The organism is Methylomusa anaerophila, assembly GCF_003966895.1.
GTDB lineage: Bacteria > Bacillota > Negativicutes > Sporomusales > Sporomusaceae > Methylomusa > Methylomusa anaerophila.
Genome location: NZ_AP018449.1, coordinates 2,821,886 through 3,052,571 on the forward strand (window position 1 = coordinate 2,821,886; position 230,686 = coordinate 3,052,571).

A 230,686-nucleotide genomic window follows, 5' to 3' on the forward strand; every position below is an offset into this window, starting at 1 on the left:
AATTATTTCCCGCTTTATTGACCGGTTTCGCCCTGGCGTTTGCGCGGGCGTTGGGGGAATATGGCTCGGTTGTTTTCATTTCCGGCAATATGCCGATGCAAACAGAAATAACTCCTCTTCTGATTATGACCAAACTGGAACAATTTGACTATGCCGGTGCCAGCGCCATTGCGGCCGTAATGTTGATCGCCTCTTTTGTACTGCTGTTTTTAATTAATCTTTTACAGTGGTGGCAGAGCCACCGGCATCAGGAAATTTGAGGAGGTGAGTCGAAATGGCTGGAAGTGTTACCCTGCGGCGGGGGATGGAGCCGGAACAAGAGAATTCTAGAATGATAACAGAACGGCCGGCTGTTCGCTGGATATTGACCGGCTTGGCTCTTGGCTATCTTGGATTGATGCTGATCATACCCCTTATTGCCGTCTTTGCGAAAGCTTTTGAACGAGGTATTGAACTGTATATCAACGCCATCGTTTCCGCTGATGCCTTGTCCGCAATTTACCTGACTTTGTTAACAGTCGCAATTGCAGTGCCGATGAATACGGTTTTCGGTTTAGCCGCAGCCTGGGCTATCGCTAAATTCGAATTTAAAGGAAAAAATTTCCTTATAACACTGATTGATCTGCCTTTTGCTATCTCACCTGTCATCGCGGGTTTGATATTCGTGTTTCTTTTCGGTAAACCGGGAATCTTTGGCCCTCTACTGGCAGCCCATGATATAAAAATTATCTTTGCCGTTCCCGGCATAGTCCTGGCTACCGTTTTTGTCACGTTTCCCTTTGTTGCCCGTGAACTGATCCCGCTGATGGAGTCCCAGGGGACAGCTGAGGAAGAAGCGGCTTTGACTCTTGGCGCCAATGGGTGGAAAACTTTTTGGCGGGTTACTTTGCCGAATATCAAGTGGGGATTAATCTACGGGGTGATTTTGACCAGCGCCAGGGCTGTTGGAGAATTCGGCGCGGTATCGGTTGTTTCCGGCCATATCCGCGGGTTTACCAATACTCTGCCGCTGCATGTGGAGATTTTGTACAACGAGTACCAGTTTACAGCAGCTTTCGCCGTTGCGTCCTTGATGACGCTCATGGCGGTTGTCACCCTGGTGGTAAAGAATATCGTCGAGTGGAAAGTACAGCAGCAGGGTCAAGCGGCTGAACTCGAATGAAATTAAAAGGGGCAGTACAGTTATGAGTATTCAGATCGTCAATGTCAGTAAACAGTTTGGCGCCTTTACGGCGTTAAAAGATATTAATCTGACGGTCCCCACCGGCGAACTTGTGGCTCTCCTGGGTCCTTCCGGTTCGGGGAAAACCACTTTGTTACGCATCATCGCCGGTTTGGAAACGGCGGATCAGGGGACCATCCTCTTTAACGGCGAGGATACCAGCAATACCAATGTTCAACAAAGACGGGTAGGATTTGTATTTCAGCACTATGCGCTGTTCCGGCACATGACTGTCTCGGAAAATATCGCTTTCGGGCTAAACGTCCGGCCGCGCAGTCTTCGGCCTTCGAAAAAGGAAATTCAGGAAAGAGTCTATGAACTTTTAAGCCTGGTAAAGCTGGAGGGGTTAGCCAACCGCTATCCTGCCCAACTCTCGGGAGGGCAACGGCAAAGGGTGGCGTTAGCCCGGGCCCTTGCCGTTCAGCCGCAGATGCTGTTGCTGGACGAACCTTTTGGGGCATTGGATGCCAAAGTCCGTAAGGAACTGAGGCGATGGCTGCGGCAGCTCCATGATGAATTGCACATCACCAGCGTTTTCGTTACCCATGACCAGGAAGAAGCCCTGGACGTAGCGGATCGCATTGTAATACTGAACAAAGGTCAGATCGAACAGCTCGGCACGCCGGAGGAAGTTTATGAACATCCTAAGAATCCGTTCGTATACGATTTCCTGGGAAATGTGAACCTTTTTCAAGGCCGCATTCATAAAGGCAGAGTTACTATCGGCTGCATTGAACTGGATGCGCCTGAATATGCCCACACTTTGGACACTCAGGCAGTAAGCTTTGTTCGCCCTTATAATATCGAAATAGAACGGGAACCCCAAGGGCAGGAATTTATCCCGGCGCGCATTCTTTTTATCCGCGCAGTCGGCCCGGTTGTTCACCTGGAATTAAAAAGGGAGGATACCGGCGAACTGGTTGAGGTGGAATTGGGCAAAGAACGGTTTGGACAGCTCAATCTGAAAGCCGGTGAAAATGTATTTGTTAAACCCAAGGACTTAAAAATCTTTATTCCCGAAGATTATGTGATCTAAAACAGATGAACCATCATTCAGGGAGGATAAAGGAAAGTTGTGTGAATTGATGAGATTGGAAGATAAACAACTGGAAACAGATATTCTCATAATTGGCGGCGGGACGGCCGGATGCTTTGCGGCGCTCACAGCCACAGAAAACTCTGATGCCAAGGTGATTATCGCCGAGAAGGCCAACATCAAGCGCAGCGGCTGTCTTGCGGCCGGGGTTAATGCCCTTAACGCGTATATTGTGAAAGGTCAGACCCCGGAAACATACCTCGAATATGTTAAAAACGATTCCGAAGGCTTAATACGGGAGGACCTGGTCTATACCATGGCCCAGCGGTTGAACAAGGTGACTGAGAAGATTGAGAGCCTGGGTTTGGTCATCCAGAAGGACGCCCAGGGAGAGTATGTGTCCAGGGGCACAAGAAACATCAAGATTAACGGCGAGAACATCAAACCCATCCTGGCCGAAACTGTATTAAAGAGTCCGAATATTACCGTGTTGAACCGGGTCAATATGATTGACTATATAATACAAGACGGAAAAGTTGCCGGCGCCTACGGGTTTTCTTTAGACACCAATACTTTTTACGTTATAGCCGCCAAGGCGGTAATCTGCGCTACCGGCGGGGCGGCAGGTCTTTATAGACCCAATAATCCCGGGTTCTCCCGCCATAAAATGTGGTATTGTCCGTTCAATACCGGGGCCGGATATGCAATGGGAATCAGAGCGGGAGCGGAAATGACCACATTTGAAATGCGGTTTATCGCCTTGCGGTGCAAAGATACCATAGCCCCCACCGGGACTATTGCCCAAGGGGTGGGGGCGCAGCAGATCAACAGCCGCGGTGAGGAATACGAGAAGAATTACGGCCTTCCCAAAACTCCCAACCGGGTATTCTCCACAGTTGAGGAAAACAGAAATGGCCGGGGGCCCTGTTATTTAAAAACAACGGGCATCACCGAAGAACAGCAGCAAGAGCTTTACAAAGCTTATCTGAATATGGCGCCAGCTCAGACGCTTAAATGGTTTGAAGCGGGAAAAGGTCCCGCCGGGCAAAACGTAGAGATTGAAGGAACCGAACCTTATATTGTCGGGGGCCATACCGCCAGCGGCTACTGGGTGGATACCGGCAGGGCCACTACCCTGGCAGGCCTTTATGCAGCCGGGGATGTGGCCGGCGGCAGTCCGCAGAAATATGTTACCGGCTGCTTCGCGGAAGGAGAAATCGCGGCATATTCTGCGTTGGAGTATGTAAAAGGAAAAAGCAATATATGGCCGGAAAACGATCAAATTGCCGCGAAGCTGGCAGCCGTTAACGGATTCTTGCAAGGTAGGCCCGGACGGTACGATGAGGAAGATATTGAAGAGGCTATGCAAAAAACAATGGATGATTACGCCGGCGGAATTTCCTCCGGTTACGTCTACAATTCGAAAAAGCTTCAGGTCGCCAAGGCTCGGGTGGATGAGCTGCTCCCTATGTGTCAGGATCTTAAAGCCGACAGTCTTCATCAACTGATGCACATTTATGAAGTGATAGACCGGCTCTACGTTTGCCGGGTGCTTATTCATCATCTGGAAGCGCGGCGGGAAACCAGGTGGCATTCTTTTCAGGAAAATGCCGATTATCCGCAGCGGGATGATGCCAACTGGTTATGGTATGTAAATTCGCGGCTTATCGAGGGACAAGTAAAGATTGTCAGGCGAGAATTAGTTAAAAAGGATGAGGTCTATGAGCATAGTAATCAATAAAGAAAAATGTTGCGGCTGCGGCAAATGCCGTGAAGCCTGTCCCGGAAGCTTGCTATACCCGGCTGACGACGGTAAGACCTGTATTCGCTACCCCAAGGACTGCTGGGGCTGCACTTCCTGTGTTAAAGAGTGCGAATACGGCGCTATTCAGTATTATCTCGGAGCAGAAATTGGCGGTAAAGGCGGTTTTCTTTATACCAGGCAGGAAGGACAGGGAAACTTTCTGCAATGGATTATTGTCGGCCCCGGCGGAGAGGAAAGGATAATCACAATTGATAAAAATAAGGCTAACTCGTACTAGATCCTTTAAGTATCGACTCAGTTACCGAATGACACGAACTATCCTGAAAAACTAAAACGCCGTAAGACAAAGGAACCGGAACCACAGAGACACAGAGAACACAGAGGGACACAGAGAAGGATAGTCAGAGGTTTAGGAGGGCATTGGGCATGGATCATTTGGACAGATTGGAAGCGCAGAGCATTTATATACTGCGGGAGGCTTATAAAAAATTTGGCAAGTTAGGCATGTTGTGGTCAATTGGTAAAGACTCGACCGTTTTACTGTGGCTGGCGAAAAAGGCGTTTTTCGGGCATTGCCCTTTTCCCTTCATTCACGTGGATACCACCTATAAGATTCCCGAGATGATCCGGTTCCGGGACCGGATGGCCAGGGAATACAAGCTTGAGCTTATCGTTCATACGAACGAGGAGGCGTTACAAGCAGGGATGGGTCCGGAAAAAGGGCGCTTAGCCTGCTGTAAGGCGCTTAAGACCGATGGTCTCCAGCAGGTGGTAAGCAAATATGAATTTGAGGGACTTATTTTAGGTATCAGGCGGGATGAGGAAGGCTCCCGCTCGAAAGAAAGAGTTTTCAGTGAGCGTAACAAAGACTCCGAATGGGATTATACCAACCAGCCGCCGGAACTTTGGGACCAGTTCAAAACGGAATTCCCCAAAGGCAACCATATCCGGGTGCATCCCATCCTGCATTGGAACGAAATCGATGTCTGGTCCTACATTGGCAGGGAAAATATTCCCTTAGTTGATCTTTATTTCGCCAAAAGCGGCAAACGGTATAGAAGTCTTGGCTGCGCCCCCTGTACAGGACAAATAGATTCTAATGCAACTACCATTGACCAAATTATTGAAGAACTAAAAAATACCAAAGTGAGCGAGCGGGCCGGGAGGGCTCAGGACCAGGAAGACTCCTACGCCATGCAAAAATTGCGTAAAGACGGTTATATGTAAAGCTATGTAGGAGTCAGGAGTCAGAATTCAGGAGTCAGAATGAGAACCGGCAAATACATTTGAAGACTTGCCGGTATGGCAGAAAGCGCACTTGTTAAATTGCTGGAAGCGTATTCGCGCAGCATTCAAAAATTCCGGCCACTGAATTCTGAATGCATCAATATAACAATCATATGCCGGATGGGAGGCCAATAGAGGATGGACACAGATCGGGAAGTACTTAACGTTGTTGTTGTCGGTCATGTAGACCATGGGAAGTCTACAGTTATCGGCCGGCTGCTGTATGATACCAAGTCCTTGCCGGAAGGGGCAATAGACAGGGTAAAAAGAATTTCCAGGGAAAAGGGCAAACCTTTTGAATATGCCTATCTGCTGGACGCGTTCGAAGAAGAACAAAAACAGGGAATTACCATTGATACCACCCAACTGCAGTTTCACACCGACAAACGGGATTATGTCATTATTGACGCGCCGGGGCACAAAGAATTTCTTAAGAATATGATTTCCGGCGCCGCCAGCGCCGAAGCGGCGCTGCTCATTATCGACGCTTACGAAGGGATTCAGGAGCAGTCGCGCCGGCATGGATATATATTGTCGCTGCTCGGTATCCAGAAGGTCTATGTGCTGGTTAACAAAATGGACCTGATCGATTATTCGCAGGAAAAGTTTACCGAGCTGAGAAGTGAAATGAATGAATTCTTGAATAACCTGCACGTTTATCCACTCAGGTATATACCTGTTTCGGCATTTTACGGCGAGAATATGACTGCCCCCTCGGCTAAAATGCCTTGGTTCAAAGGGGAACCGCTTTTAAAAGCTATCGACTCTTTCGAAAAGGACAAGGGCCTTGAGCAGAAGGCATTACGCTTTCCCATCCAGGATGTGTACAAGTTTGACAGCAGGCGGATCATTGCCGGTAGAATCGAGTCAGGTACATTGACTGTCGGTGATGATGTTGTAATATTACCCAGTGCTAAGGCGACAACAGTGAAAACCATTGAGTACTGGGCCGAAAGAGATAAAAAAAGCAGGGTATCCGCCGGCATGTCGGTTGGAATTACGGTTGAGGACGAGTTCTTTAACCAGCGGGGCGAGTTCGTTGTTCATAAAAATGACGTACCGCATGTTGCGGACATTTTTCGGGCCAATTTGTTTTGGCTGGGGAAAAACCCTCTCGTGAAAAACAAAGAATACAAACTGAAGCTGGTAACCCAGGAAGTTGAATGTGAAATTTATTCGGTACTAAAAGTAATCGACGCTACGACATTGGCGGCGGTTGACGACGCCCAGGCGGTAAAAACAAATGATGTAGCGGAAGTTATTATCCGGACCAGGAAGCCAATCTGTTTTGATGAATTTAAAAATAATCCAATTACCGGCAGGTTTGTTCTTGTCGACGGTTACAACGTCAGCGGCGGCGGAATTGTCTCGGGGCTGTATACTCAAATACAGACAGTTACGAAGTTTGTGAAGAATGAAGCCGCAATAGCGATGGAGGTCAAACTTTTTGACGAATATTTCTATATCCTTGCGGAAAGCGCCATAAGAAGGTTTGCGGCCAAGGCGCATACCTTCGCGGTGGGAGATGTAATTCCTGCCATAGGGAGAACATACGAGTACCCTGAAGATTTTGATGTTCTGGATCTGGAGACCAAGCTGGTGGCGGTTATCAGGAACTTCAAGCTTAAAGATATTGTCAGTTTTCCGGGATATTCCCATAGTTCGGTACCGATACTTGACGCCAACGGTGCTTGGATAAAACTGGATTCTGTCGGCAGTTTTCAAAAGTTTGCAGCGGAAATTGAATTATTAGATACTATAAATGGTGATCAGCTAACCGTGTTTGCCAACAAGTGGCTTGAGTTCTCCAAATTCAGATATATCCAATACAGACAGGCAGGCAGCGAATTGGACAGTGAGTATCACATATAACATAACCCTGCCTGTACCGCGCGAAACTGACAGAAATGCCCCTCAGTTCTGAAAGAAGAACTGTGGGGTATTTCTTACAGGCGGGATAGATCGAAGGGAGTCTCCTGATAGACGTAATAATTGAGCCAGTTGGAAAAGAGCAGGTTGGCAGTGCTGCGCCATATGACAACCGGCGTTTGCGCGGGGTCATCGTTGGGGTAGTAGTTGCAGGGGACGTGAATGGGCAGTCCCTGGGCAACATCACGGTCATACTCGGCTTTGAGGGTAAGGGGGTCGTATTCGGAATGACCGGTGATGAAAATTTGCCTGCCTTTCCGGTCGGCTACGGCGTAAACCCCGGCCATAGCCGATTGGGCGAGTATACGTACGGCGGGGACTTTTTCGATGTCTTCCCGTCTGATCTCAGTATGTCTGGAATGGGGTACATAGAAGATATCGTCAAGACCGCGAAATAGTTTCTCCTCTTCAATAACACATTTTTGGTGAGGAAAAATACCGAACATTTTTTGCGGCAGATCATGCTTGGGAATGCCGTAGTGATAGTACAGGCCGGCCTGGGCCCCCCAGCATATATGGAAGGTTGAGTAAACATGGGTTTTGCTCCATTCCATAATCTTGCAGAGTTCATCCCAGTAAGCTACCTTCTCAAAAGGCATTTGCTCAACCGGCGCGCCGGTAATGATCATACCGTCATACTTTTTGGATTTCACAGCGTCAAATGTTTCGTAAAATTTAATCAGGTGTTCCTGGGGAGTGTTCGTGGGCGAATAAGTGGCAGTATATATAAAATCGACATCCACTTGTAAAGGGGAGTTGCCTAATAGACGCAACAACTGGGTTTCAGTAGTAATTTTCGTAGGCATAAGATTTAACAATAGTATTTTAAGCGGGCGGATATCTTGGGAATATGCCCGGTTTTCATACATGACAAAAATGTTTTCGCCTTCCAGGATGTTAGTAGCAGGCAGGTTGTTAGGAATTTTTATCGGCATTTTTTGTCCTCCTTTTTTGTGGCAACAACAAAGGCCTCTTTCCGAGGAAAGAGGCCTTAACGCGCTTTCCTCTTATCTGTCAGGATTTCTCCTGCTGGAATTAGCACCACTGCAGTTGCCTGCCGGTTGCCGGGTGTCATCAGGCCAGTCCCTCGACCACTCTGGATAAGAGATTTATTCACTTGAATGTGATTTTAGCATGGAAAACATTGAGTGTCAATAACCATTACAGTGAGGTTGTGTTCATTCTGTGATAATGTCACCTTGTTCTATCTTTGGTTTCGGACTGTCCCCTGACTCATTTAGCTGGACCTGCCGCAGTTTCAAATTTAATACAAATTTAACATTTATATGTGCTAAACTGGACGAAAGTCCTATAGAAACAGGATTAAAACTTTGGTACTATAAATAAAGTGATATTAGGATAATATTGGAATACCTGTTATAAACAACGAATTCATGCATAATACGCTAAAATTCATTATAATTGCCAGGGAGGCGAGCATGAACAAGCAAGGATGCTGTGATGCAATCACCAGAATTTTAAAATCAAATAAGGCCAGGATGGCCCTGGCGGCAATCATCCTATTTTCTGTCACCGCTAGGCCAAAGAAATCGACCCTGCCGACAAGGAAGAACTGAAACGGCGTTCCCAAGCGGAAGCCTTGGAACGACAACATAGGGGACAGGAGAAAGACGTATTTCTACAACAGCAGTCGCCGGCTGAGAAAACAACCGTTTTACCCCGAGGAACCCAGTTTCCTCATCAACGACCTTGTCCTCGAAGGAGACAAGGTCGATCACTTTCCGTGGGCCAAAAACATCCTCAAGCCATATCGCGGCCAAGTCAAGAACGGCAGCTATGACGTCTTCGCCGGCCGGCTACAAAACCGAAAATCTTACCTTTGGCTTACCCTTACCTATCCAATGTGATCACGAAAAATGAGAGGTGAAAAACAATGCTTTGCCTGCGAACCAATAATCAAACCACCACCCAACGGCGCCAAAGCCTAAAAAAATGGCTGATCTGGCTCACCGCCATCCTGCAGCTGTGCCAGCCAACCCTGGCCGGCGCCAGCGCCATCGTCGACAAAAGCGCGCCGGGAAGCAACCGGCCCTACGTAGAATTCACCGCCAACGGCCTGCCAGTCGTGCAAATCACCACCCCGTCAGCGGCCGGCGTATCCCGCAACATCTTTCAGCAATTCGACGTCTTTTCCCAGGGACTCATCCTAAACAACTCCCGCGACATAGTAAGTACCCAACTGGCCGGCTATATCGCCGGCAACCCTTTTCTCCTCAAAGGATCAGCCCGAATTATCTTAAGCGAAGTCAGCGGGCCCCAAGCCAGCCATCTGAACGGCTATACCGAAATCGCCGGCCAAAAAGCCGAATTCATTCTGGCCAACCCTAACGGCATCTTTGTAAATGGAGCCGGTTTTATCAACACCAGCCACGCCACCCTCACCACCGGCGCCCCGGTATTCGGCGGCGACGGCAGCCTAAGCGCCTTCCGGGTAAGCGGCGGCCAAATCAGCATAGACGGCGCCGGACTCAACGGCGGCGACACCGACCGGGTGGACCTCATCAGCCGGGCGGTAACCGCCAATGCCGGTATCTGGACCAACGAACTCAACGTCGTCACCGGTGCCAATGAAGTAAAATATAACTCGTTAACCGCAGCCAACATTACCCCTGACAGCAACAAACCCGCCGTAGCCATAGACGTAGGCGCCTTAGGCGGCATGTACGCCAACAAAATCTACCTTGTCGGCACCGAACAAGGGGTAGGGGTGAACAGCCAGGGAATAATTTCGGCAATCACCGGCGACCTAACCGTCACCGGTGAAGGCAAAGTCACCCTTGCCGGCAACACAACCGCCGGGGAAAATATCTATATTTCCGCGCAAGGCGGCCTCGATACCCAGGACCTAGTATACGCCGCAAAAAGCGCCAACCTTACCACCCCGGCCGGACTCACCAACGCCGGACTCATCGCCGCCGGAGAGCACACCACCCTTACCGCAGCTGCCGTTGACTCAACCGGCACAATCGGCGCCGGCATAAATAGCGACGGAACCATCGCCCCAAACGGCGACATCAACATCACAACAACCGGCAGCACAAAAGCCGGCGGGCAGAACACAGCCGCCGGTAATCTAACCATTCGGGCCGCAGCCGTCGACCTAAGCGGCGCCAACACCTACGCCGGTCAAAACATAAACCTCACAGCCCGGACGGGGGACATTGCCAACACCGGCGGGACAATACAAGCCATGGGCAGCCTTAACGCCAAAGCTAACGGAACACTCAGCAACGACCAAAACCCCGTCGGGACCAAAGGACAGCTCCAGGCCGACCAAATCACCATAACCGCCGGATCCGTCAGCAACATGGGCGGCGTAATCAGCCAAACCGGAACAAAAACCACCCTGATAACAGCTCAAGGCACGATCAACAACTCCCGGGGAGAAATTGGGACTCACGGCGACAAACTGACAATAGAGGCCGCAGAACTAAATAACACTACAGGGAAAATCATCCATGCCGGTGGACAAGAATTAACCATCCGGACAAGCGGCGACACGATAAACACCAGCGGACAAATCGGCGCCAACGGCGCCAACCTGACAATCGAAGCTCAAAACCTCATCAACACCAAAGGGTCAATCGTCCATGCCGGCGCCCAAAACCTAACACTCAAGACGGCAGGAGACACCCTCAACACCGGGGGACAAATTGACACAAACGGACAACTTACCCTCACCGCCCAAAACCTTGACAACTCCAGCGGCCAAATCAACAGCCAAAAAGACATGGACATCCGCCTCGGTTCCGGTCTAATCAATGAAACCGGTGTCATTCGCGGCGGCAGCGCGGTAAAAATAGCGGCTGCCGACACCGTCCACAACCGGCGGGGAACCATCGAGGCCGGCCAGGGACTGAATATAAGAGCCCGATCCCTGCAAAATGAAAACGGTCGGGTGGCCAACCTGGATAGCGGCCTGTTGACCATCACCGTCCGTCAGGACATCAACAATCAAGGCGGCCAAATCGGTAGCAACGGAAAGGCCGAGCTCACAGCCAATACAGTCAACAATCAAAGCGGCACCCTCACCGCCCAAAACAACCTAACCATCCGGGTAGGGGCAAAACTGGACAGTAATGAGGCCAGCACCATCGCCGCCGGCGGCGACCTGACCATCAACAGCGGCGGCGCCATCAACCTGGCCGGCTCAACCACCGCCAATCAAAACATCACCCTCACCGCCCAAGGCGACATTCATAACCAAGGTACCGTCTACGCCGGCCGAGATGCAACCCTTGCCGCCCAAGGCGCCCTCACCAATACCGGCACCCTTGCCGCCCAAAACAACATAACCATCAATGTAGGGGAAAGACTGGACAGTAATGAGGCCAGCACCATCGCTGCCGGCGGCGCCCTTGCCATCAACAGCGGCGGCGTCATCAACCTGGCCGGCGCGACCACCGCCAATCAAAACATCACCCTCGCCGCCCAAGGCGATATAAATAACCAAGGTACCGTCTATGCCGGCCAAGATGCTGCCATTGGCGCCGGCGGCGCCCTCACCAATACCGGCGCCATCACCGCCGGCGGCAACACCGGCATTACGGCCAACACCGTATCCTCCAGCGGTACCCTTGGGGCAGGCGTTACCCGTGAAGGTAAACTTGGCGGCAGTGGCAATCTCACGGTGGTTGCCCAAGACACCCTCACCGCCACCGGCCAAAACCTAGCCGCCGGCAATATGCTCCTGCAAGGAACAGCTATTAACCTGACCGGGGCCGTGAACCAGGCAGGAGGCAGTGCCGCCCTTCGCGCCACAACAGGAGACATCACCCATACGGGCGCAAGCCTGGATGTGGGCGACAAGCTTGACATCAGCGCTGCCAAGACCTTTAATAATGACAAAAATGCCGGGGGAACCGCCGGACAAATCCAGGCGGGTCAAGTAACCATCACCGCCGCCAACATAGCCAACCGAGGCGGCAGCATCCTGCAGATCGGCAGCGAAGAAGCCGCCATAACCGCAGCCCATACCCTCGACAACAGCGGCGGTAAAATTGCCGCCAATGGCGCCGCCAAGATAAAAGTCGGCGAACTTATCAACCAGGGAGGCAGCATCCAAACCTCCGGGCTTGATAATAACAATCTGGTCCTTGATGCCCGCGGCAGCATCAACAACAGCCTATATAACGGACAGGCGGGAATCATCAGTGCCGGCGGCAGCACAACCATAACCGCCGACAGCCTCAACAACAGCCAGGGACAAATTACCGCCGGTCAAACCTTAAGCGCAACAGTTACCCAAGACATCACCAATACGCAAGGACTACTGGCGGCCAACCAAAACGCCGCCGTCAGCGCCGGCCGGATCCACAACACCCAGGGCACCATCGCCGCCGTACAGGGGCAAGCCGACGTCACCGCGGCCACCGGTATTCTTGATAACACGGCAGGGCGGGTGGAAGCCCAAAAGGAAACCCGCATCTTCGCCATTGGCTTAAACAACACAGAAGGTGTCATCCTCGGCGGCAGCCTGGACGTCAACACCAATAACCAACGGACTGACAACACGCGCGGCAGTATCGCCGCCGCCGGCCCGGCCACCATCCGCAGCGGCATCTTTATCAACGAAGCCGGCCTGGTTCAGGCAGCAGGCGATCTCATCCTCGACACCGGCGGGCAAACCCTTGCCAACACCAATTCCGGCGCCACCGGCGGTATCATTGGCCGCGGCAGCGTCAACCTGCTCACCGGCAGCCTTACCAACCAGGCCGGCTACATTTACGGCGAAAATACACTTACAGTAAAAAGCGCCGACATCAACAATAGCCAGGGCGGTCTGCTGACCAGCGCCGGGGCAATGGACATCACCGCCGCCTCGCTAAACAACCAGGGCGGACAAATCCAGGCGGGTCAAGTAACCATAACCGCCGCCGACATAGCCAACCGAGGCGGCAGCATCCTGCAGACCGGCAGCGAAGAAGCCGCCATAACCGCAGCCCATACCCTCGACAACAGCGGCGGCAAGATTGCCGCCAATGGCGCCGCCAAGATAAAAGTCGGCGAACTTATCAACCAGGGAGGCAGCATCCAAACCTCCGGGCTTGATAATAACAATCTGGTCCTTGATGCCCGCGGCAGCATCAACAACAGCCTATATAACGGACAGGCGGGAATCATCAGTGCCGGCGGCAGCACAACCATAACCGCCGACAGCCTCAACAACAGCCAGGGACAAATTACCGCCGGTCAAACCTTAAGCGCAACGGTTACCCAAGACATCACCAATACGCAAGGACTACTGGCGGCCAACCAAAACGTCGCCGTCAGCGCCGGCCGGATCCACAACACCCAGGGTACCATCGCCGCCGTACAGGGGCAAGCCGACGTCACCGCAACCACCGGTATTCTTGATAACACGGCAGGGCGGGTGGAAGCCCAAAAGGAAACCCGCATCTTCGCCATTGGCTTAAACAACACAGAAGGTGTCATCCTCGGCGGCAGCCTGGACGTCAACACCAATAACCAACGGACTGACAACACGCGCGGCAGTATCGCCGCCGCCGGCCCGGCCACCATCCGCAGCGGCATCTTTATCAACGAAGCCGGCCTGGTTCAGGCAGCAGGCGATCTCATCCTCGACACCGGCGGGCAAACCCTTGCCAACACCAATTCCGGCGCCACCGGCGGTATCATTGGCCGCGGCAGCGTCAACCTGCTCACCGGCAGCCTTACCAACCAGGCCGGCTACATTTACGGCGAAAATACACTTACAGTAAAAAGCGCCGACATCAACAATAGCCAGGGCGGTCTGCTGACCAGCGCCGGGGCAATGGACATCACCGCCGCCTCGCTAAACAACCAGGGCGGACAAATCCAGGCCCTGGGCAATGTAGGCATCCAACTCGGCGGCACATTCCGCAATGCGCAAAGCCTGGTGCGGGCCGGTCAAACCCTCACCATCCGCGCCGCCGCCATCGACAACACCAATACCCAGGAGACAAACCAGGGGATCGAAGGCCGGTCGGTAAATCTTACCGCCGCCCAAATCGACAACAGCCAGGGCGCCATCCGGGCCAACGAAACCTTGACCCTGACCGGCAGCGGTCAGATCAACAACAGCCAGGGCTTGGTCTCTGCCGGAAAAACCCTTACCCTGCAAGATGCCAACCTGGACAACAAGACCCTGCAGATCAACAACAGCGGCGGAACATTGATCGCCGGGCAGCAACTCAATATCAACAGCGCCGGCCTCACAGGCGACGGCAAAATCGTAAGCCAGGGCGATCTTACCATTAAACTCACCCAAGACTATACCCACACCGGTGAACTGGAAGCCAACGGCGACCTCAAACTGGAAACCGCCGGCGCCTTCACCAACAAAACAGCCCTTCAAGCCGGGAACAGCCTTACCGTCATCGCCGGCAGCATCGACAACACCGTAGACGGTCAAATCAGCGGCAAAAACACCGCCGTTGCCGCCGATACCCTTACCAACCGGGGACTCATTGACGGCGGCACAACCCTGATCGAGGCAGGAACCCTCAACAATCTGGGAACCGGCCGTATCTACGGCGACCAACTGGCCATTGAGGCCAATACCCTCACCAACGATGTGGAAAATGGCACGGCGCCCGCCATCGCCGCCCGCAATCGCCTGGATATAGGCGCCCAGACCCTTGTTAACCGGGAACACGCCCTCATCTACAGTGACGGCGACATGGCTGTCGGGGGCAGCCTGGCGGCAGACAAAACAGCAACCGGCCAGGCAGCCGTAGTCAACAACAACAGCGCCACCATAGAAGCCCGGGGCAATCTCAGCCTCTTTAGCCATGAAATCAACAACACCAACGAACACTTCAGCACCGTCATAGAAAAAACCCAGGAACAACAAATGGAAGAATACCAAGGTAGCGGATCTCCTAACCGCTACCTTGCCGGCACCCCCGGCGTCTACATCTATAACGACGAATCCGACCATCTCCAAACTCCCGCAGGCGGATTTGAGAGCTGGCTGGCCTACCGTTACACCCGGACGACAATGGAAAGCAAAGTAGAAACCTCCGACCCCGGTCAAATCTTATCCGGCGGCGCCATGCAAATCATCGCCGACACCGTCACCAACGACAAGAGCAAAATCATCGCCGGCGGCACCATAAGCGGCAGCATTGGCGCCTTAAACAACATCGGCTTCGAGGGACAGCGCATCACTACCGACAGCGGCACCGTCACCTCCTACTGGCGCAACCACCGCCGCGGCCGCGATGATACCGGCAGCAGTTCAACCGGGTATAACCCGCCAGACGTGATTCAGAATATCACACTGGCGGAAGGGGAGTATCAAGAAAACGCGGCCCCATCACTAGACAGCGCCAAACCAGGCGACCGATCAAGCGGCAGCGTCCAGCAAACGGCAGCCGGAGCAAATCCTGCCGGTGTCGCCACTAACGGCGGCGCTGCCGTCACCGCCGGCGTCACTGCCGTCGCAGCCGGCGCCACAGCCGGCACCGCAGTCGTCACACCCGGCGGCGCTGCCGTCCTACCCGGCGTCCAGGTTACGACCCCTACCGGCAAAATCATCCGCACGGGCGGAGTTAACATCCAGCTAGCCAACAACAGCCTCTTTACAATCAACAAAAACCCCAACAACAACTTCCTGTTCGGGGTAGACCCCCAATTCGCCAACAACCAGCAATGGCTTTCCTCCGAATACCTGCTCAACAACCTTTCCTTCCAACGCGGCGACCCGCCCCCACGGTTAGGCGACGGTTTCTATGAACAAAAAATGATCCAGCAACAAGTAACACAACTCACCGGCAGGCGTTTCCTCAAAGACTTCACCAACGACCAGGACCAGTACCAAGCCCTGCTGAACAACGCCTTAGCCTATGCCCAAGACCACCAATTGACCGTTGGCACACCCCTCACCGAAGACCAGATGGCCGAACTGACAAGCGACCTGGTCTGGCTGGTGGAAAAAGACGTGATCCTGCCGGACGGCCAAACAACGCGGGCGCTGGTACCCCAACTCTACGTGTGCGCCCTCAAAGAAGGCGACCTAGCTGCCTCAGGAGCTTTGCTCTCCGGCTATGACGTAAAGCTCAACCTCAGCGGCGACCTCACCAACAGCGGCGGCATCGCCGGCAACAACCTGGTCGCTCTGACCGCCGAAAACATCCGCAACCTCGGCGGCAGCATCCGGGGCAACAACCTGGACCTGCAAGCCCGAACCGACCTTGACAACATCGGCGGGCGGCTGGAAGCCGTCAGCAGCCTTACCGCCCAGGCCGGCAGAGACCTCAATCTCGTCACCACCACCACGGCCGCGGCCAACGACAACGGCAGCCGCACCGTCATCGACCGAATCGCCGGCCTCTACGTCACCGGCAGCAACGGGCTGCTCCTGGCCAGCGCCCAACGCAACGTCAACCTCACCGCCGCCGAAATCAACAACAGCGGCACCGACAGCCAAACCACCCTTGCCGCCGGGCAGGACCTCAACCTCGGCACCGTCGGGCAAAGCGGCAGCAACCGCCTGGTCTGGGATGGCAACAACCGGCGCAGCGACAGCTTCAGCAGCGAAACCGGCACCACCATCCAAACCCAGGGCAGCACCGAACTGCAAGCCGGCAATGACCTCAACGCCAGAGCCGCCTACCTGGACAGCCAAGGCCCCCTCACCCTCACCGCCGGCCGCGACGTCAACCTGACAGCAGGCCAGAGCAGCGACAATGTGGAGGAAAACCATCAGCACAAAGGCACCAGCGGCTTCTTCTCCAGCACCACCTACACCACCCACGACCAAGTTCAGGAAACCCTAAGCCAGGGCACCACCCTTTCGGCCGACAGCATCAGTGTCCAAACCGGCCGGGACATCAACATCAGCGGCAGCAACGTAGCCGCCACCCATGACGTAACCCTGCAGGCCGGCAACGACATTACCCTTACCGCCGCCCAACAAACCTCCCAGGAAGAACACATGCGCCAGCAAAAAACCTCCGGCCTCTTCAGCAGCGGCGGCCTCGGCTTCACCATCGGCAGCAAAAGCGAAAAAACCACCCTCGATCAACAAACCATGGAGCAAGCCGGCAGCACCATCGGCTCCATCGACGGCAACGTCAACCTCATTGCCGGCAACCAAGTCAACAGCGCCGGGACTACAATTATCAGCGGCCAGGACACCAACATCAGCGGCAAAAATGTCACCATCGACAACACAGTAAACACCTACGACAGCCAGTACAAATACGAATTCAAGCAAAGCGGCCTGAGTGTATCCTTAGGCGGCGGCGTAATCGATGCTGCCACGGGTGCTTATAACGACATCCAGCGCTCGGGTCAGGTACAGGATGACCGGCTTAAAACGCTGTATGAGTACAAAGCCGTTAAAGATCTTGAGAAACTGAAGGACTTCAAAGGCAACCTGACAAAAGGAGTGGGTGTCAACGTCAGCATTGGCAGCACAACAATCACATCCGAGCAAAACACCCATGTGGAAAGCGTCAACCCATCCAACATCAGCGCCGGCGGCAACGTCAACATCACCGCCACCGACGGTAATGTCAACCTCAAAGGGACCAAAATCACTGCGACTGAGGTCACCTTGGACGCCGAAAACGACATCAACCTCGACGCCGCCCAAAACCAACAACAGATTGATGGCAAAACCAGCTCCTCCTCCTGGTCTTTAGGCGGCACCATCGGTGTAGGCTACTCCGGTAGCTTCGGCAGCAGTAGCGGCAAAAAAAACGGCAACGCTGTGACCAATACCGGCAGCGTCATTGATGCCAGCGGCACAGTAACCCTAAAATCCGGCAACGACACCAACATCACCGGTTCCCAGGTAATAGGCGAAAAAGTAAAAGCCGACATCGGCGGCAACCTCAACATCGCCAGCCTGCAGGACAGTGATGACTACGCGGCGAACAATCAAAGCATCGGCTTTGGTTTCGGCACCGGCAAGATCAGCGGGACAACGGGCTCCTTCAATACCGGCAAGACCAACTCCAACTATGACAGTGTCACTGGTCAGGCAGGGATTTTTGCCGGGGCGGAAGGCTTTGATATCTACGTGGAGAAAAATACCGACCTGAAGGGTGCGGTGATTAGCAGCGAGGCTACGCCGGATAAGAATAAGCTCAGTACCGATACGCTGACATTCTCCAATCTGGAGAATAGAGCGAAGTATCTATCAAGTAGTATTGGAGTTAATTACAACAGCAAGCTTACTCCAGGGATGAAATTGGGTGATTTGGGTCTAACTCCCAATATTGGCGTTACTGTTAGTGGTAATGCAGATAGTACCACAAAATCGGCTATATCGCCTGGAACTATTGAAGTTAGGAGCAATCCTAATGCCGATCTGTCCAATCTCAGCCGTGATCCGAGCGGTGCATTAAATGCGTTAGGCAAGATTTTTGATAAGAAAACAGTACAAGAGAAGCAAGAATTAGCAAATCTATTTGTTCAAGAAGCCTCTACCGCCATTGGCGATTTAGCAGATGCACAACTGAAAAAAGCAATTAATGATGCAGCTAAATATAAAGATACAAATCCAGCGGCATATAATGAAGCCTTACAACAAATTGCCTTATGGAAAGAAGGCGGAACAAACAAGGTATTGTTAGATACTTTGATGGGTGGTATTATAGCCAGCATTGGCGGTGGAAATATTGGCGCGGGTGCGCTTAGCGGTGGATTAAATGGATTGCTCCAAGGAGAATTATCAAAGATTACAGATCCCGCAGCGCGTCAATGGGCAAGCTTGATACTTGGAGCAGCAGCATCAAAGATAGTCGGCGGAGATGCTTTTACAGGCGGTAGCATAGCTAGTGGCGATACGAAGTATAACTCGCTAGATCATAGTGAGCAAATACAGTTCGCAGCAGATTTAACACTGGCATTTGTTGGTAAGGGCAAAACAACCGAAGAAGTAAAGAACAATGTTAAAGACGTGATTCAAAAATGGATAAATATAGATGCTGAAACAAATCCGAACCTAAAAGATACTGATCCACCAACTATATCGTTATTAAAAGCTGCTGCAGATGTACTAGGTCTAGGAGATACTTGGAAATTCGATAGTAATGAAAGTTTGACTAATAATTTAAATGCCTTCAAGCAGGCTCTGGATTTTCAGAAAAAAATTATTTTTGAATTTAAAGTTGGGGACTATGGTATCAGGATTATAGACGACAGAGATGATCAACAGAAAAAAGCCTATGCCCTTACAGAAGAATGGGCTCGTGGTTTAATATCTATGGGTTTCTTTGTTGGTAGTGGCGGTAAGGCAAAAGATATAGTTATTGGCGCAGCTAGAGCTGAAGAAGTAGCCACAGGAGCTAAAGTATTTTGGTCAGGTGGAGACGCTGCAAAGAATATAGCGGCATCTTGGGCAAAAGCAGGTGGTGCAACAACACTTGAAATGACGCCGGAAGGCATTGCACTGGCAGAAAAAACAAAAGAAATGCCTTGGTCACAGGCAAAGCCTCTTTGGGAGGAACTATCTAGAGACTTTGCAAAATCAGCTAGTGGCGAAGTACATGTATTCCAGAAAGCAGAAGGAGTTAGCTTGCAAAGCATATGGGGAACTGTTGAGTATAAAGAATTGATGGCAAATCCTAATGTTACAAAATTTACTTTTCACGTACTAATGGGTGATGGCTCTATACGGGCGTTTACAATTGCTAAATAACTGTTATTTAATTCGAACGCAAAGGGATGGGAATCTATGAGTGTTGATGTTAGCAAAAAGTATTTTCTCATGAGTTTTAAATTTGATAAATGTAAGCCAGAAGATTTTGGGTTAACTGTTGTGTCTCAAGAAGCTCCGGAGACTTATGTTGATTCAAATGAAAACTCACGTTGGGTTAAAAAGGAGATGTATGATTTTGGATGGGGAAATGAATGTGGTTTTATGAGAATTCCGCAACTAGAGTTTGAAGATCTTTGGGAATTACTCATAAACTCAAGTATTCAAGAAAATAAATATGGTGCTGCATACATAATTGAGAAAGAATATGCATGCAAATTGATGAATCATCTATTAGACATTTTAAATAAGTCTGACTTTACTTACATCAGTTCATTCAAAGAAGCGGCTGAAATACTTAATTTAAAGCAAGTCAGAAATAGGTGTGAAACTATTGGCAAAACGTATCAGGAAGTTGAAAATGATTACAATAACTGGAAGTATATCGCTAACAAGGTTTTAGAATTGATATCTAATAAGTAAAGAGACGATAATGCGACAGGGGACGGATATTCCCTGTCGTATCGGGAAAATCAATATGAGTCAAGGGACGGTTCGTTGACTCAAAGCCATCTGTGGCTACCAAACTTACCAGGACCTTAAACAAATCGGTAAACAATTTAAAGACGGTTTCACTGCCAAAGACCTGAGCACAGGTACCGGTGTTAGCGTCAGCATCGGCAGCAGCCAAATGACCGCCGAACAAACAACCCACGCCGAAACCGTCAACCCGTCCAACATCAACGCCGGCGGCAACGTCAACATCACCGCCACCGACGGGGATATCAACCTGATAGCGACAAACATCCATGCCATCGACGTCCTGCTCGACGCCAAGCAAAACCTCAACCTCGACGCCGCCCAAAACCAACAACAGATCGACGGCAAAACCAGCTCCTCCTCCTGGTCCTTGGGAGCATCCTTCGGCCTTGACGGCAACTTTACCGGCCTGACCGGCGGCTTCGGCTCCGGCCACGGCACGGAAAACGGCAACACGGTAACCCATACCGGCAGCGTCATCGACGCCGCCGGCACCGTAACCCTCAAATCCGGCAACGACACCAACATTATCGGTTCCCAGGTCAAAGGCGACAAAGTTGTGGCCGACATCGGCGGCAACCTCAACCTCGCCAGCACGCAGGACAGTGATGACTACGCGGCGAACAATCAAAGCACCGGCATTGGTTTCGGCACCGGCAAGATCAGCGGTACAACGGGCTCCTTCAATACCGGCAAGACCAACTCCAACTATGACAGTGTCACCGGTCAGGCAGGGATTTTTGCCGGGGCGGAAGGCTTTGATATTTATGTGGGGAAGAATACCGACCTGAAGGGTGCGGTCATTGCGAGTGATGCTACGCCGGATAAGAATAAGCTGAGTACCGATACACTGACTTACTCGGATATTCAAAATAAGGCAGAGTATAGCGCAAGCAGTGTTGGAGTTGGCTACGCTGCAGGCAAAGACGCCAATGGCAAAGATGTTGCCGATAAAGACAAAGGATTAATACCCAATATTGGGGTAACAGCCAGCGGAGAAGCCTCCAGTACCACAAAATCGGCTATTTCTCTGGGAACTATTGATATTCGCAGCAATCCCACCCAGGATATCTCTAATCTAAACCGCACACCGGAAGGCTCCATAAATGCGCTAGGTAAGATTTTTGACAAACAGACTGTTAAAGAACAACAAGAATTGGCAAATTTATTTGGCCAAGAAGCATTTAAGGCTATTGGTAATCTTGGATTAACTGAAGGTAGTCCTGAAAAAGTGTTTCTTGATGCGTTTGCTGGCGGACTAATGGCTCAACTTGGCGGAGGAAGTTTTGCTTCTGGCGCTGCTGGTGCAGGATTTAATCAACTTGTTCAGCTGGAATTAGCTAAGATTACAGATCCTGCATTACATCAATGGGCTAGTGCGGTTGTAGGTATCGCAGCCGCTAGTGTTGTTGGCGGTAATGCACAGACCGGAGCAAGTACGGCGGTTAGTGAGACAAGGAATAATTGGTTCTGGGGTGCACATGTACTTGCAAGGACAGCTGCAATTTCAGCATTTAGATATTTATCTAGTACACCTGCAGGAAGGGCGGCACTTCAAAAATTAGAAATTTATTCAGAAGAAGCGTTGATTGCCAGTGAAGAAATGATGGCAAAAGTTGTGAATGAAGCGAATGCACTCATGACACGTTTTGGAATACCTGGGCGTGTTCAATCCCGTATTAACTTAATAACTGGAGATTTGGAGGCTGGATGGGAACATGTATTATCCAGACATTTTAATACTTCGGTTAATGCTTCTCAATTTACTGTAGCACCAGAGGAACTGCAAGGCATTCTTCAAAGTGAACAAGTCATTGGGACTCCTATACTTAGAATAGTGTTAAGTGATCAAGGTCCTAGATTCTTACGAGAAGTAACCTTAGATAAAATAATAGGGATTGATAAATTTTCTAATCTACCGACTTCAGTTATGACTGTATTAACCGATTTACAAGGTAATTTGGTAACAGCTACACCGGGAGTGATAAAATGAAGCTCATTGGAAGCCTAATAGAACAAAACGCTAGGGCAATCATGGCTATTACGCATGATTCTTTGTTTAAGGGACATAACCCCAGGTTGTTTAATGTACTAAAAACTTTATTTCCAGAATTGAAAACTGTATATTTTCTTGCGCATACACCTGAACAAGGCGAAGACATTTATGTGCTTCTTGTTGATGCAACTCATGTCGTTTCAGTTGAATTAGACCGTTATGACGAAAATGTCGAACCTATAGTACGAATAAGATCGCTCAAAGAGTATAAGCGAAAGCTAAGTAAAACGAAACAAATTGAATTAGCCGTTGCTATGGATTTATCTCAAAAAGATTTATCATCAAGTTCGAGTTAGGCTGCAGTTAACAGTGTAAATAACGTTTTTGTTGGTTAATTAAATGTCATGAATAGAGGTCAGCGGACATAAAATCCGCTGACCTCAATGACTTATTGAATATTAAACAATACAAATCCATAAAAGGAAAATGATATTGAGATGGAGGTAATTACGTGCTTATTTGGAGAGGATATGGGTTTACAGTTCCGTTGATTGTTTTATCCGTATGTTTGGTATTGCAATATTCTTTAGATGCGATGTTTTATAAAGGATATTATACTTTCAGTAAATGGCCAGTATCGGTTGCGTTGTTCATTGCTGCCATACCAGTCTGGTTTTTGGGGAAGAAAATCAACGAAAATGCTGAACGAATTTTACTTGACCCTAAAACAAACCAGGAGGTAAAAATAGTAAATACTCACAGCCTATTTTGGCTTCGAATGGAATATTGGGCACCTATTTTAGTAGTAATTGGTATAATAAATTTTGTGCATTAAGAAGAGAGGTCAACGGACGTAAAAATCCGCTGACCTCTCTCTTTCTCTCAGGTGTCGTCTGGTGAACAAACAACAACTGGATAATATTACCTATTGATAATCCCTGAAAATTAAATCTGGTGAATCAGAAGGACTTAGACTCATTACTGCCACAAAACGGACAACTATCTCCATAGCCATTACCGGAGCAGTTGCCACAATACGTACTACCACAATCCTTACATTTCATCAATGCTCCAAAACAAGGTGCATCTGAACTACAATTTGGACATTTCCTCACGTTATCATACATCAATAAAACCTCCTTAAAAATAATAATTTTAATATATCACCTAGCGGTGATGACGAAAATGGAGTTTTCGTCGCAGAGGTTCTTTTCATGTAATTTATCATAAATCCAGTAAAATCAATATCTCATTGAATCTGACCTTAAATAATAATCAAATATGCATCAGTTAATCATCAGAGTTAGTTTTGTGACCTCTGATGATTTTTTATTAACGGGTACAATAAAATATATTACCGGTGAAAATCATCCAACAGAGATCACCCGATAAATTTATGACAAACATCTGTCACATGTCACGTTTCACGGATAAAAAAATATTTTATAAAAATCACCAAAATGATGTTACACTTTCCCAGTTTTGTAATATTTAAATATTAAATTTAAAAAACGGAAAAACATATATTAATAGTTACACCAGCCGCCAATATATAAGGATTTTAAATAATCACAGTAGTTCCCAAAACATAAAAGGAACTAATAAAGTATCCAGTTCCTTCATAGTTCTCTTGTAGTTCCTCAGTTGTTCCACTTATTTTATAGAGAAACTTTGTCTTCAAAATTCATGGAACCACAAAATAATAATTATTTACGCACCACAATACAAGCAGAGCCATATTTCATGAAGAGTCAGGGGACGGTTCCGTGACTCTATGAAATTAGCAACATAGTTGGCACCAACGATGTCGGTCTTACCGCCACCGACGGCAACATCAACATCACCGCCGCCGATGAAACCGGCAGCGACGAACACTACCGCCAAGAAAAAATGTCAGGCCTCTTCAGCAGCGGCGGCCTCGGCTTCACCATCGGCAGCAAAAGCGAAAAAACCACCCTCGATCAACAAACCATGGAGCAAGCCGGCAGCACCATCGGCTCCATCGAAGGCAACGTCAACCTCATTGCCGGCAACCAAGTCAACAGCGCCGGGACTACAATTATCAGCGGCCAGGACACCAACATCAGCGGCAAAAACGTCACCATCGACAATACAGTAAACACCTACGACAGCCAGTACAAATACGAATTCAAGCAAAGCGGCCTGAGTGTATCCTTAGGCGGCGGCGTAATCGATGCTGCCACGGGTGCTTATAACGACATCCAGCGCTCGGGTCAGGTACAGGATGACCGGCTTAAAACGCTGTATGAGTACAAAGCCGTTAAAGATCTTGAGAAACTGAAGGACTTCAAAGGCAACCTGACAAAAGGAGTGGGTGTCAACGTCAGCATTGGCAGCACAACAATCACATCCGAGCAAAACACCCATGTGGAAAGCGTCAACCCATCCAACATCAGCGCCGGCGGCAACGTCAACATCACCGCCACCGACGGGGATATCAACCTCAAGGGAACCAAGATTACCGCGACGGATGTCACCCTGGACGCCAAAAACGACATCAACCTGGACGCCGCCCAAAACCAACAACAGATCGACGGCAAAACCAGCTCCTCCTCCTGGTCCTTGGGAGCATCCTTCGGCCTTGACGGCAACTTTACCGGCCTGACCGGCGGCTTCGGCTCCGGCCGCGGCACGGAAAACGGCAACACGGTAACCCATACCGGCAGCGTCATTGACGCCGCCGGCACCGTAACCCTCAAATCCGGCAACGACACCAACATTATTGGTTCACAAGTAAAAGGCGACAAAGTTGTGGCCAACATCGGCGGCAACCTCAACCTCGCCAGCCTGCAGGACAGCGACGACTACACGGCGAACAATCAAAGTACTGGCATTGGTTTCGGCACCGGCAAGATCAGCGGTACAACCGGCTCCTTCAATACCGGCAAAACCAACTCCAACTATGACAGTGTCACTGGTCAGGCAGGGATCTTCGCCGGGGCGGAAGGCTTTGATATTTATGTGGGGAAGAATACCGACCTGAAAGGCGCGGTGATTGCTAGTGAGGCGGAGGCAGTAAAGAATGCCCTCTCGACAGGTACGCTGACCTTCGCCAATATGGAGAACAGAGCAAAGTATTCGTCAAGCAGCATTGGTGTCAACTACAACGCAGGTAAAGACGCCAATGGTAAGTCTGTAGCCAAAAAAGATCAGGGATTGACTCCTAACATTAGTGTTACAGCCAGTGGGGATGCCTCAAGTACAACCCAATCAGCTATATCACCAGGAACTATCGAAGTTAGGAGCAATCCTAATCAGGATTTGAGCGGATTAAGTCGTGACCCGGAAGGAGCCGTCAATGCATTAGGTAAGATCTTTGATAAAAAGACGGTCCAGGAGAAACAGGAATTAGCGCAAGTATTTGGTGAAGTAGCTTATCAAAAAATCGGGGATTTAGCAATACAAAATGGTTGGGTCCAGGGTGGTTCAGAAACTGCTGCGTTGCATGCTTTAGTTGGCGGCATAATGTCACAAATGGGCGGTGGTACTTTTGCTTCAGGAGCAGTTGGAGCAGGGGTTAGTGAAGCAGTACAAAGTGAACTATCAAAAATTACGGACCCTGCATTACGTCAGTGGGCTAGTGTATCGACACGTTGATATTTATAGTAAACATCAACGAGGGGAAACGTAATATTACTGTTGTTGGATCTCAAATTTGGGATACAAAGATATAAGTTTTATTCTGGCATTATCCAGTCTAAAATGCCAGTTAACTCTCGATACTTTCTGGTTGCGTTCATTTTTCCAGCACTGCAACTCTTCCTTTAAACGGGATATAGTATCAATCCTTCGGGAAAGGCACTGTCTGGTCATAACATTCAGCTCAATTTCTGCTATGTTAAGCCAGCTTCCATGTTTGGGTGTGTAATGCAGTTCTAAGCGTTTTATAATTCTTCGAGCTTCTTGCGGCGCAAAGACTTTATAAAGGGACGCTGGCCTATGTGTGTTCAGGTTGTCCATTACCAGAACGATTTTATCCATATCGGGATACATGACATCCACAAGATATTTGATTTCTTCCGCCCAGTCTGCAGCAGTACGCCGTTCGCGTACACTGACATGTCTTGTACCACTAAGAGGTTCCGTGAAGACAAATATACTGCAGGTTCCTTCCCTTACGTATTCCGAATCTATCTTTTGAGAAGCACCGGGACGCATTGGCAGCGGTTTTCGTTCATCTCCCAGAAGCTGGTAAGGTTTTTCATCCATGCAGACAACGGGACGCATTGGATTATAGGGTGTTTCATATACCTCTAGAATGTCTTCCATGCAGGCTACGAATTCGGCGTTTTCTTTTGGTGGGATACACCAGTACTCATTGAGGTGAGGCTGAAGTTCGTTTTTTTAAAGTGCGACGGATGGCTTCCCGGCTTACAGGTGTATCAAGCACAACTCGTGATTTTTCTTCGAGCAGACGGAGAGTCCAGCGCACATGTCCGTCCGGTGCAGGCCCACAGGCAAGTTCAATGATTTTTGCTTCTGCGCGTCCGTCTACAAGGCGTCTGGCCTGATCGGAATTTACATTTCTCTTCAACTTCACAATAGCAGGGATGCCACCGGAAGCATATGTTTTTAGTGTATTATGAACGGTTGCGATACAGACACCATTGGATTTTGCACACTGTTCATGGGTCAGAACTTTGCCATGAGCTTCATCCAGATCAATGAGAATTTGACATCTAGAGCGAATAGTATGAGAGGTATTTTTCTTTCGAAGGAGTGATTGTAACTCCTTTAATTCAGAATCCGTCAGGATAACAATATATTTTTTAGGTCTAGCCATAGTTTCACCGCCGTTTTCTTTTAGCGTAACATAAAGCGGGATTATAAGCTAGCACTCTTGTTTAAATATCAATATGTCACTACACTAGTGCTATTGTTGGTGCAGCAGCGTCTAGTACAGTTGGCGATGCGCAGACGGGTGCAAGTACGGCAGCTAGTGGAACAAAAAATAATGACGAGAATGTGCACGAAGTAACCATAAATGGAGTAACTTATCTAGCTGCAGGAATTTCTGTTATTTTAATTAACGGACAGAAAAGTTTAGTTGATGATACTGGTAAAGCGATAGCATGGTTTTCTGAGGCAGGAACATGGATAGCTAATGAGGCAAGCAGTGCATAGAACGATTTTGTTCTCTGGGCAAAAAGGGGTTCTAATAATCTGGGGTATGATGAGAATGCTTCAGGGCCTCACACTACTTATAAGCGAGATCCAGTTACAGGAGAGGTAACGAATTACAGAAGTTGGGATGAGGCAGACCCTCGTAATCCAAATCCATTTGAACCTGGAATAGGTTATGACGGACAAGGAAAATCGCACTATAACAAAGAAACTGGTGAATGGGTAGATACACCTCATGTTCATGACCCGGATGCTCCTGGTGGGGTTAGAAAACCTAATCCTGAAGAGATTCCGGGGGGAGGAGATGAATAATATGAGTTTAAAATGGCTAGAAACTTGGTATAAAAATCATTGCGATGGTTCGTGGGAACATTTATATGGAATAAAAATTGATACATTAGATAATCCTGGATGGAGAATCCATATTAACTTGTTTGATACTGAGGTTGAAAATAAGGATTTCAAACCAGTAAAAATTGAACGGACAGAGAGTGACTGGGTACATTGTACTGTTAAAAATTATATTTTTCAAGGAGCAGGAGGACCGGAAAATCTAGAAGAAATCTTAGAAGTTTTTAAGATTTGGGTAACTCATTAGAACATAACAAAGAGGTCAGTGGACGTAAAAATTGAAGTGCTCCCTGTCAAGTAGACAGTAGAAAAAATAAAAGCTCTATGATGCCAACTTTGCGTAAAAGTTGGCATCACCTTTTTTATGCAGTTGTATGACTCCGATAGCGTCTGTACTCTAACGGTGTCATGCAATTGGAGTCGTTTTTGATATCGGTGATTATTATAGTACTCTATATATTCACTGACCGCAGTTTCCAGCTCATCGTACGAACTGAACTTTTTGAGATAATACATCTCTGATTTCATCATTCCCCAGAATGCTTCCATGGGACCGTTGTCTATGCATCTTGATACCCTAGACATACTTTGTGTCATTCCGGCATCAACAAGCTTTTTATGAAAGGCCTTACTTGTATATTGAAATCCCCTGTCACTATGAAAGAGGGGAGTTGCATCAGGATATTCTTTATGAGCTATGTCAAAGGTCTTAGTGAGTCGGGGGACGGTTCGTTGACTCAAAGCCCTCTACGGCTACCAAACCTACCAGGATCTTAACCAAATCGGTAAACAATTTAAAGACGGTTTCACCGCCAAAGACCTGAGCAAAGGTATCGGTGTCAGCATCAGAGGTAGAGTCGAGGGACGGTTCTGTGACTCTATTCGCTATTGTCCCGGCAAAGAATATAATATCTGCCTCGGCGACTTAAAAACCCGAGGGAACGACAGTATGCGTCAAAAACTTATCAGCAAAGTGAAAAGAGAATCGAGTCTATCGATCCATCAAATTGCTAATTTTTTGGAAATATATAAAATCTAAAAAAGATTTACATTAGGGACTATTTTCTTTTGGTTAAATGTGGTATTTTTAAAATATACTTATTCTTTAACCAAAGGAGCAGGGTTACACATGGAATCCTTAGATAATCGTCTAATTGCAGTAAATCATGCAATGAAGAATTGTAAAAACCGACGCCTGTTTGAGCGCTACCAAACCATAAAACTTTACTTGGAAGGTTATGATGTTCCTCAGATCGCCAAAATCACCGGTCGTTGTTTGAAAACAGTCTACAATTTTCTCAACGCCTATCAGACCGGTGGCCTTAAGGCCCTTGCAATGAACTTCTCTCCCGGCAGACCCTCTTTTCTTACCAAGGAACAAAAACAAGAAATTCTTGATGTCCTGATCCATAAAAGACCCGAGGATGTAGGTTTTCCGGCAGAGATGAACTGGACAGGACCCATCCTTAGAGAATGGATAATTCGCACCTTTAATGTAGAATATTCTCGAAGTGGAACCAATGTATTATTGCACGAACTGGGCTTTACCTGTACTCGTCCAACCTATACTCTTGCTCATGCTGACCCAATTCAACAAGAAGAATTCAAAAAAAATGGGAAACCCTGAGAGCCGATCTTTTGCATGACAAAGTTGATCGTATTTTGTTTCAGGATGAATCTATGATTCGGGATTATCAGGCTATCGCCCGTACTTGGTTTCCAAAAGGGCAGCAACGCATTATCCCAACTTACGGTAAGCATCAAGGTATTAAACTTTTAGGCACGCTTGACTATGAAAGCGGCGAAATCTTTGTAATCGAAAGTGACCGTTATGATGCCGAGGTCTTTTTGTCCTTTCTACAGCAGATCCTTTTGAAGTATCCAGGGGAAAGAATTGTAATCATTCTCGATAATGCCAGAATTCATCATGCCAATCTCTTACAGCCATTCTTAAAGAGTAACAAGGATCGTCTTACCCTTGTTTTTTTGCCGCCTTACAGTCCCAATCTTAATCTAATTGAAGAATTCTGGGGCTGGCTCAAGCATTCTTGTATCTACAACGTTTTTTATCACTCAACCAATGAAATTCGCCAAAGGATTCAAAGGTTTGTCGCTCAAATCAATCAAATGCCTTTAAAGGTCATTGATAGGTTGTGTTGTTCTTTGTAAATCTTTAATAGATTGTATATAGATAGAAACATAGTTGGAATACTATAGCTGTTTTAGCTGCAGAATGTTTAAATTTGTATTATTTTCGAATTTTTAGGGTAAAAAAGATGATTTTTTATGTTCTTTTTAGCTGAACGAAAGTCTAGAATGTAAATTGTGTGTACTTAATGTATACCTAATATAAATGTGTAATATCCAATTGGATGGGAGGAGATACTGTCGGAATGCGTTACATTAATGATGATATTCTAGTAGCAGTCAAGAAACCTTCAAAATTACCCGTTTTACAATACATTCCTAATGATACCAGATCTATACAGGATATCGTTGGCGATCCCATGAAATATATTAATTTTCAGAATGATATAATGATTGTAGCTTATAACAATGAAGGAAAGCCGCGAGATCTTCCTGTTAATTTCGAATACAATAATGATGTAATAGTAGGTACTTGCTTCTTTGTCGGCAATATTGGCGGATTTTCTTCACTTACCGAAGAACAAATTGGGACAGTCTTGAATAAATTTGGATAATAAAGAGGAATATTGGCAGAAATGGTTAGCAAACAGAGAAAGTACAGGGAAATTAAATTTCATGCCGACAAAATAAGCGGGAGTCCATAAAGCTGGATATCTCGCTTTTTTTAATCTTGTTAGGGATACACTGGAAGCAAATTAAGTAATAAAGCAAAATTAAGCAAAATTAAGTAATATTGACATTCAATATTTCCTGTGCTAAAATTGTAACTAATTGAATGAAAAATGGCTCTTATCCAGAGTGGTCGAGGGACTGGCCCGATGACACCCGGCAACCGGCAGGCAACTGCAGTGGTGCTAATTCCAGCAGGAGAAATCCTGGCAGATAAGAGGAAGGTGTGAATTAACCCCTTTCCTCGGAAAGGGGTTTTTCTTAATTCCGGCCGGACGGTGGGCAGCATTTCGAAACCATAGCAGAAAGAGGGACTATAATGATAAACAATCTTCATTCCATCCCTGAAGAACAAAAAACAACCGATTCCGATCCAGAGAAACCCAAATATAGTACGGAAGTGACTATCATAATACGTGATGGACAAGTCATAAAATTTGACCAGAAGATTAGACTGCCTTCCGTAGAATGCACAAATGGTGACGGAATATAAGAAAAATATGTTTTTATGGTATTTATTTTTTAAATGTGGTATTATTAATTCTGAAAATAAAGTATTGAGCAACTGATTAGAAAACTAAAGGCTAAAAGATTTTCTGTGCGGGAGTCTTTTAGTCTTTCCTATTATATTTATGTCAGTCTTGCCGCAATGCTGGGCGTAAACCTTGTGGGGCTGGGAGTCGTAATGATGCGTTTTATGGGGGCGGGGAGTATGAGTTTTTCCAATGAACAGATGGAGAGATACGCAAGACATATTATTTTGAAAGAAGTCGGCGTCAGAGGACAGCAAAAGCTGCTGGCATCTAAGGTGTTAATCATCGGCACCGGCGGCCTGGGCGCGCCGGCGGCCATGTTTCTGGCCGCTGCCGGAGTCGGGACCATCGGTTTGGCAGATGGCGACGCGGTGGAGCTAGCCAATCTTCAGCGGCAGATTATTCATCTGACGAAGGATATCGGCAAGGCCAAGGTACTGTCGGCCCAGGAAACAATCAACGAGATAAACCCGGATGTAAAGGTGATTATGTACCAAAAAGCGGCTGATGCGAGCAACGTAGTTGATATAATCAAGGACCGGGACTATGACTTCATCATCGACGGTACCGATAACTTTCCGGCGAAGTTCTTAATCAATGACGCCTGTGTTATTACCGGCAAGCCTTTCTCTCATGGGGGCATTATCCGGTTTCAGGGACAGACTCTGACTTATATTCCGGGGCAGGGTCCTTGCTACCGGTGTATATTTCACGCTCCGCCGCCGCCTGATGCTGTTCCCACCTGTAAGCAGGCCGGGGTATTGGGGGTAATGGGAGGCGTAATCGGAACCATTCAGGCAACGGAAGCCATTAAATATATACTGGGCGTCGGAGAACTGCTAAATGGTTATGTTCTTACCTATGACGCCCTGGAAATGAATTTTCGGAAAGTAAAGCTGCCACGGGACAGTAACTGCCCGGTATGCGGCGAAAATCCGTCCATCACCAAACTTGCCGATTATACGCACCCGGCATGCGAAGCCTGCATCTAAAGAAGGTGTTGGACTGATAATCGCGAATAAGCTCAATATCAAAAAATAATTGTTAGTCGAGGGGGATCATAATGGCGCAAGTTAATTACCAGGAACTTAAAAAAGGCGGGTTCATGAAGCAAATTCAGAAGGACCGCTTTTCCCTGCGGTTAAGGATTGTTGGCGGACATATCACGGCCGAACAACTGAAAAAAGTCTATGAAGTTGCCCAGCAGTATGGACAGGGCTATATTCATATGACTTCAAGACAAAGTATTGAAATACCGTTTATTAAATTAGAGGATATAGATACAGTGAAAAAAGCCTTAGCAGAAGCAGGAGTGCAGCCAGGGGCCTGTGGACCGAGGGTTAGGACAATAACCGCCTGTCAGGGGGCCACGATTTGTCCCCACGGTCTTATTGACACTACGGCACTTGCGAAGGAATTCGATGAGCGATACTATGCCAGGGAACTTCCCCACAAATTCAAACTGGGGATTACCGGCTGCCGGAATAATTGTCTGAAGGCCGAAGAAAATGACCTTGGTGTAAGAGGTGGAACCGAGGTTAAGTGGGACGCCGGTAAATGTAATTTTTGCGGCCTGTGTGAGGCAGTCTGTTCTGCAAAGGTTATTCAAGTTAACCAGCAGGACAAAAAGCTTTCGTTTAAAGACACGGATTGCATCTTTTGTGGTAAATGCGTAAAAGTCTGTCCTGCCGGAGCATGGCAGGGGAAGAGCGGCTTTATCGTTTATTTTGGCGGGCTTTACGGCAAGCAGATCGCCATTGGCAAGCAACTGGAACCACGCTTGCTTTCCAATGAAGAACTCCATAAAGTGGTGGAAGCCACTCTTGAATTTTTTAAGCAGTATGGAAAACAAGGTGAAAGATTCGGCAATACTCTTGACCGGGTAGGATGGGATTTGTTTCGCCGGCAGTTGGCAGCGGCATTATGAGCGATAAAAGGGCAGATGCGTTAATAGATATAACCGACGTGGTTTGTCCCGTTACCTTTGTAAAAACCCTGGTTGCGCTTGAGGAACTTGCAGACGGTAAGATTCTTGAAATCATAATGAACGACGGTGAGCCTATATTGAACGTGCCCCGAAGTCTCAAGGATGAGGGCCACAAAGTTATTAAAGCCGAAAAGCGAGACAATGGGACATACTCGGTGCTGGTAGAGAAGGGCAGTTTAAAGTAGAAGCCGGTTTCCCGTCTGGGAAACCGGCTTCTACTTTTTAATGACCTTTTATTAGTCTAACAGAAAGTATAAATACTTTCTATATCCTGATCCTGCTTTTGCTAGAGGCAGGATTTTTGGCGATAAACGCGAATATCAATTTCGTATTATAAATTTAATTTATGGCAGTAATATAATTAATAATGATTAATTAATCATTCTCCTGGTCGTGGTGGTGGCTATGAAATTATCAGTTGTGGCCGGAATCGATATTGGCTCGGCGGCAATAAAACTTACTTTATATGACGGAGTGCAGATGGCTTATGCAGCTCGCCTTTCCGGTTGGAATCCGCGGGAAGCCGCTCTTGATTTGCTGCGCCGGGAAACTGCGGCTTGGGGTATTGCAGTTGAAGACCTTGTCTGCATTGTGGGAACAGGCTATGGAAGAATTAATTTTCCCCTTGCTCACAAGACAATGACTGAGATAACCTGCCATGGCCGGGGAGCAGCTTATATGGTACCGGGAGCAGCGACAGTGCTGGATATCGGCGGGCAGGATGCGAAAGCCATGCGGGTAGATAACACCGGCAAGGTAACCGACTTTGTTATGAATGATAAGTGCGCGGCTGGTACCGGTAAATTTTTTCAAGTTATGGCCGGTGCTATGAATCTGGATATGGCAGGGCTCAACGAGTTGGAATTGAGTCCGGGGGAGGAAGCCTGTACTGTTAACGCCATGTGCACCGTATTCGCCGAATCGGAAGTGATTGGCCTGGTAAATAAGGGTAAGTCCCGCCAAGCCATTTTTGCCGGGCTTTATAAGTCTGTCGCCAACCGGGTTGCAGCTATGGCGGCCTCTGTTCAATTGGCGGCTCCGGTTGTGTTTACCGGCGGTGTATCGCAAAACCGTCATATGCGCCGGGAACTGGAAGAAAAGTTGGGAGTGGAACTGATAGTTCCTTCGCATGCTTTGTATGCCGGATCAATAGGGGCGGCGCTGTGCGCGTGGGATTATTCCCGGTCAGTCGGGATTAAAGAGCGTGCTTCACAAAACACGCAAGCTTAATTTTAATTTAGGAGGAATTTGCATGTCTGATCCATTTACTATGCTAAAAAATGTGAAAGAAACCGGCAAAAAGGTAGTTGGCTTTTATTGTGTCTATGCGCCGCAAGAACTGGTGCTGGCTGCGGACGCATTGGGCTTTTCACTGTGCGCAACAAAGGAAGAGCCGATTGCTGACGGCGAAAAGACGCTGCCCAGGAATTTTTGTCCGCTCATAAAGTCGTCATATGGTTTTGCCGTAACCGACAAGTGTCCGTATTTTCTTCACTCCGATATTATTATTGGGGAAACAACCTGCGACGGGAAAAAGAAAATGTTTGAACTTATGAGTCAGTTTAAACGGGTGCATGTGATGAAAATGCCGCAAAGTTATTCGGATGATTCCGACAAACAATACTGGCTGGCGGAAGTGAAAAAGCTCAAAGGCATTTTGGAGGACGAGCTGCAGACTGAGATTACAGAGGACAACATGGCACAGGCCATAAAAGTGCTGAATAACGAACGCAGGCTGATGCAGCAGTTGTCGGAATTCATGAAGCTTGATCCGGTTCCCCTGTCCGGCCAGGATTTTCTTAAACTGTTATGGGGCCGGAACTTTGTTGTTGACCGGGGAGAATTTGCCGCGCAGATTCATGACATCATCAATGATGTAAAGGACAGTGTCGCCAAAGGTGAATCTGCCTTTCCCCAAGGGGCGAAACGCATTATTGTAACCGGTGTTCCTACCGGTATGGGCGCCGAAAAGGTCATCAAGATTATTGAGGACTGCGGCGCGGCAGTGGTTTATATCGAAAACTGCTCCGGTATGAAACAGTTTGTAACCCTGGTTGACGAAAATCAGCCGCCGCTTGCAGCCATCGCCGAGAAATATTTGTCTACGCCTTGTTCCTGTATGAGTCCCAATCCCATTCGGATGGACAACATGGTGAAGCTGGTTGAGGAGTACCGTGCCGACGGGGTGGTGGATATCGTCTGGCAGGGCTGTCATACCTATAATGTTGAAAGCCGGGTGTTAAAGGAACACCTGAAGAAAAACGGTAATATTCCTTATTTGCATGTGGAAACCGACTATTCGCAAGGCGACGTGGAACAGATCAAGACCAGGGTCCAGGCCTTCCTGGAAATGGTGAATTAGGGCCGGAAGCATATTGACAAGGATACGGGCCTTATGCTAGTATTTTACATAGTACATATCCTGATAATTTAATATTTGGCTGATTAGATACACTAAAGGCCAAGGAATTGCTTCGTTGGTAATTCCCTGGTCTATTTATTTTTCCTTGCCCAGCTTACCGGCATAATTAAAAAATAGGGGGGCTTATTATGGCATTACCAGAAAACTTAAGATTCGACACCATTGCAATTCACGGTGGTCAGGAGCCTGATCCCACGACTGGATCAAGAGCGGTACCTATTTACCAAACCACATCTTACAATTTTCGCGATGCGGAACATGCCGCCAATCTCTTTGGCCTGAAAGAGTCCGGCAATGTTTATACCCGTATTATGAACCCTACCACCGATGTTTTCGAGAAACGCATTGCGGCGCTGGAAGGCGGCATCGCAGCGTTAGCCTTCACTTCCGGTCATGCCGCAATCAGCGCGGCTATCTTCAATATCGCCCAGGCAGGGGATGAAATCGTCAGCTCATCCACCCTGTATGGCGGCACGTACAACATGTTTGCCTATACCCTGCCGCGTTTGGGAGTTAAGGTAACCTTCGTAGATCCCAGTGACCCCGAAAACTTTGCCAAGGCCATTACTCCTAAAACCAAGGCTCTTTATGCTGAAACCATCGGTAATCCGAAGATTGACGTACTGGATATTGAGAGTGTGGCCAGCATAGCGCATAACAATGGGATACCCTTGCTTATTGACAATACCTTTGCCACGCCGTATCTCTGCCGCCCCATCGATTTTGGCGCCGACATCGTGATTCATTCGGCTACCAAGTTTATTGGCGGGCATGGGACGTCGATGGGAGGCGCGGCAGTTGACAGCGGTAAATTTAACTGGGCCAACGGCAAGTTCCCGCTTCTTTCCGAACCGGACCCCAGCTATCATGGCCTTCGGTATACGGAGGCTCTCGGACCACTGGCCTATATTATTCGTCTCCGGGTGCAAATTCTGAGAGATCTGGGCGGAGTTCTCAGTCCATTCAACAGCTTTTTATTTTTACAAGGTTTGGAAACTTTACACCTCCGGCTTGAACGGCACAGCCAAAACGCGCAAGCGGTTGCTGAATATCTGGAAAAACACGAGCTTGTATCCTGGGTAAGCTACCCTGGCCTTCCCAGCCATCCGGACTATAAGCTGGCCCAAAAATACCTGCCTAAGGGCGCAGGAGCCATTTTAACCTTTGGTATCAAGGGCGGGCTGGAAGCCGGCCGGAAATTCATTGACAGCCTGAAACTGTTCTCGCTGCTGGCGAATGTGGGTGACTCAAAATCTCTGGTTATTCACCCGGCCAGCACTACTCACTCCCAGCTCACTTCCGAGCAGCGGACGGCTGCCGGGGTATCGGACGACCTGGTGCGTTTATCCATCGGCACAGAAGACGTGCAAGACGTCATCGACGACCTGGGGCAGGCTCTGGCCGCAACCAGGTAGAATGAGGTAATTTGTTGCAACGGCTGAACCCCTGTTTGCCAAGAAACAGGGGTTCAGCCGTTGTTGTGTCTTTGAAACGTTTTAGAGGGTCTTTAGAACATCCCCAAGGGACGGGCATTCTTCCCGCAGCAGGGAAAATAATTCCAGGTCATGGTACTGACCACGGTTGAACGTAGCTTTTCGCAATGTTCCCTCATGTTTGAAGCCGCATTTTTCCGCTACCCGGCTACTGGCTATGTTGCCGGCCATACATGTAATTTGGAGGCGGGGAATGGGATAAAGAGCAAATAAGTAGGATGAAAACAGGGAAAGGGCTTCGGTCATGGTACCTTTGCCGCGGGTTTCCTCCCGGAATAATTGATAGCCAATTTCATAGCCACAGCGGTAATGGGCATTTTTAAAGTAAGATATTTCGCCGATTATCGTATTGGTTTTATCAGTGATCAGCATTTTACCGAAGTTTTTGCTCCAAAATCCGGTTTCAGCAAATTCCTTTTTAAGATTTGGCTCAGAAGGCAGGAGTACCGACCAAAATTCGCCCATTTCTCTGAGCCTGCTGGCTAAAGCAAATAGTTCAGTAAGATCATTTTCAGTTACTGTCCGTAGATTGATATTTTTGCCTTCAATCATACTGCCACCTCCATACTACTACTTCGTGATAATATAAAATAAAAGGTAAACTTAAGAACTATTATATAATTGCTTGTTATTATTATGACATGAATATAATTTCTAAGCTAGTCCCAAAGCTGCCGCTAGAATAAAAATCATATCAATAACGTTACAAGCCGGACAACCGGTTATACTATTAAAAAATGAAATTGTAACAGGAGGTTGACGGCTGTGGGGCAGTATGTTCTATTTTTTAATGAACTAAATAAGGCAAGCGTTGGCGTAGCAGGCGGGAAGGCAGCCAATTTGGGGGAATTATACCAGCTACCGGGGGTTCAAGTTCCGCCGGGATTTTGCATAACGACCGCAGCTTATCATGATTTTGCCGAAGATAGTTCCCTGCTGCCGGAACTATTGCGGCTTTTGGAGCAAGTGGATGCAGCGTCCCCGGACATTCTGCGGGAAGCAGGGGAATCTATCAGGTCCCATCTTGAGAGCCTCGCCATTCCGGCGGCGATTGAGGGGGAGATTTTTGCGGCTTGGGAAAAAACCGGCAGTGATTACGCCTATGCCGTTCGCTCAAGCGCTACGCTGGAAGATCTTCCGGGAGCCTCGTTTGCCGGGCAGCATGATACTTTTTTAAACATTCAAGGCCGGGAAAACATTTTGACCCATGTGCGCAAGTGCTGGGCATCTCTGTTTACCGACCGGGCCATATTATACCGCAGGCAAAACGGCTTTCAGCATGATAAGGTACGGCTGTCGGTAATCGTTCAACGGATGGTATTGCCGGCGGCAGCGGGGATTATGTTTACGGCTGACCCGGTTACCGGCAACCGTAAGGTGGTATCCATAGATGCAAGTTTTGGTCTGGGAGAATCTCTCGTAGCCGGGATAGTATCGGCCGATTTGTACAAAGTAAAAAATAACAGTATTATTGTCAAACAGATTGCCCAAAAAAAACTGGCTGTTTACGGACAGGAAAATGGCGGCACTACCCGGATAGAAGTGCCCGTTGCTGAACAAAACAAGCCATCGCTTACAGATGAGAGCGTCTTAAAGCTTGCTGCTATCGGAAAAAACCTGGAAAAGCATTTCGGCTCACCCCAGGATATTGAATGGTGTCTTGCGGATAATGAGATTTATATTCTGCAAAGCCGGCCGATAACAACATTGTATCCGCTGCCGCAAACCGATGATCGCAAACTGCGGTTCTATATATCCCTTGGTCACGCACAAATGATGACTGACCCAATTAAGCCTTTAGGGATTTCGGTGCTCAGAACCTTGGCGCCTTTCGGTAAAAAGGGCAGGTTGGCTGAAAGTCCTTTTCTGCAGGAAGCCGGCGGGAGACTTTATATAGATATCACCAATCTGCTGGCGAATCCACTTGGCCGAAGATTGGTACCCAAATTGCTGCTGAATGTGGATGCGGCTATCGGCCGGGCGGTAATGGAATTTACAGCCAGTGACCAGTTTAAGTCGCAAGCGGCAACCAAGTCCTGGTCGAAAACCCCTTATATGATTGTTGGCCTTCTTACCGTCTGGGGCAATGTAATTAGAAATATTATGTACCGCAATAATCCCAGCGTGGTACGAAAGTTAAACGGATTTATCACCGGTAAAGTAAAGGAAAACCAGGCAGGTCTGGCTGAAGTGTCCGGTGCCGACAGAATTCGCAAGATACAAACAATATTGTCATCATTGCTGCCGGCCATTTTCAGGAATATTGCGCAATACCTTGGGGCGGCACTTCTCACTTACAAACTAATAGACGGCTTTTCGCGAAAATGGCTGGGAGACGCACGGGAATTGGGCAGCATCAGCAAATCCCCTCCCGGCAACGTTACCAGTGAAATGGGATTGCAATTAGGGGATATTGCCGATATGGTGAGAAAATATCCGGCTGTTGCGGCTTATTTAAAAACGGCTGCTGACGATACTTTTTTTACAGGTCTGGGTGCAGTTCCCGGGGGGATACAAGTTCAGTTGGCATTCATGGAGTTTCTGGCCCGATATGGCATGCGGGCAACAGGAGAAATAGATATCACCCGGGACCGCTGGCGAGAAAAGCCTACCCAAATGGTTCCGGCTATTTTAAGCCATATCGAGAGCCGGCCGCCGGGGCAGCACCGTTTGGAATTCTCCCGGGGGAAACGGGAGGCAGCGGCGGCGGCTGAGCGGCTGGCGGCACGGCTAAGAAATACAAAATGGGGTTTTTTAAAAGCAAAAATTATGTCTCGTTTCGTTAAAGTCCACCGCGCTTTGATCGGGGTAAGGGAACATCCGAAGTATTTTCTTGTGCAGAATTTGGATATTATTAAACAGGGAATACTCAAGGAAGGGGAAAAGCTTTGCGCTGTCAGTCTTTTAAGGTCGCCGGCAGAGGTGTACTGGCTGTCACTGAGTGAGTTGGCCGGTGTGTTGGAGACAGGTAAAATTGACCGGGGACTTATCTACAAGCGTCAGGAGCAGTTTAAGCGTTATGAAAAATTGACTCCCCCCAGGACGATGACCAGTGAAGGAGAAATCTATACCGGCAATGACAGGAATAAAACAGTGCCTCAGGGTGCTTTCACAGGCAGTCCTGTGTCGGCGGGAGTGGTGGAAGGACGGGCGCGGGTAATTCTCACGCTGACCAATGCCAAAATGAACAAGGGAGATATTTTAGTTACCCCCTTTACCGACCCCGGTTGGACTCCCTTGTTTCCATTGGCCGCCGGTCTGGTCACGGAAGTGGGCGGTCTGATGACTCACGGCGCGGTGGTTGCCAGAGAATACGGCATACCGGCGGTGGCAGGGGTGGATGGAGCTTCCCGGCTGATTAAGGACGGGCAATACATCCGGGTTGATGGGTCCCAAGGTTTTGTTGAAATACTTCAATAAAAGAAAGTATAAATACGAAAGGGGTATTGACTTTTTTTGAATTTAGTATTAGTATATATTTTACTTAAAGGTAAATTCTGGATGTATGAGGAGAGATAAATCTGAATATTATGTAAAAACCGGGATCATAGGTGGCAAAGACGCGATGCAATCGGCGATCAGTCAGAGCAATTTGATTCGTGTCAGCGTTACCGAGTACAGGGGAAATAATTTAAAGACTATTGAAGGGGTGATGTGCCGTGTTACGAGTAAATTATTTGCAGGAATTATCTAATATTAAAAGCTCAATTATAAACATGGGAGACAAAACTACCACGTCGGTATTGTCTGCGGTAGAATCTTTTATTACCAACGACACTGAAGCGGCACTTCGATCACGCCGGTTCGAAAAAGAAGTGGATAGGATGTTCTCAAGTATCGATGAACAATGCATAACTACGATTGCCACCCAGCAACCGGCAGCTACAGACTTGCGTTTTCTGATATCCAGTATAAAAATTGCCGGTGAGATTGAACGTGTGGCTGACTACGCCAATAATATTGCCAAAATTGTTCAGAAAAAATTTCCCAGGATAGAAGGAAATGCCGTCAGGCTTCTTGCGCCCCGGATTAAAAGGCTGGGTAATTTAGCAACACAGATGTTGACTGATGCAATTCATGCTTACCGTACTAATGATGCAAACCTGGCGAGTCAGGTTTGGGGGCAGGATGCAGCGGTTAACCAGTTAAATAAAACATTGCTGCAAGACCTCGTGCTGATCAATACAACCAACATAAACCAGCAGGAAGTACTTGCCGATTATAACGTAACTATCCGCTATATCGAGCGAGTGGCGGACCGGGCGACTAACATAGCTGAGGCAGTATTCTACATTGCCACCGGATATTCGATGAGAGACAGAAAAGAAGGTAATTTAACTGCGTATATTTGTTAAATTTTATAAAACTTCGATGGAATGAGCCTTTATATTATGTCGCATTAAAGAATTGATATCCGGGTATTAGGATCGCGTCGAAGCGATTCCAATACCCGGATATAATTTCAATTTTTTTACGTTTTTTTATGGGTTCCATATATATGGAATCCAAAAATGATTTTCTATTAATCGTAATGCTAGGAACGCTTCGACGCTGCCGCTTAACCTACGCTTATCCTAGCATTACGATTGTAAATCATTTTTGAAAACTATATAGATAAAATATGTTAAAATGATTTGTATTTATCTTTGGGGGCGCCGCAAATCGGACATTTATCAGGTGCTTCATTGAGAATGGTATGGCCGCAGAACGGGCAAACATGAACCGAGTTGATTTGATAGTCTTGGCCTGATTTAGCCGCATCCTGGGCTTCCTGAAACAGCTTGGCATGAATTTTTTCTGCTTCTAACGCCCAGTGAAAGGATTTTTCAGCACCGCGTTCTTTTTGGAAACGGGCAGTTTCCAGATATACCGGATACATTTGATTGATTTCGTGAAGCTCGCCGTTGATAGCTCCCTGGAGGTTTTCAACTGTCTTCGTGTTGCCGAACACTGCGCCGGCGGCTACGGTAAAGTCACCCTTCTGCTCGGAAAGTTCCCGGAAATGGTTTTTGGCATGGGCCCATTCCGCATAAGAGATTGCCTTAAACAATTTGCCGATATTGGGCAGCCCCTCTTTTTCGGCAACGTCACCCCAGATCAGATAACGCATATGGGCCATGCTTTCACCACCGTAAGCTGAACGCAGGAAATCGGCTGTCATGGCATTGTTTACACTCAATGTAACTCCTCCTTTATATATAATTTGGATCAAAGATGTAAGAATGACTCTCATATTTTGATCCTTAATAACGGGTTATTATACCCATTATATGTCGTGCTGATTAAGATACCCGGCAGGAATAGTGGATTTTAGCCCGAATTTAGTATTTAAGCGTTCAACACATGCGTTCACACATGAATGCGGCAGAACTTTACTGATGTATATAATACTCTATGGGAGCAATAATTCCTGCAAAATAATAACTATAATCTGATAATAATTTTGAAAGGGACTTTCTATGCTTTATGACATATGGACAGTTTTCTGGCGTGATTGGATTGTTTTAAACAGGCGCATGTTCAAATTTGTGCTTTCGCGGATGATTAGCCCAATATTATATTTGGTAGCCTTTGGCCTGGGCTTTGGCCGGGGGGTTCAGGTCGGCGGCGTTAATTACCTCGACTTTATCGTTCCGGGGATTATGGCGCTCAATGCCATGAATATCAGCTTCAGTGCCGTTGGCTCGCCGTTAAATATGAGCCGTTTATATCATAAGACACTGGAGGAATACCTGATTGCTCCCATTTCGCCGGTGGCCTTTGTGACCGGGAAAGTGTTGGCCGGAGCCCTGCGAGGCCTGATATCCTGCAGCGTCATCGTTGCTTTGGCCTATTTGTTTGGCGCCCGGTTTATCATGACCGGCTGGTTTCTGACAGCCTTGACACTAACGTGTCTTCTCTTTGCGGCAATGGGGCTGGTGGCTGCCATGCTGATTAATTCCCATGAGGATATGGCCAACTTCAGCACTTATATTTTGCTTCCCATGTCCTTCTTATGCGCTACTTTTTTTTCTCCGGACCGGCTGCCGGTTGTTTTTCGTTATATTATTGAACTGCTGCCTTTAACTCACGCAACCTACACTTTACGCATCATCAGTTCAGGCGGGGAACTTCCCCTGATTTCTCTAGGTGTATTACTGTTATATACCCTATTGCTATTGGGTGGCGGTGTTTGGACCATGATCCGGGTACGGGATTAGATTTAATCGGCTTAAAGTAGGGAACTGCTTATAAACCGTCATCTGCGTTGTTGCTCCTGCGGTCCTCACTCCAGCGTACAACCAGTACGCTTCCGTTCCGGTCCTCATCGCGCCTAGACGGTCTGACTATGATTGATCATAAATGATTATCAAGTTGATTTCAATAAGTTTGTTTCATATGCAACGGTACCTGACGATTTCTAAGCAGTTCGTGGCATTTCGATAAACTGAACATACAAATTTAATCGGATAAAATTTAAGCCCCGCTCCGTAAGGGAGCGGGGCTTTTTTTCTTATCCAGTCTCTACTTGTCAAGTTCATACCAGAGAATATTAGCATTCAACATCAGCTGGTTGTTATCGTTCAAAGCGTCTGTTGTGAATTGTATGGCGATATTATGGCCGGGAGGGACAATGATTTGACCTTGGACATCTACGGAAAATTGGCCGGATGTATGGCTGATTGCTAAAACCGGGGTGCCGTTGACCATGCCTTCCAGCCGGGAAACCAGCATGATACTGTTATTGGGGTAACCAAAATTCATATTACAGGGTGTCCCCTGGGCAGTTCCTCTCGTCTGGACATCCCTGTATATCATTGTTCTTAGTGCCGGTACGTACGCGGTAGAGGAAAGGGCGGGTACATTGCCGCCGGTGATTTTTTCCAAATAAAGAATGCGGCTGGAAGTAGACGGATTATCAATGATATAGGCCAGCGTTAACAGGTTTTGGTGTAAGAGACCGGTGTCCGCAACGGAATACAGTCTGCCGATTTGGGAGTAAGCAGTGGCATTCAATGTGTTATGCTGGTCAACTCCAATAGGGCGGGCTATGGTGTCGACACTTTGATCGCGAATTTGGACCCGACCTTCACTGCCGGTTAGCCGGGGGGTATCGGGAAGCTGGGATGATGCTATCAATATCAATAGGCGGCCCTGGTCATCGGTGCGGACGGGATGAATTTTTCCGTTACTGTCTTGGCCCCAAATCACTGTACCGTTGTCAGCGGGAGTTAGGTATACATAGCAGGTCGATTCCGTCGGATTTGCAGCGGCAGAATTCCCTTGGCCACAAAATAGAACGCCGGGTGCGGCAGTTTTATTAATTTTATTCAAAGTGGCTCCCTCCTAACCTTCCTTTTTGCCTGAACACTTTTTTAAAAAGTTAAGGAGCGCCGTTCAGTTGGCCAATAATGTTTGCCGGTCGGTGCATCAGGGGAGAAAGGATGGTGTGTGACTTACTAATCTTACTATATTCTATGTGGCTGATCGTCTTACGGTTACATAAGCTATCTGAGTTAAGCGCTGTTATTTCATAGCAGCAATTCTTTCATGCCACATATATAGCACATTTCTTTTTTTGGCATATATTAAAGTATATTTCAACTTATTGGCTGGTAATTTGAGAAAGGAATATGGTCAGGACAACTTTATTTTGGAAAAGGCGGTGAATGTTATGGCGCCGAAGAGTGGGGCAAAGGAACAAATGACCGCTTCCCGGGATTCCTGCCAGGCGGGATACTTTCTTGTATCCGGTCCGTGTGACCTGGCGGAAATCCTTCGTAAGCCCGGTCAAGTAAAAGAATTCAAAGGTATGGGGGAATGGGTGCCGCTGGGGCCAGACCCGGGACCTCGCTGTCCAGACCCGGAGGATGATGATCAATATGCCACGGTTGACGCGGGTGAGAACCTTTTTGGGGAGAAAATAACTCAAACGTTGGTCGACATCCGGGGAGAATTAAGTCGCTTACAAGAGGACCAGGCAACCAGAATGAAAGATTTGCAGGAACAGTTAGCTATGATACAAAGGGACAGTGCTGCGCGGAAAATGGCGCGGAGCAAGGAAGATGAAAGCCGGCAAAAGACTGTTGTGGATTTATTGAATCTGTTGTTAGGTGAGATCCGTATTCTTAGGCAAACTATATTGCAGGAGCGTAAGAACAAACCTGCTGATGAAGCCGGACTGGGATCGCAGCAACTAGCCGATTTATTGGCACAAGTAAAGGAATTGAAAGGTCAGTTGGCTGAGGTGAATGTAACTCATCGGCAGGCTGAGAATGAGATGAAAATTGCTCAGGCGGAGTGGATAAAGGAAATGGATGAAAGGGAACATCGCCTGGTCGAGTTTATGCACTCTCTGCCGGTTAATAAAGGCGCTTTACTACAGGAAAACGCCTGGTGGCAAAAACTTTTGGGGATGTAGGAGGCTGTGAAAAACTCCAAAGCCAAAGCCATTGCCATTGCCATTGTTACCCTGGCGATTGGGGAGAATTATTTCTGGCGATGGAAAGATTACTGTGAGGCAAACTGGCAAGAATATGCCGCTAAGCACGTTTATGACATAATCTAAATCTGCATTGACTCGCCCCTGGACAATTCAAGCCGTGCGGCGGAGCGGTCGCCGACCTGGCAGAAGTGCCTGATATTGAGTCAGGACTGGTCAAGTACTTACGAAAGAGTTGTTTGGCTTCCTATATCGAGTTTTTAGAGCATTATGTGTATTTTCGCAAAGGGTGAATACAGGAATAGTAATAAGGAAAACGGCAGTGCGCCAGCGGGGTGACTGTCGTTTTTTCAGGAGATGGGAGCATGGATGAGTTTGAATTAACTACGCCTGTCATATTTATGGTTTTTAGACGGCCGGAAACTACCAGGCAGGTTTTTGAACAAATCCGGCAGGTCAAACCCAAACAATTATTGGTTATTGCTGACGGCCCGCGTTCAAATAGACGGGGCGAAGAAGAAGAATGCCAGGCTGTGCGGGCGGTCATCGACACCATTGATTGGGATTGTGAACTCTTAAAAAACTATGCGGACAGCAACCTGGGCTGCCGAAGCCGGGTAGCCGGCGGTCTGGATTGGGCATTTGAGCTGGTAGAAGAAGCCATCATTCTGGAGGATGACTGTGTGCCTCATCCGTCGTTCTTCCTTTATTGTCAGGAATTACTGGCACGATACCGGGATGACCGGCGGGTCATGACTATTTCCGGCAACAATTTTCAGTTTGGAAGACGTCGGACTCCTTACAGCTATTACTTTTCCCGGTTTCCCCACATGTGGGGATGGGCTACCTGGCGACGGGCCTGGCAGTGGTATGACGTCACCATGCAATACTGGCCGGAAATCCGTGACGGAAACTGGCTGTCCGACATAATGGGAAGCATGTGGGCGGAATGGCGGGACAGGCAGATCTATACCCTTATCGGCAATCAGCAGGCGCTGGAGTATTGGCAGGCTGTATTTGAGGCCACGTATCAAGGGGAAATTGACACCTGGGACTATCAGATGACTTTTGCCAGCTGGCTAAACAATGGGCTACATATTTTGCCTGACCGTAATTTGGTCTCCAACGTCGGTTTTGGTCCTGAAGCTACACACACTAAACAGGCGGCAGCTTGTACGGCTTTACCGGCGGTTGCCATGGAATTTCCGCTTCGGCATCCTCCTTACGTGATCCGGGACGCTCAGGCCGACAGCTTTACCCAAGTGACTCATTTTGGCTAATATGGTTTTAACGTAACACAGTAAGGGAGGATGAGGCGTTTGCGTGTAGCGCATATCAATCTTTTTGATTACCCCGGGGGAGCGGCCCGCATCGGCTGGATTCTTATGAATGCCCTAACGGACCGGGGACACGACGCCCATATTTTTGCCCACCGTAAAACCGTCAATGATCCCCGGGTCATAGCCATACCCACGCCGGAGACTTCCTGGCAGAATAAACTTTTGGAGCGGGAAAGGCAGCGGGGGTTGTTTGATCTAAGTTCCACCGCCCTCCTGGGCGTACTGAGACACCCTGTTTTTGCGCAGGCGGATGTGATACATTTGCACTGCATCAATGGGGGATATTTCTCATTCTGGCTGTTACCCTTCCTGGCTGCTAAACCCCTGGTATGGACGTTGCATGATCCTCTCGCCTTTACTGCCGGCTGCTATAACACCGATTTCTGCAATCAATGGCGGCAGGGAATGTGCGCCGATTGTCCGCTTGATGCGCAGGCAGGAGACGGCAAGAAGCAGCGGCAACTGCTGCAATTGATGAAAGGTTTTATCTTTCGGGCCGCGGATTTTACTCTGGTGTGCCCATCCCAGTGGTTGAAAAAGCAAACTCAGGCCAGCATTTTGAAGGACCATCCTGTGCATTTGATTTACAACGGTGTGGATGTGGAGACCTTTAAGCCGGGAAACCGGTCTTTATTGCGGACCAAACTGGGATTGCCCCCGGATAGTCCGATTATTATGTTTGCCGCTCATGGCGGGTTTAACGATCCGCGCAAAGGAGGCCGATATTTAATTGAAGCTCTCAATATGCTCCATGGCCAATATCCGGAACTGGTGCTGCTGAATATAGGCACTTATGATAAATCCATTTTGGCAGGACTGCCGACACGCCGCATTGATATGCCATTCATTGAGGATCAACGGCTCCTGGCGGAATTCTATGGGGCGGCGGATTTATTTGTGGCGCCGGCTTTGCAGGAAGTGTTCGGTTTGACGGTATGTGAAGCTCAGGCAGCCGGTACGCCGGTTGTTGCTTTTGCTGTCGGCGGCATACCGGAGGTGGTTGTTCACCGGGAAACAGGGTATCTGGCAAAACTGGCCGACAGTGATGATTTGGCGAGGGGAATCCGTACTTTTCTGGACGATGCCGCCTTGCGGGAACGGGCCGGCAATGCGGCCCGGCTCAGAGTTGCCACCCTGTTCAGCACCAAGCACATGGTGGATGGTTATATGGAGCTTTATAACGCATTGATGCGCGGCGAAAATCCGCCGGTGTTGCCCGTTGCGTCCGGGCCGCTCCCGGCGGTAAAAACGGCAGAGACGGATATGATTATGATCGCCGATATGGTTAAGGAAAAAAGCTGGAGTGAGGTATGGCAAGAGTTCCGCCAACGCTACAACCGGTTTGCGGAAAACGAGTCTGAAGCCCGGGGAATCTTTACGGACCAGTTTTGTTGCAATTGTTTGGCGGCGCTTGAATCTGTTCGCCAACCTGCTTTCTGGGATATTCTGGATACCTGGCTTTCCTGCCGGAATATGCCGCTGCGTTCCGGTACCCTGTCTGCCGCCGAGTTCGGTGAACTGAAGCGGTTCTGCCAATTCTTACGGGAAAAGCTGGATGAGTATTTAGCCGGTACATCCCTGACGGAACTGGCGGCGTTGGATGAAAAATGGCAGTGGCTGCTTATCACGCTATGGCGTCTTTTATTTCTGAATTTTTTCTCCCCGCTGGTGTTGCAGCAAGCCGGTGACGGCCAAGGGGAAACAAACGTTGCGGCCGCCGGCTGGAGTGATGAAAAACAAGCTGCCGGCTATCCGGGATTGATGCAACGCAGCATGTATCAGCCTTTTATTACCGACAAGGAGTCCATTGATGTGGAAGAGTTGTGGAATGATGCCGGCATACCGATTTGTGTGAAATTGATATTAACATTCTGGCTGATTCATACTCCCTGTTACGGCGTCGGGGAGAAACAGCGGCAAAAGCTGGTTAACTACGCGCCGGTTTTATGCCGGGCGGCCGATATGTATTTGCGGCAGGCAAAGCAGCCCAGTATTTTTATTGGCCTATTACAGGAAATGACCTATGCTTTATGGCTGACCTCTTATGCCGGCGGGAACAGCCTCAAAGTCCTGTCCCCCTTCGGTGATTTTGTCAACAGCAATATGAAACGGTTTTTTCCTGAATACCCGGCCGCCAAGCCTGAGCGGTGTCAAACCGGTGAGCAGGGGAAGATCAGGATCGGGTATATTTCCCGCTGTTTTTACAGTCAGGCCGTAAGCTACTATATGATGAACCGGGTTATTCACCATGACCGGTCGAAGTTTGAAGTCTATACCTTCGCCCTGGGACCCACTCAGGACAAAGTAACCGAACAGTTCATTTTTAATAGCCATTGTTTTAAGCGTTTTCCCGACCCTTATGATATCCATAACATTGCCAAATCCATTCTCGGCAGCCGGCTTGATATCCTGATTTATGCTGACATTGGTTTGGAACCGGCTCTATTTATGCTGGCGGGACTTCAACTGGCGCCGGTGCAGTGCGCCCTGGTCGGTCATGGCACCACAACCGGCCTGCCTACCATTCAATATTATATCAGCGGGGATTTTGAACCGGCGGACGGACAAAGCCATTACCGGGAACAACTCATCACCTTGCCCAATTTGGGGGCGGCCCAATATCCGCCGCCATTTTCCGGGCAGGCTCTTGCCAGCCGTAAAGACTGGAGTATACCGGCGGACGTGATAGTTTTTGTATCGTGCGCCAACGGCATCAAGCATATCCCGGAGCGGGATATGCTGCTGGCGGAAATTTTAAAGCAAGCGCCTAATGCCTGGTTGATTCTAAACCCCTTCTACGACTCTTCCGGGCTTGATAACCGGCTGATGGAACGGATTCGGAGCACGGCGGCGGCCCGGGGGGTAAGCGACCGGTTGTTTATCATCAATCCCCTAAAAGATGCCAAAGAGGTCATGTCCCTCTTGGCAATTGCCGATGTCCAGCTGGATACCTTTCCCTATGGCGGCTGGACCACCAATTTGGAAGCGTTATACATGGGGCTGCCGCTTGTTACCCAGGAAGGGACCATGGCCCGCAACCGCTGGGGAGCCCACATGCTGAGAGCCCTGGGAGTGCAGGAAGGGATTGCCGCTAACGAAAGTCAGTACGTGGAATGGGCAGTCCGCTTTGCCCAGGACCACAACCTGCGCCAAAAAGTCAAAACCCAAATTGTCCAGCACGCCAAGCCCACCCTGTTTAACGGAAAAGAAGCCCAGGCAGCCTACGAGGCGGTTTTATGCGAAATATATGACAGGCACTGTAAAGAGTAATATAGTTAGTAGTACTCAGACCATCGATTGCCACGAACTGCTCAAAAATCGTTAGATACCGTTGCATATGAAACAGACTTATTGAATATCAACTTGATAATCATTTATGATCAATCATAGTCAGACCGTCTAGGCACGACGAGTACTGGAACGTAAGCGTACTGGGATGTACGCTGGAGTGAAGCACGCAGGAGTAACGACGCAGATGGCGGTTTTTCAGCAGTTCCCACCTTAGTTGAGAGCAATGAGTGATAGGAGATGAGGGGTTTGCGGGTAGTCCACATAGACTTCTCTGACAGTCAAAGCGGGGGAACCGGTATTGCCAGGACCCTCATGGAAGCCATGACGGCTTTGGGCCATGACACGGCCCTGTTTTCCCAACACAGTAGGCCGGGTGATCCTCGCTTTATACCGGTTTCCGGTCTTCAATCCGGCTGGCGGCAGCAACTTTTAGCCGAGGAAAAGCGTAAAGGCTTGTTTGATTTGTATTCCGCCGCTGTCCTAGACATCCTTGAGCATCCTTCATTTGCCCAAGCTGATATTGTACATTTGCATTCTGTCAATGCCGGCTTTTCTTTCTTACTGCTGCCATTTCTGACCGCCAAGACGATGGTATGGTCATTGCAGGATACTTATGCTTTTACTGCCGGCTGTTATCACACTGATTATTGCGATTACTGGCGGCAAGGCTGGTGTACCCACTGTCCGGAAGGCGACAAAGGCGAAGGGAGTAAAGCTTGCAAGCTGGTACAGTATTTAAAGGGATTTTCTTTTCAATTGTCCGATTTTACCATAGTATGCCCCACCAAGTGGCTAAAAGATCAGGTGGCGGCAAGCATCCTGCAGGAACATGACATCCGGCTCATACGGAATGGCGTAGATGGGAAAGCGTTTCAGCCGGGTGACAGAGCATTTTTTCGCACCCAACTAGGTCTGCCCTTGGATCGGCCGGTGCTTTTGTGCGATTGCCACGGCATCACCGATTGGGTCCGGGAAGCCTATTGGGCCAATACGGCCCTGCGTAAAGTATGTGCGGCGTTTCCGGATTTGGTGCTGCTAAACCTGGGCGGAACTGATCATTCAACCAATTCGACCAATTCAAGCTTGGCCGGACTGCCGGTTTCCCATATTGACATACCCGTTGCCGTTGACCGACGGCAATTGGCGGCGCATTACGGGGCCGCCGACGTGTTCCTGGCTCTAAACCGCCGGCAAAATGCAACTTTGGCAGTTTGCGAGGCTATGGCCTGCGGTACGCCGGTAGTTGCCCTGGCCGCCGGCGGGATGGCCGAACTTGTTGTCCATGGGGAAACAGGATATCTGGCGCAGCTGGGAGACAGTAAACAATTGGCTGAAGGCATCAACTGTTTTCTCGGCAATGCTGCTCGGCGGCAACAGGCAGGGACCGCAGCCAGGAAGAAAGCGGTGGAAGCCTTTGGCGCCGGGACAATGGTTGACGGCTATCTTGCTTTGTACGAGGAGTTGGGACGGAAGCCGCCGCCTTCCGTCGGACGACCGGATGGTAAGAAAAAAGCGCCGGCGGTTTCCGCGGGGGAAGAGTATGATTTCCATCAGATAGCGGCGATGATTGCGGAACAGGGCTGGGGCTGCGTTTGGCAGGAGTTTGGCCGGCAGTACAATAGTTATAAAGGCCAGTCGGCGACTCAGCGCGCGATTTTTACCGACAAGTTTTTCCGGCATTGCCTCTTGCTGCTCAAGGACGTCGGCAATCCGGTTTTCTGGGATATCATGGAAAAGTGGTATGGCTATCGTAAAATGCCGCTCCGCAATGGGAACTTGCCTGATGATGAATATCAGGCCCTCCTAGAGTTTTGCCGTTCCCTAAGGGAAAAACTCAGGCAGTATTTTGAGCGAACTTCGGTGGAGCATGTTACCCAATTGACCGAGGAGCAGCAGTGGCTGCTGATTACATTATGGCGCAGCGTTTTCTTGAACCCCTTTGCGCCGCAGAATCTTGAAGCCGAAAATAACCAAGAGAAGGAAGAAGATGGTGACAGGGGGTATCATCTGGCAAACTGGTATCCGGGTCTCCTGGTAACCAGCCTGTACCAGCCCTTCGCCGGCGGGACCGCAGCTTTAAAAGCCGGGGATGTTTGGAACGCGTCTTTTCTTCCTTTTTTTGCTAAAATGGTTTTTACTTTTTGGATGATTAATACTCCTTACTTCAGTGGGCGGGAAACCCAGCGGCAAAAATTCCTAACCTGCGCCACCGACTTGTGCCGGGAAGCTTTGAACCATGTTCAGCACCGGCTGCCAAGCGTTTTTGTCGCCTTGGTGCAGGAATTCGTCGCCAATTATTGGAGCATTTCATATTTGGGCGGTAATAACATCCAATCGTTGTCCGCTTTTGGTGATCTGATTTCAACTCATATGCAACATTATTTTCCCCGCTATGCCGCTTTGAATTTTAGTGACCGGAAACCCGGCGCCGGCCGCAAAATCCGCGTAGGTTATATTTCCCGTAATTTTTACAGTCAGGCGGTCAGTTATTATATGGTTAACCGTCTCATTCATCATGATAAAAATCGATTTGAGGTATATACCTTTGCTTTGGGGGATACCCACGATGAGATTAGCGAGCTTTTTGTCAAGCATAGTGACCGGTTTCAGCGTTTCAACAATCTGTATGACGTGCCTGCTATTGCCCAGAGTATTACGGACAGTGAGCTGGATATTCTTATTTACACCGACATTGGTATGGACCCGGCCACCTATATGCTGGCCGGACTCCAACTGGCGCCTGTGCAGTGCGCCCTGGTCGGGCACGGGACCACTACCGGGCTGCCGACAATTCAGTATTATATCAGTGGCGATTTTGAACCGGCGGACGCTGCGGCTCATTACCGGGAAAAGCTGGTGAGACTGCCCAACCTGGGGGCGGCCCAATATCCGCCGCCTTTTGGGCGTCAGAAAATTCTTTCCCGGCAAGCCTGGAACATACCGGCAGATATGGTGGTATTCGTTTCCTGCGCCAACGGAATCAAGCATGTTGCCGGACGGGACTACATTTTTGCCGAAATATTGAAACAGGCGGACAATGCCTGGATCATACTCAAGCCGTGCCATTCAGCAAATGTTGACCAGCGGCTTGTCCGGCGGATTATGAATGCGGCCAAGGAGGCGGGGGTTGACAACAGGCTGTTTGTCGTGCCGCCATTACCCTTTGTTTCCTCCTTGCTGGCTGTCGCCGATATACAATTGGATACTTACCCTTATGGCGGCTGGACTACCAATATGGAAGCGTTGTACGTGGGATTGCCCGTTGTTACGCAGGAGGGAGATATGGCGCGCAGCCGCTGGGGGGCTTATATGCTGAGAGCATTGGGAATTAACGAGGGCATTGCCGCCAATGAGGGTGAATACATTCAGTGGGCGGTAAGGTTTGCTCAGAATGCACAACTGCGTCGCAGTGTAAAACAGAGAATTAAGGAAAGAGCCAGAGATGTGCTGTTCAATGGTTCTGCGGCGCAAGCGGCTTATGAAGAGGCGCTTGCGCAGATGATTGAGCAATAGAGCAATATTGCCCTAAGCATGATCCGTGATGCGCTAAAGGAGTGTGAAGCAAATTGGATTTGGAAATGCTGCTTCAGGAAGGAAATGTTATATATCAGGAAGGTGACCGGAAAATCTATCTGGCGCCGGATGCTGCTACGCTGCAAAAGGTGCTATCCCAAATTCCCGGTAGCGCTTCCGGGGAATACAGCCGAAGCAAATTATGGAATCAGGTGTCAATCGAAGACAGTAACAGGAGCTTGCTGAAGGAGTTATCTATACGGCTCCGGGATGTGGAAGAAAAATTGATACAATTAGACGCTAAGCGGCGGCGAAGGCGGCGGGCGAAATATAGCCTGCGCTGGAGGTTAAAGCGGTTGTGCGGATATCCGGTCAGAGGAATGAAGCGGCTTTTGCGGATGCTGCGCCACTGAAATGGTTCAGAGCACTTTCCTATTTCGCCGGTATCGTTTTCAACGACAGGAGTGTTTGATACTGCAAAAAGGGATATTCGATGCCGGAATCGGCTCGGATATCCCTTCCATGATTGCTTTCATTCGTACGTAGAATTTTGGGTAAAAGTCAGGCAAAAGATATTGACAAAATGCCTGTGGCGGCGCTTTGTCGATATTCAATCAGGATGTAAAAAGTCAGTTTCCCGGTTTTAGACACTCTAGAAGCAGCCTTGTGGAGCTGCGGGGATTTGATGACCGGTGAAATCATTGGAAACAGTGATGCTGACAAAGCCGGCATTTCTTTGTACATCGGTGATTTCGTACGGACGCAGGCCAGTTACCCACAGGTTTTCATGTTTCCAAAGTTTGTCGACAATTTTTCCAGTAATATCCAGATGACGACCGTTAACCGGGTCGTTGAAGAACTCAGCTGCTACCTGGATCAACAGGCTGGAGCCGTCGATTTCTTTTAGCTCGTTAGGCAGCTCATTGGGGCCGACCACATTCACCGGATCGTTGCAGCCGGTGCCAATCGGCGGGAAACGGAAGAAGGTATTGCAAGTCCTGGTAATGCCGACAGGCATGATAATTTGGGGACAAGAAATGTTGGGATGCACAACCAGCAAGTCAACCGCTACGTTGACTCCTTGACAATCCGGCGCTAATTCTTCTGATGCGGCAGTGATAAATACTTCGGCAACGCCGCTGGGCGGGAAGGTAGGTGGGCAGCAGCAGGCTGTACGGGGCCCTAAACGGCAATTGCCGGTTCCCGGAAAGTTAAACGTACAAGAGATATTCTGAGCGCATATGAGACGGACTTCTTCAACAGAGATGTCGTGGCACTCGCAGTTCGGGGTGATGTTGACAGGTGCCAAATCAAGCCCAAAATTGGCCCGGCAATTTGGGTCGGAATGTATTGCACAGCAATCAGTGCAAAGGTTGTTAGGGTCAGAACATGACTCTTGACGAACGGCATTTTCAAAAATGGAAAAGTTGGGCACCTGTAATTTGGTTTGTTCCATTACCAATATCCTCCTTTAGTTTTACTAACATACCGGTTTTGCCGGTACTATTAAATTATTGCTTGGAAAGGGGGCAGTTATAGTGGACTACTAGGGCATAAGAGTGAGTTATGTGTTCTTAGTACATAATATGAGCATCAGGTTGAAATGTGCAAAAACCGATAAAATATTGATTTTGTTAGAGTTTTCCGTAAGCGCGTTTTTGGTACTTTTTTATAATAACCCTTGTCAGCGGCACTATTATGTGGTAAAGTCAAAATTAATAAAAATATAGGCGCTAGGGGGGCCAGATGAGGCTGGCTGAGATATAGACCCGATTCTAAGTCTATGACCCTCGAACCTGATGTGGCTAGTACCACCGTAGGGAAGCGGATGATGATGACAAACGGCAAGCTTACTACGTGCAATCGTATATAGCTCGCCGTTCCTATTTTTTGTTTGTTAATTAATCCTGAATTTCCGGGCATACACAAAGGAGGAGCAGAACTGTGGAATACAATACTCAGATGGACGCCGCCCGCAAGGGCATTGTTACCAAACAAATGGAGATTGTGGCTCGCAAAGAAAAAATGGATGTTAACCGGCTGCAGCAACTGGTAGCTGCAGGAAAAGTTGTCATTCCCGCCAATAAAAATCACAAATCCCTGGATCCGGAAGGTGTGGGAAACGGTCTCAGGACTAAAATCAATGTCAATATTGGGGTGTCGAAAGACTGCTACAACCTTGATTTGGAGCTTGAAAAAGCAAAAAGAGCCATTGAACTCAAGGCCGAAGCCATTATGGACCTGAGTTGCTATGGCAAAACGCAGGAATTCCGTCGGCGGTTAATCGCCATGGCGCCTGTCATGATTGGTACGGTGCCTATGTATGATGCCGTCGGCATGCTGGATAAAGAATTGAAAGATATTACAGTGGATGAATTCTTCAGTGTAGTGGAACGACACGCTGAAGATGGTGTGGATTTCATGACTATCCATTCCGGTATTAACCGGGCCACTGCCGAAAAGGTGAAAAACAACAGGCGTCTAACGAATATCGTGTCCCGCGGGGGATCCTTGCTTTTTGCCTGGATGGAATTGAATAACCGGGAAAACCCCTTTTTTGAATATTATGACCGCCTCTTAGACATCTGTGAAAGGTATGATGTAACCATTAGCCTGGGAGATGCCTGCCGGCCCGGTTCCATCCACGACGCCACCGACGCGGCGCAAATTGAGGAACTGATTGTGCTGGGCGAACTGACCAAGCGGGCTTGGGCCAGGAATGTGCAAGTCATGATTGAAGGTCCCGGTCATATGGCGATTAATGAGATTGCGGCCAATATGCTCCTGGAAAAACGGCTGTGTCATGGCGCTCCCTTTTACGTTTTAGGTCCGATTGTAACCGATGTTGCGCCGGGCTACGACCATATTACCAGCGCTATCGGCGGGGCTATCGCCGCCGCCAGCGGCGCGGATTTCCTCTGCTACGTTACTCCCGCCGAACATCTGCGCCTGCCTGATCTGGAAGACATGAAAGAAGGCATAATCGCCTCCCGCATCGCGGCCCATGCCGCCGACATCGCCAAGGGAATTCCCGGCGCCCGCGACTGGGACAACGCCATGAGCGCCGCCAGGGCGGAAGTCAACTTCCCGCGTATGATTGAACTGGCTATTGATCCGGAAAAAGCCGGACGCTACCGGGAGCAATCCCAACCGGAATGTGAAGACACCTGCACTATGTGCGGCAAGATGTGCCCGATGAAGAATATGAAGAAGATTTTGAACGGGGAAGATTTGACGATAAAATAGAATGAATAATTGGGCGGCAGAGTAAACTGGGCGGCGGAGTAAACGCCATTACCGGGTCTTAGCCAACGCTCCACCGTGCTACTTGACTTCCGCTTATGGCTAAGACCCGGTAATGGCTGCCGGGAGGCAGGAGTTTTGGCATGGGGACGGTTCGCTTGACATTAGTTAAGAGGTGTATCAATAGAACCGCGTTCCTGCGGCACTTAGTGTGGCACTTGGTATTACTGCTCGTTTAAGGCATTCTGTAAGGATGCTGTATCCAAAAGCGCTACAAGCGCTATTACCGGATTCCAATAATCTTTGTAATGGACGATTTTATTATCTTTGGTTTCGATGACGGAGATATATTTCTGAAGATAGGGCTTGCTGGTAGTCAGGGTTCGCCCTTCCTCAATTTCGAATTCGACTATCATAATATTAGGGTTCAACGTGAAGTGAAACGTTGGTTCACTAAACCGTGTGACATCAAATTGTTGAGGGAAGTCTTTTATATATTCATAAATGGCAGCCTTCCCTTCAAGTTTTTGAGTAAAGCCTTTTGGAGCGTAAGGAAACTCGAACAGCGCATTGTCATCAAAAAGTTCAATAAATTGACTCATATCTTTTTCCAAAATAGATTTGCAAAATTTACTGAAAACCTCCCGGGAAGATTCCCGCTTCATTTCGTTATTTGTTGGATTGAATATCATATTTACCACTCCTTGTATTAGTTTGTTCGTTATAGATATGCAATTAGATTCACCGCTTTCATTTTTGTTTCCAATAGGAGGCGTGCGCAACGGCGAAATCATGCAGAGACCTGGGCGGTCGTCCGGTTATATGTTCAACTGTATCCGTAACCTGGTCTTCGGTACTGTGAAGTCTGATCGCTTCATCCAATCCTGCGAGAAAACGGGCGTAGTCTTCGCCCATCTCCAATTTCATCATCCCGGCCGCCAGCTCTTCCGTGCTGATATTCACATGTTTGATGGTTCGCCCAGCAATCGCCCCGATGATTTCACCAGCTTCCGCGTAACTAAGGGATTGAGGACCTGTGATGACATGATCGGTATTATGAGATTGTTCGTCAATCAGCGCTCTTACTCCAACCTCGGCAATATCGTCGGCATCAACGAATCCAACCCGACCCGATCCTGTAGCGGTAATCATCGTCCCGTCACTGTTAATTTGAGCTCCGTGATGACCCTCAGTGAAATTTTGCATAAAGTAAGAAGGCCGCAATACCACCCACTCCGGCACAAGCTGGCGGAGTGCCTGATGCACCTTGCCAAACACCGGTCCGCCTTCAGGCACAGAAGCGCTGCTGAGCAAAACTACTCGGCGCACGCCTGCCTTCACAGCCCTCGCCACAAACGGCAATACTATCTTGGATGGATCCATGACTGCAACCGGACCAACCAAATAAATTTTATCCACGTTTTTCAAAGCCGGTTCGTGTGTTGTTTCATCAAACCAATCGAAAGTCACATGCTTATTTGTGCTGCCTGGTGCGGGAGTGCCGCGGTCGGCCGTACGAACGGCATAACCGAGATCTGTAAGTCTTTTCGCTATACGGCTTCCCGTTTTGCCTCTTCCGCCTGTTACTAGAATTTTACCGCTGTTAGTCATATTAACTACCCCCTTTTTCTTTCCTTTTTGGACTGATAAGTCCGGAATGGTTGTAACAGTTAATCAAAATTGAAATATTGATTTTGCAAACCAGAAACCGATTATGCAAATCCCATGCCTGCTTGCGGCTGTACCGGCTGTATTATGCTTGTTACCAAATGATTTTCTAGACCGAACGATCTAATAATTTTAAAAATAAATGAAGCGTCTATACCGCTCCCTTAATAGTCAAGCGTAGAGAGTATGACAACTGCAATATCGTCCAAAACTTCCGGATTCGAGGTTAATTTAGCAGTCTGGGTTAACGAATACCGCGCATGATTCAAAAATCGGGCAAGGGCAAGGGGATCCTGACGGTCACTGATTTCACCCTGTTTTTGGGCGCGCACCAATGCTTTATAAAAAGCTTGCTCCAAACGCGCCATATCTTGTTTGAAAAACGCTGCGATGTCCGGATCGTGAGGGACTTGATCAATGGCACTGTACAAAATAAAGCATTCCTTCTGGCGCAGTTCATCCTTCAGAACGGCTGCAATCTGATGAATGATATCGGCAATGGCTTCCTTCACTGAACCAGTGCGTTCCAGACAGGAAATGACGGCATCGGTTTTCTCATTCATATAATATTTCACTGCCGAAATAAAGAGCTCTCTTTTGGTTCCATACGTATCATATAGGCTTTGGCGGGCTATACCTAACCCATCGAGTAAATTTTGCAGCGAAGTACCTTCATAACCATAGTGGCCAAATACCTCCATAGCCTTGTGCAGCACAAGCGTTGTATCGAATTCCTTGCTCCTGCCCATGCACTTTAATACCTCCTTTCTGATACCTATTTTATCTTTTCTAGACTATTTAGTCAAAAAAATAATTTCAGAAGCGGGTAGTGTTCCAATTTTTTATTTGAATATCAAGTTGCCTCAGTTTAGTAATCGTTATTGAACATTTATTTAGAGTTTTGCCGCTTATAGAGGGATTTATATTCAAGCAGAGAAAATAATGGGAATAAAAATTCAGATGACAAAGGGGATTATTGCTTGTGAAAATTTGTATATTGATGGGAAGCCCGCGGCTAGAAGGCAACACCGCTGCTTTATTAAAACCGTTCATAAACGAATTAAGTTTGTTAGGTGCAACTGTTGATTACATACCATTATTTAACAAAAATCTAAAAGAGTGTATTGAATGTTTCTCTTGTCAACGTGTTTTGGACAGTCCGGGTTGTATCATAGAAGACGATATGAAAGAAATATATGCCTCAGTATTATCTGCAGATTGTTTGGTATTTGCTACACCGATTTTTACATGGTTTTGTACTCCAGGTATGAAAGCAGTGCTGGATAGACTCTTTTCCTGCTCAAAAAAATATTCAGGCCGAACGGAGAAACCATTGCTTTTAGAGGGAAAGGGAATTGCTTTGCTAACAACTTGTGGAGCTGAAATATCAGAAGGCTCAGATTTAATGGAAACTGCGCTTAAACGATTAGCTGAATATGCCCATCTACTTTTTAAAGGTCATTTTTCTCTTCGTGATATTAATGGAATATCCGATTTTACTAGCGCAGCAGCAATTACCGCGGCAAAGAAATTCGCCCATAGAATTCTAGGGCAAGAGGCAGAGACAAGGGGCTGAGAGGGTCGACGGCGGGGGTGATTTTAAAGTAGTATTTAATTGAAATAGTTCATATACTATATGAGCGATTGTATATGAAAATATATGGAAAATATTATAAATTACAATTATTGTAAATAATAGATTTTTTTAAAATCAAGCCCTATATATGGAAGGGATTTAGTATTGCTTGTGGAATATAATAACAATAATAAGAGGGGACGTATTCTACATTATTATTTATTAAACACATTATAATTAGGAGGCAGATAAATGAAGAAGGTATTATTATTATCTGTTCTTGCGTTAGTGATGGCGAGCTTGTCTTCGACAGTAGCCACTGCGAATCCGCAGTTTGAGAGGCAAATACATCAAGATTCTCAGCGGGATAATTTCAAGCAGCAAAATTCGCAGCGGGATAAGCAGCAAAATTCGCAGCGCGATAATTTCAAACGCGGAGATTCTCAGCGCGAAAGATTAAGTCGAGAAGATTCGCAGCGTGAAATGCCAAGACAAGTAAACTCACAGCGTGAAATTATAAGGAACAAAGATTCCCAACGCGCATATTCCGGCCCTGAGTATAAACGCGAAGGGGCAAGATATGAAGCCCCGCAACCCAAACCTGGTTATTTCCCCGGTAAGAGGATAGAGCCGGTGAACCGGCGGGAGAACGCCCGGATAGATTATCAACCAGGTATCCCTTATGTACGGCATCAACGTCCGGCGGCCAATTATCACCCGGTAGCTTTTTTCCCGGCAGTAGCTAACTATCACCCGGTAGCTAACTATCATCCGGCAGCTAACTATTATCCGGCAGCTAGCTATTATCCGGCAGCTAGCTATTATCCGGCAGCTAACTATTATCCAGCAGCCGATTATTATCCGGTAGCCGACTTTTACCCGGTTCCTAATTATTACCCGGTAGAACGGGTTCATTATTGCCTTGTGGAAGAAAGATTCCCAGTAATAAACCCTTACGGCTGGTATAGTGAAAGCGGTTATAATTTTTGGTATCGCGGACAATATATACCGGATGCAGCCGTGTTCTATAATAATTCAGATGAGTTAGTCAGTATAGGATTCTGGCAAGACGGGTCCTTTGTCATGATCGGTTCTGACGATGATTCTTTTTTCCTGACGGCTTCAACTCTTCGGCAGGGTGGAGATTCAGGATTCCTTTTGGTAATATAAATTTTTTCGTAAGTATTGAGTAAAATTTAGATATTTTCCAGCTCGATTCCAAGAAAACCTATATAACTTCTTAAAGCCGTCCGGCCCTGGACGGCTTTTCTGTGTTCAGACCTAACGTAATAAAACCGCTCAAAAATAAGAGCTTATGGCACGTAAATCCGCTAGTTTGGCTCGGGGGGGACGACTTGGCAAAGCTTTCGCACCTTAGAATCTATTGCAAACGGTACGAAACGCGCAAGGGAGGGACGCACATACAACATCCCTGTCCAGCGCGTTTTTTTTAGGTGTTCACAAACTCGGCAAGGCAATAGTTAAATTTATCCCGCTCATCGATGACCAGGCCATGTCCGCTGAATTCAAAGGGAATTAATATAGAATTTCTAATGTAGCGATGCGTTTCCTCAGCGCTTGGGAACGGGACTATTTGGTCATGAACACCGTGAAATATAGCTGTCGGAATGCGTATCTGCCGTGCATCGCGCCTTAAATCCTCATCACGAAGGGAAATTGCCAAACTGGCAGTTGCGTGACCGGATGCTTCCAGCCCGAGTCCGTTGAACCAATTTTTAAATTCGCAGCTAAGGCTGCTGGCAAAAAATGTATCACCGAAATCACTTATCATTTTGGGGCGATCCGTATAGGTTTGACTTATAAGTTTGTTGACCTCTGCAACGGGAATTGCAAAAGGATAGTCTTGGCGCCGGGTAAACAGGGGGGTTGCAGATGATGCAAGGGCGAGCTTTGCGACGCCGTACCCTGAGTGACGGGCCATATATCTCGTGGCGATTGCTCCTCCCACTGAAAACCCGAGAAGGGTTATGTTTTCAAGACCAAAGGCTTCAATAACGCAGCGTACATCGTCCGCCAGCGTGTTGTAGCAGTACCCGTGCCATGGTTTATCAGACTTGCCAAAGCCTCTTATATCCATACCAATACATCTAATATCACACTTGGGAAGCTGATTGAATTGATATTCAAACATCTTATGGTTTGCTGGCCAACCATGGATGAAAAGAACGGTCTGTTCCGAGCAGAGGTTTAAGTCTTCTACAAAAATCCTGACCCCTTCTTCTACCTGAATGTAAGGCATTTGATTCACCTCTATTTGTTCTTGGTTACTTTATTCTTAATATATTGTATTCCAATCTACATAATAAGGTGCTTTTAAGATAACTAAGTAATTGTCGCCCTATTCAGTGGATTTATATGGTTACGGCGAGAAATATGGGGCGAAGTATATTGTTTCAGCAAAGGAAACGGTGACATATAATTAAAGAATCAACAACCCAAGGGAGGTTGTTGATTCTTTACCCAAACGTGCGTCTATTGGATTTGGAAATTATTTTTACAATTTTTACATTTGATATTAGATATTAGATACTAAAGATTAATAGTCTTATGTTCGCCACTCATTGAGAAAAAGTTTGCAACGGCATTCTCAAGATAGAAAATTTCAAAAATCGTATCTTCTACAGAATACATGCCCTTTAGCATCGGTACAAGCTCCAGTGCCTTAGCTTTGGCTTCTTTTGTAGTGCAGAATACGGCTTTACCGCTTAGACGCACCCATCTCCCGTCTTTCGTTGTCGCGGAAATTTCAATATTTGGATTGGTCATTAGCTGTGCATAAACTGGTTTTTGGTTGCTGGTTGAAAAGCAAAGCTTGCCTTCATGCTCCATTATGAAGCCGAATGGACGAACTTTTGGCAGGTTGCCATCAACAGTAGCAACATAGAATACTCCACAGTCTTGAAGAAATTTCAATACTTCATTCATGATATGCCTCCCTATCCATTATCGAATATCGGATTACGTTTGTTATTATAACATAATTATTTGCGCTAGTAAAATATTACAAGTATGGAAGTATGGTTTGGGTTAGGGATAATATCACCTAAAGTCCCAAAAGGTCCAGGGTTTTCCGGTCGGCGATACCGGTAGGATTAAGCCCCTTATCATGCTGGAATCGTTTTAGTGCCGTTTCCGTTTCCCGACTAAAGAAACCGTCGGCGCCACTTTCCAAATAGCCTAAATCTCTTAATTTTCTTTGCAGTTGGACCACATCCGCGCCTGTAATCCCATACTTGAGAGCCCGCCGGATATAAGCTCTCTGGTCTTCGATACGCACCGGCGTCCCCACCGGCACCCATTCATAGAGTTCTTCGATATCTTTGTTGCGCAAGCGAATGCAGCCATGGCTGATAAACTGGCCTATGCTCCACGGCTGACTAGTCCCATGGATGCCGTAGCCGCCTCCGCCCCAGGGGATATTCAGGGCCAGGATGCGGGTACCCATGATATCTCCTGATCTGTAGGATTTCCAAATCACCGTCCAATCGCCGATGGGCGTAGGAGTGCTGCTTTTGCCGACCGCGATACGATACTTTTTGTATAGTTTCCCGTCACTGTGCAGTTCCAAAATTCGGGCTGGAATCTTAATAACAATGGATATACTGCCCGTAGGGGCGGCTGACGGTTGATCGGGAATAGCCGCTAGCTCCAGTTCATCCCAGTAGTCGAGGCTCAAAATACCGATAAACAAGGTAATTATAAGTAACGATACAATGGCGAAATAACTTCGGGGCTTAATTATAATCCTCCAGAATCTGGCCACTCTGTTGCCCCCCCTAACCAGTTTTTATCACAATATATGTGCAATTGCTCCGTAATATCCCGAAAATAGCAAGGGAAGAGGCAACCAGGGCCAGTGAGAGGCACATAGGCATATGAGGCTAGAAAATAAAGAAACTGCCTCTTTTTGTCTTTCTTATTGTCCATATTAATATTTTATAGTATTATAATATTGTTGTTGGTGATTTGCCCGGAAAATGGATGATACCTTCGAGGTCATACCGTGATACCGTGCTTCATGGGTAATTCTTGTAGCCGAAATGAACAGTTAAGTGCCGCTTGGATCCGATACGGACTTAGACGGAGGCAGTGAGGAAGAGAGAAACACCCTTCTTGTCTATTCTGCATGCGGACAAGAAGGGTGAGTTTGTTTTATGCCGGCTTTTACATTAGGATTTTGGAGGGGAACAACAGTGATAACGGTGATTGAAAAAGTTGCCGAAATGCGTGCCTTCATAACCCAGGCCAGAAAACAGGGAAAAACAATCGGGTTTATTCCCACAATGGGGGCGCTGCATGAAGGACATCTGACATTGATGCAGGAAGCCAAAAAATGCAGCGATGTGGTAGTTGCCAGCATATTCGTCAATCCAACCCAGTTTGGTCCCAACGAAGATTATGACGCTTACCCGCGTACCTGGCCGGAGGATTTGGAAGCATGTTCTGCCGTCGGGGTTGATGTCGTATTTCGTCCAAGCGTTAAAGAAATGTATCCCAACGGTTGGGGAACCTGGGTGACAGTAGCGGGGATAACTGATAAGCTTTGCGGTAAATCCCGTCCCAACCACTTTCGGGGGGTAACCACGGTGGTTGCCAAACTATTTAATATTGTTCAACCGGACAAGGCATTCTTTGGCCAAAAAGACGCCCAGCAGGTAGTCGTGCTAACCAGAATGGCACAGGATTTGAACATGCCGGTTGAGATTGTCATGGTCCCTATTGTACGGGAACCGGACGGGGTGGCGAAAAGTTCCCGTAACTCATACCTGACTGCCGCCGAGCGTAAGTCCGCGCCGATTCTGTATAAGAGCTTGTGTGCAGCGCAGCAGCTGGTGAGCCAGGGCGAGCAAAGCGTACAAAATATTGTTGCCGCGGTAGTCCGGTCCATAAAATCGGAGCCTATGGCAACCATTGATTACGTGGAAATCCACTCTTTTCCCCAATTGGAAGAAATGGCCGGGTTAAATCAGGAAGCATTGCTGGCGGTAGCAGCCAAGTTCGGCGCGACAAGACTGATTGATAATATTATTTTAAAACCCGGGGAAAGAGGATAAAGATGCTGCTTACGATGATGAAATCAAAAATTCACCGCGCCACCGTTACCGAAGCCAATCTGAATTATATGGGGAGCATTACGATTGACAGCGCCTTGATGAGGGCAGCCCGAATTTTCCCGGGAGAAAAGGTCCAGGTGGTAAATAACAATAATGGTGCTCGCCTGGAGACCTACGTCATCGGGGGGGAAGAAAATTCCGGCGTCATTTGTTTGAATGGAGCTGCCGCCAGACTGGTTCAGGCCGGGGACAACGTTATTATTATTACTTACGCCTTGGCCAGCCCGGAAGAAGCGGCGAGCTGGCAGCCGATTGTGGTAATGGTTGATGAGAAAAACAGAATAAGAGAATGCAGAAGCAGCGAACAACATGGGGATGCTGGTTGAGTTGGTTAACTCCCGGAATAAAATAGGACAGAGGTGTTATTGATGGAGCAGCAACGCATAACGACTTCAACAATCAAACAGAAGAAAGATAAACAAATGCCCATTACCATGCTTACGGCTTATGATTACACTATGGCCAAAATTATCGACGGAGCAGGCATTGATATGCTGTTAGTCGGCGATTCTTTAGGAAATGTAGTGCTTGGCTACGAATCTACCTTGCCGGTAACGATGGATGAGATGATACATCATGTCAAGGCTGTCAGCCGGGGGGCGAAAAGGGCGATGATAGTTGCGGACATGCCCTTTATGTCCTACCAGGTGTCAGCGGCGGAAGCTTTGCGTAATGCGGGGCGGTTTCTGAAAGAAACGGCAGCCCAGGCTGTCAAGATTGAAGGGGGCCAGGAAATGGTTGCGGCTATTAAAAGCCTGGTTCAAGCGGGTATTCCCGTGATGGGCCATCTTGGGCTTACGCCTCAATCGGTTCACCAACTGGGGGGGTATAAGGTTCAGGGGAAAAGTGAACAAGCGGCGAAAAAACTTCTGGAAGATGCCAAGGCGTTAGAAACCGGTGGCGTGTTTGCGTTGGTTCTGGAATGTGTTCCCTCGCCTCTGGCCCGGATAATAACCGAGTCGGCGGGTATTCCCACAATCGGGATTGGGGCCGGACCGTACTGTGACGGGCAAGTACTGGTAATAAATGATCTATTGGGCATAAATCCCGGTAATACGCCTAAATTTGTAAAACAATATGCAAACTTGCATGAGCATATTGCCGCTGCTGTCACGGCCTATAAAAAGGACGTTAACGAACGTGTTTTTCCCGGCCCTGAGCATAGCTTTACCCTGGATGATATTGTGTTGCGGAAGTTATAGTAACGGTGAAAAAATCAAATCACCCGCTTATCTATGACCCGTTTGGCCTTGCCCTCACTGCGGGCGATTGTACGGGGTTCCACCAGCCGGACGACTGCTTTCAAACCCAGGACGGACTTCAGTTCGCCCTGGATTTTTTTCTCCAGTTTGTCAGCGCTGCCGTTAAGGCTGCCGGCCAGGTCGCCGGTCATTTCGACCATTACTGTCAAGGTATCCAGATTTCCTTCCCGGTCCACAATAAGCTGATAATGGGGAGCGGTTGTACCCATACCGAGGAGAACGCTTTCCACCTGGGATGGGAAAATGTTGACACCCCGGATGATCAACATGTCGTCACTCCGGCCAACCACCCGTTTCATGCGGATCTGGGTACGCCCGCAAGGACAGGGAGTACGATCCAGCGCCGTCAGGTCCCGGGTGCGGTAGCGGAGCATGGGCATTCCCTCTTTGGTCAGGGTTGTCAGCACCAGTTCGCCGATTTCTCCGTCCGGCAGGATCTCTCCCGTTTCGGGGTCTATGACTTCCGGGTAAAAATGATCTTCCTGAATATGAAGCCCATCCTGAACATGGCAATCGCAGGATACCCCCGGTCCGATAATTTCACTTAACCCATATACGTCATAAGCCTTGACGCCAAAGCTGGCTTCAATTTCGCGCCGCATGCCGTCCGACCAGGCTTCTGCGCCGCAAAAAATAGAGGAAAGAGCCAGGTCCTGGGGCCTTACCCCCATTGTCTCCATAGCTTCGGCCAGATGCAGGGCATAAGACGGGGTTGATACCATGGCGGTGGTGCCAAAATCCTGCATCAGCATAATCTGGCGGGCGGTATTGCCGGAAGAGGCCGGAATTACCGAAGCTCCCACCTTTTCCGCCGCGTAATGCATACCCAGACCGCCGGTAAACAGACCGTAATTCACGGCTACTTGAAAGACCGAGCCCCGCTTCAGGCCACCGGCCGACAATGTCCGTGCCAGCACTTCCGCCCACACTGCCAAATCGCTATCTGTGTAAGCTACCGCTGTCGGCTTGCCGGTTGTGCCGCTGGAAGAATGGAAGCGGCGAATATTTTTTACGGGAACGGCCAATAAGCCGTAAGGATAAGTATTGCGCATATCCTGTTTGGTGGTAAAAGGCAGTTTACTTAGATCAGCCGGGGACCGGATGTCCCGGGGAGTTACGCCTTTGGCCTCCATTCGCCGGCGGTAAAAAGCAACATTATCATAGGCCCGGGAAACAACATCCTGCAGACGCCGGCGCTGCAACTCCTCCACTGCCGGGCGGCTCATGGTTTCAACTTCCGGGTTCCACATTATTTGCCAACCTCCTTAATTTTCGCAACATCCTGGCGGTTTGCGGCCAAAGCTCCTGACAGCAGCCTATTAACCGGATAGTACAGCACTTGGGTGATAATGGTATTTACTGCGGCTACAGTCAACACAACAGGCAGCATACCGTAAAGATAGATGTTCATGGGTAAATTCAGTGCCAGTTTCGCTACTGTGACGAAGGTAAAGCCGCTAACCAGTGTTCCCGCCAGCCCGCATACAGCCGGGCGGATATTAACCGAACCAAACTCCAGCTTTAACGGCAGGGTCGCCAACACTGAACAGGCCAGCGCGCCGAGCACTTCGCTGATTAAATTGCCATAGGGAAAAATGGACTTGGATGTGGCCAGACAAAGAGCCCCGGCCACCAGGCCGATTCCCGCCGCCCGCAGCTTGCCGGGTTTGTAAAGCACGATGGCCAGACAATACATGGCAATGAGCCAGTTGGGCGATATGCCTGCTATACTTGGGCTTACCAAGCGCAAAATAGCCCCGATGGCCAGCAGCATGGCGGTAACTGTCGCCCACCGGTAACGCCCGCCTTTGGCTTCAATCTTCGTAGGCAGAATATCACCATTACGATTTTCCATATTCGATCCCTCCATAAAAATAAAAAATAATAAATAAAAACAATAACCCCTCGTTCCTATGTCTAGGGACGAGGGGTTAACCCGCGGTGCCACCCTAATTGACCGGAATACCCGGTCCGGCTTACTAAGTACGGGGCAATGAATAAGAAAACATTGTCCGATACCCGCTTCCTGCTAACGGGGGAAGAAACCCGGACAGCGCCTACCCCGGATTATCCGGCTCGGACTGTATCTCTCAGGCCCATTCAATATGCCGAGCAACGCCAAACTCCCACTGCCATTGGCTCGCTGTAGTTCTCTTGCCATATTTACTCTTCCTGGTCATTGATTTTAACTATTTTAACTAAAGTTAGATTTGTTTCAAATATATCACTATGGATAAACATCTGTCAAGACTATATATGCCGCATTAAAGAATTGCCATCCGGGTATTAGGATAAGTTGAGGTTAAGCGTTAGCGTCGAAGCGTTCCTAATACCTGGATATAATTTACATGCACACCCCGCTTATAGCGGGTAAGTAAAAAAATGTGTATAATAAGGGTAGCGCAAGGTTACAAAATCATTATTTCGTTTGGCATAGCATAGCTCCTGCTAAGCTGCTAATTAAATTTTTAACAAAGTCATTCAATGCCGTCCAAGTGAGCTAAGCCAAACAAAAGGAGGATCTAATGAAGCAAAAGAGTTTACGTATTATACTAATGGTGAGTGTGCTGCTAGTGCTATTGTTAGGAATTACAGGCCCTGCGCGGGCGGAGGAAGCATCTTCCCCTAATTTGACACCTGAACAATGGGTGGGGCACACCTTCTTGTTTCTTGATTTACCAGCCGATAAACGATCCGAAGGGTATGAGATTTTTAATAAAGACCAGGCAGAGCAAGGCTTTCAGGGAGATCGCTCCGTTCGCATCCCCTATGCTCAACATGTTGGGAAGCAAGTTACCGTTACCGATGTAGTCACCTATCCCGCCGGTGATAATAATGAATACATTGTTTACTTGTCTGAGAATAATACGGGAGAAAAACTGGTCGGGCGTACCATGCGGGGGAAATTGGATGGTTTGGTATTAGAAGCAGATATGACAAAAGCCCGGCAGCAATTCCTGGGTAAAACTATTTATCTTAAGAATAGGGTATTGCCGGGAGTTTACGACCTAAGTTCCGGCGCGGCGCCGGCGGCGGTAACAACTAAAATCGGCAGCGCGGCTCAAGTAATTGATGTTTGGGCAGGTATTCAATCTCAGGACCCTATATGGTTAATTGTTATGGTAAATGGGCAAAAGGCAACGCTGCCCCTTGCTTATAGTTACACGAATCAGCCGCTTAGTACCTGGCAAAATAGCCCGCCGTGGCAAGACGTGTTATTTATGGAAAATCCACGTGTCACATTTGGCTGGCCGGAAGCGTTATGGGAAAAAATTGAAACCGGTACTGTGGAGGTGGGTATGACCAAGGAACAAGTCCGGCTCAGTTGGGGTCGCCCGGCTTCCATTGACGAGAACAATTATGGGCCGGGTAAGTCCGTTTGGAATTATACGACTAAAGCGCTCACATTTGACGGTGATAATCTAATTTCCCTTGAAAATACTGAATTAGGGGATACTGTCGCTCCCTAAATACACCCCGGTGAGTTAGAATAAAGAAAGACGCAAATTAGTCCGTTTTCTTGCAAAGCCGCTCCCGCCAATAGTACGCTTTGTAACGAAGAAAGACCTGTCAGCCAGTTAATTCTCTGTGGCTGCAGGTCTTTTTTCACGTAACCGTTATCTTATGAAAACCGGAATCCGCCTGTCTGTCTGGTAAAATTAAGGAGCCCGCCCGCCAGGATAATCTCCTTCTCCCGGGAAGTAGCGACAAGGCGCAGGGGTATTTCCTGACCGGAGGCGGTATTCGCGGCAGTGATGAGTTCGCCCTTCTGCACCTGAGTATGAAGAGCATCAATGGTCAGGACATCACTTTGAGCCAATTTGTCATAGTCGCCGGGGTTGGCAAAAATGAGCGGCAAGATACCGAAATTAATCAGGTTGGCCCGGTGAATCCGGGCGAATGATTGGGCGATTACCCCTTTAACGCCAAGATATAACGGCGCCAGGGCGGCGTGTTCACGACTGGAGCCTTGTCCATAGTTGGCGCCGGCCACAATAAGGCCGCCGCCCTGGGCTAAGGCCCGGGCCGGAAAATCGGCGTCAACGCCGCTAAAGCAGTATTTGGCCAGATGGGGTATGTTGGAACGGTAAGGAAGCAAATGGGCGTGAGACGGCATGATATGGTCAGTGGTTATATTGTCGCCCACTTTAAGCAATACGGCGCCGGTGAGGGTCACCGGCGGCTGTTTGGCGACAGGAAAAGGCTTAATATTCGGTCCCCGCACCACTTCTACCGTTTGGCCCTGTTCGGGTGGGAAAACCAGTAAGTTGTCGTCACCGACAAACGGGGTGTTTAGGTCGATAACCGGGGGATGGCCATAATCCCGCGGGTCGGAGAGCTTGCCGGTCAGAGCGCTGACAGCAGCCACTTCCGGACTGCACAAGTAGACCTTGGCATCAGGGGTTCCACTCCGGCCGGCAAAGTTGCGGTTGAAGGTCCGGAGGGATACGCCGCCCGACTTGGGCGCCTGCCCCATACCGATGCAGGGACCGCAGGCACATTCGAGAATGCGGGCACCGGAACGCAACAGGGAACTGAGGGCGCCGCTGTCAGCCAGCATGCCCAGTACCTGGCGGGAACCGGGCGCAATGACCAGGGACACCTCGGGATGAACCCGTTTTCCTGCCAAAATTTTTGCTACTTTACTAAGATCAAGATACGAGGAATTGGTGCAGCTGCCGATCGCCACCTGATCGACTTTACTGCCGGCTACACTCGCCACCGGGACCACATTATCCGGGCTGTGGGGCAAAGCCACCAACGGCTCCAGTTCGTCCAGACGGATGGTAACTGTTTCGTCATAGACGGCATCAGCATCCGCAGTCAAGGGAAGCCAATCGGCCCCGCGCCCCAGGGCGGACAAAAAGGCCTGGGTGGTAGCGTCGCTGGGAAAGAGGGAGGTGGTGGCGCCGAGTTCGGCGCCCATATTGGTGATGGTGGCCCGTTCGGGAACGGTTAGTCCCGCCAGACCGTCACCGGTATATTCAAAAATGCGGCCGACCCCGCCCTTAACGGTCAGGCGTCTTAGAACTTCAAGAATAATATCCTTGGCAGCGGCCCAGGCCGGCAGTTTGCCGGTGAGTTCCACCTGACAGATTTTCGGCATGGTCAGGTAATAGGCGCCGCCGGCCATGGCTACCGCCACATCCAGGCCGCCGGCCCCAATGGCCAGCATGCCGATACCGCCGCCGGTAGGGGTATGGCTGTCTGAGCCCAGAAGTGTCCAGCCCGGGTGGCTGAATCTTTCCAATTGAACCTGATGGCAAATGCCGTTGCCAGGCTTGGAAAAAACAATGCCGTGTTTGGCGGCGACAGTTTGAATGTATAAATGGTCATCCGCATTTTCAAACCCGGACTGCAAGGTATTGTGGTCTACAAAGGCGACAGACAGTTTGGTTTTGACCCGGGGAATTTCCATGGCTTCCAACTGGAGATAAGCCATAGTACCGGTCGAGTCCTGAGTCAGCGTCTGGTCGATACGGATGCCGATTTCCTCACCGGCAACAAGACGTCCGCTGACCAGATGCGCGTCAAGGATTTTAGCTGCCAGCGTTTTATTCATACTTTCCCTCCAAATAGACTGCATCCAACTGCATTATATATAATGTTCTTAAATATTCTAGATTGCGTTCTGGTTCTCCTGCTCTTTCAGGACCTCTTCATATAAGTACATTAGTTCTTTTTCGAAAAGCGGCCGTTTCAAATTGACCGCCAGCGTCCGGACCTTGGTCAGGATATGGGTTGCCACGCTCTCGTCAATTACGAAGCCAAATTCCATATATTTCTTAACAATGGCTGCCGTTCCGGAATGCTTGCCGATGACAATCTGACGCTCCAGTCCGATTTCCATCGGGTCAAATACCTCATAGGTAATGGGGTTCTTCAAAGCGCCGTCGGCATGAATCCCCGACTCATGGGCAAACATATTGGCTCCTACCACCGCTTTCCAGATAGGCAGCACCCGGCCGGAGGCGTGGGATACATATTCACAGGTTTCTTTGAGCTTTGAGGTATTATAGGTAATATCTTTTTTCAGCACATATTTCAGTGCCATGACGAATTCTTCCAGGGCAGCATTGCCGGCCCGCTCCCCCAAACCGTTGACCGTGACACCGATAAACCGGGCGCCGGCCTGCAAGCCGGCAATGGCGTTGGCACTGGCCATACCAAAATCGTCATGAGTGTGCATTTCAATGTCAATATCGACCTTTTCCCGTAATGACTTGATGCGTTGATGGATTTCCAGCGGGTCCAGGATGCCTACCGTGTCGCAGTAGCGCAGACGGTTGGCGCCGGCCTGTTTGGCGGCTGTGGCGAATTCTACGAGAAATACTTCATCGCTGCGGGATGCATCTTCGGCGTTTGCTGATATATATAGCCCGTGTTTCGCGGCAAATTCAACGGCTTTTACCATGCTTTCCAGCACTTTTTCCCGGGAAGACTGCAGTTTGTATTTAATGTGAATGTCGGAAGTGGGGATGGAAATGGCTACAGCGTCGACACCGCAGTTAACAGATGCCTCCAGGTCTTTAATGCTGGCGCGGTTCCACCCCATGATGCTGGCTTTGAGGCCGAGTTTGGTAATCGTTTTGATGGCTTCGGCTTCGTCGCCGCCCATGATCGGGATGCCGGCTTCAATTTGGTCCACACCGATTTCATCGAGAAGTTTGGCAATATACATCTTTTCGTTGTTGGCAAATACCACACCTGCAGTCTGCTCCCCATCACGCAGTGTCGTGTCAACAATGTATACGTTTTTCCCCTCAGCGAGGTGATTGAAACCAGTACAGTTCTTCATGCTTTTATCCCCCTCTATTTTCCATTATGTATATTAATTCAATAAGTATGGTATAAATATGATAAATAATTCCATTGACAGTTGAGAGTTTTTGTTTGAAAAAGACAAAAAGGAGCCGGGATGTATGTCCCTGACGCCTTTGTCAAGTTAATACACAGGGTATATTGATGTATAAGATATCAGATAAAGTCATTTTGGTCAATAGATTTTTTGCGAAAATAATGAATACATTTGATTTTCTTCGCGGCTATGCTGGTGCCGCTTGAAATGGAAGAATAAGGATAACCCTAGCCCTTGACTAACTAACAACTTTAATGATACCATAAAGTTGCAGGAATAAAAAACCGTGGGGAGGGATTGCAGTGAAAATCGCATTGATTGGATTGGGCACTACCGGTAAAATTGTTGCCGAATATTTATTGAAAGAACAGGCGCTTGCGATGGTCCTTTGCCGCCAAGACAGTCCCAAGGAGGGGAAAGACCTTGGGGAGATTCTACATAGACCAACTACCGGTATTGCCATAGAATCGACAGCGGATCTGGAAGAAAAATTACTGCGATATCAACCGGATGTATTGATCGACTTTTCCCGGCCCGGTTTTCTTAGCCAAAATCTGGCGGTACTGGCAAAGTGTAAAGTAAATGTGGTTACCGCCGTAACCGGCTACAGCGAGATGGAGACCAAACGGATTAAGGTGGTTGCCCGCAACGGAAAAATCGGCATAGTAATGGCTCCGAATATAACCTATGGTGTGAATGTCCTCTTGATGATGGCCCGGATTGCCGCTCATCTGCAAATGGAATGTGATTTTGAGATTATTGAGGAAAACCATAGAGACAAGACGGACAGTCCGTCAGGAACAGCCAAGAAAATTGCCACGGCAATATCGTCAACGATTGGCGAAAATGGCGGTGAAAACAATCCCATTCCTATTCATTCCATTCGCTCCGGGGACATTATCGGACGGCACAAGATTCTAGTTACCGGCAAGTACGATCAGATTGAGATTGCTCATACGGCATTTTCCCGCGAGGCCTATGCGGAAGGCGCATTTAAAGCGGCACAATTCATTCACGGCAGGACGGGTTTTTTCGAAATGAAAGATGTATACCGGTTAGAAAAGAACTACTTCAAAGTAAACCGGTCGGTTCTCCACTATAACGACGAATCCTTTGACTCCCGCTCCTGCATTTTGTAATTTTGTAATAGATGTAATATATAATATATAAAGACGTCCTGATACGTGATAAGTATTCAGGACGTCTGTTATGTATTCTGATTAATAAAAAAGAAATTTTTAAAAGGAGTTTTTGTGGTTAATAAAATCTATGGTGCGTTCCAGTACGCCGCTGTCGCCGACGATGACGATACGGTCATGGGGGAGAATTCTGGCGGCAGGTCCCGGCGATATGATAATTTCCGTTTCGCGCCGGATAGCTACGATAGTGGCGCCGGTATGTTGCCAGAGTTTTACTTCGGCTATGGACCGCCCGGCGATATAACTGGTCTCATGGACTTCAATTTCAACCGGATTGTAGGGGGAGAGATTTCGTAATCTATCGGAGTAATTAATGATATCAATCAGTAAGTTTTCCAACTTGGCGTCAATTTCCCGCTTTTGCCGGAGGAGAATTTCCACATCTTGCTGCAATGAATAAACCGATTCTGCGCTTTTATAATGTTCAATAAAACCGTAGGCGTTCTCGGTGGAAATGACGGTTACTTCTTTCCCTTGGGAGACCGCAACTACATTTTTGACTTTTAGCAGGGCAATCGCCTTCCGGATGGTTTCGGGTGAAACATTATAATGGCTGGCAAGTACGGTTCTGCCGGAAATTTTTGTCTCGGTCGCGAACTCGCCGTTAATAATCCTTTGGGCCAGGTCCAAAGCAATAGAGCGGTAGATTGAAGTGCCGGATTTCATTTAAATCCTCCATTTAAGCGAGGTTAGCTGTTTTGATACCATTATACCCACCGGACCTTATTTACTATTCAATCGCTTCACTTGCCGCTGAGAACGTACCTACTACAAAAAAGGTAGCTCTGGCTTTCAGAATCAGGTTGCCCATACTGTCTACAATATCTGTTTCGGCTACCAGCGTATGGTTGCCATTATGAATTACCCGGCCGAAAGCACTGAGGGTTTCCGGGGGAGTGGCTGGCCGGATAAAGTTCAGGTTCATATCCAGGGTTACGACTTTTTTACCGGTCGTTGCACAGGCCACCCCCATAACGGTATCAGCCAAGGAGGCCAATGAGCCGCCATGAGCCGTATTGTATAAGTTAGTATGCTTATTAGCTGCTACTGGCATGGTCAATGTTGCCTTGCCTTCCCCCACTTCGACAATTTTCATCTCGAGTAAATCTACAAAGGGATTTTCCAAGTGCCCTTTAACTAATCTAAATTCATTTATCATGCTACTCCTCCTGAAAAAAATACTGCTATGTATTATATTGTACCATAATTGCAGGATAACAGATAGGCTTGAAAATTTGCAGTATGTATATGTGGCTGCCCGACGGGAATTTATGGGATGAGAAATTTACCGAAGCATAAATTTGGAATGCAGTTTTGCCCGAATAAGCAAAGGAGCCTTTATTCAAAGCTCCTTTGCTACTGCATCTTGGAAGCGGTTATCTCCCCATGTTTAGGGTTTTAGACTGGCTTTTATTAGCTGCCAGTATGCAGGGTCTTCCTCACCCAGCTTCCAGATAGCAATTCCCGCTATATCATATTTATTAACCAGATCCAGCCTGTATTTAAGGCTCTGGCTATTTTCATACCACACTTGGTGTCTTATTCCATCCGGGCCGGTATAACTAAAGTGGGGTGACTTTGATGCGTCATCCCATTGGGGATTGACGCCGAAGCGGTCAATCAGGTTTTGGATTGCACCGTATTCAAGGCTTTCCACGCCCTTGCTGGACCAGTCATAGCCGTAACCGGCTATTCCCAGGTAAAGCTTGTTTTTAGGTATGGTTGTCAGTGCGTATTTTAAATCCTGTTCCACCGAACGGATATCCGCTATTGATCCCGGACCGTTCCAACTGCCATGATAGTCGTAGGTCATAAGGATAATTTTGTCCGCATATTGGGCAAGCTGGGGGTAATCGTAGGCAACCGCCACATCATTTTCCTCATTATGCTTAGGAAAAACGTCAATGGTGACAATATAACCCTGAGGCTTCAAGCGAGCGGATAATTCCCGCATGAAGGCTGTCAGATTATCACGGTCTTTGGCCGGAACCGATTCAAAATCCACATTAATCCCATCAAGACCGTATTTTTCTATATAGGCTTCAAGGTTGTCAATGGCTGTCCGGCGTAAGGACGGATTGGATAATATGGCATGTATTCCTTTTTCCGGGTTGTTGTTTTTAGCGTTATTCACCAGCAGCAAGGCAGTAATTTTATGGTCATGAGCGTACTTTACCACTGACGCGTGATCATTGCCGCCGCGGTCAGTCACGGAACCATCCTCCTGAAGAGTAGCCCAAAACGGGGCGATAGTTCCAATCGAGTCTGTGTGTTTTACCAGGTCATTATAAGAAGAGGTATCGCTTCCCCACCATTCGGCATAAAAGCCGATGACATCCTTGCTGCCTGTTGGCCCCTGATTTGGCGTAGTCGAACTAACCGGCGAAGTTGGATTTATATGAAACAGACTATTTAACAAGTTACTTAACAGCCCAAACAGATTACCCAAAAAGCCGCCGGTATCCCCGGACGGTGATGCATAAGCCGGGACGGGAATTATGAAGCTTGTACACATTGCAAGCAGCAGAAGAAAAGCTACACTCTTGACATTGCCCATAGTTGCCTCCCACTAGTTAGGATTGTATCATTGTATAGAATGAATGCTATCATAACTAGGGGGATTTATCAATAACAAAACCGGTGTTAAGTATTACCTATTATCCATTTCAGTTTATATTTACTTATAGCCCGGCCTTTTTGCACTCGATAATATTGACGAAAATAGCAAGAAGATCTACCATTGTTATAGTGTATTATAGTGCTTTCTTGTCTTTGTTGAGGAGTTGATACTTTGAACCGTACTTTTTTGGGGGTGATTATCGTCTGTGGCCTTGTAACTTTTGGTATTATCGGTATCTATTTCTATGTCTATGGCGAGACAGACGATTTGTCGTCCGGGATTCCCGTGCTGAATTATCATGGAGTGGAGGATAATGTAAATAATCCTCTAGCTTTGGAAATCAAGGATTTTGAGGACCAAATGGCCTATTTGCATACCAAGGGTTACACAGCGATAACACCGGATCAGTTGCTTGACTATCTGAGCGCCGGTAAAAAACTTCCGGATAAGCCGGTTCTAATTACTTTTGATGATGGGTACGCCAATAACTATACAAATGCCTATCCAATACTGAAAAAGTATGGTTTTACCGCTGTTTTTTTTCTCATAACCGATGTAATCGGCCATGATCCCTGGTATATGAATTGGGATCAGGTTAAGGAAATGCGGCAGCAGGGATTTCAATTCGGTTCCCATACCTTGAGCCATGCGGACCTTACCAAAGTTCCGGTGGCGCAAGTCAATTTACAACTCGTTAAATCCCGCGAGGGAATCGAATGGCGGCTGAATACACCGGTAAGGTATCTCGCCTATCCCGGGGGGGCTTACGATTCGCAAATTGAAAAATTAGTCCTGCAGGCCGGGTACAAAGCTGCTTTTTCCGTCAAATTCGGCAGGGTTCAAAAAGGCGGCAATCTCCTGGCGCTGGAAAGAATACCTTTATTTAAGTCCAGATGGACCTTCCTCGACTTCTACCTCCGGCTCAATTTTACCAAGGCGATGGGTAAAATTAAGGCAGTGAAGGATCGATACATTTGCGGGCGTGAATTGAGCCGGCGGTAGACAATGATTTTGGGCCAGTGAACTCGTTTAGCTTTTGCTAAACTTCGGGGCTTCGGTGGGGGAGACTCTGCCCCCACCGAAGTTTGGAAGTGGTAACACCCATTTATAGAAGTGGGTGTCTTTGGAATTGGATAAGATGGTATTTAATGGAATACTAACATAATGATAACATTTTCTTAACAATCATTTTGGGTTATGGATATATAATTGTACTTGCTCAACTAATCAAGAATCATTTCAGGGGGGTTCCAAATGAACAAAAGAATGAGTTACTTGAGGCGTTTGTTAACGGTGAGTCTTACTGCCGCTATGTTGACAGCCGGTGTCAATGTAGTCCACATTGATCATGCGCAGGCAGCTGTCCCCCAAATCTTTGATTTCGAAGCCCATCGCGGCGGACGGGACGCTCGCCCGGAAAACACGCTGGTTTCTTTTGCCTATGCCATGGAATTGGGTGTTACTACTCTGGAAATGGACATGCAAATGACCAAAGACGGCCGCATCGTAATTAGCCATAATGCGTTTATGAACGGCAGTTTAGCCAAAGGCGCCGACGGAAAATATGTTGAATCCGGCAAATATGATATCCGTACAATGACGCTGGAGCAAGTTAAACAATTTGATCTGGGGACCATGAATCCCGCCGCCGGTGATTATTACGCGGGACACGGCAAAACGCAACTAGCCGTACCGGGAACCAAAATGCCTACTTTGGAAGAAGTTTTTGAACTGGCTAAAGCCTACGGTAACGACAAGGTAATGTTCAATATTGAAACAAAATCCTACCCGGATCCTGCATTCCCGGAAGCGAAAAATAATCCTGATCCGACCGTGTTTGTCAAAAAAGTCTATGAGGTTATCAAAAAATATCACATGGAAGACCGGGTCATGTTACAGTCCTTTGACTGGAGAACCCTTAAGGAAATGAAAAAACTGGACCCCAAAATTACTTTGGTAGCGTTAACCTGTGAACAACCTTCCTGGGGTCGTGACAGCGTCTGCCGTCAAGTAGGCGAACCCGGGGCGTCTCCATGGATGGCCGGTCTTGATATTGATGCCTATAAAGGGGACTATATCAAAGCCGCCAAGGCCATCGGCGCCGACGTCGTTTCTCCTTATTGGGAAGAATTATCCAATGAATTAGTCACCGAAGCCCATGAACTGGGTATGAAGGTGGTACCCTGGACTGTGAATGATCCCGGCAAGGCAAACATGCTTATAGATATGGGTGTTGACGGTCTGATTACAGATCAGCCCTGGGTGTTGCGCGATCTTCTTATTAAGCGGGGCATTCCTGTGGCTGAACCGACAATTAACACAAATAGCCCGTATCATACCGGTACGGACATCGTTGCCGGGGAAACCAAAAAACTGGGTAAAGGCGGCGATTCGGCGGAGTAACTATATATCCTTACATCTTTGTACAAAAATCAACAGCCTGGGAAAAGTCGGCGGGCAGGGGAGCGTAAACCGTAATCTCCTGCCCGTTTTTTATATGCTGAAAGCTCACGGCAGCTGCGTGTAAAGCCTGCCTGGGCATCCAGGAAGTGCGAAGTCCATACATGGCGTCGCCGATAACCGGGCAGCCGAGATGGGCCAAATGGACACGGATTTGGTGGGTTCTCCCTGTCGCCAGATTAAGTTCCAGCAGCGTGGCACCGTCAAAGCTGCCGATAGTCCGGTAATAAGTAACCGCCCTTTCGCCCGCCGGGTTTATCGCCCGGCGGTTCGGCAGGTTTGGGTGGGGGCCGATGGGGGCGTCGACAACGCCTGAAGGCGGTTGAATCATTCCTTTTACCAAAGCCCGGTATGTACGTTTTAACAAGTGCGTTTTTAACTGTTGTTCCAGGATAAATTGGCTGCGGGAATCCTTGGCGAAAATTACACAGCCGGAGGTTTCCCGGTCTAAGCGGTGCAGAGGACGAACAGTGCCTGCCGTCCCTCGCTGCTGCAATTCATAGGCTAAATAATTCGCCAGAGTGCCGGAAGTGGTTTGACCGGTTGGATGTACCAGCTGGTAAGCCGGTTTATTCAAGACCAGCAGCCAGTCATCTTCATAAAGTATCTCGATTATGCCCGGTTCCGGCTGAAGGCCGTGGGCGGTATCGGCAAGAATCAGTACACGCAAAGTATCCGCCGGTTTAATTTTTCTTTGTAGATATACCGGTTTGCCGTTTAAGAGAATTCCTTTTTGCCTGGTCAGCTTTTGAATCTTCCTGCCGGAATACTGCAAAATCTGCTTCAAATATTCTTCAACCGTTAAATCGGCATGTTCTTTCGCTACTGTATAGGTATGATACGGTTTCATTGCCAGCCTTCCTTCCCCGCAACCGGATTTTTTGCTATTGATCCTTTGATCACCCATTGTAGTGCAATGATACAATATTTTTGGGATATACACAAATAATAGCGTAATAGCGCCTGCCTGCCTCCTTGCGAAAAGAAACAAAAAGCTTTACAATGCGAGGAGGAGGGTAGTAGAGTATGCACAAACATTGGAAGCCATTTTTGGGTGGAGCTGTTGTTATGCTTGCAGTGGTAGCGGGAGTTTACCTGTTCCTGTCAAAAGGAAATCCCTGGCAACCAACATTCCTTAAGTCGGAAACTCCTTTTAAGCAGGAAACGCCTTCTATGCCGGAAGTTTCTCCTAATCCGGCAGACATAAATATTCCCCCTGATGCGGTAACCATTACACCCCTGCCGTCGCTGCGGATTCTTCAGGGGGATAAAGTATCTTTTGAGGGCAAGAAGGAATTGCGTCAGGTTATCGCCGGACGTTTGGCACAAGGATTGGTTGTTGTTAACTTCCAGGCAACAGGGGAGCATGCTGAAAAATCTGCCATTCGCATCGTCTGGGAAAATGGTGAAGTTGAAATGATATATCCCGGAACCATCGATAGAAAGCTGATGCCGGAAAAAAGAGCCAAGGAGATTACCATATTGGGATATAGTATGAATGAAAGACGGGTTTTCCAGGACCTTCCCCGCAAAGGATCCCTTACCTGGGAGATTCGTTACCAGCCGGTCGAAATATGATTATGTATTATCTGTCCCGGCTATATGGCAAATAGCAAATAAGATAGCAAGAGATAAAAAAACCTGCACCGAGAGAGAGGTGCAGGTTTTTTATATTATCAAAGTACATGCTTAAGACGGCGAAGGACAGCCTTATTAACACTTCGACACTATCGTTTAAGTTCTGGTATATTAAACCGGTTGAAAGCTTTGCGGATATTTGTTACTCTGGTATAGCTAGCAATAGCATTATGTGATATACTTTTTCCCTGCTCAAAGACCTGCGAGCGTTTCTATTTTATTTACTTTCCGTAAGAAAGTGGAAGGAGGAAGCAGGATGAAATGGTTCTGGAAGAAGATGCTGCTATTTGCCGGTTGTTTCGTTTTATTCATTATGACGGCTGTCACAGTTTTTACAATTTTGAGCAAAATTGAAGACGCCGCATCCAATCCCAAGCCGCCGTCCGTCATTTCCCCGGCTGCTCCTGCCAGTATAACCTTTGATGATAAACCCGCAAGCCGTATCAATATTCTGCTATTAGGGATAGATGACGGCGATCCTGATATTGCCAACGGGGCAAAACGGTCCGATACTATGATTGTGGCAAGTGTTGATCCGGGTGAAGACACAGTAAACCTGCTCTCCATTCCACGGGATACGAAAGTAAGTATTCCCGGGCGCAGCGGGAATGACAAGATCACACATGCCTTCTTTTACGGGGGGCCGAAACTGTCCGTTCGTGCCGTTGAAGCCAACTTTCATATCCCTATCGACTACTACGCCGTGATTGACTGGAAGGCATTTATCAACGTTGTGGATATATTGGGCGGCGTGGATATGACTGTGGAGCGGGATATGGATTACGAGGACCCATACGAAAATTTAAGCATTCATTTGTCCCAAGGCTACCAGCACCTTGACGGTGAAAAGGCCGGGGAGTATGTCCGGTTCCGGCATGATGAGCTGGGTGATATTGGAAGGGTTGAGCGGCAGCAGCGTTTCTTAACGGCACTGACCGGTCAGATGCTTAGAGCCGGCACCATCCTGAAACTGCCGGCACTGGTGACAACTGTCAGCCAGTATGTTCAGACCGACATGAGCACCTTCACCTTAATTCGAGTGGCCAATGCATTAAAAGGCATAAAATCGGATTCTCTTCATGCTGAAATGTTGCCGGGTGATTTCGCAACAGTCAATGAAAGTAGTTATTGGGTACCTGACAAAGCTAAAGCCGCCCAATTGGTTGCCGAGCTATTCGGAGCAAGAGCGGAGAGGAGTAATTAAAGAAACCATAAGCTGTACGAAAATTGCATAAAACTTCTGACCGCCAAGAGCCCAAGACCACTAGGCTAATGTCCTGCTGTTTTTTTGGGCGCTTTTGGTGTGCTTGGCGGTTAATAATTAAAATACGCGGCGCAACTCTTGCAGTTATACGTTTTGAACAGTTTTTCCGGGGCAGGAATATAATATTACATAAATATATTAGAAACAAATGGGAGGAGATGCTATGCAGCCTGCGACTGATACAAAAATGCCGTTAATCGGCGATCCGTTTCCAACCATGAAAGTAGCCACAACCCAGGGCGAAATTTGTTTGCCGGGGCAATATAGGGGGAAATGGTTTGTTTTGTTCAGCCATCCCGGGGATTTTACGCCGGTATGCACTACGGAGTTTGTCGATTTCGCCAGACGGCGAGCGGATTTTCGCCGATTGAACACCGAACTGATCGGGCTTTCGGTAGATCAGGTTTTTGCTCATTTAAAGTGGATACAGTGGATTGAGAGAAATCTCGGCACCAAAATCTGGTTCCCGGTAATAGGGGATCAAACGGGGATCATTGCCCACCGGTTGGGGCTGATACACCCCAATAAAGGCGCAAATACCGTGCGAGCGGTTTTTGTCGTTGATGCAAACGGGGTTATCAGAGCAATAATTTATTACCCGCAGGAAACGGGGAGAAACATCTGTGAAATCATGAGGCTGATACGGGCCCTGCAGGTTACCGACGAATTTGGCGTGTCGACGCCGGCTAATTGGCCTGACAATAGTATAATTGACGACCATGTTATCATTCCCCCGGCCAAAACGGAGAAAGAGGCGAAAGAACGGTTAGCGCAAGCCGCCCATGGTGGAATAGAATGTTTCGACTGGTGGTTCTGTCACTATGATTTAGATGCAGACTGCGAGGAAGAGGAAGACCCGGTATAATTTACAAAATGTTTACAAGACAGCGGACAAAATCCATGTTACTATGGTAATAAATGAAGCGCTGGTGGGCTGTCTACTTTGAAAGCGTAAAAGAATTCGCGGGAATTTTTTCGCAAGGCGAGGCGGAGGAGGCGCGCATATCGGATATATGTAAGCTGACGACAACGAAGCATTACGGAAAAAGGCCCGCGAAGTAATTATGATTTCAGTGTAGACAGACCACTAGGACATGCTTTAACGGTAAGGCCTTCGCTTTATCAATGAAACAGACAACGGTAAAGGGGTGTATATTATGTGTGACGAAAAAGATCTTGAAATACCGGAGGATATCCAAGTACTATTCACCGACGATATTGAAATCCTCGAAGACCGTTTGACAGACATTATTGTAGCCATGGGCTTGCCGGAAGAACAGACCAGCGCGGTTCTCAGGCTTATCAGCGACTCGCTGGATGATCATCATGCCAATATTCTGGATACCTTTGAAGATGTAATAGCCGGCGACAGCCAGGACGAAGCAGGCGAAGCTGAATAAAAAACAATGCAAGCATGATTAACTTCTATAATAAATAATAGAATAGCAATTTTAAAAGCACTATCATCCGTTACCGGAAAGATAGTGCTTTTAAGCTTACCGAACGCTGGAATATGGATTAGTAAGGTACGTCCCCGGCTTGTTTTGGACTCCTTGAATCAGTTGCGCCAGTTCGGCCGGTTTAGCCAGCCAGTTGATCCCGCGATATTGCCAGGCCCAAGGTGCGCCTGTATTGAGATAAGAGTTACTGTCGAAGTAGCCCCAGCGGGAAAAAGTACGGTTCTGGCCGATATCATTGCGATTTTGCCATAATTCCTGCAAGTCAACCAACTGGTAATTGCCACGGGCCGTCGTGTCGCTCCGAGCGCCATTGGGCAGCAAGGGGTAAGTACCACCTGTACCCGGCGCCTGCCTATTCGATATCCCATGGGTACCGGCCCTTACGGTCAGGATAGGGTGGCCATTTTCGACTTTTACTTGCGAACCGCCCAATTTGAGCCACTCATTGTTGCTGTAAGTCAATAGCAATTCAAGCTGTCCCGATTTATCGGCCTTTTTTTGTACCACAGCCATAGCGCCGATCATGTCGTGTTCATGGTTGGTCCCGCCTGCGTGGCGGGGATAATAGAGATAATAGCCGATAAAATAGTGGGTGTCGCTTTCCACCAGCGAGTAGTACACCGCCGCATTCGGCGAATAGTAGGGCAAGTTTATCCAATTATTATTCGTTCGCCAGTCGCGATCAAAGTTTACCACAGTAAAGACGTTTTCCCGCGCTATAGGGTTTTGGTGGTCATCCTGTTGATAAATAACCGGCGCCCACTGCCAGATCAGATCGGCATTGCCGGCCGCCGGGGTCTGCACCGGGGCAATAAGCAAGGCCAGCAGGAATAAGCCTGTTATAAAAGCACGTTTCATAGCTATGGCATCCTTTCTTATCATGAATCCACCAGTTTTGGGGTAATCAGAATAATCAGCTCGCTTTCGGTATTTTCCCTGTCGGTCGAGCGAAAAAGTGACCCGACGAGAGGCAGATCCCCCAAAAGGGGAACTTTGAGGGTATCAAAGGTTTTCTGGCGCTGAATCAAGCCGCCCAGCACGATTGTTTCTCCGTTTTTTACCCGCAGGGTTGTTTCGGCCTGGCGGGTCCGGATATTGGGGTTTCCTTTGGTAGTAGTGTCCGTTTTGTTGCTGACTTCCGGCTTGATGTGGGTGGTTATGGTGCCGTCCTCATGGATGGTGGGCGTTATTTCCAGCTTGATGCCGACCTCAACGTAGGTTACTGTGGTGGATTGAGTGCCGCTGTTAATCTGCGTACTTTCCACCGCCAATTTGTCACCGATGAGAATTTGGGCCATTTGGCCATCCAGGGCGGCGACGCGGGGACTGGCCAGCAATTGGCCCTTTTTGTTTTCTACCAGACGGTGCAGAACGCCGGCGATATTGGTGCCATATTCGATGCCATAACGAGTACCAAGGCGGACGGGAAAAGCGCTGCCGTCCATCGTAGCCGCTTCCGGCAATCCTGTCAGCGACCCCCAGTCGATGCCGACATTTCGCCGATTGTCACGGGATATTTCCACCACCTCCGCTTCAAATATGACCTGCCGCGGCGGGACATCCAGTTTTGCCAGCATGGCTTTGACGGTGCTGCAGTCGGCGTCGCTGCCGGCGACAACCAGCATGTTATTCACAATCTCCGCCCTGATTTGGTTATCGGGAAACACGACGGTCAGCATGGTTTTCACTTGCTCAGGCTTTATATATTCTAGCTTCACAACAAAGGGATTTGACCCGGCGGTTGCCGACTCAGCGGGAGGCGGCGCCGCTGCAGGGGCCTGCGACTCAGGAGCCGCAGGCGGACTGTCCGGGCTGGTTGCAGTATTTTCCGGCGGATTATTTGGGACGGTTGCAGCGGGTGGGCTCTCCGGCGGATTGCTTGGTTTGTCTACAGTTGAAGATGCCGCATTTTCCGGCGGGCTGGAGCTGGAAGGTGGATTATTTGGGGCGGTCGCAGCTGGCGCATCTAAAGCGGGTGCAGACGGTCCGTCATTTGGCGGAGCCTCGGCAGAGCTAAAATGTATAGTAAAAACTAACAAGCAGATAATGAAGAAAAAAGTCCGGCAATGATAATGATAATGATATGACAAAAACAAATTATTGGCCGCATTCTTGGATTTTATATCCATATAAACAAAATACCTCAACTGTAAAATTTCTTCTTATTTCCATAATAGACTATTTAAATTGTTTTTACAACCGAAAAACAGCCTGAGTCAACTACAATAGGATTAAGATAAATTAACATTATAAGCCGATAAATTAACATTAATAAAGTATACATAACAAGATCGCCTGCCAATGAGGAAAGGGCAAAGTAAAAGAGAGTCCCGATCCAGGAACTGGCGAGAAGGGAAATATTCTGGAATTCCTTGACAACAATTCCCATAGCGTATTATATTAAAATAAAGTATTTATTGGGTTGTTTTATAGCGAAACGGACTTAGCTAGCTAGGGTCAAACCGGTCGGCATGCCTTAATACAGTGCCGGCTTATTTATTGATGGGAGGAGTTTTTTCGTGGATATCATAAACAAAGGCGGCTATACCCTGCTGATTATTGTCAGCTGCTCGGTTATTGCCCTGACGATCATAATTGAACGCTGGCGGTTTTACCGGCGCATCGAGCGGGAAGAGAAGGAAGTTATGCGCCAGGTAAGACAGGCCCTTACCGGACAGGAAATTGCGGCGGCAGCCTTGACAGTGGGACATGATGAGACTTTTTTGGCGGAAGTATTTAAAGAAGCAATGGAAAACTGCCGCCGGGGTGAGCAGCCGGAGATAACAATTGACGACAGGATGGCCGAGATAGCGCCGCAACTGGAACAATACCTGTATATTTTGGCGACAATCGCCACTATCGCGCCGCTGCTGGGCTTGTTGGGAACTGTTTTGGGCATGATTAAAACCTTTCATGCCGCGTCGTTAAGCGGTCTCGGTGATCCCCACAAGCTGGCGGAGGGAATATCGGAAGCACTCTATAATACAGCCGCCGGTCTGCTGGTCACTGTCCCCAGCGTGATCGCCCACAACCATTTTCGCAACTGGGCCGAAACGTTGCTCCATTTGTTGGAAAGGCGGACGCGGGAAATTACCAGACTGGTAGCGCGAAGAGGTGAAATGCTGTGTCGTTGAGAAAATCGAGACATTCCATCGGGGTACACTTAGATATGACGCCTATGGTTGATGTCATGATGCTGCTGGTCATTTTTTTTATGATGTCAACCACTTTTATTTTAACTAATCCCGGGCTGCCGATTAATTTGCCCAAAGCGGCGGCGGTAGCTGACCAGCCCCAGAATATCGTGGTCGTTATCAACCGGGACGGGCAACTGGCGGTAGGTGACAGAACCATATCGTTGAGCGAGTTAAGGTCGCTTTTGACAGCCACCGCGGCCAAGCAGCCGGTGGTCTATCTGAAGGCGGACAAAGAAGTGCGGCACGGTACGGTGGTAGAAGTAATGGACGAAATTCGCAAAACCGGCATTTCCAAACTGTCGGTGGCAGTAGACGCCAAGGGTATATAAGCCATGCCGGAGCGTAAATGGTATCTGCCGTTCAGTACAGCTGTACTCATTAATTTGATCATTCTAGGGCTGCTCAATACCACGTTTTCGCAGCTGCAGTCAAGTAAGCCTGAGTACGTAGAAGTAGAAGTGTCGCTGGCCGAGCTTTTCTCACCACCGGAGCCGGTTGATTCACCGGCAAACGCGCCGCAGCAAGCAAGTGCACCGCCGGAAGTACCGGCACCGGTTAAATCGGAGCCGGCCAAGCCTGCTGCCGGTCCATCGTCCGTTCAGCCGCTGGCAGCCGCCGGCGCGGCGACTGATGGAAATATGGTAAATGTGCCGGCAAATGCAGGAAACGGCCTGATAAATATTGGCGGTTCATCCGGGCAGGAGGCTGCAGGACCAGACAGCCAAGGGGGTACGGAAACAGGAGCCGCCGCCGCCGGCCCGCCCGGTCCGTCCAAACCGTCCGGCCCGACGAGATCAGTCAGGGTTATCGCCGGTGGAGAACCGGATTACCCTCAAGTTGCCCGCCAGAATGGCTGGGAAGGGACGGTCAAATTGCGGGTGTTGGTTTCAGAACAAGGTTTGGTTGAAGATGTCCAGGTTATTGCCAGCTCGGGTTATAGCCAGTTGGACCAGGCGGCTCTTGCCGGCGTGCGGCGCTGGCAATTCAGTCCGGCGCTTAAAGAAGGTATGCCTGTGGCGGAATGGGTGGCAGTTCCTGTGAGGTTTACGCTGAGGTAGGAGAGAGGTAGACGTGTTCTAAAAAGTAAATGACAGGCAGTCGGTTAAGACTGCCTGTCATAATACTAGGTTTTTTCGCAAGGGAAGACGGAGAAGACGGCATATCGGGAATAGATTTTATAATAGCATTATATTATCTGGCAACAAGCTGATTTAAATATTGAATCAATTCAGTTGTGGACCATTGTTCGGTTTCCACTTTGCTTACAACTGCCGGATCTATTTCTTGCGGCAGCGTGATGTCAATAAAATGGACACGGTCGGGTTTATTGGTAAAGATCAGTCTCCACCCGTTTTCAACTTCCCAACTGTCTTTCAGTACCCAGCTATGCTTGTTCACGACCATCCTCCTTTGTTCTATAGGGTAAGAAACCTGATCAAGGAGTAGTTCGTCATTTACAAAAGAAATCCTGCTAAGCCGGGCATGAAATTTAACTATATTAACTAAACGAAGTCTTTATCTTCTTCTTCTTCTTTATCCTTTTCTTTCCTTTGGTCCACAATCCATATGGAGCCGCAGACTTTTTTGGCTTTTTTCTTGATTCGGGCGGCAATTTCACCGATTTCCAGATAATTGTTGAAATTGCGGTAACGGTTGTGTACGATGGCGATGGAGATACTCATAATAGGAAAGGATTCAAGATGGCCTTTGCGGTTATAAACTTTTATACATCCCCGTTCCAGATCCTCAGTCGCATAAAAAGAATGAATTCCTTTGTCAAATTCCTGGGTAATTGACTCAGCCAGCTCTTCCGGATTGTCACCATCGATCTCGATAATAAAATCGTCGCCGCCGATGTGGCCTAAAAAGGAAATGCTAAAGGAAGGATCAAAGTTTAGTAAACAAGATGCCAGCAAATCAGCGGTAAATTTAATTACTTTGTCTCCATGCTCAAATCCATACTTATCGTTAAATGCTTTAAAATTGTCTAAATCGATGTATAAAACGCCAAAATGACTGCTGACGCTTTTAATTACTGTTTGCTTAAGTCGTTCTTCGATCATAAGATTTCCCGGCAACCCGGTCAGCGGATTAGCCTGGGCGGCGTAGCGAATTTGAAGGTCGGTTAATTGTCTCAGCAGTTGGATAATGGATACCGTTCCCAGGTATTGGCCATTGTCAACAACAATGATCAAGTCATACAATTGTTCTTCCATACGCTCAAAAACGTAATTGGAAACCTGTTCCAACGGGAGGGAAGATTCCACGATGGTAGGATGTTTATCCATTATCAGTTCAACAGGACGTCTAGAATAGAGGGATACTCCATACTTGGAACTTAAATGGAAATGCATTTTGTTTTTCATTAATAGGCCGACAGGTGTCATTTCATCCACAATCACAATACCTTGCGCATTCGTCTGGGTAAAAATTTCGCTTACTTTCTCCACCGCAGTTTGTCTTGAGACAAAGGGACTTCTTTGGACCATGCTGCCCATAAGAATGCCGGACATCTGCGGCAGAGGGGACAAATGAGAGGCAACTTTAGTTGGATTCACATTATCATCTCCGCTAAAATCTGCTTTACTCTTTACTCTTGTGCTTTTCTACGATGACAAAGAACTTTCCTGCTATCGATTGTTAAGTATTCGTTATGTTTAGCGTTATTTGTCGAATATGCTTTTTGATTAGCGTTATTTGTCGAAAAAACTCTCCGGGATAGTTGTTAACAAGAAAAAACTGATATAATATAAATGAGTTGCGACAATTTAAATACTTTGGGAGGTGCCCTTATTGAAAGGTTGGATTATTGCCGGGATCATTATTGCACTCCTGGCCATAGTAGGTGTCGGCGGGTATAACAATTTAGTCTCTCTTAATGAATCAGTTAACGGCAAGTGGAGCCAAATCGAGAACCAGCTTCAGCGCCGGGCTGATCTAATTCCCAATTTGGTTAATACGGTAAAAGGGTTTGCGGCCCAGGAGCAGCAGGTGATTAAATCCATTACCGATGCCAGGGCCAACCTGGCGGGCGCCCAGGGGCCGGCGGCGAAAGCCCAGGCTGATGCCGAACTTAGCAGTGCGTTAAGCCGGCTGCTGGTGGTTGTGGAAAACTACCCCAATTTGAAATCGGACCAAACATTTAAAGCTCTTATGGATGAGCTTGCGGGGACTGAAAACCGGATTGCGGTAGCCCGCAAAGATTATAATGATGCCGTGCAGGGCTACAATACCAAAATACGTTCTTTTCCCACAAGCCTGTATGCCGGGGCCATGGGATTCGGGGCCAAAGAATATTTTAGGGCCGAAGAAGGTGCAAAAACCGTTCCCGAAGTTAAGTTTTAGCGAGTGGAGGGGCCATGATGAAAAAGTGGCTGACCTGGCTGATACTGGGCGCCTACCTCGCGCTTGCCGCGGTAGCCTTTGCTCAGCCTGATATTCCCCCGGCGCCGGCCAGCAGTATCTACGCGCAGGATTTTGCCGGGGTATTAAGTGGTGAGACCAAGTCACGGATTAACAGTCTTGGCAGTCAATTGGCAGCTAAGACGAAAGCCCAGGTTGTCGTCGTTACGGTTAAGAGCCTGGAGGGGGCGGCGCTTGAGGATTACGCCCTCGGAATATTGCGGCAATGGGGTGTTGGCGACAAGACACTCAACAACGGTGTTGTTATGCTGGTAGCCGTCAGTGACCGCCAGTCCCGGATAGAGGTCGGTTATGGCCTGGAAGGCGCCCTGCCGGATGCTAAAACCGGCAGGATTCAGGACGAATACATGATTCCGCATTTTCAGCGGGGAGATTATGACCAGGGTATTTTAAACGGATACCAGGCTCTTGTCACCGAGACGGCTAAGGAATACAATCTGGAACTGAAGACGGATGCCAAGCCTGTTCCTACGGCTCGAACAGACAGCAGAGAATCCTGGTGGGATACGTTGCCGTGGTGGGCTCAGCTTGCAATGATTGCCGGCGTCTTAGTCCTGTTTATGTTTGACTGGCTGTTCCTGGGCGGCGCGATTACCTTTCTCCTGCTTTCGCTTATCCGCCGGGGAGGCGGCGGTGGAGGAGGAGGCGGTTTTGGCGGCGGTTCCGGCGGCGGCGGCGGTTCCAGCAGAAAATGGTGATTCAATAAAAAATCCCAGGCTGTTCAAAAACGAGCATAGCTAGGCGCACCGGAAGAGCCCGCCGCGCCGCGTACTTGGGGGGTACGCAAGAGCACGTCGCCATAGAGAGTTACTTTATGCGAAAAGTTAGAGTGTAAGTAAAACAACTTGCATACTAACCCGAGCTCTGAGGAGCAACGACGCTAGGCGAAGTTTTTCAACAGCCTGCAATAAAGATAACCGGGGAATAGTTCCCCGGTTATCTTTATTGTTTTAACGCCAGTTGGACCAGTTTGTCCGCAGCCTGACATCCAAGGCCGATAATGCTTTCGATATGCAGGAAATGCTGGATGGAAGGGTCGAAAAGGATAGTGGCGTTGGCGGGAATTTCTTCGTCTCCTTCCCAGATAACAATACACAGAGGGATTTTGGGAAACACCTGGAAGGTGGCGGACACGTCGCCAAAGGCGGCGGGCTTACCGCCCAGAGAGGCAGCACATTTCAGCAAGAGTTCCGGTTGCTGGCCAAAGGCTTTGATTAGACCGCCGATTGCTTCCTTGTGAAACGCAGGGTAAAACAGGATTCCCCCATTCGGTATCTCTTTTAGACTAACCCATTTATTGGCGATTTCTTCTTTGGACTGGAAATAGCTAAGATAATGCAATATCAATATGGCCGCCCCGATTGGGGGAACGCTTCCGTCCGGCTCTTTGCCAATCGTTTCGCTGCCACAGTCTACGATGTAGTTTTCATTGAGAAAGGGTACTATAAACCACTGTTTGCTGCTTACATATTCTACATCCATGCTGGCGGCAATTTCTGCCGGCGTCTTGCTTTTTAGGTCGCGCCAGCCTTTGTTGTAAGCAATACGGTAATTTGTGTCCAAATAAATCCCTCCTAAATTCTTGAGTGCCGGGTAAGCTGTACTTATATTTAACACTATCGGTTATATTAATTACAAGGGTCCGGAACGAAAAATTCTACCGGGTCCGGTTTCAGGCCGGGGCAGAATGTATAAAAACGCGAAGGAGAATAAGAATATTTAGCGAAATAATATTAACAAATAACTTGGAGGTGACACCTATGATTTTTTCGTTTGAGTGCCCATCCTGTAAGAAAACCATTGAAGTTTCCCATCAGGAAATGAAAAAGAACCCGGCGGTTGTAAAATGCCGCCTTTGCGGGGATGCTCCGGCTCCGGATATTATGACGGCCTACCAGAATATAGGAAAAACCATTACCGAACTCTACGGTTGCTGCGAGTGCAGCGAGGACAGCAGCAGGAAGTGGCTGCCGAAAGAAGTGAAATTATAGAAGCGAATATACAGTCATTTTTTGAGAATGAAGATGAGAGACCGTCTTAAAAGCTTTCCAAGCTTTTAAGACGGTCTCCGTACAGTAGCAGAACATAACTTAAAGGGGGAGAGCAGTATGAAAAAGATCTGGCTTGCCGGCGGCTGTTTCTGGGGGGTGGAAGCGTATTTTCAACAGCTTAAAGGGGTTCTTGCCACAATTGTGGGATATGGGCAGGGAAACGTTGAAAATCCTTCCTATCGACAGGTTTGTTCCGGGTTAACCGGTCACACGGAAGTCTGCGAAGTGACTTATGACGAAAGCGTGTTATCGTTGCGCGGGGTATTGGAACATTTCTTCCGCATAATTGATCCAACTGCTTTAAACCGCCAGGGACCTGACCGGGGAACTCAGTACCGGACAGGCGTCTACTTCACGGATGAAGGTGACAGGCAGGTTATGATGGATTATATTGCAGCCATACGGTCACGCTACAGAGAACCTATTGTGGTTGAAGTGGAACCTTTAAGAAATTTCTATCCGGCTGAGGAGTATCACCAGGATTATTTAGGCAAAACACCAGGCGGCTATTGCCACGTTAATTTAAATTTGGCTAGACCGGAGGAACGCAAATTGATTTGAGAAAGGAAAACTGCTTATATTAACTTAATAAGTTTGCCTAATGGAACCCAAATCCTTTTTGTCGGGATGAAAAAGAGCGATAAAAAATGAAGAACGGCTAACGTCTAATTGTTAGTTGTTCTTCATTTTTTATTAAAACATTTAACAATAAGCAGGAAATATTTGATAACGATGAAAAATAATAATATATTTTTTATTTAAGGAATGAAAAAATTCTGATATGGGGTATTACAGCGGATAACATTCAATAATGGCAATTTAAAAGGATTTCTTCAATGGAGATGATTATGATCATAACAGAATCCATGCAAAACTTATTTAACCATTATTTCTGGCGGCTGTTTCAATTTTATTTGCTTGCCAATATTGGCTGGCACCTCTATATTGCAGTGACGCATGATCCAGGGGCATTCTATATCGGTTGGATTATCCCTCTCTTTTTTATCGGACTGTTTGTTCAGTTATTCATCAGTACCGTCCGTCCGAGTCAAGCACGGTATTATTATTGTGTTCTCTTCCTGCTATTCTTCGCCGGTTGGCAAATATGGCTCAGCTATTTAATGCTCAATGAATTGCGGCTTTTTCTGCTTTCTTTGCTGTCTGGTTTCTTAGTATTGCTATATTTGAACCATCGGCGTTTCGGCGTAAAACAAAGGCGAGCATTGCTTAGTTTATTTTCTGCTGTTTTGGTTGCAATACCAGCAAATTACTTGGGATATGAAGTGCTGATATATAAACAGCAACCTGCCTATTCCGAGTGGGCTGAGTTCGCAGAAACTCACCGCGCAATGGGGACGTTCGAGTTTAACTGGTTAAATGAAAGCGCTATTGTGGGCAGGTTTGAAATGCCAAACGAACACAATGATTTGAGTCCTTTAAGAGTATTCGATCTTAACACCGGGCAGCTTACTATTATTGATATTGGGGGTGGTAAAAGTAGTGTTTCAAGGCATGGAAACTGGGTTGGTTATATCCGCCTGATTGATAAGCCTAAGAAATCCGTTCAGTATATACGGCAAGAAATGCCGGATGGACCAAAAGAAATAATGTTGGAGGCCGAATCTTTTGGTCTAGGTTCTTTTCGTTTATTGTCTCCTGACGGTCAAAAAGTATTTTTCCGGGGCAGTTTTAACAAGGGTATTCCGAGTCCGAAAGTCGTCTACTGGCCCTGGGAACAAACGAGCTGGGTAGCGGACATCAAGGTGGCTTGGCTGCCGGATAGCCAAGCCATACTGATAGCGCAGAGAGATGAGAGCACCGGCTATAAATTGCAGTTAAACGTGTACTCACTGGACTTGAAAGTAATCGGCAGCATACCTGTTGGGGAGGAAATTACTCTTATCAAGGACCTGAAAATCAGCCCGGACGGTCAAATGCTCTATGCCCAAACGATGCACCGGTATGATGTCTCCCTGGACTATTATAACCTGCGGGAACCGGAAAAAGGTTGGCGAACGGCGGTCTCTCACCTGGTGCACGACTGGGATGTCGGCGCCGGCGGCAAGCTTGTCTATGCAAACACCCCCTATTCATCAGGTTATTTTGATTTTCTTAATCCAAGAGCTCTGGCAACCAGAGGTATTTGGCTGTTCAATCCCGAGGATGGCAATGTTGTCAGGTTAACCACCCATCCGGATGAACTGCCTAAATTTTCTCCCAGTGGCAACCAAATCGCTTTTAGGCGCCACTATCAGTCTCCGTCCAGCCAGTACGCAATCCCGTCCGATTTAATAATCATCAAGAAAACCGGTTCTTCTAATTAATATCAGGGAGGAAAAGAGAATGGAAATAACCCAGGCGCAACTAATTAAATATGCCAAGATGGCAAGAGCGGCGTATATTGACGGTTCCCAAAAATGTATTGATGAGCTTTCCGCACAGGGATATTATCAAAAAGATGTGATTGATAACCCTGACAACGGGGGTTATGCGCGTATTTTCGAAAGTAATACGGAAGTTATCGTAGCTTTCCAGGGAACTGAGCAATTAATTGACACAGGAGATTGGTGGACACGGGGTGAGAATCAATACAGCGGAATGCATATTTAGAAAATGTCGTTGCAAAAGCGAAGAAGGACGGAAAAAGGGTATCTTTTACAGGGGATAGTTTAGGCGGGTTTCTAGCGCAGATGGCTGCGTTGCAGTTTGAGGCGCCGGCGGTTTGTTTTAATACGACAAAAATTACTACAGAAGGTAAGGAACAAGTTGAAGGATATAAAAAGTTAGACCAAGACAATATTTTAAAATTTGGCAACCAGGATATAAATATCATCAATTATGACGGCGAATTTTTACATAATATACCGGGTGGAGTTGATATCGGGGCAAAAATATATACAATGCCAAATCCTGGTGGAGCAGTGAGCCGGACTTTGGGTGGCGTGGCCCCGACTTTTATATCCATTTATTTGCATGATATTGATTTTATTGTTAATGATCTGGTTACCGGTGTCCATCCGGTAAAAGGGAATATTAATTTGACGTACTATATTAATAATTTATTGGGAACAAATTCCGATATAAAGTATGCCGCCAAACTAATCCCGTATACGGGAACATGGACAACAATTGATAATCCGTATTCACCTATCCCGGCGATTGGGGAAAACCCTGACAGCGACTATCAGATAATTACACAATACAAACCTGATTTTTCTATGCCCAATGGAACTAAGGAGGTTGTTCTTAAACCTTATGCGCTTTTTTCTATTACAAAAGTAAATGCAAGTACGTCGGTTTATCCTGATGGTGTATCATCAGTAAAAAGTTTTGATGTAAATTTCCAGGGAGTGGTAACTAAACTTGATTATTGCGGCACTGATGACAAGGAGAAAATTAGTATTGGCTCTACTAAGGTGGAGGGAATGGAACGTAATAACTGGGATATAGAAATAACTGGCGAAGACAGCTATGAATTTGTAAACTATCGCATTTGGCTGGAGGATGGAGGGCTGGTACCATCGTACTGGAAATTTGTTGGAGCAGGTTATCCGGTTGAGATTAAGTATATATACGAGGACGGTACAGCAAGACCTGACAAAAAAGTATATTTAGATGGTAGTGGGCCGTCAAATCCCCTGACTTTTTCCGAACTGTGTAATTATGATCAAAGTGTAGAGCAGGTAGTAGTACATAATATGCTTGAGGCGTGGGGATATCCGGAAGCGGGTTACCGACAATACCAACCGGATCCCATGACCGTCTATGGGGGTGGGGGTGATGATGAAATAGTGAATAACAGCAATACTAAATGTACATTAAACGGCGGTGACGGCGACGACTATATAGTGGGAGGAACAGCCTCCGATCTTTTGATTGGTGGAAACGGCAATGATGAGATTTTGGATTTTTGCTCTGATACTACAACCCTGGACGGAGGTCTAGGAGATGACTATTTGTCCGGAAAAAATGACGTGTATTTATATGGCGTAAACTATGGTAACGATTATATTATTGACAATAATGGCCTGGTCAAAATGCAGGGAATCAAACTCGATGATCTTTCAAGGTGTAAAATTGATACAGATGGGCTTCCAACTAGCAGACCTATTGTATTATCCCAAACAAAGGAACAACTCGAATACTCCGGTGGACTGACTTTTCAATTGGAAGATGTGACGCTGACCGGGGAAGAATTGATGCGGTATATAGCAACAAAAGGTACGGGCTCCGATGATTATCTTTCAGGCACAATAAGCGATGATCAAATCGAGGGATATAGTGGTGATGATTATCTTGGATATAGTGCCAAAGATTTTTTGGCAGGTATTAGCGGCGGCAGTGATACATTCGACGGTGGCGAAGGTCAAGATATTCTAAGATCCGGTTTTTATAACGACACTTTAATTGGCGGTTCGGGTAATGATTGGATTGTCCTTAACGGTCATCGCTCTACCGTCATGTGGGGTAGGGGCAGTGAGAATGATTTAGTAGAATACTCTAATCAGTTATACACTGACTTAGTACAACTTCTTGGTCAGTACGAAATTAATACTCCGGCCATAGTAAGTCAATTTGGTAATGAGGTGATCGAAAACAAAATTACTTTTGACAAATTGTCGATGAATGATGTGTTCTTTGCTGTAGACGATAATGATTTGATTTTTGAAGTTGTTGACACAAAGGAGATTTTACGTATCAGCGATTGGAAGGACACAAAATATATCTCACTGTTTGAATTTGCAGATGGAACATTGACCGCAGAAGAAATGTCTGCAAGATATGATTTGGTGGAAAAAATGTTAAATATGACGAATCAAAACTCCGATGCTCCGGAAGATAACGTTAATTATTTGGAGGGTTCTTACGGGGATGATTTCGTGCTTGGTTCGCTCGGGAATGATATCATCAACGGATCAGATGGTAAAGACTCGCTGTACGGTGGAACAGGTGATGATTTTGTTGATGGAGGATACGGCAACGATTATGTTGATGGTGAAACGGGAAGCGATTTTATTTTCGGCGGATTGGGAAATGATACTCTCACAGGGGGCGCCGGCAATGACTACCTGGTCAGCGGCGAAGGAGACGACACCATGTATGGCGGTTCCGGCGATGACACTTATGTAGTAGATAATACCGGTGATATTGTAACTGAGGACTCTAACGAGGGCACAGATACAGTACAATCGTCTATTACCTATATGCTGGGAGCCAACGTTGAGAACCTGACATTAGTCGGCACTGATGCAATTAACGGCAGCGGGAATGAACTGGATAATGTGATTACAGGCAATACTGCCAACAACACCTTTAGCGGCGGCGCGGGCAACGATAGCATCAGCGGTGAAGCGGGCAATGACACGTTTTATGGCGGGTACGGCAGTGACAGCCTCTATGGTGGTGACGGCAACGATTATCTCTACGGCGATGACAATAATGATTACCTGGATGGCGGTATCGGCAATGACTACCTGATCGGCGGCAAAGGCAGCGACACCATGTATGGCGGTACCGGCAACGATACACTGACCGGCGGCACCGGCAACGATTTCCTCTGCAACGGTACCGGCGTCGATATCGACGTCTTCCAGGGAACATTCGGCAACGATATAATCGGTGCCGACGCGACCAACAATTTGGACAGAATCGATTTCAGCTCTTTCACCAGTTCATCAGCCTTGGTAGGCATCGGCGGTACTGACAGCGACGATTTGATCATTACGATCGGGACTAATACTGTGACCATTGCTGACTGGAACCAGGGCGGAGGTTATAAGCTCAACACCTTCATTTTCAATGACGGCACTAAGTCAACCAACGGTACAGGCTGGCTGTGACAGAGAGAAAAGAACTTTTGTGTTAACAACCGACATTCTTTTTATATTTTTTACGATTAGTTAACATTTTCACGCTTAAAATATGATACAATAGTAGTAAAAGAATAGAAAGGCCGTGAGGAGAATATGGCGATTTGGCAAGTCCAGTTGGAAAGTAGAGATTTTGATCACTACCGTAAATGGCTTAAGAATCGAGGGTTCGTCTCAGCTGGTTACTTTTCTACAAATGGATTCGATCTAAAAAAAATGAGGAAGTTGGCCCAGGAAGGGAAGGTAGATGCCATGCGATGTGTTTTCGGTAAATCAATCCGGTGGTATTATTCCGAAGAACAAGCGGAACTTGCCCGTCTCAAAGGAGAAGCATAATTGTTGGAGTTTGAAGCCTGCATAATAACATGCAGGCTTTTATTATTATCGCAAAAAAAAAGAGACGCAAAACGTCTCTTAGCGATACATATTTGCTTTTTCGCGGCTGCGCTTAAATCTATCCCATAGGTAACGCCCGGCCATGAAAACTCCCACAACCAAGAGGACGTTAAAGAGCACTCCCATAAGGGAGGCAAACATTCCGGCGTTACCGAAGCCAAGCATACCGCCGAGCAAGCCGCCTAACAGCATACCGCCGCCGAACATTCCCATATTACGCAGAAAACCGCCGGAAGAAGGCTGCTGCTGAGGGGTTTGTGCGGTTTGCGGTGTGGATTGTTTGGCAGCCGGGGCTTTATCCGTATAGCTGCCGGCGGGGGCGGAAGGCTGGTAGCCGCCGTTTGAGGGCGAGGCTTGCTGCGTGGCAGGCGGCTTGCGGGAAGGAGTGGACATTCTAGGCTTGGAACTGCCTACGGCGGCGAAACAAACGGTATTAAAGGCAAAGGCAAACAAAAATGTCAGTACCAAAAGTTTTTTCATGTTATTTTCCATGTTATTCCTCCCTGTAGGTTTTTACATCTTCCGGAAAGGCGTAGATTGCGGCCAGATCGGCAAGTTCTCCCGCTAAATAGCGATCAATATCATGAACATCGATATAAAAGGTGCAGGACACTTCCAGATACCCCTGTTCCTTGCCTTGGCTCAAATCGCGGATTGCCATCAGCCGTTCCCGGAGTTTGAGGCTTTCCGCCTCAGAGGCAGTTACGTTAAGAGTAATTAAAGGGACGCCGTGTTCACGCAGTACATCCTGTAGATTCATTCTTTCCGACATTAATAAACCTCCAATTTTGGATATCTGGATATCTGAATATCTATATGAAATTCAAAAATGATTTTATATAAATCATTTTTGAAAACTATCTATTATCTATTATCTATTATCTATATAGCATAGCTAATTTATCACTCTATAAATATATTATAAAAGTAAAGAAAAGTCAAAGCGTAGTTTGGCCAAAATATGGTTCCGGACGGTTATCTGATCAAATGGTTATGATTTAGATAGAGCAAGATTCGCCAACCTTTGTAAGCCTGCGTTTTAAGTGTTATTTTCCGCTTTGCGAGCATGCTAACAGTAGCGGGTTAGCAGGTTCTAAAAAGGTTTTGCAAAAACAGTATAGAAAATAACAGAATAACCTTAAAGCAGCAGCTATACGGCAGCAGCTATATTAGGAACGCCTCGACGCTGTCGCCTAACCTAATACCCGGATGTCAATCCCTTAATGCGCCATATATAATATAGCAGAGTGGGTGAACTTACAGAGAATGTCGACTAAGAAAATGGGAAGGCGGCCAACACCCAAACCGGTGATTGTCCCCGAACCCGTCATAACGTCCGTCAAACCGGAAAGAGTCGCGCACCTGGCCAGTGAATGCCTGGTTGAGTTGCGGCTTGTTGAGAGTCGCAAGGAGGGGGCGTTTTGGCTGCACGAATATGAAGTCAAAGGTGAGCCCGGCAAAGTGGAAAAATTCCTGGCCCGTTTACGGGATATTGAGATGAGATAAGAAAGGATGATTCAGGTACCCGGATTAATGGATTCATGATATCATATTATATATCTTTGTTTCACTTTGAGGAGAATGGCTATGAATAAACAATTGGTACTGGCTGAAAAACCTTCTGTCGGCAAGGATTTGGCCAGAGTCTTACAGTGCAATAGATCAGGGAACGGCTATTTTGAAGGGGAAAAGTATATTGTTACCTGGGCGTTGGGGCATTTGGTGACATTGGCGGACCCGGAAGCTTATGATGAACGCTACAAGGCCTGGCGGCTGGAAGACCTGCCCATGTTGCCGCCTGATTTGAAGCTGGTGGTGATCAGGCAGACATCCAGGCAGTTTAACGTCGTCAAGGAACTGATGAACCGGCAAAACGTTAATGAGATTGTTATTGCCACCGACGCCGGCCGGGAAGGGGAACTCGTGGCCAGGTGGATATTGGCTAAGGCCCATGTAAATAAACCGGTAAAGCGCTTATGGATATCTTCCGTTACCGACAAGGCCATCAAAGAGGGTTTCAGCAAGTTAAGGCCGGGCAAAGATTATGAAAATCTTTACGCTTCCGCCGTCGCCCGGTCGGAGGCGGATTGGCTGGTGGGGATCAACGCCACCCGGGCCTTAACCTGTAAGTATAATGCCCAACTGTCTTGCGGCAGGGTGCAGACGCCGACTTTAGCTATCATTGCCAGACGGGAGGAAGAGATTCAGAATTTTAAGCCAAGAACTTTCTACGGCATATCCATAGTGGCAGGCGGACTGGCCCTGACCTGGCAGGATGGTAAAACCAAGGACAATAAAACCTTTGACAAAGAGCGCTGTGAAGCAATTGTCGCCAATATAAAAAAAGATCATTCCCAAGTCCGGGTCAGCGGGGTTGAAAAAGCTGCCAAAAAGAGCTTTTCACCGCAATTGTATGATTTGACGGAACTGCAGCGGGATGCCAACAAGATTTTTGGCTATTCGGCCAAGGAAACGCTGGCGATTTTGCAGCGGCTGTATGAAACCCACAAGTTGCTGACATACCCTAGAACCGATTCCCGCTACATCTCCACCGACATTGTGGAGACCCTCAAAGACCGGGTCAACGCCTGCGGCATCGGTTTTTACGCCAAAATGGCGCTAAAGATTGCCAGAAATCCCATTAAAGCAAACAGTCACTTTGTGGACGACAAAAAGGTCTCGGATCATCATGCCATCATTCCCACTGAGCAGTTTGTCAATTTAGGCGCGTTGTCGGATAAGGAAAGAAAAGTCTATGACCTGGTTATAAAACGATTCTTCGCCGCTTTGTATCCTCCTTTTGAGTATGAACAAACTACCATTAGAGCCCAAATCGGCCAGGAGTTCTTTATTGCCCGGGGAAAACGGATCATCGCCCCGGGCTGGCGAGAAGTGTATGACAATCAATTTGAAGATGAGGCCACTGATGGTATTGCCGAGCAGACCTTACCGGTAATCCACCAGGGTGATCTTCTCAGCCTGTCCAAGGTTTCACTGACCACCGGCCAGACCAAACCGCCGCCGCCGTTTAACGAAGCGACGCTGCTGTCGGCCATGGAGAATCCGGTAAAGTACATGGAAAACGAAAGCCAAGCCCTGAAAAAAACCATTGAGGAAACAGGCGGACTGGGGACGGTGGCCACGCGGGCCGATATCATTGAGAAGTTGTTTAGCAGCTTTTCAATTGAGAAAAGGGGTAAGGATATTTTCATCACCGCCAAAGGCAAACAACTCCTGGAACTTGTTCCCGGTGATCTAAAGTCCCCTACCCTCACTGCCCAGTGGGAACAGCGGCTCGGCGCCATCGCTAAAGGATCCTTGAACAAGAATGCCTTTATCAACGAAATGAAGCAGTATGCCAAAACAGTCGTTCACCAGATTAAAAACAGCCAGGAGACCTTCCGGCATGACAATTTGACCCGGAATAAATGTCCCGAATGCGGCAAATACATGCTGGAGGTCAATGGCAAGAAGGGGAAAATGCTCATCTGTCAGGACCGGGAGTGCGGCAGCCGCAAGATGCTTGCCATCACTACCAATGCCCGCTGCCCGAACTGCCATAAAAAGCTGGAACTCAGAGGCGAAGGCGAAGGCCGTATTTTTGTCTGCGGCTGCGGCCATCGCGAAAAGCTTGCCGCGTTCCAGGCCCGCAAAAAGCAGGATGGGGCAACGGCTTCCAAACGGGATGTGGCCGCATATCTCCAAGAACAGAAAAAGTCCGGCGCCGAGCCGATTAACACGGCTCTGGCCGATGCGTTGGCCAAACTTAAGTTAAAATGATGAACTGCCAAGATACAAGATAAATTTTATATTCGCCGGTAGCGTCTCTGTCCTTCTTCATAGTAATTATTTCCTGCCGTGTCAATAGCCACAATTGCCGGGAAGTCCTCAACCGTCAGGGCCGCCACTGCTTCCGGGCCCAGTTCGGGATAGGCCAGGACTTCATATTTTTTAATGGTTTTGGCGATCAGGGCGGCAGCTCCGCCGACGGCGGCAAAGTAAACCGCACCGTGTTTTTTCATGGCTTCCACTACTGCAGCGGACCGTGACCCCTTGCCAATCATCCCTTTGATACCTTGTTCCAGCATCTTCGGGGTATAAGCGTCCATGCGCCCGGAAGTGGTCGGACCGGCGGACCCGATCGGGTCACCCGGTTTAGCCGGGGTAGGCCCTAAATAATATATAATTTGATTATTCCAGTCAATGGGGAGTTTTTCACCCCGTTCCAGCGCTTCCACCATGGCTTTGTGGGCCGCGTCGCGGGCGCTGTAGATAGTTCCCGAGATCAGCACGCTGTCACCGGCTTTTAACCTGCGGGCCTGTTCTTCCGTCAGGGGAGTGGTAATCCGGATCTTTTCAGTCATAGCTCAGCGTCTCCTTACAATTCAATTTCGGCGTGCCGGGTGGCATGACAGGAAATAGTAACGGCAACCGGCAAGCCGGCAATATGGGTCGGGTACCATTCGATATTTACCCCCAGCGCGGTAGTAGTGCCGCCAAGCTGCGGGCCTATGCCGGTTTTATTGATCAAAGTGAGCAATTCTTCTTCCAGTTGAGCATACGCCGGATGTTCATTGCGTTTGGTGATGGGGCGGAGCAGCGCCTGTTTCGATAATACGGCCGCTTTGTCCATAGTTCCGCCGATGCCGATACCCACTACTATCGGCGGACAGGGGTTTTCACCGGCATGCAGGATGATTTCCAGTACGGCTTTTTTTACACCTTCCACGCCGTCAGCCGGCACAAGCATCTTTACGCCGCCCTTATTTTCACTGCCAAAGCCTTTCGCCGCCAGTTTAATCTTTACTTTATCGCCGGGTACAATGGAAGTATACAGCACCGCCGGGGTGTTATCGCCGGTATTTTTCCGGTTAAATAAAGGTTCCCCGACAACGGATTTGCGAAGATAACCTTCTATGTATCCCTGGGCAATGCCTCGATTGACTGCTTCGGCCAGATTGCCGCCAATAAAATGAACATCCTGCCCGATTTCCATAAAGACAATAGCCATGCCTGTGTCCTGGCACATGGGACGGTCCTCATTCCGGGCAATATCGGCATTTTTAACAATTTGACCGAGAATGTCCCTTCCCAGCGGAGATTCTTCGGTTTGTTGTCCTCTGGCCAGGGCGTCGTAAATGTCTTTCGGTAAATAATAGGCCACATCCATACACATTTTTGCCAAAACCTGCGTAATTTGCTCAACATCAATTGGGCGCACTTCCATTCCTCCTCCGTCAACCTTGCTTGTTATTATATCAAATTAATTTTCCGCGGGCAAAACCCCCTTTTTTATAGAAAAAAACCTTCAGAATCTGACTCTGAAGGTTTTTCTTTAATATAGGCAGTAAGGTAGGCAGTGCAAATTAATGGGGGAAATAGGGATGTTATTGTTTTGATGTATCAGGTTTTACATCACCTTTAGGATGGTGATGATGCGGGGGACGAATGGCTTCGGCTACCGCTTTGGCCTGTTCTGCCGATAAGTCGGCGGCTTTGGCCAGTTCGTTGGTCAGGTCGGGGTGGTTCTGTTTTTTCTGTTCCATAAACGCCTTGCGTTCTTCCGGGCTCAAATTTTTAATTTTTTCCCTGTCGGCTTTATGCTGCTCAAAGTCGGCTTTATGTTGTTCAAATTTTTGGCGTAAGAAAGCCTGAACTTTGTCCGACTGATCTTTGGTGATGGTTCCTGCCGCCACTAATTGGTTCAGTTGGTTAGTTAAGTGTTGTTCCATGGCTTGGGGATCAAATTTCGGGCGCAGGGCATCTGCCACCGCTTTGGCCTGCTCTTCCGAAATTCCCGTAGCTTTCGCCAGTTCCCCGGTCAAATCAGGATGGTTTTGTTTCTTTTGTTCCATAAACGCCTTGCGTTCTTCCGGAGTCATGTTTTTCATTTTTTCTCTGGCTGCTTTTCCCTGCTCCAGTTTCTGGGCGAAAAAATTCTCAATTGCAGTGGACTGTTCTTTGGTTATCACACCGTCATTTACTAATTTGTTAAGTTTGTCGGCCATATGCTGTTTCATATCCGCAGGTGACTTCCCGGGGTGTTGCTGCGCACTGTAGTTTGATCCCGGCGCCGGGGCCGCTTTCGTGTCATAAGCCAAAGCAGCCCCTCCGAGTGCAACTGCCACGCAGCCGATAGCCAGTCCGCTTATAATTTTTTTTGTCAGGTCATTTTTCATTTTATTCCCTCCTAAATTTAAATTGGAACTAAATTGGTTTTTTCAATTCTTTATTATGGAGGAGAATTGTTACGCTCTTGTTACAAATACTTATAGATTCGTTATAGATTGGGTTTGGTCAGATCGAACCAAAAGGTCACGCCATCCAAGACGTTTTCGGCGCCGTAGGCATTGCCGTGCATATCCTGAATCGCGCGGACAATAGACAAACCAAGCCCATATCGGCCATGGTTCCTGGTCCTGGCCTGGTCTACCTTATAAAAACTGGTCCAAATTTTAGTAAGGCTTTCCGACGGTATATGATTTCCTGTATTATAAACATATACCCTTATATGATCACCTATGTCTGCTGCCGATATTTTTATCATTTTTGCGTAGCCAGCGTGGTCAATTGCGTTGTTGAAGAGATTTACCACCACTTGTTCAATACGCAATACGTCGCCGTTTACAGTCAGATCCGGCTCTATTTCTGTTTCCAGTAAAATTTCTTTTTCCTGCAACAGGGTCTGATACTTTTGAATAATGTCATGTAAGAATATGGAAAGATTGAAGTCGGTGCGGTAAAGGTCATATGTGCCTGATTCAATCTGAGACAGATTAAGTAAATCCTTTACCAGTCTATCCATTTTATCGGCTTCGTCAATAATTACCGAGCAGTAATAATTTCTGTTCTCTTCATCCCGGGCAATGTTTTCTTTCAGTCCTTCGGCATAACCCAGGATTAATGCCAGGGGAGTCTTAAGCTCATGGGATACGTTGGAAACGAATTCCTTCCGCATTTTATCAAGCTTGCGCTCTTTTTCCATATCGGCCATTAGTTGCCGATTCTTCTTGTTGAGTTCCGATATGGCTGTATCCAGTTGGTCGGATAAATTATTGATGCTGTTGCCAAGTTCGCCGATCTCATCGCCCCGGGCAATGGTGCATTTCTGGGAAAAGTCAAGCTGTGACATATGTTGGGCAATTTGATTCAATTCCAGTATCGGAGTAGTAAATTTTCGGGCAAAGACATACGCCCAGGCTCCGCCGGCCAACAGGGACAGCAAACCGGTAAAGAGCATAAACTGCCCGGCAACCGTGGCGCTCTCCGATACAGGCGCCAATGGCTGCCGGATAAGGAGAAAATCCTGGTTATTCAGACGATAGCCCAGAACCATAAAGTCAATCTTAACTTGACGGTCTTGCTGCATTTCCAATATTGAATTGTTGTTAATATATTCCCTGCTTTTTAAGATAGTAGAGGGTGGGCCCAGCATCGGCGGCGCCGATATCCCATTTTGGTCGGACAATCCGTTTGCAGCGGAAAATTGCGGCGGTGAGAGCCGCTCGAATCTTTTTTGGCTGATAATACGACCGAAAGAACTGTATTTTACAAAACCATTTTCCTCTACTATTATGAGAACTGCGCCGAGAGTATTTCCTAATCTTTCCAGTTCCAGGGATATTTCTTCCGGGTCGCCCCGGTATATATCATCAAACATTTTGGCACTGCCGATCAAACTTGCTTTTTTTTGCCACACATAGAATTTTTCCAGTCCAAGAATGGTGAGTCCCCACGACATTAAGACAAAAGACAGGACAATAGCGCTGATTCCTATGAATAATTTGGTGCGAATTGATGTTTTCATTTTATTTTTCCGCCTCAAACCGGTAGCCAAAGCCCCGGATTGTCTGGATGAGATTACCTTTGTCGCCAAGTTTTGTTCTTAGCCTGTTAATATGGGTGTCAACAGTCCTTAAGTCGCCAAAGTAGTCGTAGTTCCAAACATGATCCAGAATTTGCTGGCGGCTTAATGCATTTCCCTTATTTTCCGCCAGGTAAGTCAGCAGTTCGTACTCCTTGGGGCTTAATTCCAATGAAAGGCCGTCCATTAGTACTTGTCTGGCAGCAGTGTCAATTTCCAGACCGCCGTACAAGGTGGACTTATCTCTTTCCACCCGGCGAAAAAGGGCATTGACTCTGGCTGCCAATACTTTGGGACTAAAAGGTTTGGTAATATACTCGTCGGCGCCGATTTCAAAACTGAAAAGCTGGTCCACTTCTTCGCTTTTGGCTGTAAGCATAATGACGGGGACGTTGCTTTTTTTCCTAATTTCCCGGCATACGGTCCACCCGTCATACTCCGGCATCATCACATCGAGAATGACCAGATCAACTTCCTTATTGGAAATTATCTCAAGAGCTGCTTTGCCGTTATCGGCTTCCAGAATGTTGTATCCTTCCCGCATGAGAAAATCCGCCACCAGTTTTCTCATGCGCAGTTCATCATCAGCAATCAGTACTGTTTTTTTCACCGAATGTTTCTCCTTGCTATTGCTATATTTTTAGTTCCCTACAATTTTAAGGATAAATTGTATATTATGATAAGTCAATGGTTATCATTAGTCATTCAATTATTTACTAATACTATTTGCTGACACAGTTCCGCCCTTTCTTTTTCGCGCGATACAGGGCATTATCAGCCGATTTGATGACCTGGTCAGGGGTTTTGTTTTTTTTGTTTTTTTCCGCAAGTCCAATACTGATTGTAACAAAGAGCTGTTTGGCGGCACACTTTTTCTTTTTGTCTTTATTTTGAGGAGTAAAGCCGGTTTGGGCGATTTTCTCTCTTAAATCTTCCAGACAAGAAACAGCCTCATTGGCACTTTTCCCAGGAAATACAACGGTGAACTCTTCGCCGCCGTAACGGAAAGGTTTACCGCCGCCGCCGACATTTTGCATCACTGAGGCGACAAGTTTTAGTACATCGTCTCCCACATCGTGCCCATATGTATCATTAAACTTTTTAAAAAAGTCAATATCAAGCATGGCAATCACATAGTTTCCGCTCAGCTTCAACAGTTCTTCTCTCAAAGCGCGCCGACCGGGGATACCCGTGAGCTCATCCAGGTAAGCCATGGAATAGGAATCCTGCAAGATAGTGATTATCAGGATAATACCGGATGCCGAAAAGAATACGGGAATGGCGGCTGGAATACTCCTGAAATGGAGAGCCGCGGCCGAAGCCAAAAGAACACACAGCAAGGCATTATAAAGATGAGATGCATTATTGAATTGTTTTATTATCAGTAAAAGACCGGTAAAGGCAATAAGAATTACCGATATTTGCGGCAGGTTGAGAAAGTCGGTAAATAAGGCGTGATTAAATGGCAATAGCATTTGGCTGACGGGAGCAATAAGATCTAAATCCCGCGTGACAACAATTAGGGCGATATAAAAGAACTGCAGAAAAATGAATCCAAAACTCAATAGACCCCAGGCGCTAAAAATACCGCGTTCTTTAAGCCGGGAAAAAAAGAGGATGTTAACCGGAATCAGGACACTGATGAGCGAGAACACGGTATTGTAGTAAAATTGCTTGTCTAACCCCGCCGGTGTAAAACCGGTAAGGACATATTGGCTAATTCCCAGGATAGTGATGACAAAGAATACCCGGCTGCGATTAAACCGCCAACTGAGTATCAATCCTGCCAAAAAAATAATGTATGACAAATTTTCCAGGATGGCGGATAAGGAGGCGGGTATTGCCGCAGTTCGCGAAAACAGAAAGCATGTGAGCAGCAACAGCCCTATTGGTAAGGTAGTCAACGCGGATAATGTTTTTGCGAACATATAAACTAAGTCCTTTCCATATCAATTAACAAACAAACCAGCTAACTAATATAACTACAGATAAACTTATTGTAATGGCGAATAATAGCAAATGACACTATATTATCAAAAATATGTAGAATTATGTCTAATTAATTATAACAAATCGGCATTATTTTTTTCAATGCATACATGATGGCTTGATGTAAAGAAAGCTTGACATTAAAATTTATTAGTTGTATTTTAGCTAAAAAGCAATAAGGCTTCCGTTAACGGAAGCCTTATTGCTTTTTAAATTTTTAATATTGATAAAAAATACCGGACCTTCATTAATGAACGTCCGGTATTTTTTATCAATGTAAATGTGTAAAGCGAATATCCACTAAATGCGAATATCCACAACAGCGGAAACACCAACCCCATTAACCCGAGAAAAATTAAGCGGGTTTTCGCTGTCGATGGGGACGAGAGCCTTTACGCGAAGTCCGCTAAAATCACCCTCAATTTGAAGAACTGCCTTGGTTCTGTCAACTAAGTCCTGATCCCCGGTTACTTGCGCAGCCCCAATATGTCCACTGGAACCAACGGAAATGATGGGTACCACTTTAGTGGCATAATCGGTAGCTGCTCCTTGCTTCGCCATCAACGAATTAATAAAATTGTTCAAAGGTTTGGCGATGCGGTCAACTACAAATCCTACTCCACCGACTTTGAATATATCCCCAAGACCAATGGCCTGGGTAACCGAAGGGAAAATGGCCACTGACAGGACGGAAAAAATAAGGGACAAAGTTACAATAGTTTTCTTACATTGCAAAATACGGCGCATAAATTTGCTCCTTTGCTAATATTTTACATTGCTACATTGTAATTGTAACATAAGACAAGGAGAAAGAAAATAGGCTATAAGATAGATTTATGTCAATGGATTTATTTTCCCAATAAGGAGTCAGCCTCGGTTATTCACATAAATTGACGGGAGGGGGTAAATACTACTATTTAGCGATTATGAACTTGCTGGTTGGGCACAGGACGGACAACTCGTTTGTGACACTATATAACTTTGCCCCCAAAATGCTAATCTTCCAGCTATCGGACGCTGATAAGCCGTTTGTCCTGGCGGTGAACCGATTGAACCTGCGCCGTAGTGGCCGGCAGAGTCTTACGTTATAGCGGAATCTGCTGTTTTGAGGGAGAGAATGGATAACACGGCCTTAACCTTAGCACGCTGGCAATTTGGCATAACTCTCACCTATCACTTCTGGTTTGTCGCCCTTACCTTAGGGTTGTCTATCTTAATAGCCTGCATGGAGACTTGCTATGTCCGCTCCGGCAATCGGAATTATAAAGCCATGGCCAAGTTTTGGGGCAAGCTGTTTGTAGTCAATTATGCCGTGGGTATTATGACCGGTCTGGTGAATGAGTTCCAGTTCGGCATGAACTGGTCGGAATATTCCCGGTTTGCCGGCAGTATATTTGGTTCGCCGCTGGCCTTTGAGGCCCTGACCGCGTTTTTTGTGGAATCAATAGCAATCGGCATATGGGTCTATGGCTGGGATAAGACTTCTAAACGAGTTCATCTGCTGGCTGTCTGGCTGGTGGCGTTGGCAGCCAATTATTCGGCTTTCTGGATTCTGGCAGCCAATTCTTTCATGCAGCATCCTGTCGGTTACACACTCCGGAACGGGCGGCTGGAATTAAATGATCTCACAGCTCTCATATTCAATCCGTATCTCTTTTACCAGTATTCTCACACTGTCCTGTCCGGTCTGGTGACAGCCGGCTTTTTTCTGATGGCGGTCAGCGCTTATTATTTGCTGAAGCAAAGATGGCTGGATTTGTTCCAGCCTTCCTTCAAAATAGGAATGATCTGCGCCGTGGTCGCTACCGTCCTGGTGATTGTTACCGGGCATTTTTATAATCAATACCTCGCCGCCGTGCAGCCGATGAAGCTGGCAGCTACCGAAGCCATCTGGAATACCACAGAAAGGGCGCCTTTGGTTGTTGCCGCCGTCGTTGATGAAGACCGGCAAAACAATTTCCTCCAGGTGGTGGCGCCGGGGCTGCTGTCTTTGCTGGCTTATAATAGTCTGAATACTCCCGTCAAGGGAATGAAGGATTTACAGGACGAGTATACAGCAGCCTATGGCCCCGGGTACTACATTCCGGCTGTCACTGTGTTGTTCTGGAGTTTTCGGGTTATGGTCGTCAGCGGGTTTTGGCTGTTGTTCATTGCCGTACTTTGTCTTTGGTACTGGAAAACCAATGGCATTGTGGCTTGTCCTGTACTGCTGAAAGCCGTCATTTGGAGTTTGCCGCTGCCGTATCTCGCCACTGCCGCCGGGTGGCTTGTAGCTGAGATGGGGCGGCAGCCCTGGCTTGTTTACAACCTGCAGCTCACTGCAAAGGGCGTTTCGAAAATTGTGCCCGCGGTGAGTCTCTGGGCTTCCTTGCTTGGGTATGTCGCCGTCTATGGGCTGGTGGCGGCAGCCGCCTTATACGTCGGACGAAAAATTATTGTGGCCGGGCCTGATGATTAGCCGGCAACTATAGCTTTTGGCAAAGGTGTAATTATGGATTTGAATACAATATGTTTTATTTTATTTGGCGTGCTGTTTACCGGTTTTTTAGTATTGGAAGGGTTCGGCTACGGTGTCGGCGCGCTGTTGCCGTTCCTGGGGAAAACAGACGGCGAGCGGCAGGCGATGATCAAAACCCTGGCGCCGGTTTGGGAGGGGAACCAGGTATGGCTGATCACCGCCGGCGCGGTGTTGTTCGCCGGTTTCCCCAACGCTTACGCCACCTTCTTCAGCGGATTGTATCTGGCGCTGTTTCTCATATTGACCTCACTGATTCTGCGCGGCGTGGCTTTTGAATTTCGCGACAAAGAGAATAGCCGGACATGGCGTCGTTTTTGGGACTGGTCCATGTTTGCCGGCAGCCTGATTCCCGCCTTGCTGTGGGGCGTGGCTATCGCCAGCCTGCCGCAAGGGCTGCCAATTGACGCCGACATGCAGTACGCCGGCGGCTTTCTGGACTTGCTGAGCCCATATACATTAACGGGTGGTTTGGCCTTTGTGCTCTTGTTTGTATTGCAGGGAGCGGCCTACCTGACTGTAAAACTGGCAGGGCCTCTTGCTTGCCGGGCCAAACGAACCGGGCTCCGGCTAGGGAAATATACACTGGCGGTTTCCTCGCTGTTTGCCGTTCTAACCTTTGTCTATACTGATTTGATGGATAAGCTGCCTGTATGGGGGCTGTTGCCGGCAACGGTAATGGCAATATTCATGATTAAGCACTATCTGCAGGATGAGCGTTATATGGGAAGCTTTATTTTCAGCAGCCTGGCCATTATCGCGCTGACTATGGCTGTATTTACCGGCCTGTTCCCGCGGATCATGGTATCAAGCCTTAATCCGGTGTGGAGTCTCGATATATATAACTCGGCTTCCAATCCGTTAACGTTAAAAATCATGAGTATTACGCTGGCCCTGATGCTCCCGGCTGTTGTGGCCTATGAAGCCTGGAAGTATAGTATTTTCCGGCAAAGGATCAGCGTGGCGGCAATTGAATTTGCTGCCTATGCAAAATTGCTGGCGCAGATGAATCAGGATTTGATGAATTCGATAAAGCGCGGCTACTGTTTTGTTGATGTGCTTGATAAGATTATCCATGCTTTCAGAAGCGAAGACGGCAGCATTATCAAAAAACTAAGGTACAGGCATCGCGAAATGTTGTTTGGCAAGTCCCGGCCGCAACGGGGTCACGAAGAAATTACCGGCAATGATGCTGAGAGCAAAGAGTGAGCCGAAAATTCGGCGGGGTTTAATAAAATTTAACATGATTGTCTGGGCGAAATGAATTGACAGATGTCCGGACCCATAGTACAATTGATCATGAATCACATACATTGATGAAACGCTTTGATGAAGAACAGTAAACAGGGGAAGGGTTCAGAGAGCCAGTGGATGGTGTGAATTGGCGCCTAACTTGTTGAATCCGCTTCGGAGCAGACAGGGAAATAACTTGTTCCGGTTTGATACCGTTATCATCGGTGAGGTCATATTATCATATGACAAAATAAGGTGGCACCACGTGAGAACCTACTCCCGTCCTTGGCGAAGCACAGGAACGGGAGCTTTATTATTTTCCAAAAATGGAGTGGAGGGAAGGGGAATGAATATGAAAATTTTAGTTGCAGAAACCATTTCCGAAAAAGGAATTGAAAAATTGATTGATTCAGGAGCCACCGTGGATGTTAACACTAAGCTCTCACGGGAACAATTACTGGAAATCATCGGCGATTACGACGCAATCATTGTTCGCAGTGCAACCAAGGTCAATGAAGAACTTTATCAAAAGGCCGCCAAATTGCAAGTAGTGGGACGCGCGGGCAACGGGGTGGACAATATTGAAATGGAGGGCGCGACCAAGCGGGGTATCATTGTGGTAAATACACCGGAATCCAATGTGGTATCGGCAGCGGAGCATACAATCGGATTATTGCTGGCGTCCTGCCGGAATATTCCCCAGGCTCACGCCAGACTCCAGGAGCGGGTTTGGGACCGGTCGAATTTAAAAGGAGTTGAACTTTTGAATAAAACCCTGGGGATTGTGGGATTGGGCCGCATCGGCTCTTTAGTGGCCACGCGTTTAAAAGCTTTTGGCATGAATATTATTGCTTATGATCCCTATATCAATGAAGCCCGCTTTAAAAGATTTGGGGTAGAGAAAAAAGAAACGCTGGAAGATTTGGTGAGAGAAGCGGATTTCATTACCGTTCATACTCCGAAAACAGAAGAAACCATGGGGATGATCGGCAAAGAGCAATTTAAAGTTGCTAAAAAAGGCGTCCGGGTCGTGAACTGTGCCCGGGGTGGAATTATTGATGAACAAGCTTTGGAAGAGGCCCTGAAAGAAAAAATTGTTGCCAGTGCGGGGATTGATGTTTTAGTGAATGAACCTAATCCTACGTCGCCGTTGTTGGATTTTAATAACGTTGTCCTTACACCGCACTTGGGGGCAGATACGGTAGAAGCCCAGGACAATGTGGGCTTGACGGTAGCTGAGGAAGTCATCAGCGCGCTCAAGGGAGAAATGGTGGCCAATGCCGTCAATTTACCCACCATCCAGAGCCAGGACGTGGAAGTATTAAAAGTATACCTGTGGCTTGGCGAAACAATGGGCAAAATATATTACCAGTTGGAAAAGGAAAAGGAAGCTGTCGAAAGAGTAGAGATCATGTATAACGGTGAAGTCGTTAATCTTGAAACGTCGATGATTACGTTAGCCATACTTAAAGGCATATTTGAGCCGGTGCTAAAAGAAAAAGTCAATTATGTCAATGCCAGCTTGACTGCCAAAAGCAGAGGGGTAGTTGTAGCCGAAAGTGAGGAAACAGCGGTAGACAATTACTTGAATTTGATCCAAGTCAAAATTGTGTCTAAAAATAAAGAGTTTAGCGTTAGCGGTACCATATTCGGAAAAGGGGAAGCACGTATTGTTGAACTCAACGGCTATGAATTGGACGTTGACCCCACCCCTTACATGCTCATGGTGGAAAACATTGATAAACCTGGCGTGGTTGGCCAAGTCGGGACTTTGCTGGGGGTCGGCAGAGTAAATATCGCAACCATGCAACTCGGCCGGATTTCTACCGACAATCGGGCGATGATGGTACTTTCCGTTGACTCGGAAATATCAAAAGAAACGTTGCAATTTATTGGTAATGTGGAAGGTGTGGAAAAAGTACGGCTGGTTAAAATATAGTTATTGCGCCTGTTTTGGCTGAACAGTATTTGCGGCTGCTTTGGCTGCTTCTTGTTCAACATAAAGGTCCGCCGCGTCTTTATGCGGCGGTAAATTAAACGCAGCTTCCAAAATCTTTCTGATAATGGGGGCTGCTGAGTCGGAACCATAGCCGCCTTGCTCTACAACCACGGCCACGGCAATGGTCGGATTGTCATAGGGGGCATAAGCCACAAACCAGCCGTGATCATCGCCATGGGGGTTTTCGGCCGTACTTGTTTTACCGGCGATCGGTATAGGAAGCCCTTCAAATACATATCCTGCTGTGCCGTCCGACGTAGCGACATCCCGTAAACCGGACCGGATGGCAGCAAGGTTTTTGTCGGCTAGTTTCAGATAGCTGAGTTCCTCTGGTCCAAAGGTTTTTACCGTTACTCCTTCCGGCGAAACAATCTTACTTACCAAATAAGGGCGGTAACGGTGACCGCCATTGGCTATTTGACTTATAACTGAGCACATTTGGAGAGGCGTGGCCAGTTGGAACCCCTGTCCGATGGCGGCATCAAATGTCTCGGACAGATACCATTCCTCGCCATAAACCTTTTCTTTGTATTTTCGATTGGCAACCAGGCCTTCATCCTCGGCAGGCAAGTTGACGCCTGTGGGCGATCCCAGGCCGAATGCCCGGGCGTACTTTTCCAGATTATCAATACCCAGGCGGTTACCCATCTCGTAAAAGTACACATTATCGGATTTTGCCAGTGCCGTTTGAAAATCAATCCACCCTAAGGCAACGCCATGGGAGTTGGTTTTGGGTATTATCCAGTGCCGGCCGGTATCCAGGATTTTTTCCTCCGGAGTTACTTTACCCATCTCCAGTGCCGCCGCGCCGGTAACTATTTTAAACGCCGAGCCTGGGGGGTACGCCGCGTTAATAACCCTGTTCTGCATTGGATTAAATGGGTTATCATTGATTATTTTCCAGTCCTTAGCCGATATGCCGCCATTAAATAAATTCGGATTAAAAGTCGGACGACTGACCATGGCCAGTATTTCTCCTGTCTGCGGGTTCATAACGACGGCGGCGGCAGCTTTGGCATTCGGGTTGCCGAACTGCGTCTGCAGATACAGCAGACGGTCATCCATCGCTTTTTCGGCTGCTTTCTGTATCTTAGCATCTATGGTTAATACCAAACTATTCCCCAGCACAGGCTCTTTCTTTCCGAGCATTTGCACAGGCTTTCCGTCAACGTTAACTTCTATCTGGCTGCCGCCGTTAATACCCCGGATTTCCTTGTCGTAGACCTTTTCCAGACCAGACTTACCGACCAGATCGCCGGCTTTATAGCCTGCGGCCTTCATGGTTTCCAACTCGGCATCGCTGATTTCACCAACGTAGCCAAAGAAATGGGCCCCTAATTCATTATTTATATAATTTCTAACTGCTTGGACGTTTAAGACGACTCCCGGGAGTTCATTGCGACGTTCCTCAATCATGGTTATGATTTCAGGACCAACATCGTTCTTTATTTGGATTGGCTCCAGCGGGTTATCTTGCTGCGCTATTTTCTTCCGGATATCATCCGGATTCATACCTAAAATACCGGCAAGCTTGACGAGTACATCATCGGCTATTGGTCCGGAGATCGGGACTAAAGCCACTGAAAACCCCGGGCGGTTTGTAACAAGCAAAACTCCATTGCGATCATAGAAAGCACCACGGGGGGCTGTGATCGTCATAAGCCGGATTCTATTCTTGTCTGCCTGAAGTGCAAAATCTTTGCCGTGAATGATTTGCAAAAATCCCAATCTGCTTGTAAGGATAATAAAAATTAATATGATTATAAATGCCAGAATATCAACCCGGCTATTAGACTCGTTCGTCGTCATGTTACCCTCTTTTCCTCGTTGCTATGTGATTATTCGCTTCTATCATCTATCATTCATCTATCATTCATTTATCATTGTATCCTTATTTGTAAATTTCGTATATACCTCTAAGCATGAAAAAATATGAAAAGTAGAAAAAAAGAATGATTGCCAAATCAATAAATCCTGCTATTAATTCGTTATCACATTCACACCGCTCGACAACTCATAATCCATGCCCTGCCTTGGTTTCAAGGCGGGGTTTATTTTTCCCTTTCTGGGAATAAAAGGATATGGGGAGATCTACGGAGAATATATTCTTAAAACTATTTAATACTACTGGTTCTGTCAAATAATTTAGCAAATTAGAGTTTCTAATTTGCCAAAGGAGGCGCGAAAATGTCAATTGTATCGTTTGGTAATTACCCAAAGATCAATCAGGACCTGGTAACTGCGCAACAACAAAATGCATTAAAACGCTACATAGAAAGAACGGCTGAACGCGAGCGCATTGCTAATGAGCTGCAAACCAAAAACTCTCTGGAAGTGGATACGCCTCAACGGACAGCCATGCGCAAAACACTGATAAACCCTCGTGATGGACTGGCGATGGAACGTTTAATTGGTGAAAGTGATCTATTTCCCACTTCTTATTTGGAAGCGGGTCTAAAAGCCAGTAAGCCTGTGTGCAGAATTGAAATACGTGATCATATCGGCAGAGTGCTTGGGCATGGTACCGGCTTTCTGGTCTCGCCCTCTTTACTGCTTACCAATAACCACGTTTTGGAAAATGTGGATGCAGCCCGCTTTAGCCTGGCGCAATTTAACTATGAGGTTGATCTCAATTTGATGCCGCGCCAAGTCAAGAGCTTCCGGTTAGAGCCCGATCGTTTCTTTATAACTGATTTGGAGCTTGACTTTACATTAGTAGCAGTTGAACTAAATGATGCTGACGGAACCAAATTAAGCGAGTTTGGTTTCCTGCCGTTATTTACTGAATCAGGCAAAGCGTTGTTGGGTGAATATGTCTCGATTATCCAACATCCGTCAGGCGCACCGAAGGCTGTAGCCATTAGAGAAAATAAAATCAACGATGTGTTTGACGATTTCATTCACTATACAACCGATACTATGCCTGGTTCGTCCGGCTCTCCTGTATTGAATGACGAATGGGTAGTGCTTGCCCTTCATCATTCCGGTGTTCCCGATCCCAATGACAGCACAAAATATATAGTCAATGAAGGCATTCGAATAAGCAGCATTATGAAATATCTGGCAGCGCAGCAACAAAGCTTGAGCGCCGATAAGAGAAAGCTGCTGGAGAATCTGATTGCAGGAACTTCAAAACAACCGGCACCAACCGCCGACTCAGGACCAAAGCCGATGCTGGTAGAGGAGTTAAGCTATGAATGGTACGAAAGATCAACTGGCTATCAGGCCAAATTTCTTGGCGACAACTACGAAGTGCTGCTCCCGCAGTTGAGATCTGATCTTGAACAGGATATCGCCCCGCTAAAGGCCGGCGGGAATGTGTTGAATTATACTCATTTTTCCATTGTTATGAGCAAGTCGCGCCGCCTGGCCTATTACACGGCAGTCAATATTGACGGCAGTCAACTCATTAATCTTAACCGGGATGCAGATAAGTGGTATTTTGACCCGCGCCTTGACCGGAAATATCAGTGCGGCCCTGAGCTATACGAGAACAATGACCTTGACAGGGGACATCTTGTCCGCAGGCTTGATCCGGTATGGGGTGAGCAGGCCAAAGAAGCAAACGAGGATACTTTCCATTTCACAAACTGCTCGCCGCAGCACAAAAATCTTAATCAGAAAACGTGGCTGGACCTGGAGAACTATATTCTCCAGAATGCCGGTAAATATGATCTTATGGTAACCGTATTTACCGGACCGGTATTCCGGAGCGACGACGTGCTTTATCGGAGGGAATTCCAGATACCGGCCGAGTTCTGGAAAGTAGTTGCGATAGTTAAAGATAATGGCGAATTATCGGCTACGGCTTATTTGCAGACTCAGAAAAACCTTATCATTGACTTGGAATTTGCTTATGGTGAGTATAAAACCTACCAAATACCAGTCCTTAAAATTGAAGATTTAACCGGCCTTGATTTTGGCGACTTGCGCCAGCACGACCCCCTTGAGCGTATTGAAGCCGTAGTTGGTCGCATTATTGAGAGTCCGGAGGATATCAGGCTCTGATAATTGGCAGTGGTCAGAGCGCGATGAATATTACCAGTAGTGAACTCGTTTAGCGGAAGGTAAACGGGTTCACTTTTGGCGGGGAGGTAATTTTTTTGCCAACGGCAAATATATTTTTTAGTTTAGTACCTTGCAATGTTATATAGTTGGTGATACCATATAGATAAGCACATTACCGCGGAGGTGATAATTATTAATATCCAGTTTAAAAAGGGTGTATTAGAAATGTGCGTGCTGGTTTTAGCGGCGGAATGTGATACTTATGGATATGAACTGGCCAACAAGATATCGGAGAAATTTCTGATAGCCGAGGGGACGATTTATCCGCTCCTGCGGCGAATGACGCAGGAAGGATATTTTGAGACCTATTTGACAGAGTCGCCGGAGGGGCCGCCGCGGAAGTACTATCGCCTGACAGCCAGGGGACATGTTTATATGTCGGAAATGGTTAAGGAATGGCGGTTATTTTCGCGGGGAGTGGACAGTATTATCGCGGAGGGGTTGAAGGAATGACCAAGCAGGAGTTTTTAAGCAAGCTGGAAGAACTTTTAAAGAGTATGCCGGAAGGGGAACGCAAGGACATCCTGTATGATTATGAGGAACATTTTCAGAACGGAATGGCCAATGGCAAAAGCGAAGAGGAAATTGCCGGTTCCCTTGGTTCGCCTCAAACCATAGCTAAAGAAATATTGGCCGGTTATCATGTCGCGCAAGCGGCAGCCAATGTTTCGGTGGTTAATATCACAAGAGCCGTACTGGCCACAGTCAGCCTGGGGTTTATTAATCTGGTGTTTGTCCTGGGACCGTTTTTGGGAATAATTGGGATACTGACTGCTTTTTATGGTGTGGCGCTGGCCCTAATTGCCACGCCAGTGTTGATGCTGCTTGCGGCAGGGTTTCCGTCGGAAGCGGCCGGTATTCTCGCTTGGATATTTACCTCGATGATTACCGTTGGGGCGGGCATACTGCTTGGCATTGGCATGATTTTTGTGACTAAGTGGGCGGGTAAAGCCTTTTTGAAATATTTGCAGTTCAACATCCGGATCATAAAGGGGGCCTAGGAATGGATGGGATTTTAAAGAAAGCGGCTATCGGCGCATTCTTACTTTTTCTGCTTGGTGTAGCCGGGAACGGCGTTCTGTTTGCCATGGGTCTGTGGAATGGTGGCGGCTATAGGGAGTTGTCGGATACGTATGTTATCAAGGCAACTGAATATAAAAGCATCGACTTGAAAATTATTGCCGGTGATGTCCGGGTGGTGGGCGGCGATGTGGATAGACCTACCGTCCGGATATGGCGGTGGACGGCTGAGAAAAGTTTGCGGCCGGAAGAGGTAATAAGCGAAGCGGTGCAGGGAGATGTGCTGCACCTAAAAATCGAGGATGGCGGAAGAATCTACAGCCCGCTGTGGTTTATGCTATTTCCGGGTAATAAAGAGCGGAACAATCATTTTGAAGTCATGCTGCCCCGCACCGAGTATGAAACGCTTGTTATAACCACGGGTTTGGGAAGAGTACAAGGAGAAAATCTGGCAGCAGGCATACTGACCGCCAGAATGAATTCCGGCCAATTTAAACTGGAAAACTGCCGGGCCGGCGAAATATCATTGACTGCTGATTCCGGGAGTTTTGACATGATCGACTGCCGGGCAACGAAGATTACCAGCCGGGTTTCGTCGGGCCGCGGCCGGTTTGAGAATATCAAGGGAAAGATTGATATAGTAAGCAATTCAGGACATTTTGATGTAGTTATGGATGAAATTCTTGACGATGTTTTGATTCGGATCAATTCCGGGTTTGCCGATATAAAAATAGGCCAGGCCCGTACCCCGTTCCGGCTGGAGGCAACAGCCTCTGCAGGGCAACTGGACATTGACTTGCCCCAGGCCAGGCCGCGGGTACATACCCGTTCGTTCCAAGGCCGCATTGGCCAGGGGGAAGGCCCGCTGGTAAAAGTGGAGATTGACTCCGGCAGGGCTAAGATATGGTAGTCTGGGGAGCGGGTGCAGCAGAAAGCAGAAACAGAAAAACATCCTGGACAATTTTTGTCCTGGATGTTTTTCTGTCAATTTACATTGATTATTTGGTCTAATAAGTCGGCTGCCTGTTCTTGGGGAATCCCTTTCACCAGCACAACTTCACTAATTAGGATTTGCCGGACGTTATCCAGCATATTCTTATCTGCTATCCCAAGTTTTTTCTTAGTGTTGATGCGCACCAGATCACGAATGACCTCGATCTCTTCACTGATATCGCCGCTTTTTATCTTGGTCAGGTTTTTCCGGTGTCTTTGAGTTTCGTTCATTGACGTATCCGTCTCGCCGTCGTGAAAAGTATTAAGCAGATCATCCAACTTTTCAGCATCAACGATCTGCCGCATTCCTGACTTTTCTGTCTTGTCGATGGGGATCTTTACCTGCATGTTTCTGTGAAGAATGTTCGCAACATAATAAAGCTGGGTTTTTCCGAGAATTTCTATTTCTTCGATTTTCTCAATAATCCCTCCGCCGTGCATGGGGTAAAAAATTTTATCGCCAACCCGAAACATGAAGTCACCTCCCCAAAACAAATTTTATTTAATTATAACACAAATATGTATTAATATCAATAACAATGTATTATATCACGGTATATTATCATAGTCAATGCTTGGGCGTCCCAGTTGCCAGAAATTTTTGCTTACCCTGCTTCTGTACGGAACGCATTAAAGAATTGAAATTATATCCGGGTATTAGGAACGCTTCGATGTGGTCGCTTAACCTCAGCTTATCCTAATAGCCGGATGTCAATTTTTACTGCGACATATATATTTTCCCAAGTTTTGTTTTTTTTATCCCTGCCCCCTAAAACCATTAGTACTGCTTTGCTTATCCAAATGAAATTAGATCGTGGCAGGCGGATGATTAGAGTTTGACGTGCTAACAAACATATGCTATGGTTGATAAGGTGTCGGGATGATAGACGGTCACATCATTAGGCGGCTAGTATTTAGAGTATATAGAGAGTGTGAGAGGCGGAAATAAATGATTAGCACAAGTGGTTTAAGTCTCCGGTTTGGAAAACGGGCATTGTTTGAAGATGTGAATATAAAGTTTACGCCAGGCAATTGCTATGGGCTCATTGGGGCAAATGGAACTGGTAAATCGACTTTTTTAAAAATCCTGTCCGGCGAAATTGAGCCCAATACCGGCACGGTCAGCATCACGCCGGGAGAGCGGCTGGCTGTATTGAAGCAAAACCATTATGAGTTTGACGATTTTGAGGTTTTGAAGACTGTAATCATGGGGCACGCCCGGCTGTACGCCATTTTGGAAGAAAAGGACGCCCTCTATGCCAAGCCGGACTTTTCCGACGAAGACGGAATCAAGGTTGCAGAACTTGAGGGTGAATTTGCCGAACTCAACGGCTGGGATGCCGATACCGAAGCAGCCAAGCTGTTACAAGGGCTGGGTATTGCTGAAAATCTTCATTATCAAAAGATGAAGGACCTCTCCGGCAATGAGAAGGTCCGGGTATTATTAGCGCAAGCTTTGTTTGGGAATCCTGATATTTTATTATTAGACGAACCGACCAACCATTTGGATGTGGATTCCATCCGGTGGCTTGAGGAATTTCTGTATAATTTCGAGAATACCGTAATCGTGGTCTCCCATGACCGCCACTTTCTCAATCAGGTTTGTACCCATATCGCCGATATTGACTTCGGCAAAATCCAACTTTACGTCGGCAACTATGATTTTTGGCTCGAATCAAGTGAGTTGGCATTAAAACTGGCCAAAGAAGCGAACAAGAAAACAGAAGAGAAGATGAAAGAACTTCAAAGTTTCATCCAGCGGTTTAGCGCCAATGCTTCCAAATCCAAACAGGCAACATCACGCAAAAAACTGCTGGAAAAACTGACATTGGAAGATATCAAACCTTCATCCCGCAAGTATCCTTACATTGCCTTTAAGCCGGATCGCGAGGCGGGCGACCAACTGCTTGAGGTTGACGGTCTCAGCAAAACCATTGCGGGAGAAAAGGTTCTGCAAGGCGTTAGTTTCAGAGTGGAAAAGGGTGACAAAATCGCTTTCGTCGGGCCAAATGGTTTGGCCAAAACAACGCTGTTTACAATTCTGGCAGGCGAAACAAAGCCTGACAATGGTGAATTTAAATGGGGGATAACGACTTCGCAGGCGTATTTCCCCCAAGATAATTCTATGTATTTCGACAGGGTTGAGTTAAATCTGGTGGATTGGCTCCGACAGTATTCCCGCGACCAGGAAGAAACTTTCATTCGTGGTTTTTTAGGAAGAATGCTTTTTTCGGGCGAAGAAAGCCAAAAACAGGCCGGTGTGCTATCCGGCGGCGAAAAAGTACGCTGCATGCTGGCGAAAATGATGCTCAGCGGCGCCAATGTTCTGATTTTGGATGAACCGACAAATCATTTGGATTTAGAGTCTATCACCGCTTTGAACAATGGATTGATCAATTTTGACGGCACAATTTTGTTTGTGTCCCACGACCATCAATTTGTCCAGACTGTTGCCAATAGAATTATTGAGATAACTGAGAATGGAATAGTCGATAAACGCCTGACTTATGATGAATACCTGGAAATGAAAGCCCTCAATAAGTAAAGTAATTAAGTCATCTTGAATGATTTAATGATTTGTGTAATTATAAATTATAATAAGACATCCAAATATAATATAAAGGGACAGCAGACTGTGTTTCCAGACTGCCGTCCCTTTTCTTTTTTATATTCAGAATGGCCAGGCCAACGTTATTTTGTCTTAATAATATCCTGGTGGATGGCAAGAATTTTTTGACCGTAAGTTTTTCCCGGCACCGCCCAACGCCCGTTGAGGGACTGCCAAGTCTTGGCGTTGCCAAAAAACGTCGCTTTTTTTACCAATTCATAGCGTGGATCGACAATAGGCAAGGCGGGAAGAACAAAGGAAGAGTAAGCTTTTAGGTGCTGAATCTGGGCCCGGATTCCTATTCTTGCTTCCGGGAAGGTCAGGCCGCGTGTGCCGCCGCCGGTTGTGCCAAGACCCGCGTAGTTATTCTGGAGCGCAATTACATCGCCGCCGTAACTGAAAAAACCGGTTTCATGCAGGGATTGGGCGAAGGCTACATCCGGGCGGATGCCTTCCCGCAGCCCTTCTTCGTAAAATATTTCCACCAGTTCTTGCGGCGAAACGGTAATTAAAGGAAGGGGATTTACGCTTAATAAATGCTTGACACATTGCTCTTTTGACGCTAATGGCGCTCCGGCAATGGAAAGATCGGGCTGGAAGCTGTTTATGATACCTTTCTTGTTGGGCATGGGGGCGGGCTTTGCCAAGGGTAATCTATAAGCAAAGACAGTAAGCGGCCAGAAGAAGAGTATACTGCTTAAAATAGTTAAAATAAAGGTTGTTATTAAGGTTGTTATTATTGTCTTCATAAGCTTTAGTTTATCATAAGTCGATTCGTTTATCCAATAATTCGTCATCTTTTTGGCAAAGTGGTTGCTGATTTTTAAGTAGACTTCCATGCCAAGCTCTTCATTATCCTTTCTCTGTGTCTCTGTGGTTCCGGTTCCTTTGTCTTACGACGTTTTAGATTTTCAGGATAGATGTTTGATGATTTGGTTCGCAAAAAGTCCTGCCCTGTTTTTATCGTAAACCTGGCAGGACTTTTTTGGGGCATGCAGAATGTGTCAATATACAAAAATATGTTAAGTTTTCATCTACCGCTCAAACCAATTTTACAAAAGAGGGCTGATTTATGGGAAGACCACCTGCCTATATGCCGTTCGTAAAGGCAGCGCAATATTTATCCAACGTCCGGGCCGATCAGGATTTTAAAAGTGAATTATATAACGTTGTTGCCAATTTTTTTCAAGTAGACGTTGTTGCGGTAGCGGCCAAAAATCCGGACGGTAAAGTAACCTTTCATGATTGCCGGCAGGACAATGGGCGCGGCGCCGATATACTCCTGGAACCGGCAGTGGAGAAAAATGTGCTTGATGTTATGGATACCGGCTTGTTCAAGCAAGAGAAATTGACCGGACCGCCGGACATTACTTTATTTTTCATCCCGGTTGAAGTGGCGAAGAAAACAACGACAGTGTTGATTATCGGACATTACAATATGGATCCGCCGGAAATTAAGAGTCACTTGAATGAATATTTGGCAGTCGCCCGCTTGGCAGGCTCCGTTCAAAGCCGTATCATTTGTGAACGGGAGAACATTGAGCGCAAAAGCAATGAAAAATTTCGCCTGCTTTTCCATCGTTCGTGTGATCCCATTCTGCTATTGGATGAAGCCGGTTGTATTATCGAATGCAATGAGGCGTCTCTGCAAGCGCTGGGCGCGAAGTCCAAGGAACTGGTATATAGGAAGCTGCTTTCCAGCTTTGCCCCCAAGTACCAGCCTGACGGCCAGGTATCTTCGGTTAAGGAAACTCAACTTCTTAGCGAAGTAATTGAGACAGGTGATGTGCAGTTTGAGTGGTTAGTCCGGCGCCCCGACGGGACTGAAGTTATTGTGGACGCCAAACTAAGCACCGTGCTGATGGATGGCGCCAAGGTACAACTGGTCCATTGGCGGGATATCACCGAACGTAAACTGTTTGAGGAAAAACTGAAATATTTGAATGCCGAGTTGGAAAACAAAATGCACGAGTTGCAGGACGTCAACGCGGCATTGGAAGAAGAAATCAGCGAACGGCAGGCAATGCAGGAAGCGCTTGGGCAATTGAACGTGCAACTGGATAATAGAGTGCAGGAGCGAACACGGGAACTGCAGGACATTAATGCAATGCTGGAAGAAGAAATTATGGAACGGCAGGCCGCCCAGGAAGCGCTGGGCAAAATGAATACCAACCTGGAAAATAAAGTAAAGGAGCGGACACGGGAACTGCAGAACATTAATGCAATGCTGGAAGAAGAAATTATGGAACGGCAGGCTGCCCAGGAAGCTCTTGTCCGCAGCCGGGACTCACTTATAACCAGGGAGACGCAGCTGAGGCATTATGCGGCGGAACTGGTTAACACTAATAAAGAACTCAGGGATTTTGCCAATATCGTAGCTCATGATTTCCGGACACCCATGGTCAATCTTAAGGGGTTTTCCCAGGAGCTTGACCATTCTTTGGCTGATCTAAAACAAATTCTCAAAGATCAGGTATTGCATTTTCCGGAAAAATTCCGGCGCCAAGTGAACGAACTGCTGGACAGGGATGTACCTGAGGCGCTTACGTATATTCATTCTTCGGTGGACAGGCTGGACCGGATGGTTGCCGCCCTCTTACGATTAGCCCGGTTGGGCAGACGCGAAATGATCTACCATGAAGTTGATATTGGCAAACTCATTAACACTGTCTTACAGTCTTTCTACCATCAAATCGAAAAGAAGAATATCCATATCGAGATTGGTCCCATGCCTCAGATTGAAACCGACCATCTGGCTATAGAGCAGATTATGGCCAATTTATTGGATAATGCCATAAAATATCTGGCATCCGACCGGCGGGGCGAAATCAGCGTAGCCTGCACTGATAACGGTAGTGAGTATATGTTCAGCGTAAAAGACAATGGCCGTGGTATTGCAGCCGCAGACCGGGAAAAAATTTTTGAGATTTTCCGGCGGTCAGGGACGCAGGACCTGCCCGGCGAAGGTATGGGCTTAGCCTATGTAAGGACTTTAATTCGGCACCTGGGCGGAAGGTTGTGGTGCGAATCTGAATTAGGCATCGGAACGAAAATGAACTTTACCGTGCCTAAATCCCCTTTTGTGCCATTGCCGGGATTCAGTTCGCAGTAAGGTTTACCGGCTTTATGACAATAACCGATTTTTTCGTGGCAACGTGAATAAAGGCAGATGAGAATGAAGAGTTCTCATCTGCCTTTTAAATTTGTTTGTAACACTATTTTGCACAGTGTGGTCATTTAAGGTGTACCTGATAGGTACAGTCATTGCGAGCGCAGCCTCGCCATGTATTGATTTTATAGGATCCCTGCTTTGGCACGCATATTGCATATATGTTCTGCAAGAGTGATTGATATCCACTAGCCTGTTAAGTTTGGCTGGCAGTACTTGCACTAATGCCAATGAGAAAAAACTACCGAGGTGATGAGTGTGAAAGATTTTGATGCCGGTTTTACACGAAGTCCGGAAGAAATAATAAAATTCAAATGCCTTATGCGAACACTTATATGGGCCCAGGAAAAAACGGGAAAGTCTTCTGCCGAAATTGTTAGCGTAATATTTCGCAAGGGTAAAATGGTGGTTGACAGGGCAATTTGATTGGCAAGGTTTCGGCAAGAGAGAGAGGTGGTCCTATAAAGACGGCAAGATGATTACAGCAGGACGTATATGACAAAAATTGAAAAAATAAAAGGAGATGAGCAACAATGGCTTATATCATTACCGACAAGTGCGACAAATTGGGAGTTTGTAAACCGGTTTGCCCGGTGGATGCCATTTCAGAAGGAGAAAGCAAGTTTGTCATTGATCCGGATCTGTGTACCGAATGCGGTGCCTGTGCCGAAGCTTGCCCTGCGTTTGCTATTGAACCACCTAAATAGACAGAAAAAAGGAGATGAATGATAATGGCTTATATCATTACCGACAAGTGCGACAAATTGGGAGTCTGTAAACCGGTTTGCCCGGTGGACGCCATTTCACAAGGAGAAACCAAGTTTGTCATTGATCCGGATCTGTGCACCGAATGCGGTGCCTGTGCCGAAGCTTGTCCCGCGTTTGCTATTGAACCACCTAAATAGGGCGATGGCGATGACAAAAGAACAGATAATGATGTAGTGTACTCGTCGGCTAAAGCCGGACATTAACAGCTTCGGTGGGACTCTACCCCCGCCGAAGCTGTTAATATGGAACTCCCGGTGTGAGGCGATACTTATAGAAGCGGGAGCTCGCGGAACTGGCTGAAGCCGTAATAAAAAAAGGGGGATTACCGTGAAATTTGCCGAGATTATACAAAGCGCCGATTGGAAAACTGAGAAACACGTACCGGTGATTGAAGCGCCGGCGAAGGTCAAAGCGGGTGAAAAGTTTACTGTGGAAGTTACAGTTGGCAAAGAAATTGCCCATCCCAACACCACCGAACATCATATTCGCTGGATACGGCTCTATTTTAAGCCGGAGGACGGCAAATTTGCTTATGATGTGGCGCTATTTCAATTCGATGCTCATGGAGAAGCGGTTGAAGGACCTAACAAAGGGCCGGCATATAGTGAACCTGCAGGCCACGCAGTGTTAAAGCTGAATGCCTCCGGTACGCTATTGGCAGCTTCATACTGTAATATTCACGGCGTATGGGAAGCAGCAAAGCCGATTAAAGTAGAGAGCTAAGTCCGCAAACTAAATTTCTTTTGTAAATGGAGGACAGTCTAAAAATGAAGGTGTTAATCGCTTATTATTCCATGTACGGGCATATCCATCAAATGGCGGAAGCTGTCGCCGAGGGAGTGCGGGAAGTAACGGGGGCGGAGGCGATTTTGCGCCGCGTCCCGGAAACCTTGCCTCTCGAAGTTCTTGAAAAAATGGGGGCGGTGGAAGCGCAAAAATCATTTGCCCATATTCCGGTTTGCACCCTGGAAGAGCTAGCCGCCGCCGATGCCATTATTTTCGGTACACCTACCCGGTTTGGCAACATGTGCGGCCAGATGCGGCAATTCTTGGATGCTACCGGTCAAATATGGATGCAGGGTTTACTTGTCGGTAAAGTAGGCAGCGTATTTGCCAGCAGCGCCACCCAGCATGGCGGACAAGAGTCTACGATACTGAGTTTTCATATTACGCTTCTCCACCAAGGAATGATTATAGCCGGTTTGCCCTACACGTTCCAGGGTCAGATGACTATCGACGAAATTACGGGAGGTTCTCCTTACGGGGCAACAACCATTGCCGGCGGTCAAGGACAACGATCGCCAAGCAAAAATGAGCTGGCAGGAGCGCGTTTCCAGGGAAAATACGTGGCATCAATCGCTGCCAAACTTGTAAAGACGCATTAAAGAATTGAAATTATCCGGGTATTAGGAACGCTTCGGCGCTGTCGCTTAATCTCAGCTTATCCTAATACCCGGATATCAATTCTTTAATGCGACATTTATAGAGTGGGAGTCTCGGAATCGCTGGACCAGAACCGGAGGAGGATCCTATTCACAAACCCCCAACGCGAAATAAAGCCCATAGAGCGACTTTTAGCTATGCGTTAAAACATTAACTAGACAGCAAAAATCGCGCTATGGGTTTCTTATAGCTCTTTACAGTGATTTTATGCGTTTAAAAAAAAATTTGTATCGTAGGCTATTTTATTGCCGCATAGGCGCTGAGTTATTTAACAGACTTCAGTTGGTGAATGGTGGCTTCTTGCTGGAATAGACGGTTATTGAGTATGTTAAATTTAGCGTTTAGCTCTGATATATCTTCTTTTGTGGACGTCTTGCCGGTTAGCACATTAAGGTTGTGGCCGATATTATGAAGCTGGGCGTTAACTTCTTCGGAGTTATGGCGGAGTGCGTGAATAATGCGAGTGTTTTCTTGCTGCTGGCCTTCGATATTATTGACTGTAGTCTTTAGGTCGGATAGATTGGATTCCATCCGGTCAAGGCGCTGGGTGATCTGCTTTTGGCCTTCCAGTATTTGCTTTAAAATTTCATCCATACTCAAAAACCTCTCTTTTATGCTGTAAGACCATTTTACACCAGCGCGGGAAAAGTGGACAGTCCCGAACTATTGTTCGCTGCCTTGAGATAATGCCGATTACTCTGTACACATGTGTACTTTTTCGTTATACAGAAAAGTATACATAACTGGAACCGGCAGGATGCCCGGCGGATTTGCGGGATTCTAAGGTTTGGCACGTTTTTTGCGTTAACAAAGAATATATGTTCTTCAAAGAACAAGACAGCGGCAATAGCCCAATTCCACAAAATTCATTTTCAGGAGAGGTGTCATATGTCAATAAAAGAATGCATTGCCATGATCCTAGCGGGAGGTCAAGAAAGCCATCTGGCGGCGCTGACAACTGAGGTTCCCCAATCAGCCGTACCTTTTGGCGGCAGTTGCAGACTTATCGATTTTCCCCTGAGCAACTGTTATAATTCAGGCATTGATACTGTGGGAGTGCTAACCTCGCGGCAACCCTTTGAAATGAATGGGCCGATTGATTCACGTACGGCGCAAAGCTTGCCTCACGACCGCTTCAATATACATATGCTGCCGCCGGCCGGCATGGACGGGCTTTTCTCATATACAGGCACAGCCAATGCCCTATACGAAAATATTGATTTTATCCAGCAGTTTTCCCCCGAATATATCCTTGTCCTAGCGGCAGACCATGTTTATCAGATGGACTACAGTTTGCTGATAAAATACCACAAAGAAAAAGGGGCCGATGCAACCATTGCCGTTATTGAAGTACCCTGGTCGGAAGCGCCGCGTTTTGGAATCATGACTACCCGGCTTGACGGCTCTGTCGCGGAGTTTATCGAAAAACCGGTGCAGCCGAAAAGCAACCTTGCTTCAATGGGCGTCTATATATTTTCATGGTCCAAACTAAAGTATTATTTGGGGTTGGATGAAGCCAATCCAAGCTCAAAACATGACTTCGGTAAAAATATTATCCCGGCCATGCTGAGTCAGGGAGAGCAAATATGCGCCTATCCTTTTAAAGGATACTGGAGAGACGTAGGGACGGTTAAAAGTTTATATGAAGCTCATATGGACCTATTATCAAGCCCACCTATTTTCAGGATTCAGAACATGAAATGGCCGATATATTCAACATTGAATGACTTGCCGTTGCCGGCCTCAATTATTAACCACAAGCGCAGGAAATCATTCATTGGTAAAAACTGCTGTATTCTGGGGGAGATAGATAAATCTATTATATTTCCCGATACCTATATCGGGAATAAGGCCATAGTCAAAAATTCAGTCGTTATGCCCGGGGCGTACGTAGGCCCGGGTGCGTATGTTGAAAGCGCCATAATAGGACCAGGCGCCGCAGTTGAGAATGGCTGCCCTGTACTCGGCGGGATTACGGAGGCCATTGCCGTCATTGGTCAAAATGCCGTCGCATCCTATAACAAGAGTTCGGGTGTTAAACACGCCATCAATTTGGGCGAACCTAATTATAAGGGAGATTGGCTCCAAATGATTAAGTAAAGTAAAGACGGGGAGTGAAATTAACTGCAGGAGGAACTCATTATGGCTTTCAAAAAAGTATTGCTGGTGTATGACCGGTCGGGGGGCAGCGGGAAGGCAGCCGGAGTAATCGCGGTTAAGCCTGTGAAAGTCAAAAGGCTGGAGATATGGGTTGTAAAGTAATTGAGTCAAAGAGAGACACTGGCACCGGTATTTGGTGCCATTTTATCTGCCTGCGGCACAAATCCGCCTTAAATCGCCAAACTATTGCAGGAACTGCCTTTGTCTCGTAGAATATGCAGATATTAAGCGAATAGAAAGGGTATTGGATAAATCACCGGGTAGAGGAGGTTATTGTGGTGCCGCGTGATGCAACATTTACCGACTGTAAAAATTTCCATACTGAAATGGCGGCTCACAAACAATCCATTTTAGATTGGTTCCCGGATACCATATTTCAGGTTAGCCGGTCGGGTATTATCTTGTTTTTTAAGCCGTCAAAACAGTATTCACTGCTGCTTTCCCAGGAAGCAGCAGGTCAGCACATTAGTGCAGTTTTGCCGTGGCACCCGGCAATGGCGGCAACCGAGGCCATCGCCGCGGCGTTTAATACCGGCGAGATTCAACTGTTTGAATATACTTTAAACCATAACAATAAAACCATGTATTTTGAGGCGCGGGTCACCAAGACGGGCGGGGAAGAAGCGCTGATAGTTGTAAGAGATATCAGCGAATGGCGGCGATCCGAAGCTAGCGATCTTTTATTGTTAGATGTAGCTGTCAAGGTGCAGGAGGAACAATCTTTAGAAAAAATTCTCAATCTGGTTTGTGAGCGGATTAAGATGATTTTCGGTGTCCGGCTGATATGGGTTGAACGCAAGGAAGCTGACCGTTCGGTGAAATCCTTTGCCGCAGACGGGGAAACGGCCCGGTTTCTCCAGGAGAGCACTATTGATTTAGCTGAAGGCAGCGGGCTTACCGGCACTGTTTTGCGCACAGGCAAATTTCAATTAATGGATATCGAAGATCCGCGAATGCTATCGTGGCGCAAGCAGCTTGTCAAATATGCCGTCACAACCGGGGCGGCTTTTCCATTAAAGGTTGGTGGCCTGATTCTGGGAGCGTTGACCATATTTACGGATGACCGGGATTTTTGGATAAAAAGGACCATTGTCCAGCTAACTAATATCGCCGAGCAAGTCGCCCTGGCAATACACATAACCGCTAACCGGCAGCGATTAAGACTTTTAACCGCCGGGCTGGAGTCGGCGGCCAACGCCATCCTTATTACCAGCCGGAAAGGAGACATCCAGTGGGTTAATCCTGCTTTTCTTGAGCTCAGCGGCTACAGTGCGGCCGAACTCATGGGCAGCAATATCCGCATTCTTGAATCGGGGCAGCACCCCAAATCATTTTATAAAACGATGTGGCAGTATATTTCGGCAGGCAGAATATGGCACGGTGAGGTAATCAACCGCCGGAAGGACGGCAGCCGGTATACTGCCGAAATGACGATTACGCCGGTTAGGGATGAAGCAGGCAAAATTGCCAATTTTATTTCGATCATCCAGGATGTTACCCAACGCAAACAAGCCGAGTACGAGATGCTTGAAGCACGGGAAGCGGTGGCGCGAACTGAGCGGTTAAGCGCACTGGGGATAATGGCGGCGGGAATTGCCCATGAGATAAACCAACCGCTAAATGCGTTGAAAGTAGTCGCCGACGGGATGCTCTACTGGTATGGCAAAGGCAAGGTACCCGCTATCGACAAGGTGATGGAAAATATTCAAGATATTTCCAAAGACGCCGACCGGATCGATGCGATTATCAAACATATGCGTTCTTTAATTTACAGCAGTGACTCTACACAGCAAAAACTCTGTAATATCAATCTGGCGGTAGAGGAATCATTGTCCCTGCTCGGCGCGCAGCTCAAGTCCCACAATATTGAAGTTAAGACGGTTCTGGCGGCTGAGTTGCCGCTTGTTGCCGGGAACAGTACCCAACTGGAACAGATTATTATCAATCTTCTGGTTAATGCCATGCATGCGCTGGACACAGTCGATAAACCCGACAAGCAGATTACTATTGCAACCGGCAGGAAAAAAGGCCGCGTTTTTTTGGAAGTCGGTGACAACGGGCCGGGTATAAGCGGAAAAATCAAAAGCAAAATTTTCGATCCTTTTTTTACTACTAAACCTGCCGGTGAAGGCATGGGGCTTGGTTTGTCGGTCGTCCATTCTATCGTCACATCCTATGGGGGCCAAATTAAAGTGAATGATAACAGAACAACAGGAGGCGTTACCTTTCGGATTGAATTTCCTGCCGCCATAGAAAAGCAGAAAGGAGAGAGACCTACGTGAATATTTTGCTTGTTGACGATGATGCCCGCAGCCGGGCCGGAGTTGCCAAATTTTTATGGGAAATGGGGCACCATGTGACCGAATGCTGCGACGGGGAGGAAGCTTGGGCAACTTATACCGCCAGTGCTTTTCCCATGGTGCTGTCCGACATAAAAATGCCAAGATTGTCAGGGATAGAACTGCTAAGCCGTATTACAGCCTTACCCGGCCGAAAGGCGGATGTGGTTTTATTCACCGGGCACGGGGATATGACAACGGCGATTCAAGCTTTGCGGGCAGGAGCTTATGACTACCTGCTGAAACCCATTAACGTCGAAGAATTGGCGACGATTACCGACAAAGTTGCCGAACATCAGGCGCTGCTCTACGAAAATAAAGTACTTACCGAGAGGTTCAGCGACGAAGTGCAGGCGGCGACGGAAGAAACCAGGCAGGAGCTGTCCCGGCTCAAGCGGGCATTATCTCAGGCGGCAGGTCTCGAAAATATCGGTTTTTTTTCTAAACAGATGCAGGATATTGTTCAGCAAGCGCAAAAATACCACACGAATAGATCCATACCGGTGCTGGTCGAGGGAGAAACGGGGACAGGCAAGGAAATAATATCCAGAATCATTCATTATGGCAATATGGACGGCGAAACGGACGATCAGACGCCCTTCATCGATGTAAACTGCGCCGCAATCAGCGCCAATCTGTTTGAAAGCGAACTTTTTGGCTACGAGCCCGGCGCCTTTACCGGCAGTTTAACCAAAGGACAGAAGGGCAAGCTTGATCTGGCTCAGGGCGGTACCTTGCTCCTGGATGAAGTGGGTGAAATACCTTTGGAGTTACAGGGTAAACTGCTAAGGGTACTGCAGGAAAAAGAGTTCTACCGGGTCGGTGGTTTAAAGAAAATAAAAACAGATGTGCGAATTATCTGTGCGACCAATGCTGATTTGGAGCAGCGGGTGGAGCAGGGAACTTTTCGCCGGGACCTGTATTTCCGGCTAAAAGTAGGCCACTTTCTTATTCCCCCGCTGCGCCAGCGGCGGGATGATATTATTCCCCTGTCAGAAATGTTCCTTCGCCAGTTTACAGGCAAAAAAGCAAACCGGTTTCAGCGGATTAGCGACAGTGCCGCAGCCCTCTTGCTGAATTATAACTGGCCGGGAAACATACGTGAGCTTAGGAATACCATGGAATGGGTTTTATTTATGTATGACGATGCGGAACTCAAACCGGCCCACCTGGCCCACCTGCACAACAATCCGCAACCCTCCCTCAGTTCCGCCGACAATGGACAAGCGTTTATCCCGGAGAAGTTTACCCTGCCGGCAAGCGGGTTTTCCTTAGAAGAATACGTTGACCAAATTATTGCGCAGGCCATTGAAATATGCCAGGGTAATAAAACGGCCGCAGCCATGCGGTTGGGGATTTCACGGCGTTCCTTATATAGCCGCTTAAAGAAGGTGAAAGGCAAGTAGTTTTAAGACGGGGGGGACAACATAATGGGGGAACAGGAATATCAAATGTTAACGGAAACCGAGCATCTTTTTTGCCGTGCCCGTATCCTGTATATGGAAGATGATGTCGGCCTTGGCCGTTTGCTGCAAAAAAGGCTGGAACGGATGGCCTGTATGGTGGATATCGCCCACAACGGCAGCGCCGGCCTGGAAATGTTCACAGACGGTACTTATGATGTTGTAATTACGGATTATGATATGCCGGTTGTCGACGGTCTGGAAGTTTTAAAAAAATTGAAAGATTTTATACCGGTTATTATACTTACCGGCCAAGGGGATGAAAGGGTCGCTGTGGAGGCTATGAAGCTGGGAGCTGCCGATTACGTGGCCAAAGACGCTAATGGTGAATATATCGAACTCCTGCCGTCGGTAATTGACCGGGTAATGGAGCGGCAACAGCTTATAAGGGATAAAATGCAGGCTCAGGCTGAACTGTTGGCGAGCGAAGCACGTTACCGGGCCATTGTTGAAGACCAGACCGAACTGATTTGCCGTTTCCAGCCGGGCGGTAAACTAACCTTCGCCAATGCGGCTTTTTGCCGCTATTTCGATATTCGGCCGGGGGATATAGTTTTTCAAAGCCTTACAGCCATATTGTCGCGAAAAGCCTATCAGCATATGAGGGATACTCTTAAGGCACTAACGCCCCAAACGCCGGTGGCGACAACTACTCAAAACATTAAAATGGTCGATGGTTCAGTACACTGGCTGCAATGGACCGGCCGGGCCATATTTGGCGATTCTTACAAGCTCAGGGAATATCAACTGGTGGGCCGCGATATTACCGAACTTAAATTGGCGGAGGAAGCTTTGCGGGAAGGTGAAGAGAAAAATAACGCCCTTCTAAATGCCATACCGGACCCGATTCTGAGGATCGACCGCCATGGCACCTGCGTAGATTTACGACCTGATAAAGACCGGAGTTTAAATTTGTCCCCTGATTTCATTGGTAAAAATATTGCCGAGTTTTTTCCGCCGGATGTTGTTACGTTGCTGCAGGATCACTTAAATAAAATATTCCGGGAAGGAACCGGCCAGATGTTTCAATTCGAACTGCGCCAGGGGGAAAGCGTCAGTTACCATGAGGTGAGGCTGGTCTTTGCCGGGGGAAAAGAAGCGCTGGCTATCATCCGTGATATTACCACCCAGGGAGGGGGATAGGCTATGGAACCGATCAAAATTCTTCTGGTGGAAGACGATCCCGGACATGCCCGGCTAATTGAAAGAAACCTGCGCCGGGCCGGAATTGCCAATGAAATTATCTTTATCGATAATGGACAGAGTGCGCTTGATTATCTGAATACTCCTTGCGCGACGGGAATGTACGAATGCCTGTTAATACTCCTGGATTTGAATCTGCCTGTTTTAGACGGCTACCAGGTGCTGGAAAGAATCAAGTCCGGCGAGCGGACTAAAAAAATCCCGGTCATTATACTGACTACGACCGACGTTCCCCAGGAAGTTGACAGGTGTTATGAATTGGGCTGCAATATTTTTATTACCAAGCCGGTTCAGTATGATGATTTTTGCACTGCTGTCAGCAATTTAGGGCTGTTATTGTCCATCGTTAAAATCCCGTAAGCCGATTTTTTCCTTCAGGGCCTCACCCATTTCTTTCAATACATTCCTATTTTTCAGTTTACGACAGGAATTCCTATAGTTTTGGCAAATTAATGTATTTTGTGAATTACTCACACACAAAGGATGAATAGATAATATGTTGTTTATCAACTGCCGTAAAGTCTTCAGCGTATCGTGGTCCATACCCAATGGGTTGATTGCAAGGTTTTGCACCTTGCTTTTATTGATTTTGCTTATAATCGGGCTTATGCAAACGGGTGATTCCCTGGCGGCAGAATCTCCGCCTGCCGGGAAGGTGCTTTTTAATGGGGACTACCCTATTCAGTTCAAGGTACCCTTGGAATGGGAGTTACACCGGTGGCAAATTCTCGGCGTGCTTGTCCTGGTACTGCTGGAGACATTTCTGGTTTTTCAACTATTGGCAAGCCGTCGCCAGCGCCAAAGGGCGGAAAAGGAACTCCGCCAATTGAATGTTCAATTGGAAAATAAGGTGCGGGACCGGATGAGCGAACTGCAGGATATCAATGCCACGCTGGAAGAGGAAATTGCCGAACGGCAGGCGACAGAGGAGGAGTTGCGTGCGACCTACGATGCGCTTACGGCTAGCCAGGGCCGTTATCAAGGTCTGTTTGATCACATGCAGAACCCATTTACCTTGAAAAAGGTTATTATTGATGATCATGGACGACCGGCCGATCTCGAGTATGTGGAAGTTAACCCAATGTTTCAAAGGATGATTGGCCGCAAGGCCGGCAATATTGTGGGCAAACGGTTCAAAGAGGTGTACCCTGCCCTCACCGAGAAACCCTTCGACTGGATTCAGGAACTGGGCGAAGTCGCGCTCAACGGTCAGCCGAAAAATTTCGAAGCCTATTTCGGAATTAGCCGCAGATGGTATCAGTTTTCCGCCTATAGTCCGGAGCAAGGATCTATTGCCCTCATTTCCACCGATATCACAGCGGGAAAACAAGCAGAGCAACAATTGCAATATCTGAATGAACAGTTAAAAAGTAAAATGCAGGAACTGCAGGATATTAACGCCACGCTGGAAGAGGAAATCAGCGAACGGCAGACTGCCCAGGAAGCGCTTGTGGCCAGCCGGGACTCACTCCTAGTGAGGGAGGCCCAACTGAAACATTACGCTTCCGAATTGGTTGACACCAATAAAGAGCTCAGGGATTTTGCCAATATCGTGGCCCATGATTTCCGAACACCCATGGTCAACCTGAAAGGTTTTGCCCAGGAACTCGACCATACTTTGGCCGATCTGAGACAAATTATCCAAGATCAGGCAGCGTACTTTCCAGACGAAGTTTCCCAAAAAGTGGATGAACTGCTGGACAGGGATGTGCCTGAGGCCCTTACCTATATTCACTCTTCTGTCGACCGGCTGGACAGAATGGTTGCCACTCTCTTAAAGCTGGCCCAGGTTGGCCGCCGCGAAATGTCCTATCAACAAGTTGATATGCGTGAACTGGTCGGCAATGTCATGCAGTCTTTCGATCGTCAGATTACACACAATGGCATTCAAACCCAGGTTGGGACGTTACCTCAAATCGAAACCGATCAACTGGCCCTGGAGCAGATAATCGGCAACTTACTGGATAACGCCATAAAATACCTGGAACCCGGCCGGCCAGGCAGGATTGAAATATCTTGCATTGATAACGGTGATGAATATCTGTTTTGCATCGAAGATAATGGGCGGGGCATCGCCGCGATGGATTGTGAGAAAATTTTTGATATTTTTCGGCGGTCAGGAAAACAAGACATGCCGGGGGAAGGTATGGGCCTGGCGTATGTCAGGACTCTGATCCGGCAACTGGGTGGCAAGGTGTGGTGCAAATCAGAACTTGGGATTGGGACCAAGATGAATTTTACCATTCCTAAAAGGCATTATAACGATAATTTGACTAACTCCGCCGTCGTCATTTAGAAAGGAGCTAAAATATGTTGCGGACCAAAAAAATATTGCTGGTGGAAGACGACCCTGGCCATACCCGTTTAATTGAAAAGAACCTGCGCCGTGCCGGGATTGCAAATGATATCGTTTTTTTTGATAATGGACAGAGCCTGCTTGATTATCTGAGCACTCCTGTTTGTGAACAGGGAACGCAAGAATGCCTGCTAATGCTGCTGGACTTGAATCTGCCGGTTTTTGACGGCTACCAAGTGCTGCAACGAATCAAAGCCGACCAGCGGACCAAGAAAATTCCGATAATTGTCCTGACTACTACCGATATTCCCCAGGATGTAGAACGCTGTTACGACCTGGGCTGCAATTTGTTTATTACCAAACCAATTCAGTATGAGGAATTCAGTACGGCTATCCGGAATCTGGGCTTGCTGCTGTCCGTTGTAAAAATCCCTTCTGCCCAGTGAATTTGCCCCCTTTTTTTGCAACCTGCCGGCTTAGCGGACTGTCAGTTTCCTACTGTACTTGCAATAATTTTTGATAATTATGATAATACTGTTTAATAAAATAATTGCGACTATTTTTCATGTTATTGCACTATCTCCGGACTTATGATACACTTTAACCAATCTAATACATTAACAAAAGCGACGAGGCTTACGAACGTACAGTTTGTAAGCCTCTTTCTGCTCCTACCGGCTCCTGATCCGTCAAAGATCAGCAAGGTAGTTGTGGTAAAGACCACGGATAAGCAACGGAGCTTATAAATGCCATGCGCGTTTATAAGCTTTTTTTGTCTAGCCGGTTATTTCAGCCAAAGGAAGAAAGCAAGGGCGATATGCCCGCAAGCAACGGGGCTTGCGACGAAGGACCGTCGTGTGCTCTTTCGCTATTTAAGGAGGTGGTGGCGCCATCAGCAAAAAAAGTGCTTCATAGGTATTCGCAGTACCCATGAAGCGGGTGGTAAATAACCTAAGGGGTGCTCAGGTATATATTACCTGTATTCATTATACCACAGGGATGAAGAGGAGGAAATGCCCATGAAAATGATTCGAGCTATTGTCAGACCGGAAAAAAGTGAAACTGTTGCTGAAAAATTGGCTGAAACCGGCCTGGTATCCATGACCAAGATGCATGTATTTGGCCGGGGTAAGGGCAAGGGTTTGCAAGTTGGAGATATTCGTTATGACGAGCTTCCCAAGGTTATGCTGCTCATGGTTGTTCCCGACGAAGCGGTAGAAAAGGCCGTGGACATTATTATTGAAACCGGCAAGACCGGTTACGTCGGTGACGGAAAAATTTTCATCTCCCCGGTAGAGGCGGCTTATACAGTACGAACCGGCGAAGCCGGGTTGTAAAGGAGCGACGGCAGATGAAGGAAATTATCGCTTTTGTTAGACGCCATCAGGTTCCGGCTTCCAAAAAAGCGCTGGAGGAGGCGGGATTCAGCGCTCTCACCCTGCACAGCGTTGAAGGCCGCGGTAAGCAAAAGGGCGTAGGCGGCTGGGCGGCAGAAGTAGATCCCGAGATGAACAAGCTGCTAAAATATGAAACTCCGGTGCCGGAAGCTACAATGAAGTGGATTCCCAAACGGATGCTGAGCCTGATTGTCAAGGACGAGGATGTTGAAAAGGCTGTAAGTGCCTTAATTAAGGCCAATCAAACAGGACACATCGGCGACGGTAAAATTTTTGTTTGCCCGCTGGAGGAGATTGTAAGGGTTAGAACCGGTGAGACCGGTCCCCGGGCTGTTTCCTAAGATATTGTCCCCAAAGCGCAGCGGCGTCTTTTGGAACAGTATCTGAAAATCAAGGGTTATCTTAAGACAAGAGAGGAGAGTTAATCATGAGACAGATTGCTATTTACGGAAAAGGCGGTATCGGCAAGTCCACTACCACTCAAAATACGGTGGCAGCTTTAGCCGAAATGGGTAAAAAGGTCATGATCGTCGGCTGCGACCCCAAAGCTGACGCTACGAGACTTATTCTTAACATCAAGGCCCAGACCACGGTTATGGATTTGGCCAGGGAAAGAGGCACGGTGGAAGACCTGGAACTGAATGACGTTTTGTATACGGGATTTGGTAATGTTCGCTGCGCCGAATCAGGCGGTCCTGAGCCGGGCGTTGGCTGCGCCGGACGCGGTGTTATCACCGCCATCAACTTTTTGGAAGAGCAGGGCGCTTATACCCCGGATCTGGATTACGTCTTTTACGACGTATTGGGCGACGTAGTTTGCGGTGGTTTCGCCATGCCGATCCGGGAGAATAAAGCCCAGGAAATTTACATTGTTTGTTCCGGCGAGATGATGGCCATGTACGCGGCCAACAACATTGCCAAAGGCATTTTGAAATACGCCACATCCGGCAAGGTTCGCATGGGGGGACTCATTTGCAACAGCCGGAAAACCGACAAAGAGTATGAGTTAATCGACGCGCTTGCCAAACGTCTCAACACCCAGATGATTCACTTTATTCCCCGCGACAACGAGGTACAGCGGGCGGAACTTCGCCGGATGACCGTTATCCAGTATAACGATAAACATGCGCAGGCGGACGAATACCGCGCTCTGGCCAGAAAAATGGACGCCAACACCAACATGGTTGTTCCGACCCCGTTGACCATGGACGAACTGGAAGAACTCCTGATGGAGTATGGCATCCTGGAAGACGAAGCGACGGCAGCCGCCAAGCTGGGGTAATAAGCAGCGAACCGAATCTTTGCAAGCCCAAAACGAGCAAAAAAATTTGCGGGAGTCCTTTAGTTAGGGTGGAGCGATAACATCTTTAACAATTAAATAAATTATGTAATTATCGGAGGTGACCGCGGTGGGAGAAAAACCTAACGCTTCCATGGTCGAAGAAATATTATCGGTTTATCCGGAAAAGGCCAAAAAACTAAGAGCTAAACACATCGTTGTCAAAGAAGAGGGCTCTACCTGCGCCATCAAGTCCAACATAAAATGCATACCAGGACTTATGACAGCCCGCGGTTGCGCTTATGCCGGCGCCAAAGGCGTTGTTTGGGGACCCTTAAGAGACATGATTCATATTTCTCACGGTCCTGTCGGTTGCGGCTATTACTCCTGGGGAGGCCGGCGCAACCTGACTTCAGGCAAATTAGGCGTCGAGACTTTTTCGCTGATGCAGTTTACTTCCGACTTTTCCGAAGGCGACATCGTTTACGGCGGTGATAAGAAGCTGGCCAAGGTTCTCAAAGAAGCCAAAGAACTGTTCCCCACCGTCCAGGGCTTTTCCATCTGCTCCGAGTGCCCGGTCGGTTTAATCGGGGATGATATCGAGAGCGTAGCCAGAAATATGACCAAAGAACTGGAACTTCCCATTGTCCCGGTTCGCTGTGAAGGTTTCCGCGGCATCAGCCAGTCCTTAGGCCACCATATCGCCAACGACGCCGTCCGGGACCACCTGTTGGGGAAAAGGGAACGGCCGGAGGAGGTAGGACCGTATGATGTATCTCTTATCGGTGACTACAACATCGGCGGTGACGTCTGGGCCTCCAAAAAAATCCTGGAAGAGATGGGACTAAGGGTCCGCAATGTCTGGACGGGCGACGGCACCACCGAAGGGATGATGGCCGCCCATCAGGTCAAGTTGAACCTGATTCACTGCTACCGCAGCATGAACTACATCTGCCGGCACATGGAAGAAACCTACGGTATTCCTTGGCTGGAGTTCAACTTCTTCGGGCCGAGCAAGATTAAGGAATCCATCCGCAAAATCGCCGCTCAGTTCGACGAAACCATCCAGCAGAAGGGCGAGGAAGTCATCGCTAAGTATGACCCGCTGATGCAGAAAGTCCTCGATCAATACCGTCCCCGCCTGGAAGGCAAGCGAGTCATGCTTTATGTCGGCGGTTTGCGTCCCCGCCACACCATAGGCGCTTACGAGGACCTGGGCATGGAAGTCGTCGGCACAGGCTACGAATTTGCCCACAAGGATGACTATGACCGGACCTTCCCCCAAATGAAAGAGGGAACCGTTATCTATGATGACGCTACCGAACATGAATTGGATGAATTCGTTAACCGCATACGGCCCGACCTTGTCGGCTCAGGGATCAAGGAAAAGTATGTTTTTGAAAAAATGGGCGTTCCCTTCCGCCAGATGCACTCCTGGGACTACTCGGGACCATACCATGGTTATGACGGTTTCCCCATCTTCGCCCGCGATATGGACATGGCTATCAACAGCCCGGCCAGGGGCCTCACGCAAGCGCCCTGGAAAAAAGACAAGGAGGTGCGCTAATGAGCACGGCAAATAACTGCGCCCAGTCCGTCCAATCCGTATTAGACTGGATGGCCACAGAAGAATACAAAGAAAAGAACTTTGCCCGGGAAGCCCTGGTCATCAACCCGGCCAGGACCTGCCAGCCCTTTGGCGCTATGCTCTGCGCCCTGGGAATTGAGGGTTGCCTGCCTTTTCTCCACGGGTCCCAGGGTTGCGCCGCTTATTTCCGTTCCTGCCTGACCCGGCATGTCCGGGAGCCTGTCCCGATGGTATCCGACTCCATGACCGAGGACGCCGCCGTGTTCGGCGGTCAGGCCAACCTGATCGAAGGCTTGAAAAACGCCTATGCCACCTATAAACCGTCGATAATCGGCATGTTTTCCAGTTGTATGGCGGAAGTTATCGGCGACGATATGAAATCATTTATTGGCAACGCGCGTAATCAGGGCGCCATACCGGAAGACTTTCCCATCGCCTATGCCAATACCCCAAGTTTCGTGGGTTCACACATCACCGGTTTTGATAACATGCTCAAAGGCCTGCTCCAGTCCCTGGCCGATACCCGGCATGGCAAATGGACCAACGGCCGCTTGTATGTGGTTCCCGGCTTTGACCTTTACCCGGCCAATCTGCGGGAATACCGCCGCCTGATCACCGCCATGGGCATCTACATGACCGTGCTGCCTGACTTCACTGAAGCCCTGGATTCACCCAATACCGGCGAGTACAAAATGTACCAGCCCGGCACGTCCATGGCCGAATTGGCCGATGCCCTGAATGCCTCCGGCTTCATCTTCCTGCAGAAATACTCTACCGCCGGTACCCAGAAATTTGTCAAAAACGTGCAAAAGATCACTTCCGAGGCGGTAACCATGCCTGTCGGCATCCGCAACACCGACGCTTTCCTCATGACTTTGCAGGCGATGACCGGCAAGTCGATCCCGGCCGAAATAGAAAAAGAGCGGGGCCGGGCGGTGGACGCGGCTATCGACGCTCACCAATATATTCACGGCAAGCGCTTCGCCCTGTACGGCGACCCGGATTTGCTCCTCGGTCTCGTCGGCTTCCTGCTGGACATGGGCGGTATCCCGGTTCATATCCTCTGCAGCAACGGCAACGAGCCTTTCCGCAAAGAAATGGAAGCACTGCTGGCATCCAGCTCCTTTGGCAGCGAGGGCAGGGTATACAACGGTAAAGACCTCTGGCACCTGCGTTCTCTGCTGCTCACCGAGCCGGTGGATATGCTGATCGGTGATACTCACGGCAAGACCGTTGCCAAAGACGCCAATATTCCGCTGGCCCGCATCGGCTATTACCTGCCCGACCGCGTGCATCTGCACCGCCAGCCCATCGTCGGCTATCAAGGCGCCATCAACCTGATAACCATGATCGCCAACCTATTTATCGATGAATATGACCGCAATTGTCCTGAGGAGCGCTTTGAATTCCTGCGATAAAAGTATGCAATGCAGCCACCCAATACCCTCACCAAGCAATGAGCCGCTAAGGAGGTGATGTCCATGCGTATCGCCTTTGCTACTCTGGGTCAGGACAGGATTGACGCCCACTTTGGCGAGGCTCCTGCCTTTGCCACCTATGATGTTACCCCTGATAATGTCAGATTTATCGGTATGATCTACCTCCCGGAGCAGTTTGCTGAAGACGATAAGGTTGAAAGCCGGGCCGAGATGCTGCGGGAATGTGCCGTGGTTTATTGCACGCAAATCGGCGGGCCGGCGGCTGCCCGGCTGATCCAGCAGAATATTCATCCGCTTAAGGTGAGCGAAGGGACCTCTATCGAAGGCGAACTGCAGCGCTTTCAAACAATGCTGAAAGGCAATCCGCCGCCATGGTTGCGCAAACGGTTAGCTGAAGAAAGAGAAAGCAATGATAAGCAAGGAGGATAAGGAGGCATGTCGGTGTACAAAGGATTAAACTACGGTGGAACGGAATGGATTCCCAAATTTGTCACAAGTATTGATCCGGAAAAATGTATTGGCTGCGGCCGCTGCGTCAAGGTATGCTCCCAGGGAGTGCTGGGTTTCGGCAACAAAGATGACGATGAGGACGCGGACCGGATGCAGGCAAACATCGCCAGAAAGGAAAGATGCATTGGTTGCCGGGCGTGTGCCCTGACCTGTGTCAAAAAAGCCTACAGCCACGAGCCTAAAGCGGTATAACACTTTCGTGGACCAGGCGATCCAGACGCATCATTTATCCTTGATCCAGGTTGCGAAACGGTTTATTAGCGACAAAGACTACGTATGTCCGTGGAATGCCCTCCCGCTAAGGAAAGGGGACACACTTTCCGCGAATAACATAAGCCACATGTTAGGAAAGGGATGTCCCCATTGTAAGGGGAGGGCGCCAGTGGATTAAAAATGAAGAGGTGAATGATGATGCAAGGAACTGGACGGCCCGATCCGGCCATTGAAGAAAGAAAAGATTCCATCCAAACCAAAGGCAAACAAAAACAACAGCTGAAATGCGACACCGAAAGCGTCGCCGGCTGTGTCAGCCAGCGGGCTTGCGTTTATTGCGGCGCCAGGGTTGTTCTAAACCCTGTCACCGACGCCATCCATTTGGTGCACGGACCTATCGGCTGTGCCAGTTATACCTGGGACATCCGGGGCAGCCTGAGCAGTAACTCGGACCTTTACCGCTTCAGCTTCTCCACCGACTTGCAGGAATTAGACGTGGTTTTCGGCGGGGAAAAGAAATTGACCAGGGCCATTGACGACCTGGTTGCCAAGTATCACCCCAAATTGGTTTTTGTTTACTCCACTTGCATCGTCGGCGTGATTGGCGACGATCTGGAGGCAGTTTGTAAAGCTGCCGCTCAAAAATACGGAATCGAAGTGATCCCAGTACAATCCAGCGGCTTTATCGGCAATAAATCGGCCGGCTACCGAGCCGCCTGCGATGCTCTGTTGAAATTGATCAAACCGGCTGAAAACGAAAAAATCCAAAAGAATAATACCATTAATTATTTAGGAGACTTCAATCTGGCCGGCGAGGTCTGGATTATTAGGAATTACCTGAAACGGATGGGCCTCGAACTCAATGTGGCCTTCACCGGGGACTCCAACTACGAAACTTTGAAAACAGCGACCAAGGCGTCCTTAAATATCGTACAATGCGCCGGATCGATGATATATTTAGCCAACCAGATGAAGGACCTTTATGACATTCCCTATCTCAACGTCTCCTTCTTAGGCCTGGAAGACACTTCAGACTCCTTGCGCCGGATTGCCAAAACCTATAACGACCTTGATATAATGCGCCGGACGGAAGAGTTAATTAAAGCCGAAACAGCGGCAGTGGCCGGCGACATCCGGTCCTACCGGGAAAAATTCATGGGTAAAAAGGCTGCCATATATGTAGGCGGGGGCTTTAAAGCCATTTCCCTGATTAAGCAGTTCCGGGAAATCGGTATCGATGTGGTCATGATCGGAACCCAGACCGGCCGTAAGGAAGAATATGACACCATCAACGACTTGGTGGATGACGGCACCGTGATTCTGGATGACGCCAATCCATCGGAACTGGAAAAATTCATGGTGGAAAAAGGCGCTCACCTCCTGGTGGGCGGGGTGAAGGAGCGGCCGCTGGCTTATAAGCTGGGGATGGCCTTTATTGATCATAACCATGATCGCAAGCACCCCTTAAGCGGTTATGTGGGAGCCGTTAACTTCGCCCGGGAAGTATATTCCACCGTTTGCTCCCCGGTTTGGAAATATACCGGCAGCATGGGAGGAGGGGATTTATATGGCCAAAAAGACCGCCTCATATCGCAATGTCAATGAGAACCCCTGTAATATGTGCATGCCCATGGGCGGCATCCTGCCCCTCAAGGGAGTGGAGCAGGCCATGGTAATCATCCACGGATCCCAGGGCTGCAGCACCTATATGCGCCGGCATATTGCCGAGCATTTCAACGAACCCATTGACGTGGCTTCCTCCTCGATGAACGAAAAAGGAACGGTCTACGGGGGCGAAAATAATCTTAAAAAAGGTCTTGATAACTTAATCAAGTTATATAATCCTAAGTTGATCGGGGTCCTGACCACCTGTCTGGCGGAAACCATCGGCGAAGATATCGACCGGATAACTACTGACTATTTGCTGGAAAGAGGGCTTGACCTGCCAATCGTGACCGTACCTACTCCCGGTTATGGTGGTACTCATACCGAAGGCTACTTCCTGGCAGTTAAAAAAATAGTGGAAAAACTGGCCCGGCCAACCGAACGGCATGCCAAAATTAATATTCTTGTTCCGAATATCAGCCCTGCCGATATCCGGGAGATCAAAAGAATTCTGGCGTTAATGGGCGCTGAATACACTCTTTGCCCGGATTTCTCCGATACCCTGGACCGCCCCTATGCCAAACCTTACAAAAAGGTGCCGGATGGGGGAACCAGGATTGAGGATATCGCCGCCATGCCCGGTGCGCCGGCTACTGTAGAGATCGGGGTTGCCATAGACGACCGCAGTTCAGCCGGTAAGTACCTGGCGGACAAATTCGGGGTATCCCTGTATCAGGTACCCATACCCACCGGGATCGAGAATACCGACATTTTTGTGAATACCTTACAAAAAATTACCGGCCGGGATATCCCGGCGAGCCTGGTCATGGAAAGAGGCAGGCTGCTGGACTGCATGATCGATTCCCATAAGTATAACTTCCAGGGCCGCAGCGTAATTTTTGGTGAACCGGATCAGGTTTATGCCAATACCTGTACCTGTATGGAGAACGGAATTTATCCGGTGGTGGTGGCAACCGGCAGCAATAACGAGAAATTGGCGGCCCTTTTCGACGAACTTTTTGAACAGTGCCCGCACGAAGTTAAATACTTAAATCAAACCGATTTTGCCCATATCCGGGCTGAAAGCGCCAGGCTTAAGGCCAATGTGGCCATCGGCCACTCGGATGGCCGTTATTTGACGGAAAGAGAAGGGATTCCCCTGATCCGGGCAGGTTTTCCCATTCACGACCGGGTAGGGGGGCAGCGATTGCTGTCGGTGGGCTATACCGGTACCACCATGTTCCTGGATCGCATAACCAATACTTTGCTGGAAAACAAATACCGGCATTACCGCAGCACCATGTACGAGAAGTTCTATCAAGGCAGTGACGACAGCAATGACAGCAATGACAATGTTGCCGGTCTACGGGAAGGGCGAGGTGAAGAAAATGAACTGTTCTGCCCACCAAAGCAGCAATAAGTTAACCCAGGAGACACTGGCGAAGATGAAAAAACACCCCTGTTATTCTGCCGATGCCCAGCACCAGCATGCCAGAATGCATCTGCCCGTAGCGCCCCGGTGCAATATCGGCTGTAATTATTGCAACCGGAAATATGACTGCCTGCATGAGAGCCGGCCCGGTGTTACCAGCGAGGTCCTGACGCCGGCAGCGGCGCGGCAGAAATATTTGATAGTCAAGGAGAAAATTGAGAATTTAAGCGTGGTGGGCATCGCCGGTCCCGGAGATGCCCTGGCTGACTGGGCCAATACCCAAAAGACCATCCAGGAGATTCAGGCATGTGATCCGGAGGTAATATTCTGTCTTTCCACCAATGGGCTGCTGCTGCCCGAGTATGCCGCCGAAATTGTGGCCTTGGGCCTTAAGCATGTCACTGTTACGTTAAACACCCTGGAACCGGAAACCGGGGCCCGGATTTATAAATATGTCAACTATCGCGGAAAAAGGTACGAGGGAGCGGAAGGAGCCGCTATCTTACTGAAAAATCAGCTGGCCGGCATCGCTTACCTGGCTGGGCAGGGGGTGGCGGTTAAAGTGAATATCGTCATGATCCCGGATATCAACGACCGGGAGATTCCGGCCATCGTTAAAAAAGCAAAGGAATTAGGAGCCTTTATTACCAATATCATGCCTTTGATTCCCGCCCCGGGCAGTGCCTTTCAAGACTATCCCCAGACCAGTATGACCGACATCAATAACATGCGCAAAGCATGTCAGGCGGATTTACAGCAGATGACCCACTGCCGGCAGTGCCGGGCCGACGCCATTGGTTTTCTCGGTGACGACAGGTCGTTGGAATTCAGAGGCTGCTCCAAGTTGCCGGCTGAACCTGTAACGATTGCCGGGAAGACGGAGAAAACATATAAAATCGCCGTAGCCACCAAACACGGCCGGCTGGTTGACCAACATTTCGGCCATGCCGCGGAGCTATCCATTTATCAGGGTGACGGGGATAAATTCCAATTGCTTGAAAAGCGTCAGGTGGCCCAATATTGTACCGGCGGGGAAGAATGTGACCCCCAGGAATCGGTTAAGGAAAAAACCATCAGCGCCATTAAGGATTGTGATGCCGTGATATCCCTGCGTATCGGCTATGCCGCCAAGCAGAACCTGGCCCAAAACAATATTGTTAGTGTGGAGTATTACGACACAGTAGAAAACGGTTTAAAATATGCTGTGCAGGCGTTGAAGTAGGGAACTGCTTATAGACCGTCATCTGCGTCGTTGCTCCTGCGGTCCTCACTCCGGCGTACAACCGGTACGCCTGCGTTCCGGTACTCGTCGCGCCTAGCATCTAACGATCTCTAAGCAGTTCGTGGCATTTGATAAACTGGGTCGAGACAATGGGCTATGGGATTCTCAATCAGCAGAGAGGCTTCTGTCAGAAGGCTGGGGTTGGTACAACTTACAGAAAGGAGCTTGGCTATGACTAAGGAGATTGCCGTGCATACCGGGGAAGGCGGGGAGACTGCCGCCATTGATGTTCCGGGAACCATAGTTTTTTACCGCAAGCAAATGGGTATATGGGGCGTTGAACGGACAAGGGACTTTGCGCTGGCCCCGGAGAAAGGTTTGCGTGAGATGCGCAAACAGGTAGCGGAACTGGTTGCCGATCTGGGGGACTGCAAGGTATTCGTAGCCAGCGCTGTTAACGGTGTTCCCTACTTTGAACTGGAAAAAGCAGGGTCCAGCGTCTGGGAGTTTGCGGGCAAACCACAGGATTTTCTGGATTACGTGCTGGAAAAGGAAGAAGAGTCGGCACAGGCCATTGCTCCGGAATCTATCGTTATGCCTGTGCCGGAAAATTTAGGCAAGGGTTGTTACCGTATATCCATTAAAGAAATTCAGGAAACAGGTACGGGAATTACATCCAAACAGGTTTTGCAGCCGATTCTGCGGCAGGAAAATTTTCATCAGTTGGAAGTAATCTGCAACCATATTCCCCCGTGGCTGGAAGCCGATATGATGGGCGGCAGCTTCTCCTGTGTCAGTAAAAAAATTACCCCTAGTGAAAGCAAGGTTGTCATTCGCAAAAAAAAGCATGGAAAATAAACAATTCGGCGTATCTATACAGGTTACCAAATGCCTCGAACTGTTTAGAAATCGTCAGGTGCTAGGCGCGACGAGGAGCACAGCGGAGGCGTACTGGTTGTACGTTGGAGCGAGCACCGCAGGAGCAACGAAGCAGATGGCGGTTTATAAACAGTTCCCCACTTTAGGCGAATATTTACAGACTTTGTAAAGGAGGTCAACGACTTATGGGCGGTCCGATAATTTGCCATGATCAAACCCTGTGCGAAGGTTTTTTAAGCGGCTTGGATCATGACGGTTTGTCATTTATAACCCGTACCTTGCAGAAAATCCAAGTGTGCAATATGGATGTGCCCATTGTGGATATCCACAAATACAAACTGCCCGAAGAACTCTTAAAGGATAATCTGCGGGGAAAAATTCGCCCTAGCCGCAAAGAAGTTGGTTCAGCTTATGAATTGGGCTACCAAAAGGTAATCGTTGCCTACAGGCACCTTCCCGGGCAGAGTTTGACCTTGAACTTGTGCCTTGCCTTGGATCGCATTCGGAGCCTGGGGATGGAAGCCGCCTTGCATATAGAAAATGCGTCCCGGTTGAATATTCATGAACTGGAAGGTTTCTGGCCTATCCTAGAAGGCTTTGCCATAAATGCGCTGGTTTACGGTGATAAAGAAAGCGTATTGGACCCGTTTGCCACTTACGAAATACTGACAGAATTACAGAAAAGCGCCCCCTTGCCGCTGGAGTTTCATGGACATAACGCTTATGGAGTAGCTACGGCTAATGCAATGAGCGCCATACGGGCGGGAGTGCGCAGGGTGGCTACTGCGGTTGCCGGCGTAGGGAAACGGGGTCATGCGCCTTTTGAAGAAGTAGTGATGGCGGCAAAGCATTTGCTGCAGGAACCTGGTGCGGCAATCGACCAGCACCTGGCGCCGTCTTGTGAAGCAATTGCCAGGTGTTTAGGGCTGCAATTGCCGCTGGATAAAGCAGTAGTGGGGAAAAACATATTTGCCCATGAATCCGGTCTGCATGTGCATGGTGTTGCCAAGAATCCTGAGCTATATGAAGCCTTTACGCCGGAGGAAGTCGGTTTAACCCGGCATTTGGTGGTCGGTAAGCATGCAGGCACCACTTCGCTGCAGGTGAAATTGCGGGAACGGGGTATCGAGTTAAGCGATACAGCCGCCTACCGTCTGTTGAAAAAAGTACGCAAAAAGGTTGTTGAGCAAAAAAGTCCTTTGAGCAATACGGAGCTTTTCCAGATGTATCTGGCAGAGGGAATATGTTAATATGCAGTACAATAAACCCATTCAACTGGTAGACACGACTCTACGGGATGGGGAACAGGCAGCAGGGGTTGTATTTACAGCCGAGGACAAACGTGACATCGCCATTGCTCTCGATCAGGCCGGCGTTCCGTGGATCGAAGCGGGAACGCCGGCCATGGGAGAGGAGGAGCAGGAAGCGATGCGATATATCCTGTCTGCACCGCTTAAGGCCACGATCTTTGCCTGGAATCGAGCGGTAAAAGCGGATATTGAGGCCTCCCTGGGCTGTGGTTTTTCTTTTTTGCATATATCTGTGCCTGTGTCGGATTTTCACATTGAGCAAAAACTGGAAAAAAGCCGGGAATGGGTGCTGGACCGGTTGCGGGAAAGCGTTGGTTATGCCCGCAGCTTTGGCTGCAGCATTTCGGTGGGGGCCGAGGACGCGTCCCGGGCCGATCCGGAATTTTTTCTCAAAGTTGCCGAACTGGCAGAAAAACTGGGCGCCCGGCGTATCCGTTATGCCGACACGGTCGGCCGGCTTGATCCTTTTCGTACGTTTGAGGCAATGCAATCCCTCATACCGCGTTGCCCGTTGCCCATAGAGTTTCATTGCCATAACGACTTTGGCTTAGCCACAGCCAATACCATCGCCGCCTTTCGGGCCGGTATCCTTTTGGGCAGCACCACGGTACTGGGGCTGGGAGAGCGGGCCGGCAATGCCAATTTTGAACAGGTAGTGAAAGCGCTGCACAAATTTTTGGACTGTGATGCGGGCATTGATACGGCAAAGCTGGACCATTTAGCAAAAGTAGTCGCCAAAGCAAGCTGCAGACCAACTTTTGGATGAATGGAACGGCGTATTATTAGAGATCAGGGATATGTAAAAAACCTTGCAATGTGTGCAAGGTTTTTGTTATATAAAAGGACAGCCCAGCCTTATTAACGTTTCGGCGCTTCGTGCAATCAATATGCCGACCTAATATTTGGGATGCATTCTAAGCTGACAAACATGAAAAATAAGGATAAGTTACGCTAATCGAATGATTTTTAATTGGAATTGGAGGGATTAGAATGGTAAAATTATACTGTGAATAAGTTGAGGAGTAAGTTGAGCTTGAAAACAAAAAAAAGGATGCAACACAAGCCGGTGACACCATTCATGACGTGATCCGGTTTGTCAAACCACGTGTCATAGTGATTGGTACCGGTTGGGTTGCCAGTGCCGGGATCACCATCTATCTTGCGGCTGACAAGCAGGACCGTTATTCTTTGCCCAACACCAGGTACATGATTCACCAACCGTTGGGAGGAGTACGTGGTCCAGCTGCCGATATTCAAATTGAAGCAGATGAGATTATCAAAGTGCGTGACAGAATTAACAAGTTAATTAGTGCTGGCACTGGGTAGCCGCTGGAAAAGGTTGAAAAAGACACGCAAAGAAATTACTGGCTTGACGCATATGAAGCGAAAGAGTATGGAATTGTGCATCAAATTATTACACAATTTTTTGTTCCATTGCTACACAGAATACCTCTATATAAAAAATGCATGGTATAATTTATAATCGGGAGGAATGATTACGGTATCTCAAGAAGTCATAAAAATACTGCGTAGTATCCTAAACTTTACAACTTGCGCTGGGGAAGGATATCAAGGAAAGGCTTTCCTTCTAGTAATTTTAGCTCATCAGCAAAATAACGTCCACCTTTTGCGATTATTTTTCCTTGCGCCATTTGCTTCTGTGTAGCCTCAGTCCTAAATCCTACAGCCCCATGTCCTTCTCGGACAATAATTCGCAGTTTTGCACCTGCATCAGGAGAAAAACCATCTGGAGCAGGTATTGTAACGGGCTTAGTGTATGACGCTATAAAGGAATAATATAAATTCGTAATCGCATAGCTTTTCACTCTTTCTTTTGGCCGTCCCTCGACGGTCTGTTTTGTTATGCCCTTTATTAGCCGCGTTTTCTTATAATGTGTTTCAAACTATCTCCATTCTATCGCTTCATGTCAGCACAATTAGAAATAAAGGTTGACGTGAGATTATGGTTGTAATGTATACTACAATGCACGGTAGTGAGTTCGTTAATGAATATTGCCATCGGCGAGATTATCCTCCTTCCATAGCTCTCTAGCATAAATACTACGCCATAGGGTACGTTGAGAATAATCATCGGGTGGTCTAGAGAATGACCACACATTGAGAGGTTCTGCTATTGACATACCTCAGAATCAATAACAACTGGATCGCTATAGAAATCAGTAGACAGTTATCACAACGCTGCTGCAGTAGCATAGGATGTGGATCGACATGCAGCGGAGGTAATATTTGTTCGGAAATTGGCGATGCGGTTACTTTCGCAAGGCGGGAAAACCCAACTACAAGTTGCCAATGATTAAAGTGACCAAGAAGAGCCATCATACACATTCTTGGTCACTTTTTCATGTGACAGATGACAATTAGCTAACGGCGAAATGCTTATGCCTTGTTGGCAGAACCAAAAAGAGCAATTTTGGCGTGCACTTCCTGCACGATAGCTTCATAACCGGGTTTGAGCAACTTTCTAGGGTCAAAGCCTTTGCCTTCGAGATCTTTGCCAGCTTCTATATATTTGCGCGTAGCTTTGGCAAACACTACTTGGAATTCTGTGTTGACGTTTACTTTCGAGACGCCGAGTGAGATTGCCTTTTTGACTTGATCTTCGGGAATTCCGCTGCCACCATGCAGAACAAGTAGAATGTCTGCGACCGCTTTAATCGCGGCGAGCGCGTCAAAATTCAAACCTTTCCAGTTTGCCGGGTAGATCCCGTGAATGTTGCCGATCCCCGCCGCCAAAGCGGTGATCCCTAAAGCGGCAATCTGTTTGCATTCCTCAGGGGAGGCAATTTCTCCGGCAGACGCCATGCCGTCTTCTTCTCCGCCGATCGCACCGACTTCGGCTTCCAGAGAAGCGCCTTTCTTGCGTGTCAACTCAACCAATTCCGCAGTGCGCTTCATGTTCTCTTCGAACGGGAGATGTGAACCGTCGAACATGATAGAGGAGAATCCAGCTTCAAGCGCTTTGATTCCTCCCTCATAAGAGCCGTGATCAAGATGTAGTGCAACAGGTATAGTAATTTGCAAATCTTCCATCATGGCTTCGATTAATGCCGTCGCAGTCCTAAATCCCCCCATGTACTTGGCAGCACCTTCGGATACACTCATTATGAGCGGCGAAAGGTCTTGCTGAGAGGCAGTCAAAATAGCTTTAGTCCACTCCATGTTGTTTGTGTTGAAATGACCAATTGCGTAACCCCCGTTCTTGGCCGCATTAAGCATTTCATCCATCGGGACAAACTTTGTTGTCATTTTTAATTTCTCCTTTAAATTTAATTTTTATCTATTGAGTTCTTCAAACTTATTTCCAGGACCCAATAGTGGGGAGGGGGGAAGTCTGTCTAATTAGGGAAAATCCAGCAATTACACTGTGATATTAATAAGCAACCAGCACCTAAAACACGCGTCATTCGGGTAAAAAAAGAGACGACGGCCGATTGAAAATCCATAGCCGCAAAGCCGCGATTTCCTTCTTCCGGGGCAATCAAAAATTTTGCGCGCAGATAATTAGAGGCTCAACATTGCAGTATTTTCGCTGCTTGTTGAGCCTTTTGCCGCGCAAAACTTCCGATTGAACCCTGAACGAACTGTCCCCATGGCATTCTATAGGGCAATGAAGTTCATTTCATTACCACGCAGGCGCTTTTTGTGCATGTTCCCGGCAAGGGTGTTTGTTGGTAAAAGCCCAATATGGGGGTACTTATTTAATTTTCGTAATAGAAATATTTACCCGGTAATTGCCGTAGTTTAAGACAGAATCTAAAAAAAAGTTTAGATCCTCCTGGGAATTAACCTGGATTTTCAGAATGTAACACCCCTCACCGCTGATCCGGCTGGCTTCCACAACAGATTCGTTATTATTTAAGAACGCTTGCAAGGCTCCATGATTGGTTGATTTCATAAATATTGTTACGTATGCTGTTATAGTTTTTCCAAGCAGTTTTTCATCGAGCAAAACAGAGTAACCTTTTATGACACCTATCTCTTCCATTCTTGAAATTCGGTTTGATACTGCCTGACCGGTTAAATGAACAACTTCACCGATATCTCTAAATTGCATTTTGCAATTAGCTTTTAATAGCCTTAGAATTTCGAAATCGGTATTATCAAGCATTTTTCGTTAAATCCTTTCATGGAAAAATCGGAAAAGGTCCAACACTTTTCCGGTACAATTGCATCTGTGTGTATAATTATTATAACAAACACTTTGGCGGAATACACGATTGTTGAATCAAATGTTGAATCAAATTTAGCCTAATTTTGGAGGTTGAAATGAAAAGAGCATTACTTGCAATTGACGTACAATATGAATACTTTACAGGGAAAATGCCGATTCAGTATCCGGCAGGAACTTTTGAGAAAATTCTTCAGGCTGTGGATGCAGCTAATCGAAGTAAGATTGCGGTAATTCTAATCAGGCATGGATCGCCCCAAAAAGATGCTGCTGTTTTTAAACAAGGCAGCCGGGAATGGGACATTCATGAGGAGCTTATGAAAAGAGAACACTTACGTATTATTGATAAGAATCTACCCGGAAGCTTTACAAATACCGAACTTGGAGATTTGTTAAGGGAAATTGGTATCGACACAATTGTTGTATGTGGATATATGACGCAGATGTGCTGCGACACGACTGCAAGACAGGCGGTTCATCTTGGATTTTCAGTAGAATTCCTGTCAGATGCTACAGGTACGCTGGATATCGCAAATTATGCCGGCAAGATAACGGCGGCGGAACTTCATAAAGCCATTCTTGTAACGCAGGCTATGAGGTTCTCCCAAGTGATTTCCACTGATGAATGGATTAAGAATGTCACAGGGGACGGTTCCGTGCGCCAAGAGGCGCACGGAGTATAGCGGGTGGGAACCCGCCTGGGAAGGAATAGCCAACCACTCAGTATCAGTTTGTAATCGAGAGGAATGATGATTATGGCATCTCAAGAAGTCATAAAAATACTGCGTAGTATCCTAACTTTACAACTTGCATCTTTTGTTCTGGTGACATTTAGTTTCTATTTAGCCATTTCAACCTATCCGGCTCTTCCACATACCTTTCCAGTCCATTTTGATTTATCCGGTACTCCTAATAGATGGGAAATGAAATCTTGGATTGATGTGCTCCGATTGCCTTTAATCCAACTAGGAGCATTTGTCTTTACGACCGCCTTAACGTTTTGGTGTGTCTATTCACCAAGATCACTGGCATACCTTAACTTGCCGAAAATTGATAATATAAAGATGTTAAAGCTGTCAGATGAAAAACAAGGAGAAATTAGGTTGCTTAGTGCTGTTTTTATCAGCATGATCACTCTCTTTATTTCGTTCTTATTTACTATTATCAACTATCAATTGCTTCAAGCTGAAACAACGGGAAGAAATGGTTCTCCAATTTGGATAGTTGTCGTTATTGTAATTAGTCTATTGGGTAGCTTTATTTCCGTAAAAAAGCTTACTTCGGCAATAAAGCATATTTCAGGGCAGTGAAAGTGGGACCTATCCCAACATCTATAATCATTGGAAGATATACCCTGTTTCTGTCGCTGGTGCCCAAGCCCGGGCTGGTAATGTATCAGGATTTGATAGGGAAATTGGTAAATGCCTAAAATAACGATTTGAAGTAAACCGTAGGCCCTGGACGGAGCTGCTACACCCCGATTTAGGATTTTTTAAAAAGGATGGTTTTTATTTTGAATAAACTATTAGCAGAAATAATTGATAAAAGTGCATTATATCAATTACATAGAAACAAAAGTAAGACTTGGCAATTTAGCAATATCGGATCAATTCCGACATTGGAAGATGTTCATCATTATTATTTTCAACCTCAGATACCGGAAATAAGTTTTGAGCATGTAAGTAACCGCAGTAATTATAAGATAGGCAATTTCAGGTACAAAAGTAGTATTGAAAATGGTCAATGTAATGAGTACGCAACAGGTATATATTATCAGGACAAGCTAAAAACTCCACCAAAACTAAATGTTATTTTGGTGCATGGATGGAGACAAGGAAATGGACGAATTAAAGCAATTTATTTAGAGCCTTTTATAAAAAATGGTTATGATATGTATTTTATTACTTTGCCTTATCATACAGAAAGGCAGGGTAATAATTCCTCCTATCAAGGTGAACTTATGATAAGTGCCAATATTGAAAGGACTTTAGCTTCTATAAGACAAGCTGTTGTGGATCTGAGAGCATTAATTAATTGGCTGCCAACCAATAGGACAAGTAAAGTCATATTGGTTGGCATAAGTCTTGGAGGACTACTGGTTAATCTTACGGTTGCGGTTGAGGAAAATATAGACGGCATTATATGTGTTTTTGCTCCAAATGACCTCTCGCACATTGCATGGAATACCATTACCGGAAAGTTCATTAAGAAAGATTTTGAGGATAATGCTTTTTCACTGGATCAGCTGCAAACGTGCTGGGCAATAACAAAGACCAGTAATTTCGCGACGAAAATACCAAAAGAAAAAATGCTGTTTTTTTCAGCACTTTATGATAAATACATAGATTCAAAAGACGCCGATAAGCTTTGGGAAAAATGGGGAAGGCCGAAAAGGAAGCTTTATCATTGCGGGCATGCAGGGATTGCCTTATGTAAAAAGAGCATAGCAAACGACTCACTAGAGTTTATAAAAAGAAAAATATTGGGGGAGGGATAAAATAAAGTGCTTATTGTTACGATTGCATTATGGTTTATTGCTATAATACTCTTTGCATGTCACAGGGGACGGTTCCTGAGACAACAATTATTCTTTTAGTCTAACAGAAAGATAATATTTTCTAGTGAAGTGCAACCAACGGCTATCGTTTTCGCTTAGGCTCGGCGCTAGCCGGGTTTTCTGATTATGGTCCGTTACTTTTTATTCCGGAATGCGTTTATTGTATTAGATAAATATGGAAGCTAATACAAAACGGTGTCCTAAAAGGGGATGATGAAAATGAAAAAAATACCGGCGGCCTTAATATTGAGTTTTCTGGTTTTGACAACCTTGACAACCTTGACAACCTTGACAACTTTGACAGCATGGGTAACTGCCGGAAGTCTCGAAGATAAGATCAAGACTACGGAAATACCTGTGGAAACTAATGCTGAAGGATTGCCGCTGGAGGAGCTTCTGGCTTTATTAAGCGAGCGGAGCGGCGTCAGCATCGTTGCTGTTCCTGAGGTCGCCGGCTTAAAAGTCGATTTGCAGTCAGCGACAAACCAGACATTGGCCGAGATTTTGGAGGCTCTGAGCAAAAATTACCAGTTAACTTACACAACGAATGATAAAAAGAACGCGATTATTGTTTTTAAGGGCTCATATTCCAACAGGGCACGGGCCGCTATGCCCAATGTTTCTTCTGAGGCCGGTATGGATTCTCATATGGGGCATAAAGTATTGCTTGCGCCCGCAGGCGGCTATAATCCGCCTATAGCATTTAATACCGAAGAATATAAGCGGATGTATGATAATAATTATCAAGATCCATTAAGCGCACCGGTATCAATATTTTCCATTGATGTTGATACCGCTTCTTACAGTAATGTGCGCCGGTTCATTAATAACGGCAGGCTGCCGCCGTCGGATGCGGTCAGAGCGGAGGAAATGCTTAATTATTTTACTTATGATTATCCGCAACCAACCGGGGACCACCCTTTTTCTGTAACAACGGAAGTAAGTGCTTGTCCGTGGCAGCCGGGGCATAAATTGGTAATGATCGGCCTGCAAGGGAAAAACTTAAGGGCAGACGAAGTACCGCCCGGTAATCTGGTATTTTTGATTGATGTTTCAGGTTCGATGAATCAACCCAATAAATTGCCGCTGTTGCAGACTGCCTTTAAATTGCTGGTTAAACAATTGCGGGCGCAAGACAAGGTGGCTATTGTTGTTTATGCCGGCAGGGCCGGATTGGTGCTTGAACCGACTGCCGGCAGTGAAAAAGATAAAATAATCAATGCTGTCGACAGTCTGCAGGCGGGTGGTTCGACTGCAGGCGGCGAAGGGATTCAATTAGCCTATAAGATTGCGGAAGAAAACCTTGTCAAGTCCGGCAACAACCGGGTTATTTTGGCTACTGACGGTGATTTTAATGTTGGCGCAACCAGTGAAGGTGAATTGACCAGACTGATTGAAGAACGGCGTAATAAAGGGATTTTTCTTAGTGTGCTTGGATTTGGCATGGGGAATATAAAAGACAACAAAATGGAGGCGTTAGCTGATAAGGGCAATGGCATTTACGCCTATATCGATAATGCCCTGGAAGCAAAAAAAGTTATGGTTGGGCAATTTGCCGGCACGCTTTACACCATTGCCAAAGATGTCAAGCTTCAGGCTGAATTCAACCCGGCCAAAGTTAAATATTACCGTTTAGTGGGCTATGAAAACAGGATTTTGGAAAACAGAGACTTTAATGATGACAAAAAAGATGCCGGCGATTTGGGCGCAGGCCATTCGGTTACTGCGTTTTACGAGGTAATTCCGGCTGATTCAGAGGAAAAAATCGGAACAGCGGACCCGCTGCTTTATCAACGTTCCGAGACCGTGCCAAGCGATGATTTGCTGCAGGTAAAAATCCGCTATAAAAAACCGGCGGCAGATAGCAGTATTTTGTTCACCCAAGGTATCGGCAGCCAGGAAATTACCGGCACTCCAGCGGCGAACTTCCGGTTTGCCGCCGCTGTTGCCGAATATGCCCTGCTTTTGCGTAATTCCGAATTTAAGGGGCAAGCGTCTTACCGGCAGGTGCTGGAATTGGCGAAAAAAGCCAAGGGGACAGACGAAGACGGGTATCGGGCGGAGTTTATCAAGCTGGTGGAAGTTAGCCAACTAATGGATGAAAAGTAGATCTCTATTTGATCCAATTCGAAGGAAACACCCACTTTTATAAATGGGTGTTTCCTTTGTCAGCGCCAAGTGTTTGCAACCAGCCTCAAGGAAGGTTGGCTTTACCTTTTACACCTGTCAGCGGTTTTTTTCTCCGGTTCCTGTTGTCCGGGCTGCAGTTCTTCCGACGTTTCAAACTGCGGTTGCCATAATGGAAGCGCTGAGGGTGTCGTTGGTGACGGGGCCGCCGGCCTGTGGAGAAAACGTGACCGGATGAAGTATGTTCCGGTATAAAGAAGAACCAGCATCACCCCCGCAACCAGACCTGTCCTCTGCCCCGGTACGAGAGGCATGCTGGCGATAATTGCCGTACAACTCACCATCGCCAGCCATGAGGTATAGGGGTATCCCGGCAACTGGCAATGTCCTGCCGGAGGACAGCCATTCAACTTGCGGAATTTGTAGTGGGTAGCCAGGATGACAAGGTAGGAGAAAAGCAGGGAAAACCCGCCGGAACTGATGAGAAAGAGGTATACGGTTTCTGGCAAAACCAATCCAAGAGTCATACCGGCAAGCATGCCGGCGCCGGAAAACAGGATGCCGCGGCGGGGAATGCCGCTTTCATCCTTAATCCAGGCGGGAGCATGCCCGTCTGCCGCCAGCGACCGGATCATGCGTCCCAGACCGAACATGGCCGCCAGCATAGTCGAAAGGATGGCGGTGATCAGCACCACATTCATCGCCGCTCCCGCCCAGGTCAGTCCCCATCTGGTTAAGGCAGCTACCAGGGGACTTGCATGGTCCGTTAGGGCTGCCGTCGGGATTAGCAGCAACAAGGATAAAAAAGCCAGTACATATAACCCCACTAAAGCGGCTACGGTGTAGCGGATGGCCTGCGGGACCGTCCGGGCGGGGTCCCTGGCCTCCGCTGCCGCCAGCCCGATGATTTCGAACCCGGCGAAGGTTAATACCACAATGAGCATACTGCCCGCAATTCCGCCAAGGCCGGCAGGAAACCAGGGTTCTGCCGTCAACACCGAAATACCGATCGGCGGCACGCCGTTGATAAAGCCGCCAACCAGTGCCGCTCCTAAAAGGATAAAGCCAACGATGGACAACACTTTCACCACCGCCAGACCGCTTTCCAGCTTGCTCAACCGGTCGGCGCCAAGCAGGTTCAGCAGCGTGACGGCAATGATAATGGCCGATCCGGCCAGCGCTATTGAAATACCGGGAAGCCAGGTCTTGATAAGAATCGCGGCGGCAGTTGCTTCACTGGACATAGCCAGGACAAGGCCTGTCCAGTAGACCCAGCCGACTACGAATCCCACCCCGGGCCCATAAGCTCTTTGGGCAAAGACCCGGAACGAGCCGGGCGCCGCCTCGGCTACCGTCATTTCCGATAGGGAAAAAAGGATGGCATATATGAGCGCTCCTGCCAGCAGATAGCAAATAATGATGGCCGGCCCCGCAGTTTTGACCGATACAGCCGAGCCAAGGAAAAAAGCGCCGCCGAATACTGTTCCTAATGCCATCATGGTCAATTGCCATGCAGATAATCCTTTGTTCATAAAAGCCTCCCCCCCAATTGAGTTATTGTCCTTCTAAGTATTTGCATGTGGGGGCTTATCATAATATATTTACAAAAATTTTAAAAAATATTAAAAAAAATATTAAAAAATATGGAGGAAAAATGCAATTTTATGTTGAAAATTGCATTTTGTTACAAAGATAATAATAGGCAAACCTATCGAAAGATTGGGACGCAAAACCGTGGATCTAAGGGCTAGTGTCTATGATTGCCAGGTTGCAGTAATATTACGCAACCTGGCAATCTTTTTTGTTGTCATCTTCACTTGTGCCGTCGGAAACGGCGAAAACTGAATTATAAAAGTATTAAGGAGGAAAGAATTTATATGCGGATCCAAAGAAAATTGAAACGTGCCCGGCGAAGCAGTCAAACGGACTTTATGCCTAAAGTCAGCCAAGCTGCCAAGCAGTTTCAGAACGGCAGGCTTACCACCAACCTTCAACCGTATCATTCGCTATGGCTGACAAGGCTCTGCATATCCGTTGCCGCTTTGCTGCTAGGTATCACAAATTATCCCGGCACCATATGGGCCATGCCGGATGGCGGGCAAGTAACAGCAGGCAGCGGGAGCATCAGCCAGACCGGCAACACGATGACTATCAATCAGACTACCCCAAACCTGGTCATCAACTGGAACGGATTTGGTATAAACTGCGGTGAGCGGGTTGCCTTCAGCCAGCCTACCTCTGCCGCCGTTGCCCTTAACAGGGTACTGGGCAACAACCCTACCCAAATATTTGGCCAACTGACTGCTAACGGTAAAGTATTCCTTACCAATCCCAACGGCATTCTCTTTGCCCCGGGATCCCAAATCAACGTTGGCAGTTTGGTAGCAAGCACGCTAAATATTGCCGATCAGGATTTCCTGACGGGGAAATATACCTTTGCCAACAGCAATAACTGTGCCGCCGGTGCAGTTGTAAACCAGGGCCAAATTACTGCCGGTGGCGGCTATATAGCCTTGCTGGCGCCGGAAGTAAGAAACGAAGGAATTATTGTTGCCAAACAAGGCACTGTAGCTCTGGGCGCCGGTCAAAAAATCACGCTTGATACCAAGGGAGACGGAATCATAAGCCTTGCTGTAGACACCGGCGCCGTTAACGCCCAGGTGGCCAACAAACAATACATAAACGCCGCCGGCGGCATGGTTATTATGACCGCTAAAGCCGCAGGCGAACTGGCTGGAACAGTGGTAAACAACGGCGGTTTAATCGAGGCGCGGAGCATATCTGAAAAGAACGGAATTATTAGGCTCGAAGGCGGTTCCACGGGAAGAGCTGCCAATAGCGGCACTCTGGACGCCTCAGGTAAAAATGCGGGCGAAACCGGCGGTACAGTCAAGATATTGGGCGAAACGGTGACTGTCGCCGACGGTGCCGCCATTGACGTATCCGGCGTGAGCGGCGGCGGTACAGTCCTGGTTGGCGGCAATTATCAGGGCCAGGGGACGGAGCAAAACGCCACCGCTACTACGGTGGCAGCTACTGCGACCATTAATGCCGATGCCATCACCGCCGGCAACGGCGGTAAGGTGGTGGTGTGGGCCAATGATACCACCGATTATTACGGCAATATCAGCGCCAAGGGCGGTTCGGTGAGCGGCAACGGCGGCAGCGCCGAAGTGTCGGGCAAGAAAACACTCCTGTACAAGGGCCGCACTGATCTCAGAGCGCCCCAGGGAAAGACCGGCACTCTGCTGCTGGACCCCGGGGAGTACACCATCAGCACCGACGCCACCAGCGGCAATGTGTATAACGCCGATGACCTAAGCAATCAGCTCAATTCCGCCAACATGGTCCTCCAGACCGACGGCACCGGCACCGGTGACATCGCCGTGACCGCTCCGGTGACATGGTCGAGCGGCAATAGTCTCACCCTTAAAGCCAACAACGACATCAACGTCAATGCCACCGTCAAAAGCACCGACACCGGCGACGTGGTACTGCGGGCAGACAGTGATGCCGACAGCAGCGGCACGGTCACCTTCGGGACAAATGGCAAAGTGGTAACTAACGGTGCGGTGTCCATCTACTATAACCCTGGCGGGACTAACACCGTCCCCATCGACGGGATTCCGACCACTGTCAAGGACTATAGCAATTCTGCCGACTATTCGGCTTATGTGCAGAATACATCCGGCAACGCCGGCAACGTCGCCGCCTACATGCTGGTGAACAACGCGAAAGAGCTCCAGTCCATGAACCTCAACCTTTCAGGCACCTACGCGCTGGGAAAAGACATTGATGCCAGCAGTGTTAGTAATTTTGTACCTATTGGTAACGAAATCAGTAAATTTCAGGGAATATTGGACGGAAATGGATATCGGATAAACAATCTTACTATCAATCGTCCTATAACCGATTATGTTGGTTTATTCGGGTCCACTATGGGAGCTGCGATTAAAGATATCCAGTTGCTTGACGTCAACATCACCGGTCAAAACTTCGTAGGCGGTTTGGCGGGGTGGAATTATACCGGTAGTGCGATCAGCAATAGCTACAGCACGGGTATGGTAGCTGCGGCAACCGGTAACGGCAATGCAGGCGGACTGGTGGGCTGCAATGACGGCAGTATCGTCGGCAGCTACAGCACAAGTTCGGTTGCAGGCGGTTTTTACGTAGGCGGGCTGGTGGGATACAACAGGGGTCCTATCAACGCGAGTTACAGCACGGGGAGGGTAACCGGCAGTGATAGTGATGTAGGCGGACTGGTAGGATACAACATAAGTTCTATCAACGACAGCTATAGTACAGGCAAGGTAACCGGCGCCACACGTATAGGCGGGCTGATTGGGTATAGCGCCGGCAGCACTGTCAACAACAGTTACAGTACAGGTACGGTGGGCGATGATGACGGTAGCAGTACCTATGTAGGCGGGCTGGTAGGGTGGAATGATAATTTCAACACAATCGAAAACTGTTACAGCAGCGGTACCGTGAAGGGTACTATGAATGTAGGCGGGTTGGTAGGAAATAACGATAGGGACAGCACTATCGAAACCAGCTACAGCGCGGCTGCGGTAACCGGCAAAGACTATATAGGCGGTCTGACCGGATATAATGGCAGTACAATCAACAACAGCTACAGCACGGGGGCGGTAACCGGCATTAATGACAGTCTTTGTGTAGGCGGTCTGGTAGGAGAAAATGACGGCGGCATCGGCAACGGCTCTATCAACAACAGCTATAGCACAGGCAGGGTAACTGGCGGCAGTGGCAGTACTTATGTAGGCGGCCTGGTAGGATACAATTACTTAGGCGATATCAGCGCCAGTTTTTGGGACACCGATACTTCCCAGCAAGCCAGCAGTAGTGGCGGAACGGGCAAATCAACGAGCGACATGCAGCGGCTAACCACGTATACGGATTGGAATAGCGGTACATGGGCTGTTATAGATGGAAAGACATATCCGTATCTGAAGGCAGTATCGCGGGTGGCTTCAGGAAATGTCAGCGGCTACACGAATAACAGCGGTAAGACATTACAGGCAGTGGTGGGGGGAACGGTATTTGACAGCACTGCTACCGCTGATGATGGGGCATATTATTTTGTCCTGCCGCAAAACCAGACTTTTCTCGCATTTCTTACCGGCAGTGATACGGGTGCGGTAGTGGGCGCGGCCGGAACTACCAATATGAACGACCTGAATCTGGAAAAAGATACATTGACTGTAAACGCCAATGGCACTGCCATGTCCAATAGCATCCTCGGGATGGCTAAGGGAACCGTAGCCGGTGTTCCATACAGTTATTCCGGCGGCGACATTATCCTGAATAATGGCGTTACCTTTAAAACAACCAGTGGAACGAATTACACTCTTGACGGGAATATCACCACCAGCGGCAGTGGCTCTCAAATATACCAAGGACCGGTGACCGCTACCAAAAACCTAAGTCTTAGCAGTGGCGGGGGAATAGAAATGAATGGTTCGGTTGATGTCGCCAGTGACCTGACTGCGATAGCTCAAACCGGCAGCATAATAGTCAACAGGACGGTAAATGCCGGAACAGGAAATATAAGCCTGACGGCGGGCGCCGACATTAACCTCAATTCACCGGTCAATACTACCGGCGGTGTTACTCTTACCGGCTCAGGCGGGGCAAATACCTTTAACATCGGCAATGGGATTATCGCTAACACCGGCACCCTAAGCATAAACGGTTTGGGCGGGAATGACACCCTGACGCTAAACGACAGCAGCAATAATAGCAATAACTATACATACACCATAACCGGAACCCGGGTAACACGCGAACATAACGAAATCCTCCCGGTGATAATCGACTATCAGAATATCGAAAACTTATCGCTAAAAACAGGAAAGAATCACAATACAGTAAATACCACCTTACTTACCGGTATAGCCCAAGACCTGACAGGCGGGAATGACAGTACCAATATTTTAAATCTCAATGGGCAAAACGCCATATTGTCGTCGACCAATTCTCCATTAAGCGCAACCGGGTATGGCCCAGTGACCTATAGTCAATTTGGCACTGTAAACGTGACAAATTATACAACTCCGGCAACCCCGCCGGCAACGGATCCGGCAACTCCGCCGGCAACCGATCCGGCAACTCCGCCGGCAACCGATCCGGCGACCCCGCCGGCAACGGATCCGGCGACCCCGCCGGCAACCGATCCGGCGACTCCGCCGACAGCTGATCCGACAACCCCGCCGATAACGGATCCGGCGACCCCGCCGGCAACCCTTCAGGACGGAAGCGGGTTGAGAGAAACAATCGCTGTAGTCAAATCCCTCGCCATCCAAGACTCCGGCAGTACGGCTACAGAACCGGCAACTGGCATTAGTCCCGAAAGCCGGCAACTTGTTAGCATAGACCCCGAACTGCTTTTCGATAAAGGCAACAACCTCCGCTTGATAAGTACACCGGCCGGCGGTCAAGAAATAGTCGAACAAACGGGAATAACGCCATAACAGGAGATTCCGGTGGACAAGTAACAATTTAAAGTGCGCGGCTTTTATATCCACAACCAATACGAAATAACGGAAGAAGAAGGTGACAGATATGCGGATCAAGCAGGTAGCAGTAGGTACACTCTTAAGCCTTTCTCTTACGGGTTGGGCAGTGCTTGCTGCCTTTGCTCAAGCGCCAGACGCGGGCAAGATCGGCCAAAGCGTCAAACAAGCCCCGCCTAACTTGCCCTTATCTCCGCCGGCTAAACTGGATATTTCACCAACCGAAGAACAAGTCTCCGATACTACAAGTGAAAACGAATTAACCGTGATAACTGTGCGAGGTTTTCATATTGCCGGCCAGACGGTTTATAGTGAGAAAGAACTGTTGGCTCTGGTTAAAGAGGCCGTTGGCCAGGAACTGACACTGCAAGACTTGCACAACGTAGCGGCGCGCATTACTAAATATTACCGGCGGCACGGCTATCTGGTTGCAGCAGCCTATATACCGGCGCAGGATGTTACCGATGGGATTGTCCGGATTGATATCAGGGAAGGCAGGTATGGAAAAATCCAATTCAGCGGCGACTTGCCTGTATCAGAGCAAACCATCAGGCGTGCTTTGGGAGTAAAGAGCGGTCAAATTATTGCCGAAAACGCTTTAGAGCGTGGTATGCTAAGCTTAAACGACATACCGGGCCTAACGGCGCGAGGAACATTAACCGTAGGCGACACAACCGGAACCTCGGACCTAATTATCAAGATTCAAAAAGCCAGGACAGTTAGCGGCAGTCTGACAGTTAATAATTTTGCTAACAGTTTTACAGGCAAAAATCAACTTAGTTTCAATACGAATTTTTATAACCTTAGCGGCAGCGGTGATCTTGCCGCAATTAGGGGCGATGCCACAGGCCCCGGACTAACGAACGGTAAAATATCATACACTGCGCCGGGCGGCATTCCCGGGCTTAGCTTTGGAGCGGCGTATGCCCGTATGCATTACAAATTGGGCGACGATTTCGCCAGCCTTGATGCCAGTGGTTACAGCACATCAACATTACTTTCGGCAAATTACGTTCTTAACCGGTCGCGGGATCACAACCTGTACGCCCAGATTGGCTATGAGGGCAAACGATTACAGGACAAAGTTAATGCAAGCGGGACGGTTACGGACAAAAAGGCTGATACAATCACAATAAGCATTACCGGCGACAGCCAGGACAAATTCGCCGGTGGCGGCATTAGCAGCTATTCACTTGCACATACTTGGGGAAACCTTGATATTATGTCTGCCGATGCCAAAACTAATGATGATATAACCGCCCAAACATCAGGCAGATTCGAAAAAACCACCCTAAATATCATACGACTTCAACGCATCGCCGACCGGGTGTCTTTATATAGCTGTCTTACCGGTCAGCTAGCCGGCAAAAACCTGGAATCCTCCGAGAAAATTATCCTGGGCGGGGCGAATGGAGTAAGAGCGTATCCACAGGGCGAAGCATCCGGTGACGAAGGGTATTTAGCAACATGTGAACTCCGCTATCTTCTCCCGCTACCCCAAGACAAGACCGGTATTTTTCAACTCATTGGGTTTTATGACACCGGTAAAGTTACTTTGAATAAGAACCTTTGGCCTGGTTATAGTGGAGTAAATAGCCGTACTCTCGCTGGCGCCGGCGTGGGTTTGCAATATGTAAAACCCGGCCATTATTTCCTCCGGGTTGATTATGCGAAAAAGATAGGTCGCGGGGAGGCTCAATCCGATACAGATAAGAACGGCAGGCTTTGGGTTCAAATGATCAACTATTTTTAAGCCGGTGTTGGGGGGAGAAAAAAGTTATTGGGCCATGCATTCGCATGGCCTAATTGTTCTTATATTTTACGTATTTTAGGCATAAATGTGAGCAAGAGTCAGCGGTAGCTCATTGTTTAATCCTTTGGAGAAAAGCAGTTGATGTATATCCAGGCCTGTTGCCCGGAAGGCGGCGGCAGATCCCTTCAAATAGAGTCCCCACATCCGGACGAACCGGTTGTCGAATTTCGCCTGAATGTCATCCAGGTGTTGAGAAAAGTTCGTATACCAGTGGTCGAGAGTCATGGCATAATGCATACGCAGGCTTTCGGCGTGGAGCAGATGGAAATCATGTTCCGGCAGCTGCCATATGGTCTCCCGCAGGGACGGCACGTAGCCGCCGGGGAATATATATGTTTTCATCCAGGTATTTTCGGGTTTGTCTTCGGTGGTTTCGGTGATAGTGTGGAGCAGCGATAAGCCGCCGGGCACCAGTAAACGGTTTATTTTATTTAGATATTTCGGTATATTTTCTTTGCCAACATGTTCGAACATGCCGACACTGACTATTTTATCGAAGCGATATTTCTCTTCATCAAGATCAAGATAATTTATAAGTTGTACGTCCACTTTATCAGTTAGGCCCAGGGCGGCAATACGTTCCCGCGTTGCCCGGTACTGCTCCTCGCTCAATGTTATACCCAAAGCTTTGGCGTTGTAGGTTTGCGCCGCCTTGATAATCAGCCAGCCCCAGCCACTGCCGATATCCAATATTGTTTCACCGGGCTGAATGTTTATTTTTTTTAGGATGTGATCTATTTTTTGCAGTTGAGCCTGGTACAAGGAGTCGGTGGGATGCTTGAAGTAGGCGCAGGAATAGCTCATGGTTTCATCCAGCCATAAAGCGAAAAAATCATTGCCGAGGTCATAGTGATGCTGAATATTGCGCCTGGCCTGATCTCTGTTATCCGTACCGACAATTGCTTTCAAAGCCTTGGTGACTATTGTTCCCCCTGAAAAAACCGACTGGTTATTCGCCAGTAACAGCAGTATGTCTTCCAAAGGGCCTTCATAGTCCAGCACTCCGTCCATGTACGCTTCACCCAGAGACAAAACTGGATCATCGAAACGGAGAGTTGAAGCGGGACATTGGTTAAAAAGCAGTTTTACCCTGGGGGCGGTGTCGCCGTAGTCCGACTCTTCGCCATCCCAATACCGGACTCTAAGACCGCCGCGCCGAATTTTTCCGAACAGTGCCTTGATGATTTGCTTTTGCAAAAACGGTAGTTCACCAATTTTCATATCTGTCACCACCTAGCCTGTTTTTATATTATTATTATCTTCCTCCTCAGGAAATCTTTTGTCAACAGTCGGTTGGGGGCACGCAAAGGGGCAAGAATTCGCATCTCTTCGATATTCCATCGTAATGATGCAATAATCTATATTTTGTCGCAATTTTGAATTATTTCGGCGGCAGGCGCCGGTACAAGTTTTAGCCGATATAACTCACCTGGAGGAACAGTTATATTGATCAGGTGGATTTTCTATAATTGTAAGATTAACATAGATTTAATTAATGCTTAACATACCGGTCGCGATATATGGTCCATAATTGAATTATACAAGGTTATTTTTTGCTAATGCCGCCTGCTTGTTGAGGCGGCATACGTATTTATAGTCCGTTATCGCGGGGATGTTGCCCCAATAAGCGTTGCTTGGCAGGAGGCGGGGAGAGAGGCTATATGAACCGCGGAATGCAAAGGTATGGCAGAGGTGCTGCCTAACGGAAAGGAGAATATTATGCGTGTTAAGGGAATCGCCATTAACGCCGATGCCGGAATGCTGGACGGTAATCTGGAGGTTTTAAACAGGGAATTACAATATTTCCGCGATTTGGGTTTTTCTCACGTGGAAATCGCGCCGCATGGGGTTGGGGTAATTTATAACGGAATCATTAACAGGACCAGAATGGCAGAATTGCTCCAAATACTGTGGCAATATCCTTTCCGGTATGTGGTACACGCACCCAATGCCATGAATCTCATGAATATGGATGATGGGGTGACCGAACGAAATTTGTTTGAAGCCACAATTGAGTTCACGACCACAATCGGTGCAGCGGTAATGGTTTATCATGCCGGCCGTTTTTTACCGGAAGAGAAATTTATGCTGACCGGCCAAGAAATCTTAACTCCTTTAAAACGGGCGGCAATGTGGGAGCGGGAGAAAACGATGCTGTACGAGTTGGGTGATATTGCCGCTGAACACGGGCTGACGATTGCCGTGGAAAACACCCGGCCGTATTTGGAGGCCAGACACTACTGTTATGGGGAAACGCTCGATCAGCTGGCGGCAATGATGCGGCAGATCGATCATCCGCAGGTGGGTGTCGCCCTTGATGCCGGGCATGCCTATCTGACTGCTTGCCATTATCAGTATGATTTGCTGGCCGGGGTTGAAGCCCTGGCGCCTTATGTCCGCCATATCCATTTGCACGATAATTTCGGAAAATGCTGCACATATTTTGCGAAAAAACAACAATATGAACTGACGGCAACCGGCCGGGGCGATATGCATATGCCAATCGGCTGGGGAGCCGTACCGGTCCGGGAAATATTGACCCGGTTACCGAATTATCACGGTGTGGTCACGCTGGAAATACACCCCCGTTACCGGGCATACTACGGGGAAGCGTTGCGCAATACGCAGGAACTGCTGGAATGCATAACAGATTAAAAAAGCAGAAATTCATAAAATGCCAGTCGCAGTGCCGCTCTATTGCCGAGCGGCACATGTATTATCTAAGACGTCCATACTGAAAAAAATCTGGTGTGCCGGTAAAGGAATGTTTCTAATTACGTCGAACTACAAGACTAATGAAAAATGCTGTCGAACACTCCGGCGCAACGGCGGTTAATAGATATGTATCTTTCTTTAGCGGTTAACCGGGAGGCGAATGCTGCCAGGCCGATGCGCCGCCGGGTTATAGTCCCTGATATTGGGCTATAGCCGATAGCGTCTTACTATATGATATAGGAGGAGAGAGGAAGACAATGGAAGCTATGAAAGCAAAAAAAGCTGTGAAAGCAACGGATTGTGCAGTTGGTGAAATGCTTGAAGTCGCCCGGAAACAGGGAATTGAAACTGTTTGGGACAGATATGCCAGACAAATACCCCAATGCGGGTTCGGCGACAGCGGACTGTGTTGCCGTAATTGTACTCAGGGTCCATGCCGTATTGATCCTTTTGGCGATGGTCCTGCTGCCGGCGTCTGCGGCATCACGGCCGACTCCATGGTGGCGCGTAATCTGATAAGGGCTATTGCCGCCGGGGCGGCCAGCCATTCCGGTCATGCCAAGCATCTGGCCCACGTTCTGAAGAAAGTGGCGGCAGGGAAGCTTACAGACTATAGTGTGAAAGACGAAAATAAGCTGAGGGCTGTAGCCACCCGCTTAGGCATACCTACGGAAGGAAAGTCGGTTCAAGAACTTGCCGCCGCTGTAGCCAGTGCGGCCCTGGAAGAATTTTCCGAACGGGAGGAACCGCTGGCGTGGGCCGCTACTACTCTTACTTCTTCCCAAGTTGAGAAACTGGGGGGACTTGGCGTTCTACCCGCAGGGATAGACAGCGCCATTTCGGAAATATTGCAACGTACCACCCTGGGGGTGGATGCCGATCCGGTCAACCTTTTGCTGGGCGGGGTGAAGGGGGCTGTTGCCGACTTTGCCGGCTGTCACCTGGGAACGGATCTGGCCGATATCCTGTTTGGCACGCCAACTCCCGTCTTTTCTGAGGCTAATATGGGCGTGTTGAAAGAAAATGCCGTTAATATTGCTCTTCACGGCCACAATCCGGTTGTTTCCGAACTTATTGTGGTTGCCGCCCGACAGGAAGACATTCTGGCCCAAGCCAAGTCCGCCGGGGCGGAAGGAATAAACCTGGTGGGAATATGCTGTACCGGCAACGAAGTCTTAATGCGTCAGGGTGTAGCGCCGCTTACTCATTCTCTGTCCCAGGAGATGCCGATCCTGACCGGCGCCCTTGATGCCATAGTCGTCGATTACCAGTGCGTGTATCCTTCGTTAGCCAACATTGCCGACTGTTATGGCACCAAGTTAATTACCACCATGGATATAGCTAAAATCCCCGGCGCCGTGCATATGGCGATCGAGGAAGAGCGCGGACTGGAACAAGCGAAGGAAATTATCAAATTGGCTGTAGAACGGTTCAAGGCCCGCAAGGGTGCGCCAACCTGTATTCCCCAGGTAAAACAAAAAGTAATTGCCGGGTTTTCCACCGAGGCAATTATCGGCGCTTTAAGCAAGCTAAATGCGGCCGATCCCTTGAAACCGCTGATCGATAATATTGTTAACGGCAATATTCAGGGCGTGGTGTTATTCGCCGGCTGCAACAACGTAAAAGTTCCCCAGGATGCTAACTTTATCGCTATCGTCAAGGAACTGGCCAAACGGGACGTTTTGATGCTGGCTACCGGCTGCGGCGCGGGCGCTTTGGCCCGCCATGGTTTGCTTACGTCAGAAGCAACGATGGAGTATGCCGGCCCCGGTCTGAAAGCAGTGTTTACAGCCATTGGCGAGGCTAACGGTCTTGGCGGCCCGCTGCCTCTTGTTTTGCATGTGGGCTCCTGTGTTGACAATTCCCGCCCGGTGGATATTGCCGTAGCCCTGGCCAATAAACTGGGCGTGGATGTCAATCAACTGCCGGTAGCGGCCAGCGCGCCGGAGTTCAAAGCGGAAAAAGCGGTAGCAATCGGAACTTGGGCCGTAACTCTCGGTTTGCCTACCCACCTGGGTTTAGTGCCGCCGGTTCTCGGCAGTAAATTGGTCACCCGGGTTCTTACCCAGGATATTAAAGATATAACCGGCGGTTACTTCTTAGTTGAGACCGACCCGCTGCTGGCGGCTGAAAAGATCTTCGACGCGCTGCAGGAACGCCGTCAAAAATTAAATATCGGCACTCGCCGCTGGTAAGGGGGGACTAGCCATGCAAAAAGAAATCCTCATCCGTCCTGAACGTTGTATGGGCTGTCATTCCTGCGAAATAGCCTGCACCGTGGCCCATTCCCCGACTAAAACGCTGGTTGGCGCGCTGCTGACCGATAAGCCGCCCCGCAAACAGATTTACGTCGAGCAAGTTGACGGCTTTAAAGCACCCATTGCCTGTCGCCATTGTGAGGATGCTCCTTGTGTGGATATCTGCATGACTCACTCGCTGCACCGCACTCCGGACGGCAGGGTTACCAACAGTGATCGCTTGAGCAAGTGCCTGGGCTGCTGGATGTGCATCATGGCCTGTCCGTTCGGCGTCATTCGCAAGGACGGCGACGAGCGCCGGGCGGTAAAATGCGACCGGGAATGTCTTGATGAAACGGATAGTCCCGCCTGTGTCCGGGCCTGTCCCACCGGCGCGCTGGTATATGCCACCGTCGCCGATTTCGCGGCGGTCAAACGCCGCAGTCAAGTTCCCCTGCTCACCGCCGCCGGCAAAGAGTAATGTTAAAGGAGCCTCCGTTAAGAACGGAGGCTCCTTTAAGTTATCTGCATTGCCCGGCGGCAATATAGGTTAAGTACAAATGCGGCTTATGAGTTGGCGGCATAGAGGTTTTTGAATTTTTCACAAACCAGGGCTGTCTTGCAATCTTCACACAGCCGCAATGTATCTTCGTCAGCCAGGCCCAGCTTGGTATTGATATATTCAAGTTGTTCACGGGTTGCGAAGTATTTGCCGCATTCTTCGCATTTTATAAGTTCGAAATTTTTATTCCAAATTGTCCTGCTTTTTCCCGCTGCCACTATTTTGATTGCACCGGTGGGGCATACTTGGGCGCAAGCGCCGCAGCCGATGCACGACAGGGACGGTTCGTCATAAGGGGTGGAAACCTTCTTGGTAATTCCCCTGCTTACTGTGGATATGGCGGCTAAGCCGACTGTTTCACAGGCTTTGACGCACAAACCGCACAGGATGCATTGCTCGCCGGGGTCGGAGGCGAATCTTTGCACCGGGGAAACGGAATATTCGGCGATAAGTTTGTTCAAGTGCTCGTTAGCCGGTACTCTTGCCGCCAGCAGCATAAGGATGGTTTTGCGCATATTCAGTATCTTGGGTGAATTGGTAATAACTTCAATTTCTTTGGTAACCGGATAAACGCAAGCCGTGACAACTTTATTCCGCCCATTCTCGACTATATCCACAATGCATAGCCGGCAGCTTGCCTGACCGGGCAGGGCATCGTTATGACACAGGGTAGGGATATGAATATCGTTGCGCTTGGCAATAGCGAGAATAAATTCTCCATATTCCGCTTGGCAGATTTTGCCGTCGATTGTTATGTTCACCTAACCAGCCTCCTATCCGACTTGGACTGCATCAAACTTGCAGGAATCAATGCAGTTGCCGCACTTAATGCACAGCTTCATATCTAAGGTATGGGGAGTTTTCAGTTGACCGCTGATTGCGCCGGCGGGACAGTTTTTGGCGCACAGGCCGCAACCGATGCAGGAACTCTGGTTGATATAATAAGCGGTTAGATCCTTGCAAATTCCGGCAGGACATCTTTTGTCAACAATATGCGCCAGATATTCATCTTTAAAATGTTCGATGGTTGAGACAACCGGATTGGGGGCGCTCTTGCCCAGACCGCATAAAGCCGCCTCGCCGGTCATGGCGCAAATTTCTTCCAAAAGTTCGATGTCGCCCGGCCGGCCTTCTCCCCGGCATATATCATTCAAAATTTCGCGCATCCGGGTTAAGCCTTCGCGGCAGGGGACGCATTTGCCGCAGGATTCCTCGGCGAGAAAATTGACATAGTAACGGGCCACATCAACCATACAGGTTCTTTCATCCATAACGATCATCCCGCCGGAACCCATCATGGAACCGGCTGCGGTGAGGGTATCGAAGTCAACCCTCAAATCCAGAAGACTCTCGGGGATACAACCGCCTGACGGCCCGCCGCTTTGAACCGCTTTAAACTTCTTGTTGCCGATAACGCCGCCGCCGATGTCAAATATCAAATGGCGCAGGGTAACGCCCATCGGCACTTCAACCAAGCCGGTATTTTTAACTTTGCCGACCAGTGAAAAAACTTTGGTGCCGGTACTGTTTTCGGTCCCAATAGATTGGAAGGCTTGACTGCCGTTGCTAAGGATGAGCGGGATGTTGGCCCAGGTTTCAACATTGTTAAGCACTGTCGGCTGCCCCCACAGGCCTTTTTCCACTGAACGCACATACTTGGCCCGGGGTTCGCCCACGTTGCCCTCGATTGAAGCCATGAGAGCGGTTGATTCACCGCACACGAAAGCGCCGCCGCCTCTTACAATGTGCAGGTCGAAGTTGAAGCCGCTGCCGAGAATATTCCGGCCGAGAAAGCCGCGTCCTTTGGCTTTTTCAATGGCCAGGGCCATGTTTCTGATTGCCAGTGAATATTCATCCCGGATATAGATATAGCCTGTTTCCGCTTTAATGGCATAGCCGCCTATCAGCATACCTTCAATTACCGTGTGAGGATCGCCCTCCATAATGCTTCGGTCCATAAACGCGCCCGGGTCGCCTTCATCGCCGTTGCAAACCGCATACTTGGGAAAACTGTCGTAACTTGCGCACTGCTGCCATTTTTGCCCGGTAGGGAACCCGGCTCCGCCCCGGCCCCTTAATCCGGATGCTTTCACTTCCGCGATTACCGCCAGCGGCGTCATTTCCAAAAGAGCTTTTTTCAATCCTTGATAGCCGTCGCGGGCGATATAATCGTCGATATTTGCCGGGTCAATTTCCCCAATATTTCTTAACGCCAGTTTCATTTGCTGCTTGTAAAACTCATTATCTTTTTGCGATTTTACCCTTTTGCCGGTAGTAATATTTAAGTATAACAGTCTGTCGATAACCTCATTGTTAAGAATGGATGCCGTAAAGATTTCTTCTACGTCCGCCGGTTGAACTTTATAATAGGAAACGTCGTCCGGCAAAATTTTAACAATGGGACCTTTTTCGCAGAATCCATTACAGCCGGTGGACTTTAGGACGGGTTCAACAGCAACAGCCAGCTTTGCCGCGAGGACTCTTTGCTTTAACCCTGTATAGATTTCAAGGCTGTTATTTGCCAAACAGCCTGTGCCGCAGCAAACCAGAACGGTCTTTTTTCTATTCGCGTCCACCGGTCAACCCCCCGTATTCACTTAAGATTTCTTTAACAGCGGCCGGCGTAACCTTTCCGTAGTAAGTTTCGTTAATAACCATAACGGGAGCAATGGCGCAGGCTCCAAGACAATTTACAGTTTCCAGGGAAAAACGGCCGTCATCGGTGGTTTCACCCGGTTTTATATGAATCAATTTTTCAATCTCATCGGCAATTACCATGGAGGAGCGGATATGACAGGCAGTGCCGTCACATATTTTGACGATGTGTTCGCCTTTGGGTTTCAGGCTTAGCGCTTTATAGAATGTGGACATACTGTACAGCTTGCTCAAAGGAGCGGCCAGATACTCGGACAATAAAGTCAAGGACTCCTTGGGGATATAACTGTATTCCCGCTGTATGTCCTGGAGTATTGCCAGGGTATAACGTTGTTCCCGGGGATATTTGCGCATAATCTCACGCGTGGCTGTAAAATCCGCTGAACTTTTGGCCGTGGACATATCTTCTCACCTTCTTTTCGTTGTCAAAACTATATTATACTTTTTTAGCCAAAATCCTTTTGCCAATTTGTGAAAAGACGTAATCATTTAATATATTAAACAGTTGAAGCCGCGCCATTTTTAATATTATGGACTTACTTTGCGGAAATTGCGGCGATAACCATTTTCTAAAGAATTTCTAAAATCCATCCGTTATGATAAAAGCTACAGCTATGCTAATTGCAAGCTGCCGCCATAACGGAGGAGGATGAGTTAAAAATGAGAAACAAACGCAAAGAAAAGGTTTCCGTCACTCCTACCGCCTTAAGTATGGTCCCTTTTCTTGGCCCGGCCGTAGTTGTGCGGAATGTAATCCTATGGGGATGTTTTTTGCCTTGGTGTTTATTAACCTTCGTTTCGGAAGCAAATAACCAGTGGTGAATTAATCAGCCTATTTGAAGCCGTATATGAGAAAAGAATCTTTATTGAAGATACTGTTACAGTTATTCATTTTTCGGAAATTACCGGGGAATAGCGGTATAATAAATATTTGCTGGTGGAAGAGGCCGGACCGCCTTAGTGGTCTGACCTCTTGTTTTTTTGCCGGTCCGCGCTGAATAGTTTTTGCCCTTGTTGCCGTGAGGGGAGAATCGTTTTTATAGGCGGGAGGTACAGGAGCAATTAAGGCAATCTTTACAAGTTATTATAGAATTTTAGAGTAATTTGCGTTATGATAGTAATGTTTTGGAATGGCCTTTCAAAAGAACAAGGGAAGGATGCCTGAATGGAAAACTGGAAAAGAAATTTAATGGTATGCTGGTTCGGAGTACTGGCCACATCGGCGGGACTAAGTCAGCTTACTCCGATCTTGCCGCTTTATATTGATCAACTTGGTATTCATAACTTCCAGGACATTGAACGGTGGTCCGGAATTGCCTATGGCATTACCTTTATATTTATGGCCGTTTTCTCGCCGCTTTGGGGGCAAGCCGCCGACAAGTACGGGCGAAAACCAATGCTGCTGCGCGCCAGCCTGGGCATGGCCGTTGTCTTGACCGCCATGGGTTTCGTGCAGAATATCTATCAGTTAGTAGGATTACGGTTGCTGCAGGGGACCATTGCGGGTTTCTATTCTGCCTCAATTACTTTAATTGCCACTCAGACACCCAGGGAGCATTCCGGCTGGGCGCTGGGAACATTATCAACCGGCGCGGTCGCCGGTATGCTGCTGGGTCCGTTATTGGGAGGATATTTAGCTGAAATAATGGGCATCCGCAGTGTTTTTTTCGCTATCGGGGCGTTGCTGCTGATAGCATTCGCGGCATCGCTGCTATTTGTACAGGAAGAATTTACCCCCCCACATAAAGAAGCGCTGAGTTTTAATAAAGTTTGGCAGCTTATTCCCAATCCTACAGTGATAGTAGCCATGTTTGTCACAACCCTGATCCTGCAATTAGCTCTTATGTCCATACAACCGATTATCACCGTCTATATTGCCCAGTTGTCGACGAATACAAGCCATGTCGCACTCGTTTCCGGCATGGTTTTTGCAGCGACCGGCTTGTCGAGTATATTGGCTGCCCCGGGATTGGGGAAACTTGCCGACAAGATCGGACCGCAAAAGGTGATGCTGGCGGCGCTTATTATGGCGGGAATTTCATTTATCCCCCAGGCCTTTGTCCAAAGCTCATGGGAATTGATGGGGCTTCGCTTTTTAACGGGAATAGCGACTGCCGGCCTGTTGCCCGCAATTAATTGCCTGGTGAAGAACTCCACGCCGGATGAGATTGCGGGTCTGGTCTTTGGGTATAACCAATGCGCCCAGTTTTTGGGTTCCTTTCTCGGTTCGGTCCTGGGGGGAGTCGTGGCGGCCACGTTTGGCATTCATTATGTATTTTTCTTTACCAGCGTCCTTTTACTGCTGAATGCGACGTGGGTTTACAAGACTGTATACAGTAGTAAGGCAGCTTGCAGTTGAAAGAGTTTTTGAATAATCTTAAATAACCTCTACACTGACCGTAATAGCGCTAATTATTTGTTAAATAACGAATATATGGTAAAATAAGGGTGATGAAATGTCCAAGATCCGAGAAAAAATTCGAGGAGAAAATTCATGGATGGGATAAACCAAACTTTAAAGAAAATAGATCACAACCAGATAAGCATAAACCAAAACCGACCCTTAGAACAGACGCAAGTAAAAAACCTTAAAAATTATTTCAAAATTGGCCTTACCTACGCCTCAAACGCATTGGAAGGCAACACTCTTACCGAGTCCGAAACCAAAGTTGTCATTGAGGAAGGCATCACTATTGGCGGCAAACCTCTCAAAGATCACTTAGAAGCAATCGGCCACGCCAGGGCGTTTGATTACCTTTGGGAGCTGGCTAAAAGCGCCGATATCACGGAGAATGACATTAAGGAACTGCACAAAATATGCTTTCAGCCTAAGGATGGCGCTGCGGCCGGACAATATCGGCAAGTAGATGTAATAATTACAGGCTCACACCATAATGACAAATTGTCCCGGCATGAGGACGTGCCTGCTCATATGCGCGATTTCGCAGCGCAATTGCCGGAAAAACGGGCGCGGTTGCATCCGGTCGTATATGCGGCCACGCTGCACAGGGATTTTATATATATTCACCCTTTTGAAGATGGCAACGGCCGTACAGCCCGCTTATTAATGAACCATGCCTTGCTGGCAACAGGCTATCCCCCGGTAATAATTTCACCGGCATTCAAACACGAATATATACAAGCACTTGAAAAAAGTCATTCAAACAGTCAAATGTTCACTCATTACATTGCAGAGCAAGTGCTGCAAGCGCAGCGCGATTACATTCGGTTGCTTCATTTGCCGCCAGTTTAATGGAGAAGCAGGAATCAGGGTAATAGCGGCGAAAAAAAAGATATATAGGGATACATTAAAGAATTAAAATTATATCCGGGTATTAGGAACGCTTCGCCGCTGTCGCTTAACCGCAGCTTATCCTAATACCCGGATGTCAATTCTTTAATGCGGCATAGGACATATGACATATATAGAAAGTAAAATATTGAGAAAATATCGGATAGAGTGAGGTTATAGCCATGAGTGAAGAGTTATTAACTAAAATCCTTGAAAAACTGGTGCGAATCGAAGCTTCAATGGCTACTAAACAAGAACTTGCCGAAGTAAAGACGGAACTTCAGGCTGATATTGGCAGAGTAGAAACGGAACTCAAGACCGGCATTGACAGAGTAGAGACGGAACTCAAAACCGACATTAACAGAGTAAAGACAGAACTTAAAGCCGACATTGCTGCGCTGGATGCCAAAATGGAAAAAGGCTTTGCCGATATAGTCGGTATGGTCAACTTGCTGGGCGAAAAGACCGAAGCTGTGCTGCGTATTGAGACTAAACTCAGTATACTGGCGGAACAGTCTTTGGATCATGAAACTGACATCCGGCTATTGAAGAAAGCCCGGTAATTTTCTCCTTTAAATCCGTCCCCAATATTTAGCTTTTGTCGTCGACCCATAATAGCGTAAAAAAGCCGGGAGGTCGACGACAAGCAAAAAATTGCTTTGGAATTAGGTGTTATTTAGGTTTACTGGTATTTGAATGATTTAGGTTTATTCTTATGAACTGGATAAGTTGATCTGCAGTCAAATTAATTTATCATACGTTTAAGCCTTGTTACTGCTGATGTTGTGAGGAGTTTTTGTTGTGTAATAAATGGGTTGTGAAAGCCGCTAAGCGGCATTGAAACCTTTCACAGCGGAACCAAAGGGAAACACGCCTTGCTGGGTTGTGAAAGCCGCTAAGCGGCATTGAAACTCGATTTCGCCTTCCTGGTCTTCAATAATTTGCTTGGGTTGTGAAAGCCGCTAAGCGGCATTGAAACTCACCTACTGTTTGACCAATTTCCGTAGGCGACGCGTTGTGAAAGCCGCTAAGCGGCATTGAAACGACAATTCTATAGGTGCCCAGCAAGATATTCTTGGTCAGTTGTGAAAGCCGCTAAGCGGCATTGAAACTCGGTTTCTTGAAGCATGCTCCGTGCCAGCCGATAAGTTGTGAAAGCCGCTAAGCGGCATTGAAACAAATTAGCCCGAAGGCTGTATTTAAGCACATTCCCTGTTGTGAAAGCCGCTAAGCGGCATTGAAACTTTGTAAGACAGATGATAATCTCTGTCTTCATAGGGGTTGTGAAAGCCGCGCTTTGTTGAAATTGAACGATTGGGAAAACACATTGCCAGCCAGACAGGAAGTCAGTTAGGTGATGGAAGCTGAAGGACCTCTGTCTTTGGACTGCTTTGCAATTATATTTTTTGCTACACCTTGAGAACAAAAGGACTTGGAACATTTGCTTTTCAAATGTGTAGTTGTTACGTTAATATCAATATAGAAATTAAAATTGCGTTAATAATTGTCAAACAATTTGAACTCGCATTTCACTATTGAGATCAGCGCAGAATAGAAATGCCCACTGAACCTTATACGGAAGGATTTTGTGGCAAAGCAAATGGGATATTGTAAAAGCATAATAAAGGAAGCCTTCTTCTGAGAAGCAAGGCTCGCAATAAATGATATATTGTTTTTAAGATTGTTTGCATGGCTGATCATGTGGGCGTGGAGTGTCATCAGCGGTTGTGGCGTGAAGACGGACCTGAAATGGCAGCCGATGTACCGATTTTGGCAAGAATCACGTAGCGGCGACATGCTTGATCCTGGTATAGAACCGGCAGCATAGGGAAGCGCCTTAACATAATATAAACTAAAACGGCCTAGAAGGAAAAGCCTTCTAGGTCGTTTTTGAGCTCAAGAAAAAATTTTCTTAGTAATCAAATACTGTAGGAATTGGATTGGTTTGGTAGAATATCAATATTTGTGTTATTTGGACTTGGGTAGTACAAGAGTGAAAGGTAATCATGATGATGTGTGTGAAACGCTAGGAAGTCGTTTAAAAAGCTAAGGGAAAAAAAGGAAGTGCTTGGGATGGGAAGATACATACAATCGGCGTATAATAATTTCGGCGATGTGGTGATACCGTTAAGGTCTTAAGCAAGATGTTAATAAGGAGCCTATTTGAGTTTTGGCTGGAATATTGTTTGAATAGGTGACAAGATGACTAAACGTAATAAGAATAAGGTGTTGTTCGTTACTGTCGGCGGTTCGCCAGAACCGGTGATTACAACAATACGCTATCATAAATCAGAGTATATAGTATTTTTTGCTAGTTCTGACGGTTTTCCGGTTAAAACCCCTGGAACTCACCGTCTGGTTGATGGAGAAGATAATCCTTGGGAAGTTAAACTTAAAAATGGGCAAATTGAGCGTCGACCATCAATCGTTGTTCACACGGGATTACGTCCGGATCAATATGAAAAAGTAAATATAACCAATGTGGACAGTATGGACTATTGTTATCGCACTATCTACAACAAAATACTGGATGTCATCTCTCTCTATCCAGATGCAGATTGGATTGCGGATTACACCGGCGGGACAAAAACCATGGGAGCCGCACTGGCGATTGCTGCTGTGGATTTAGGGGTAAAGTTAAACCTGGTAATAGGAGAGAGAATTAATACGGTAAAAGTAAAAGATGGGACGCAACGAACGGTTTTAACAAGTTGCAATACTGCTATTTGGAATCGTTATCTCAAACAAATCGAATCTTCTTTTACACAACGGGATTATGTTTCATGCCAGTCTTTGGTAGAAGGAGTCCGTGAAGAATTTAATATCGATTCAAAACAGGACCGGTTGCTTCAGGCTTTTCATAGCATGGCCCGGGGATTCCGGGCATGGGATACTTTTGACCATGCTGCAGCACTGGATATCTTGCGGCTATATGATCGGTATATCCCGCAGTATATGATGTTTTTAGATGATATCATTAAGTCCAAGGCAATCACTGACCTGACCAACCGAGAGCCTCGTTACGGTCTAAAAAGCATCGCCCCGGTCCATGACTTATTGCTGAATGCGCAGCGACGGTTTGAAGCCGGGCAGTATGATGACGGTATCGGACGAGTGAGTCTATCGGGCATTAGAACTCCTAGAGCAAATGTGCTTGGCTGCTTGTCCGCCTCAACCACTTTTTACTGGACATATTGATCTCTTGCTTTTACCAGAAAATCTTCGGGCGAATTATGATGAACCGATTAAGACGAAGCTTGGTGGAGATAAAATTCAAATCGGCCTTATGGAAGGGTATAAACTTCTAATCAATTTGGGTTTACCAAAAAATGCGGTAGAAGAACTTTCAAAAAAATTGAAGAGCCTGAATAACTACCTCATGATACGTAACTACTCAATTCTTGCTCATGGGTTTATTCCGGTAGAACGAGTTAAAGCTGATGAATTTTATCAATATGCCGTAGAAATAACTCAAATTATAGAGCGGGCGGAGAAATTGCGCAGCTATGTTGATTGTCCTCAGTTTCCCAGTTCACTACCGGAGAAACTTTATGCCGATATCGAAAACTGGGACAGCATCAGTAGTTTTAGTAAATAAGTAGCAACTCCAATAGGAGAAATAAAAGGTAATTACATAGGTTAAGTTGTCGCTTGAAATGATGGAAATTCAGTCTGGGTTAATTGATCGCCTAAAAGAGGAACCCAGACAAAAAAATAAAAAAATATTTGAAACCTTTTGGGTGAGTGCGAATAACATTGAAAATTGTAGATATACGACAAATCTTTTATAGTGCCCGCTGAGCTAGATCTATTTAGCTTCATGGGCATTTTTGATTTACTGTGAACTGAGTTGTTATTGTAGCTATTTATATATATTTATCGAAAAAAGGAGAAAAAAGAAGGAATTACCTAATTATGGATTGAAATAACATATATGAATTCGGTGGCAATTCAGAAAAAATTAAAATTAGATAGGGATTATGGAATAAACTTGGTGAGTGTGTTTGTAAAGGCTGAGACTTCTTATTTATCGGGTTGAGATTAATCTTTGCTTTTTTGCGGGAACGGCTAACAACAGTGACGTTGAGGCGGTACGCTATTATGAGTGGTTTGAAAATTCAGGAGGGATAGTGTGCAACGAATTTTAATTAATTGTAATGTATTAACACCTATGTTTATTACAGGTGTTGACGGACGTACTCCAGAACTTCGCCCGGCTTCACTGAAAGGGGTATTACGCTTCTGGTGGCGAGCTGTCCAACTAGAGGAAGAAACAAAAGAACTTTGTCAACGGGAAAGTTCACTCTTCGGAGGTGCTACACAGGAAACGGGTCGGAGTAAAATTTTTCTTCAGATTAGCTCGCCTTCAGGACTTAATACGAATCCCTACCCTCCGTTGCCTCATCATACGGGAAGAACAGGCTGTAAACCTTGTTTAGATAAAGATATTTACGAATGTAAAAAGAATTCTAAGATACCGGCCATAGATTTAAACCAAAACTTTTGTATTTTGTTAAAATATATTGATTTACCTGAATACTTTTCTACTGACCAGTTAATATCTTTATGTAAACTTATTGCTGCTTTGAGCGGTCTAGGGAAACGGAGCCGACGAGGATTTGGAAGTTTTACTGTAACGGCAATAGCTGGAATTCCTGTTTCTCCATTTATCACGATTGAAGATATTTACAAATGGTTACAGGACCTTGCGCCTGAGAAATACAAATTGGATAACGATATTATTCGGCTAACAGCAGAATGTTGGGCTAAGTATCCATTTATAGAAGAAATACAAATTGGTAGAGAATATGATTCAGTCGATAACCTAGCAAAAACAATAGGAATGGCCTCACATGACTGGGATAGTGATTATACCGGCTTTAACCGGAGGCAAGATCCGAATGACAGAAAGCAGAAACTTCAAAGAATGGCATCGCCGATACATGTTTCGATCATAAAAAGTCAACAGGGCTTCCGTCCGGTAATTACTTCTCTTCATACTGAATTTCCTCCTGGTTGGAAGTCCAATGACCCTATGAGTGAAGAGTTTAAGGGGGCTATTTTATGATTCAGTTCTTGTTCTTATTCACTATTACGCCAGTTCAATCATTCATCAGTCAAGCGCGCAAAACACAAGACTTATATGCGGGAAGTTATATATTGTCTCATTTGTGCCGTACGGGTGCCCGGTGGGTTGAACATCACCTTAAAGGCGAGATATTGTTTCCCGAGATTCATAACCAATCCATCCCCAACCGATTTCTGGCTGTTCTAACTGCGAGCAAGGAGGATTTACTCCGGATCGGCGGGGAGGTAGAGGAAGTAGTACGGCAAGAAATGCGAACCATTTCTGATAGTATTCTCAACTCGTTGTCTCTAGATAAACCGGCTGATTTTGATCGCCAGATTAATAGCTATTTTCAAATTTACTGGACATTTTATCCCTACAATGAGCCGCAGTATTGTCAATGCTTCGAACAAATCGAAAAATTACTGGGTTCAGTCAAGAATACAAAGAAATTTGAGCAGTTATCGCAGGAGTCAGGGCGTAAGTGCTCAATCACAGGGGAGCATAATGTTCAGTTTTACAGAGAAAAGGGTCAAGCATATATTCCGGCTGGCGCAGTTCAAGTTCCGGGTTCTTTGAGTCTAAAGTATCTCGGAAGGAAGGAAAGCCTTGGCGCAATTGCGTTTGTGAAAAGATGTGCTGACAAATATTTTACTTGCCCCAGTTCTCAATATGACAAAAAATTTCCGTCCACGGCTGCTATAGCTCTGATGGAGACGGAAAACCAATTAAAGAAAAAAAGACACGATGATATCCATATTTCGGAGCCTCATATGGTCTTTTCTCTGAGAAACAAGCAACCTTTTGATGATGATTGCACACCTGAAGCAAAAGTTCAGGCACAAAATTTGCTAAAACTGCTAGAAACAGAGAAAATCAATTTTTCGTCCTACTATGCTGTAATGCTTTATGACGGCGATAATATGGGGAAATGGCTGTCTGGAGAGTATCTGAATTCACAGGACGGTCAGCGTGAGTTTCATCGTTCTTTGAGCAGCCAACTTGGTATATTTGCGCTCAAAGCATCCCGGGAAATATTGATTGAGCCAAAGGGTAAGGCAGTATATGCCGGCGGGGATGACTTTTTAGGATTTATCAATATCACTCATATGCTACCAGTGCTGAAGGAGATGCGGAATAGTTTTGACCGTACTATTGATTTGTCTTGTTTTAGTGATGAACATTTAACTTTTTCCGCAGGAGTTGTTATCGCCCATATAAAAACACCCCTATCAGAAGTGTTAGCGTGGGTACGTAAAATGGAGCATGAAGCCAAAAGTATTGATATAAATAAAAATGCTATTGGGCTAGCTGTGTTAAAACATTCCGGAGAAATACATAAAACAGTACTTAAATGGCGTTATGATGAGCGGTGTACGGTAACCTTGCTTGCAACAGTTGTAAAAGCTTTGCAAGAAGAGAATATTTCAGAATCATTCATCAAGTCGATGGGTATTGAGTTTGGTCGCATTATGGATGATGACCAGCCCGTGATCGATGATAAATTAGTTAAGACCGAGGTGCGACGACTTATATACAGATCGGCGACAAGCAAGAAGAATAGCCAGTGGGATGATGCGAAGATCGACGAGTTCTGTGAAAATTTATATCAGTTATATCTTGATGGCGGGCGGCTTGAAAGATTTTTATCTTTTTTAAGCATTGCTCGGTTTCTGGCCAGGGAGGTTTAATATGATCATTGAGATAAGGGCTCTGGATACTCTGTTTTTCCGTGATGGCAAACCATTTACTATGGGGGCTGAGACATGGGCTAACGGTATATTTCCTCCTGCTCCGTCGGTATTGTATGGAGCATTGCGCTCAGCGTATTTTGCGCAGCACCCGGAAGCTCTTGCCAAGGTAAACTCTGCAGATGACCCAACTGCGGGACTTGTGATTAGGGGATACTACCTCAAAATTGGAGAATTTGTGCATTTTCTCCTGCCCGGGGACTGCGTTGTTTGGGATAAAGACGGCGCTAAGGTAGCTGGCACGATGGCCCTGCAGCCTAATGAGGAGTTATCTAGCTGTCCATTGCCATATATGTTGGCGCCAGCGGTGCAAAATCGCACAGAATCAATTGAAGACGGGTTGTTGGACGATCTTACATTTGAAGAATACTTAGACGGTTTTTCAACTCACTACTGTTTTAAAAAGATGCATGATTATGTACTGACAGAAGCGAAAATAGGCATTGCCAGGTCGTATGATACCAGGACTACTGAAGAATCGAGACTTTACCGCATAGGTATGAGGCGACTAGAATCTTCTCTTCGTAGGGGGAGAAAGACATCAGCAGTTTCTATGGTGATTGATTTCTCAGGCATGGATTTATTAAGAGAAGGTATTATCCGCCTTGGTGGGGAAGGTAAGGCTGCCCTATACCAAGAAACCACCCCATATTCTATTCCGAAAGTACTATTGCAGGGCAGGTTATTTAAACTATACCTTGCAACTCCGGCAATATTTGAAAATGGGTGGGTACCCGGCTGGATTGATTCTGTAACTATGACAGGGACATATAACGGTGTAAACATGAGGCTGATCTGTGCGGCTATTGGTAAATTCCATTCTCTTGGCGGTTGGGACATGGACAAGTGCAAGCCAAAACCTATGCGGCGGGCTGTACCAGCCGGAAGTGTTTACTATTTTGAAACAGAGACTACGCCAGACTTGGTGTTGGATGTATTTCATGGACAAAGCATATCGGATTATGATGCACCACAGGGTTTCGGTATTGCCTACGTGGGGGCAGTATAATGAAAAGAATCGTTACAACGGTAGGGGCATCCATATTTGAAAACTATAAACACCAACATCTGGATTTTGGGGATTTGTATGCGCGGGTACAACGTCCTCATACAGAATGGGAGGGGCTTAAGCCTCGAATTGAACGAATCAAGAAGGCAGTTCTTCCTTGGGCGCAAAACAATGACATTGCCTCAGCGGAAATCAGCAGTATTCTTAAAATTGAGCGGGAGCTTGGAGAAACAGCAGATATAATTTTTTTGGCTACCGATACTGTAGATTCTCGGTTAGCCGCCGAAATTATTTTTGAAGCGATGTTAGCTTGGCCTGGCGACAGAAACGTGGTTTTTAATCCAAAGGAGGATATTATAGCGGGATTACAGGTGGAAAATTGTAAAACCTTGGAGCGGGACGGATTACCCAATTTAATCGAGTGTCTCTACAAAATTATCCAGGAAACGTACTTTGAAAATACCGTTTTTAATATCACCGGGGGTTACAAAGCAATCATTCCATGTATGACAATTATGGCGCAAGTGAACAAAATACCTATATATTACACCTTTGAACGCACGAACGAATTGATCCGTATTCCGCAAGCGCCCATTGAAATTGATTACGGTATTTTCGAGAAATATAGTCACGTGCTCGGTGACTTGAAAAAGGGTATCGAAGAAGATTGGAAGCATTACTGCTACAAGCATAACATCGGGGAGGATATTAAAAACTGCGTATGGGAAGAAGAAGGTATGGCTGCGTTAAATTCCATTGGGCAGATATTCTGGCAAAGATATCAAAGTTTTATTTTTATTGAAGTTCCTAGGGGAGGAAAGTATTTTACCGAAAATGATCCAAATGTGAAACGTGAACTAAACCGGGCAATTCGTCAGATGTTTAGTGACATTAGCAACTTCAATTTTGAAATTCAGACACTCAGACACGATCAAATAAAGCACGTAGCTATTGAGGACACTTATGTATATAAAAGTACGAATCCTCCTTTTAGAATCCAATATAAAATAACTCCTGGCAAAAAGATACGGCTGATAAACTATTGTTATATTAATAGCGATCATGTCCATGACCGTTATGAAGCGTTGTTGCGTGAAGAATACAATATTTGGCGAAAAGCGGACTATACCGTAGTTTCATTTCCAAAATAATAAGGGAGGGACTTCGTATGTATAAAATTGCAAAACCTCTATTCCTTCTATGTGATACACCGCTTCATGCCGGCAGCGGTAACGATCTTGGCATCGTTGACTTACCTATTCAGCGGGAACGTCACACAGGGTTTCCCAAAGTAGAGAGTTCCGGGATCAAAGGATGTATTCGAGAGTCTTTTGAAGTTCGGCAACGGGATGGTAAAACTTTTATGGCTAACGGAAACAAAGTGTCCGGGGATGACTTGAAGAAATGCATAGAATTAGTATTTGGCCCGGAAGGATATAATGCGGATGAACATGCCGGAGCGCTAGGTTTTACTGATGCAAGGGTTCTACTATTTCCGGTAAAATCCATGCAGGGTGTTTTTGCGTGGATTACTTGCCCAAAAGTGCTGCAACGGTTTCAAAGTGATCTTAAACAATGTGAAAGGATAGAACTTGGCTTTACACTTCCTGGAGAGAGTTGTGCGTCCCAAGAATGCCAATTGTTTATCAGAAATAATCCAGATGTTGTGATTCTTGAAGAGTATAGTTTGGAGATAAAGCATAAAAATGATGAAAACTGCACAGCGCTGGCAAAATGGCTGGCTGATCATGTTGTGCCGCAGGGTGAAGCGTTTGACTACTGGCGTTGTAAGATGGCGAAGGATATTCTAGTTGTATCCGATGATGAATTTCGTGATTTTGTAACTCTTTCCACCGAAGTAATTACTAGGATCAAAATAGATCCGGTAAAGGGAATAGTTGAAAAAGGAGCACTTTTCACTGAGGAATACCTACCGAGTGAAACTGTCCTTTATTCTCTCGCTTTGGCAACTCCTATTTTCGCCAAGAATAAAGGTTGTTTTACTCAAGCAGATCGGCCTGAAGCAGCAGTAATGCAGTTTCTTGTCGACGGATTAGAGGGTGTATTGCAATTAGGGGGAAATGCCACTATCGGCAAAGGTATCACCCAGATTTGTATCTAACAGCGAAGGAGGATTAGCAATGATTCAACAAATCAACTCCATCAAAGGACTTGAGATGGGCCGGGCATCATTTGCCTATGAAAAAGTAGAAGATGCTGTTGAAAAGCTTACCAAGAATGACGCCAAGAAATATAAATCTTATGTAAAAAAAATTCCGATGTATATCAAAACCAATGGTCTCGGTCCCACACTTGCATTTATAAGATCGAAGACAGACCCTGATCCAGCCAAGTCTGATACGGTTTATGCAATGATTTACAATCAGACTACACAATGGTTAAAGCAAGATCCTAAGAGAGTAATTATCGTAAACAATGATTTAGTCAAAACGATCATTAGCCTCAGATCTCCCGAATATCGGGCGGCAACTGTGGAGGTATTGTCATTATTTAACTGGCTCCGCCGCTTTGCGGAAGGCCTTATTGAAGGAGAGGCCGATGATGATATTGCAGGGTAAAATAAAATTTTATAATGAGCAAAGGGGATTTGGAAAAATTATTACCCCGAAAGACGAAGAAGTGTTTTTTCATTTTACTGCTTTCCCCAGAGGAACACAACATCAAATTGTTGAGGGTCTAGAGGTTGAATATGAAGTAGGAATTGGGCAAAATGGTCGACCCGCAGCTATTAAGGTTTGGCTTATTGGGCAATACCAGGGTCAAAAGGGCCAACGGACAAACAAACAGTATTTCTCGGATCAAGTTGTACAGAAGGGACATGAACGTGGGGGGGCACTCAAAGGACAAGAAATTGAAAACATCGAATATTACTTGCCGGAAGATACGCGTAAATATGTTAATATACAAACCATCGATAATTATGCTTTGCGGTTAAATAAAACGCCTTACTTTAGTGATGGCAAATTTTTGTTTTTTCGGGTGAAAAGAAAGGATGCTTCTGGTGTGGAGGTGTTGCCCAAGTTCGATAACATTCCTTTTGAGAATCTGATATTAAGGCAGAGAAACACTCAGAAAAAGATGGGGCTAGCGGTTAAAGAACTGTCAGTAAAGGGGAACTGGCGCCTGGTCATTGGTTTAGGTAGCGCTTCCGTATATGAAACAAGCATCACTTTGCATGGGATTTACGGTTTTCCTTATCTTCCGGGGAGTTCATTAAAAGGCACCGTGCGCAGCTACATAATTCAAGAATGCTTTGGTGGCGAGGAAAAAGGTTCACAGACAGCCGCTTTAAGGGATGAAGGTTTCCGTGCAATATTCGGCGGAATAGCGGATGGTGATTTTAAGGCTATTCAGGGTGGTATCATTTTTTTCGATGCATTGCCCAAGGAAGCGCCAAAGGTGAAAACAGACATCATGAATCCTCATTTTGGACCATACTATTCTAGTTCTGGTGATAAACCTCCGACGGATTATTATAACCCAGTGCCTGTTCCATTTTTGGTTGTGGAGAAGACAAGATATCAAATAGCGATAGGTATTACCAAAGAAAAGAATCAAGTTGTCAAGGATGGTGTTTTTAATGGCCGGTGGCCATTAGATGTTGCCGAAGAATATACCTTAAAAGTTTTAGAGGAATGTGGGATAGGGGCCAAAACAGCTGTCGGCTATGGTATCATGGAAAAAACAGACTAAAAAAGAATTCGCTGATTTGAGAGTGCATATTTTTCCACATCTGGGGGTACCGCGTAACGGATTTTTCCGGACAGCATTTCGGGGCTCACAAAACCCTGATCCCAAATACCAGAAAGAAAGCAACTCCCCGGCTGGCTGTTCTACAAAAATTGCTTAAATCGTAGGAGGCACTGTTGCATGACCGTCAACGCGAGTGAGTTGACCGCCTTGGTCCTAAGTCTAAAGTCATTAAACACAGCATCACTACCGGCAACCCACGGCGCAATGGCGTATGCTGCGGCGTTGGATATGATCGGCCGCTTTGATCCTGCTTTGACAGTGCGTCTTCATGATACCAATGCCCGCAAGCCTTTGACCGTAAGTCCGCTATTCGGACCGGTGAGGCGTGGACGGGAAGTGCCTTTGACGGCCGGTCAGGCGGTTCGTTGGCGATTGTGCGGTTTAAATGCTGAAATATCCGCCGCTTTGGTACAGGCTGCCATAGCGGGCAGCGGCGTACGAATCGGTGACGCTGTATTCGAAATTGACGGCGCGACCACAGCGGTAGAGGAAGACGCGGATGCTGGGAACGATACGTTTAGCGGTCTTTTGCAGGCGACTACGGAGGCGCCGGTTGAGATAACGCTTTCGTTCATTACCCCTACCTGCTTCCGTCAACGCAATTTTGAACTTCCTTTCCCGTTGCCCCGCTTACTTTGGGGTTCACTGCTTGATGCCTGGAACGCTTTTTCACCGGAGTTAATTGATGAAACACGGTATTCAATCGAGGATGCTCTATATATTACCAACTATATCGCCGAAACCTGCCGGGCGGACCTTGGGAACCGCAGCGCGGTGGGCTTTGTCGGCAAATTTTCTTATCGAGTAGTTAACAATTATTTGCCGCTTAGACTACTTCTCAATCTGCTGGCCCGTTTTGCATTTTATGCCGGCGCAGGCTGGCAGACTACTTGTGGATTGGGTCAGGTCAGGCCCTATTTTCGCTAAACATTGTTTGGGATACTGGAGGATAATTAAGGCGGCAAGGGATTACACTTAATATATACCGCTTTATACCGCTAATCTCCATAACCCGGAAACTGCCGGAAGAATAATTCTCTTTCGGGCAGTTTTTTTATTTTGTGCGGCTCTTTAATCCTTACTTAAGGCGTCAAGTAATCGCTGAGCAAGTTCTCTCTGCTCTGGTGTCAATTTCTTAGCGGTATCCAATAATTGGCGGAGTTCCGGTTCAAGCTCCGGTTTCTCTTCTGCAAAGAATTCGCCGATTGTAATTCCTAATGCCGTTAGAATAGCTTCTAATGTTTCAATACTTGGAGAATTGTTACCAGTTTCAATATAACTGACTGAAGATTGGGCAATTCCAGCAATTTCGGCGACTTCTTTCATCGTCAACTTTTTTTGGATCCGTAAATCGCGTAAGCGGCGACCTATCTTGGGCATGTACTATTCCTCCGATCATATCACTATTCTGATTATAAGTGATAAATAGGGACGTGTCATATCAAAATAATGATTGACAATAGAGATAAATATCAATATACTGAATATATGATCGGGAAAGGAGTGCATCCAGTTGGACGTAGGTATAAAAATTAAACAAAGGCGCGAGTGTTTAAATTTTTCGCAAGAACAACTATCACAAATATCAGGTGTATCTCAAGCTTCGATTCATTATATTGAAGCGGGAGAAAATAGTCCTACCGCAAAAACCTTGTTTAAACTCGCCTCCGCCCTTGGTGTAAGTATAACCGAGCTTTTGGGTGACCAACCTGCTACGTCGAAAAGCCAGATCTCTGCTGATAAATCACAGGGATGACAAGCATGAAATTTTTCTGGTATGTCTGCGATGGAGAAGTAGAGGAATATAGCGGGCAGGAAGTCAACTGGAACGATTCAGTTATAGTGTTCGCCAAGTCGCCGGAGGATGCGCTACTGAAGGTTATGAAATATCATTTAGGTATGCTGAAACGTATCGGCATAGTCTGTGACGGCAAGAATATAGAAATAATTTCCTAATCGCTTTTGATCGGATCTGTCAGGTTGTGAATCGCCTCACCATCTAAGGGATAAAGATCAGCTAATTAAAGTCAAGAGCTAATCATAAATGTTTATAGCAAGCAGACACTGCCAGACCGCGAATATTATTCGGGAAAGCATATGCTAATATTCAAGTTTTCGTCCATCTCGTTTGGATTTCACTGGAAAGCAGGAATCTGCATATTTGCGGCGAATAAAAAATTTTGTGGACCGTTTGTCGCAAATTGTTAGAATACGGCTTAAGAACATTATTTATTTTTTTGCCGTCGACCCATAATAGCGTAAAAAAGCCGGGAGGTCGACGACAAACTAAAAATCGCTTTGGACTTAGACATTATTTAGGTTTAGCTGTACTTGAATGATTTAGATTTATTCCAATGAACTGGCTAAGATTAATCTGTGGCCATGTTAACTTACCATCGTTCACGCCTTATTATTATTGATATTGTGAGGAATTCTTATTGTGTAATAAATGGGTTGTGAAAGCTGCTATGCAGCATTGAAACACAACCGCTATTGGGGTCACGAGAACGAGGCCCCATGTTGTGAAAGCTGCTATGCAGCATTGAAACGATATATTGATCAGTACGAAAAACTCAAAGGTGAAAGTTGTGAAAGCTGCTATGCAGCATTGAAACTGGGGACTTCCTGACCGCATCGTTATCCCGGAAGGGTTGTGAAAGCTGCTATGCAGCATTGAAACATAATATACTGCTGCAGCATGGTATCCGTAAGAATAAGTTGTGAAAGCTGCTATGCAGCATTGAAACTGAATGATATCCGGGAGTTTAAACATGTTTCAACTACGTTGTGAAAGCTGCTATGCAGCATTGAAACAAAAAAGTCATAAAACGACATCCATCCTGCATCGCTCCGTTGTGAAAGCTGCTATGCAGCATTGAAACTCTTTCCCCCTCCCTATATCGCAACCCCTCTCTTAGTTGTGAAAGCTGCTATGCAGCATTGAAACCGGCCTGCATAAAGAAATTGGTGAGGCTATGGTCTGTTGTGAAAGCTGCTATGCAGCATTGAAACCGGGAGGCGCATAATATTTGTAAGGCGCAAGTTTTTTGTCGTGAAAGCTGCTATGCAGCATTGAAACTCAATCTGACCCCATATTCCACAAGGCAGTCGAATCCTGTTGTGAAAGCTGCTATGCAGCATTGAAACCCCGATCGAGAGCGAGCAAGGCGGCATTTCTATGTCGGTTGTGAAAGCTGCTATGCAGCATTGAAACGCTACAGACTGTTTTTTACTGCACACCCATATTTTTTATTGTGAAAGCTGTTTAGCTCCCTGAGACAGAGCAACAACCCACCAATCCAGGCTTAGCCTAGTTTAGTTGGGTTGTTGTTTTTCTGTAGGGGTGAACAACTGTTTTATAAGTATAAATTTGCATGAAATTAAGCGAGCGGGCTAAACGTCACAGACCGAAATTATTAAAGCTTCTGCAAGATATCGATATAATTGCCGGTTGGAAGATTGGTAGTTAGTCATGGCTCATAGAAACAGGAATTTCTTAATGAGATATTTGTCTATAAAGAAAGGAACGGGATAAGAATTAGAAATTGATTAAGTCAGTTAGTGAGAAAAGTGAACTCGTTTAACTTCGGGAGGAATAACATGAGTTGTCTTAACAATGTAACATGCGAACGACGGACTTATACCGAAAAGCCTCATGGGCACATTCATGCTTTCGCCCAGTTGGTTGTGCCGATCAGCGGCACCCTTTCCGTGATGATCGGTGAACAATCCCTTGCTGATTGCTGCCAAAACGTAATTTATATTCCTCCGTCCTCGTACCATTCTTTTCATTCACAAGGACGCAATCGGTTTTTTGTGTTTGATATTCCTACATTTTTTTTACCCAAAAATAAGACTTTGCTAGCGGATTGTCTTCGTATGGATGGACGTTGGCAGGCGGTCAGGGCGCTCCTATTTGATGAAGTAGGGGAAAGCACTGCGTCGAATCCGAGACTGTCGGACTTATGCTGCTATATTATGCGCCTTTTAGAGGATAAAGCCAGGCATTCCGCTTCGCTGGAGTATATGCATTCCAATTATTGCCGGCAGATTACCGTTCAAGAATTAGCCGCTTTGGAGCACTATAACCCATCCTACTATTGCACCTGGTTTCTGAAGCATTATGGAGTTTCACCGTTAAACTATATCCGCAATCTCAGACTTGAAAATGCAAAGGATCTGCTGGTTAACACCGATTGCACCCTTATGCAGATTGCGCAACAAATTGGTTATCAACATCAGTCTACTTTAACCAGGCTGTTTCTGGCGGAGACGGGTATGGCGCCGGCGGAATTCCGGCGGAAGAACAAAAGTAGCGGCTAAATAAGAGCCAAATTATAGTCAAGCCGGTTTTGTGTCCTTCTGCTACAATGGTTATATACATTGTTGGCGGGAGGATATTTTATGGGAACTGATTTGCGAGGACCTCTTTTTCTTTCGGCTGCGGCCGGCATCTGGGGCGGGATGTACGTAGTAAGCAAATATGCTTTGGATACCATTCCGCCGTTTACCCTCTTATTTATACGGTACTTTCTGGCAGCTGTCACGTTGGTTTGGTGGAGCCGGCTCAGCGGGGTAAACATAATCCCCCGGCAGGATAAAGGGACACTGTTTCAGATAGGTCTATTCGGATACTTTCTGTCTCTTGCCGCCCAGTTTATCGGCACCAAACTGTCGTCTGCCCACATGGGGGCCGTCATTACTTCTCTTTCACCGGTTTTTCAGTCCGGTTTTGCGATACTAATATTAGGCGAGAAAATTACAGCCAGACAGATGGTTGCTATCTGCCTGGCATTTGCCGGGGTGCTGATTGTCACCGGCTTGCCGGGGTTTAGCAACGGCGACGCATTTGATTCCGGTACCTTATTTTTCCTGGTTGCAGCTTGTTTGTGGGGATATTACTCGGTGTTAACCAAAAAAGTGGCGGATGGCGTTTCACCTCTGCAGATAACTACCTGGGGAATTATTTTGGCTACGTTATTCTCACTGCCATTTGCCTGGTGGGAATTAACCGCGTGGAATGTCGGGGATTTAGTCGGTCTGCCTATACTGCTCAGCATTTTATATTTGGCTTTTTTTTCTACGACAATAGCTTACTACTGTTGGAACAAAGGCCTGTTACTCATGAGTCCTCATAAATCCGGCCTGTTCTTCTTTCTTCAGCCGGTTGTGGGCAGCATTTTAGGGTATTTGATATTAGATGAATACTTATCGATTTCTTTCTTCTGGGGAAGTCTGCTCATATTATTGGGAGTTTACTTTGTCATGAAAGCAAGTAATTAGCCGGGTTTGCGAGTTGTAGCCACAATATGGGCGCATTGTAAATTTATGGATTGGATTGATCAGGAATGATTGCTTGTGGTATGATATGGAAAATGACAGTTCGGCGACAGGGGCGGGAAGGTTATGAAGTAATAATACCATAGGTCCCAAAGATTTGCCGTAAGGATGTGAGCCAATGGACTATATGACTGCAAGTATTGCTCCTGATATCTTCGTAATTGCGGTTGATGATACTGAGACCTGGGGAATGCAGACATACACCAATTTATATGTGCTGAAGCGTAAAGAACAGCTTGTCTTGATTGATGCCGGCTCCCCAGTGTATGTGAATTTAGTTAAGTCTGCCCTAAAAGATATTGGGTATAAGCCGGATGACTTTACTCATGTGCTGTTTACTCATGGCCATCATGATCATGTAGGATGTGCGGAATTGTTCCGTAAGGCGCAAAAAAGAATCCACCGGGGGGATTTGCCGCTATTAGCTCCGCACCTGGCGGCCGAAGTAATGCCGTATACCGTTTGGCCTGATGAAAGAGTAGGCATTGATGATCTCGAATGGCTTGACGCGGTTGCTGTAGATTACCACACCCCTGGGTCAACCGCTCTCTACGACCATGGCTCGCGGGCGCTGTTTGCGGGCGATTTCTTCTGTTTCTTTGGTGATCCTCTGCCCGAGGGCAAATTGATTTCTTATGCCGGCCAATACCGCGAGGCGTGTTATAAGTACGTAGCCGACCAAATAGCCGGCGGTTCTGCTCAAATGGACGATTTCCGTTCGGGGCTGGAGCGGTTGATGCATTACCAGCCGGCATTCTTTTGTACCGGCCACGGGGTAATTCTTCAGGATGACATCCAGGATTTCGTCCGGGGGCTTTGGCAGAATGCCGTGTAGAAATAAATATACTTACAAAGCCAGCGGGATTTCTACAGTACAGAATTTAGAAATTCACCAAAAGGAGACAAAAATATGTTTGCTTTGAATTTTCAATTGCCAAACCATGAGAAACTGTTGATTTCCCGGCAAAAGAATTGTACTATCCGGTTAGGCGATATCCGGGATGCCTACCCGGAAAACTCTGTGGTATGGATTACGGTAGGCGAGAGATTCCATCAGAAGCATAAGCTGTACATGGCGGTGATTGATAAGGTTTCGATCAAGAAGTTTTCCGATTTGACTACACATGATCTGGACCATCAGAATCCGGAAATTAAGACGGTAGAGGAACTGTTGCAGTTTTTTGCAACCACCTATCAAAAATCCGTAAGCCCGGACGACATCGTCACAGTAATTTATTTTTCCGAAATTCTATGATTATCCATTGTTTTCCTCCTGGCGGCTTTTGCGGCTATATGTCTTTTTCATGAATTATGCTTACTATACCCTACTAAAAAATAGTGTATTGGGGCACTAATATAGTAAGGGGAAGTTAAGGTCCAGTGTGCATGAAGCAAGCATTTAGCCAATGTCATAAAGGAGGCGTGGGATTATTACTGTAGAACAAATCATCACCGTAGTATCGGCAGCGATTATTTTATCAATTTTGATTTTCATTGTGGATTGGCGGTATTTCCGGGATTGGGTCGTTGTTTTTTTGTTTAAGGGATTGCTTGATCTTGTTTGGGGAAGCGCTGTCGTCAGTTTACACTTGCTCAAATATCCGGTCAGACTGCTGCCAAAGTACTATGAGACAAGCATTTTGTTTGAGTTGTGGGTATTTCCCGTTTTATGCATCTGGTACAATCAAGTTACACGGGAACGGGGAATTGTGCCTATCATTCTGTACGCCGTCCTGTTTAGCGCCGGGGTGACTGCCATCGAATACCCTATTGAGCGATATACCGGACTTCTTCGATATATTGATTGGAATTGGTTTACTACTTTTTACACGTTAATAATTACATTTTTGATCTCCCGAGGTTTCATAGCTTTTTACCGCTGGGGATGCGATTATTTTGGACGGAATGGACGGAATCATTGATAGCAAGAGTCATTTCGGATAATATAAGCCAGTTAGCCAGTTAGATTGTAACTCTCTTAATTCATAATACGTTACAATGTAACTGTTTTTTTGTTCATGGCCCCTCTTCAAGCAAATGAAGGGGGGATTGCTTTTCCCGCATTGTGAAAAATTAACTAGAAAGAGCACAGCGAATGGCGTATACTGGTTTTAATCCTCGCCGGACAAAAGACTGTTGCCCAGGATATTTTTTCGTTGTACATAGTTGGACTAACGCGTCTATTTTAAAGCATGGCGTTTGCGTTGGGTGGTGAACAAGTGAGAAAAACATTGATCTTCAATATTCAGAAGTTTTGTATTCATGATGGACCGGGAATTCGGACCACGGTTTTCTTTAAGGGGTGTCCGCTTAAGTGCTCCTGGTGCCATAACCCTGAAAGCCAAAATTCTCGCCAGGAGATGTTGTATGATAAAGATAAATGTAGTTTGTGCGGTCAATGTGCGCGGCACTGCCAAGTCAAGGCCATCAGCATAACCAACGGCAAAATACTGTTTGACCCGCATAAATGCCGGCTATGTAAGGTTTGTATTGATGTTTGCAGTAATAATGCGCGGGAAATAGCAGGAGAAGAATATTCCGTGGCCGAGTTGATGCGGGAAATTGAAAAAGACAGGCCGTTTTATGAACAATCCGGGGGCGGAGTGACTTTATCCGGCGGGGAGGCCATGGTGCAGATTGATTTTGTGGCAGAACTGGTCGCCACTTGCCGGGAACGGGGAATCGCGGTGGCGATAGATACGTGCGGTCAGGCACCTACGGAAAACTTCCTGCGAATTATGGAATACGTTGATATCTTTTTGTACGATATAAAGCTGCTGGACCCTGCCCGGCACAGGGATTACACCGGGCAGGATAACCGGCTGATCCTGGACAATCTGAAGGTGCTGTCGGACCAAGGCGCAAATATAAACTTACGCTTGCCGCTGCTTGCGGGAGTCAATGACGGTCCCGATCATATCTGCCGGGTGATCCGGCTTATTCAGAATTTCAACATCAGCAGCATCAACCTGCTGCCGTATCATGACATCGGGCAGGGGAAATACCGGAAACTGGCCAGGGACTATCCGGCCGAAGGTTTTGACAAACCGCCGGCTGCAAGGGTGGCGGAAATCAAAGCCGCATTTGAGCAGGAAAACTATCAGGTCAAGATTGGAGGGTAATGAGTGGAAACAAGAGGCATGAATGAAAGGATCAGAAAACTTAGAACCCAGAGTCTTACTGCCGAGCCCCGCCTTTCCATGGAAAGGGCCGAGCTGGTTACCGCAGTTTACGAAAAATATTCCGGCACGGTGGAGACTCCCATTTTGCGGGCGCTGGCCTTTAAACACATTATGGAAGAGAAGGCGCTATGCATCAATGACGGCGAACTCATTGTCGGAGAAAAAGGGGAAACTCCGCAGAGCGCGCCCACCTTTCCGGAGTTATGCTGTCACAGTCTTGATGATATGGCCGTCATGCAGCAGCGGGACAAGATCTATTTCCGGGTAACGGCCGAGGCGGAAAAAATACAAAGAGAAAAAATTATCCCTTATTGGCAGAACCGGGCGATGCGAAAAAATATTTTGGACCGGATGGCACCGGCATGGATGGACTGCTACGAAAGCGGCATTTTCACCGAGTTTATGGAACAAAGAGGGCCGGGTCACACCGTTATCGACGGCAAGATCTACAAAAAAGGCTTTCTTGATTTCAAAGCCGATATTGAGCGGGAAATAAGCAACCTGAATTTTTTGGCGGATGAGCAAGCTTACGATAAAAAAATTCAGCTGGAGGCCATGGTAATCTGCTGTGACGCTATCATCACTTACGGAAAACGGTACGCCCGCTATGCCCGGGAACTGGCCGCAGCCGAATCCGGCCAGACCCGCAAGGCAGAGCTATGGCAAATTGCCGCCAACTGTGAAGTTGTTCCTGCGCATAAGCCGGCAACCTTTGCCCAGGCCATACAAATGTACTGGTTTGTCCATATCGGCGTAACAACGGAGATCAACCCCTGGGATGCCTTAAGCCCCGGCCGCCTGGACCAGCATTTATATCCATTCTATCAACAGGGTATTGAAGCAGGATCCCTCACCCGGGAACAAGCCAAGGAGCTGTTGCAGTGTTTATGGATCAAATTCAATAATCAGCCTGCTCCTCCCAAAGTGGGTATTACTCTTAAAGAAAGCGGCACGTACACGGATTTTGCCAATCTGAATACGGGTGGGGTTAAAGCTGACGGTTCGGACGGGGTGAATGATATTTCCTATCTCATACTGGAGACAATGGATGAACTGAAATTGCTGCAGCCCAGTTCCAACGTCCAAATCAGCAGGAAATCGCCGCACCTGTTTGTAAAAAAAGCTTGCGAAATTTCCCGCAAAGGCTGGGGACAACCGGCGTTTTATAATACCGAGGCAATCATTCAGGAACTGCTGCGAGCCGGCAAAGATATCGTCGACGCCAGGCAGGGAGGGGCCAGCGGCTGCGTGGAGACCGGCGCTTTCGGCAAAGAAGCCTATATTTTGACAGGCTACTTTAATTTGCCGAAAATACTGGAACTGACGCTTAACAATGGCTTTGACCCAACAGTCAATAAACAGCTGGGCCTGGAGACGGGACACGCCGAAGACTACAAGTCATACGAGGAGCTTTTCGCCGCTTATAAAAAACAACTGCAATATTTTGTCGATGTGAAAGTAACAGGCAATCATATCATCGAAACTCTCTACGCCAAACATATGCCGGTTCCGTTCCTGTCCGTAATCATTAGCGACTGTATTAAAAAGGCCAAGGACTATAATGCCGGCGGCGCCAGATACAACACCAACTACATCCAGGGGGTGGGCATCGGTACTCTCGCCGACAGTCTGGCGGCAATAAAATATAATGTGTTTGACCGGAAAAGTTTCACTATGACTGAACTCATGCAAGCTCTGGCCGACAATTTTACCGGCCGGAAATACATTCACAACCTGGTGCTTAACCGTACCCCTAAGTATGGCAATGATGATGACTACGCCGACCAGATTATGATTGAGGCATTCGAAGCGTTTTACCAGGCGGTAACCGGCAGGAAGAACCGGAAAGGCGGCGTGTACCGTATCGACATGCTGCCTACTACCTGTCACATTTACTTTGGCTCCGTTATGGGTGCCAGTCCCAACGGCAGGCGGGCGCATAAACCTTTGTCGGAAGGGATATCACCCGATAAGGGGGCTGACAGAAAAGGTCCGACCGCCGTTATCAAATCCGCGTCCAAGATGGATCATATCAAAACCGGCGGCACTTTGCTCAATCAAAAATTCACTCCTGCCGTGGTCGCCGGTGAGGCCGGATTGGAAAATATGGCGGCCTTAATTCGAACTTACTTTAATCTTGACGGCCACCATATACAGTTTAATGTTATCGATAGAAAAACCCTGCTTGCGGCGCAAAGCCAGCCGGAAGAATACAAGGATCTGATTGTCCGGGTAGCAGGCTATAGTGATTATTTTCATAATTTGGATAAAGAGCTGCAAGATGAGATCATCGCCAGAACTGAGCAGTCGTTTTAATTGATGGATTTGTTATTACTAGGATTTTCTACAAATATTGGGATAAAATGAAAAAACGGAGAATTTGAGAGCTTGAGGCTGTTTATGCAAGATAAATGAAAAATTAACCTATTGTTAACACAAAAAAAAACAAACTTGATATAATTAATTTCAGAACATTCCATGAAAATTATTCCACAATATTGTCGAACTGGATGGGTGCAAACCCAGCCAGTGAATAAGATTAGGAGGAGTTATTCAGTATGAAAATCAAAGTCGGTGTTGCTGTATTAGGTGCCATGGTCATGGCCAATGTTGCTTTGGCCAGCCCGCTTACAGACTATTCCACAGGTAAGACAGCCCTTGATGTTTCTTTTGAATCCCCCAAGATAACCGATGATAACGATACATATGGTTCTACCGGCAGTGTAAATGGCAAGAGTATTGTCGGTTTTGGCATTACCACAGGCCTTGGTAATAAATTCGCCCTTCAGTACAAACAGTCTTCTCCCCGAACAAAAGATGTAACTACCGATGTGCTTAACCTTGGTGGCGGTATTACTTCGATTAATTCTCACGAAACTGTGGACGTCAATGAATACAATCTTTTGTACCAAATAAATACGAATATTTCTGTTCTGGCCGGCGTTTCCCAGGTAAAGGGGAAACTTCAGGGCGATTTGTCTGACAATACGAATACCCGGGGCCTTTTCCAAGTGGGCTTCGTCGGCTCCGCGCCGGTAGCGGACAAGACGACCGCTTATACAACGGCAGCCTTTGGCAATGATTTGACTACTTGGAAACTGGGCCTAAGCTATCAAGTGGACAAAAACTGGGAAATGGATGTTTATTACGGCTATAACAAATACAGAAATCTCCAATGGCAAACCGATTCCAGCCAATCTGATTTTACTATTAAAGGTGTGGGTTACGGTATTTCCTATAAATTCTAATGCCGGTTAAGCAGGTGGAACTTATACTTTGTTCCTGAAGAAAACATATAAAAAATAAGAGGGGATGACAGTTAGTGGATAAGAAAGATGAACTGTTGGAACTAGTCCAAAAGCCTGGCAATATAAGCCGTAGGGCATTCCTGAAAACTGCCGGCTCGTTGGCTGTGCTCTTGTCCTTGCCGGTTGATCTCAGAAATGTGTTTGCCGCAAGTCCCGGCGCTTCCGTCGCTCCGGACCACGTTACTTTGACCTGGTCGGGCGACCCGGCAACTACCCAGACGATTACCTGGCGCACCAACACTACCGTCAGCAACGGAGTGATTCAGTATTCAACTACCACGACAGGCAGAGCCGCGCTCACCAACGGAGTGCAAACAGTTACGGCTGCTCTGGAAACATTAAAATCCGACTTAGGGGATGCTAATCTCCATTCCGCCATGGTGAGCGGTCTAAGACCCGGCACCAAGTACAATTACCGGGTGGGCGACGGTGTTAACTGGAGTTCCGTTTCTTCTTTCACTACCGCAGTGGCAGGCGCCACTTCCTTTAAGTTCCTGGTTTTCGGCGATAGTCAAAGTGGTATTATCGGTACTCCCGAGTATACGCCCTGGCAAAACAATGTTCATGCAGCTTATGCCGCCAATACCGACGCCAAGTTCTTTATCAACGTCGGCGATTTGACGGAATGCGGTCAGAATTACGTTCACTGGAATAACTGGTATGCTGCCTGCCAGGACATTATCAACACCATTCCGGCCATGCCCAGCGAAGGAAACCATGAAACCTACAGCTCCAACTATAACTCCGGCAGTCCCGGCTGGATTCCGCCTTCCGGTTCAACGGCTGAGCCTTATGAATATGTTCATCAGTTCAAGGTGCCGCAAAATGGTCCTGCCGGCTTAAATACCCAGGCCTATTCCTGGGATTTCGGCAATGTTCACTTTGCTATAATCGACAGCCAGTATGATGAAGAAGTAACAGCGGAACTGAAGGCTCGCTTCCCGGGAACCACCTTCCTGGATTTACAGAAAACCTGGCTGGAGAATGACCTGAAAAATACCCAAAAACAATGGAAAATCGTTATTTTCCACAAAACACCGTACTATAACAAAGCAAACCGCACCAATGAACTCCTTAAGACCGCTTTTTGCCCTATTATTGAAAAATATAATGTGGATGTTGTGTTTAACGGCCATGACCATGGCATTTCCCGTACCTATCCCATCAAAGGCGATGTATTCCAAAACTCTCCGTCTAAAGGCACGGTTTACTATGTGACCGGCCGGAGCGGCAATAAGTATTACACCGACCTGTCGAAGAAGGTATGGGATCAATTCTTCTATGACGCCAATGACATGCCCGGTTACGTTGTTGCTCAGGTCAACGGCTCCAGCTTAACCTTAAAGGCGGTAAAACAAAACGGCACGGTTGTTGATACTTATACAATCAATAAAGCCAGCGGCACAGACAGCCCGGCCACTGTTCTTCCCGCCAAGTATGCCGCCACCCGGGTCATCGTGTACGGCAATGACAGCAACGTAAACGCAGTGCAAAACGGGTCGACCCGGTATATTCCTTTGAATTTTGTCAAGGTTGGCTATACCAACTCGTATACCGGCGGCACGCCGGTATCCAATTTGGGCGTGACCAATTTTACGTCCAGCACCACTCAAGCCGCCTTTACCTATAACCAAGTTAGCTATACTTTCACTGTCGGCAGCACTACTGTCGGCGGCAGCACCAAAACTCTCACCAGCCCGGCTATCCTGCAAGACGGTATGGTGATGATTAAGGCTGACGACGTTACAAATGTTTTGGGCTTTGCCTATCGCTATGATTCCAGCCTTAATGCAATCTTCCTCGCGAAATAGAGGCTGCTTGCCGGATTATAATACACCTATAAGCCGGTATAGCTTGTAGGTGTATTTGTTTTAATCATAATATCCCAGACTATGGCAGGGTTTATCTTTATAATTTTATGAGAGGGAAGTGTTCAGCTATGTTTAGTTTTGCGATGCCGGAACTAATATTGATCCTGGTGATTGCCCTGGTAGTCTTTGGTCCCGGCAAATTGCCGGAGCTTGGCAAGGCATTAGGGAAAGGAATGCAGGAATTTCGCCGCGCGACAGGTGAAGTTGTCGAAGAAAAAGCAATCAATATTGAAGCAAAGGCGATTGAAGAGAAAAACCGGTTGGACAAGTTGCCCGCTGCTGAAAGTGAGCGCAGAGCGGCAGGAGTAAATTCACAGGAGCAGAGATAGTTAGCGTAACGCCGGTCAAGGTTGAGGATATCTTGCCGGCGTTTGCTCATTTCGCAGTATTAAAAGTGTGAAGTATATGCATAGGGAGAGTGAGAGGTTGAGAGCGCAGCTCTCAACCTCTTTGCTTACATGAAGAGTTAATATTCTTCGGAAGAGTCATCCGCAGAGTCATCTTCAGAATCGTCCTCAGAATCATCCTCAGAATCATCCTCGATCGGCAGTTCTTCTTCGGACTCCTCTTGTTCCGGCGTATCCAGGCGATGAATCTTAGCCAGTAAATCAATGATCTGATGGTTTTGTTCAATCAGAATCTCTTGATTTTTGCTAATTGTATTGAGAGGAGCCAGAGCTGTTTGGAATTTCTCAACCAGGTATTTTACTGTTTTTTCATAAGCCAACTCAATGACCTCCTTTCCTATCTCCTTTATAATACTGTTGTCATCTTCGAAATGTACCAAACTTAATTGACATTTAACTTGTAACTTGCCCCGTAACCATTTTTGAGTTCAAGGACTCCCAAAGTATAAATATCAGATAGCTGTAGCAGAGTGAATTAAAACGCATACAATATTAACATAATACAACAGAAGGGAGAGTTTTTGTGAGTTGTGCAAGGTTAGTGTTTAAACGCCTAAAACGCCTGGGGGTTTATCCTAAAGTGGCAACATCCAATATAGGATTCCAGCTTATGCTATATTCTGCCGGCGGCTTATTTTATCTGCTGCAGCAGATCCAGAACAGAAATAAACCGGTTGCCCCTGTCTGCCGGAGTCAGGCCAAACCGCACAAGCGCGACACAAGTACCGTCACGTTTATGGATGTGGCCGGTGTAGACGAGGCCAAGCAGGAACTGGAGGAAATACTGGAGTTTATCCGGCACCCTAAAAGATTCAGTGCAATGGGTGCCCGCGTTCCCAAAGGCGTATTATTGTATGGCCCTCCCGGTACGGGTAAAACACTGCTGGCAAAGGCATTGGCCGGCGAGGCGGGTGTGCCGTTTTTAAACATGAGCGGTTCGGAATTTGTGGAAATGTTTGTCGGGGTTGGCGCTTCCCGGGTGCGCGACTTGTTTAAGGAGGCCCGGATGAAGACACCCTGCATTGTTTTCATTGACGAGATTGATGCCGTGGGGCGGCAGCGCGGCACGGGTATCGGCGGCAGCCATGATGAACGGGAGCAGACGCTCAATCAACTACTGGTAGAAATGGATGGATTTAACGCCAAAAAAGGCATCGTCGTTATCGCCGCTACCAATCGTCCGGATGTTCTTGATCCGGCGCTCCTGCGTCCGGGCCGCTTTGATCGCCAGATAGTCGTTGACCGGCCTGACCTTAAAGGCCGCCTTGATATTTTACAGGTACACACCAGAGGCAAACCACTGGCTAACGGACTGGATCTTATGGTTATTGCCCGGCGCACACCCGGTTTTACCGGTGCCGATCTGGGTAACTTGGTGAACGAGGCGGCGCTCCTTGCTATCCGCCGCGGTACTAAGTGTATTGAGATGAATGATATGGAAGAGGCGGTAGACCGGGTAATGGCCGGACCGCAGCGCAAGAGCCGGGTGATGAGTAACAAAGATAAAAAACTAACCGCTTATCATGAGGCAGGCCATGCGCTGGTAGGAATGCTCCTGCCCCATACCGATCCAATCCACAAGGTGTCAATTATCTCCCGTGGCCGGGCCGGCGGCTATACTCTCACTTTACCGGCGGAAGACCATTACTATCAAACCCGTTCGGAGCTTTTCAGCCAACTCACGGTCCTATTTGGCGGCCAGGCAGCCGAAGCCCTGGCTTTTGGCGAAGTAAGCAACGGCGGGTACAATGACCTGGTTCAGGCCACCGAACTGGCGCGTAAAATGGTGTGTGAATACGGTATGAGCGAGGTGTTGGGCCCAATCACCTATGTCCGGCGTAAAGAACAGGTATTCCTTGGCCGGGACATTTTAGAGAACCGGGACTGCAGTGAAAAAATAGCCGGCACCATCGATAATGAAATACATCGCCTCATTCAGGATGCTTGCGCTAAAGCGGAGGAAATCATCGGCGCTAATATTAAGAAGCTAAACCTTATCGCCAACTCTTTGCTGCAGCGGGAAACGCTCAGCGGCGAGGAATTGAAAAATTTGCTGAACATTCCAGCTAATCAGTAACGAGACAGGCATGTTGATAAGTTTTCACAAATGTTGGCCGGCGCTCTTGATTTTTGGCGGTGATTTTTGTATTCTTAAAGACAAGGCTTAACATATTTGGTGATGAAGGATTATAGTACCTGACAAAAACTTTTTTAGCGATTCGGGGGTAGTGAAAGCCCGGAAAAGGGATCAGGGAAACGGCGGTCCGGAGCCGGCTGCTTTTAAGGGGATGCACCTAAGTGCGTCAAATAGGGTGGAACCGCGGGTGCGATAAGCTCTCGTCCCTATGGATAATAATCCGTGGGCGGGAGTTTTTGTATTTTTATATGTTTAATGATGTTTAATGATGTTTAATGTTTAAAGTTTAAAGTTTAAAGTTAAGGAGTGACAACATGAGCGTAACTATGGATAAAATGGTTTCTTTGTCCAAACATCGGGGCTTTATCTTTCCCGGCTCCGATATCTACGGCGGATTGGCCAATACCTGGGATTACGGTCCCTTGGGGGTAGAATTAAAAAACAATGTCAAGCGGGCATGGTGGAAAAAGTTTATTCAACAATCCCCCTACAATGTAGGCTGTGACACCGCCATCTTAATGAATCCCAAGACTTGGGTGGCTTCCGGCCACGTAGGCAACTTTAACGACCCGCTTTTAGACTGTAAGCACTGCAAAGCCCGCCACCGGGCTGATAAACTGATTGAAACCACCCTGGCGGCAAGGGGAATCGAAAAAGACATCAACGGTCTCAAGTTCGATGAACTGAAACAAATAATTGACGAATACCAAATTGCCTGTCCGGATTGCGGCAGCCGCGATTTTACCGATATTCGCCAGTTCAATCTGATGTTTAAGACTTTCCAGGGAGTTACCGAGTCCAGTCAGAATGAAATCTATCTCCGGCCGGAAACCGCCCAGGGAATTTTCGTAAACTTTAAGCACATTCAGCGGACTATGCGGAAAAAGCTGCCGTTTGGCATCGGCCAAATCGGTAAAAGCTTCCGGAATGAGATTACACCGGGAAACTTTACTTTCCGGACCCGCGAGTTTGAACAAATGGAACTGGAGTTCTTCTGCAAGCCGGGTGAAGATCTAAAATGGTTTGAATACTGGCGGGGGTTCTGCCACAACTGGCTGCTTGCCCTGGGCCTGAAAACGGAAAACATTAAGCTGCGCGATCATGCGGCCGAAGAACTCTCCCACTATAGTAACGCCACTACCGATTTTGAATACAAATTTCCTTTTGGCTGGGGCGAACTATGGGGTATTGCCGACCGGACCGACTTTGATCTAAAACAGCACATGGAGCATTCCGGCGAGGACTTCCACTATTTAGATCCTGAGACCAATGAAAAGTATATTCCGTACTGCATTGAACCGTCTCTCGGCGCTGACCGCGTTACCCTTGCTTTCCTGATTGATGCGTTTGAAGAACAGCAGCTGGAGAAGGATGATGTCCGTATCGTACTCCACCTTCATCCGGCCCTTACTCCTTATAAGGTGGCAATTTTTCCCTTGTCGAAAAAACTGGCTGAAGGCGCGTTAAAAATATTCCAGGATTTATCCCGGCATTTTATGGTCGACTATGATGAAACCGGTTCTATCGGCAAGCGGTATCGCCGGCATGATGAAATCGGCACGCCGTTTTGCGTCACCTATGACTTTGATTCGGCAAGCGACGGCCAAGTCACTGTCCGGGACCGGGATACCATGGAACAAGTCCGTATGCCCATCAGTGAACTGCGGTGCTACATTGAAGCGAAGCTGGAGTTCTAGGGTCAGGCATCTTGTGGTAAAGGGTACTGGGAGAACACTCTTGGTACCTGTTTTTGTTATACAGTATCCGAATTACGGGAGTAATAATTATGAGGAGATAATTAATGGTGAGAATTATATAAATGCCACCGTAATTCTTCTTAATGTCGGACAACAATTTGATGATATTGATTTTATTGATATTGGGGGCGGTTTTGGAATATCTTATGACGAAAGTGAACCGGACCTGGACCTGCGGCAGTTGGGGCGGCAGCTGGACCATATTTTTTATACTTTTGTCGATCGTTATAGAAAAAAAATTACATTTGTTGTTGAACCGGGAAGGTATATCTGTGCTGAATGTGGAATATTGTTAACCACGGTACACTCGGTGAAAAATAACCCCGGCAGAACTTTTATCGGCACTGACGGCGGATTTAACGTCTTGATCAGACCGATGGCCTATGGCTCCTATCATGAAATTATTAATTGCAACAATATCAAAGGCGAAACCCATAGGGTTGATATATGCGGCAATATCTGCGAGTCAGGGGACTTATTAGCCCGGGACAGAAGGCTGACGGAAACCGTTGCCGGCGATATATTGGCGGTTTTAGACGCAGGTGCCTATGGTTATTCCATGTCGTCAAATTATAATGCAAGACTCAGACCGGCTGAGGTGCTTGTAACTTCGGCGGGAAAACCGCAACTTATCAGAAAAAGGGATTCCTTGGAGGACTTAACCCGTAATCAGATATTTTAAAGGCTTCCTAGCGTTCTTTACATATTTCTTTGACGGTAGGAGCGCAGCTAAAACAGGGAAAGCAATATGGCCGGCAGAGTTTGGGCTGGCAGCAGTCAAACGGCCGGCATATCCGGTCGGGGCGGCAATAATAAGGCCGGCAATGGTATGGTTTGCAGTAGTAGGGGAGACAACAAAACCGGTTGTTCTTAGAACATTCATTCCCACACCACTCCTTGATTTCAGGGTACTCCTGCCCGGATGAACTATATTTTTTCATGGCTATTTTACCTCCGCGATGAAAGCAAAGTGATATTACATAATATGCAAAAATATTCATATTTGAAAAAAATTAATATTTATTTAACAAAAGTTTAACGCGTAATTCGGGAAAATCATACATAATGTAATAAAGAGACGTTGAATCAGAAGGGGGGATTTAGATTGCGGATCGTATTGTTTACTGATACATTTACTCCCCAGATAAATGGTGTTGCCAAAACATACCAAAGACTTTTGGCTTATTTGCAGTCGAAGAATATTGAAACTTTAGTCTACGCCCCAACCGCAAAGTCCCAGGAACCGTCCGTAACTAATTCTAACGGTGTCTGCCGGGTAGCTAGTTTGGACTTTTTTTTATATCGTGACTGTCAGATTTCGCTGCCGAACTATTTTGCCGTACGTCAGACGCTTGACAAATATAAACCTGATTTGGTGCATCTTGCCACACCATTCTCCCTCGGACTTACGGGATTAAAGTACGCAACGCAACGGTGCCTACCCAAGGTGGCCGTATTTCATACCAATTTCCCCCAGTATCTTGAGCATTGGCGCGTCCCGCAACTTAAGAAATTGGCCTGGCGCTTTTTGCGGTGGTTTCATCGGCAGGCGGAAAGAAACTATTGTCCTTCCCGCGATACCATGCGCATGATGCGTTTGCAGGGAATTAACAATGTTGAATTATGGACCAGGGGGGTTGACCAGAATATTTTCAACCCCGATTTTCGCAGTCTCGATTTCCGGCGGTCTCTCGGGATCGATGACAAAATAGTACTTTTATATGTCGGCCGGCTGGCTCCGGAGAAAAGTGTTGATGTTCTCTTGCGAGCCTTGGATAAGGCAAATAAAAAATGCGATAACCTTCACCTTCTGTTAATTGGCGACGGCCCTTCCCGACATTACCTTACTTCAATAGCTCCGGAAAATGTAACATTCATGGGGTATCGCTCCGGAAATGATTTATCCACTGCCTACGCATCGGCGGATATCTTTGTATGTCCGTCAATTACGGAAACCTTTGGCAATGTGATCCTGGAGGCAATGGCTTCATCGCTGCCGGTAATTGCGCCTTTGGCAGGCGGCATTAAGGAAAACCTTTTTCCAATGAGAACGGGTATTCCTTGTACTCAACTTAACCATGAGTCTATGGCGGCCGGGATGGAAAGACTGGCAATAGATTCCCAATTGCGAAGCAGCCTTGCCCTGGGAGCCTATGAACACGCCAAGTCGCAAAGCTGGAATGAAGTTTTCTTCCGGCTTGTGAATAGTTATCATAATGTGGTTGAGTTATCACCGAAGCATTCTTTTTCCGCGGCGCAAGATAAAAAAAGAAAAACACCTGGGTGTTCTTCTCAGTATCAGAAAGTATAATTAAGTATAATTTACGGGTTATTCCGGCAGTACCGGAAGCAGTACCAATTTAGCGGGCATAAACTTTACGGAAAGACCCTTTGGGGTCTTTCTTGCAGTATCAGATGTTTATGCCGTTGAAAACGCATCAGTAAAGTATGAAAATGTTATTCTTTAAGGGAAAATATATAACTTTTCCGAAAGGTGCACACTCCGAAAACGCTTGGCGTTTTCTTAACTTATGCGTAAAAGTTGTTTTTTATTAGATCAAACCAAGCTGTCAACGATTGGGAAGCCCTTTTGTCTACTAAGTTTTTCAGGCCAAGCTGCCAGGCATTGGCCGGTTCCTTGGGGTGGATCAGCCCTGGAAGGTGGTAAAGTATACTGGGATCCCGAAAACATTGCCACATGCATTGGTTGCAAGAGGTAGGGTGGAATTGCCGATTTCCCAGATCAAGGATGTTGCCAAAGTTTTCACTTAAGAACGCGCAACGGTATAAGGTTAAATTCCAATCCAGGTAGAAGAATTTATATCCTCCCAGGCACGGAAAAAGGGGCGGGTTACCTTTCTGGAAACGGACCATTTCCTGTAGGCCGGCAATCGGATTGACAATGCGGATGCCTTCATACTTTGACAACTTGATTTTTTCTATGTGTCCCAAAGTTTCGATTAATTCATCCGGCGTCAGTTCTACTAAATCGCTGGCGGCAGCCCCACCATAAGAAGCTGCCATAACCGTCATCGGATAGCAGAATGCGATTGTATCCAGTCCGAGGCTTCGTATATGCTTGGCAAAAGCGTAATAGTCTCTGATTAACCGGTTGATGGGGGCGGCGGCATTGACATTGATACCTATTTCTTTCATCAGCGGAATCATATTTCTGATATGCTTCATAAGCCCTGGAATTCCCCGGTTGCTGTCGTGTTGTTTTTCAATTTCCGAGTCAATAGAAATCCAGACGTTTCTTACTCCACTGTCTTTTAGTTTGCGTATGGTTTTATAATTAAGAACTGCACCATTGGTCCCTGTCCGGGTGAAAAAACCTTTGGCTGAAGCGTACTTAATTATTTCATATATATCAGGATTGAGGAGCGGCTCACCGCCGGTGAAAGAAATGATGCGGATGTTTTTATCATAGAGTAGATCCAACACCTTTTTGGCATCATCAAAACTAACGTGTTTGACGGGTCCGCCCTTGCCTTTAGGGTAAGAACAAAAACTGCAGCCGGCATTACAGAGATTGGTTACCGCCCATATGACCTGACCCGGTAAGCTACCGGTGAACATTGTTTTAAATTGTGCTATACTCATGCTATTGGACATAACTCAACACCCCACTCCCAGATAAGTGAAGCCAAAAGGACGCCTTTTTTCGTTGTCGAACATGTTGCGACCGTCGATGAATACCTTTTGCCGCATCACCTGTGCTAAATCTTTCCATTTCCATTGATTACTTTGCAAATCTTTTCCTCCCTAGGTTTTGATGATTTTGATCTTTCCGGTATTACCGAATATTATAATACACTTGGGTATGATTTTGCCTAACGTTATAAATAATTAACAAACCGCATGAAAATATAAGGTGGGTGCAGCATTGGTAGAGGCTATTATTGACTTTTGCCGTGAAAACGGAGTATATGGATTGATGTTATTGGCGTTTGCCGACTCGTTTGTCTCGCCAATTATGCCCGATATTATCATGGTGCCTTTGTGTCTTGCCGAACCTGATAAAGCGATATTTTACTCCTTTTTGGCTACAATTTCTTCTGTGGCGGGCGGGTTCATCGGCTATAGCTTGGGAGCAAGGCTGGGGCCCGTATGTATTGTCAGATTCATCCCGCCGCACCATTGGGAGACCATCCGCAATCTGGTTGAAAAGCATGGGGCATGGGCCGTATTCTGGGGTGCGATCATGCCAATTCCATATAAATTTGTATCAATTTCAGCCGGAGTGTTAGGTCTTAATAGAAATTTGTTCCTTATTGTTACAATTATCGGCAGGTCTAAGAGATTTTTGCTCGAAGGAATCCTTCTTTACTATTTCGGGGTTCCGCTTGCAAAAACCTGGGAGCAATACAATGAATATGGTATTTGGATTGTTGGTGGCGTAATCATCGCCACAATTTTAGGGTATAAATTATTCCGGGTCCCGAAGAGCCAGCAGTAGTATGCCGTAAACCGGGAAAAATGCGCCAAGACATGAAATGGCCGAACTCCGCTCAAATACGGGTTCGGCCATTAGCCCATTATCTTTAGCGAGGGTAATATTCACGAATTTGAAACAGAAGATAGACAAACACAAAGTCGATTATAATTCCGAAAAGACTAAAATGGATAATGTTTACGACGAAGCCTGTCAGTGAGGTCAACAATGCCAGTTGCCAGCCGCGCAACTGCCGTGACAGCATCCAATAACCGGCGAGAATGCCCAGGATTTGTATAATGGCAGAGATGACGATGATCAATGACATTATTCCTGTATAGCCGCCAGCCATTCTTGCGGCCGCAGTAAACATTCCCAGGATGGAAAATAGACATAAAAGTCCTAGAACGCCAAAAACAATAATAATCCATGGCAAATATTTTGCCAAACCTTCCTTGACATTGGGGGAGAGTGGGGGTAACTTCTCCAGAAATATTTTGCGGAGTTCTGTTTCCAGTTTTTCCATCATATAGTTTTATCCTCCTTTCGTTTAAAATTCTAAGGGTTAGTTCATTATATATTAAACTCATGAAAATATGTTGACTTCATGATGAAATATTGAAAGAGGAATATGTTAATATCATAATTATAGATAAATTTACAGTAAAATGCAATAATTTGTACAATTTTTATTTCTATATTTCTGACTAATATCGACTAATATCGACTGATATGGAAAGGTTTAGCAGGGATTTTGTCATTTATACATAATATATATATACGCATAAACATAAATCTAATAAATTGGTGATCCAAGGGGAAAAGAAAGGAATGATTAAAAAATGAAAAAAGTGCTGATTTCATTTCTGCTTACTGCATTCATAGTATCTGTTACGTTGTTATCCACACCTGCACTGGCGGCGGCTGACAGTGGCGGCTTACGCTACACTGTATCTGTGACCAAGTTTGAAAATAGGGCCGGGTGGAATGGGCAGTTTGATATTGGAGATGCTTGGGGTATTGTTATGACAGATATCCTTAATCAGACAGGCAAGTTCATTGTGCTTGCTGAGAAAGATATGAGACAAGAGGCAATGGCTGAACAGGACTTTGCTGCATCCGGCCGGACAGCGCAAGGGGCAAATACGCCGCAAATTGGACAAATGACTCCGGCTCAAATTATCATAAAAGGTGCAATTACCCACGTTCAGAACAAAACCTCCGGTGGCGGCGGTCTTGTTGGGATTGGTCCGTTTGCTATTGGCGGCAGCAATAGCAATGCTGAGGTTAATGTAACCATGTATATGGTAGATTCCACTACCGGCCAGATTTTGGCATCCAAGAGCGTTGTCGGGAAGTCCTCCAGCAGTGCCGGCAGTATTGGTTATTCGGGTAATGGATGGTTTGGCGGCGTTGGCGGGTATAAGAATGATAATATGGGTAAAGCCATTGCCAATGCTGTGTCGCAGGGTGTAGACTGGATGATAGGACAACTTCCTAATATTCATTGGAAGGGAGCGGTTGTCATGGTGAGGGATCAGAATGTGTATATTAACCGTGGCAGCCGGGAAGGAGTTAAACCCGGACAGCAGTTCATCGTAGGCAGAGCAGAAGTCATTCGGGATCCAAACACCGGCGAAGTGCTTGACGAAAGCGTTACTGAGGTGGGAAGAATTCAAGTTGTAAATCTGAAAGAAAAACTTGCTATTTGTGAAATAGTCAGCGGTCAGGCGGAAGAAATAGAAAAAGGTATGGGCGTGGAGTTACCTTAACAATATATAATTATTTTGTATTTTTGTGTTGTGGTATAACAATAATAGGCAGGGGAGAGTTCCCCTGCCTATTATTGTTTAGATATTAGTTGTGCTATAATGTGGTTCAAAGATTGAATGCAGTAAAATATGGTAAAAATCCTTGGCGGTTTTCTTTATTTGACAAAGTCACGTTACTGCGGTATAACTAATTACATTATATACAAATTTGCTATGATTTTATTATTTTGATAAATACTAAACACATATAATAAAATTTGTCCACTAATAGCTGATGCGGAGGAACTTTATGGAGACGAAAATCAGGCGGCAGGAAAGCCGCCGGGTAATGGTAGTTTTGTGTCTGGCCGCCGTTGTTGTTATTGCGTATCTAATGGCTCCGGCATTTTTCAAAAGGTTATTTTCGTTGCTCATAGTGGGCGACGTATTGGGAAGCATAGAGTTTATACGTTCTTTTGGCCCGTATGCGATGATAGTAAGTTTTTTCATCATTGTTTTCATTAATGCTACAGGGGTTTTACCTAATATCTTCATGCTGGCAGTTAACGGGATTATATTCGGGGTAGCATTGGGGACTTTCATTTCCTGGTTGGCTGAATCGGTTGGCGTAATTCTTGGTTTTTTACTCATGCGCTATATATTCCGGGATTACGCGCAAAGCTTGATTGTCCGCAGTAATGCCTTGAAAAGTGTTGACGAGTTTAGCTGCCGGAGCGGTTTCAAAATCATGCTGATTGCCCGTGCTGTTCCTTATATTCCTTCCGGATTAATTACAGCTTTGGGAGCCATTAGTTGCATCAAGTTGAAAGACTATGCACTGGCTACTTTTATCGGTAAAATACCTTCGGCCTATATTGAAGTAACAATGGGGCATGATTTGTTTTCTTATCAGGAACATATAGCACGACTAGCGTTATTATTGCTGATTTCCGGAGCATCTTACCTAGCTTTCTTATGGTACAAGAAGAAACGCCATTCCCGCTAAGGGGGCCGAAGGAGGACTGTTGATTGCAATTTCTTAGCTGGTTTCAGATCGTTTTATTGGTTTTACTTATTGCAGCCATTAGTCTATCGGCGGGAATCGTGTTGAACCGTCTAATCCATACCATGTTAAATCAGGACTGCATTTATGAATCAATAATTAAACCATTAAAAGGCATACCCGTCATTTGGAGCATTCTGATCGGGATGTACGCTTTAACGTTTCTGGTGCCAGTGACTGATGGGGTGCAATCTTCCCTGTATAAATTGATTTTTGCCTTATTGCTTTTGTCGTTAACGATTATTATCGCCCGTATTGTTGCCGAACTTGTCCGATGCTACACGAAAAAGACACAGGCCATTCTGCCGGCAAGTTCTATATTAATCACTACAGCCGAAGCTGTTATTTACGCCGCTGGTTTACTAATCACACTCCAATCGGTCGGTATTTCAATTACTCCTGTATTAACGGCTTTGGGCGTGGGGGGATTGGCAGTCGCCCTGGCACTGCAAGAGACATTGTCCAACCTTTTTGCCGGTTTGCATATTTTGATTTCCAGTCAAATACGAATTGGCGATTATATCAAACTTAATACGGGTGAAGAAGGATTTGTCGATGATATTTCCTGGCGTATTACCAAGATAAAAACCTTAGGGAAAAATACTATTATTGTTCCTAATTCAAAGGTTGCATCCTCAATCCTTGTAAACTATCATGTTCCGCAAGAAAAAACGGCATTTATCGTACCTATTGGCGTCAGCTACGGCAGCGATCTTGACAAGGTGGAAAGGGTAACCCTGGAAGTCGCAACTGAAGTTGTCCGGGAAGTCTGCGGCGGGGTCACGGATAGCATTCCGATTATATTGTTTCACTCTTTCGGCGAGTATAGCATTAATATTAGAGTTATCTTATACGCCAAACATTTTGTAAGCCAGTTTCGTTTACGGCACGAGTTTATCAAACGGCTTTACCGGCGTTTTCGTCAGGAAGGGATTGAGATTCCGATATGTCATGTAATGTTTCGGCAAAACGGGACATCTGTTAGCTCTCTTACCGGGCCGGAAGAGTTACTTTGATTTGCCTGCAATATAATAAGAAAAATCTAATTTGGCTGCGGTGGCGCGGTCTTTTTTACTTGCTATCTATAAAAATCTATAAAAAGAAGGAGAATAGCCCTGGCAAAGCCAATTCATAAACGTAATAAAACTTTTATGGTGGAGGGTTACGTTATGGATTTCGGCAGTTGGATTTGGATATTGTTTCTCATTTTAACAATTTCACCAATGTTTAAGCAATTTACATTAGAGCAGGCCCGTTTGCGCCTGATCCGGTCCATTGAGATGAAGAGGGGATCAAGACTGATTACCATGATCCATCGCCAGGAGGCAATTAGTCTGCTGGGTCTTCCCATCAGCAGGTATATCAATATCGAGGATTCCGAACATATCTTGCGGGCAATTCGTCTTACTCCGCCGGAAATGCCCATTGACATATTGCTGCATACCCCGGGAGGACTGGTTTTGGCTTCTGAGCAAATTGCCCATGCACTGATGCGCCACCCGGCAAAAGTGTCAGTTTTCGTTCCCCATTACGCCATGAGCGGCGGTACAATGATCGCTTTGGCGGCCGACGAAATTGTCATGGACTGTAATGCCGTGCTGGGTCCGGTTGATCCCCAGCTCGGGCAGTACCCGGCGGCTTCCATTATTAAAGCGGTTCAACAAAAGCCAATTGCGGAAGTGGACGATAACACGCTTATATTAGCTGATATGGCGGCGAAGGCTTTACATCAGGTAGAGGAATTTGTTTTTAAATTATTGTTGGACAAAATGGGGCCGGACCGGGCGAAAGAAGTGGCGCGCATCCTTACCGAGGGCCGCTGGACGCATGACTATCCGGTTACCTGTGACAAAATTAGCGAATTAAGCTTACCCCTTAATCCTGACTTGCCGGAAGAGATCTTTCAGTTGATGGAGCTGTATCCGCAGCCGGCGCAACGGCGTCCTTCCGTTCAGTACATTCCTCTGCCTTATGGCCGGGAAGAATTTAAAAAACCCCATAACTGAAAAATGCAGATAAAAAATAGAAGGAAAAGAATAGAAGGGCAGGTTTTACACTTAAATTTGGTAGTGGAGGTGGTTTCATGGATCATAAGGGCATATTCCGGGTACTTCAGAAAATTCATTTCATTGATACAGATATCGATGCGGATATCGATGCAGATTCTGAAAATTACCAGACTCGTATATATTCCAGCCATATCGAGGATATCAAAGAAAAGTCTCTTTTGGTTGCGGTGCCTTACTCCCAGGGACATTATCTTCCGCGCAGATATCTAAAAGAGTATAACGTCCGTGTTACTCCCGGCCCTTGTGTTTACATATTTAATACTAAATTGCTGGCGTTTATTTCAGACCCTATTCCTATGTGGGAGATATCAATGCCGCAAGAAGTAAAGCGAATTCAGACAAGAGGGTATGCGCGGCTGGATATTACCCTGATGATAGATGTGACAATTATTCAACCCGATGGCGGTATTGACGAAAAAATCGCTACATTTACCAGAGACATTAGCGGCAGCGGTCTGGGATTCAGCTTGGACAAGGACAGGGCAGTACCTTTGGGAACCAAGCTGAAAATAATGTTGCCCCTAGGTGAAATACATGTGATAAGAGCAGAAGGGGAAGTAATTCGCGTCATTCCCCATGATCTAAATCCGGAGAAAAATGTAATCGGTCTCAAATTTACTAAGATTGCCAATGCAGACCGAGAATGCCTGAGCAAATTTATATTCCGGAAGCAGATAGTTAGACGCAACAAAGGACAGAAAATATAGTGGACTGCGCCGCCGGCTGTTTCCCTTGAAATTAAATTTCAGTACTACTTTAGCGTACTTAGCCATTTATTACAGCCTTCCCGCATACTCTTGGCATTATGGAAAAAAGCTTCCAGCGGTGTCAGATTACGGGTGCTGGTACCGTAACCGGCAGCGTCGATAAGTGTTTTGTCCGAAATCCGGTAAACCGCCTGGAGCATGGATATGTAGTATTCGTTATTCTTATCTTTTAAACGGTCAGCCTGAAATTCAGTTATGATTGCCCACTGACAGCCTAATGATCGTGCTTTTTGTATGGGGTCATCCGTGGCTGAAGCGGCCTTGTCAAATATGTATCCGGGCAGTATGTCGCGGTACTCATCCTGTAGAACCTCCTGCATATAGGAGAACTCAGCGTGAAGTTCTTCCGGAAGGCTGTTTTTGACAGGGGCAATATAAACCGTAGGGGTTTCCCGGGATGCAGCAGAATCATCGGGCAGGGACAAGGCTCCGGCTTGGACGGCTGCTTGCCGGATATGATAATACTGTTTCATTGCCAGGTCCAAATAGGATGCAATATCATGAGGATTTTGGCCAATATAATCAGGTTTTTTCCAGGATGTTTCCTGGCCGAATTGGGTGTAACCGCCGGGGATGCGCTGTAGCGCCAATGGTATCGGGTCGCCGTGAATGGTTATCCGGGTCAGATTGAGCCTTGCCTCAAAGAGATCTTTAAAAGCCGTATTGCCGACGGCGGGTGCGCCGAAGGTAATAACCTCGATTTGTTGCGGCTTAACACCGGCTTCCAACAGACTGGCGGCGGCAAGGGTTACCACTGCGCCGCCCAAACTATGACCGGTCAGGTAGATTTTTTGCTCCGGATGCGCCAATAATATGTTTAACAAATCTTGCGGCCGGCCATTTTCCTCATCGACAACTTCAGCTTCGCCTGCAGTCCGCAGGTATTGGTAAAAACCCTGATGCACCTTGGGAAGCTGGTTGATTGACAATGACGACTTGGTCGCAAACGGAATTTTGTCCCAAGACAAATCCACTCTAATGTCTTTCTCTGTTTCTGTTCCTGTAACCGCCAGCAAATAAAACGGATGACTACTGTCAGGAAATATTTTTTTGGCGAACAGGAATCGGGCGTCGGCATATTTGCCCTTCTGTACAAAGGGAATAATCTCCCAGCCCTCTTGCTGCAGGGCGGACATTGCAAAGCCGCCGTAACGGTCATTATAAGTAGCCATGCAGGCAGCCGCAGCAATAAAAACTTCCCGGGCTTCCTGATATTTTGCCAGCGGTCCGGCAATTGCAGCCGGTATAAACAGCAGCAGTGACAGCAGGGTGAGTGTCAATAGTCTTATTTGACGCATTAGATCACCTTTTTACTATAAACTTTATCTGGTCTAATTGTACCATATCATTCCATGGTTGAGAATGAGCGGTTTAGTGTAATCCTTTTATAATGATAAAAAAACGAGGAATGGTGGCTTAGAATTGGTTGGATACTTTATGCAAGGCTTGCTGATTGGACTGGCCTATTTGGCGCCGATCGGCATGCAAAATCTGTATGTTATCAATATGGCATTGAAAGCTTCCCGCTGGAAGGCCTTCCAAGCCGCAATCATAACAACCTTTTTCGATATTACGTTAGCCATAGCGGCTTTCTTTGGTACCGGAGCGCTGTTGGAGACTAATCCTCTGGTTAAATGGGGCTTGTTATTACTAGGCAGCATAGCCATACCGGCTATCGGTATTGTCCTGATCCGATCAAAACCGGCTGAGAGTACGGAGCTGAATGTGGAGGAGTCTTTCGCCAGGACGGCAATATTCTGCTTTTCGGTTACCTGGCTGAATCCACAGGCTCTCCTGGACAGTACGTTTTTGTTGGGTAGTTACCGGGCGGCTCTGGACAGCACCTTAGCCACCGCCTTCTTACTTGGGGTAGTAACGGCATCCTTTATTTGGTTCAACAGCCTGGTAGTAATTTTTACCCGTTTCCGGCACCATATGAGCACTGGTGTATTGCGGAAAATTAACTTAATCTGCGGCGTGGTTCTGATTCTATTTGGAGTGAACCTGGGATATGGTCTCATAATATATATGTCGCATTAAACCAATTGACACATCCGGGTATTCGGATAAGCCGGAGTTAAGCAACAGATCAAAGCGTTCTAAAAGTCAACTTTGCAACAAGTCAATGGGACCCGGGTGCGGAATATAGAGGTGGCAAGTGAAAAGAGCCTGTTCACTTACAGAAAAAACCAAACAGTTTTTGGCAATATTCTCTCCAATATTTGTTTCCCAAATTTCTTTGATGGCTACAGGCTTTTTTGATACAGTAATGTCAGGCCAGGCCAGCCACTACGATTTGGCAGGAGTGGCCATTGGCGCAAATCTGTGGCTGCCTGTATACACAGGCCTTGGCGGAATACTTGCCGGGATTACGCCTATCGTAGCTCAACTCAACGGCGCTTCCCGCAAAGGGGATATGGCTTTTTTGGTCGTGCAAGGTGCATATCTTGCCCTGTTTCTTGCGCTTGTTGTAATCATTGGCGGGTGGTTTCTCCTTACGCCGATATTGAATATCATGCAGCTCGAAGCAGCCGTGCACGACATAGCCCGTGGTTTCCTGGCGGCCCTGTCGATAGGGGTTGTCCCTTTGTTTGTTTCCGTGGTTCTGCGGAACTTTTTGGATGCGCTGGGTTATACACGGATAACCATGTTGGTGACTCTTTGTGTTTTGCCGGTCAATATTGTATTAAACTATATGCTCATCCTGGGCAATCTTGGCTGTCCCCGGCTTGGCGGCGTGGGTGCTGGGTATGCATCGGCCATAACGTACTGGTGTCTTGCCGCTGTCAGCCTGGGCGTTATTTGCTTTAAGGAACCTTTTAAAAGTTACCATATATTCCGCAAGTTTTTCCGGGTTTCGCTTGCCGCCTGGCGGGAACTGCTCGCGGTCGGGTTGCCGATAGGTCTTTCGATATTTTGTGAAGTCAGTATTTTCGGCATAGTCGCCATGCTGATGTCCGAGTATGGCACGGCAACAATCGCTGCCCATCAGGCGGCCATTAACTTCGCCGGACTCATCTACATGGTTCCTTTGAGTATCGGGATGACCCTGACCATTATCATTGGGTTTGAAGTGGGCGCAGGCAGGTATGATGACGCCCGGAAATACAGCTATCTTGGCATAGGAATAGCTGTGGCGTTTGCTGTGGGTGTTACGGTTGGACTGCTTATCTTTAACAATAAAATTGCCGGTCTCTACACAGGTGAGCCGGAAGTATTTGAACAGATAAAAAGTTTTTTAGTCTATGCCATATTTTTTCAGTTTTCCGACGCCATTGCCGCGCCGGTCCAGGGAACACTGCGCGGGTATAAAGACGTGAAAGTGACCTTTCTTATGGCCATTGTGTCGTACTGGGTCATCGGCATGCCGACCGGATATTTGCTTGCTAAGTATACCTATCTGCAACCTTACGGCTATTGGGTCGGGTTTATCGTCGGCCTGGCGGTTGGTGCGACGGCACTGGCGGTAAGATTGGCCAGGCTGCAGCAAAAATACAAAATGTAAAGAATGATACCCTCTTCCCTGTCAGTCCGGACCGCAAAGCTAGTGGTCTGTAAACCCTAATCCTATAGTTTTAGAGTTTACAGACCACTAATGCGAAGGCACTTGGCAGTTAGGTCATTTGCATTTGTCCGGCAGGCAGGGAAACGTGATATTCTTTCAGCCAAGCGTTTGCCATAATTAAGCGTTCCAGCGGAGTTTCGTTGAAAGCATGTTCGTGTTGTGACATATTGTTTAATGACTTTTCGACAGCCTGGATGTTGAGCAAGGGACGGATGGGGGCGGCAGGGTCGTTCAGTATCGTTTGAAACAGTTCGCGGATACCCTTCACATAGGCGGGATGATGGGAGACAGGATAGCCGCTTTTGCGACGATTTACCACATCAGTTGGCAATACGTTAGCAAACGCCCGCCGCAGTATTCCTTTCTCCATATTGCCGACAGACTTCATTTCCCATGGTATGTTCCAGACATACTCTACCAGCCGATAGTCGCAGAACGGCACCCTCACTTCAAAACCAACCGCCATACTCATTCGGTCTTTACGGTCAAGCAAGATCGGTAGAAAACGAGTGAGATTGAGGTAAAAACCTTCCCGGCGCTTTGCATCCAGAATACTTTCTCCTTCTAATCCGGGTACTTCATTGACAGCTTCACGGTATCGTGCGTTGAGATATTCGCCGGGACGGATAATTTCGAGAAGATCAGGCGAATACCATGGTAGAATTTCTTCCACCCGCAGCGATCCCCGCGCAAGCAAAGCTATCCAGGGAAACGTCGTAAGATGGACAAGATCTTCACTGAAAAACCATTTGTAGCCGCCAAATACCTCGTCGGCCGATTCTCCCGAAAGAGCGACGGTCGCGTCGCTTTTCATAGCTTTAAACAGCAAGTACATGGAGGTTTCTCCCTGACCATAAGCCGGATAGTCGCGAGCACGCATTGGAACAAGCAGATTGTCGAGAAGTTGGGCCGAATCAACCATGATCTCATGATGCTGAGTATCGACATGTTCAGAGACACTTTGGATGTAAGGCGCGTCAAGGCTTTCATGTACTTCACTTTTTAAGAAATAGCGGCTGCTTTCCTCGAATTCGACCGAATAGGTGTTTAGTTTTTTGCCCTCCCGGGCAAACTCTTTAGCCGCCAGGGCGGTAATTCCGCTGGAGTCGAGGCCACCCGACAGCAAGGTGACAACCGGAACATCGGCTACAAGCTGGCGGCCCACGGTATCTTTAAGCAATGCCTGGATGCGCTCGGTAGTTGTCTTTAGATCATCGGTATGAGGCGCACTCTTCAGCGACCAGTATTGAGTGTCATGGCGGCCGTTATGATCGAATACAAGCCGGTGGCCGGGGCGAACTTCGAAAACATTACGAAAAACACTGCTGCCAGGTATATGCAAAGGGAGGAAATTAAGCGCCGCCAGCAAGCCGGTGGCGTCCACCTCCGGCTTGACTAGGGGGTTGGCGAGTAGTGCTTTGAGCTCAGACCCGAAGATTACTCCGCTGCCCCGTTCAGCGTAGAACAACGGCTTTACCCCCAGGTGATCACGGGCTAATAATAATTGTTCTTTCTTGCTGTCCCACAGGCCGAAGGCAAAGATGCCGTTGAGGTGATTGACACAGCTGTTGCCCCACTCCAGATAGGCTCGCAGCAAGACTTCAGTATCGCACTGGGATCGGAATTTATGGCCACGTGATTCCAGTTCCTTACGTAGTTCACGGAAATTGTATATTTCACCGTTGTAGGTTAACACATATTTATGGCCGTTTTCCTCTGCTATCATCGGCTGAACTCCTCCTGCCGGATCGATAACGATGAGCCGCCGATGTCCCAGCGCAGCCCTCTGCGAAAGCCATTTTCCTCCCGCATCCGGCCCACGGTGTCGTATGGTGTTTATCATTTTATCGATTACTGCTTCTTGCTTACTCAAATCTCGTTCCCAGTCAACCCAGCCTGCAATGCCGCACATTACATTCCCTCCTGACCTTTAATATACATTCCTATTGTGTGCTACTGACCTTAAAGAAAAATGCAAAAAGAGTTGTATAAAATGGGTTTATTTTATAAAATGGCTTTAAGAGAACAAATATATGCAATATTTTTACCGGATTAAAAAAGACTGGGCGTAAAGAAGAAGATCAGCCCAACGAAAGGAGAATGAGAATGAACATGATCAAACCGGATGAGAGCTATCAACTGTTTATTGACGGGCAATGGGTTGAGGGAAAAGAGGGAAAAACCTTTCAATCCTACAACCCTGCAAATGGTGAAAAACTCGCAACCTGCGTTGATGCAGGGAAAGAAGATGTAAACCAAGCTGTCGCTGCGGCGTGGAAGGCTTATGAGAGCTGGAAGGACATCAGTCCCCAGGATCGCTCCAAAATGTTGCTGCAAATCGCCGATCTGATCGATGCCAATACCGAAAGGCTGGCTGCTGTGGAAACGCTGGACAACGGCAAGCCCGTTCGAGAAACGCTCAATATCGATGTTCCTCTCAGTTCGGATCACTTCCGCTATTTCGCAAGTGCCATCCGCACCGAAGAAGGCCAAGCTGTGCTCATCGATAAGGACACGCTGAGTTTGGTCCTGCGCGAACCCATCGGGGTGGTTGGACAAATCATCCCCTGGAATTTTCCGCTATTAATGGCTGCCTGGAAAATCGCGCCGGCTTTGGCGGCAGGAAATTGCATTGTCATTAAGCCTTCTTCCAGCACTTCTCTCAGTCTGCTGGAATTGACCAAACTGTTGGCGCGGGTGCTGCCGCCCGGCGTGGTAAATGTCATTACCGGCAAAGGCTCCGTTTCGGGCAATTATATCTTGGAACATCCCGGCTTTAGCAAACTGGCCTTTACCGGTTCCACCGAAGTTGGGTATACCGTATCCGCAGCAGCTGCTAAAAGGCTCATCCCGGCCACCCTGGAACTGGGCGGCAAATCGGCTAACATCTTCTTCCCTGACGCTCCCTGGGAAAAGGCAATTGAAGGCTTGCAAATAGGCATCTTATTCAACCAGGGTCAGGTGTGCTGCGCCGGATCACGGGCATTTGTCCACGAAGATATCTATGACCGGTTCATCGACGAAGCCGTCGCAGCGTTTGCCAAGGTGAAAGTAGGGCTGCCCTGGGAACCGGACACCCAAATGGGGTCTCTGGTCAATCCGGGACAATTGAAAAAAGTTCTGGATTATGTCGATATCGGTAAAGCCGAGGGAGCTAAAATCGCTTATGGCGGCGAAAAACTTACCGAAGGCGGTCTTGACAAGGGCAGTTTTATCCGGCCAACCATTTTGACCGAGGTAAACAACCGCATGCGGGTAGCGCAGGAAGAAATTTTCGGTCCGGTCATTTCTGTCATTAGGTTCAAAGATGAGGCAGAAGTAATCCGCTTAGCCAATGACAGTGAATACGGCCTGGGCGGTGCGGTCTGGACCAAAGATATTAACCGGGCCTTCCGGGTTGCCAGAGCGGTCCAAACAGGCCGGATGTGGGTCAACAATTACAACAATCTACCGGCGCACGCCCCTTTTGGCGGTTACAAAAAATCCGGGATTGGTCGAGAAACCCATAAAATGATGCTGGATCATTACAGTCAAAAGAAAAATATCTTTATTAGTTTATCCGAAACTAAAGTCGGTTTGTATTGAGACTCTTTAAGCACTTTCCCAAGAAGCGGACGAAGAAACGAGCAAATGGCGTTTATCCAAGAAATCAACGGGTTTGGACTGTTTTTCCCGATTGGAACGATGACGTCAAGGGGAAAGTTAATACCCGTAAAAGTAGTTTTGATGCGAATAAAGAAAAAGAGCAGGCAAAATTGGGCCTGCGGTATACATGCTTACTAATTAATTACCCGGTGGCTTCGGCTGCCGGGATTTTTATTTTGTGCAATTATTAATAGGTGGCTTTGAAAAAGAATGGGAATTAAAAAAGCTATATCCGTTCAGTCTTCTGAAATAGTGGTTTTCTAAAAATAGGATTTGATTGTATGATTATTTCAAATTAGTAAAATTATGTAAATTAAAAGCCTCTAACTTATCTTTTGGAATTTGTATCTTGGCATAAGGCAACAGTATATTTTCCGTACCATCTATTGGAGAGCGGTTTATTATATTTGACAACCGACTACTAATATAAAAATAAATATCTGGAATTATTTGATCGCCGGAAAATAAAATTCCATATATCAGTGAAAAAACAAAGTTTTTAAATGAAGAAAAGCCTTCCATTTGTTTATCTGCTTCGCTGAAATAAACCTGAGGATAATTATTTCTCTTAAAATCATCAGCCATATTTTACCCGCTTTCATTTTTCTTTATCTTTTTTCCAGATTATTAGTTTTCCATATTGACATTTTACGGCTAGGCTTTTTTAAAAAGTAGATTTTCAATTCCTATTATCGAAAATCCTGCAAAAATTTTAAAATTTGTTGACTTTCCTAGGAATTCCACCAGTGTATTCATGTAAAACGCCTAAAGCAGCTTGAGTGAAGATTTCACTGGGAGCTTTTACGGCATCCAGATGCCTTTTCACGTAGTTTGCTGTTTCCGCCCTTTACATAGGGATTAGATGGAAGCGCATATCAATCCCCTGGGCGATAGCCTGATGTACCTGCAGCTTAAGTGTTTCCTTCATTACCCGGTTTTCCTGTTTCTATATAAAGTTTCGGTTTAACCTCGCCAGCAAGTCCGCGGTGTCTTGTCCCCGAATGTAATCCCAGCCAAGCCATTTTAAAACCGCATTGGCCGGTAAACGGTTTTTCACATTTGGGTGCAAGGAAGGAAAGTAGGCTCCCGCGCAAATGCGGCCAAATTCCGGGCCGGTTAAAAAAGCAATCAATTCTGCCAGTTCTTCAGTTTTCGTGGATTTTACCAGAAATGACAACGGTGTTATCAGTGTTCCGTCTTCCATCCAAATGACTTTAGCCTCGATGGGTGGTGCAATAGTATTGGCAAAAAAGTGCGGCATTACATGGATCGGCGGCAGGTCTGCCTTATTGCCGGCCATGCTGCGGATCATTTCGGAGGGGTGCATTCCATAACGAACGGATCTTTTTAAGGCGGCGATTCCGTCATCGCCATATTGCTTATAAATGTTTAGCAGCACCATATCATCAAAATCGCCGGGACAACCGTTCAATACCACCATTTGTTCAAACTCCGGCTTTAATAAGTCATCCCATGTCTTCGGCAGCGGCAGACTGCCCAGACGTTTGCAGTCAATTACCACCACAACAGGGTTGATCGCGACGACATTATAACAGCCATCTGTGTCAACAATGTCAATACCGCTCAGGGAACTATTTACCGGTCGTTCTGTTGGGGCTCGATAAAAACCTTTCTTTATAAATCTTTCAGTAAAATTTTTGTTAATCAGGTAATCTGTCGTGAATAGCAAGTCAGGTGCGTCGTCAATATTGTCAACTTGCCCGATATAATCAGCAAAGGCCAATATATCAGTACTGCAGGACCATACATAATAATTAAGTCGTATATTTTTTTCCTGTTGCAGTTTCTCTAAAAATGTTTGCAATGCACTGTGGAGCGGCAGCTTTAAGGCGCATGGCAGTTGTGCAATGAAATTAAACCCCCCGGGTTTATTAACTACAGCTGCCGATAGTTGACGATATTGCTGGGCATCTTTGATTTGGTCAATTAGTAATGCGGTAAATACTGCCGCATTAATTTTTTTGACGCGCAGTAATTCTTTTAGTTTTAAAATGGACCACAAATCTTGGGCCGCATCCGCTGGGGAGAAAATATTAAACCCGGTGAAAACAGCCAAAGTTTCCGGATGTCTGTCAATGATTTCCCTGACGGTGGATTCAAGTAAATTTTCAATCATAGAGTTTCTCTCCCAGTACGCAAGTTAACTATAACTAAATCCTATTATATCTGATATCCCAGTTTTTGTGAAACACAGGGATGATTCGCTCTTTGAATGATATCCTTTGATATTTTTGTCCTTATCCTTGCATTTCTTTAGATTGTGTAAAACACTATACAACTATAATAAAGAAATTAGTGTAATATGTTCTTTAACAGCATTACTGTGAAAAGCAGTAATGGGGTAAGAGTATCATCCTATTTAAAATTTAAAGGAGGCCCGAAAATAATGAAAGTACTTGGAGTTTCAGGTTCACCTATTCCCAACAGCAATACCGACCGCGCCGTCAAGGCAATATTGGATGCAACAGGACTGGAAACGGAGTTTATCAAATTAAGCGATTATAAATTTTGTGGTTGCATGCACTGTCTGAAATGTGTATACACGAATAAATGCGCAATAGATGATGATGGTCCCATGCTAATAGAAAAAGCCAGGGAAGCCAGTGCAATTGTGATCGGGGGATGGACGCCTTTCTCATCATTGGATTCCCGCACAAAGGCATTTATTGAGCGATGTTTTGCTAACCGCCATTTAAAGAACTATATGAAAGGTAAACCAGCTGTTTCCGTGGTTACACACGCAGCACCGGAAGAAAATCCTGAGCTGCCGCCGGCAGCTTCTATGGGGCAGAATGCTATCATGTACTATATGATGGAGGAAGGGATGAATTATCTAGGTGGGGTGAAAGTCTCCGGCAATGTGCCTTGTATCAGATGCGGCGTTGGCGACACGTGTGAGATATCCGGTCTCAAAATGCTATTGGGACCGACCGCCACGGTAGCAAAAGCCGGTGTAAAAAAAATTGAAGATCAGCCGGCAATGGCAGAGGCTTGTAAATTGGGCAAGTTGATTGCCGAGACACTTGCCAAGGAAGAAAACAATTAGCGTGAATTCTCATAAAAAAGCCGCGAGCAATCGCGGCTTTTAGTACAGGGAACCCGCTGTTTTTTAGTCTTTACAACAGTGATGTTTAAATTTGTGATGACATTTCGGGCACTCGCATTCAGGATGAAACTCGTGATTACAGTGGGGACATTTATGACAACCTATATGACATTCATGATGACACTTGGGACATTTATGCGGGAATTTGTGATGACACTTGGGACATTTGTGATGATGCTCGTCATAACAACATTCTTCCAAATTACTCAAGTCATTTAACCTCCTTTAAGTTATCTAATATCATGATATGAATATTGCGTAAGAATAGTGATGAGTGGGTCAGGCATATCCTAATACCCGGATGTTAAGCCTTTATAAACTGCATCATAATAATAGTATCTAAATTAATAGAAGGAGGAATTTGTTTGTATTTCTATAAAATAAACTGCCAAAGCATCATCTGATGTCTTTGGCAGTTTATTTATATAGGATATAAGCTTTCATTTCGCATAAGGCGATATTATCGATTATTATTTTTAGCCGGTGAGTTCACCAATATAATCGTCGGGAAAATGCTTCCTGTTGTCCCTAACATATACTTTCGGTGGGAGATCTGGTGCCCGTCTATGGACAAATCGAAATCAATAAAGCTTGCATCCTCAAGGTGAAAGCTAAGCCCATCCGACCCCCGGGCAGTATTAAACCTAAAGCGCAGGTTATCATGTTCCGAGTCTATTTCATGGCCATTAAAGCCGAAATAGGGCTGGTCTTCTTCGCTGTTGGGAAACCCATACCAAAACCCTTCTTTACTATCGGAGTAAACATCAATAAAGTCTTTACCTTCTAAACGATGGCCCCTAACATGGGAGATAAATCCATCTGTTTGAATTACACCGCTAAAAACATGCTTT

205 protein-coding genes, 3 pseudogenes, 2 CRISPR repeat arrays, 4 riboswitches and 2 other annotated features (2 of these 216 cut by a window edge) are annotated in these 230,686 nt (G+C 47.1%); of the genes and pseudogenes, 147 read left to right on the top strand and 61 right to left on the bottom strand.

Translation table 11 applies throughout. The features are described 5' to 3' along the window. The 7 genes from cysT to MAMMFC1_RS12765 all read left to right on the top strand — a co-directional run. Positions 1-260 carry the final stretch of a sulfate ABC transporter permease subunit CysT gene (cysT, locus tag MAMMFC1_RS12735; protein ID WP_126308865.1) on the top strand. The gene continues 586 nt to the left of window position 1, outside the view, so 260 of the gene's 846 nt are visible here — the last part of the coding sequence; its start codon lies off the left edge, out of view; the stop codon is at positions 258-260. 14 nt (positions 261-274) lie between these two features. Further along, a complete protein-coding gene (gene cysW / locus MAMMFC1_RS12740) occupies positions 275-1,162 on the top strand; it encodes a sulfate ABC transporter permease subunit CysW (RefSeq protein WP_126308866.1) in 888 nt (295 codons plus the stop codon). Positions 1,163-1,184: 22 nt separating this feature from the next. Further along, positions 1,185-2,258 carry a sulfate/molybdate ABC transporter ATP-binding protein gene (locus tag MAMMFC1_RS12745; protein ID WP_126308867.1) on the top strand — a complete coding sequence of 358 codons (1,074 nt, stop codon included), beginning with the start codon at positions 1,185-1,187 and terminating at the stop codon, positions 2,256-2,258. A gap of 49 nt (positions 2,259-2,307) precedes the next feature. Continuing rightward, positions 2,308-3,999 carry an adenylyl-sulfate reductase subunit alpha gene (locus MAMMFC1_RS12750; RefSeq protein ID WP_126310605.1) on the top strand — a complete coding sequence of 564 codons (1,692 nt, stop codon included), beginning with the start codon at positions 2,308-2,310 and terminating at the stop codon, positions 3,997-3,999. After that, positions 3,980-4,300: a 4Fe-4S dicluster domain-containing protein gene (locus tag MAMMFC1_RS12755; protein WP_126308868.1), complete on the top strand. Its 321-nt coding sequence runs from the start codon at positions 3,980-3,982 to the stop codon at positions 4,298-4,300. The genes MAMMFC1_RS12750 and MAMMFC1_RS12755 overlap by 20 nt, the downstream gene beginning before the upstream one ends. A gap of 149 nt (positions 4,301-4,449) precedes the next feature. After that, a complete protein-coding gene (gene cysD, locus MAMMFC1_RS12760; protein ID WP_126308869.1) occupies positions 4,450-5,250 on the top strand; it encodes a sulfate adenylyltransferase subunit CysD in 801 nt (266 codons plus the stop codon). A gap of 198 nt (positions 5,251-5,448) precedes the next feature. Further along, a complete protein-coding gene (locus MAMMFC1_RS12765) occupies positions 5,449-7,182 on the top strand; it encodes a sulfate adenylyltransferase subunit 1 (RefSeq protein WP_126308870.1) in 1,734 nt (577 codons plus the stop codon). A 74-nt stretch (positions 7,183-7,256) separates the two neighbouring features. On the opposite strand, the gene metA is transcribed toward MAMMFC1_RS12765, so the two are convergent. Beyond that, entirely contained in the window at positions 7,257-8,174 is a 918-nt protein-coding gene (gene metA, locus MAMMFC1_RS12770) for a homoserine O-acetyltransferase MetA (RefSeq protein ID WP_126308871.1), read from the bottom strand. A gap of 69 nt (positions 8,175-8,243) precedes the next feature. Continuing rightward, positions 8,244-8,346: riboswitch (SAM riboswitch) on the bottom strand. A 332-nt stretch (positions 8,347-8,678) separates the two neighbouring features. Between metA and MAMMFC1_RS21505 the strand changes: the two genes are divergently transcribed. The 3 genes from MAMMFC1_RS21505 to MAMMFC1_RS12780 all read left to right on the top strand — a co-directional run bounded on the left by MAMMFC1_RS21505 (position 8,679) and on the right by MAMMFC1_RS12780 (position 20,437). After that, the gene (locus MAMMFC1_RS21505; protein WP_158618657.1) at positions 8,679-8,816 is read left to right on the top strand and encodes a hypothetical protein; all 138 of its coding nucleotides are present in this window, start codon (positions 8,679-8,681) and stop codon (positions 8,814-8,816) included. A gap of 317 nt (positions 8,817-9,133) precedes the next feature. Continuing rightward, positions 9,134-19,897, top strand: coding sequence for a two-partner secretion domain-containing protein (locus tag MAMMFC1_RS12775; protein ID WP_126308872.1), 10,764 nt, complete (start codon positions 9,134-9,136; stop codon positions 19,895-19,897). A 36-nt stretch (positions 19,898-19,933) separates the two neighbouring features. After that, positions 19,934-20,437, top strand: a complete 504-nt coding sequence (locus MAMMFC1_RS12780; protein WP_126308873.1) for a hypothetical protein — start codon at positions 19,934-19,936, stop codon at positions 20,435-20,437. Here the strand turns inward: MAMMFC1_RS12780 and MAMMFC1_RS22390 are convergent. Then, complete coding sequence (locus MAMMFC1_RS22390) at positions 20,427-20,660, bottom strand: hypothetical protein (RefSeq protein WP_232035442.1); 234 nt, start codon at positions 20,658-20,660, stop codon at positions 20,427-20,429. The genes MAMMFC1_RS12780 and MAMMFC1_RS22390 overlap by 11 nt on opposite strands. Here MAMMFC1_RS22390 and MAMMFC1_RS12785 point away from each other — a divergent pair. From MAMMFC1_RS12785 to MAMMFC1_RS12795, 3 genes are all read left to right on the top strand, one after another. Next, positions 20,646-22,487, top strand: coding sequence for a hemagglutinin repeat-containing protein (locus tag MAMMFC1_RS12785; protein ID WP_232035443.1), 1,842 nt, complete (start codon positions 20,646-20,648; stop codon positions 22,485-22,487). The two genes, MAMMFC1_RS22390 and MAMMFC1_RS12785, sit on opposite strands and share 15 nt — an antisense overlap. Further along, positions 22,484-22,846, top strand: a complete 363-nt coding sequence (locus MAMMFC1_RS12790; protein WP_126307170.1) for a hypothetical protein — start codon at positions 22,484-22,486, stop codon at positions 22,844-22,846. The genes MAMMFC1_RS12785 and MAMMFC1_RS12790 overlap by 4 nt, the downstream gene beginning before the upstream one ends. Before the next feature lie 155 nt (positions 22,847-23,001). Further along, positions 23,002-23,325, top strand: a complete 324-nt coding sequence (locus MAMMFC1_RS12795) for a hypothetical protein (protein ID WP_126308875.1) — start codon at positions 23,002-23,004, stop codon at positions 23,323-23,325. Positions 23,326-24,200: 875 nt separating this feature from the next. On the opposite strand, the gene MAMMFC1_RS22395 is transcribed toward MAMMFC1_RS12795, so the two are convergent. Next, positions 24,201-24,374, bottom strand: coding sequence for a hypothetical protein (locus MAMMFC1_RS22395; protein WP_232035444.1), 174 nt, complete (start codon positions 24,372-24,374; stop codon positions 24,201-24,203). Positions 24,375-24,380: 6 nt separating this feature from the next. Between MAMMFC1_RS22395 and MAMMFC1_RS12800 the strand changes: the two genes are divergently transcribed. Then, on the top strand, positions 24,381-26,108 hold the full coding sequence (locus MAMMFC1_RS12800) for a hemagglutinin repeat-containing protein (RefSeq protein WP_232035445.1): 1,728 nt from the start codon (positions 24,381-24,383) through the stop codon (positions 26,106-26,108). A gap of 36 nt (positions 26,109-26,144) precedes the next feature. Here the strand turns inward: MAMMFC1_RS12800 and MAMMFC1_RS12805 are convergent, their stop codons facing one another. Together MAMMFC1_RS12805 and MAMMFC1_RS12810 are read right to left on the bottom strand one after the other, a co-directional pair. Then, entirely contained in the window at positions 26,145-26,816 is a 672-nt protein-coding gene (locus MAMMFC1_RS12805; protein ID WP_126305635.1) for an IS630 family transposase, read from the bottom strand. Between the two features lie 10 nt (positions 26,817-26,826). Then, complete coding sequence (locus MAMMFC1_RS12810) at positions 26,827-27,294, bottom strand: helix-turn-helix domain-containing protein (protein ID WP_126305634.1); 468 nt, start codon at positions 27,292-27,294, stop codon at positions 26,827-26,829. A 182-nt stretch (positions 27,295-27,476) separates the two neighbouring features. Between MAMMFC1_RS12810 and MAMMFC1_RS21510 the strand changes: the two genes are divergently transcribed. From MAMMFC1_RS21510 to MAMMFC1_RS12815, 3 genes and pseudogenes are all read left to right on the top strand, one after another. Then, positions 27,477-27,635: a hypothetical protein gene (locus tag MAMMFC1_RS21510; protein ID WP_158618759.1), complete on the top strand. Its 159-nt coding sequence runs from the start codon at positions 27,477-27,479 to the stop codon at positions 27,633-27,635. Between the two features lie 30 nt (positions 27,636-27,665). Continuing rightward, positions 27,666-27,947, top strand: a pseudogene (locus tag MAMMFC1_RS22935) (hypothetical protein); the annotation flags it as partial. 1 nt (position 27,948) lies between these two features. Continuing rightward, positions 27,949-28,233 (top strand): immunity 53 family protein, encoded by a 285-nt coding sequence (locus tag MAMMFC1_RS12815; RefSeq protein WP_197723815.1) that lies wholly within the window; start codon positions 27,949-27,951, stop codon positions 28,231-28,233. A 115-nt stretch (positions 28,234-28,348) separates the two neighbouring features. Here MAMMFC1_RS12815 and MAMMFC1_RS22940 read toward each other — a convergent pair. Then, positions 28,349-28,661: pseudogene (locus MAMMFC1_RS22940) on the bottom strand (transposase); the annotation flags it as partial. 454 nt (positions 28,662-29,115) lie between these two features. On the opposite strand from MAMMFC1_RS22940, the gene MAMMFC1_RS12825 reads away from it, so the two are divergent. The 8 genes from MAMMFC1_RS12825 to MAMMFC1_RS12860 all read left to right on the top strand — a co-directional run bounded on the left by MAMMFC1_RS12825 (position 29,116) and on the right by MAMMFC1_RS12860 (position 37,160). Continuing rightward, positions 29,116-30,155, top strand: a protein-coding gene (locus MAMMFC1_RS12825; protein ID WP_126308630.1) for an IS630 family transposase whose coding sequence is annotated in 2 segments (ribosomal slippage) — positions 29,116-29,611 and positions 29,611-30,155 — 1,041 coding nt in all. Because the reading frame shifts where the segments join, the coding sequence is not laid out codon by codon here. A 224-nt stretch (positions 30,156-30,379) separates the two neighbouring features. Then, a complete protein-coding gene (locus MAMMFC1_RS12830; protein ID WP_158618760.1) occupies positions 30,380-30,688 on the top strand; it encodes a DUF3846 domain-containing protein in 309 nt (102 codons plus the stop codon). Between the two features lie 232 nt (positions 30,689-30,920). After that, positions 30,921-31,023, top strand: a riboswitch (SAM riboswitch). 378 nt (positions 31,024-31,401) lie between these two features. Continuing rightward, positions 31,402-32,328: a HesA/MoeB/ThiF family protein gene (locus tag MAMMFC1_RS12835; RefSeq protein WP_324332200.1), complete on the top strand. Its 927-nt coding sequence runs from the start codon at positions 31,402-31,404 to the stop codon at positions 32,326-32,328. Positions 32,329-32,399: 71 nt separating this feature from the next. After that, positions 32,400-33,263, top strand: a complete 864-nt coding sequence (locus MAMMFC1_RS12840; RefSeq protein WP_126308881.1) for a 4Fe-4S binding protein — start codon at positions 32,400-32,402, stop codon at positions 33,261-33,263. Further along, entirely contained in the window at positions 33,224-33,508 is a 285-nt protein-coding gene (locus MAMMFC1_RS12845; protein ID WP_232035446.1) for a sulfurtransferase TusA family protein, read from the top strand. The genes MAMMFC1_RS12840 and MAMMFC1_RS12845 overlap by 40 nt, the downstream gene beginning before the upstream one ends. 220 nt (positions 33,509-33,728) lie before the next feature. After that, positions 33,729-34,553, top strand: coding sequence for an acyl-CoA dehydratase activase (locus MAMMFC1_RS12850; RefSeq protein ID WP_126308883.1), 825 nt, complete (start codon positions 33,729-33,731; stop codon positions 34,551-34,553). A 22-nt stretch (positions 34,554-34,575) separates the two neighbouring features. Then, positions 34,576-35,685, top strand: a complete 1,110-nt coding sequence (locus MAMMFC1_RS12855; protein ID WP_126308884.1) for a double-cubane-cluster-containing anaerobic reductase — start codon at positions 34,576-34,578, stop codon at positions 35,683-35,685. 188 nt (positions 35,686-35,873) lie between these two features. Then, positions 35,874-37,160, top strand: coding sequence for a homocysteine synthase (locus tag MAMMFC1_RS12860; RefSeq protein ID WP_126308885.1), 1,287 nt, complete (start codon positions 35,874-35,876; stop codon positions 37,158-37,160). Between the two features lie 81 nt (positions 37,161-37,241). On the opposite strand, the gene MAMMFC1_RS12865 is transcribed toward MAMMFC1_RS12860, so the two are convergent. Next, complete coding sequence (locus tag MAMMFC1_RS12865) at positions 37,242-37,790, bottom strand: GNAT family N-acetyltransferase (RefSeq protein ID WP_126308886.1); 549 nt, start codon at positions 37,788-37,790, stop codon at positions 37,242-37,244. Between the two features lie 213 nt (positions 37,791-38,003). Between MAMMFC1_RS12865 and MAMMFC1_RS12870 the strand changes: the two genes are divergently transcribed. Both MAMMFC1_RS12870 and phoU read left to right on the top strand, forming a co-directional pair. Next, on the top strand, positions 38,004-40,658 hold the full coding sequence (locus MAMMFC1_RS12870) for a phosphoenolpyruvate synthase (protein ID WP_126308887.1): 2,655 nt from the start codon (positions 38,004-38,006) through the stop codon (positions 40,656-40,658). A gap of 239 nt (positions 40,659-40,897) precedes the next feature. Further along, positions 40,898-41,593, top strand: a complete 696-nt coding sequence (phoU, locus tag MAMMFC1_RS12875) for a phosphate signaling complex protein PhoU (RefSeq protein ID WP_126308888.1) — start codon at positions 40,898-40,900, stop codon at positions 41,591-41,593. A 269-nt stretch (positions 41,594-41,862) separates the two neighbouring features. Here the strand turns inward: phoU and MAMMFC1_RS12880 are convergent, their stop codons facing one another. After that, entirely contained in the window at positions 41,863-42,417 is a 555-nt protein-coding gene (locus MAMMFC1_RS12880) for a rubrerythrin family protein (protein WP_126308889.1), read from the bottom strand. A gap of 280 nt (positions 42,418-42,697) precedes the next feature. Between MAMMFC1_RS12880 and MAMMFC1_RS12885 the strand changes: the two genes are divergently transcribed. Further along, positions 42,698-43,438: an ABC transporter permease gene (locus MAMMFC1_RS12885; RefSeq protein WP_126308890.1), complete on the top strand. Its 741-nt coding sequence runs from the start codon at positions 42,698-42,700 to the stop codon at positions 43,436-43,438. 304 nt (positions 43,439-43,742) lie between these two features. Here MAMMFC1_RS12885 and MAMMFC1_RS12890 read toward each other — a convergent pair whose 3' ends face one another. Further along, entirely contained in the window at positions 43,743-44,552 is an 810-nt protein-coding gene (locus tag MAMMFC1_RS12890; RefSeq protein ID WP_126308891.1) for a hypothetical protein, read from the bottom strand. A gap of 340 nt (positions 44,553-44,892) precedes the next feature. Here MAMMFC1_RS12890 and MAMMFC1_RS12895 point away from each other — a divergent pair, with 340 nt between their 5' ends. The 7 genes from MAMMFC1_RS12895 (at position 44,893) to MAMMFC1_RS22700 (ending at position 54,350) form a co-directional block, all read left to right on the top strand. Beyond that, complete coding sequence (locus MAMMFC1_RS12895; RefSeq protein WP_126308892.1) at positions 44,893-45,639, top strand: sbcc family protein; 747 nt, start codon at positions 44,893-44,895, stop codon at positions 45,637-45,639. 6 nt (positions 45,640-45,645) lie between these two features. Continuing rightward, positions 45,646-45,786, top strand: coding sequence for a hypothetical protein (locus MAMMFC1_RS21515; protein WP_158618762.1), 141 nt, complete (start codon positions 45,646-45,648; stop codon positions 45,784-45,786). A 239-nt stretch (positions 45,787-46,025) separates the two neighbouring features. Beyond that, the gene (locus tag MAMMFC1_RS12900) at positions 46,026-46,940 is read left to right on the top strand and encodes a glycosyltransferase family 2 protein (RefSeq protein WP_126308893.1); all 915 of its coding nucleotides are present in this window, start codon (positions 46,026-46,028) and stop codon (positions 46,938-46,940) included. A gap of 39 nt (positions 46,941-46,979) precedes the next feature. After that, a complete protein-coding gene (locus MAMMFC1_RS12905; RefSeq protein WP_126308894.1) occupies positions 46,980-50,270 on the top strand; it encodes a glycosyltransferase in 3,291 nt (1,096 codons plus the stop codon). 258 nt (positions 50,271-50,528) lie between these two features. Then, complete coding sequence (locus MAMMFC1_RS12910; RefSeq protein WP_126308895.1) at positions 50,529-53,804, top strand: O-linked N-acetylglucosamine transferase family protein; 3,276 nt, start codon at positions 50,529-50,531, stop codon at positions 53,802-53,804. Positions 53,805-53,857: 53 nt separating this feature from the next. Beyond that, positions 53,858-54,217 carry a hypothetical protein gene (locus MAMMFC1_RS12915; RefSeq protein WP_126308896.1) on the top strand — a complete coding sequence of 120 codons (360 nt, stop codon included), beginning with the start codon at positions 53,858-53,860 and terminating at the stop codon, positions 54,215-54,217. Between the two features lies 1 nt (position 54,218). Beyond that, entirely contained in the window at positions 54,219-54,350 is a 132-nt protein-coding gene (locus MAMMFC1_RS22700) for a hypothetical protein (RefSeq protein WP_269471835.1), read from the top strand. Positions 54,351-54,456: 106 nt separating this feature from the next. Here MAMMFC1_RS22700 and MAMMFC1_RS12920 read toward each other — a convergent pair whose 3' ends face one another. Further along, positions 54,457-55,260, bottom strand: coding sequence for a hypothetical protein (locus MAMMFC1_RS12920; RefSeq protein ID WP_126308897.1), 804 nt, complete (start codon positions 55,258-55,260; stop codon positions 54,457-54,459). Positions 55,261-55,529: 269 nt separating this feature from the next. Beyond that, positions 55,530-55,644: riboswitch (TPP riboswitch) on the top strand. Between the two features lie 104 nt (positions 55,645-55,748). Here MAMMFC1_RS12920 and thiC point away from each other — a divergent pair. After that, the gene (gene thiC / locus MAMMFC1_RS12925; protein WP_126308898.1) at positions 55,749-57,050 is read left to right on the top strand and encodes a phosphomethylpyrimidine synthase ThiC; all 1,302 of its coding nucleotides are present in this window, start codon (positions 55,749-55,751) and stop codon (positions 57,048-57,050) included. Positions 57,051-57,271: 221 nt separating this feature from the next. Here thiC and MAMMFC1_RS12930 read toward each other — a convergent pair whose 3' ends face one another. The 3 genes from MAMMFC1_RS12930 to MAMMFC1_RS12940 all read right to left on the bottom strand — a co-directional run bounded on the left by MAMMFC1_RS12930 (position 57,272) and on the right by MAMMFC1_RS12940 (position 59,464). Further along, positions 57,272-57,739: a nuclear transport factor 2 family protein gene (locus MAMMFC1_RS12930; protein WP_126308899.1), complete on the bottom strand. Its 468-nt coding sequence runs from the start codon at positions 57,737-57,739 to the stop codon at positions 57,272-57,274. Between the two features lie 58 nt (positions 57,740-57,797). Beyond that, entirely contained in the window at positions 57,798-58,658 is an 861-nt protein-coding gene (locus MAMMFC1_RS12935; protein ID WP_126308900.1) for an NmrA family NAD(P)-binding protein, read from the bottom strand. A 221-nt stretch (positions 58,659-58,879) separates the two neighbouring features. Then, positions 58,880-59,464 carry a TetR/AcrR family transcriptional regulator gene (locus tag MAMMFC1_RS12940; protein ID WP_126308901.1) on the bottom strand — a complete coding sequence of 195 codons (585 nt, stop codon included), beginning with the start codon at positions 59,462-59,464 and terminating at the stop codon, positions 58,880-58,882. Between the two features lie 233 nt (positions 59,465-59,697). Here MAMMFC1_RS12940 and MAMMFC1_RS12945 point away from each other — a divergent pair, with 233 nt between their 5' ends. Together MAMMFC1_RS12945 and MAMMFC1_RS12950 are read left to right on the top strand one after the other, a co-directional pair. After that, positions 59,698-60,291 (top strand): flavodoxin family protein, encoded by a 594-nt coding sequence (locus MAMMFC1_RS12945; RefSeq protein WP_126308902.1) that lies wholly within the window; start codon positions 59,698-59,700, stop codon positions 60,289-60,291. Positions 60,292-60,543: 252 nt separating this feature from the next. Further along, positions 60,544-61,461 carry a hypothetical protein gene (locus tag MAMMFC1_RS12950; RefSeq protein ID WP_126308903.1) on the top strand — a complete coding sequence of 306 codons (918 nt, stop codon included), beginning with the start codon at positions 60,544-60,546 and terminating at the stop codon, positions 61,459-61,461. Between the two features lie 280 nt (positions 61,462-61,741). Here the strand turns inward: MAMMFC1_RS12950 and MAMMFC1_RS12955 are convergent, their stop codons facing one another. From MAMMFC1_RS12955 to MAMMFC1_RS12965, 3 genes are all read right to left on the bottom strand, one after another. Then, a complete protein-coding gene (locus MAMMFC1_RS12955; protein WP_126308904.1) occupies positions 61,742-62,551 on the bottom strand; it encodes an alpha/beta fold hydrolase in 810 nt (269 codons plus the stop codon). Positions 62,552-62,841: 290 nt separating this feature from the next. Beyond that, a complete protein-coding gene (locus MAMMFC1_RS12960) occupies positions 62,842-63,237 on the bottom strand; it encodes a pyridoxamine 5'-phosphate oxidase family protein (protein ID WP_126308905.1) in 396 nt (131 codons plus the stop codon). A gap of 118 nt (positions 63,238-63,355) precedes the next feature. After that, the gene (locus tag MAMMFC1_RS12965; protein WP_126308906.1) at positions 63,356-64,075 is read right to left on the bottom strand and encodes a L,D-transpeptidase family protein; all 720 of its coding nucleotides are present in this window, start codon (positions 64,073-64,075) and stop codon (positions 63,356-63,358) included. A gap of 433 nt (positions 64,076-64,508) precedes the next feature. Between MAMMFC1_RS12965 and panC the strand changes: the two genes are divergently transcribed. Genes panC through panB form a run of 3 tightly spaced genes read left to right on the top strand, consistent with a single transcriptional unit; the run spans position 64,509 to position 66,628 of the window. Beyond that, positions 64,509-65,366, top strand: coding sequence for a pantoate--beta-alanine ligase (panC, locus tag MAMMFC1_RS12970; RefSeq protein WP_174234404.1), 858 nt, complete (start codon positions 64,509-64,511; stop codon positions 65,364-65,366). 2 nt (positions 65,367-65,368) lie between these two features. Further along, positions 65,369-65,752: an aspartate 1-decarboxylase gene (panD, locus tag MAMMFC1_RS12975; RefSeq protein ID WP_126308908.1), complete on the top strand. Its 384-nt coding sequence runs from the start codon at positions 65,369-65,371 to the stop codon at positions 65,750-65,752. Positions 65,753-65,791: 39 nt separating this feature from the next. Next, on the top strand, positions 65,792-66,628 hold the full coding sequence (panB, locus tag MAMMFC1_RS12980) for a 3-methyl-2-oxobutanoate hydroxymethyltransferase (protein WP_126308909.1): 837 nt from the start codon (positions 65,792-65,794) through the stop codon (positions 66,626-66,628). Positions 66,629-66,642: 14 nt separating this feature from the next. Here the strand turns inward: panB and MAMMFC1_RS12985 are convergent, their stop codons facing one another. Together MAMMFC1_RS12985 and MAMMFC1_RS12990 are read right to left on the bottom strand one after the other, a co-directional pair. Next, the gene (locus MAMMFC1_RS12985; RefSeq protein WP_126308910.1) at positions 66,643-67,938 is read right to left on the bottom strand and encodes a phenylacetate--CoA ligase family protein; all 1,296 of its coding nucleotides are present in this window, start codon (positions 67,936-67,938) and stop codon (positions 66,643-66,645) included. Beyond that, positions 67,938-68,543: a tryptophan transporter gene (locus tag MAMMFC1_RS12990; protein ID WP_126308911.1), complete on the bottom strand. Its 606-nt coding sequence runs from the start codon at positions 68,541-68,543 to the stop codon at positions 67,938-67,940. Before MAMMFC1_RS12990 ends, MAMMFC1_RS12985 begins: the two co-directional genes overlap by 1 nt. 61 nt (positions 68,544-68,604) lie before the next feature. After that, positions 68,605-68,877 (bottom strand) — a binding site (T-box leader). Between the two features lie 336 nt (positions 68,878-69,213). Between MAMMFC1_RS12990 and MAMMFC1_RS12995 the strand changes: the two genes are divergently transcribed. Next, positions 69,214-70,158 carry a hypothetical protein gene (locus MAMMFC1_RS12995; RefSeq protein ID WP_126308912.1) on the top strand — a complete coding sequence of 315 codons (945 nt, stop codon included), beginning with the start codon at positions 69,214-69,216 and terminating at the stop codon, positions 70,156-70,158. 152 nt (positions 70,159-70,310) lie between these two features. Here the strand turns inward: MAMMFC1_RS12995 and MAMMFC1_RS13000 are convergent, their stop codons facing one another. Beyond that, positions 70,311-72,251 (bottom strand): aconitate hydratase, encoded by a 1,941-nt coding sequence (locus MAMMFC1_RS13000; protein ID WP_126308913.1) that lies wholly within the window; start codon positions 72,249-72,251, stop codon positions 70,311-70,313. A gap of 57 nt (positions 72,252-72,308) precedes the next feature. Continuing rightward, a complete protein-coding gene (gene nifV, locus MAMMFC1_RS13005; RefSeq protein ID WP_126308914.1) occupies positions 72,309-73,487 on the bottom strand; it encodes a homocitrate synthase in 1,179 nt (392 codons plus the stop codon). A 362-nt stretch (positions 73,488-73,849) separates the two neighbouring features. Between nifV and dapB the strand changes: the two genes are divergently transcribed. Further along, positions 73,850-74,686, top strand: a complete 837-nt coding sequence (dapB, locus tag MAMMFC1_RS13010; protein WP_158618764.1) for a 4-hydroxy-tetrahydrodipicolinate reductase — start codon at positions 73,850-73,852, stop codon at positions 74,684-74,686. Positions 74,687-74,785: 99 nt separating this feature from the next. Here the strand turns inward: dapB and MAMMFC1_RS13015 are convergent, their stop codons facing one another. From MAMMFC1_RS13015 to MAMMFC1_RS13025, 3 genes are all read right to left on the bottom strand, one after another. After that, the gene (locus tag MAMMFC1_RS13015) at positions 74,786-75,412 is read right to left on the bottom strand and encodes a TrkA C-terminal domain-containing protein (protein ID WP_174234376.1); all 627 of its coding nucleotides are present in this window, start codon (positions 75,410-75,412) and stop codon (positions 74,786-74,788) included. A 64-nt stretch (positions 75,413-75,476) separates the two neighbouring features. Then, positions 75,477-75,905: a PaaI family thioesterase gene (locus tag MAMMFC1_RS13020; RefSeq protein WP_126308916.1), complete on the bottom strand. Its 429-nt coding sequence runs from the start codon at positions 75,903-75,905 to the stop codon at positions 75,477-75,479. A 231-nt stretch (positions 75,906-76,136) separates the two neighbouring features. After that, positions 76,137-77,303: a glycosyl hydrolase family 18 protein gene (locus tag MAMMFC1_RS13025; protein ID WP_126308917.1), complete on the bottom strand. Its 1,167-nt coding sequence runs from the start codon at positions 77,301-77,303 to the stop codon at positions 76,137-76,139. Positions 77,304-77,537: 234 nt separating this feature from the next. Here MAMMFC1_RS13025 and MAMMFC1_RS13030 point away from each other — a divergent pair, with 234 nt between their 5' ends. Together MAMMFC1_RS13030 and MAMMFC1_RS13035 are read left to right on the top strand one after the other, a co-directional pair. After that, positions 77,538-78,368: a polysaccharide deacetylase family protein gene (locus MAMMFC1_RS13030; protein WP_126308918.1), complete on the top strand. Its 831-nt coding sequence runs from the start codon at positions 77,538-77,540 to the stop codon at positions 78,366-78,368. Positions 78,369-78,620: 252 nt separating this feature from the next. After that, complete coding sequence (locus MAMMFC1_RS13035; protein ID WP_126308919.1) at positions 78,621-79,769, top strand: glycerophosphodiester phosphodiesterase; 1,149 nt, start codon at positions 78,621-78,623, stop codon at positions 79,767-79,769. A gap of 10 nt (positions 79,770-79,779) precedes the next feature. Here the strand turns inward: MAMMFC1_RS13035 and MAMMFC1_RS13040 are convergent, their stop codons facing one another. After that, on the bottom strand, positions 79,780-80,676 hold the full coding sequence (locus MAMMFC1_RS13040) for an RluA family pseudouridine synthase (RefSeq protein ID WP_126308920.1): 897 nt from the start codon (positions 80,674-80,676) through the stop codon (positions 79,780-79,782). A gap of 176 nt (positions 80,677-80,852) precedes the next feature. On the opposite strand from MAMMFC1_RS13040, the gene MAMMFC1_RS13045 reads away from it, so the two are divergent. From MAMMFC1_RS13045 to MAMMFC1_RS13060, 4 genes are all read left to right on the top strand, one after another. Further along, positions 80,853-81,404: a hypothetical protein gene (locus tag MAMMFC1_RS13045; protein ID WP_126308921.1), complete on the top strand. Its 552-nt coding sequence runs from the start codon at positions 80,853-80,855 to the stop codon at positions 81,402-81,404. 316 nt (positions 81,405-81,720) lie between these two features. Beyond that, positions 81,721-82,668, top strand: coding sequence for an LCP family protein (locus MAMMFC1_RS13050; protein WP_126308922.1), 948 nt, complete (start codon positions 81,721-81,723; stop codon positions 82,666-82,668). 223 nt (positions 82,669-82,891) lie between these two features. After that, positions 82,892-83,593, top strand: coding sequence for a peroxiredoxin (locus MAMMFC1_RS13055; RefSeq protein ID WP_126308923.1), 702 nt, complete (start codon positions 82,892-82,894; stop codon positions 83,591-83,593). A 292-nt stretch (positions 83,594-83,885) separates the two neighbouring features. Beyond that, positions 83,886-84,128 carry a hypothetical protein gene (locus MAMMFC1_RS13060; RefSeq protein WP_126308924.1) on the top strand — a complete coding sequence of 81 codons (243 nt, stop codon included), beginning with the start codon at positions 83,886-83,888 and terminating at the stop codon, positions 84,126-84,128. Positions 84,129-84,224: 96 nt separating this feature from the next. Here the strand turns inward: MAMMFC1_RS13060 and MAMMFC1_RS13065 are convergent, their stop codons facing one another. Both MAMMFC1_RS13065 and MAMMFC1_RS21520 read right to left on the bottom strand, forming a co-directional pair. After that, positions 84,225-85,046, bottom strand: coding sequence for a hypothetical protein (locus MAMMFC1_RS13065; RefSeq protein WP_126308925.1), 822 nt, complete (start codon positions 85,044-85,046; stop codon positions 84,225-84,227). Between the two features lie 20 nt (positions 85,047-85,066). Further along, positions 85,067-85,867 carry a type II secretion system protein GspD gene (locus tag MAMMFC1_RS21520; RefSeq protein ID WP_324332203.1) on the bottom strand — a complete coding sequence of 267 codons (801 nt, stop codon included), beginning with the start codon at positions 85,865-85,867 and terminating at the stop codon, positions 85,067-85,069. On the opposite strand from MAMMFC1_RS21520, the gene MAMMFC1_RS21525 reads away from it, so the two are divergent. From MAMMFC1_RS21525 to MAMMFC1_RS13085, 4 genes are all read left to right on the top strand, one after another. After that, entirely contained in the window at positions 85,812-86,258 is a 447-nt protein-coding gene (locus MAMMFC1_RS21525; protein ID WP_158618766.1) for a hypothetical protein, read from the top strand. The two genes, MAMMFC1_RS21520 and MAMMFC1_RS21525, sit on opposite strands and share 56 nt — an antisense overlap. 449 nt (positions 86,259-86,707) lie before the next feature. Next, positions 86,708-87,322, top strand: a complete 615-nt coding sequence (locus MAMMFC1_RS13075; protein WP_126308927.1) for a MotA/TolQ/ExbB proton channel family protein — start codon at positions 86,708-86,710, stop codon at positions 87,320-87,322. Next, positions 87,313-87,714: an ExbD/TolR family protein gene (locus tag MAMMFC1_RS13080; protein ID WP_126308928.1), complete on the top strand. Its 402-nt coding sequence runs from the start codon at positions 87,313-87,315 to the stop codon at positions 87,712-87,714. Before MAMMFC1_RS13075 ends, MAMMFC1_RS13080 begins: the two co-directional genes overlap by 10 nt. A 3-nt stretch (positions 87,715-87,717) precedes the next feature. Next, positions 87,718-88,443 (top strand): energy transducer TonB, encoded by a 726-nt coding sequence (locus MAMMFC1_RS13085; RefSeq protein ID WP_126308929.1) that lies wholly within the window; start codon positions 87,718-87,720, stop codon positions 88,441-88,443. Positions 88,444-88,576: 133 nt separating this feature from the next. Here the strand turns inward: MAMMFC1_RS13085 and MAMMFC1_RS13090 are convergent, their stop codons facing one another. Both MAMMFC1_RS13090 and MAMMFC1_RS13095 read right to left on the bottom strand, forming a co-directional pair. Beyond that, positions 88,577-88,783, bottom strand: coding sequence for a hypothetical protein (locus MAMMFC1_RS13090; RefSeq protein WP_126308930.1), 207 nt, complete (start codon positions 88,781-88,783; stop codon positions 88,577-88,579). Positions 88,784-88,887: 104 nt separating this feature from the next. Next, on the bottom strand, positions 88,888-89,943 hold the full coding sequence (locus MAMMFC1_RS13095) for a diguanylate cyclase domain-containing protein (RefSeq protein ID WP_126308931.1): 1,056 nt from the start codon (positions 89,941-89,943) through the stop codon (positions 88,888-88,890). A gap of 235 nt (positions 89,944-90,178) precedes the next feature. On the opposite strand from MAMMFC1_RS13095, the gene MAMMFC1_RS13100 reads away from it, so the two are divergent. Then, positions 90,179-90,730, top strand: a complete 552-nt coding sequence (locus tag MAMMFC1_RS13100; protein ID WP_126308932.1) for a LemA family protein — start codon at positions 90,179-90,181, stop codon at positions 90,728-90,730. 17 nt (positions 90,731-90,747) lie between these two features. Then, positions 90,748-91,506 (top strand): TPM domain-containing protein, encoded by a 759-nt coding sequence (locus tag MAMMFC1_RS13105; protein WP_126310606.1) that lies wholly within the window; start codon positions 90,748-90,750, stop codon positions 91,504-91,506. A gap of 244 nt (positions 91,507-91,750) precedes the next feature. Here the strand turns inward: MAMMFC1_RS13105 and MAMMFC1_RS13110 are convergent, their stop codons facing one another. Then, a complete protein-coding gene (locus MAMMFC1_RS13110) occupies positions 91,751-92,371 on the bottom strand; it encodes a DUF3786 domain-containing protein (protein ID WP_126308933.1) in 621 nt (206 codons plus the stop codon). A 197-nt stretch (positions 92,372-92,568) separates the two neighbouring features. Between MAMMFC1_RS13110 and MAMMFC1_RS13115 the strand changes: the two genes are divergently transcribed. From MAMMFC1_RS13115 to MAMMFC1_RS13140, 6 genes are all read left to right on the top strand, one after another. After that, the gene (locus MAMMFC1_RS13115) at positions 92,569-92,799 is read left to right on the top strand and encodes a hypothetical protein (RefSeq protein ID WP_126308934.1); all 231 of its coding nucleotides are present in this window, start codon (positions 92,569-92,571) and stop codon (positions 92,797-92,799) included. Positions 92,800-92,916: 117 nt separating this feature from the next. Continuing rightward, positions 92,917-93,420 (top strand): peptide-methionine (S)-S-oxide reductase MsrA, encoded by a 504-nt coding sequence (msrA, locus tag MAMMFC1_RS13120; protein ID WP_126308935.1) that lies wholly within the window; start codon positions 92,917-92,919, stop codon positions 93,418-93,420. A gap of 287 nt (positions 93,421-93,707) precedes the next feature. Continuing rightward, positions 93,708-95,183 carry a hypothetical protein gene (locus MAMMFC1_RS13125; protein WP_126308936.1) on the top strand — a complete coding sequence of 492 codons (1,476 nt, stop codon included), beginning with the start codon at positions 93,708-93,710 and terminating at the stop codon, positions 95,181-95,183. A gap of 19 nt (positions 95,184-95,202) precedes the next feature. Beyond that, on the top strand, positions 95,203-95,469 hold the full coding sequence (locus MAMMFC1_RS13130) for a hypothetical protein (RefSeq protein ID WP_126308937.1): 267 nt from the start codon (positions 95,203-95,205) through the stop codon (positions 95,467-95,469). Between the two features lie 80 nt (positions 95,470-95,549). Beyond that, positions 95,550-98,699 (top strand): calcium-binding protein, encoded by a 3,150-nt coding sequence (locus MAMMFC1_RS13135; protein ID WP_126308938.1) that lies wholly within the window; start codon positions 95,550-95,552, stop codon positions 98,697-98,699. A gap of 126 nt (positions 98,700-98,825) precedes the next feature. Further along, a complete protein-coding gene (locus MAMMFC1_RS13140) occupies positions 98,826-99,065 on the top strand; it encodes a hypothetical protein (RefSeq protein ID WP_126308939.1) in 240 nt (79 codons plus the stop codon). A gap of 78 nt (positions 99,066-99,143) precedes the next feature. Here MAMMFC1_RS13140 and MAMMFC1_RS13145 read toward each other — a convergent pair whose 3' ends face one another. Both MAMMFC1_RS13145 and MAMMFC1_RS13150 read right to left on the bottom strand, forming a co-directional pair. Next, positions 99,144-99,617: a hypothetical protein gene (locus MAMMFC1_RS13145; protein WP_126308940.1), complete on the bottom strand. Its 474-nt coding sequence runs from the start codon at positions 99,615-99,617 to the stop codon at positions 99,144-99,146. Position 99,618: 1 nt separating this feature from the next. Next, positions 99,619-99,897 (bottom strand): hypothetical protein, encoded by a 279-nt coding sequence (locus MAMMFC1_RS13150; protein ID WP_126308941.1) that lies wholly within the window; start codon positions 99,895-99,897, stop codon positions 99,619-99,621. A gap of 494 nt (positions 99,898-100,391) precedes the next feature. Here MAMMFC1_RS13150 and MAMMFC1_RS13155 point away from each other — a divergent pair, with 494 nt between their 5' ends. After that, positions 100,392-100,631 carry a hypothetical protein gene (locus MAMMFC1_RS13155; protein ID WP_126308942.1) on the top strand — a complete coding sequence of 80 codons (240 nt, stop codon included), beginning with the start codon at positions 100,392-100,394 and terminating at the stop codon, positions 100,629-100,631. 81 nt (positions 100,632-100,712) lie between these two features. Beyond that, entirely contained in the window at positions 100,713-102,905 is a 2,193-nt protein-coding gene (locus MAMMFC1_RS13160; protein WP_126308943.1) for a DNA topoisomerase III, read from the top strand. Positions 102,906-102,931: 26 nt separating this feature from the next. Here MAMMFC1_RS13160 and MAMMFC1_RS13165 read toward each other — a convergent pair whose 3' ends face one another. The 7 genes from MAMMFC1_RS13165 to MAMMFC1_RS13195 form a co-directional block, all read right to left on the bottom strand. Continuing rightward, entirely contained in the window at positions 102,932-103,489 is a 558-nt protein-coding gene (locus MAMMFC1_RS13165) for a Fe-S-containing hydro-lyase (protein WP_126308944.1), read from the bottom strand. A 14-nt stretch (positions 103,490-103,503) separates the two neighbouring features. Next, complete coding sequence (locus tag MAMMFC1_RS13170) at positions 103,504-104,346, bottom strand: fumarate hydratase (protein ID WP_126308945.1); 843 nt, start codon at positions 104,344-104,346, stop codon at positions 103,504-103,506. A gap of 166 nt (positions 104,347-104,512) precedes the next feature. Then, positions 104,513-105,304 carry a hypothetical protein gene (locus MAMMFC1_RS13175; RefSeq protein WP_126308946.1) on the bottom strand — a complete coding sequence of 264 codons (792 nt, stop codon included), beginning with the start codon at positions 105,302-105,304 and terminating at the stop codon, positions 104,513-104,515. Positions 105,305-105,405: 101 nt separating this feature from the next. Beyond that, on the bottom strand, positions 105,406-106,932 hold the full coding sequence (locus tag MAMMFC1_RS13180) for a sensor histidine kinase (RefSeq protein WP_126308947.1): 1,527 nt from the start codon (positions 106,930-106,932) through the stop codon (positions 105,406-105,408). Position 106,933: 1 nt separating this feature from the next. Then, on the bottom strand, positions 106,934-107,599 hold the full coding sequence (locus MAMMFC1_RS13185) for a response regulator transcription factor (RefSeq protein ID WP_126308948.1): 666 nt from the start codon (positions 107,597-107,599) through the stop codon (positions 106,934-106,936). A gap of 112 nt (positions 107,600-107,711) precedes the next feature. After that, positions 107,712-108,779, bottom strand: a complete 1,068-nt coding sequence (locus MAMMFC1_RS13190) for a GGDEF domain-containing protein (RefSeq protein ID WP_158618767.1) — start codon at positions 108,777-108,779, stop codon at positions 107,712-107,714. 499 nt (positions 108,780-109,278) lie between these two features. After that, a complete protein-coding gene (locus MAMMFC1_RS13195; protein ID WP_126308950.1) occupies positions 109,279-109,725 on the bottom strand; it encodes a hypothetical protein in 447 nt (148 codons plus the stop codon). Between the two features lie 370 nt (positions 109,726-110,095). Here MAMMFC1_RS13195 and MAMMFC1_RS13200 point away from each other — a divergent pair, with 370 nt between their 5' ends. From MAMMFC1_RS13200 to serA, 3 genes are all read left to right on the top strand, one after another. Beyond that, on the top strand, positions 110,096-111,436 hold the full coding sequence (locus MAMMFC1_RS13200; RefSeq protein ID WP_126308951.1) for a cytochrome ubiquinol oxidase subunit I: 1,341 nt from the start codon (positions 110,096-110,098) through the stop codon (positions 111,434-111,436). Positions 111,437-111,475: 39 nt separating this feature from the next. After that, positions 111,476-112,702 (top strand): cytochrome d ubiquinol oxidase subunit II, encoded by a 1,227-nt coding sequence (gene cydB / locus MAMMFC1_RS13205; protein WP_331852774.1) that lies wholly within the window; start codon positions 111,476-111,478, stop codon positions 112,700-112,702. A 108-nt stretch (positions 112,703-112,810) separates the two neighbouring features. After that, positions 112,811-113,016, top strand: a binding site (T-box leader). 56 nt (positions 113,017-113,072) lie between these two features. Beyond that, complete coding sequence (serA, locus tag MAMMFC1_RS13210; RefSeq protein WP_232035449.1) at positions 113,073-114,665, top strand: phosphoglycerate dehydrogenase; 1,593 nt, start codon at positions 113,073-113,075, stop codon at positions 114,663-114,665. Here the strand turns inward: serA and mrdA are convergent, their stop codons facing one another. After that, positions 114,666-116,534 carry a penicillin-binding protein 2 gene (gene mrdA, locus MAMMFC1_RS13215; protein WP_126308953.1) on the bottom strand — a complete coding sequence of 623 codons (1,869 nt, stop codon included), beginning with the start codon at positions 116,532-116,534 and terminating at the stop codon, positions 114,666-114,668. It abuts the gene before it with no gap. A gap of 378 nt (positions 116,535-116,912) precedes the next feature. Here mrdA and MAMMFC1_RS13220 point away from each other — a divergent pair, with 378 nt between their 5' ends. From MAMMFC1_RS13220 to MAMMFC1_RS13235, 4 genes are all read left to right on the top strand, one after another. Beyond that, complete coding sequence (locus MAMMFC1_RS13220) at positions 116,913-118,733, top strand: DNA/RNA non-specific endonuclease (protein ID WP_126308954.1); 1,821 nt, start codon at positions 116,913-116,915, stop codon at positions 118,731-118,733. Between the two features lie 225 nt (positions 118,734-118,958). Continuing rightward, a complete protein-coding gene (locus tag MAMMFC1_RS13225; RefSeq protein ID WP_232035450.1) occupies positions 118,959-119,246 on the top strand; it encodes a PadR family transcriptional regulator in 288 nt (95 codons plus the stop codon). After that, on the top strand, positions 119,243-119,794 hold the full coding sequence (locus MAMMFC1_RS13230) for an HAAS signaling domain-containing protein (protein WP_126308955.1): 552 nt from the start codon (positions 119,243-119,245) through the stop codon (positions 119,792-119,794). The genes MAMMFC1_RS13225 and MAMMFC1_RS13230 overlap by 4 nt, the downstream gene beginning before the upstream one ends. 2 nt (positions 119,795-119,796) lie before the next feature. After that, positions 119,797-120,723: a DUF4097 family beta strand repeat-containing protein gene (locus MAMMFC1_RS13235; protein ID WP_126308956.1), complete on the top strand. Its 927-nt coding sequence runs from the start codon at positions 119,797-119,799 to the stop codon at positions 120,721-120,723. Between the two features lie 74 nt (positions 120,724-120,797). Here the strand turns inward: MAMMFC1_RS13235 and MAMMFC1_RS13240 are convergent, their stop codons facing one another. Then, positions 120,798-121,280, bottom strand: coding sequence for a CarD family transcriptional regulator (locus MAMMFC1_RS13240; RefSeq protein ID WP_126308957.1), 483 nt, complete (start codon positions 121,278-121,280; stop codon positions 120,798-120,800). 475 nt (positions 121,281-121,755) lie between these two features. On the opposite strand from MAMMFC1_RS13240, the gene MAMMFC1_RS13245 reads away from it, so the two are divergent. Further along, positions 121,756-123,351: an ABC-F family ATP-binding cassette domain-containing protein gene (locus MAMMFC1_RS13245; protein ID WP_126308958.1), complete on the top strand. Its 1,596-nt coding sequence runs from the start codon at positions 121,756-121,758 to the stop codon at positions 123,349-123,351. Between the two features lie 146 nt (positions 123,352-123,497). Here MAMMFC1_RS13245 and MAMMFC1_RS13250 read toward each other — a convergent pair whose 3' ends face one another. Further along, complete coding sequence (locus tag MAMMFC1_RS13250) at positions 123,498-124,253, bottom strand: glucosaminidase domain-containing protein (RefSeq protein ID WP_232035451.1); 756 nt, start codon at positions 124,251-124,253, stop codon at positions 123,498-123,500. 233 nt (positions 124,254-124,486) lie between these two features. On the opposite strand from MAMMFC1_RS13250, the gene MAMMFC1_RS13255 reads away from it, so the two are divergent. The 6 genes from MAMMFC1_RS13255 (at position 124,487) to wrbA (ending at position 128,736) form a co-directional block, all read left to right on the top strand. Next, positions 124,487-126,526 carry a sensor histidine kinase gene (locus MAMMFC1_RS13255; RefSeq protein ID WP_126308959.1) on the top strand — a complete coding sequence of 680 codons (2,040 nt, stop codon included), beginning with the start codon at positions 124,487-124,489 and terminating at the stop codon, positions 126,524-126,526. A 315-nt stretch (positions 126,527-126,841) separates the two neighbouring features. Beyond that, positions 126,842-127,009 (top strand): hypothetical protein, encoded by a 168-nt coding sequence (locus MAMMFC1_RS21530; protein WP_158618768.1) that lies wholly within the window; start codon positions 126,842-126,844, stop codon positions 127,007-127,009. A 107-nt stretch (positions 127,010-127,116) separates the two neighbouring features. After that, entirely contained in the window at positions 127,117-127,290 is a 174-nt protein-coding gene (locus MAMMFC1_RS13260) for a DUF362 domain-containing protein (protein WP_126308960.1), read from the top strand. A 24-nt stretch (positions 127,291-127,314) separates the two neighbouring features. Then, positions 127,315-127,488 (top strand): DUF362 domain-containing protein, encoded by a 174-nt coding sequence (locus tag MAMMFC1_RS13265; protein WP_126308961.1) that lies wholly within the window; start codon positions 127,315-127,317, stop codon positions 127,486-127,488. A 190-nt stretch (positions 127,489-127,678) separates the two neighbouring features. Further along, complete coding sequence (locus tag MAMMFC1_RS13270) at positions 127,679-128,074, top strand: class II SORL domain-containing protein (RefSeq protein ID WP_126308962.1); 396 nt, start codon at positions 127,679-127,681, stop codon at positions 128,072-128,074. Positions 128,075-128,118: 44 nt separating this feature from the next. Next, positions 128,119-128,736, top strand: coding sequence for an NAD(P)H:quinone oxidoreductase (wrbA, locus tag MAMMFC1_RS13275; RefSeq protein ID WP_126308963.1), 618 nt, complete (start codon positions 128,119-128,121; stop codon positions 128,734-128,736). Positions 128,737-129,058: 322 nt separating this feature from the next. Here wrbA and MAMMFC1_RS13280 read toward each other — a convergent pair whose 3' ends face one another. After that, a complete protein-coding gene (locus MAMMFC1_RS13280) occupies positions 129,059-129,388 on the bottom strand; it encodes a hypothetical protein (RefSeq protein WP_126308964.1) in 330 nt (109 codons plus the stop codon). A gap of 294 nt (positions 129,389-129,682) precedes the next feature. Between MAMMFC1_RS13280 and MAMMFC1_RS13285 the strand changes: the two genes are divergently transcribed. The 21 genes and pseudogenes from MAMMFC1_RS13285 to MAMMFC1_RS13385 all read left to right on the top strand — a co-directional run. Then, positions 129,683-130,894, top strand: a complete 1,212-nt coding sequence (locus MAMMFC1_RS13285; RefSeq protein WP_126308965.1) for a sugar phosphate nucleotidyltransferase — start codon at positions 129,683-129,685, stop codon at positions 130,892-130,894. A gap of 338 nt (positions 130,895-131,232) precedes the next feature. After that, positions 131,233-133,236, top strand: coding sequence for a PAS domain S-box protein (locus MAMMFC1_RS13290; RefSeq protein ID WP_126308966.1), 2,004 nt, complete (start codon positions 131,233-131,235; stop codon positions 133,234-133,236). Continuing rightward, positions 133,233-134,699 (top strand): sigma-54-dependent transcriptional regulator, encoded by a 1,467-nt coding sequence (locus MAMMFC1_RS13295; RefSeq protein ID WP_126308967.1) that lies wholly within the window; start codon positions 133,233-133,235, stop codon positions 134,697-134,699. Before MAMMFC1_RS13290 ends, MAMMFC1_RS13295 begins: the two co-directional genes overlap by 4 nt. A gap of 24 nt (positions 134,700-134,723) precedes the next feature. Further along, positions 134,724-135,899 (top strand): PAS domain-containing response regulator, encoded by a 1,176-nt coding sequence (locus MAMMFC1_RS13300; RefSeq protein WP_126308968.1) that lies wholly within the window; start codon positions 134,724-134,726, stop codon positions 135,897-135,899. A 3-nt stretch (positions 135,900-135,902) separates the two neighbouring features. Continuing rightward, on the top strand, positions 135,903-136,319 hold the full coding sequence (locus MAMMFC1_RS13305) for a response regulator (RefSeq protein ID WP_126308969.1): 417 nt from the start codon (positions 135,903-135,905) through the stop codon (positions 136,317-136,319). 136 nt (positions 136,320-136,455) lie between these two features. Next, the gene (locus MAMMFC1_RS13310) at positions 136,456-138,255 is read left to right on the top strand and encodes a PAS domain-containing sensor histidine kinase (RefSeq protein WP_126308970.1); all 1,800 of its coding nucleotides are present in this window, start codon (positions 136,456-136,458) and stop codon (positions 138,253-138,255) included. 14 nt (positions 138,256-138,269) lie between these two features. After that, positions 138,270-138,701 (top strand): response regulator, encoded by a 432-nt coding sequence (locus MAMMFC1_RS13315; protein ID WP_126308971.1) that lies wholly within the window; start codon positions 138,270-138,272, stop codon positions 138,699-138,701. Positions 138,702-139,274: 573 nt separating this feature from the next. Then, positions 139,275-139,592 carry a P-II family nitrogen regulator gene (locus tag MAMMFC1_RS13320; protein ID WP_126308972.1) on the top strand — a complete coding sequence of 106 codons (318 nt, stop codon included), beginning with the start codon at positions 139,275-139,277 and terminating at the stop codon, positions 139,590-139,592. A 14-nt stretch (positions 139,593-139,606) separates the two neighbouring features. Continuing rightward, positions 139,607-139,993 carry a P-II family nitrogen regulator gene (locus tag MAMMFC1_RS13325; protein ID WP_126308973.1) on the top strand — a complete coding sequence of 129 codons (387 nt, stop codon included), beginning with the start codon at positions 139,607-139,609 and terminating at the stop codon, positions 139,991-139,993. Between the two features lie 86 nt (positions 139,994-140,079). After that, positions 140,080-140,934, top strand: a complete 855-nt coding sequence (gene nifH, locus MAMMFC1_RS13330) for a nitrogenase iron protein (protein WP_126308974.1) — start codon at positions 140,080-140,082, stop codon at positions 140,932-140,934. A 127-nt stretch (positions 140,935-141,061) separates the two neighbouring features. Then, on the top strand, positions 141,062-142,498 hold the full coding sequence (gene nifD / locus MAMMFC1_RS13335) for a nitrogenase molybdenum-iron protein alpha chain (RefSeq protein WP_126308975.1): 1,437 nt from the start codon (positions 141,062-141,064) through the stop codon (positions 142,496-142,498). Beyond that, on the top strand, positions 142,498-143,937 hold the full coding sequence (nifK, locus tag MAMMFC1_RS13340) for a nitrogenase molybdenum-iron protein subunit beta (protein ID WP_126308976.1): 1,440 nt from the start codon (positions 142,498-142,500) through the stop codon (positions 143,935-143,937). Before nifD ends, nifK begins: the two co-directional genes overlap by 1 nt. A gap of 63 nt (positions 143,938-144,000) precedes the next feature. Then, positions 144,001-144,387 (top strand): nitrogen fixation protein NifX, encoded by a 387-nt coding sequence (gene nifX, locus MAMMFC1_RS13345; RefSeq protein WP_174234377.1) that lies wholly within the window; start codon positions 144,001-144,003, stop codon positions 144,385-144,387. Between the two features lie 6 nt (positions 144,388-144,393). Then, complete coding sequence (gene fdxB, locus MAMMFC1_RS13350) at positions 144,394-144,660, top strand: ferredoxin III, nif-specific (RefSeq protein WP_126308977.1); 267 nt, start codon at positions 144,394-144,396, stop codon at positions 144,658-144,660. A 216-nt stretch (positions 144,661-144,876) separates the two neighbouring features. After that, a complete protein-coding gene (nifE, locus tag MAMMFC1_RS13355) occupies positions 144,877-146,286 on the top strand; it encodes a nitrogenase iron-molybdenum cofactor biosynthesis protein NifE (RefSeq protein ID WP_232035452.1) in 1,410 nt (469 codons plus the stop codon). Beyond that, positions 146,249-147,706, top strand: coding sequence for a nitrogenase component 1 (locus MAMMFC1_RS13360; protein ID WP_126308979.1), 1,458 nt, complete (start codon positions 146,249-146,251; stop codon positions 147,704-147,706). Before nifE ends, MAMMFC1_RS13360 begins: the two co-directional genes overlap by 38 nt. Further along, positions 147,633-148,940 (top strand): nitrogenase cofactor biosynthesis protein NifB, encoded by a 1,308-nt coding sequence (gene nifB / locus MAMMFC1_RS13365; RefSeq protein ID WP_232035453.1) that lies wholly within the window; start codon positions 147,633-147,635, stop codon positions 148,938-148,940. The genes MAMMFC1_RS13360 and nifB overlap by 74 nt, the downstream gene beginning before the upstream one ends. 231 nt (positions 148,941-149,171) lie before the next feature. Then, entirely contained in the window at positions 149,172-149,798 is a 627-nt protein-coding gene (locus MAMMFC1_RS13370; protein ID WP_126308981.1) for a Fe-only nitrogenase accessory AnfO family protein, read from the top strand. A gap of 206 nt (positions 149,799-150,004) precedes the next feature. Next, entirely contained in the window at positions 150,005-151,069 is a 1,065-nt protein-coding gene (locus MAMMFC1_RS13375; protein ID WP_126308982.1) for a homocitrate synthase/isopropylmalate synthase family protein, read from the top strand. 1 nt (position 151,070) lies between these two features. Then, positions 151,071-151,895 carry a beta/alpha barrel domain-containing protein gene (locus tag MAMMFC1_RS13380; protein ID WP_126308983.1) on the top strand — a complete coding sequence of 275 codons (825 nt, stop codon included), beginning with the start codon at positions 151,071-151,073 and terminating at the stop codon, positions 151,893-151,895. A 305-nt stretch (positions 151,896-152,200) separates the two neighbouring features. Beyond that, positions 152,201-152,605, top strand: a pseudogene (locus MAMMFC1_RS13385) (ATP-dependent Clp protease proteolytic subunit); the annotation flags it as partial. A gap of 68 nt (positions 152,606-152,673) precedes the next feature. Here MAMMFC1_RS13385 and MAMMFC1_RS13390 read toward each other — a convergent pair. From MAMMFC1_RS13390 to MAMMFC1_RS13400, 3 genes are all read right to left on the bottom strand, one after another. Next, complete coding sequence (locus MAMMFC1_RS13390) at positions 152,674-152,955, bottom strand: hypothetical protein (RefSeq protein WP_126308984.1); 282 nt, start codon at positions 152,953-152,955, stop codon at positions 152,674-152,676. A 571-nt stretch (positions 152,956-153,526) separates the two neighbouring features. Then, the gene (fba, locus tag MAMMFC1_RS13395) at positions 153,527-154,396 is read right to left on the bottom strand and encodes a class II fructose-1,6-bisphosphate aldolase (RefSeq protein WP_232035454.1); all 870 of its coding nucleotides are present in this window, start codon (positions 154,394-154,396) and stop codon (positions 153,527-153,529) included. Positions 154,397-154,844: 448 nt separating this feature from the next. Beyond that, positions 154,845-155,258, bottom strand: a complete 414-nt coding sequence (locus MAMMFC1_RS13400; RefSeq protein WP_126308985.1) for an Lrp/AsnC family transcriptional regulator — start codon at positions 155,256-155,258, stop codon at positions 154,845-154,847. 158 nt (positions 155,259-155,416) lie between these two features. Here MAMMFC1_RS13400 and MAMMFC1_RS13405 point away from each other — a divergent pair, with 158 nt between their 5' ends. The 4 genes from MAMMFC1_RS13405 (at position 155,417) to MAMMFC1_RS13420 (ending at position 159,984) form a co-directional block, all read left to right on the top strand. Continuing rightward, positions 155,417-156,001, top strand: a complete 585-nt coding sequence (locus MAMMFC1_RS13405; protein WP_126308986.1) for a cysteine hydrolase family protein — start codon at positions 155,417-155,419, stop codon at positions 155,999-156,001. 72 nt (positions 156,002-156,073) lie between these two features. Then, positions 156,074-156,628 (top strand): DUF1648 domain-containing protein, encoded by a 555-nt coding sequence (locus MAMMFC1_RS13410; RefSeq protein WP_158618769.1) that lies wholly within the window; start codon positions 156,074-156,076, stop codon positions 156,626-156,628. Positions 156,629-156,831: 203 nt separating this feature from the next. Then, the gene (locus MAMMFC1_RS13415) at positions 156,832-157,815 is read left to right on the top strand and encodes a dienelactone hydrolase family protein (RefSeq protein ID WP_126308988.1); all 984 of its coding nucleotides are present in this window, start codon (positions 156,832-156,834) and stop codon (positions 157,813-157,815) included. Positions 157,816-158,094: 279 nt separating this feature from the next. After that, positions 158,095-159,984 (top strand): vWA domain-containing protein, encoded by a 1,890-nt coding sequence (locus MAMMFC1_RS13420; protein WP_197723816.1) that lies wholly within the window; start codon positions 158,095-158,097, stop codon positions 159,982-159,984. A 101-nt stretch (positions 159,985-160,085) separates the two neighbouring features. Here the strand turns inward: MAMMFC1_RS13420 and MAMMFC1_RS13425 are convergent, their stop codons facing one another. Further along, positions 160,086-161,534 carry an amino acid permease gene (locus tag MAMMFC1_RS13425; RefSeq protein WP_126308989.1) on the bottom strand — a complete coding sequence of 483 codons (1,449 nt, stop codon included), beginning with the start codon at positions 161,532-161,534 and terminating at the stop codon, positions 160,086-160,088. Positions 161,535-161,693: 159 nt separating this feature from the next. Continuing rightward, a riboswitch (cyclic di-GMP riboswitch) is annotated at positions 161,694-161,778 on the top strand. 101 nt (positions 161,779-161,879) lie between these two features. Between MAMMFC1_RS13425 and MAMMFC1_RS13430 the strand changes: the two genes are divergently transcribed. Beyond that, the gene (locus MAMMFC1_RS13430; RefSeq protein ID WP_126308990.1) at positions 161,880-166,493 is read left to right on the top strand and encodes a two-partner secretion domain-containing protein; all 4,614 of its coding nucleotides are present in this window, start codon (positions 161,880-161,882) and stop codon (positions 166,491-166,493) included. 91 nt (positions 166,494-166,584) lie between these two features. After that, positions 166,585-168,288: a ShlB/FhaC/HecB family hemolysin secretion/activation protein gene (locus MAMMFC1_RS13435; protein WP_126308991.1), complete on the top strand. Its 1,704-nt coding sequence runs from the start codon at positions 166,585-166,587 to the stop codon at positions 168,286-168,288. Positions 168,289-168,363: 75 nt separating this feature from the next. Here MAMMFC1_RS13435 and MAMMFC1_RS13440 read toward each other — a convergent pair whose 3' ends face one another. Continuing rightward, positions 168,364-169,569 (bottom strand): class I SAM-dependent methyltransferase, encoded by a 1,206-nt coding sequence (locus MAMMFC1_RS13440; RefSeq protein WP_126308992.1) that lies wholly within the window; start codon positions 169,567-169,569, stop codon positions 168,364-168,366. A 498-nt stretch (positions 169,570-170,067) separates the two neighbouring features. Between MAMMFC1_RS13440 and MAMMFC1_RS13445 the strand changes: the two genes are divergently transcribed. The 3 genes from MAMMFC1_RS13445 (at position 170,068) to MAMMFC1_RS13455 (ending at position 173,781) form a co-directional block, all read left to right on the top strand. Then, positions 170,068-171,003, top strand: a complete 936-nt coding sequence (locus tag MAMMFC1_RS13445) for a sugar phosphate isomerase/epimerase family protein (protein ID WP_158618770.1) — start codon at positions 170,068-170,070, stop codon at positions 171,001-171,003. Between the two features lie 317 nt (positions 171,004-171,320). After that, positions 171,321-173,258 (top strand): anaerobic carbon-monoxide dehydrogenase catalytic subunit, encoded by a 1,938-nt coding sequence (gene cooS, locus MAMMFC1_RS13450; protein WP_232035455.1) that lies wholly within the window; start codon positions 171,321-171,323, stop codon positions 173,256-173,258. A gap of 13 nt (positions 173,259-173,271) precedes the next feature. Further along, positions 173,272-173,781: a 4Fe-4S dicluster domain-containing protein gene (locus MAMMFC1_RS13455; RefSeq protein ID WP_126308994.1), complete on the top strand. Its 510-nt coding sequence runs from the start codon at positions 173,272-173,274 to the stop codon at positions 173,779-173,781. Between the two features lie 86 nt (positions 173,782-173,867). Here MAMMFC1_RS13455 and MAMMFC1_RS13460 read toward each other — a convergent pair whose 3' ends face one another. The 3 genes from MAMMFC1_RS13460 to MAMMFC1_RS13470 are packed head-to-tail and all read right to left on the bottom strand — an operon-like array spanning position 173,868 to position 176,919. Next, entirely contained in the window at positions 173,868-174,623 is a 756-nt protein-coding gene (locus tag MAMMFC1_RS13460) for a 4Fe-4S dicluster domain-containing protein (RefSeq protein WP_126308995.1), read from the bottom strand. A 12-nt stretch (positions 174,624-174,635) separates the two neighbouring features. Then, complete coding sequence (locus tag MAMMFC1_RS13465; protein WP_126308996.1) at positions 174,636-176,438, bottom strand: NADH-quinone oxidoreductase subunit NuoF; 1,803 nt, start codon at positions 176,436-176,438, stop codon at positions 174,636-174,638. Beyond that, positions 176,425-176,919 carry an NADH-quinone oxidoreductase subunit NuoE family protein gene (locus MAMMFC1_RS13470; RefSeq protein ID WP_126308997.1) on the bottom strand — a complete coding sequence of 165 codons (495 nt, stop codon included), beginning with the start codon at positions 176,917-176,919 and terminating at the stop codon, positions 176,425-176,427. The genes MAMMFC1_RS13465 and MAMMFC1_RS13470 overlap by 14 nt, the downstream gene beginning before the upstream one ends. 258 nt (positions 176,920-177,177) lie before the next feature. Here MAMMFC1_RS13470 and MAMMFC1_RS21535 point away from each other — a divergent pair, with 258 nt between their 5' ends. The 14 genes from MAMMFC1_RS21535 (at position 177,178) to cas6 (ending at position 192,338) form a co-directional block, all read left to right on the top strand. Next, the gene (locus MAMMFC1_RS21535) at positions 177,178-177,339 is read left to right on the top strand and encodes a hypothetical protein (RefSeq protein WP_158618771.1); all 162 of its coding nucleotides are present in this window, start codon (positions 177,178-177,180) and stop codon (positions 177,337-177,339) included. A gap of 343 nt (positions 177,340-177,682) precedes the next feature. Next, positions 177,683-178,876, top strand: a complete 1,194-nt coding sequence (locus tag MAMMFC1_RS13480; RefSeq protein WP_126308998.1) for a multidrug efflux MFS transporter — start codon at positions 177,683-177,685, stop codon at positions 178,874-178,876. Positions 178,877-179,011: 135 nt separating this feature from the next. Further along, positions 179,012-179,770: a Fic family protein gene (locus tag MAMMFC1_RS13485; RefSeq protein ID WP_126308999.1), complete on the top strand. Its 759-nt coding sequence runs from the start codon at positions 179,012-179,014 to the stop codon at positions 179,768-179,770. A gap of 221 nt (positions 179,771-179,991) precedes the next feature. Then, positions 179,992-180,372 carry a hypothetical protein gene (locus tag MAMMFC1_RS13490; protein ID WP_126309000.1) on the top strand — a complete coding sequence of 127 codons (381 nt, stop codon included), beginning with the start codon at positions 179,992-179,994 and terminating at the stop codon, positions 180,370-180,372. 251 nt (positions 180,373-180,623) lie between these two features. After that, positions 180,624-181,053: a CRISPR direct-repeat array (repeat unit 30 nt; unit sequence GTTGTGAAAGCCGCTAAGCGGCATTGAAAC). Between the two features lie 958 nt (positions 181,054-182,011). Then, entirely contained in the window at positions 182,012-183,007 is a 996-nt protein-coding gene (locus tag MAMMFC1_RS13495) for a TIGR02710 family CRISPR-associated CARF protein (RefSeq protein WP_126309001.1), read from the top strand. Then, the gene (locus MAMMFC1_RS22705) at positions 182,958-183,407 is read left to right on the top strand and encodes a hypothetical protein (RefSeq protein ID WP_126309002.1); all 450 of its coding nucleotides are present in this window, start codon (positions 182,958-182,960) and stop codon (positions 183,405-183,407) included. The genes MAMMFC1_RS13495 and MAMMFC1_RS22705 overlap by 50 nt, the downstream gene beginning before the upstream one ends. A 534-nt stretch (positions 183,408-183,941) precedes the next feature. Next, positions 183,942-184,877 carry a type III-B CRISPR module RAMP protein Cmr1 gene (gene cmr1 / locus MAMMFC1_RS13505; protein ID WP_126309003.1) on the top strand — a complete coding sequence of 312 codons (936 nt, stop codon included), beginning with the start codon at positions 183,942-183,944 and terminating at the stop codon, positions 184,875-184,877. Beyond that, entirely contained in the window at positions 184,874-186,568 is a 1,695-nt protein-coding gene (gene cas10 / locus MAMMFC1_RS13510) for a type III-B CRISPR-associated protein Cas10/Cmr2 (RefSeq protein WP_126309004.1), read from the top strand. The genes cmr1 and cas10 overlap by 4 nt, the downstream gene beginning before the upstream one ends. A gap of 1 nt (position 186,569) precedes the next feature. Next, positions 186,570-187,637 carry a type III-B CRISPR module-associated protein Cmr3 gene (gene cmr3 / locus MAMMFC1_RS13515; RefSeq protein WP_126309005.1) on the top strand — a complete coding sequence of 356 codons (1,068 nt, stop codon included), beginning with the start codon at positions 186,570-186,572 and terminating at the stop codon, positions 187,635-187,637. Next, a complete protein-coding gene (locus MAMMFC1_RS13520; protein ID WP_126309006.1) occupies positions 187,637-188,788 on the top strand; it encodes a hypothetical protein in 1,152 nt (383 codons plus the stop codon). Before cmr3 ends, MAMMFC1_RS13520 begins: the two co-directional genes overlap by 1 nt. 17 nt (positions 188,789-188,805) lie before the next feature. Next, positions 188,806-189,759 carry a type III-B CRISPR module RAMP protein Cmr4 gene (gene cmr4 / locus MAMMFC1_RS13525; protein WP_126309007.1) on the top strand — a complete coding sequence of 318 codons (954 nt, stop codon included), beginning with the start codon at positions 188,806-188,808 and terminating at the stop codon, positions 189,757-189,759. A 19-nt stretch (positions 189,760-189,778) separates the two neighbouring features. Further along, positions 189,779-190,216 (top strand): type III-B CRISPR module-associated protein Cmr5, encoded by a 438-nt coding sequence (gene cmr5, locus MAMMFC1_RS13530; protein WP_126309008.1) that lies wholly within the window; start codon positions 189,779-189,781, stop codon positions 190,214-190,216. Then, positions 190,197-191,351, top strand: a complete 1,155-nt coding sequence (cmr6, locus tag MAMMFC1_RS13535; protein ID WP_126309009.1) for a type III-B CRISPR module RAMP protein Cmr6 — start codon at positions 190,197-190,199, stop codon at positions 191,349-191,351. Before cmr5 ends, cmr6 begins: the two co-directional genes overlap by 20 nt. Positions 191,352-191,528: 177 nt before the next feature. Beyond that, the gene (cas6, locus tag MAMMFC1_RS13540) at positions 191,529-192,338 is read left to right on the top strand and encodes a CRISPR-associated endoribonuclease Cas6 (RefSeq protein ID WP_126309010.1); all 810 of its coding nucleotides are present in this window, start codon (positions 191,529-191,531) and stop codon (positions 192,336-192,338) included. Between the two features lie 144 nt (positions 192,339-192,482). Here the strand turns inward: cas6 and MAMMFC1_RS13545 are convergent, their stop codons facing one another. Next, positions 192,483-192,791: a helix-turn-helix domain-containing protein gene (locus MAMMFC1_RS13545; RefSeq protein ID WP_126309011.1), complete on the bottom strand. Its 309-nt coding sequence runs from the start codon at positions 192,789-192,791 to the stop codon at positions 192,483-192,485. Positions 192,792-192,924: 133 nt separating this feature from the next. Here MAMMFC1_RS13545 and MAMMFC1_RS13550 point away from each other — a divergent pair, with 133 nt between their 5' ends. The 12 genes from MAMMFC1_RS13550 to tatA all read left to right on the top strand — a co-directional run bounded on the left by MAMMFC1_RS13550 (position 192,925) and on the right by tatA (position 205,441). Then, entirely contained in the window at positions 192,925-193,167 is a 243-nt protein-coding gene (locus MAMMFC1_RS13550) for a helix-turn-helix domain-containing protein (protein WP_162499707.1), read from the top strand. 5 nt (positions 193,168-193,172) lie between these two features. Beyond that, the gene (locus MAMMFC1_RS13555; protein WP_126309013.1) at positions 193,173-193,367 is read left to right on the top strand and encodes a hypothetical protein; all 195 of its coding nucleotides are present in this window, start codon (positions 193,173-193,175) and stop codon (positions 193,365-193,367) included. A 497-nt stretch (positions 193,368-193,864) separates the two neighbouring features. After that, a CRISPR array of direct repeats spans positions 193,865-194,625; the repeat unit is 30 nt; unit sequence GTTGTGAAAGCTGCTATGCAGCATTGAAAC. Between the two features lie 386 nt (positions 194,626-195,011). After that, the gene (locus MAMMFC1_RS13560; RefSeq protein ID WP_126309014.1) at positions 195,012-195,734 is read left to right on the top strand and encodes a helix-turn-helix transcriptional regulator; all 723 of its coding nucleotides are present in this window, start codon (positions 195,012-195,014) and stop codon (positions 195,732-195,734) included. Positions 195,735-195,815: 81 nt separating this feature from the next. Next, positions 195,816-196,694, top strand: coding sequence for a DMT family transporter (locus tag MAMMFC1_RS13565; protein WP_126309015.1), 879 nt, complete (start codon positions 195,816-195,818; stop codon positions 196,692-196,694). 175 nt (positions 196,695-196,869) lie between these two features. Further along, positions 196,870-197,586, top strand: coding sequence for an MBL fold metallo-hydrolase (locus tag MAMMFC1_RS13570; protein ID WP_126309016.1), 717 nt, complete (start codon positions 196,870-196,872; stop codon positions 197,584-197,586). Positions 197,587-197,661: 75 nt separating this feature from the next. Further along, the gene (locus tag MAMMFC1_RS13575) at positions 197,662-198,006 is read left to right on the top strand and encodes an ASCH domain-containing protein (RefSeq protein ID WP_126309017.1); all 345 of its coding nucleotides are present in this window, start codon (positions 197,662-197,664) and stop codon (positions 198,004-198,006) included. A 229-nt stretch (positions 198,007-198,235) separates the two neighbouring features. Beyond that, a complete protein-coding gene (locus tag MAMMFC1_RS13580; protein ID WP_232035456.1) occupies positions 198,236-198,673 on the top strand; it encodes a CBO0543 family protein in 438 nt (145 codons plus the stop codon). A 297-nt stretch (positions 198,674-198,970) separates the two neighbouring features. Next, a complete protein-coding gene (locus MAMMFC1_RS13585) occupies positions 198,971-199,873 on the top strand; it encodes a trans-4-hydroxy-L-proline dehydratase activase (RefSeq protein ID WP_126309019.1) in 903 nt (300 codons plus the stop codon). Between the two features lie 3 nt (positions 199,874-199,876). Beyond that, entirely contained in the window at positions 199,877-202,249 is a 2,373-nt protein-coding gene (gene hypD, locus MAMMFC1_RS13590; protein WP_126309020.1) for a trans-4-hydroxy-L-proline dehydratase, read from the top strand. Between the two features lie 242 nt (positions 202,250-202,491). Further along, a complete protein-coding gene (locus tag MAMMFC1_RS13595; RefSeq protein WP_126309021.1) occupies positions 202,492-203,181 on the top strand; it encodes an outer membrane beta-barrel protein in 690 nt (229 codons plus the stop codon). Positions 203,182-203,255: 74 nt separating this feature from the next. Further along, on the top strand, positions 203,256-205,052 hold the full coding sequence (locus tag MAMMFC1_RS13600) for a purple acid phosphatase family protein (RefSeq protein ID WP_197723817.1): 1,797 nt from the start codon (positions 203,256-203,258) through the stop codon (positions 205,050-205,052). A gap of 128 nt (positions 205,053-205,180) precedes the next feature. Further along, positions 205,181-205,441, top strand: coding sequence for a twin-arginine translocase TatA/TatE family subunit (tatA, locus tag MAMMFC1_RS13605; protein ID WP_126309022.1), 261 nt, complete (start codon positions 205,181-205,183; stop codon positions 205,439-205,441). A 137-nt stretch (positions 205,442-205,578) separates the two neighbouring features. Here tatA and MAMMFC1_RS13610 read toward each other — a convergent pair whose 3' ends face one another. Beyond that, positions 205,579-205,839: a hypothetical protein gene (locus MAMMFC1_RS13610; protein WP_126309023.1), complete on the bottom strand. Its 261-nt coding sequence runs from the start codon at positions 205,837-205,839 to the stop codon at positions 205,579-205,581. A 221-nt stretch (positions 205,840-206,060) separates the two neighbouring features. Here MAMMFC1_RS13610 and ftsH point away from each other — a divergent pair, with 221 nt between their 5' ends. From ftsH to MAMMFC1_RS13625, 3 genes are all read left to right on the top strand, one after another. Then, a complete protein-coding gene (gene ftsH, locus MAMMFC1_RS13615; RefSeq protein ID WP_269471836.1) occupies positions 206,061-207,596 on the top strand; it encodes an ATP-dependent zinc metalloprotease FtsH in 1,536 nt (511 codons plus the stop codon). 374 nt (positions 207,597-207,970) lie between these two features. Beyond that, complete coding sequence (locus tag MAMMFC1_RS13620) at positions 207,971-209,353, top strand: glycine--tRNA ligase (protein ID WP_126309024.1); 1,383 nt, start codon at positions 207,971-207,973, stop codon at positions 209,351-209,353. Between the two features lie 13 nt (positions 209,354-209,366). Beyond that, positions 209,367-210,095, top strand: coding sequence for a type III PLP-dependent enzyme domain-containing protein (locus MAMMFC1_RS13625; RefSeq protein WP_158618773.1), 729 nt, complete (start codon positions 209,367-209,369; stop codon positions 210,093-210,095). On the opposite strand, the gene MAMMFC1_RS13630 is transcribed toward MAMMFC1_RS13625, so the two are convergent. Then, a complete protein-coding gene (locus tag MAMMFC1_RS13630) occupies positions 210,072-210,296 on the bottom strand; it encodes a hypothetical protein (RefSeq protein ID WP_126309026.1) in 225 nt (74 codons plus the stop codon). The genes MAMMFC1_RS13625 and MAMMFC1_RS13630 overlap by 24 nt on opposite strands. Positions 210,297-210,518: 222 nt before the next feature. On the opposite strand from MAMMFC1_RS13630, the gene MAMMFC1_RS13635 reads away from it, so the two are divergent. After that, positions 210,519-211,724: a glycosyltransferase family 4 protein gene (locus tag MAMMFC1_RS13635; protein WP_158618774.1), complete on the top strand. Its 1,206-nt coding sequence runs from the start codon at positions 210,519-210,521 to the stop codon at positions 211,722-211,724. A 218-nt stretch (positions 211,725-211,942) separates the two neighbouring features. Here MAMMFC1_RS13635 and MAMMFC1_RS13640 read toward each other — a convergent pair whose 3' ends face one another. Beyond that, the gene (locus MAMMFC1_RS13640) at positions 211,943-213,028 is read right to left on the bottom strand and encodes a radical SAM protein (RefSeq protein WP_126309028.1); all 1,086 of its coding nucleotides are present in this window, start codon (positions 213,026-213,028) and stop codon (positions 211,943-211,945) included. A 3-nt stretch (positions 213,029-213,031) separates the two neighbouring features. Beyond that, positions 213,032-213,166: a hypothetical protein gene (locus tag MAMMFC1_RS22710; RefSeq protein ID WP_269471837.1), complete on the bottom strand. Its 135-nt coding sequence runs from the start codon at positions 213,164-213,166 to the stop codon at positions 213,032-213,034. A gap of 133 nt (positions 213,167-213,299) precedes the next feature. Between MAMMFC1_RS22710 and MAMMFC1_RS13645 the strand changes: the two genes are divergently transcribed. Then, positions 213,300-213,872, top strand: a complete 573-nt coding sequence (locus tag MAMMFC1_RS13645; protein WP_232035457.1) for a YqaA family protein — start codon at positions 213,300-213,302, stop codon at positions 213,870-213,872. A gap of 85 nt (positions 213,873-213,957) precedes the next feature. Here MAMMFC1_RS13645 and MAMMFC1_RS13650 read toward each other — a convergent pair whose 3' ends face one another. Further along, the gene (locus tag MAMMFC1_RS13650; protein ID WP_126309029.1) at positions 213,958-214,377 is read right to left on the bottom strand and encodes a hypothetical protein; all 420 of its coding nucleotides are present in this window, start codon (positions 214,375-214,377) and stop codon (positions 213,958-213,960) included. Positions 214,378-214,690: 313 nt separating this feature from the next. Between MAMMFC1_RS13650 and MAMMFC1_RS13655 the strand changes: the two genes are divergently transcribed. From MAMMFC1_RS13655 to MAMMFC1_RS13675, 5 genes are all read left to right on the top strand, one after another. Then, positions 214,691-215,620 carry a CsgG/HfaB family protein gene (locus tag MAMMFC1_RS13655; RefSeq protein ID WP_126309030.1) on the top strand — a complete coding sequence of 310 codons (930 nt, stop codon included), beginning with the start codon at positions 214,691-214,693 and terminating at the stop codon, positions 215,618-215,620. 289 nt (positions 215,621-215,909) lie between these two features. Next, on the top strand, positions 215,910-216,605 hold the full coding sequence (locus MAMMFC1_RS13660) for a TVP38/TMEM64 family protein (protein ID WP_158618775.1): 696 nt from the start codon (positions 215,910-215,912) through the stop codon (positions 216,603-216,605). A gap of 23 nt (positions 216,606-216,628) precedes the next feature. Beyond that, on the top strand, positions 216,629-217,678 hold the full coding sequence (locus tag MAMMFC1_RS13665) for a mechanosensitive ion channel family protein (RefSeq protein ID WP_126309032.1): 1,050 nt from the start codon (positions 216,629-216,631) through the stop codon (positions 217,676-217,678). 153 nt (positions 217,679-217,831) lie between these two features. Next, positions 217,832-218,668, top strand: coding sequence for an SDH family Clp fold serine proteinase (locus tag MAMMFC1_RS13670; protein ID WP_126309033.1), 837 nt, complete (start codon positions 217,832-217,834; stop codon positions 218,666-218,668). A 77-nt stretch (positions 218,669-218,745) separates the two neighbouring features. Beyond that, positions 218,746-219,438 (top strand): flagellar brake protein, encoded by a 693-nt coding sequence (locus tag MAMMFC1_RS13675; RefSeq protein ID WP_126309034.1) that lies wholly within the window; start codon positions 218,746-218,748, stop codon positions 219,436-219,438. Positions 219,439-219,482: 44 nt separating this feature from the next. Here the strand turns inward: MAMMFC1_RS13675 and MAMMFC1_RS13680 are convergent, their stop codons facing one another. Beyond that, entirely contained in the window at positions 219,483-220,796 is a 1,314-nt protein-coding gene (locus MAMMFC1_RS13680; RefSeq protein WP_126309035.1) for a lipase family protein, read from the bottom strand. A gap of 124 nt (positions 220,797-220,920) precedes the next feature. Here MAMMFC1_RS13680 and MAMMFC1_RS13685 point away from each other — a divergent pair, with 124 nt between their 5' ends. Together MAMMFC1_RS13685 and MAMMFC1_RS13690 are read left to right on the top strand one after the other, a co-directional pair. Beyond that, positions 220,921-221,538 carry a LysE/ArgO family amino acid transporter gene (locus MAMMFC1_RS13685; protein WP_126309036.1) on the top strand — a complete coding sequence of 206 codons (618 nt, stop codon included), beginning with the start codon at positions 220,921-220,923 and terminating at the stop codon, positions 221,536-221,538. Between the two features lie 118 nt (positions 221,539-221,656). Further along, positions 221,657-223,003: an MATE family efflux transporter gene (locus tag MAMMFC1_RS13690; RefSeq protein WP_126309037.1), complete on the top strand. Its 1,347-nt coding sequence runs from the start codon at positions 221,657-221,659 to the stop codon at positions 223,001-223,003. A 109-nt stretch (positions 223,004-223,112) separates the two neighbouring features. Here the strand turns inward: MAMMFC1_RS13690 and asnB are convergent, their stop codons facing one another. Further along, a complete protein-coding gene (gene asnB, locus MAMMFC1_RS13695) occupies positions 223,113-224,975 on the bottom strand; it encodes an asparagine synthase (glutamine-hydrolyzing) (RefSeq protein ID WP_126309038.1) in 1,863 nt (620 codons plus the stop codon). A 194-nt stretch (positions 224,976-225,169) separates the two neighbouring features. Between asnB and MAMMFC1_RS13700 the strand changes: the two genes are divergently transcribed. Continuing rightward, positions 225,170-226,648 (top strand): aldehyde dehydrogenase family protein, encoded by a 1,479-nt coding sequence (locus MAMMFC1_RS13700; protein ID WP_232035459.1) that lies wholly within the window; start codon positions 225,170-225,172, stop codon positions 226,646-226,648. Between the two features lie 345 nt (positions 226,649-226,993). Here the strand turns inward: MAMMFC1_RS13700 and MAMMFC1_RS13705 are convergent, their stop codons facing one another. Both MAMMFC1_RS13705 and MAMMFC1_RS13710 read right to left on the bottom strand, forming a co-directional pair. Next, complete coding sequence (locus tag MAMMFC1_RS13705) at positions 226,994-227,293, bottom strand: hypothetical protein (RefSeq protein ID WP_126309039.1); 300 nt, start codon at positions 227,291-227,293, stop codon at positions 226,994-226,996. Between the two features lie 361 nt (positions 227,294-227,654). Continuing rightward, positions 227,655-228,845 carry an ABC transporter substrate-binding protein gene (locus tag MAMMFC1_RS13710; RefSeq protein WP_126309040.1) on the bottom strand — a complete coding sequence of 397 codons (1,191 nt, stop codon included), beginning with the start codon at positions 228,843-228,845 and terminating at the stop codon, positions 227,655-227,657. Between the two features lie 270 nt (positions 228,846-229,115). Between MAMMFC1_RS13710 and MAMMFC1_RS13715 the strand changes: the two genes are divergently transcribed. Beyond that, positions 229,116-229,775, top strand: coding sequence for a flavodoxin family protein (locus tag MAMMFC1_RS13715; RefSeq protein ID WP_126309041.1), 660 nt, complete (start codon positions 229,116-229,118; stop codon positions 229,773-229,775). Positions 229,776-230,295: 520 nt separating this feature from the next. On the opposite strand, the gene MAMMFC1_RS13720 is transcribed toward MAMMFC1_RS13715, so the two are convergent. Further along, a protein-coding gene (locus tag MAMMFC1_RS13720) for a hypothetical protein (protein ID WP_126309042.1) crosses the window boundary here: on the bottom strand, positions 230,296-230,686 show its 3' portion. Its footprint extends 191 nt past the window's final position; the window shows 391 of its 582 coding nt (coding positions 192-582); its start codon lies off the right edge, out of view; the stop codon is at positions 230,296-230,298.

Coding starts and splice junctions, on each gene's coding strand:
- cysW (WP_126308866.1), top strand. CDS start 275: ATGGCTGGAAGTGTTACCCTGCGGCGGGGGATGGAGCCGGAACAAGAG.
- MAMMFC1_RS12745 (WP_126308867.1), top strand. CDS start 1,185: ATGAGTATTCAGATCGTCAATGTCAGTAAACAGTTTGGCGCCTTTACG.
- MAMMFC1_RS12750 (WP_126310605.1), top strand. CDS start 2,308: ATGAGATTGGAAGATAAACAACTGGAAACAGATATTCTCATAATTGGC.
- MAMMFC1_RS12755 (WP_126308868.1), top strand. CDS start 3,980: ATGAGCATAGTAATCAATAAAGAAAAATGTTGCGGCTGCGGCAAATGC.
- cysD (WP_126308869.1), top strand. CDS start 4,450: ATGGATCATTTGGACAGATTGGAAGCGCAGAGCATTTATATACTGCGG.
- MAMMFC1_RS12765 (WP_126308870.1), top strand. CDS start 5,449: ATGGACACAGATCGGGAAGTACTTAACGTTGTTGTTGTCGGTCATGTA.
- metA (WP_126308871.1), bottom strand. CDS start 8,174: ATGCCGATAAAAATTCCTAACAACCTGCCTGCTACTAACATCCTGGAA.
- MAMMFC1_RS21505 (WP_158618657.1), top strand. CDS start 8,679: ATGAACAAGCAAGGATGCTGTGATGCAATCACCAGAATTTTAAAATCA.
- MAMMFC1_RS12775 (WP_126308872.1), top strand. CDS start 9,134: ATGCTTTGCCTGCGAACCAATAATCAAACCACCACCCAACGGCGCCAA.
- MAMMFC1_RS12780 (WP_126308873.1), top strand. CDS start 19,934: ATGAGTGTTGATGTTAGCAAAAAGTATTTTCTCATGAGTTTTAAATTT.
- MAMMFC1_RS12785 (WP_232035443.1), top strand. CDS start 20,646: ATGACCGCCGAACAAACAACCCACGCCGAAACCGTCAACCCGTCCAAC.
- MAMMFC1_RS12790 (WP_126307170.1), top strand. CDS start 22,484: ATGAAGCTCATTGGAAGCCTAATAGAACAAAACGCTAGGGCAATCATG.
- MAMMFC1_RS12800 (WP_232035445.1), top strand. CDS start 24,381: ATGTCAGGCCTCTTCAGCAGCGGCGGCCTCGGCTTCACCATCGGCAGC.
- MAMMFC1_RS12810 (WP_126305634.1), bottom strand. CDS start 27,294: ATGGCTAGACCTAAAAAATATATTGTTATCCTGACGGATTCTGAATTA.
- MAMMFC1_RS12815 (WP_197723815.1), top strand. CDS start 27,949: ATGAGTTTAAAATGGCTAGAAACTTGGTATAAAAATCATTGCGATGGT.
- MAMMFC1_RS12830 (WP_158618760.1), top strand. CDS start 30,380: ATGCGTTACATTAATGATGATATTCTAGTAGCAGTCAAGAAACCTTCA.
- MAMMFC1_RS12840 (WP_126308881.1), top strand. CDS start 32,400: ATGGCGCAAGTTAATTACCAGGAACTTAAAAAAGGCGGGTTCATGAAG.
- MAMMFC1_RS12845 (WP_232035446.1), top strand. CDS start 33,224: ATGGGATTTGTTTCGCCGGCAGTTGGCAGCGGCATTATGAGCGATAAA.
- MAMMFC1_RS12850 (WP_126308883.1), top strand. CDS start 33,729: ATGAAATTATCAGTTGTGGCCGGAATCGATATTGGCTCGGCGGCAATA.
- MAMMFC1_RS12855 (WP_126308884.1), top strand. CDS start 34,576: ATGTCTGATCCATTTACTATGCTAAAAAATGTGAAAGAAACCGGCAAA.
- MAMMFC1_RS12860 (WP_126308885.1), top strand. CDS start 35,874: ATGGCATTACCAGAAAACTTAAGATTCGACACCATTGCAATTCACGGT.
- MAMMFC1_RS12865 (WP_126308886.1), bottom strand. CDS start 37,790: ATGATTGAAGGCAAAAATATCAATCTACGGACAGTAACTGAAAATGAT.
- MAMMFC1_RS12885 (WP_126308890.1), top strand. CDS start 42,698: ATGCTTTATGACATATGGACAGTTTTCTGGCGTGATTGGATTGTTTTA.
- MAMMFC1_RS12895 (WP_126308892.1), top strand. CDS start 44,893: ATGGCGCCGAAGAGTGGGGCAAAGGAACAAATGACCGCTTCCCGGGAT.
- MAMMFC1_RS12900 (WP_126308893.1), top strand. CDS start 46,026: ATGGATGAGTTTGAATTAACTACGCCTGTCATATTTATGGTTTTTAGA.
- MAMMFC1_RS12910 (WP_126308895.1), top strand. CDS start 50,529: ATGAGGGGTTTGCGGGTAGTCCACATAGACTTCTCTGACAGTCAAAGC.
- MAMMFC1_RS22700 (WP_269471835.1), top strand. CDS start 54,219: ATGGTTCAGAGCACTTTCCTATTTCGCCGGTATCGTTTTCAACGACAG.
- MAMMFC1_RS12920 (WP_126308897.1), bottom strand. CDS start 55,260: ATGGAACAAACCAAATTACAGGTGCCCAACTTTTCCATTTTTGAAAAT.
- MAMMFC1_RS12930 (WP_126308899.1), bottom strand. CDS start 57,739: ATGATATTCAATCCAACAAATAACGAAATGAAGCGGGAATCTTCCCGG.
- MAMMFC1_RS12935 (WP_126308900.1), bottom strand. CDS start 58,658: ATGACTAACAGCGGTAAAATTCTAGTAACAGGCGGAAGAGGCAAAACG.
- MAMMFC1_RS12940 (WP_126308901.1), bottom strand. CDS start 59,464: ATGGGCAGGAGCAAGGAATTCGATACAACGCTTGTGCTGCACAAGGCT.
- MAMMFC1_RS12950 (WP_126308903.1), top strand. CDS start 60,544: ATGAAGAAGGTATTATTATTATCTGTTCTTGCGTTAGTGATGGCGAGC.
- MAMMFC1_RS12955 (WP_126308904.1), bottom strand. CDS start 62,551: ATGCCTTACATTCAGGTAGAAGAAGGGGTCAGGATTTTTGTAGAAGAC.
- MAMMFC1_RS12960 (WP_126308905.1), bottom strand. CDS start 63,237: ATGAATGAAGTATTGAAATTTCTTCAAGACTGTGGAGTATTCTATGTT.
- panD (WP_126308908.1), top strand. CDS start 65,369: ATGCTGCTTACGATGATGAAATCAAAAATTCACCGCGCCACCGTTACC.
- MAMMFC1_RS12985 (WP_126308910.1), bottom strand. CDS start 67,938: ATGTGGAACCCGGAAGTTGAAACCATGAGCCGCCCGGCAGTGGAGGAG.
- MAMMFC1_RS12990 (WP_126308911.1), bottom strand. CDS start 68,543: ATGGAAAATCGTAATGGTGATATTCTGCCTACGAAGATTGAAGCCAAA.
- MAMMFC1_RS12995 (WP_126308912.1), top strand. CDS start 69,214: ATGAAGCAAAAGAGTTTACGTATTATACTAATGGTGAGTGTGCTGCTA.
- MAMMFC1_RS13000 (WP_126308913.1), bottom strand. CDS start 72,251: ATGAATAAAACGCTGGCAGCTAAAATCCTTGACGCGCATCTGGTCAGC.
- nifV (WP_126308914.1), bottom strand. CDS start 73,487: ATGAAGAACTGTACTGGTTTCAATCACCTCGCTGAGGGGAAAAACGTA.
- MAMMFC1_RS13015 (WP_174234376.1), bottom strand. CDS start 75,412: ATGAAATCCGGCACTTCAATCTACCGCTCTATTGCTTTGGACCTGGCC.
- MAMMFC1_RS13020 (WP_126308916.1), bottom strand. CDS start 75,905: ATGATAAATGAATTTAGATTAGTTAAAGGGCACTTGGAAAATCCCTTT.
- MAMMFC1_RS13025 (WP_126308917.1), bottom strand. CDS start 77,303: ATGGGCAATGTCAAGAGTGTAGCTTTTCTTCTGCTGCTTGCAATGTGT.
- MAMMFC1_RS13035 (WP_126308919.1), top strand. CDS start 78,621: ATGAACAAAAGAATGAGTTACTTGAGGCGTTTGTTAACGGTGAGTCTT.
- MAMMFC1_RS13040 (WP_126308920.1), bottom strand. CDS start 80,676: ATGAAACCGTATCATACCTATACAGTAGCGAAAGAACATGCCGATTTA.
- MAMMFC1_RS13045 (WP_126308921.1), top strand. CDS start 80,853: ATGCACAAACATTGGAAGCCATTTTTGGGTGGAGCTGTTGTTATGCTT.
- MAMMFC1_RS13050 (WP_126308922.1), top strand. CDS start 81,721: ATGAAATGGTTCTGGAAGAAGATGCTGCTATTTGCCGGTTGTTTCGTT.
- MAMMFC1_RS13055 (WP_126308923.1), top strand. CDS start 82,892: ATGCAGCCTGCGACTGATACAAAAATGCCGTTAATCGGCGATCCGTTT.
- MAMMFC1_RS13060 (WP_126308924.1), top strand. CDS start 83,886: ATGTGTGACGAAAAAGATCTTGAAATACCGGAGGATATCCAAGTACTA.
- MAMMFC1_RS13065 (WP_126308925.1), bottom strand. CDS start 85,046: ATGAAACGTGCTTTTATAACAGGCTTATTCCTGCTGGCCTTGCTTATT.
- MAMMFC1_RS21525 (WP_158618766.1), top strand. CDS start 85,812: ATGTTATTCACAATCTCCGCCCTGATTTGGTTATCGGGAAACACGACG.
- MAMMFC1_RS21520 (WP_324332203.1), bottom strand. CDS start 85,867: ATGCTGACCGTCGTGTTTCCCGATAACCAAATCAGGGCGGAGATTGTG.
- MAMMFC1_RS13085 (WP_126308929.1), top strand. CDS start 87,718: ATGCCGGAGCGTAAATGGTATCTGCCGTTCAGTACAGCTGTACTCATT.
- MAMMFC1_RS13105 (WP_126310606.1), top strand. CDS start 90,748: ATGAAAAAGTGGCTGACCTGGCTGATACTGGGCGCCTACCTCGCGCTT.
- MAMMFC1_RS13115 (WP_126308934.1), top strand. CDS start 92,569: ATGATTTTTTCGTTTGAGTGCCCATCCTGTAAGAAAACCATTGAAGTT.
- msrA (WP_126308935.1), top strand. CDS start 92,917: ATGAAAAAGATCTGGCTTGCCGGCGGCTGTTTCTGGGGGGTGGAAGCG.
- MAMMFC1_RS13125 (WP_126308936.1), top strand. CDS start 93,708: ATGATCATAACAGAATCCATGCAAAACTTATTTAACCATTATTTCTGG.
- MAMMFC1_RS13130 (WP_126308937.1), top strand. CDS start 95,203: ATGGAAATAACCCAGGCGCAACTAATTAAATATGCCAAGATGGCAAGA.
- MAMMFC1_RS13135 (WP_126308938.1), top strand. CDS start 95,550: ATGGCTGCGTTGCAGTTTGAGGCGCCGGCGGTTTGTTTTAATACGACA.
- MAMMFC1_RS13140 (WP_126308939.1), top strand. CDS start 98,826: ATGGCGATTTGGCAAGTCCAGTTGGAAAGTAGAGATTTTGATCACTAC.
- MAMMFC1_RS13145 (WP_126308940.1), bottom strand. CDS start 99,617: ATGGAAAATAACATGAAAAAACTTTTGGTACTGACATTTTTGTTTGCC.
- MAMMFC1_RS13150 (WP_126308941.1), bottom strand. CDS start 99,897: ATGTCGGAAAGAATGAATCTACAGGATGTACTGCGTGAACACGGCGTC.
- MAMMFC1_RS13155 (WP_126308942.1), top strand. CDS start 100,392: ATGTCGACTAAGAAAATGGGAAGGCGGCCAACACCCAAACCGGTGATT.
- MAMMFC1_RS13160 (WP_126308943.1), top strand. CDS start 100,713: ATGAATAAACAATTGGTACTGGCTGAAAAACCTTCTGTCGGCAAGGAT.
- MAMMFC1_RS13165 (WP_126308944.1), bottom strand. CDS start 103,489: ATGACTGAAAAGATCCGGATTACCACTCCCCTGACGGAAGAACAGGCC.
- MAMMFC1_RS13175 (WP_126308946.1), bottom strand. CDS start 105,304: ATGAAAAATGACCTGACAAAAAAAATTATAAGCGGACTGGCTATCGGC.
- MAMMFC1_RS13180 (WP_126308947.1), bottom strand. CDS start 106,932: ATGAAAACATCAATTCGCACCAAATTATTCATAGGAATCAGCGCTATT.
- MAMMFC1_RS13195 (WP_126308950.1), bottom strand. CDS start 109,725: ATGCGCCGTATTTTGCAATGTAAGAAAACTATTGTAACTTTGTCCCTT.
- MAMMFC1_RS13200 (WP_126308951.1), top strand. CDS start 110,096: ATGGATAACACGGCCTTAACCTTAGCACGCTGGCAATTTGGCATAACT.
- serA (WP_232035449.1), top strand. CDS start 113,073: ATGAATATGAAAATTTTAGTTGCAGAAACCATTTCCGAAAAAGGAATT.
- mrdA (WP_126308953.1), bottom strand. CDS start 116,534: ATGACGACGAACGAGTCTAATAGCCGGGTTGATATTCTGGCATTTATA.
- MAMMFC1_RS13220 (WP_126308954.1), top strand. CDS start 116,913: ATGTCAATTGTATCGTTTGGTAATTACCCAAAGATCAATCAGGACCTG.
- MAMMFC1_RS13225 (WP_232035450.1), top strand. CDS start 118,959: ATGTGCGTGCTGGTTTTAGCGGCGGAATGTGATACTTATGGATATGAA.
- MAMMFC1_RS13230 (WP_126308955.1), top strand. CDS start 119,243: ATGACCAAGCAGGAGTTTTTAAGCAAGCTGGAAGAACTTTTAAAGAGT.
- MAMMFC1_RS13235 (WP_126308956.1), top strand. CDS start 119,797: ATGGATGGGATTTTAAAGAAAGCGGCTATCGGCGCATTCTTACTTTTT.
- MAMMFC1_RS13240 (WP_126308957.1), bottom strand. CDS start 121,280: ATGTTTCGGGTTGGCGATAAAATTTTTTACCCCATGCACGGCGGAGGG.
- MAMMFC1_RS13245 (WP_126308958.1), top strand. CDS start 121,756: ATGATTAGCACAAGTGGTTTAAGTCTCCGGTTTGGAAAACGGGCATTG.
- MAMMFC1_RS13250 (WP_232035451.1), bottom strand. CDS start 124,253: ATGGAAGTCTACTTAAAAATCAGCAACCACTTTGCCAAAAAGATGACG.
- MAMMFC1_RS13255 (WP_126308959.1), top strand. CDS start 124,487: ATGGGAAGACCACCTGCCTATATGCCGTTCGTAAAGGCAGCGCAATAT.
- MAMMFC1_RS13260 (WP_126308960.1), top strand. CDS start 127,117: ATGGCTTATATCATTACCGACAAGTGCGACAAATTGGGAGTTTGTAAA.
- MAMMFC1_RS13265 (WP_126308961.1), top strand. CDS start 127,315: ATGGCTTATATCATTACCGACAAGTGCGACAAATTGGGAGTCTGTAAA.
- wrbA (WP_126308963.1), top strand. CDS start 128,119: ATGAAGGTGTTAATCGCTTATTATTCCATGTACGGGCATATCCATCAA.
- MAMMFC1_RS13280 (WP_126308964.1), bottom strand. CDS start 129,388: ATGGATGAAATTTTAAAGCAAATACTGGAAGGCCAAAAGCAGATCACC.
- MAMMFC1_RS13285 (WP_126308965.1), top strand. CDS start 129,683: ATGTCAATAAAAGAATGCATTGCCATGATCCTAGCGGGAGGTCAAGAA.
- MAMMFC1_RS13300 (WP_126308968.1), top strand. CDS start 134,724: ATGGGGGAACAGGAATATCAAATGTTAACGGAAACCGAGCATCTTTTT.
- MAMMFC1_RS13305 (WP_126308969.1), top strand. CDS start 135,903: ATGGAACCGATCAAAATTCTTCTGGTGGAAGACGATCCCGGACATGCC.
- MAMMFC1_RS13310 (WP_126308970.1), top strand. CDS start 136,456: ATGTTGTTTATCAACTGCCGTAAAGTCTTCAGCGTATCGTGGTCCATA.
- MAMMFC1_RS13315 (WP_126308971.1), top strand. CDS start 138,270: ATGTTGCGGACCAAAAAAATATTGCTGGTGGAAGACGACCCTGGCCAT.
- MAMMFC1_RS13320 (WP_126308972.1), top strand. CDS start 139,275: ATGAAAATGATTCGAGCTATTGTCAGACCGGAAAAAAGTGAAACTGTT.
- MAMMFC1_RS13325 (WP_126308973.1), top strand. CDS start 139,607: ATGAAGGAAATTATCGCTTTTGTTAGACGCCATCAGGTTCCGGCTTCC.
- nifH (WP_126308974.1), top strand. CDS start 140,080: ATGAGACAGATTGCTATTTACGGAAAAGGCGGTATCGGCAAGTCCACT.
- nifK (WP_126308976.1), top strand. CDS start 142,498: ATGAGCACGGCAAATAACTGCGCCCAGTCCGTCCAATCCGTATTAGAC.
- nifX (WP_174234377.1), top strand. CDS start 144,001: ATGCGTATCGCCTTTGCTACTCTGGGTCAGGACAGGATTGACGCCCAC.
- fdxB (WP_126308977.1), top strand. CDS start 144,394: ATGTCGGTGTACAAAGGATTAAACTACGGTGGAACGGAATGGATTCCC.
- nifE (WP_232035452.1), top strand. CDS start 144,877: ATGATGCAAGGAACTGGACGGCCCGATCCGGCCATTGAAGAAAGAAAA.
- MAMMFC1_RS13360 (WP_126308979.1), top strand. CDS start 146,249: ATGGCCAAAAAGACCGCCTCATATCGCAATGTCAATGAGAACCCCTGT.
- nifB (WP_232035453.1), top strand. CDS start 147,633: ATGACAATGTTGCCGGTCTACGGGAAGGGCGAGGTGAAGAAAATGAAC.
- MAMMFC1_RS13370 (WP_126308981.1), top strand. CDS start 149,172: ATGACTAAGGAGATTGCCGTGCATACCGGGGAAGGCGGGGAGACTGCC.
- MAMMFC1_RS13375 (WP_126308982.1), top strand. CDS start 150,005: ATGGGCGGTCCGATAATTTGCCATGATCAAACCCTGTGCGAAGGTTTT.
- MAMMFC1_RS13380 (WP_126308983.1), top strand. CDS start 151,071: ATGCAGTACAATAAACCCATTCAACTGGTAGACACGACTCTACGGGAT.
- fba (WP_232035454.1), bottom strand. CDS start 154,396: ATGACAACAAAGTTTGTCCCGATGGATGAAATGCTTAATGCGGCCAAG.
- MAMMFC1_RS13400 (WP_126308985.1), bottom strand. CDS start 155,258: ATGCTTGATAATACCGATTTCGAAATTCTAAGGCTATTAAAAGCTAAT.
- MAMMFC1_RS13405 (WP_126308986.1), top strand. CDS start 155,417: ATGAAAAGAGCATTACTTGCAATTGACGTACAATATGAATACTTTACA.
- MAMMFC1_RS13410 (WP_158618769.1), top strand. CDS start 156,074: ATGGCATCTCAAGAAGTCATAAAAATACTGCGTAGTATCCTAACTTTA.
- MAMMFC1_RS13420 (WP_197723816.1), top strand. CDS start 158,095: ATGAAAAAAATACCGGCGGCCTTAATATTGAGTTTTCTGGTTTTGACA.
- MAMMFC1_RS13425 (WP_126308989.1), bottom strand. CDS start 161,534: ATGAACAAAGGATTATCTGCATGGCAATTGACCATGATGGCATTAGGA.
- MAMMFC1_RS13430 (WP_126308990.1), top strand. CDS start 161,880: ATGCGGATCCAAAGAAAATTGAAACGTGCCCGGCGAAGCAGTCAAACG.
- MAMMFC1_RS13435 (WP_126308991.1), top strand. CDS start 166,585: ATGCGGATCAAGCAGGTAGCAGTAGGTACACTCTTAAGCCTTTCTCTT.
- MAMMFC1_RS13440 (WP_126308992.1), bottom strand. CDS start 169,569: ATGAAAATTGGTGAACTACCGTTTTTGCAAAAGCAAATCATCAAGGCA.
- MAMMFC1_RS13445 (WP_158618770.1), top strand. CDS start 170,068: ATGCGTGTTAAGGGAATCGCCATTAACGCCGATGCCGGAATGCTGGAC.
- cooS (WP_232035455.1), top strand. CDS start 171,321: ATGGAAGCTATGAAAGCAAAAAAAGCTGTGAAAGCAACGGATTGTGCA.
- MAMMFC1_RS13455 (WP_126308994.1), top strand. CDS start 173,272: ATGCAAAAAGAAATCCTCATCCGTCCTGAACGTTGTATGGGCTGTCAT.
- MAMMFC1_RS13470 (WP_126308997.1), bottom strand. CDS start 176,919: ATGTCCACGGCCAAAAGTTCAGCGGATTTTACAGCCACGCGTGAGATT.
- MAMMFC1_RS21535 (WP_158618771.1), top strand. CDS start 177,178: ATGAGAAACAAACGCAAAGAAAAGGTTTCCGTCACTCCTACCGCCTTA.
- MAMMFC1_RS13480 (WP_126308998.1), top strand. CDS start 177,683: ATGGAAAACTGGAAAAGAAATTTAATGGTATGCTGGTTCGGAGTACTG.
- MAMMFC1_RS13485 (WP_126308999.1), top strand. CDS start 179,012: ATGGATGGGATAAACCAAACTTTAAAGAAAATAGATCACAACCAGATA.
- MAMMFC1_RS13490 (WP_126309000.1), top strand. CDS start 179,992: ATGAGTGAAGAGTTATTAACTAAAATCCTTGAAAAACTGGTGCGAATC.
- MAMMFC1_RS13495 (WP_126309001.1), top strand. CDS start 182,012: ATGACTAAACGTAATAAGAATAAGGTGTTGTTCGTTACTGTCGGCGGT.
- MAMMFC1_RS22705 (WP_126309002.1), top strand. CDS start 182,958: ATGTGCTTGGCTGCTTGTCCGCCTCAACCACTTTTTACTGGACATATT.
- cas10 (WP_126309004.1), top strand. CDS start 184,874: ATGATTCAGTTCTTGTTCTTATTCACTATTACGCCAGTTCAATCATTC.
- cmr3 (WP_126309005.1), top strand. CDS start 186,570: ATGATCATTGAGATAAGGGCTCTGGATACTCTGTTTTTCCGTGATGGC.
- MAMMFC1_RS13520 (WP_126309006.1), top strand. CDS start 187,637: ATGAAAAGAATCGTTACAACGGTAGGGGCATCCATATTTGAAAACTAT.
- cmr4 (WP_126309007.1), top strand. CDS start 188,806: ATGTATAAAATTGCAAAACCTCTATTCCTTCTATGTGATACACCGCTT.
- cmr5 (WP_126309008.1), top strand. CDS start 189,779: ATGATTCAACAAATCAACTCCATCAAAGGACTTGAGATGGGCCGGGCA.
- cmr6 (WP_126309009.1), top strand. CDS start 190,197: ATGATGATATTGCAGGGTAAAATAAAATTTTATAATGAGCAAAGGGGA.
- cas6 (WP_126309010.1), top strand. CDS start 191,529: ATGACCGTCAACGCGAGTGAGTTGACCGCCTTGGTCCTAAGTCTAAAG.
- MAMMFC1_RS13545 (WP_126309011.1), bottom strand. CDS start 192,791: ATGCCCAAGATAGGTCGCCGCTTACGCGATTTACGGATCCAAAAAAAG.
- MAMMFC1_RS13555 (WP_126309013.1), top strand. CDS start 193,173: ATGAAATTTTTCTGGTATGTCTGCGATGGAGAAGTAGAGGAATATAGC.
- MAMMFC1_RS13560 (WP_126309014.1), top strand. CDS start 195,012: ATGAGTTGTCTTAACAATGTAACATGCGAACGACGGACTTATACCGAA.
- MAMMFC1_RS13565 (WP_126309015.1), top strand. CDS start 195,816: ATGGGAACTGATTTGCGAGGACCTCTTTTTCTTTCGGCTGCGGCCGGC.
- MAMMFC1_RS13570 (WP_126309016.1), top strand. CDS start 196,870: ATGGACTATATGACTGCAAGTATTGCTCCTGATATCTTCGTAATTGCG.
- MAMMFC1_RS13575 (WP_126309017.1), top strand. CDS start 197,662: ATGTTTGCTTTGAATTTTCAATTGCCAAACCATGAGAAACTGTTGATT.
- MAMMFC1_RS13595 (WP_126309021.1), top strand. CDS start 202,492: ATGAAAATCAAAGTCGGTGTTGCTGTATTAGGTGCCATGGTCATGGCC.
- tatA (WP_126309022.1), top strand. CDS start 205,181: ATGTTTAGTTTTGCGATGCCGGAACTAATATTGATCCTGGTGATTGCC.
- MAMMFC1_RS13620 (WP_126309024.1), top strand. CDS start 207,971: ATGAGCGTAACTATGGATAAAATGGTTTCTTTGTCCAAACATCGGGGC.
- MAMMFC1_RS13630 (WP_126309026.1), bottom strand. CDS start 210,296: ATGAATGTTCTAAGAACAACCGGTTTTGTTGTCTCCCCTACTACTGCA.
- MAMMFC1_RS13640 (WP_126309028.1), bottom strand. CDS start 213,028: ATGTCCAATAGCATGAGTATAGCACAATTTAAAACAATGTTCACCGGT.
- MAMMFC1_RS13650 (WP_126309029.1), bottom strand. CDS start 214,377: ATGATGGAAAAACTGGAAACAGAACTCCGCAAAATATTTCTGGAGAAG.
- MAMMFC1_RS13655 (WP_126309030.1), top strand. CDS start 214,691: ATGAAAAAAGTGCTGATTTCATTTCTGCTTACTGCATTCATAGTATCT.
- MAMMFC1_RS13660 (WP_158618775.1), top strand. CDS start 215,910: ATGGAGACGAAAATCAGGCGGCAGGAAAGCCGCCGGGTAATGGTAGTT.
- MAMMFC1_RS13670 (WP_126309033.1), top strand. CDS start 217,832: ATGGATTTCGGCAGTTGGATTTGGATATTGTTTCTCATTTTAACAATT.
- MAMMFC1_RS13675 (WP_126309034.1), top strand. CDS start 218,746: ATGGATCATAAGGGCATATTCCGGGTACTTCAGAAAATTCATTTCATT.
- MAMMFC1_RS13680 (WP_126309035.1), bottom strand. CDS start 220,796: ATGCGTCAAATAAGACTATTGACACTCACCCTGCTGTCACTGCTGCTG.
- asnB (WP_126309038.1), bottom strand. CDS start 224,975: ATGTGCGGCATTGCAGGCTGGGTTGACTGGGAACGAGATTTGAGTAAG.
- MAMMFC1_RS13700 (WP_232035459.1), top strand. CDS start 225,170: ATGAACATGATCAAACCGGATGAGAGCTATCAACTGTTTATTGACGGG.
- MAMMFC1_RS13705 (WP_126309039.1), bottom strand. CDS start 227,293: ATGGCTGATGATTTTAAGAGAAATAATTATCCTCAGGTTTATTTCAGC.
- MAMMFC1_RS13710 (WP_126309040.1), bottom strand. CDS start 228,845: ATGATTGAAAATTTACTTGAATCCACCGTCAGGGAAATCATTGACAGA.
- MAMMFC1_RS13715 (WP_126309041.1), top strand. CDS start 229,116: ATGAAAGTACTTGGAGTTTCAGGTTCACCTATTCCCAACAGCAATACC.